Below are 223,922 nucleotides of genomic sequence, written 5' to 3'. Positions count from 1 at the left end.
CGCGCTGCATATCGTCACGCCTCCGGGCCGCGCCCGCCCGGCCCGGGTGCAGGCCTTCATCGAGTTCCTGGTCAAGCAGTTCGAACGGGCGCCCTGGGCCAGCGCCGTGCCTGGGGAGGCAGTTTAACGGCTTGATACGCAAGTCACGCAATGTGCGTTTACCGCTAGCCCCGGATTGGATAGATTCTGCCCGGAAGGCAGGCGCAGCCTGCCCGCCAAACGGAGAAGCAAGATGGAATCCATCGGAGCGCAGTTGTGGGGCACGCTGGTGTCCGAGTTCGGCGACATTCCCAATGCGGGTGAAGTGTTGCGCATCATCCTGCGGCTCAGCCTGGCCATGCTGCTGGGCGCCCTGCTGGGGTGGGAGCGCGAACGCAGCGGCAAGGATGCAGGCCTGCGCACGCATATGCTGGTGGCGCTGGGCGCGGCCCTGTTCGTCCTGGTGCCCGCCCAGGGCGGCATGGAAATCCAGGATATGAGCCGCGTGCTTCAGGGCGTGATCCAGGGCATCGGCTTTCTGTGCGCCGGGGCGATCCTGAAATCCAGCGACGAGCAGCAGGTGCGCGGCCTGACGACGGCGGCGGGCATCTGGCTGACCGCCGCCATCGGCGTGGCCGCCGGCATGGGCCGCGAAGCGACCGCCGTGCTCAGCGCCGTGTTCGCCTGGCTCGTGCTGGCGGGCCTGGGGCGCTGGGAGCGCAAGCGGGAGCAAGCCAAAGGGTGAAGGTCGGCTGAAGAGCGGTTTCCACGTAGACTGACTTGTCCTTCACCTATTTTCAAGGAGATCGTCATGGAAAGCCGTCCCCCATTGCCGCCTTTCAGCCTGGAGACCGCAAAGCAGAAGGTGCGCGCCGCGGAAGACGCGTGGAACACCCGGGATCCGGCCCGGGTGGCGCAGGCCTACACGCTGGACACGCGCTGGCGCAATCGCAGCGAGTTTCTACGTGGACGCGAGCAGGTGCAGGCTTTCCTGGAGCGCAAATGGCAGGAGGAGCTGGACAGCCGCCTGATCAAGGAAATCTGGGGCTGGCACGGCAATCGCATCGCCGTGCGTTTCGCCTACGAATGGCACGATGCGCAAGGTCAATGGTGGCGCAGCTACGGCAACGAGAACTGGGAATTCGACGACCAGGGCTACATGGCGGTGCGCCATGCCAGCATCAACGACCTGGCCATCACCGAATCCGAGCGTAAATTCCACTGGCCGCTGGGACGCCGCCCGGACGACCATCCCGGCCTGACGGACCTGGGGCTGTAGACGCGGCCTGTCTGCGGGGCTCCGGCGCAAGGGCGCGCGCTGGTTTTCCTCGCTTCTGCGGTCCTCGCATGAGCCACATTCCCGCCACGCAGGTCGAGCGCCTGCTGCGGATGCGCTGATGGGACTGGCCCCTGGAGCGCCTTGAGCAAAACATACCGGCCTTGTGCGGCGCCGATGTGGACGGACTGCGGGCGCTCTGGCGCCGATGGCGCGCTGAGGCGGGCGAAGGGGCGTAATATCGCAGCAGCCGCGCCGCCCCGGCTGGAAAGCCGGGACGGCCCCTTCGACAATGCAGGAGACGCATGGACAACTCGCCCCCCAAGAAAGAACGTTTCAAAGGTTTCAAGCCCGGCTCGCTGATGGCTTTGCGCTATTTCGAGCAGGCCGCCCAGTTGGAGAGCTTCAGCCTGGCCGCCAACCGCTTCAACCTGACCCACGGCGCCGTCAGCCGGGCCATACGCGGCCTGGAAGAGGAGCTGGGCCTGAGCCTGTTCGAGCGGCGCAACCGGCGCGTGTTCCTGACCCAGGCGGGGCGACGCCTGCAAAAAGCGGTGCAGCAGGGACTGGGCCTGATCGATCAGGCCGGCCGCGACATCATCCGCGACGAACAGGCGCTGCCCCTGGTGCTGTCTTGCGAGCCCACCTTGCTGATGCGCTGGCTGCTGCCGCGCTGGCCCGATTTCCAGCGCCGCTACCCCGGCGACCAGGTCCTGCTGGTGGCGGGCGGCGGCGCCTTCAGTTTCGCCAGCGGGATAGACCTGGCCTTGCGGCGCCAGGACTTCGAATGCCCGGACCACGCGCACATGAGCGATCTGTTCGCCGAGGAGATCGGCCTGGTCTGCAGTCCGGAGAAAGTGGACGTATATTTCGAGCGTCACGGCGGGCAGTTGCGCCTGCGTCCTGACGCGCCGCGCCTGGCCACCCAGAGCCGGCCGCACGCCTGGGACGACTGGTTCACCCTGACCGGACAGAAGGCCGGGCCCGGCCCGCAGCAGGTCTTCGAGCATTTCTATTTCAGCCTGCAGGCGGCGGCGGCCGGGCACGGCGTGGCCATCGGCGCCCGCCACCTGGTCAACGACGATCTGCGCAATGGCCTGCTGGTGGCGCCGGCGGGCTTTATCGAAGACGGCTCGCGCTACAGTCTGCTGACGTCCCAGGAATTCCTGCCCGACAGCCGCGAGGCCCGGCTGCTGGACTGGCTGCGCGAACAGTTGCTGGAGCATCGGGACCGGTAGGCAAGCTTTCCTGCGCCTGATCAAGGACAGGCTGTCATGAAACTGGTGTAGTGTAGGGTTGTGTCCAGACCATCCTACCGGAGACCATCATCATGACTCGCCATGCTGGCCTCGCCCCCAAGTCCTCGGCCGCCGACGGCGGCCAGGCGTCCAGCCATTACTCCCGCCTGATCCAGAAGGCCCGCAAGGAACCCAGCCGCACCTGCGTCGTGGCCCACCCCTGCGACGACGTGTCGCTGGGCGTCGCCCTCCAGGCCCGCGACCAGGGCCTGTTCGACATCGTGCTGGTGGGGCCGCAGGCGCGCCTGCATGCGGTGGCGGCCGAGCACGGCTTCAGCCTGGACGGCGTCACCCTGATCGACACGCCGCACAGCCATGCCTCGGCCGAGGCCGCCGTGAGCGAAGTCCTGGCCGGTCGCGCCCAACTGCTGATGAAAGGCAGCCTGCACACCGACGAGCTCATCCACGCCGTGCTGTGCACCCAGGGCAAGGGCCTGCGCACCGGGCGCCGGCTCAGCCATGTCTTCATCATGGACGTGCCGCGCTATCCGCACCCGCTCTTCGTGACCGATGCGGCCATCAACATCTTTCCCGACCTGGCGACCAAGGCCGACATCGTGCAGAACGCCATCGACCTGCATCGCGGCCTGGGCCTGGGCGAGCCGCGCGTGGCCTTGCTGTCCGCCGTCGAGCAGGTCACCGCGAAGATCCCCACCACCCTGGAGGCGGCCGCCTTGTGCAAAATGGCCGATCGCGGCCAGATCACCGGCGGCGTGCTGGATGGACCGCTGGCGCTGGACAATGCCATCAGTCCCGAGGCGGCCCGCATCAAAGGCATACGCTCGCCGGTGGCCGGGCAGGCGCAGATCGTGGTGGCTCCCGACCTGGAAGCCGGCAACATGCTGGCCAAGAACCTGACCTTCCTGTCGGGGGCGCTGGACGCGGGCATCGTCATGGGCGCGCGCGTGCCCATCATCCTGACCAGCCGCGCCGACGGCGCGGCGCCCCGCCTGGCCTCCTGCGCCGTGGCCAGCCTCTACGCCGGGCATCTGGAGCGCAGCGCCGCCGTCAAGGAGATCACGCCATGAGCGAACTGATCCTGGTGGTCAACGCCGGCAGTTCCAGCCTCAAGTTCCACATGTACGCCGTAGAGGAAGACGACCGGCTGGCGTTCCAGTACGGCGGCCAGGTGTCGGGTACAGGCGGCGCCACGCCGGCCTTCAAGGTGGACGACGCGCCTGGCCGGCCCATGGAGCGACAGCCCCTGGAGGCCGGCCAGGCGCGGGATCTGCATTCGGCCCAGGCCATGGTGGCCGACTGGCTGCTGGCCCGCCTGGACCGTGAGCCCATCGCCGTGGGACACCGCATCGTGCACGGCGGGCCGCGCTACGACCGCAGCGTGGCCCTGACGCCCCAGGTGCTGGACTATCTGGACAGCCTCTCGCCGCTGGCGCCGCTGCACCAGCAGAACAATCTTGCTCCGGTGCGCGTCATCTTCGAGCGCTGGCCGGAGATCTTCCAGGTGGCTTGCCTGGATACCGCCTTCCACCAGGGGCAGGCCCCGCAGGTGCGGCATTTCGCCCTGCCGGAGCGCTTCTACCGGCAGGGCGTGCGCCGCTACGGCTTTCATGGGCTGTCCTATCACTATATTTCCGAGCACCTGCGGTCCCATTGGCCGGAGCTGGCCCGGGGCCGCGTGCTGGTGGCCCACCTGGGCTCGGGCGCCTCGGCCTGCGCCCTGAAGGAGGGGCGCAGCGTGGAGACCACCATGGGCTTCACGGCGCTGGATGGCCTGCCCATGGGCACGCGTCCCGGCCGTCTGGATGCGGGGGTAGTGCTGTGGATGATGGAACAGGGCATGGACCACGACGCCATACAGTCGCTGCTCTACACCGAGTCGGGCCTGAAGGGTTTGTCGGGCATCAGCGCCGACATGCGCGTGCTGCAGGACTCCGAGGATCCGCGCGCGCGCTTTGCGGTGGAGTACTTCTGCTACCGCGCCGCCGAAAGCCTGGCGGGGCTGTGCGTGTCCTTGCAGGGCCTGGACACCCTGGTGTTCACGGCGGGCATCGGCGAGCACAGCGCCCCGGTACGCGCGCGGATCGCACAGCATCTGGCCTGGCTGGGCGTGGAGGTGGACGAAGCGCGCAACCAGGCCGGCGAAGCCGTGATTTCCACGGACGCCAGCCCGGTGCGGGTGATGGTCATTCCAACCAACGAAGAGCGCATCATTGCTGAGCAGTCGCTGGCCCTGGTGCGCTCCGCGCCGGTTCAGTAGGCGGCGTTGTGCACCAGCCCGGCGGCGACCGTCTGGTTGGTGCCGGCGTCGATCAGGATGAAGGCGCCGGTGCCGGCATGCTCCTGGTAGTCGTCCAGCACCAGGGGATCGCGGCTGGCGATGCTGACGCGGCCTATGTCGTTCAGCGCCAGCGTGCCGCTGGCTTCCTGTTCCTGCAGGCTGCGCACGTCGCGCACGGCATGCACGGCGCGCACCTTGGCCTGCGTCAGACGGGTGCCTTGCTTGAGCCAATACGAGCGCGACGTGCTCAGCGGCTGTTCGTCCAGCCAGCATAATTCGGCTTCGAAGCTCTTGCGCGGCGTGACGGGCTCGTCGGCCAGCGTGAGCAGGTCGCCGCGCGAAATGTCCAGTTCGCGGTCCAGCACGATCGTCACCGCATCGCCGTCCTCGACCTGGGTCTGCTCCTGGCCGGCGCGATACAGTCCGGTGACCACGGCCGTCCGGGCCGAGGGCCAGACCTGGATGGTGTCGCCCACATGGATCCGGCCGCCGTCCAGTTGGCCCGCATAGCCGCGGAAGCCGTCCACGCGGCTGCCGCCATGGCGGATCACCCATTGCACGAACAGGCGGGCGGGCTTCTGGCGTTCGTCATCCAGGGTCAGCGACTCCAGCAGCGGCAGCAGCGGCAGGCCCGTATGCCAGGGCGCATGGCTGGAAGGCCGGGTGATGTTTTCGCCCTTCAGGGCGGACAGCGGAATGATGTGGAAGTGTTCGATGCCCAGGTGTTCCGCCAGTTCCCGGTAGGCGGCGTGGATGCGGTCGAACACGGCCTGGTCCCAGTCCACCAGGTCCATCTTGTTGACGGCCACCACGATGTGGCGCAGGCCCAGCAGGCGGGCCACGGTGCTGTGGCGCTTGGTCTGGGTCAGCAATTGGCCGTCGCGGGCGCGGCTGGCGTCGATCAGGATGATGGCGGCCTGCGCCGTGGAGGCGCCCGTGATCATGTTGCGCGTGTACTGTTCATGTCCGGGCGTGTCGGCCACGATGAACTTGCGCTTGGGCGTGGCGAAGTAGCGGTAGGCCACGTCGATGGTGATGCCTTGCTCGCGTTCGGCTTCCAGGCCGTCGGTCAGCAGGGCCAGGTCGGGTTCCGCGTCCTCGCCGCGCTTGTACTTGGAGCGCTGGATGGCGGCGATCTGGTCGGCGAACACGCCCTGGCTGTCCACCAGCAGGCGACCGATCAGGGTGGACTTGCCTTCGTCCACCGAGCCGGCGGTGATCAGGCGCAGCACGCCCTGGTCGGCGGCCTGGATCCAAGATTCATTGACTGCGTTCATCAGAAGTATCCTTGTTTCTTGCGGTGTTCCATGGACGCTTCCGAGGTCTGGTCGTCCATGCGTGTCGCGCCGCGCTCGGTGATGGTGGCGAGCGCCGTTTCGGCGATGATGTCTTCGGCCGTGGCTGCCGTGGACAGCACCGGGCAGGTGCAGGAGATGTCGCCTACGGTGCGAAAGCGCACCTCGCGCCAGGTCGAGGTTTCCCCTTCCTGCAGCGGCGTGAGGGGCGTGACGGGCACGATCAGGCCGTTGCGCTCCACGACCTCGCGCGAGTGCGAGTAATAGATGGAGGGCAGTTCTATGCCTTCGCGCTGGATGTATTGCCACACGTCCAGTTCGGTCCAGTTGGAAATCGGAAAGACGCGCAGGTTCTCGCCCTTGTGGATGCGGGTGTTGAACAGGTGCCAGAGCTCGGGGCGCTGGGCCTTGGGGTCCGTTTGGCCGAATTCATCGCGGAAGGACACGATGCGCTCCTTGGCGCGCGCTTTCTCCTCGTCGCGGCGCGCGCCGCCGAAGCAGGCGTCAAAACCGAACTCCTCGATGGCTTCCAGCAGCGTCACGGCCTGCGCGCCGTTGCGGCTGGCGCTCTCGGGGCGCAGCACCACGGTGCCGCGGGCGATGGAATCCTCGACGCTGCGCACGATCAGTTGCGCGTCCAGCTCGGCAGCGCGGCGGTCGCGGAACTCGATCACTTCCGGGTAGTTGTGGCCGGTGTCCACGTGCATCAGGGGAAAGGGCAGAGGGCCGGGCGCGAAGGCCTTTTCGGCCAGGCGCAGCAGCACGGCGGAGTCCTTGCCGCCCGAGAAGAGCAGCACGGGTTTTTCCGCTTCCGCGGCGATCTCGCGCAGGATGAAGATGGCTTCGGCCTCGAGCCAGTCGAGGTGGGTACGGGTGGCAAGTGGTTCGCCCATGGTGTTCCTTTAGGTATTGACGCTGCTGTGCAGATTGCCCGCGTGCAGGCCGCATTCGAGGCTGTCGCGTTGCTCCCACCACCAGCGTCCGGCGCGCACGTCTTCGCCGGGGCGGATGGCGCGGGTGCAGGGTTCGCAGCCTATGGAGGGATAGCCCTGGTCGTGCAGGGGGTTGTAGGGAATGCCCAGCCCGCGGATGACGGCCCAGACGTCCTCGTGCGTCCATTCGGTCAGGGGTTGAACTTCTGCAGCCCGAACACCGCGTCGTATTCCTGGCGGGCCAGTTCGCTGCGGCTGGCCGATTGCTCGCGGCGCTGGCCGGTGATCCAGGCCGAGCGTCCGGCCAGGGCGCGGCGCAGCGGCTCCACCTTGCGTATCTGGCAGCATTGCTTGCGCAGTTCCACGCTTTCATAGAAGGCATGGGCGCCGTGCTGCTGCACGTGGGCCTGCACGCGTTCGGGATCGGGGCGGAAGAACAGGATCTCGCGCTGGTAGTGCTGGCGTATGGCGGCCGCCATCTGCACGGTCTCGGCATGCAGCCGGCCGGTGTCCAGCGTCAGGGTCTGGAGCTCGGGCGCGTAGATGGACATGGCGTGGAAGACGACCATGTCCTCGGCGGCCAGCGAGGAGGCCAGGACGGCGTCGGGATGTTCGCGGGCGATCCAGACGAGGTCGTCGCGCAGTTGCTTCCAGAGCGCCAGCGGACGGGCGGTCAGGGCGGTGATGGCGGGGGCGTAGGAGGGCACGATCGGAATTCCCGGCAGGCTGTGGCGGTGCCGGCCGAAAGAGGAATTCCTGGTAAGGCGGAGCCTGGCCGACACGTCACATCGTTCATAAACTTATGAGCAAGTTTGCTTGCGCCGGCCGGGCAGGGGAACGAACTATTCGTAAGGTGGTTATGCCCCAGGTCTATTTAGCCGGTTTTTATCGCCGGGCCGCCCCAAGATAAAAAGCGCCCCCTCGGGGGGCAGCAAGCCGAAGGCGCAGCGTGGGGGTTTAGCCGGTTTTTATCGCCGGGCCGCCCCAAGATAAAAAGCGCCCCCTCGGGGGATGAGCCCGGACACCAGACAGTCCCTGCGGACTGTCTGGTGCCTGGCGAATCCGAGCGGCATACAGGCCGCGAGGTGGACAGCAAGCCGAAGGCGCAGCGTGTGGGGATTCCTCAGGCCCGACGGCTGGCGGCGATGAGGACGACAATGACGATGCAGCTCAGCCAGGTCAGCAGGTTCACTTGCTCGCCCAGCCACAGGGCGGAGATCAGGATGGTCAGGAAAGGCTGGGCAAGCTGGACCTGGCCGATGCGCGCCACCCCGCCCATGGCCATGGCCTTGAACCAGGTGAAAAAGCCCAGCAGCGACGAGCACAGCGCCAGGTACAGCAGGCCCATCGTGGCTTGCGCGGTGGGCGCCTGCTCCATGGGCAGGGCCAGCCACAGGGACGCGGGCACGGTCAGCGGCAGGCTGGCCGCCAGGCACCAGCAGATGGTGCGCCAGCCGCCCAGGGTACGCGCCACGCGGCCGCCCTCGGCGTAGCCCACGCCGGCCATGAAGACCGCCAGCGCCAGCCAGAGGTCGCCCACTTGCAGCGCGCCTTCGCCGATGTAGAAGGCGTAAGCCAGCACCAGCATGGCGCCCAGCAGGCTGAGCAGCCAGAAGCGCCTGCTCAGGGATTCGCCGCTGCGCCTGGCGCCGATGATGGCCGTGGCCAGCGGGATCAGTCCGCTGAGCACGGCGCCGTGCGAGGAGGGCACGGACTGCATGGCAATGGAGGAGAAGACCGGCCAGCCCACGATCACGCCCGTGCAGGACAGGGCGATGCCGCGCCATTCGGCGGCGGTGGGGAAGCGGCTGCGGGTGGCCAGCAGGATCAGCGCGGCGCACAGGCCGCCAATGCTGGCGCGAGCCATGCCGATCAGCCAGGGGTCGAAGCTGTGCACCGCCACGCGCGTCATGGGCAGCGTGAAGGCGAAGACCAGCACGCCCACGAAGGCGTACGCATAGGGAAGCAGGGCGGGGGCGGACGGTTGGTAGGTCGTGCTGTGGCTCATGGGTGTCTCCATGGATGAAGGTCATGTGTTCATTGGAGCAACAAGCGTAAAATAAATAAGCAATACAGCAGCAGTACAGTTGGGCGATCAGACGCTTCAGCCGTATTGGTCGAATCACCACTACAGTCCGACGTTGCGACGATGGGGGCAGCATAATGGAATGGACGAACTGGGAGCCGGTCCGCGGCTCGGACGTCACGCTCAGCGAACAGTTGGTGGCCTGGGTGCAGCAGGAGCTGCGCCTGCGCTATCGCGGCGGCAGCCGCCTGCCCTCGGTGCGCAAGATGGCGCAGTCGGCCGGCGTGAGCACGCATACCGTGGTGGCGGCCTACGACAGGCTCATGGCCTTGGGGCTGGTGGAATCCCGGCCGGGCTCGGGTTTCTTCGTGCGCGTGCGCCAGCCCCGGCGTCTGCGCACCGAGTCACTGCGGGTGAACAGGGACGAACCGCGCAAGATAGACGTGAACTGGATGCTGAACAGCTTCATGGGGCAGAGCGACAGCGCCGGCATTCCCACCCAGTGGCTGGACAACGACATGGTGCTGGCAGCCGTGCGGCAGGTCAGCCGCAGCGCGGACTCGGGCCTGCTGGGCTATGGCCATTCTCACGGCTACCGGCCCTTGCGCCAGCACATCGCCGGTCAACTGGAGGACAGCGGCATACAGGCCGACCCGGACACCCAGATCCTGTTGTGCAGCGGGGCCACGCATGCGCTGGACCTGCTGCTGCGACACTGGCTGCGTCCGGGCGACACGGTGGTGGTGGAGGATCCCGCCTGGTATCTGCTGTTCGCCCGCCTGGCGGTGGTGGATGTGCGGGTGCTCAGCGTGCCGCGGCGCGCCGACGGGCCGGACGTGGCCGTGCTGGAGCAACTGGCCCGGGAACATCGGCCGCGCCTGGTCATCCTGAACACCGTGGTGCACAATCCAACGGGCTTCAGCTTGAGCCCGTCGGTTGCCCACGCCATCCTGACGCTCGCCCAGACCTGGGGTTTCCACATCATCGAGGACGATACCTACAGCGAACTGCATTCGCATCCGTCCTGCAGGCTGGCGCAACTGGATCAGTTGCACCGGGTCACCCTGGTGGGCGGGTATTCCAAAGTGCTGGCGGCGGGCTTGCGCCTGGCCTACATGGCGGCGTCGCCTGCCTTGCTGCAATCGCTGGTCAACCTGAAGATGCTGGCGGGACTGACCACCCCAGAACTAAGCGAACGGGTCACCCACAGGCTGCTGGTGGACGGACCCTACCGCAAGCACCTGGATCGTCTGCGGCATCATGCGGATGATGGCCGGCAGCAGACATTGGAGCGCCTGGCCAGGCTGGGCCTGGCGCCGGATGCGCCGCCACAGGCGGGCCTGTTCGTCTGGGTGGATACCGGCGTGGAGACCGAGAGCCTGGTGCGGGCCCTGGGCAGGCCCGGGCACCTGCTGGTGCCGGGCGCCCTGTTCTCGCCGGAGCAGCAGCCCTCGACCTATATGCGCATCAACGTGTCGGTGGCCGGCGACGATGCGTTCTGGGGCGACCTCGAACGGTGTCTGGATGCCGCCCGGCAGAGGACGGACAGCGTATCCGTCTGACAATGCGCCTGCGCGCCGGCCTCAGGCCTTATGCCGAACTGTATCTGTAGTTGCACTGTAATCCAGCTCTGTTAGCATAGAGACGTGTTGCGCACAGAAAGAAAATTCTGCGCTCAATGCGATAGGTATTTGCAATTAGTGCAATTGTATTAATCAATTTCACTAATCGATCGCAGCGTCCTATAATGGCTTTACTGTCAATTGTTAACCGCTAACTGGAGCTAACATGTCTTTGATCAACACCGTCATCAAACCATTCAAGGCAACCGCTTACCACAACGGCAAGTTCGTTGAAGTCAGCAACGAAACCGTCGCCGGCAAATGGTCCGTGTTCGTTTTCTACCCAGCCGACTTCACCTTCGTGTGCCCAACCGAGCTGGAAGACCTGGCCGACCATTACGCAGAGTTCCAGAAGCTGGGCGTGGAAGTCTACTCCGTGTCCACCGACACCCACTTCGCTCACAAGGCATGGCACGACACGTCCGACGCCATCAGCAAAGTGAACTACCCCATGATCGGTGACCCGACTCACCAACTGTCCCGCAACTTCGACGTGCTGATCGAAGAAGAAGGCATCGCTCTGCGCGGCACCTTCGTGGTCAACCCAGCCGGCGAGATCAAAGTCCTGGAAATCCACGACAACGGCATCGGCCGCGACGCTTCCGAACTGCTGCGCAAGGTCAAGGCTGCCCAGTACATCGCCGCTCACCCCGGTGAAGTGTGCCCAGCCAAGTGGGAAGAAGGCGCCAAGACGCTGACTCCTTCCCTGGACCTGGTCGGCAAGATCTAAGACCTCTATGGTCGCAGGCGGGCCGCGCCCCCCCCCGCTCGCCAGTTGCCTTGGCCGGCCCGGCGCCCCATGTGTTTCGTTCAGTACAGGATAAAAAAGGCGTTTCTCATGTTAGATGCAAACATCAAAACTCAATTGAAGGCTTATCTCGAGAAGATCACCCAACCGATCGAGATCGTTGCGTCGCTGGATGTGGGCGCCAAGTCCGTGGAACTGCGCGAACTGCTGCAGGAAATCGATAGCCTCTCCGACAAGATCAGCTATCGCGAAGACGCGGGCTCGCAAGAGCGCAAGCCTTCCTTCAAGATCAACCGTCCCGGAACCGACGTGAGCGTCAGCTTCGCCGGCATCCCCATGGGGCACGAATTCACCTCCTTGATCCTGGCCCTGCTGCAAGTCGGCGGCCACGCGATCAAGCTGGACGAGGCCGTCATCGAACAGATCCGCAATCTGTCGGGCGACTTCGTCTTCGAAACCTATTTCTCGCTGTCGTGCCAGAACTGTCCCGACGTGGTGCAGGCCCTGAACGCGATGTCCGTCATCAATCCGCGCATCAAGCACGTGGCCATCGACGGCGCGCTGTTCCAGAAGGAAGTGGAAGAGCGCAACATCCTGTCCGTGCCGGCCGTGTACCTGAACGGCGAGCTGTTCCACCAGGGACGCGCCAGCGCCGAGGAACTGCTGGCCAAGCTGGACGCCGGCGACAACGAAGCCCGCGCCCAGGCCCTGGACGCCAAGGACGAATACGACGTGCTGGTCGTGGGCGGCGGTCCCGCCGACGCGCCGGCAGCCATCTATGCGGCGCGCAAGGGCATCCGCACCGGCGTGCTGGCCGAGCGTTTCGGCGGCCAGGTGCTGGACACCATGGCCATCGAGAACTACATCTCCGTGGTCGAGACCGAAGGTCCGAAGTTCGCCGCGGCGCTGGAGCAGCATGTCAAGGCCTATGACGTGGACATCATGAATCTGCATCGCGCCGCGAACATCCGCCGCGAAGGCAAGCAGATCCTGGTGGACGTGGCCGGCGGCGGCCAGTTGAAGGCCAAGTCCGTCATCCTGGCCACCGGCGCGCGCTGGCGCGAACTGAACGTGCCCGGCGAACAGGAATACCGCAACCGCGGCGTGGCCTACTGCCCGCACTGCGACGGCCCCCTGTTCAAGGGCAAGGACGTGGCGGTGGTCGGCGGAGGCAACTCCGGCGTGGAAGCGGCCATCGACCTGGCCGGCCTGGTGCGCCACGTCACGCTGATCGAGTTCGGCGCGACCCTGCGCGCTGACGAGGTGCTGCAACGCAAGCTGCGCAGCCTGCCCAACGTCAAGATCATCACCCAGGCCCAGACCACGGAAGTGCTGGGCGACGGCAAGAAGGTGGTGGGCCTGAACTACCTGGATCGCGAGACCCAGCAGTCCCGGCATCTGGATCTGGACGGCGTGTTCGTGCAGATCGGTCTGGTGCCCAACACCGAATGGCTGAAGGGCAGCGATGTCGCGCTGTCGCGGCACGGCGAAATCGAAGTGGACGTGCGCGGCGCGACCTCCCTGGCCGGCGTGTTTGCCGCGGGCGACGTCACCACCGTGCCGTACAAGCAGATCATCATCGCCGCCGGCGAAGGCGCCAAGGCTTCGCTCAGCGCTTTCGACTACCTGATCCGCAGCTCGGCCGAAGTGGAACAGCCCGTCGCCGAAAGCGTCACCGCCTGATCGTCAAGGACGGCGTGATCAGCAGCCACCCCTGCGGGGGTGGCTTTTTTTGGTTCTTCGAAGAATTCGGGGAACTGAATGGCCAGATCGATGCCGAACTGGTTTTTTGAAGACGCCATTCAAGGCGCAGGAAGAGCGGACGGTGCTGACGGCTTGCCGGCGCGCCGCGCCGGTGCCCTGGTCGAGGCGCCTGGCCGGGCGCGTCGTTAACTCCGGCGGGTTGCTCGCCCCCCGGGCGAGCAACAAGCGCCGCCGTCGAACAGAACGACGCTTAGCTCCCGTCCCCGCACCCCGCCTGCGGCAAGCCATCCGACCCGCCCCGTCCGATCTTCCCGCGCCTTGAACGGCTCAAAATGCCGATGGCATCGCCCCGGCTCTGAACATCCATACCAAGCAGAAAATTCAGCGGATGGCTGATGCGTTGTACGACGTGTGCGGACGTCCCGCCGTTTGGGCCAAAAAGACGGCGCTGTTCTCGTGAGGCGGGCCGGGGCGGCCCGGCGGGCGAGTCAGGGCCTTCGCCGCAGGCGGGATGCGGGGGCGGGAGGCAAGGGGCGTGCTGCTCGAGCAGGGCGCTTGTGATTCGTCCAGTGGACGAATCACCCTGGGAGTTCACGCCCCGCCCGCCCCCGTATCCTGACCAGGGAACCCGCGCACAGCGCGGGCGAAGGACCCAGCCAAGCCGGCCCGCCCCGGCCTGCCTCGCGAGAACCCGAGCTTCTTTCCGCTTGGCCCAAACGGCTCGTCAAACACGGAGGAGTCCCCGGAATTCCTCGAAGAACCTTTTTTTGGGGTCGGCGGCAGGGTGTATGGATCGCGGGCCCAGGCGCTTCTTGTCAGGCTTCGCCGTCCAGCCCAGGCCAACTGCCGCCCAGCACGTCCGCGCACACCTGCAGCCAGGCCTTGGCCGCCTGCGACAGGTAGCGGCCGTTCCACAGCAGGGCCACTTCCCAGTTCAGGGCGGGCTCCACGACCTCGGCCGCGACCCAGTCGCCGGGCTCCAGGCGCGACAGAAAGGGTTGGGGCAGCAGGGCGATGCCCATGCCGGCCTGCGCCATGGAGGCCACCCAGTCCCATTGCCCGCTCTGGGCCGCGATGTGGGGCTGCAGGCCGGCATGCGCAAAGGCGCGGCGCAGCATGCGGGTCAGGGCGAAGTCGTCGCTCAGGAATATCAGCGGGTGGCGCTCCAGCTCTTCGAGCTTGACCTTGCCCTGCGCGCTGCGAAAGCTGTTCTTGCGGCCTATGGCCCAGACGCCGTGGCGCGCCACAGGGGCGGCGGACAAGTTCAGCTCCGGACCCAGCGGCAGGATGCTCAAACCCATCTCCACCGCGCCGGCGGCCACCAGGCGCTCGATCCCCATGCCGGTCTCTTCGTGCAAGACGAGCTCGATCCTCGGGTGGCGGGCCTTGAAGGCCTTGAGCACTTCGGTGAACAGCACATTGATCATGGGCGGCATGCCCAGTTCCAGCCTGCCGCGCTGCAGGGCCTGCACTTCATGCACCTCGCGCAGCAGCCGCTGCACGCTTTGCAGGACTTCCTGGCCGCGCTCCAGCACCACCTTGCCGCAATCGGTGAGCTGGAGCTGGCGATGGTCGCGGATCAGCAGCGGCTCGCCCACCTCGTCTTCCAGTTGCCTGACCATCTTGCTGACCGTGGACTGGGTCACGTTCAGGCTTTGGGCTGCCTGCGTAAAGCTTTGATGTTTAACGGTTTCGATGAAGTACCGCAGCGATCTGACATCCATGGCCAGCTTCCTTTTCAGTCATGAATTTTACGACTTTCCAGCAGTGATTTTATTCATTATGGCGATGCTATGCTGACGTCGTTCAAAAACATAAACGCCAGTTGCCAGGGCGTGGAGACCTCGCCCGGCGCTTTCGGACCCAGGCTCCCCCGATCGCAACAGCTGGCAGATCATGATACCGAGACAGGAGCATACGATGTTCAAGGATCGCATCCGTTTCCCAGGGTTGGAAGACAAGGTCATGACGGCGCAGGAGGCGGCGGCCTTCTTCCGGGACGGCATGAATGTGGGCATGAGCGGCTTTACGCGCGCTGGCGACTGCAAGGCCATGCCGCGCGCCCTGGCGCAGCGCGCCCAGGCCGAGCCGCTGCGCCTGAATGTGATCACCGGGGCCTCGCTGGGCAACGACAGCGATGGATTGATGGCCGAGGCGGGCGTGCTGGCCAAGCGCATGCCCTTCCAGGTGGACGCCGTGCTGCGCCGCCACATCAACCAAGGCAAGGTCCTGTTCGCAGACCAGCACCTGTCCCAGACCGTGGAGCAACTGCGCTGCGGCAACCTGCCCGCCATCGACATCGCCGTGATCGAAGCCGTGGCCATCACCGAGACCGGCGCCATCGTACCCACCACCTCCGTGGGCAATTCGGCCAGCTTCGCCCAGCAGGCGCAGCAGATCATCGTGGAGCTGAACCTGGGCATGCCCCTGGAGCTGGAAGGCCTGCATGACATCTACGTGCCCGAAATGCGTCCGCATCGCGAGCCCATCGCCCTGACCTCGGTCGAGCAGCGCATCGGCACCGCCGCCATCCAGGTGGACCCCGCCCGCATCATGGGCATCGTCGTGACCGACGCGCTGGACAGCCCGTCCAGCGCCTTGCCGCCGGATGCCGAAACCCAGGCCATCGCCGGCCACATCATCGAGTTCCTGAAAGGCGAAGTGGCGGCCGGCCGACTGAGCAATTCACTGCTGCCTTTGCAGGTGGGCATAGGCACCATCGCCAATGCCGTCACCCACGGCCTGGTGGATTCTCCCTTCCACGACCTGACCATGTATTCGGAAGTCCTGCAGGACAGCGCCATCGCCTTGCTGGATTCGGGCCAGCTGCGCTTTGCCTCGGCCTCCTCGGTCACGCTGTCCGCAGCCAGGACGGCGCAGTTCCTGGACGGCCTGGAGCGCTACCGCGACAAGGTGGTGCTGCGTCCGCAGGAAATCAGCAATCATCCCGAGCTGGTGCGCCGCCTGGGCATCATCGCCATCAATACCGCCCTGGAATTCGATATCTACGGCAACGTGAATTCCACGCACGTCTGCGGCACGCACATGATGAACGGCATCGGCGGTTCCGGCGATTTCGCCCGCAATGCCCACCTGTCCATCTTCGTGAGCAAATCCGTGGCCAAGGACGGCGACATCTCCAGCGTCGTGCCCATGGTCTCGCATGTGGATCACACCGAACACGACGTGGCCGTGCTGGTCTCCGAATGGGGGCTGGCCGACCTGCGCGGCCTGGCGCCGCGCGAGCGCGCCCGCGTCATCATCCAGAACTGTGCGCATCCCGACTACCGCGCGGCCCTGCTCGACTATGTCCAGCGTGCCGAACAGCGCGGCGGACATACCCCGCACATTCTGGAAGAAGCCTTGTCCTGGCATGCCCGCTACCAGCAACACGGCACCATGCGCCAGGAGCAGTTCCATGCCCAGGAGGCCGCGACTGCGTAGTGATCAGGTCCGAATCGTGCGACGCCGAGTCAGTCCGCCGCCGCACGAGCATCTGACTGACCTGATCGCCCCTGGCATGCCACCCGTGCCAGGGGCATTTTTTATTGCTGGGCAGCCGGGCCGCCCGAGGCAAAAGGCGCCCCCCTTGGGGGATGAGCCCGGACACAAGACAGTCCCTGCGGACTGTCCTGCGCCTGGCGAATCCGAGCGGCCTGCCTGCCGCGAGGTGGACAGCAAGCAGGCGGCAGCCTGCGCAGCGTGGGGGCCCCTTTTAGCGCTAAAATCATGTATTGTTGCGCGCAAAGCGAGGCCGGGGTGCTGGAACAGATCGGGATCATCAATTTCTGGGCGTTTGTGGTGGGGACGGTGTTCATCGTGCTCCTGCCGGGCCCCAACTCGCTCTACGTACTGGCCAGCAGCGCGGGCCATGGCGTGCGGGAGGGCTACAAGGCTGCGCTGGGCGTGGTCGTGGGCGACGGCATCCTCATGACCTTGACCGCCCTGGGAGCGGCCTCCCTGCTCAAGACCCTGCCCATGCTCTACATGGGCATACGCTGGCTGGGCGCGGCCTATTTGCTGTATCTGGGCGTGCGCCTGCTGCAGTCGGCCTTCCAGAAGGGCGGGGCGATGCGCGCCATCGACACCCGCGTGCGCCACCAAGGGCGGTTCCGCAAGGCAGTGTTCCTGAGCCTGCTCAATCCCAAGGCCATCCTGTTCTTCCTGTCTTTCTTCGTCCAGTTCGTCAATCCCGCCGCCGGCCATGCCGGCCTGGCCTTTCTGGTGCTGGGCCTGGTGGTGGAGGTCATCAGCTTCTGCTACCTGTCCTTGCTGATCGTGGGGGGCGACCGGCTGGCGGGGATCTTCCGGCGGCACCAGCGCCTGTCCCGCCTGGGCAACGGCTCGGTGGGATTGCTGTTCATGGGTTTTGCAGCCCGCATGATCAGCGACTGAAACAGATAGCCCGCATCGCCGCAACGCATCACCTCTTCATCAGTCAAAGGAGATCATCACTTATGAGCAGCAAAATCCGTGTCGGCATCGCAGGTTATGGCAATCTGGGGCGAGGCGTCGAACTGGCCATCGCCCAGAATCCGGACATGGAGCTGGTCGGCGTCTTCACCCGCCGCGATCCCGCTTCCGTGAAACTGCAGAATGCGTCCGTGCCCGTGCATGCGCTGGACGGCATCGAGCAGCACCGTGACGCCATCGACGTGCTGATCCTCTGCGGCGGCTCCAAGAACGACCTGCCCGAACAGGGCCCTGCGCTGGCCCGGTGGTTCAACACGGTGGACAGCTTCGACACCCATGCCCGCATTCCGGAATACCACGCCGCCGTGGACGCCGCCGCCCAGGGCGCGGGGACCACGGCCCTGATCGCCGTGGGCCGGGATCCAGGCCTGTCCGCCATCAACCGCCTGTACGGCGAATGCGTGCTGCCGGTGGGCGAGACCTACACTTTCTGGGGCAAGGGCCTGAGCCAGGGCCACTCGGACGCCATCCGCCGGGTGCCCGGCGTGGCCGGCGGCGTGCAGTACACCCTGCCTATCGAGGCCGCCGTGCAGCGCGTGCGCAACGGCGAGCAGCCCGTGCTCAGCACACGCGAGAAACACAAGCGCCAGTGCTTCGTGGTGCTGGCCGAAGGCGCCGATGCCGACGCCGTGCGCCAGGCCATCGTCACCATGCCCGACTATTTCGCCGACTACGACACCGAAGTCAATTTCATCGATGCGGACACGCTGGCGCGCGAGCATTCGGCCATGCCGCACGGCGGTTTCGTGATCCGCAGCGGCCAGTCCGGCGCCGGCACCCAGCAGGTGGTGGAGTATTCCCTGAACCTGGGCAGCAATCCGGAATTCACCTCCAGCGTGCTGGTCGCGTATGCGCGCGCCGCCTACCGCATGAACCAGCAGGGCCAGATCGGCGCCAAGACGGTGTTCGACGTGGCTCCCGGCCTGCTCTCGCCCAAGTCGCCCGCCGAGCTGCGCAAAGAGCTGCTGTAAAACGGCGATTCCACCCATCGGCGCGCGCCATGCGCGGCGCTGATGGGCGGAATCAGTATTCGCGGCAGTCCTGCGCCTGCAAGTAGGGGGCAATAAAGAGTAAAATATCGCTCCTCTTCTACTTTTTCAGAGTGTTGGCATGCGTTTGCTGATAGCCCTGCTGCTGCCCTGGCTGGCGTTCTTCACCATCGGCCGCCCGTTTGCCGGGATCATCTGCCTGATCCTGCAGATCACCCTGATCGGCTGGGTTCCCGCCGCCATCTGGGCCGTGTATTCATTGAGTCAATACAAGACCGACAAGAAAATCGAACAGGCCCTGGGCAAGCGCTGACCCTCCCTAGGGTAAATCCTTTCCGTATTGCGCGTCTGAGCCGGTAGAATCTGCCGGCACAGACGTTTTTTATCTTTTTTTGCCGATGCAGCCATGACCATACCGCCCAGCATGGGTCATTCTCCTGACCCCGGCGAGGAAACCATGCCCGCAATGGGCGTTGCGCCTCGCCTCGAGCTGAACGACATCACCAAGGAATACCCGGCCGTCGTCGCCAATGACAGCGTGTCCCTGTCCATCAGGCCGGGCGAGATCCATGCCGTGCTGGGCGAGAACGGTGCCGGTAAATCCACGCTGATGAAAATCATCTACGGCGTGGTCAAGCCTGATCGCGGGCAGATACTCTGGGACGGCCGGCCGGTGCAGATCAGCAGTCCCGCCGCGGCACGCCAGCTGGGCATAGGCATGGTGTTCCAGCATTTTTCCCTCTTCGATACGCTGACGGTCACGGAAAACATCGCCCTGGGCCTGCCTGCCTCGACCAATATGCAGGAACTGGAGGGGCGCATCCGTGAAACCGCCCGCCAGTACGGGCTGGACCTGGATCCGCGCCGGCACATTCATACCCTGTCGGTGGGCGAATGCCAGCGCGTGGAGATCGTGCGCGCGCTGCTGGGCAAACCCAAGCTGCTGATCCTGGACGAACCCACCTCCGTCCTGACGCCCCAGGCGGTGCGCCGCCTGTTCGGCACCTTGCGTCAGCTGGCGGCCGAAGGCTGCAGTATCGTCTACATCAGCCACAAGCTCGACGAGATCCGCGAACTGTGCCATGCCTGCACCGTGATGCGGGCCGGCAAGGTCACCGGCTATTGCGATCCGCGCCAGGAGACCACCGCCAGCCTTTCGCGCCTGATGATAGGCGCCGAGCCGGCTTCGCTGGGGGCTCGCGCCCGGCAGGAGGGGGCCACGCTGCTGCAGGTGCGCTCGCTGCGCCTGCCCAAGTCGCACCCCTTTGCCTGCGAGCTGGAAGACATCAATTTCGAACTGCGCCAGGGCGAGATCCTGGGCGTGGCCGGCATTTCGGGCAATGGCCAGCAGGAGCTGCTGGCGGCCTTGTCGGGCGAGGACACCCGCGCCGACCCGCAATCCATCCTCCTGGACGGCCAGCCCGTAGGTCAGCGCGATGCGGCCTGGCGGCGCGACCACGGCATGGGCTTCGTGCCGGAAGAGCGCCTGGGGCGCGGCGCCGTGCCGGAGCTGTCGCTGGCGCAGAACCTGCTGCTGTCGCACCAGGGCGAAGACACCGTGCGGCGCGGATTCCTGCGCTTTGCCTCCATACGGCGCCTGGCCGGGGGCATCATCCGCCGCTTCAGCGTCAAGGCTGCGGGCGACCAGGCCCCGGCCAACAGCCTGTCCGGCGGCAATCTGCAGAAGTACATCATCGGCCGCGAAGTCACGCGCCAGCCGCGCGTGCTGGTCATCGCCCAGCCGACCTGGGGCGTGGACGTGGGCGCGGCCGCCCAGATCCATACCGAGCTGCTGGCCCTGCGCGACGCCGGTTGCGCGCTGCTGGTCATTTCCGAAGAGCTGGATGAATTGTTTGCGATCGCCGATCGCCTGATTGTGATTTCCAAGGGTCGTATGTCTCCTTCCATTCCCGTGGCGCAAGCCAGTGTCGATCAGATCGGGCAGTGGATGAGCGGTTTGTGGACGGAGGCCGGGCATGCTCAGGCTTGAGAACCGCGCCGCTCCATCCACGCTGATGGCCTGGTGTTCGCCCTTGCTGGCCGTGTTGCTGACCATGGTCGTGGCCGGCGCCTTGTTCTGGGCGCTGGGCAAGAACCCGCTGGCGGGCTTGAATGTCTTTTTCCTGGAGCCCCTGCGCGACATGAACGGCTGGGCGGAGGTGGGCGTCAAGCTGATTCCGCTGCTGCTCATTTCCGTCGGCCTGGCCATCTGCTTTCGCGCCAATGTCTTCAACATCGGCGCCGAGGGGCAGCTGGTGGTGGGCGCACTGGCGGCCGGGGCCTTCGTGCTGCAGGTCGACACCGGCGAGAACGGCGATTTCTGGCTGAACTCGGCCGCCTTGCTGTGCGGCATGCTGGGCGGCATGTTCTGGGCCGCCATCGTGGCCTTCCTGAAGGACCGTTTCAACGCCAATGAGATCCTCGTCTCCTTGATGCTGGTCTATGTGGCCCAGCATCTGCTCAGCTACCTGGTGCACGGCGCCTTGCGCGACCCGGACGGCTTCGGCTTTCCGCAGTCCAGCCTGTTCTCGGACGGCTTTCTGCTGCCTGCGGTACTGCCGGGCACGCGTCTGCATGTGGGCATCGTGCTGGCCCTGGTGGCCGCGGTGCTGGGCTGGCTCTTCCTGACTCGGAGCATGTCCGGATTCCGGCTGCGCGTGGGCGGCATGGCGCCGCTGGCGGCTCGCTATGCCGGCTTTTCCTCGCGCAAGGCCTTGTGGACGTCCCTGCTGCTGTCGGGCGCGCTGGCCGGCCTGGCCGGAGCGGCCGAAGTCATGGGGCCGGTGGGGCAGTTGACACCCTCCATCTCCCCCGGCTACGGCTTTGCCGCCATCATCGTCGCCTTCGTGGGCCGCCTGCACCCGCTGGGCGTGATTTTTTCCTCTTTCGTGATGTCCCTGATCTACATCGGCGGCGAACTGGCGCAGAGCCGCCTGGGCCTGCCCAACGCCATCACCGGCATCTTCCAGGGCATCTTGCTGTTTTCCCTGCTGGCCTGTGACGTGTTCATCACCAAGCGTCTGGTCTGGAGAAAGTAATGGACGCCATCGCACCTCTGCTCGCCGCGACCATCAATGCGGGCACGCCCTTGATGCTGGCCGCGCTGGGCCTGCTCATCAACGAGAAATCCGGCGTGATCAACCTGGGTTCCGAAGGCATGATGCTGATGGCCGCCATCGTGGGCTTCGCTGTCGCCGTGCAGACCGGCAACCCCGCGCTGGGCTTTCTGCTGGGCGCATTGACCGGCATGGTCATGGCGGCGTTCTTCGCCTGGCTGACGGTCTGGCTGGGCGCCAACCAGGTGGCCTGCGGCCTGGCGCTGTCCCTGTTCGGGGTAGGCGCCTCGGCCTACATCGGCATCCCGCTCTCGGGCAGCTCTCTGGTCGTGACCAAGGCGGGCATTCCTTTCCTGAAGGACATTCCCTTCATCGGGCCCGCCCTGTTCGAGCAGCACTACATGGTCTATGTATCCTGGGTCCTGTGCGGCCTGGTGACCTGGTTCCTGGCCCGCACCCGCGCCGGCCTGGTGCTGCGCGCGGTGGGCGAATCGCCTTCCTCGGCACATTCGCTGGGCTATGACGTACGCCTGATCCGCCTGGGCGCGCTGGTGTTCGGCGGCGCTTGCTGCGGGCTGGCCGGCGCCTTCATCTGTCTGGTGTACACGCCCATGTGGGTGGAGAATATCGTGGCCGGACGCGGCTGGATCGCACTGGCGCTCACCACCTTCGCCACCTGGCGGCCCCTGCGCGTGATGCTGGGCGCCTACCTGTTCGGCGGCGTCACCATCCAGACCGATCGCGCCCAGGCGCTGGGCGTGCCGGTGGCCTCCCAACTGCTGGCCATGATGCCGTATCTGGCCACCATCATCGTGCTGGTTCTGATCTCTCGCAATGCCAACTGGATCAGGCTGAACATGCCTGCCTCGCTTGGCAAAAACTTCAATCCCAACAGTTAGAGGACTGATATGTCTGGAAACTTTCTGCGCAAGGCGCTTCTGGCCGCTGCGGTGGCCTCCCCTCTGGCGTCCGTGCCCGCCCAGGCGGCCGACCAGGAACCCCTGAAAATTGGTTTTGTCTACGTCAGCCCCATCGGAGAGGCCGGCTGGACCTGGCAGCAGGACATCGGCCGCCGTGAAATGGAAGAGGCCCTGAAAGGACGCGTGGTGACCCAGTATGTGGAAAACGTGCCCGAAGGCGCGGACGCCGAGCGCGTCATCCGCGATCTGGCCCAGCAAGGCAACAAGCTGATCTTCACCACGTCCTTCGGCTACATGAACCAGACGCAGAAGGTCGCCAAGCAGTTTCCCGACGTGAAGTTCGTCCACTCCACGGGCTACAAGACGGCGCCCAACGTGGCCACCACCAATGCCCGTTTCTACGAATCCCGCTACCTGGCCGGCGTGCTGGCCGGCAAGATGACCAAGTCCAACGTGGTCGGCTATGTGGGCGCGCACCCCATCCCCGAAGTGCTGCAAGGCATCAACGCCTTCGCCATCGGTCTGCGCAGCGTCAATCCTGAAGCCCAGGTGCGCGTGGTCTGGGCCAACAGCTGGTACGATCCGGGCAAGGAACGCGACGCGGCCGTCACGCTGCTGAGCCAGGGCGCCGACGTGGTGACCCACCATACCGATTCGACGGCCACCGTGCAGGCCGCCGAAGAGGCCGGCAAGTACGCCATCGCCTCCCACTCGGACGTGCACAAGTTCGGGCCCAAGGCCCAACTGGCCGCCGTCTCCCACCACTGGGGCGAATACTTCACCAGCAAGGCCAAGGAAGTGCTGGACGGCAACTGGAAAAACGACAGCACCTGGGGCGGCCTGAAGTCCGGCATGGCCGCGCTGGAGGGCTTCGGGCCTGAAGTGCCCGCCGACGTGAAGGAGCTGGTCCTGGCCAAGCAGGCCGAGGTCATCGCCGGCACGCTGCAGCCTTTCGCCGCTCCCATCAAGGACAATGACGGCAAAGTGCGCCTGGAGTCCGGCTATCTGGATGACGACGCCCTGAACCGCATGGACTACTACGTGGAAGGCGTGGCCAGCAAGCTGCCCAAGCAGTAAGCCCGCAAGGCCAAAAGAAAGAAGCCGGGCTGCGCGCCCGGCTTTTTGCTTCCTGAATCCCCGCCCGGCTTTGGCTGCGCAGGGATTTTTTCATTGTCATGACGTCCGCATGGCCTCCACGACCGGGTAGAAGTCGGTGTTTTCCTGGCGCATGTGCTCGTGCAGGCGGCGCAGCACCGTGTTGGCGTCGCTGCGGAACAGCTCGGGCTGCCGGGCCACGGCCTGCGCCGTGTTCCAGCGGCGCGAGAAGCCCAGGTAGGAGGCCGCCAGGGCCTGCATGTCGTCCTGGTAGGCCTGGCCCAGGCGGGCCAGTTCCGCGTTGCCGCTGCGTTGCAGGCTGGGGTAAAGTACCTTGTCCTCCACGGCCAGATGCATCTTGATGATGGAGCTGAGCTCCACCACCTGGCGAGCGATGCGTTCCGCGTTTTCGGCTATGCCGGCGTGGGCGAACCTGCGCAGGGCGGCGATGCCGGCCAGGATCTGGACATGCTGGTGCTTGAAGGAGGAGAGGTCCATGAGCTGTCCTTTTCGAATAGTGCGGTCTGAGAATCGGTTTTAAGATGGATATTAAATATATCTTTGGGGGCGCACAAGTTTGCCGCGAGGCGGCATGCGGTCAGGAACGTGCGGGGCGCTTGCGAGCCAGCCGGCGCGAAGCCCGGACCCAGCGCAGGGTCAGCAGGACGGCCACGATGGACAAGCCGGTCACCAGCCCTATCCAGATGCCCACGCCGCCCATGCCCGCCTGGAAGGCCAGCAGGGCGCCGGTAGGCACGCCCAGCACCCAGTAGCCTACCAGGGCCAGCAGCATGGGCGTGCGAGTGTCGTGCAGGCCGCGCAGCATGCCCGCCGCCACGGCCTGGGCGCCATCACTCAGCTGGAACAGGGCGGCCAGAGCCAGGAAGCTGATGGCCAGCGGGATCACGGCCTGGTTTTCCGGCAAGTCCAGGTCCAGGAACAGGCTGATCAGGCTGAGAGGCGCGATCCAGAAGACCAGGGCGGCCAGTCCCATGAAACCCACTCCCAGGAAGTAGGCGATCCAGCCGGCGCGGCGAGCGCCAGCGGATCCACCCGTCCGGCGGCCAGGCCTACGCGTATGGTCGCCACCTGGCTGAAGCCCAGCGGGACCATGTACGACACCGAGCTGATCTGCATGGCGATGGCGTGCGCCGCCAGTTCGGACTTGCCGATCACGCCCATCATCATGATGGCGGCATAGAACACCAGTGTTTCCAGGGTGAAGGTGATGGCGATGGGAATTCCCAGTTTCCACATCTGCCAGAGCCGCTTCAGGTCCCAGTGCCAGACGCGGTCGAACAGGTAGTAGCGCCGAAAGCGCGGGTCGCGCAGCACCACCACGCACAGTCCGGCGAACATGAACAGGCTGGACAGGGTGGTGGCCAGGCCGGCGCCCCGCAGGCCCATCGCCGGCAGCCCCAGCTTGCCGAACACCAGCACCCAGCCAAGCAGGGCATTGACGCCGATGGCCAGCACGGCGATCAGGAGCGTCCAGCCGGGCTTTTCCATTGCCGCCAGGAAGGAGCGCAGCACGATGTAGCCCAGATAGGGCAGCAGCGCCCACTGCAGGGCATGCATATAGGTGACCGATCGCGCCGCCACCGCCGGGTCCTGCTTCATCAGCACCAGGATATCCTGTGCATGCCAGAGCAGCACCCAGGCGGGCAAGGTGATCAGCAGGGCCGTCAGCAAGCCGTGGCGGATGATCTGCTGCACCTCGCGCACGTCGCGCAGCCGGCGGCCCAGCGTGGTGGCCAGCATGGGGACGACGGCCGAGACCAGGCCCATGCTGAAGATCATGAAGGCCTGGTAAAGGCTGGCCGACAGGGAGCCGGCCGCCAGTTCGTCCTTGCCCAGGCGCCCCATATAGATCAGGTTGGTGGTCAGCAGCGCGATCTGGGCCAAGTTGGTCAGGATCAGCGGGCCGCCCAGGCGCAAGGAGGATTGCAGTGCAGCCAGCCAGGCGGGACCCTGTCCGGCAAGGTGACGAGGAGAGCTCATGGATCAGTTCTGGCGGGGCAGCGCCCAGGTGCTGATGGCCTGGGCGACCGGCGCGCCTCCCTGGGCCGGTTCGAGCAACACTTCTCCGGCGCACAGACGGCCGGTCTTGTGGATGCGGGCGTGGGCCAGGATGTCGCCGGGCGGCGCCTTGCGCAGGAAATTGATGGTCAGGCTGGAGGTGACGGCGTCGGGATTGCCCGTGGCGCCTACCACGGCGGCGTACAAGGCCAGGTCGGCCAGGCCCATGAGCATGGGGCCGGCCACCATGCCGCCCATGCGTTGGTGGGCGCTGCGTTGCGGCAGGCGCAGGCAGGCGGTGCCGTGCCCGATGTCCACGACGTCGATGTCCAGGACGGCGGCGAAGGGATGCAGGCGTTCGAGCAAGTCGCGAAATTGCGCGATGTCGATCCGGGGCTCGGAAGAAGAGGGAGCTGTGGGCATGATGTCGCTGGAAGGGATAACGACGTTGTAAATGAAATGCACTGGCTGGTACTGTATCAGATAGCTCCGCATGCCGGGGCGGGCGGGGTGGAGCCTGAACAAGCGCCGCCCTTTTTCGGAACATTGTTGACGGAGGCGGACACCATGAAACGGATATCGATTGCCCTGGCGGCGGGACTGACTTTGGCGGCGGGCGCGACCTGGGCGCACGGCCATGAGCATGGCCACGGGCATGCAACCCAGGTCCGGGCGCTCAGCACGCAGGTGCAGGCGCGGCACTGCTGGGTACGCCTCATGCCGGGTCGTGCGCCGGCGGCTGCCTACCTGGAGCTGGAGAACCAGGGTGAACAAACCGTGCAGTAGACCGGGGCAGGCTCCCCTTCCTATGGCCCCGCCATGGCGCACCAGTCCAGCGACAAGGACGGCATGAGCCACATGAGCCATGCCGATGCGGTCGCCATACCCGCAGGAGCTCGACTGACCATGCAGCCCGGCGCGTATCACGTCATGCTGGAGAAGCCGGCTGCCAAGCTGGCGATAGGGGAAAGCATAACCTTGAGCCTGCACCTGTCCGATGACACGCAGGTCCAGACCCAATGCGAACTGCGTCCTCCCAAGACCCAGTCATACTGATCGGAGATTTAGTTCCGGCTCGATTTTCGGGGCCTGGATGCGGAAGGCTGGAAGACCTCGTCCAGGGTGTTGGCGTCCAGCAGCTGCAGGCTCCACGCCGTCAATTGGCGTGAATTCGCCGTGGACAATTGTTGCCTGCGCGCATTGGGCAGCTTGCCGAACTTGTGCCGTATCAAGCGGGTCTAGGTGTCCTGTTGGGCTTGCAAGCCCTTTTGTAGACCTTTTTGCAAACCTTTTTGAATCCCCTGGGCTTCCCATTGGTGCAGCCAGGAATCGGAGTTGTCTTCAAGCATGGCGCGTATGTCCTTCAAGTGCAGGTGTTGAGGAAGGTCCAGATTGGGCAGGCAGCGCGGCAGGATGGCCTGGTTGACCCAGGCAGCCAGATCACGCAGCAGAGTCATGTCCGTGCAGGTGTCCAGGACAGTCTGCATCAACTCATTCAGGTGTGCCAGCCCTTGGTTGTGCTGGATCCGGCAGATCAGGACAAACAGGTTGGCGGGCTGCAAGGAATGGTTAAGAGTCTGTTTTTTTAGGTCAATCAGTAAGTAGGTTTGCTCCGGAATGTGGTCTGCAGGCCACGGCGGGCCAAGCTTGGGAAAAAGGTCCTGGCTGCGGGTGGGGGCGTTCCAGGTCTGCTTGCCGCTGTACAGAACCAGCATCATGGGCAGGGGCAGCGGGCTCTTGGGTTCATGACCTTGAATGACCCCGGCGTATGACGCTTCGGAAGCGCGCCCAGGGCCTCAGCCCTGGATGATCTCCAGGACAGCCTGGTTGAAGGCTTTGGGATTGGCCAGGTTCATGCCGTGCGCGGCATCGGCGATGGTGAACAGGCGATCTTCGCGCCGATGGGCCCGTATCAGGTCCATGCAATGACGGTAGCGAGGCGGGCTGTTCTGGCCGGTCAACAGGGCCAGCGGCGCATTCAGGTCCTTGAGCCATTCCAGCGCCGGGCTGCCGCCCGGCTCGCTTTGCTGTTCGAGCAGAGTGTGGGCAGTGTCCCGGACCATCTCGCGGAACCAGCGCGTCATCTGCTTCCAGGTCCCGGAACCGTTGACCGTGTCCACGAACAGGGCCATGGCGCCGTCGATATCTCCTTGCCGCAGGCGTTGGGCGACCTGCTCGAACAAGGAGGCGGAGGAGTAGGCGCCGGGCGTTGGGAAACCCGGATCGGCCAGTGTCAGGCTGGCTACCCTTGCGGGAGCTCGCTGGGCCAGCAGCAAGGCCACGTGGCCGCCGCGTGAATGGCCCAGCACATGCACTTTCTGCCGGGGGAATTGTCGGGCCAGCAAGGCATCCAGGTCCTGGGCGTGTTGTTCCGGGCTGAAGCGCATGGGGTCGGCTACGCCCGGCCAGTAGGAGCGCAGGCTGGGCGCCAGCACGCGGTGGCCGGTCGCCAGGAACGGGATTTGCCAGCGCCAGTAGCGCCAGTCGCACAGGGAACCGTGGATGAGGAGCACGGGTTCGCCCTGACCCTGGTCCACCAGCGTGTGGCGATAGTCCAGGACATCCAGTTCAACAGTGCGGTAATCGGGAAAGTTCATGTCGGGCAGGAGGCGCTGGACGGTCGTTCGTCCGCCAGGCCATGAAAAAGACTTCCGTGTTGGGCGGTTCATCGCCTGCTTGCTGTTTGCCTTAGGGCCGTCGCCATTTGGATTCGCCCGGCACAGGACAGTCGCGGCGGATTGTCTTGTGCCGAGAGAATCCCTCTGCGTGGGATCTTTACCTTGGGCGGCCCGGTGTAACGGCGATAGAAAAACAGGGCGAGCCCGGTTCGGAGGAGGGTGGGTCCGCGGGCTGACGGAGCTTATTCGAGCAGCTTCAGGCGGCTGCGGGCGGTTTCTGCGGCGTCGGATTGGGGGTAGTCCTTGACGATGCGCTGCAGGCTGGTCTTGGCGCCGGCCAGGTCATTCAATTCGATCTGGCTGGAGGCGATCACCATCAGCGCGTCGGCGGCGCGTGGGCTTTGAGGCGAGGCTTTCACGAATGCCTGGAGCTTCTGGACGGAGGTCTTGAAGCTCTTGATGGCGTACAGGCTGCTGCCTTCGTAGAAACGTACCTCGTCGGCCAGCACGCTGGAGGGATAAGCGGCCAGGAAGCCGGCAAAGCCTTCGGCAGCCTGCTTGTATTGGCCGGCGCGGTAGGCGTCCATGGCGCTGTCGTACACGGCCTGCTCTTGCGGGTCGGCGGCCTGGGGCGCATTGTTTTGCGCGGTGGAGTTGTCCTGGCGCAGGTTGCTCGCTTCCCAGCTCAGTTTCTCGACCTGACCGCGCAGCGTGACCACCTCGGAGCGCAGGGATTCGATCTGGTCCGCCAGATGCAGCCGCGCCTGCGCATTCTGGTCGTTCATCTGCCGGATTTGCTGACGCAGTTCCAGAATGGCGCGCCTGGCTTCATCATCGGCAAAGGCCTGGGCCGGCAGGCAGGCGAACAGGGCAGTCGCGGCCAGCAGGGACGCGGTCGCGAGACGAAAAGGCTTTTTATAGGCGTTCATAGTGGTTTCCGTAAAAAAATGCTCCCACGCTGCGCAGGCCGATAGCCTGCCTGCTGTCCACCTCGCAGCTGGTATGCCGTGCGGATTCTTCAGGTTCAGAATAGCCCTGCGGACAATTCCATGTCTGACGAACCCCCAAAAAGAAGCATTTTACCTTGGGACGGTCCGGCACTCCGGCGGTCCGGCGTTCCGGTGGTCCGGCACTCCGGCGGTCCGGCGTTCCGGTGGTCCGGCATTCCGGTGGTCCGGCATTCCGGTGGTCCGGCATTCCGGGGTCCGGCACTCCGGCGTTCCGGGGTCCAGCGCTCCGGCACTTCAGCGATCCGGCGGCTTGGCGATAAAAAACGCCGCGGCGTAGAAAAACCGCCACGGCGTTGGAACAACTGGGTCTACGCAGGAATCAGCGTTGGTAAACGATGTCTGCGCGACGGTTTTCAGCGTAATCGGCTTCGGTGTTACCCAAGGCCTTTGGACGCTCTTTACCAAAGCTCACGGCTTCGACCTGGTTGGCGTTGACACCCAGCAGACCGAGCATGCGGGCCACGGCGTCGGAGCGACGCTGACCCAGGGCCAGGTTGTACTCGGCGCCGCCGCGCTCGTCGGTGTTGCCCTCGATGCGCACAGTTTGCTGAGGATGGCTGCTCAGGTACGACGCATGCATCTCTACGAGGCTGCGGTACTGGTCGGCGACCACGTAGCTGTCGTAGTCAAAGTACACCGAACGCTGCTGCGCCAGTGGGCTTTGAGGATTGAATGGGTCCATGATTTGGCCTGCGCTGGCAGAGTCGGAGCCAGTGCCAGTAGAGCCGGAACCGGATTGATCCAGGGGTACCGAGCTGCAAGCAGCAAGGGCGGCGGCCATAGCGGCAATGGTAAGACTTTTGAGAATGCGCGAGCTCATTTGAATTCCTTTTGAAAAAAGAGTCACACAGGATGTCAGTTGGTAAATGGTCCACAGGTGGGTTCGCGTACTTTGCCATTCAGAGAGGAGAGGGTCTGACGAACGCGACCGTCCACAGATGTGACAGCTAGGACACTACGGCCCCCCTGAACAGAACTATATAAGATCGGCATCCCATTAGGGGCAAAACTCGGAGACTGATCGTCGGGACCTGCCGTCAGCAGCTGCTCTTACCCGGTTGCCATGTCTTGGGTGGCAATTCGGAAAGCGCCGTTTCTACGTGTGACGTATACAAGGCTAGTACCGTCCGCAGAGACCTCCGGTGAAATATTGTAACTCCCGTTGAAGGTTATGCGTTGAGCGTCGCCCCCGCCCAGACCGACTTTGTAAATGTTGGGCGCGCCGCCACGGTCGCTGACGAACACAAGGGAGTTGCCATCCGGCGTAAAACTCGGTTCAGTGTCGATCAGCGGCGAGCGCATCACGCGACGCAGTCCGGAGCCGTCCGCATTTAGCGTGTAGATCTGCGAAATTCCGTCCCTGGAGAGCACAACTGCAAGCTGATTGCCGTTTGGAGCCCAGGCTGGGCTGCTGTTGTTGCCCTTGAAATTGGCCAGCGGTTCGCGATGTCCGGTGGCCAAAGTTTGCACATAAACCACAGGTTTCTCGTTCTCGAAGCTCACGTAGGCCAGTTTTTTGCCGTCAGGCGACCAAGCCGGCGAGATGATTGAGTGTCGGGAACGCAACATTACCTGCGGATTTTGGCCATCGGCGTCTGCAATTTGTAACTCATAGCTGTTGCCGGTTTGCAACACGTAGGCCAATCGCGTGGAGAAAACCCCGCGTATGCCCGTAATTTTTTCATAAATGCGGTCGGCGATCTGATGCGAAATCCGCCGCAGCTCCTTTTCGCTGCCGGCAAATGCCACGCCGTCGAGCTGGGTCTGGCGTACCGAATCCACCAGGCGGTAGCTGACGGAATACTGGCCGCCGGTCTGGGCGACCGAGCCGTAGGCCAGGTAGTCGGCGCCGCGGTTGCGCCATTCGTCGTAGGCGATGGTGCTTTCGGCGTTCAGGTTGGCGCCGGCGGCGTTGATCAGCTGGAACTGGCCCGAGCGGGTCAGGTCGGCGCGGATGACTTCGGCCAGCGACTGGGTCGCCGGGTTATTGGCGAAATCGGCGATCGCGATCGGGTACTGGGTAGCACCCACACCGGACATGTCGACCCGCAGTTGGGCCTGGGCCGGCTGGCTGGCGAACAGTCCGGCGGCCATGGCGAACAGTCCGGTGGCCATGGCTCGCCAATGACGGCGTACTGTCGCTATGGCTGGGGTAGCGGCGGTCATTATGCAATCTCCTGATTAATCGAACATGCGGTACTCACCATCAATATACGATGGATACTTCCCGCTGGGCGGTTTGGGGAAAGGACTGCATCGGGCAAGTCCCTTGGATACGGCATCATCGAATTGGGCGATACCGGAGGAGCGTTTGATCTGCACCCGGCCCGGCGTGCCGTCCGGATTGAGATCGACGCGGTATTGGAGCGTGGGGTTGCCGCGCACTTCCGAGCGGGCCGGCGTGTTGTAGATGACGCCGGGCTGCACGCAGGCGCGCACCTTGGCCGCGTAGCCGCCATCGCCTCCGCCGCCGCCCGCCTGGTTGCGGTCGGCCGTGCCGCCGGGGCGGCCTGGAGCGCCTTCGCGCATGGCGCGCCGGAAGGCCTCTTCCTTGGCCTTGCGTTCGGCCTCGGCCTTGGCCTTGGCGGCAGCCGCCGCCTTGGCCTTGGCCTCGGCTTCCGCCTTGGCTTTGGCTTCGGCCGCTGCCTTGGCCTTGGCTTCGGCTTCCGCCTTGGCTTTCGCTTCGGCCTCTGCCTTGGCCTTGGCTTCGGCTTCCGCCTTGGCTTTGCGTTCAGCCTCGGCCTTGGCCTCGGCTTCCGCCTTGGCCTTGCGTTCCTGTTCCTGCTTGTCCTTCAGTTCGCGTTCGCGCCGCTCGGCCGCCAGTTTCTCCTGGCGCAGCTTTTCCTGGCGCTCCTGCTCCAGCCGTTCTTCGCGGTCTTTTTTCTCGCGTTCCTTGCGCGCCTGCTCCAGGGCGATCTCGGGGTCGACCTCGGGTTCGGCCGGGGGCGTGGCCTTGGGAGGCTCGGGCGGCGGAGGAGGGGGGCTCGGGCTGGGGCTCCGGTTTCGCGGGTTGCGGCTGAGGTTCGGGTTCGGCCGCCGGTTCCGGTTCGGGCTGCGGCTCGGGTTCGGCTTCAGGCGCTTCAGGGTCCGCGTTCACGGCGGCGTCCGGCGCCACGCCGTCCATCCACAGTTCGACCTGCACCGCGTTGGGCGTCTTGGGCGCGGAAAAAGTAGGCCCGCCAGCATGGCGAGCAGCAACAGCCCGTGCAGACCCAGGGCGATCAGCAGGCCGCGCCGGTCTTCCCTCTGTTCGGGAGTGAGCTGGGCCGGATTGCGGGTATTGCGAGTTCTCTGCTTCATTCAGTTCAGGTCTTCGCGCCGGACGCGCCTGCGGGCGCGTTCGGCCTGGTTTTATTTGCGATCATTGGCGTCGCTGTTCTGGTCCACGAGCAGGCCCAGGCGGGTGATGCCGTTGGAGCGCAATTCGTCCATCAGTCCCATGACGGTCTCGTAGGGGACCTTGCCGTCGGCCGCGATCACGACCGGGCTGTCGGGCTGGATGCGCGAGCGCACTTCGGCAAGCAGGGTGGATTTCTCGATGGTCATGAACTCGGAACCGGGCTCGCGCAGGCGTATGGCCAGCTTGCCGTCCTTGTCCACCTGGAGTTCCACCGGCTTGGCCGGCACGTCGGAGGCCTGGCCCACCGAAGGCAGCTCGATCAGGCCGGGAGTGATCATGGGCGCGGTGACCATGAAGATCACCAGCAGCACCAGCATGACGTCGATATAGGGAACGACGTTGATTTCGTTTTTCATGCGCCGGCCGGAGCGGCCGGTGCTTCCACGCATCGATGGCATCAGTGCACCTGTCGCTGCAAGATGTTCAGGAATTCGTCGATGAAGCTGTCGAAGCGTATCGAGATGCGATCCAGCTCGTTGGTGAAGCGGTTGTAGGCCACCACCGCCGGAATGGCGGCGAACAGGCCGATGGCCGTGGCGATCAGGGCTTCGGCGATGCCCGGCGCCACCGAGGCCAGGGTGGCCTGCTGCATGCCCGACAAGCCGATGAAGGCGTGCATGATGCCCCAGACCGTGCCAAGCAGGCCGATATACGGGCTGACCGATCCGGCCGAGGCCAGGAAGTTCAGATGCGTCTCCAGCGTATCCATTTCACGCTGGTAGCTGGCACGCATGGCGCGGCGCGGGCCGTCCAGCAGGGCGATGCCGTTGGGCTGGGTGCGGCGGGCCTTGATGAATTCGGTCATGCCGGCCTCGAAGATGCGGGCCAGGGCGCCGTGTTCGGCGCGGCGCGAGGCGATGGACTGCTGCAGCACGGCCAGGTCGCCGCCCGCCCAGAAGTCGTCCTCGAAGCGGCGGGTCTGGTCAAGCGTGCGTTTCAGGGCGGCGCGCTTGCTGAAGATGTAGGCCCACGAAAGAATGGAGATGCCCAGCAGGATCAGCATCACGAGCTGAACGGGAATGCTGGCATCGATGAGTAGCGAAAGCAGCGACAGGTCGCTAGAAGCTTGCATGGTCAGTCCTGAACCTTTTCCAAGAGTGTACGTAAGTCAGAGTCCAGCTTGCTTGGACGAAGCGTTTTAGCGTCAACGCAAACAATTTGGATGGTGCTGTGGCATAACAGTTCCCCGTCCAGCAGGGCGCGCTGCTCGAAATTGATCGTGGCCGCCCCGATATGGGTGATGCGGCTGCGCACCGAGACCAGATCGTCCAGCCGGGCAGGTTTGCAGTATTGTATTTCAACCTTCTTGACTACGAACAGGCGTTGAATCTGCTCGGCCACGTCGGATTGATGCACGCCCAGGGACCGCAGCCACTCCGTGCGCGCACGCTCGAAGAACTTCAGGTAGTTGGCGTAGTACACGATGCCGCCGGCATCCGTGTCCTCGTAATATACGCGAATATCGAGGCGGGCCTCGGAGCCCCAGTTGTCAATAAGCATGTCGTTGGTAAGAGAGTTTGAGCTTCGCCGGCGCACGCGAACGTCCGCCGGCGAGGACGGGCTTAGAGCGTGGCCAGGCGCTCGAGCGCCACGCGGGCGATGTCGGCCGCCGGCACCTGGGTGCTGGCCTCGTCGCGGCGGGCCTGCAGTTCCACCATGCCTTCCTTCAGGCCGCGGTCGCCGATGGTCACGCGCAGCGGCACGCCGATCAGCTCCCAGTCGGCGAACATGATGCCGGGACGCGCGTCGCGATCGTCCAGGATGACGTCCACGCCCTGGCCCTTCAGGCTGGCGTAGAGCGCTTCGGCGGCCTGGCGCACGGCTTCGCTCTTGGTGAATCCGATCGGGCAGATGACCACTTCGAATGGAGCCAGAGCGCGCGGCCAGATGATGCCGCGCTCGTCGTGGTTCTGTTCGATGGCCGCCGCGGCGATGCGGCTCACGCCGATGCCATAGCAGCCCATCTGCATCAATGCGGGTTTACCATCGGTTTCCAAAAAGGTGGCCTGCAGCTTGCGCGAATACGTGTCGCCCAGGAAGAAGACGTGGCCCACTTCGATGCCGCGCTGGATGGCCAGCTTGCCGCCTTCGGGCGCCGGGTCGCCGGCCACCACGTTGCGCAGGTCCGCCTTGACGGGCTCGGGCAGGTCGCGGCCCCAGTTCACGCCCGTGTAGTGGAAGCCTTCCTCGTTGGCGCCGCAGATGAAGTCGCTCATGTTGGCCACGGTCAGGTCGGCGATGACCTGGACGGGCTGGCGGGTGCCGATGGGGCCCAGGTAGCCGGGCTTGCAGCCGAAGGCGGCCACGATTTCTTCTTCGGTGGCCAGACGGTGACCCTGCTCGAAGCCGGGCAGCTTGGAAACCTTGATTTCGTTGACTTCATGGTCGCCGCGCACCAGCAGCAGGTAGATGGTGGTCCGGGTCTGCTCGTCTTCCTGCACGTCGGTGGCCAGGACCACGGATTTCACGGTGGCGGACAGCTCGCGTCCCAGTTGCTCGGCGACCAGCTCGCACTTGGGCGCCTCGGGCGTGGCGGTCTTGACCAGAGCCTCGGCGGGCGCGGCGCGCTCGGCCAGCAGGCAGGGCGCATCGGCCAGCTCGATGTTGGCGGCGTAGTCGGAGTCGGGGTTGTAGACCAGCAGGTCCTCGCCCGTGTCGGCGATGACCTGGAACTCATGGCTGCGCGAGCCGCCGATGGAGCCGGTGTCGGCCGCCACGGCGCGGAAGGTCAGGCCCAGGCGCTGGAAGATGCGCATGTAGGCATCGAACATGATGTCGTAGCTGGCCTGTGCGGCCTCGGCGCTGCGGTCGAAGGAGTAGGCGTCCTTCATGATGAACTCGCGCCCGCGCATCAGGCCGAAGCGCGGACGGCGCTCGTCGCGGAACTTGGTCTGGATGTGATAGAAGTTCACGGGCAATTGGCGCCAGCTGTGGATCTCGTTGCGGGCGATGTCGGTGATCACTTCCTCGGAGGTGGGCTGCAGCACGAAATCGCGTTGGTGGCGGTCCTTGATGCGCAGCAATTCGTCGCCATATTTTTCCCAACGACCCGATTCCACCCAGAGTTCGGCGGGCTGGACCACGGGCATCAGCAGTTCGATGGCGCCCGAACGGTCCATTTCCTCGCGGATGATGTTTTCGATCTTGCGCAGCACGCGCAGGCCCATGGGCATATAGGTATAGATGCCGCCGGCGGCCTTGCGGATCATGCCGGCCCGTGTCATGAGCTGGTGGCTGGCGACCTCGGCTTCGGTGGGTGCTTCTTTCAGGGTATTGATGTGATACTGGCTAGCATGCATGGTAGGGAGCTCATCAGGTACGTATAATCAGACGTAATTGTATTGAATTCGTATAGAGGTGGCCTATGTTAGATCGTGAAGGCTACCGTCCTAATGTCGGAATTATCCTCGTTAATCGCAAGAATGAGGTTTTTTGGGGCAAGCGTATCCGGGAACATGCCTGGCAGTTCCCGCAAGGCGGTATCAAATACGGTGAAACACCCGTTCAGGCGATGTACCGCGAATTGCACGAAGAGGTCGGCTTGCTGCCTGAACACATCCGCATATTAGGCCGGACGCGAGATTGGCTTCGCTATAACGTACCCAGTAATTATGTGCGCAGGGATGCGCGTGGCCATTACAAAGGCCAGAAACAGATCTGGTTCCTGCTCCGGCTGGTGGGGCGCGACAGCGATGTCTGCCTGCGCACCTCCGATTCCCCGGAATTCGACGCCTGGCGCTGGAGCCAGTATTGGGTTCCGCTCGATTCCGTCATCGAGTTCAAGCGGGAAGTCTACAAGCAGGCCCTGAACGAGCTGTCGGACATTCTTTTCCGGCGCCGCCAGGAAAACCGGTATCTGCGCCAGCGCCTGCAGAATGCGGCAGGCTCCGAGAAACTCGACAGCAGGGATCATGCGCATACTATTGGTTGAAGACGAACGGGAGATGGCCGCATGGCTGGAACGCGCCCTGGCGCAAAGTGGCTTTCTTCCGGACCCCGCGCATGATGCCCGCACGGCGGAAACCCTGCTGGCCGCCCATGAATACGACGCCGTCGTCATGGACCTGCGCCTGCCCGACAAGCACGGGCTGGTGCTGCTGCGCGAGATGCGCGAACGCGGCGACCAGACCCCGGTGCTCATCCTGACGGCCCAGGGCGCCTTGCAGGATCGGGTGCGCGGACTGAACCTGGGGGCGGACGATTTCCTGACCAAGCCCTTCGCGCTGGAAGAGCTGGAAGCCCGGCTGACGGCGCTGGTGCGGCGCAGCCGCGGGCGGGTGGCCCCGGCCGTGGCCTGCGGTTCCCTGGAGTACAACCCCGAAAGCCGCGCTTTTTCCCTGGACAATGTCATTTTGCACCTGACCCCGCGCGAACATGCCGCGCTGCTGGCGCTGATCAGTCGTTCGGGGATGCCGGTGGAGAAAACCCAGCTCTTTGCCCGGGTGTTCGAGCATGACAGCGACGCCAGCCCCGACGCCATCGAGGTGGTGCTGCATCGCCTGCGCAAGAAGCTCGCCAACAGCGATGTCCACATCGTGACGGTGCGCGGCCTTGGCTACATGCTGGAAGTGGTCGAGACGGAATCCGACCTTCCATGACTTCGCCGTCTTCACCCCCCGGCTTCTGGCAGGGCGGCCTGCGGTTCTGGCTGCTCGTCCTTTTGATACCGGGCGTGGTCGCCCTCTTGCTGTACGACAGCTGGGAAGACTACCTGGCCATGAACGATGTCACGGAAAACGTGTACGACAGCGCCTTGCTGGAACCGGCCAAGGTGCTGGAGACCAGCGTGGAGTTCAATGCGGACGGCAGCCTGCGCATCGACCCCCTTTCTATGCCCAGGTGATGCTGGAATCCCGGCCCGGCAATCGCAAGTACTTCCGGGTGGAAGAGGTCACTCCGCTGGCGCGCAATCTGGGCGGGGCCGACGCGCTGCAACTGAAGGGCCGCACGCTGCTGGGCATGGAGGGCCTGCCGCGCCCGGAGCGCCTGGCGGACCACGAGGGCGTGCCCGTCTTCTATGACGCTTTCTTTCGCAACGATACCGTGCGCATGGTGGCCCTGTGGCGCGACCTGCACTACAAGGGCATGCATCGCCAGGTCCTGGTGATCGTCGGCGAGAGCATGGATCTGCGCCTGCGCACCCAGCAGGAAGCCTGGCGCGAAGGCCTTTTCCGCAATCTGCGCATGCTGGTGCTGGCCGTGCTGCTGGTGTGGTTCGCCGTGGCCTGGGCCTTGCGGCCCTTGCAGGTGCTGCGCCAGGAAGTGCGCAGCCGCAGCGTGGACGACCTGCAGCCGCTGGATGTGCGCGACGTGCCGCGCGAAGTCGTGCCGCTGGTGCGTTCCATCAATCATCACATCGAACTGTACCGGGAGGTGCTGGACAGGCAGGCGCAGTTCCTGGCCGACGCCTCCCATCAGTTGCGCACGCCCCTGGCCATCATCCATACCCAGGCGCAGTATGCGCGCCGCGAGCCGGACATCGAGCGGGTGCGCGAGTCCCTGGGGGCCATCATCAAGCAGTTGGGGCAGGCGACGCGCCTGACCGAACAGTTGCTGGCGCTGGCGCATGCCAGCCACAACACGTCCATGGTGCAGGGCCAGGTGGACCTGGCCGGCCTTGGGCGCGAGGTGGTCCTGCAGTATCTGCCGCTGGCGCGCGAGCGGCGCCAGGATCTGGGCTGGATCGCGCCTCGCGAAGACGGCGAACAGGCGCCGGTCTGGGTCTACGCCAGCGATGCGGAAATCCACGAGTCGGTGGCCAACCTGGTCCACAATGCCATCAATCACGCCGGCAGCGGCAGCGCCATCACGGTGTCGGCCGGCCATGACGAACACCAGGCCTGGATCAGCGTGAGCGACAACGGCATGGGTCTGGCGGCCAGCCTGCGCGAAAGCGTGTTCGTGCGCTTTGACCGCGGCGGCCCGTCCCGCAAGGGCGGGCGGGGTTCGGGTTCCGGCTTGGGCCTGGCCATCGCGCTGGCCTATGCGGAGCGCAACGGCGGCACCATCGTACTGACGGATGGCGAGCCCAACGACATGGGCGGCTACGGCCTGAAAGCAACCTTGCGCCTGCCGCGTTACGTTCCCCGGCGCCGCCGGAGGCGCTGCTGATCCGCCGCTAGCGGGCCAGCGGGGAGAACAGGCTGGAAATATCCAGGTCCAGCCCGCCCTGGCGGGCGATCTCTTCGAACTGCTGCTGAACCAGGGTGGTGCCGGGAAGGCGGGCGCCATTGCGCTGGGCCTCCTGCTGCACCAGGCCCAGATCCTTGAGCATCCAGTTCACGGTAAAGCCGGGCTTGAAGTCCCGCGCCAGCATGGTGGGGCCCTTGGTCTCCATCTGCCAGCTGCGCGCCGCACCCTTGGTCAGCACGGCCAGCACCTGCTCCATGTCCAGCCCGGCGCGCTCGCCGAAGGCCATGGCTTCGGCCAGGCCCTGCAGCAAGCCCACCACGGCGATCTGGTTCACCATCTTGCACAATTGTCCCGAACCCAGCGGACCCATGTAGGCGCTGGCCTGGGCATAGGCCTGCATGAGCGGACGCGCCCGCTCCACATCTTCCGGGCGTCCGCCGCACATGATGCTCAGCACGCCTTTCTGGGCGCCCGCCTGGCCGCCGAAATGGGCGCGTCCACGAAGGCGACCCCGGCTTTCTCGGCCTGTTCACCCAGCTCCCGGGCTACCTGGGCCGACGCCGTGGTGTGATCGATGAACAGGGCGCCAGGACGCAGGCCCGCCAGCGCGCCGTCCGGCCCCAGGAAGATCGCGCGCAGATCATCGTCATTGCCGACGCAAGCCATCACCACGTCTGCCCGCGCGGCCGCCAGGGCGGGGGTGGCCGCCAGCGCTCCCTTGAATTGCGCGCACCATTGCTGCGCCTTGGCCTGGTTGCGGTTGTATACGGTGACGTGATGCCCGGCCTGGGCCAGATGCCCGGCCATGGGGTAGCCCATCACGCCCAGTCCGATGAAGGCCACGCGTTGCGGGGCGGTGGAGTCATAGGTCTTGGGCTGGATGGAAGCGGTCATGGCGGTGTTCCTTGTCTGCGGTTTAAGATTCAAGCGCAAAGCTTAGCGCAGGAGCCGCGCACTGGCAGCCCCTGAACGGAAAAGCGGAGTATGCGTTTGGCTGATCTGGCGGACGGGACCCGGACAAGTGCTCTGCAAACGTCGAGGGTTTGGGCATAATGAGGCCTGCCGAACTTGATTATTACTTGTTTTATATATTTACCACCTAACTGAATAAATGGAGCACGACTGCCATGACTACGTTTGATCGCCGCCGTTTCTTGAAGTTGGCGGGTGCCGCCGGCGTCACGGGTTTGACCAGCGGCTTGCCGCTCGCGGCCTGGGCCGCCGACAGCGCCTTGCTGGAAAAGGCCAAGGCCCAGGGCCAGGCCGTGTTCTACGCCAACATCACGGCGGTCGAGCCCATCATGAAAGCCCTGCAGCAGTCCCAGGGCATCGAAGGCAAGTACACCCGCATCTCCAGCTCGAAGTTCATTCCCACCATCCTGACCGAATTCAACGCCGGCAAGCTGATGGCCGACGTGATCCAGGCCCCGCTGCCCATGCTGCAGTTGCTCAAGGAGCAGGGCGTGCTGGCTCCCTACCGGTCGGACGCTTTGCAAGGCTACCCCGAGTGGGCGACGGCCGATGACTCCATCATTCAGTTCGGCATCGAGTACGTGTCCTATATCTACAATACGGACCACGTCAAACCTGAAGATGCGCCGGCGCGCTACGAAGATCTGGCCGATCCCAAATGGAAGGACAAGATCGTCATGGCCAACCCGTCCAACCATCCTTCCACCATTGGCTGGCTGATCGGTCTGAAGGAAAAGGTCTTCAAGAGCGAAGACGAATGGATGCAGTTCGTCAAAGGCCTGGCCGCCAACAAGCCCATGTTCGTGGCATCCTTCGGCCCCACCCCCGCGCCCATCGAAAGCGGCGAGAAGCTGATCGCCATTTCCATGCCCAAATACATCGTCACCAAGGCCCCGGCGCCGCTGGCCTGGGGGCCGATGTCGGGCCAGCCGCTGCTGGGTTCGCCGCGCGCCATCGCCTTGACCAAGAATTCGCCGCACCCCGAGGCCGCGCGCGTGTTCATGGATTACTGGCTTGGCGCCGAAGCCATGGGCATCATGGCCAACAAGGTTGGCGAATACGTGCTGGCGCCGGGCGTGCATCCACCGGTTCCGGGCATGGACAAAGCCGAGGTCCTGCCCATCCGCGACTTGAGCGATGAAGAGCTCACACGCTGGGGGCGCGAGTTCAGTCGCATCTTCGCAGTACGCTGATACTGCGCACCATCGGTTCATTACCCGCGAGCGAGGCGCCTACGCGCCTCGCCGCGTTTCTACGGAATTACTCACTTCACCATGCAAATTGAAATCACGGGCCTGTGCAAGAACTATGTCTCTGAAGGAAAAAGTTTCAGGGCCTTGGACAACATCAATCTGACCATTCCCGCCAACGAGTTCTTCACCCTGCTGGGCCCCAGCGGCTGCGGCAAGACCACCTTGCTGCGCTGCATTGTCGGCCTGGAAACGCCTGACGAAGGCGAGATCCGCATCGGCGGCGAAGTCGTCTGGTCCAAGGAAAAGAACATCGCCGTTCCTCCGGAAAAGCGCGGCCTGGGCATGGTGTTTCAGACTTATGCCATCTGGCCCCACATGTCGGTGTTCGACAACATCGCCTACCCCTTGCAGGTTCGCGGCGAGCGCAAGGATGTCATCCGCGACAAGGTGATGCGCATCCTCAAGTTCGTCCAGCTCGAAGGCGTGGAGCAGCGCTCGGCCACGCGCCTGTCCGGCGGCCAGCAGCAACGGGTCGCCCTGGCGCGCGCGCTGGTGGCCGAACCCAAGGTCATCCTGTTCGACGAGCCGCTCAGCAACCTGGACGCCAAGCTGCGCGAGGAAACCCGCAAGGAGCTGCGCGAATTCCTGAGCAAGCTGGACATCACGGCGGTCTACGTCACCCACGACCGCGTCGAGGCGCTGGCCTTGTCCGACTCCATTGCCGTCATGCGCAGCGGCCACATCATCGAGATCGGTTCGCCGCAGAAAATCTATTTCAATGCCGACCACCGCTTCGTGGCCGATTTCATCGGCCGCGCCAACCAGATCAGCGCCACGGTGCTGGAGCAGGGCGGCGAGGCCACGGTCATCCAGTGCGAACTGGGCCGATTGCATTGCAAGAAGCGCGATCTGCCCGTGGGGGCGGACGTGACCCTGTGCATCCGTCCCGAATTCATACGCGTCAGCGGCCAGGCGCCCGCCGCCGGGCAGAACCTGTTCGAAGGGCGGGTGCGCGCCCTGGAATTCGTGGGCGAAGTCTACGAAGCGGAAGTCGAGGTGGGCAAGGAGCGCCTGCTGGTCTGCATCAACCCGGATGTACAGGTCAAGGAAGGCGACACCGTCCGCTTCAATCTGGATCCCGCCCACTGCATGCTGCTGTCGGCGTAAAGGATTGCCGGAAATGAATCAGACTCGAACTCCCCTGACCTGGTCGCTGATCGTCGTCGTCGGGTTTCTGACCCTGTGCCCCGTGCTGATGCTGCTGCTGGGCAGTTTTTCGCAGGGGCTGACGGCCTTCGGAAACTTCACGACGGCCAAGTACGTGGCCGCCTACACCGATCCCTTCCTGCTGGAGGTCACCGTCAACACGGTGATCTTCGTGCTGGGCTCATCGCTGTTCTCGACGGTCCTGGCCGTGTTCCTGGCCTATCTGAACACTCGCACGAACATGCCCATGAAAGGCCTGTTCACCGTGCTGTCCATCGTGCCGATGATGATCCCGCACCTGCTGTTCTCCGTCAGCTGGGCCTTGCTGCTGAATCCGTCCAACGGCCTGCTCAACATGATGCTGCAGAACACCTTCGGCCTGCAGGAGGCGCCGCTGGACATCTATTCGCTGTGGGGCATGATTCTCGTCGAGGGCTTGCTGAACATGCCCATCGCCTATCTGATCATCGCGCCCGCCATGGCCTCCTTCGACGTCTCGCTGGAAGAATCGTCGCGCGTGTTCGGCGGAGGCGTCTGGCGCACCCTGGTGCGGGTGACCCTGCCGGTCCTGCGTCCGGCCATCCTCGCGGCCTTCATCCTGGCCATCGTGCGCAGTCTGGCTTCCTACGCGGCGCCTCGCGTGCTGGGCACGCCCGGCCGGGTCGACGTGCTGGCGACCTATCTGTTCGAGATGATCTCCCCCGGCTTAGCCCCGGACTACGGCAAGGCCGCTGCCCTGGGCATGAGCGTGCTGTCCGCTTCCATCGGGCTGATCGTGCTGTATCGCTACCTGACGGCCGAGAGCAGCAAGTACGTGACCATTTCCAGCCGGGGCTTCAAGCCTACGCTGATCGAATTGCGCCGCGCCAAGACACCCTTGTTCATCGTGGTCGGCATTATCAGCATCCTGATGATCGTGCTGCCCGTGGCCGTGCTGCTGTACACGTCCATGATTCCTTATTCCATGGTCCCGAGCGCCAAGGCGTTCTCCATGATGAGCTGGGCCAATTGGATCGACGTGCTGCAGGATCCGCTGTCCAAGGTGGCCATGAAGAACAGCCTGTTCCTGGCCGTGGTGGGCGCTACCCTGGGCGTGCTGCTGTCCCTGTTCGTCGCCTACGTGGTCGTCAAGCTGCGCACGCGCGCCGCGGGCCTGCTGGACACCCTGAGCTTCCTGTCCTTCTCCTTCCCCGGGATCGTGATAGGCATAGGCTTCATGTGGTTCTTCGTCCAGACGCCGCTCTACGCGACCCTGACCGCATTGCTGCTGGCCTACATCGCGGCCTACCTGCCTTACGGCATCCGACCGCTGTCGGCCGCCTTCGTGCAGGTCCACGCCCACCTGGAGGAGTCCTCGCTGGTGTCCGGGGCCAGTTCGCTGACCACCATGCGTCGTATCATCGTCCCCTTGCTGATTCCGGGCGTGGTGTCGGCCTGGATCCTGATGGCGACCATGTACATCCGCGAACTGACGGTCTCCGTGGTCCTGTCCCGTCCGGGCACCGAAGTGCTGGCCGTGCAGATCCTGAGCTACGCCGAAGACGGCCTGTGGGGCAAGCTGTCCGCCCTGGGGATCATCATGATCCTGATCTCCACCGCGCTGGTGCTGCTGGCCATGTACAGTGGCAACTTCTACAACCGGCGGCAGGGGACGATCTAGCGTCCGTGTTCCGTCTGTACCTGCCCAGGTCTTCGTGCCTGGGCGGGTGCGTCCGTAGTTTCAGGCAGCATGCTCTCGTGGGCTTACGTCCGCAGCGATGACAGGGTTGGTCCTCTGAACGGCTCACAATTCGTTCGGGTTCGGAGAGGGACCAGGGAAAACCATGTAAGGTGAAGCCACAAAAATAAAGCCCCCGCACATGAACTGACCCCCGAAAGTTGGACATTGAACCAACCTTCGGGGGTTTTACATGGCGAAATATGATGTGGACTTCAAGCTGGAAGTGGCACGGGACTATTGGTCCGGGTCGCTAGGGGCCCGGGCATTGGCCGGGCGATATGGGCTCGATCATGGGACGGTGCGCCGCTGGGCCGCGCAGTACCGAGAGCATGGCGAGGCGGGATTGCACAAGAAGCACAGCGGTCACTACGGCGCCGAGTTCAAGCTGTCCGTGTTGAGTCGGATGTGGCAAGAGGGCTTGTCTTGCCGCCAAGCCGCGGCGCGGTTCGACGTGCGCGGCGGCCATGGCGTCGTGAGGCGGTGGGAACGCGAGTATCATGAAGGGGGCCTTCGCGCCCTGACCCCCAACCCTCGCCCAGGCCGCTCCCCGACGATGAAATCCCCCAACCCCCAACCCTTACGCCTTCGCCCTGCGAGGACACGCGCACGCTGGAGCAGTTGCGCCAAGAGAACGAATATCTGCGCGCGGAGAATGCGTACTTAAAAAAATTGAGGGCCTTGCGTCAGGAAAAAGCGCTGGCCGCGCAGAAAAAGCGCGGGTCGTGCTCGAATTGAGGCAAGGCCACACCTTGGCCGTGCTGCTGAAGGTGGCCGGGCTGTCGCGCAGCACGTTCTACTACCAGGCCAAGGCACTGGGCGCGGCCGATCCCTGCGCCGGACTGAAGGCGCGCATCCGCGCGCTGTACGACCAGCACCAGGGCCGCTATGGCTACCGGCGCATCACGGCGGCGCTGCGCCGGGCCGGTGAGCTCATCAACCACAAGGCCGTCCAGCGCGTGATGCAGACGCTGGGACTGAAGTCCTTGGTGCGCCCGAAGAAATACCGTTCGTACCGAGGCGAGCAGGGCCGTGTGGCGCCGAACCTGCTGACGCGCCAGTTCCAGGCCGACAGGCCCAACCAGAAGTGGGTGACGGATGTGACCGAGTTCAAGGTCGGCGCCGACAAGCTGTACCTCTCGCCGGTGATGGATCTGTACAACGGCGAGATCGTGGCCTACGAGACCAGCCTGCGCCCCATGTTCCAGCTCGTGGGCAGCATGCTCCAGAAAGCGCTGGCCCGGCTCGCACCCACGGATCGCCCGCTGCTGCACTCCGATCAGGGCTGGCAGTACCAGCAGCCCCAGTACCGGCGTCGGCTCGCTGAGCAAGGCGTGATTCAGAGCATGTCGCGCAAGGGAAACTGCCTGGACAATGCCGCCATGGAGAGCTTCTTCGGCACGCTCAAGGCCGAGTTCTTCCACCTGAACCGCTTCGAGAGCATCGAGCAGCTCCAGGCCGGCATCGGCCAGTACATCCACTACTACAATCACGAACGCATCAAGCTCAAGCTAAAAGGCCTGAGCCCGGTGCAGTACCGAGCTCAGGCCTTCGGGCTTTAGGCTCTGACCGTCCAACTTTTGGGGGTCAGTTCACATGCGGGGGCTTTTTGCTCCATTGCCGGAAAGACGCTGGATCAGTCCTCTTCCACGAAAGTCTCTTCGCGCTTCTTCTTCACGGCCGGCAGGGCCACGATCACCACCAGCAGGGCGGCCAGCACCAGCAGCGACAGCGACAGCGGACGCGTGACGAAGGTGCTGTAGTCGCCGCGGGACAGCAGCAGGGCGCGGCGGAAGTTCTCTTCCATCATCGGTCCCAGCACCAGGCCCAGCAGTAGGGGGCGCCTTCGCAGCGCAGCTTGGACCAGATGTAGCCGATCAGACCGAAGGCGGCGGTCACCCAGATGTCGAACACGTTGTAGTTCAGCGAATACACGCCGACCGTGCAGAACACCAGGATGGCGGGGAACAGCAGGCGGTAAGGCACTTTCAGCAGCTTCACCCACAGGCCCACCAGCGGCAGGTTCAGGATCACCAGCATCAGGTTGCCGATCCACATGGAGGCGATCAGGCCCCAGAACAGTTCGGGGTGGCTGGTCATGACCTGCGGGCCAGGCTGGATGTTGTGGATGGTCATGGCGCCGATCATCAGGGCGGTCACGGCGTTGCCGGGGATGCCCAGGGTCAGCAGCGGAATGAAGGAGGTCTGGGCGGCCGCGTTGTTGGCGGACTCCGGACCGGCCAGGCCGGCGGGATGGCCCTTGCCGAAGCGTTCGGGGTTCTTGGAGATCTTCTTCTCCAGCGTATAGGACGCAAAGGAGGAGAGCACAGCGCCGCCGCCGGGCAGGATGCCCAGGCACGAGCCCATGGCGGTGCCGCGCACCACGGCAGGCCAGGCTTCCTTGAACTCCTGCTTGTTGGGGTACAGCGAGCCGACCTTGTCGGTGATTTCCACGCGCTGATCGCGCAGCTCCAGGTTGTTCATGATCTCGGAGAAACCGAACACGCCCATGGCGACCACGGCGAAATCGATGCCGTCCTGCAGCTCGGGAATGCCGAAGTCGTAGCGGGCCACGCCGGAGTTCACGTCCGTGCCCACCATGCCCAGCAGCAGGCCCAGCAGGATCATGCAGATGGCCTTGGGCAGCGAACCGGAGGCCAGCACCACGGCGCCCACCAGGCCCAGCACCATCAGGGAGAAGTATTCCGCGGGGCCGAACTTGAAGGCGACTTCGGCCAGCGGCGGCGCAAAGCCGGCCAGCAGCACGGTAGCGAAGCAGCCTGCGAAGAAGGAGCCCAGGGCCGCGATGGCCAGCGCCGCGCCGGCGCGGCCGTTGCGCGCCATCTGGTGACCGTCCAGTACCGTCACCACCGCGGAGGTCTCGCCCGGCAAGGCCACCAGGATGGCGGAGGTCGATCCGCCGTACTGGGCGCCGTAGTAGATGCCCGCCAGCATGATCAGGCCGGCCACGGGCGGCAGCACGTAGGTGATGGGCAGCAGCATGGCGATGGTGGGCACCGGGCCGATGCCGGGCAGCACGCCGATCAGGGTGCCCAGCAGGCAGCCCAGCAGGGCATAGGCCAGGTTCTCGGGCGTGACCGCCACGGAGAAGCCCAGCATGAGATTGTCAAATAATTCCATGTCCGTTCACTCCGCGCTCATGCCAGAAAGGTCGGCCACAGCGGGAACACCAGTCCCAGGCCCTTGATGAATGCCAGCCAGACGAACAGCACCAGGAAGATGGCGGCGCCCAGCGCGACAGGCCAGCTGAATTCATGGCTGGCAAAGCTGCTCAGCACCACCAGCAGGAAGATGGAGATGTACACGCCCAGGTAGTTCAGGGCGGCGCCGCAGATCACGACGGCCCCGATGATCACGATGGCGATCTTCCAGTCGAATTTCTCGACCTCGGTTTCCTCGGCCTTGGGCGACATGGCGCCCAGCGCGACGATGGCTCCCAGCACGCTCAGGCACACGCCCAGCCAGAAGGGGAAGTAGCCTGGGCCCATGCGGGCGGCCGTTCCCATGGAATAACTGGTTGCCCCCAAGGCAAAGCCGGCGCCCAGCACCACGAACATGATGCCGGACCAGAAGTCCTGTTTATTTCTGAGTTGCATAAGGTGGATTCTCCTTGTCTGCTTTGAGCATGTTGTTCCTCATTTCCTGTGTCTGTCTCTTTATGTTGGAGCCCGGCTTCACCCCCTGGCAATGCCGGTTCCATTCTGCAGGGGTGACGCATGGTAATGGAGGGCTCGAGGGCTGAAAACCCCAGCTAGCGCTTAGTTTTTAGGGGTTTTCCCGTAAAATTTTCAAATCTAGGGGTTTTCCGGAGCGCTGGACGCCGATAATCAGGCGCCTTGAAAGAAGTTTGAAAGGTAATGGAAAGAAGGGTGAAAGGTTATGATTGGTATGAAATTCCCTCTACCCAGTAACGCCGCCTATGGTTTACGATAACGCCCATGTTGCAAGATCTCGATTTTCTCGCTGACCGCATCGGTCAACTGGTTGAGCAGTCGCGCCAGCTACAGGCTGAGCGCTCTGCCTTGTTGGCTCGCCTGAAGAATCAGGAGGCGGAGCTGGAAGCGCTGCGCCAGCAGAATCAGCGCCAGAAGGACGAATTCGAATCCCTGTCCAGCGGCGTGGCTTCGCATCAGCGTCAGCTGGACCTGGCGCAGCAGCAGGCGCAAGCCGAGCAGCGCGAACTCAAAAGCCTGCTGGAGCAGGAACAGGCCCGCGTGCAGGCGCTGCGCCGGGAGCTGGACAGCGCCCAGGCGGGACTGGGCGTCCTGCGCGAAGTGGCCGAGCAGGCCCGCAACCAGGTCGGCTCCATCCTCATGCGACTGCCCGGCGCCGTACAGGAGTAAGTCATGGAACGAGTCGATATCTCCATCCTGGGCCGGGATTATTCCCTGGCATGCCCGCCTTCGGAAAAAGCCAAGCTGCTCGATGCGGTCAAGCTGGTTGATCAGCGCATGCAATCCATCAAGGGGTCCGGCCGCATTTCCGGCAATGAACGCATCGCCGTCATGGCCGCCATCCAGATCGCCAGCGAGCTTTTGTCCGCCAAGGCGCCTGATGGTCCGCTCGCCAATGTTGCTTTTGGCGATTTCAAGCGTAAAATTGAAGACATGCACGGCATGATTGATCAGTTGCTCGGTCCATCCGCTACGCCGCGCTAGCCCGAATTTGAAGGCGGCTTGCTCGCAGTTTCCGGCAAGCCGCTTTTCATACCAGTAAGTCCCTGCCGTGTTCGTGACACGACCATACATTCCTTGAACCAATGCTTATGGCACTCAGGTTGTTGGATTGGCCAGTAGGAGCGATCGTCCTCGTCGATGAACCCGAAGCTGGCCTGATGACAGCCGATCTTGGACCTCCGGTTCCAGGATGCCGGTCTAGACGGCAATGGCGGGGCACCTACCACGAAAAAGCCACCCTTGCGGGTGGCTTTTTCGTATCTTTCAGGACCTCTAGGTATGCTGGATCCGACGGCGCCCAGCCACTGCGAACAGGATCAGGCCCGCGACGATCATGGGTACCGACAGCCACTGTCCCATGGACAAGCCTGCGCTCAGCAGTCCCAGGAAGCCGTCGGGTTCGCGGGTGAATTCCACGCCGAAGCGGAACACGCCATAGCCGATCAGGAACAGGGCACTGGCCTGCCCGACCGGACGGGGCCGGCGCGAGAACCACCACAGCAGCAGGAACAGGACGATGCCTTCCAGCGCCATTTCGTAGAGCTGCGAGGGGTGACGCGGCGTTGCATCCACCTGGGGGAACACCATGGCCCAGGGTACGTCGCTGGGACGACCCCACAATTCGCCATTGATGAAATTGCCCAGCCTGCCCACAGCCAGGCCCAGCGGGATCAGGGGGGCCAGGAAATCGCTGACTTCCAGGAAACGGCGCTGGCGCAAGCGCGCAAACAGGGCAATGGCCAGCAGCACGCCGATCAGTCCGCCGTGAAAGGACATGCCGCCATTCCAGACATACAGGATCTCCAGCGGATGGGACAGATAATACGAAGGCTGATAGAACAGGGTATAGCCCAGCCGCCCGCCGGCCACCACGCCAAAGACGCAATAGAAGATCAGGTCTTCCAGGTCCTTTCGGCTGAGCGCGGTCTGGCCGGCGCGGATGCGAGCCGTTCCCACCAGCCACACCAGGCCGAAACCGATCAGGTACATCAGGCCATACCAATGGATCGCCACGGGGCCGATCTGTATGGCGATAGGATCAAACTGCGGGTGTATCAACATGCTTGCCCACTACAGAGGTGAATGTCAGATAATAGCTCGAATGCGGCCCACTGCCGGGCCTCGGTAAATTGTAAGGGAAGGATGATGACGCGCTCCGCTTCTTGGGCATCCTGTTTACCATTGGTAGTGCTTTGTTCACTGGCCGGCTTTAATCCTAGCGTAAAGGCTGATACGGTATCAGTTACAGCCCTGTTGCAGACGCAATGCCTGTCCTGTCACCAGGTGGACAGGAAACGGGTCGGACCCCCATTCCAGGAAATCGCCCAGCGCTATGCGCAGGGCGACCGGCAGGCCGCCGCGGCATATCTGGAAAGACAGATCCGCCAGGGTAGCCGGGGCAACTGGGGAGCCATACCCATGCCTGCGCAGAACAGGGTCAGCGCCGAACAGGCGCGGGCCATTGCGGCCTGGTTGCTGGAACTGGCCGACACGTCAACGAAGGAGTCTCCATGAAAGAAACAGCCGTTTTAGGTGGTGGATGTTTTTGGTGCAAGGAAGGGGTCTTTCAGGCGCTTCGAGGCGTCGAGTCCGTCGTTCCGGGATACTGTGGCGGGCATGGGGGCGAGCCCACGGGCGGGCCGGGTTGCAGCACGCAGCCGGGGCACATCGAAGTGGTGCGCGTGGAGTTCGATCCCGAGGTCATTTCTTTCCGGGATTTGCTGAACGTCTTTTTCCTGACGCACGACCCCACCACGCCCGACCGTCAGGGCGCCGATGTCGGCCCGCAGTATGCTTCGGCCATATTCTGCCAGAACGAGGAGCAGCGGCGGGTGGCGTTCGAGGTTATCGAGGAACTGCAGGCCGAATTCGACCAGCCCATCGTCACGCATGTCCTGGACAGTTCCACATTCTGGCCGGCGGAAAGCTACCACCATAATTATTTCGCGCGCAATCCCAACCAGGGCTACTGCCAGATGGTCATCGCGCCCAAGCTGCACAAATTCCGCCAGCGCTTTCAGGCGCTGCTCGAATGAACGGCTCTACAGGAGCCGCCTGCGCTCAACTGCCGGCGCCGGCCAGGTAGCGCCGGTACAGGGGCGTGCCCGGCAGGGTCAGGCGCGCCATCAGGCCCACGACCAGCAGCGTCAGCACGATGCGGCCGGCCACGACGATCCAGATATTGGCGCCCAGCGCCATGATCAGCAGCGTGTCCTCGATCAGGGAGTGGCACAAGGACAGCCATGAAAGGGCCAGCAAGCGCGTGCGCGGGCTGTAGTTCTGCTGTCGCGATTCGTCGATGATCAGCGCGCCGCCGTAACTCAGACCCAGCAGTACGCCTACCGTGGTGGTGGGGGCGACGCGCTCCTCCAGTCCCGAGAAGCGCAGCAGCGGCAACAGCAGGCGGGTCAGCACCCGCGTGAAGCCGATCTTCTCCAGTACGGAGAGCGCGATCAACAGGCCCAGTATGATCAGCCAGGTCATCAGCAAGGAGCCGGCCGTGCCCAGCAGCCAATCTTTCCAACCTTCCCAGCCGCCCTGGCTGGCGCTGGCCTGGCCGTACAGCCAGCTCAGGGAAACGGGTTCCTGAAGCAGCCCGGCGGCGGACAGGAGCCAGGCCAGCAGCGCGGCGTAGAGAACGGCGCACCCCAGACGCAGGCCGGCGGTGAGCCAGAAGCTGGCGCCCGCCTTGCGTACGATGGCCTGTTCCATCGGCATGTTGTGAGCCAGCAGCATCATGCTGCCCAGTATGCTGATCTGGGCGGCGTTCAGGCTCAGGCTGTCGCCCAGGGCGGCCAGCGAGCCTATGCCTGCGTAGATGCCCGCCAACGCCGTGGTCGCCCAGACGATGCCCGCCTCGGGCGGCAGGCCCACCAGGGCCATCAAGGGGCCGATGAATCGGCCGACCATGTCCACCAGCCCCAGTTGAGCGGCGACCCGCACGATTATCATGACGGGCAGCATGATGCGGGCGACCGTGTAGAACATGCGCATGCTGCGCAGCAGGGTGGTATGTAGGTAATTGAGCATGGAGGCGGACTGCAGAGGGGACTTTCCGCAGATGCTAGCACAGAGCGCCGGGCCATCGTGCGCGCGCTGCGGACGGCCTTTCGGAATGTGTGGTTCCTGCAATGAAAAACCGCCCCGGGCGGGGCGGTGATCCTGCGTTCATCGACCGGAGCAATGGCCGCCGCTGGCGGCCTGGCCGCTGCCCAGGGCGATGGGCGGCGGTTCGGGGCGATAAGGGCGCGGCTGCAGGCTGTCCAGGACGACCAGCAGGACGACGAGCAGCCAGAACACGCTGGTGATCAGGCGGAAGAAGGTTTTGCTCATGGGGTGCCTCTCAGGGATTGACGCGGCGTCGGATGCGCACGCCCAGGATGGAACCGGCGAAGGCCAGGGCGAACCAGACCCAGCCGTGCAGGCTGGCCGAGGCAATGCCGCCCAGGAAGGCGCCGACGTTGCAGCCGAAAGCCATGCGCGCGCTGTAGCCCATGACCAGGCCGGCCGCGGCGCCCACCCACAGGGTGCGTGCGGCCGGAGCCTTGAATTCGGCTGGGTGGTTCCAGCGGGAGGCGGCCATGGCGCCCAGGATCAGACCGAAGTTGGTCACCGAGGTCACGTCGGCAAGTACGGGCTCGGCCAGGCGCTGGGCATGCGGGGCCACGCCCCAGAAGGCGTCGCCGGCCGGCGACCAGCCCAATGCGGAAAATACCTTGGCGCCCCATAGCCCGATGCCGTAGACGATGCCCCAGGGCTGCCCGGCTACCACCATGTGGATCAGGTAAAGGACAGCCAGCAGCAAGGCGCCCATCCACCAGCGCATGGCCCATTTGGCGGGCGTGACGCCATTTTTCTGCTGGTGGCGGCGGGCGCCGCGGCCGACCAGCCAGGCCACGGCGGCGCAGCCGGCCGCCGTCAGCAGCAGGGCGGCGGGCCAGCCCAGGGTCTGGTTCAGGTCCACCGCGGGCAGCCCCCCCAGCGCGATCCAGGCGGGCTGGTGCGAAGCGCCGAAAAAGCTGCCTATGGCGAAGGCGGGCAGCACGGCAAAGGAGATGGGGGCCCCGGCGCCGGCTTTGTACAGTGTGCCCGAGCCGCAGCCGTCGGCCAACTGCATGGCGGCGCCGAACAGGAAGGCGCCCAGCACCAGGCTCAAGGTCAGCGGCGCGACAGCGCCGACCAGCTCGCCGCCGCTGTCCGCGATCAATGGCAGCGTGAACGCCGCCGCCAGAACCAGCAGCAGCATCTGGGCCCATATGCCTTGCGGGTCGCGCCGTTCTATATAGTTGCGCCACCCCGTGGTGAAGCCGAAGCGCGCGCCTTGGAGCACGGCGCCAAAACCGATGCCCAGCAGGGCCAGCAGTCCCTGGCGCAGCCCGCCGACCAGGGTCACGCCCAGGATCAATGCGAGGCCGGCCAGGACGAAGCCCGATCGTGTCAGAAAAAGCATGATGAAAATACGTAAAGAGTGCAGTGGGCCGGGATCAGTTGAAGGCGCGCTGGGCGTCCAGCTTCAGGACCTGGAAACGCGAGGGCTGATTGTCCATGGGCAGCTCGCTGCGGCTCCATTCGACTACGGATTCGGGATACAACTGCACGTTGGGATTGCCGGCCAGTTCGGACAACACGAACCAGTTGGTGGAGGCCCAATGTCCCGTGTTGCAGAACGAGACCGTGGGTTTGTCGTCCAGGCCCTGTTCCTTGACCAGCTTCAGGATTTCGCTCTTGTCCTTCAGGGTTGGCTTGTCGCTGTTGAAGAAGGTGTTGAAGTCCAGTTCACGCGCGCCGGGCAGGGTGCCGTAGCGAGCGGCGGCATCGACGCGTTTTTCGCCTTTGAAGAAAGGCGTTGGACGGGCGTCCAGCAGGACGGGAGCCTGGCCGGACTTGATGTAGTCGGCGACTTCCTGCGTGCTGGCCACCATGTCCTGGTTATAGGTGTAGGTGAACTGGGTCGGCGCGACCTCGGGGGCTTCCGTGCTGAGAGCCTGCCCTTCGGCCTGCCAGGCTTGCAGGCCGCCGTCCAGGATGGACAACTGCGTCAGGCCGCCGGCCTTGAGCGTCCAGTAGACGCGCGCCGCGGCGCCAAAATCGGGGGGATTGGCGCCGGCGTAGGTGACGACGACATAACTATTCTTGCTGATGCCCGCCTTGCTGAACAAGGCGGACAGATCGGCATCGGGCCGCAGCGCGCCGGCATTGTCGGCCGGCCCTCGGTAAGCGCCATAAGGAGTGTTGACGGCGCCGGGCACGTGGCCGGCCTGATACTCCTGCGGGGAGCGTATGTCCAGGATGCGCAGATCTGCTTTGTCCAGATGCGCGGCCAGGTCCTTGGCCGAGATCAAGGGTTGGCCCACCGTGCTGGGTGAGACTTGCGAGGGGCTGGCCGCCTGGGCGGACACCGGCGCGACGGCCAATGGACTGAACGCCAGGGCCAGGGAGATGATGATGGGCTTGATCATTATTACTCTCGATAGTAAGCAGGGTGGTGCTCATGGTTTTAATTACATAAGACGATGGTAATAAAGCCGGGCAGAGAGAATAACGATGTTTTCGGGATTAGCTTATTTCCTTAAGGATTAAACAAAAGCGGCCCGCTGCATATGCCCGGCCGCCATACCGTCCGTGGTCAATTGTCGACTTATCTCTTGGCAGACAAGGGAGGAGGCCGTGCATCTGGACTCGCTGGTCTTGTCGCACTCTATATATAGAGAGAAGGTAGGTAGCGGATTCAGTTGCCGCAAGGAAAACGCCGACTTAGTTACATATATTTACATTCTTGAAGTTTCAATAGAATCAGCGACTTGCGTTTGAATGGTCATGTCGAGGCCGGAAACTACGTGGAAAACATGAACTAAGGCTTGCCATTCGAGAAAACGCCGTGCTATAGTTTCTTTCTTGCTGCAGCGAACGGGGTTTACCCGGCGCGGTGCGGCAAGCGGATTGAACGGCTTTCACCGCCTTGGCCCAGAGGCCCGCACCGAAAGCGTTCAAGCTGAAGCAGAAAAGAAAACTTGCACGGATTTAAATTCTTGTGTTATAGTTTGAGGTTCTGCAAACGAGACGGCAATGCTAAGTGTTCGAGTTAGAAGATTTAGCATTGCGGCTTGTGAAGGGGTTCAAGCAGTACGGAGCTTTGGGTTCCGGTCAGGCAGGAACGAGTTGGGTGGTCAATAAAACTTCCCGGCGAACTTCAAAAAAAATGCTTGACACGCTGCACGAAACACTTCATAATCTCGTTTCTCTGCTGCTCCAACAGCAACGCTGATGTAGCGATGCTAAGGCAGCCGGGACGACAGGCAACTGTCACTGCTCTTTAACAATTAACAGCCGATAAGTGTGGGCGCTTGGCATGAGCGGGCCGAATCCCTTGATGGGAATCGCCACAAGTTTGTATCAAGTGCTCACAGACGAAAAATGAAGATTTACCTTGTGTAAACTCTGAATTTTTCTTTGAGACACAATCGGTCTCGTCGCAAGACGGGACAACCACAGAGATTAAACTGAAGAGTTTGATCCTGGCTCAGATTGAACGCTAGCGGGATGCTTTACACATGCAAGTCGAACGGCAGCGCGAGAGAGCTTGCTCTCTTGGCGGCGAGTGGCGGACGGGTGAGTAATGTATCGGAACGTGCCCAGTAGCGGGGGATAACTACTCGAAAGAGTAGCTAATACCGCATACGCCCTACGGGGGAAAGGGGGGGATCGCAAGACCTCTCACTATTGGAGCGGCCGATATCGGATTAGCTAGTTGGTGGGGTAAAGGCCTACCAAGGCGACGATCCGTAGCTGGTTTGAGAGGACGACCAGCCACACTGGGACTGAGACACGGCCCAGACTCCTACGGGAGGCAGCAGTGGGGAATTTTGGACAATGGGGGAAACCCTGATCCAGCCATCCCGCGTGTATGATGAAGGCCTTCGGGTTGTAAAGTACTTTTGGCAGAGAAGAAAAGGCGCCCTCTAATACAGGGCGCTGCTGACGGTATCTGCAGAATAAGCACCGGCTAACTACGTGCCAGCAGCCGCGGTAATACGTAGGGTGCAAGCGTTAATCGGAATTACTGGGCGTAAAGCGTGTGTAGGCGGTTCGGAAAGAAAGATGTGAAATCCCAGGGCTCAACCTTGGAACTGCATTTTTAACTGCCGAGCTAGAGTATGTCAGAGGGGGGTAGAATTCCACGTGTAGCAGTGAAATGCGTAGAGATGTGGAGGAATACCGATGGCGAAGGCAGCCCCCTGGGATAATACTGACGCTCAGACACGAAAGCGTGGGGAGCAAACAGGATTAGATACCCTGGTAGTCCACGCCCTAAACGATGTCAACTAGCTGTTGGGGCCGTTAGGCTTCAGTAGCGCAGCTAACGCGTGAAGTTGACCGCCTGGGGAGTACGGTCGCAAGATTAAAACTCAAAGGAATTGACGGGGACCCGCACAAGCGGTGGATGATGTGGATTAATTCGATGCAACGCGAAAAACCTTACCTACCCTTGACATGTCTGGAAAGCCGAAGAGATTTGGCCGTGCTCGCAAGAGAACCGGAACACAGGTGCTGCATGGCTGTCGTCAGCTCGTGTCGTGAGATGTTGGGTTAAGTCCCGCAACGAGCGCAACCCTTGTCATTAGTTGCTACGCAAGAGCACTCTAATGAGACTGCCGGTGACAAACCGGAGGAAGGTGGGGATGACGTCAAGTCCTCATGGCCCTTATGGGTAGGGCTTCACACGTCATACAATGGTCGGGACAGAGGGTCGCCAACCCGCGAGGGGGAGCTAATCTCAGAAACCCGATCGTAGTCCGGATCGCAGTCTGCAACTCGACTGCGTGAAGTCGGAATCGCTAGTAATCGCGGATCAGAATGTCGCGGTGAATACGTTCCCGGGTCTTGTACACACCGCCCGTCACACCATGGGAGTGGGTTTCACCAGAAGTAGGTAGCCTAACCGCAAGGAGGGCGCTTACCACGGTGGGATTCATGACTGGGGTGAAGTCGTAACAAGGTAGCCGTATCGGAAGGTGCGGCTGGATCACCTCCTTTCAGAGCGAAGGTCCCGCAAAGCGAAAGCGTCCACACTTATTGGCTGTTAGTTAGGTCATGACCATAGGGTATCGCCCACTGGTGACAGATGGGTCAGTAGCTCAGTCGGTTAGAGCACCGTCTTGATAAGGCGGGGGTCGTTGGTTCGATTCCAACTTGACCCACCACGATTACCTCGGGGGATTAGCTCAGCTGGGAGAGCACCTGCTTTGCAAGCAGGGGGTCGTCGGTTCGATCCCGTCATCCTCCACCACCGCCCCTGCCGGGCGGTACGGCGACAGTACTAGACGTCATGACATGAGCGGGGCGCGCCCGGGGTTCACCTGGTCGACGCGAGATTCAACGAAGAGCGTTCTTTTGCAAGAGCGCTGCTCGTTGGGTTATGCGACCCACGATCTGCTCTTTAACAATCTGGAAGAAGCACAACGAAGGTGTGTTGTCTGATACGCATCGACTCTCAAGAGGCGGTGTAGACAATGCACGGGTTGTGATTGCAACACGAACAATTTATGTTCAACAAGTTCTCAAAAATATAGACGTTGTCCCCTCTTTGGAAGGGATGACAGCTAAGGATTGATGAACGGCAACAACGTATACTCATAGGTTCTATAGCCGTAAGCGTTATAGGATCAAGCGAATAAGTGCATATGATGGATGCCTTGGCGATCACAGGCGATGAAGGACGCGGTAGCCTGCGAAAAGCTACGGGGAGCTGGCAAACAAGCTTTGATCCGTAGATGTCCGAATGGGGAAACCCACCGCAGCAATGCGGTATCCCACACTGAATCCATAGGTGTGTGGAGGCGAACCGAGTGAACTGAACCATCTCAGTAACTCGAGGAAAAGAAATCAACCGAGATTCCGGAAGTAGTGGCGAGCGAAACCGGAGCAGCCTGGACGTTTTAGCGTCTTGGATAGTCGAATGGAATGGAAAGTCCAGCCGTAGCAGGTGATAGCCCTGTAGACGAAATCCAGGACGTGGAACTAAGCGTCGAACAAGTAGGGCGGGACACGTGAAATCCTGTCTGAATATGGGGGGACCATCCTCCAAGGCTAAATACTCGTGATCGACCGATAGTGAACCAGTACCGTGAGGGAAAGGCGAAAAGAACCCCGGAAGGGGAGTGAAATAGATCCTGAAATCATATGCATACAAACAGTAGGAGCCCTTTCGGGGGTGACTGCGTACCTTTTGTATAATGGGTCAGCGACTTACATTCAGTGGCAAGCTTAACCGAATAGGGGAGGCGTAGCGAAAGCGAGTCCGAATAGGGCGATTCAGTCGCTGGGTGTAGACCCGAAACCAGGCGATCTATCCATGGCCAGGTTGAAGGCACGGTAACACGTGCTGGAGGACCGAACCCACTAATGTTGAAAAATTAGGGGATGAGCTGTGGATCGGAGTGAAAGGCTAAACAAGCCTGGAGATAGCTGGTTCTCTCCGAAAACTATTTAGGTAGTGCCTCACGTATTACTGTCGGGGGTAGAGCACTGTTATGGCTAGGGGGTCACAGCGACTTACCAAACCATGGCAAACTCCGAATACCGACAAGTACAGCGTGGGAGACAGAGCACCGGGTGCTAACGTCCGGACTCAAGAGGGAAACAACCCAGACCGCCAGCTAAGGTCCCTAACTATGGCTAAGTGGGAAACGAAGTGGGAAGGCATAGACAGTCAGGAGGTTGGCTTAGAAGCAGCCATCCTTTAAAGAAAGCGTAATAGCTCACTGATCGAGTCGTCCTGCGCGGAAGATGTAACGGGGCTAAGCCATAGACCGAAGCTGCGGATGTGTACGTTAGTACACATGGTAGGAGAGCGTTCCGTAAGCCTGTGAAGGTGTCCTGTGAGGGATGCTGGAGGTATCGGAAGTGAGAATGCTGACATGAGTAGCGATAAAGGGGGTGAAAAGCCCCCTCGCCGTAAGTCCAAGGTTTCCTGCGCAACGTTCATCGGCGCAGGGTGAGTCGGCCCCTAAGGCGAGGCAGAGATGCGTAGCTGATGGGAAGCGGGTTAATATTCCCGCACCGTCGTAGAGTGCGATGGGGGGACGGATTGCAGAAGGTCATCGGGGTGTTGGATGTCCCCGTTGGCGCATCGTAGAAGGCACTTAGGCAAATCCGGGTGCGTAATTCAAGGGTGTGACTGGATAGAGCTTCGGCTCTAAACTGACTGGAAGCAGTTCCAAGAAAAGCCTCTAAGCTTCAGCTCTACGAGACCGTACCGCAAACCGACACAGGTGGACGGGATGAATATTCCAAGGCGCTTGAGAGAACTCAGGAGAAGGAACTCGGCAAATTGATACCGTAACTTCGGGAGAAGGTATGCCTCTGTAGTGTGAAGTGCCTGCGCACGGAGCATGACGAGGCCGCAGTGAATCGGTGGCTGCGACTGTTTACTAAAAACACAGCACTCTGCAAACACGAAAGTGGACGTATAGGGTGTGACGCCTGCCCGGTGCCGGAAGGTTAAGTGATGGGGTGCAAGCTCTTGATCGAAGCCCCGGTAAACGGCGGCCGTAACTATAACGGTCCTAAGGTAGCGAAATTCCTTGTCGGGTAAGTTCCGACCTGCACGAATGGCGTAACGATGGCCACACTGTCTCCTCCTGAGACTCAGCGAAGTTGACATGGTTGTGATGATGCAATCTCCCCGCGGCTAGACGGAAAGACCCCATGAACCTTTACTGTAGCTTTGCATTGGACTGTGAACCGGCCTGTGTAGGATAGGTGGGAGACGTTGAAGCGTGGTCGCCAGATCGCGTGGAGTCATCCTTGAAATACCACCCTGGTCTGTTTGCGGTTCTAACCTAGGTCCCTTATCGGGATCGGGGACCGTGCATGGTGGGCAGTTTGACTGGGGCGGTCTCCTCCCAAAGTGTAACGGAGGAGTTCGAAGGTACGCTAGGAACGGTCGGAAATCGTTCTGATAGTGCAATGGCATAAGCGTGCTTGACTGTGAGACTGACAAGTCGAACAGGTACGAAAGTAGGACATAGTGATCCGGTGGTTCTGTATGGAAGGGCCATCGCTCAACGGATAAAAGGTACTCTGGGGATAACAGGCTGATACCGCCCAAGAGTTCATATCGACGGCGGTGTTTGGCACCTCGATGTCGGCTCATCTCATCCTGGGGCTGTAGCCGGTCCCAAGGGTATGGCTGTTCGCCATTTAAAGAGGTACGTGAGCTGGGTTTAAAACGTCGTGAGACAGTTTGGTCCCTATCTGCCGTGGGCGTTGGATACTTGACGGAGCCTGCTCCTAGTACGAGAGGACCGGAGTGGACGTACCACTGGTGTATCGGTTGTCATGCCAATGGCATTGCCGAGTAGCTACGTACGGAAGAGATAACCGCTGAAGGCATCTAAGCGGGAAACTCGTCTGAAGATTAGGTATCCCGGGGGCTTGACCCCCCTGTAGGGTCGTCCGAGACCAGGACGTTGATAGGCTGGGTGTGGAAGTGCAGTAATGCATGTAGCTAACCAGTACTAATTGCCCGTGTGGCTTGATCCTATAACCCTTGGGGTTGTAGCGAGTACAAGTTGTTGACCACAGAACGTAAATATTGAATGCGCAGCGCAACCCGCGCGCCAACCCTTCGAGACACGTGTTCGCGATCCGTACTGATCCGAATACGGTGCTTCTTCCATATTGGCCAGGCCGCCTCCCGAGGCGACCCGGCAACCAGTTACGCTTGACGACCATAGCAAGGTGGTCCCACGCCTTCCCATCCCGAACAGGACTGTGAAACGCCTTCGCGCCGATGATAGTGGACGGACGTCTGTGAAAGTAGGTCATCGTCAAGCTCTTATCCGTCAAAACCCCCGCAAGCACCCGTTGCGGGGGTTTTGCTTTTTACGCGCCCCCAAGCACAGCGCCCTCGCCTTCGCGGCCCGGCGCGCGTCGGTGCCGGGCGCCAGAGCCGCGGCCCGCGGCATCCCAAACGCCTCGCCCGCAAGAGGCGCGGCCCGCTCGGATGCCCTGGCGCTCTCCGCCTATCCCATGTTCCGCCACGCCCACCCCTCGCTCGGGCGGATTGCTGCGCCCTGCCGCGCTTGCGCCAGGCCTCGGAGGCGGCCCGGCCGCCAGCCGCTGAACTCAAGACCGGCGCTGATCGCGCCACTTTCCATGACCGAACGCCCGGTTGCGCTTGCAGGTTGTTACAGACGATGCCAGCTCAGCAAGAACGGGTAAAATGGCTTGATACTGTTGTCGTCAATGCTTGATTCAGGAGAACCGAATGAACCAGCCCGTCAACCCCGAACTCGAACCTGTCCTGCCGCTGCGCAAGATCGCGCACTTCTGCTATTCCCTGGCTCCCCTCGCCATGATCAGTGCGGGCCTCTTCGGAGCGGCGGCGGTGGCCGCAGTCATCCTGGCTTACGTCAAGCGGGGTGACGCCTCCGGAACCATTTACGCCAGCCATCTGGATTGGATCATCAAGACCTTTTGGTGGGGGCTGCTCTGGGTGGTGCTCAGCGCCTTGCTCACGGCGGTTTTCATTGGCTGGGTGACAGGCTTGGTCGCCCTGGTGTGGATCATCCACCGCTTGATCAAGGGCTGGCTGGCCTTGGCGGGCGGCCAGGCATTGGGACAGGATTACTGATCGCACACGCTGGCTCTTACAGCGCAGCCGCCCTGACAGAAAAGGTGTTCGCTGGAACACCTTTTTCTTGGCCGGAAGAGGCTGCCGTATCCGGAGAGCTCAGTCGCAGAGCAACTGGATCTGCGAGACGTGCAGGTGATGCAGGCATTCGCGCAGCAACAGAAGATAAGCGCCGAGCGATTTGTCGTCCAGCGGCGACGGCCCCGAAGCTGACTCAGCGGCTTTGGCCGTGGACGAGGCGCCTACGGTGGCGTCCGCATAGATGTTGAAAACGGTTTCCAGGTTCTCGATGCTCAAGGCGTGGTTGTCATTGCCCGTTACGTCCTTGATCCATTGCATGAGCCGGCCGGCCTGCGATCCGGAGGCGAAGACCTGGAATTGGCGCAAGTCCAGCCGCGCCGGCATGAGGGCGTCTTCCACCACTTCGATGGCTTGTTCCAACTGGAGCGCCGTGGTGCCGGGACCGGCGAAGCAGGTGGCCAGGAGTTGCGTCAAGGTCAGTTCGGGGAATGGCTCGATATGCACGGGAACCCCTTTACGGGCCAGGCCGATGGCGGCTTCGTCGTCCGTGAAGTGCAGCACGGCGATCTGGGCATGGGGTTGAGCAAGCTGCAGATGTTGAAGCAGGGCCAGGATAGTGTGGGGTGGGTTCAGGGTTGTCGCATTGTCCGACATGATGATCCTCATTGACTGTCCGTATCTGTCTTGTCTTGCGGAGACGCTACCTGGAACAAGGCCAGGGCCAGGGGCCGCTGGACATCGTGATCCACGACGGGGAAGGGATAATCCCGGCCGAGCGCGAAATCAAGCGGCAGTTGCCTGGCCTGCCAGGGGGCATGAATGGCCTTGGCATCGAGTCGGGCCAGTTCAGGCACGTAGCGCCGAATAAAGTCTCCATCGGGGTCGAACTTGCGGGACTGGGTGACGGGATTGAAGATGCGAAAATAGGGCTGCGCATCGCACCCCGTTGACGCCGCCCACTGCCAGCCGCCCACGTTGGAGGCCATGTCGTAATCGAGCAGCTTGCGCGAAAAGTATTGTTCGCCCCACCTCCAGTCTATCAGCAAATCCTTCACCAGAAAGGATGCGGTGATCATGCGCAGGCGGTTGTGCATATAGCCTGACTGATTAAGCTGACGCATGGCGGCATCCACGATGGGATACCCTGTGCGGCCCGCGCACCAGGCCTGGAACCAGTCCTTCCGGTTTGGATAGGGCAGGTCGCGGTAGGCGGGCTTGAAACTTTGGGTGGCGCTGTCGGGATGATGCCAGAGAAATTGCTGATAGAACTCGCGCCAGATCAGTTCGCTCAGCCATGCCGCGGCGCCCTGGGAGTCGCTTGGCCAGGCCAGCGCCACGGCCTGGCGCACGGACAGCGTGCCAAAGCGCAGATGCGGCGCCAGGTAGGATACGCCGCGCTTGGCGGGAAAGTCGCGCTGGCTGGCATAGGCGTGCAGCCGGGGCTCGAACTGCCTGAGCATCTGCTGCGCGCCGGCCAGGCCGGGTGGATTGAGCAGTTTCTTTTCCAGTCCCGGCTCAAACCCCAGTTCGGCAAGGCTGGGCAGATCCTGCGCCGGCAGGCGCGCCCAGGTGCCTTGCTGCGTATCGTGGGGCTGCACGTCGTGTGCGCCTATACGTTCCAGCCAGGCTCGTTTGTAGGGCGTGAAGACGGTATAGGGGCTGCCCTGCCGGGTCAGGATCTCGTCACGTGCGAAGATGACCTGGTCCTTGTACAGGTGCAGCGTCCGGCCCTCGGCGGCCAGCGCCTGGGAGACGGCGGCGTCGCGTTCGCGGGCGGCGGGCTCGTAATCTTCGTTGGCGTAGACGGCTTCGGCCTGCAGGTTCTGCGCCAACTCGGGCAAGATACGCCGGGGATCGCCCTGGGCCGTGACCAGGTCGCTGCCCAGGCGGCGCAACTCATGCTGCACCTGCAGCAGGCTTTCGCGTATGAAGGCGACCCGCAGATCATCGGCGGGCAGCGGCTCCAGGATGCTCGTGTCAAAGACGAACACGCAGGCAACCGGACGGCCGCTGCGCAGGGCGTGGTGCAGGGCGGCATTGTCTTGCAGGCGCAGGTCGCGGCGCAGCCAGCAGATGGAAAGAGAATGACTCATGGCATAGATGCGGGGCATGGCGGCCGCGCGAACTCGAAGAGCGGCGCTCGGGCGCGGGCAAGAAAAAAGGCCGCGGCTGGTCCCAGCGGCGCGGCCTGATACTGCGCGAGGTGCCGGCGCACCCGCCGGCTCACTTGAGATGGGCGCTGACCAGCTTGGTCAGTTCGAACATGGACACCTGGTCCTTGCCGAACAGCGGACGCAGCTTGGCATCGGCATTGATGTTGCGGCGGTTCGCGGGATCCTGGAGATTGTGCTTTTTGATGTAGTCCCAGATCTTCTTGGTGACTTCGGCATGGGGCAGCGCGCCGGGACCGATCACGGCAGCCAGGGTGGGGCTAGGAGTGAGGGGCTTCATGAAGGCTGCATTGGGTTTGCGAGCAGCAGGCTTTTTTTCAGTGCTGGCCATGAACAGAACTCCTGAGGAATGAGTTGAAAGGACAGGATATGCGACTGGGCACGACTCCGCTGTCAGCATACCGTGATCCTTCCAGGAAATCCAAGCCATTTGTTTCCTAAGGCAACCGGGGCTGCGAGGGGATTTTCCCCGGCTGGACCGGCGCGGCGGATTTTGCTGGCGGCGCCGAGCGCCAGCCGGGCCTCGGCGTGAAGGGACAAGGCATGCGTATGGCGGATGCCTGTAGCATAATGATGGATTCGATACCCAAAAGGCGAGTCCCGGCGGTGCGCCAGCGCCGCCCGCCCTGTTTGGCGCTGCCGGCAGGACGGGATCGCCCGTTTTTGAGCCTAGTTATGAGCCCTACCGTGGATACCCTTGTAATTCGCCGTCCCGACGACTGGCATCTGCATCTGCGCGATGGCGCGGTGCTGGAATCCGTCGTAGGCCACACTGCCGCGCAGTTTGGCCGCGCCATCATCATGCCGAACCTGACCCCGCCGGTCACCACCACGGCGCTGGCCTTGGCCTATCGCGAGCGTATCCTGGCCGCCTTGCAAAAGACGGGCGTGCATTCAGGGTTCGAGCCCCTGATGACGCTGTACCTGACCGACAATACCGACCCCGACGAGATGCGCCGCGCCCGCGACAGCGGCAAGGTGCACGGGGTCAAGCTGTATCCGGCCGGCGCCACCACCAATTCGGATGCCGGCGTGACCGACCTGCTGGGCAAGTGCAGCAAGGTCCTGGAAGTCATGCAGGAAGTGGGCATGCCCTTGCTGATGCACGGCGAGGTCACCGATCCCGCCGTGGACCTGTTCGATCGCGAAGCCGTGTTCATCGAGCGCGTCATGATTCCGATGCGCAAGGCCTTCCCCGAATTGAAAGTGGTGTTCGAGCACCTGACCACGGCCGATGGCGCAGCCTACGTCAGCCAGGCCGAGGGCCCGGTCGCCGCCACCATTACCGCGCACCACCTGCTGTACAACCGCAACGCCTTGTTCCAGGGCGGCCTGCAGCCGCATTGGTACTGCCTGCCCGTATTGAAGCGGGAAACACATCGTCAGGCCTTGCTGAAAGCCGCGACCAGCGACAGCGGCCGCTTCTTCCTGGGCACGGACAGCGCCCCTCATGCCCGCAGCCGCAAGGAACAGGCCTGCGGCTGCGCCGGCTGCTACACGGCCCTGCACGCCATGGAGCTGTACGCCACCGCCTTTGATCAGGTGGGCCGTCTGGACAAGCTGGAGGCGTTCTCCAGCCTGAATGGACCGGCTTTCTATGGCTTACCTGTGAACGAAGGCAGCCTGACCCTCAAGCGCGGCCAGTTCGCCATTCCCGATTCCGTCGATATGGCCGGAGATCCGCTGGTGCCGCTGGCCGCCGGTCAATCGCTGGATTGGAGCGTGGTGGCCTGATCGCTTCCGTGCAGCGGAAATTGCAGGCGCGCGGCATGCCGCGCGCCTTCTTTTTCCATATCACGGAGCGGTTTCTCCTACGGATACAGCATGCTGGATACCTTATTTGCGGATATTTCGTGGCCCGCGCTGCTCATCAGAATGACGGCCACGGCTTTGGTGGTGGTGATGGTGTCGTGGTCGGTGGGCGCCTTCGGCCCCCTGATCGGCGGAGCGCTGGCCGGCTTGCCCATGGTGCTGGGGCCAGGGTTCTATTTTCTGGCGGCGCAGTTTCCGGCGGCCTTTGTGCATCAGGCCGCATCCTATGCGCTGTATTCATTGTGCGCCACGCAACTGTTCGTGCTGGCCTACATCCTGGCGGCGCGTACCTTGACGCCCTGGCGCACGCTGGCTTGCGCCGTGCTGACCTGGCTGGCTTCGGCGGCGCTGCTGGCCTTCCTGCCCGCGCAACCCTGGCTGGGCCTGGCGGTGTTCGCACTGGTCACGGCAGGCTGCGTGCGCCTGGGGCGCGGGGCCGCGTCGGCAGCGGCCGCGGCCAGAGGCAAGGCGGGTTGGGGCTTGTTGCTGTTGCGCGGGGCGCTGGCAGGCGTGCTGGTGGCGTTCGTGACCACGGCCAGCCAGTGGCTGGGCGCCAGCGGTTCGGGCCTGCTGCTGGCTTTTCCCATCGGTTATACCGTGGTGGCGGTGACGATACACCAGAAGATGGGGGCGGGCAGCGTGATCGCCACCTTGCGCTCGGCCCTGCTGGGCACGACCAGCCTGGCGGGTTTCTGCACCGTGCTGGCGCTGTCAGTGGAGCAGATGGCCTGGCCCCTGGCCTTGCTGCTGGCGGCGGGCGTGTCCATGTCGATCACCCTGGGCCTGGTACTTCGGCCCTGGGCTCGTCGTTGAAGGATCAGGCGGGGTCGAACAGATCCTGAGGGCCGCTGTTGCGCGGCGGCGTCAGGCCCAGGTGCCGCCAGGTGTTCAGCGTGGCGGTGCGGCCGCGCGGCGTGCGCTGCAGGAATCCGTGCTGGATCAGGTAGGGCTCGATGACGTCTTCGATGGTGTCGCGTTCTTCGCCGATGGCGGCCGCCAGGCTGTCCACGCCGACAGGGCCGCCGTCGAACTTGTGCACGATGGCCTCCAGCAGCTTGCGGTCCATCAGGTCCAGGCCTTGGGGATCGACTTCCAGCATGGCCAGCGCCGCCTGCGCGCATTCAGTGTGGATGACGCCGCCGGTCTTGACTTCGGCGTAGTCGCGCACGCGCCGCAGCAGGCGATTGGCGATGCGCGGCGTGCCGCGCGAGCGGCGGGCGATCTCGTAGGTGCCGTCGTCGGTGGTGGACACATTGAGCAGGCCGGCGCTGCGCGCCACGATGCGGGCCAGATCGTCCACGCCGTAGAATTCCAGCCGCGACACGATGCCGAAGCGGTCGCGCAAGGGATTGGTGAGCATGCCGGCGCGCGTGGTGGCGCCCACCAGGGTGAAAGGCTGCAGGTCCAGCTTGACGCTGCGCGCGGCCGGCCCTTCGCCGATCAGGATGTCGATCTGGAAATCCTCCAGCGCCGGGTAGAGGATTTCTTCCACCACGGGCGATAGCCGGTGGATTTCGTCGATGAACAGAACGTCGTTGGGTTCCAGGTTGGTGAGCAGGGCGGCGAGGTCGCCTGGACGCTCCAGCACGGGACCGGAGGTCTGGCGCAGGTTCACGCCCATTTCGTGGGCGATGATGTGCGCCAGCGTGGTCTTGCCCAGTCCGGGCGGGCCGAACAGCAGCACATGGTCCAGGGCCTCGCGGCGCTGGCGGGCGGCGGCGATGAAGATTTCCAGCTGCTCGCGTGCGCGGGCCTGGCCCACGTAGTCGTCCAGCATCTTGGGGCGCAGGGCGCGTTCGATGGATTCCTCGTTGGGCGACAGGGCCTTGGGCGTGATGATGCGCTGCTCGGACGGCAGACTGGAGAGCGAATCGGAGTGAATGGCCATGGTGTTCAGGCTGATTGAATATACAGTATGGTACACCATGCGGACCCTGGCCGGACATAGGCCGGGACGAATGAATGCCCGCACGCTCCCGCCGCGGTTCCCGGGCCGGCAAGGCTAGGCGCGAGCCGTGCTGTTCCCGCATAATGAAGGGTCGATGTCCCCAGAAGAGATTTTACCCATGTCCTCTACCATGCCGACCTTTGACGATGTCCTGGCGGCGGCGCAGCGCCTCAAGCCCGTGGCCCACCGCACGCCGGTGCTGACGTCCTCCACCTTGAACCAGCGCCTGAACGGCGAAGTCTATTTCAAGTGCGAGAATTTCCAGCGCATCGGCGCCTTCAAGTTCCGCGGCGGCTATAACGCGCTGGCCAGTCTCTCGCCCGAGCAGCGCCGCGCCGGCGTGGTGGCCTTTTCTTCCGGAAACCATGCCCAGGCCGTGGCGCTGGCCGCTCGCTTGCTGGGCATGCCGGCCACCATCATCATGAATTCCGATGCGCCCGCCGCCAAGCTGGCGGCCACGCGCGGCTATGGCGCCAACGTGGTGGAGTACGACCGCCTGACGCAGGACCGGGCGCAGATCGCCCAGGAGCTGGTGGAGCGTGAGGGTTTGACGCTGATTCCGCCTTTCGGCCATGCCGACGTCATTGCCGGGCAGGGCACGGCGGCGCGCGAACTCCTGGAGGACGTGCCCGACCTGCAGGAACTGTACGTGCCGCTGGGCGGCGGCGGCCTGTTGTCGGGCTGCCTGCTGGCCGCGCATGCGATGGCTCCGGACTGCAAGGTGTATGGCGTCGAGCCCCAGGCCGGCAATGACGCCCAGCAGTCCTTGCGCCGCGGGGAGATCGTCAAGATCGCGCCGCCGTCCTCGATCGCGGACGGGGCCCTGACCCAGGCCCTGGCGCCCATCACGTTTGACATCATCCGCCGGCACGTGGCCGACATCGTCACCGCCACCGATCCGGAACTGGTGGACGCGTTGCGTTTCTTTGCCGAGCGCATGAAGATCGTGGCGGAGCCGACCGGCTGTCTGGGAGCGGCTGCCGTGATGCGGCAGGCCAATCTGCAGGGGCGGCGGGTAGGTGTGGTGATCAGCGGCGGCAACGTGGACGTGGGCGCACTGGGCCGTCTGCTGGCTTGAGCGCCCGGGCAGGAGAGCTGTTGCGGCCCGCCTGCGTCGGGCCGATTCGCTTCAGCCGCGCGAGAGCGATTTGAGCGCCTGCTTGATGCCTTCGGACACGTCGATGCCTTCGGGCAAAGCCTTGACCGCGACGGCGGCTTCCTTGCTGGAGTAGCCCAGCGCTTCCAGGGCGTGCAGCACGTCGTCGCGGCTGCTGGGGGCGGCGCCGCTCACGGCGCTGCCGCCCAGGTCCGCGCCCAGCTTGCCGCGCAGCTCCAGCAGCAATCGCTCGGCGGTCTTCTTGCCTATGCCTGGAATCTTGACCAGGCGGCCGCTTTCCTGGCGGGTGACGGCGTCGGCCAGCTCGTCCGCGCTCATGCCCGAGAGCAGGGCCAGGGCCGTGCGTGCGCCGATGCCCGTGACCTTGATCAGGGCGCGGAAGGTGCTGCGTTCGGACAGGCTGGAAAAGCCGAACAGCACATGGGCGTCCTCGCGGATGGCCAGGTGCGTGAACAGGCTGACCTGCGCGCCCAGCTCGGGCATCTGGTAGAGCGTGCTCATGGGCACGTCGATCTCGTAGCCCACGCCGCCCACATCCACGCAGATGGTGGGCGGTTGTTTTTCGATCAGGGTTCCGCGGATGCGTCCTATCATGGAAATACCTCTGGTTCAGGGGGTGACGGCGGGCCCTAGCCCAATACCCTGCCGGCGCGGATGCGGCGGCGCGGACCGGCGGCCAGCACGCCGCTCTTCTGCAGGCCCGCCAGCACGCTGGCATGGTGTGCATGGCTGATGGCGCAGGCCAGGGCGTCGGCCGAGTCCGGCGCCGGCAGGCCGTTGAGCTGCAGCAGACGCTGCACCATGAGCTGGATCTGCTCCTTGGCGGCATGGCCGTTGCCCGCCACGGTTTTCTTGATCTGCAGGGCCGTGTATTCGTGCACGTCCAGGCCGCCCACGGCCAGGGCGCACAAAGCCGCGCCGCGGGCCTGACCCAGCAGCAGGGTGGAGGCGGGATTGCTGTTGACGAAGACTTTCTCGATGGCGGAGGTGTCCGGCCTGCTCTGTTCGATGACTTCCGCGATGTGGGTCAGGATGAGCTTGAGCCGCTGAGCCAGGGGGAGGTCGGCCGGGACCACGATGGTCCCGCTCGAGACGTAGTTCAACCTGGGCCCCTGGGCGTCGATCACGCCGAAACCGGTGCGTCGCAGGCCAGGGTCTATGCCCAGGATGCGCATGTCAGGGACGGAAGCTGGCGCGTGCCGGTCAGGACCATGGCGATGCCGCGCTCGTTGGCGGCGGCGATGACTTCATCGTCGCGCACGCTGCCGCCGGGCTGGATCACGCAGGTCGCGCCGGCTTCGGCCACCACGTCCAGGCCGTCGCGGAACGGGAAGAAGGCGTCCGAGGCCACGGCGGATCCCGCCAGGGACAGGCCGGCGTTCTCGGCCTTGATGGAGGCGATGCGGGCGGAATCCACGCGGCTCATCTGGCCGGCGCCCACGCCCAGCGTCATGCCCTGGCCGCAGAACACGATGGCGTTGGACTTGACGTACTTGGCCACGTTCCAGGCGAACAGCAGATCCTGCATCTGCTGGGCGGTGGGCTGCACCTGGGTCACGACCTTGAAGGCCTGGACATTGTCGCGGAAGGTGTCGGGCGTCTGGACCAGCCAGCCGCCGCCCACGCGCTTGACGTCGAAGGCGTTGTGGGCGTCGCCCGCGTCCACGGTCAGCACGCGCACGTTCTTCTTGGCGGCGAACACGTCCAGGGCACCCTGGGTGTAGGAGGGCGCCAGCAGCACTTCCACGAACTGGCTGCTGATGGCCTGGGCCGCGGCTTCGTCCACTTCACGGTTGAAGGCGATGATGCCGCCGAAGGCGGAGGTGGGATCGGTCTGGAATGCCTTGCGGTAGGCCTGCTCGGCGGTTTCGCCCAGGGCCACGCCGCAGGGATTGGCGTGCTTGACGATCACGCAGGCGCCGGCATCGAAGCTGCGCACGCATTCCCAGGCGGCGTCCGCGTCGGCGATGTTGTTGTAGGACAGCTCCTTGCCCTGCAGCTGGCGGTAGCGGCCCAGCAGGCCGGCGCCGATCTGCGCATCCGCGTAGAAGGCGGCGGACTGGTGCGGGTTCTCGCCGTAGCGCAGGGTTTGCTGCTGCCGGACCTGGATGGTCAGCACGCGCGGCCATTCGGCGCGCTCGGGGGCGCTTTCCTGGGCGGGCTCGGCCTGCGCCAGGCTGGTGAGGTAGGCGGCGATGGCGCCGTCGTAGGAAGCCGTGTGGGCGTAGACTTTGGCGGCCAGCTCCAGGCGCAGGCCGTAGGAGGGGTGGCCGGCGGGGCCGTCGATGTCGGCCAGCACGCGCTCGTAGTCGGCCGGGTCTATGACCACGCACACGCCGCCTTCCGGCGTGCCGTGATTCTTGGCGGCGGCGCGCAGCATGGCGGGACCGCCGATGTCGATGTTCTCGACGGCGTTGGCAAAGGTGCAGCCGGGCTTGGCGATGGTCTCGCGGAACGGATAGAGGTTGACGACCAGCAGATCGATGCGATCGATGCCGTGCTCTTCAATGGTCTTCAGGTGTTCGGCGCTGTCGCGGCGGGCCAGCAGGCCGCCGTGGATCTTGGGATGCAGCGTCTTGACGCGGCCGTCCAGGATCTCGGGCGAGCCGGTGTGCTGGGCCACTTCGGTGACGTTCAGGCCGGCTTGCGCCAGCAGCTTGGCGGTGCCGCCGGTGGACAAGAGGCGCACGCCGCGCTGGGCCAGCGCCTGGGCGAATTCGACAATACCGGTTTTGTCGGAGACAGAAAGAAGAGCTGTCTGGATTTTCATGGAAGGTGAGGCTTGAGGGTTAGGAATCAGGGTTGCAGGTTGTGGGCGCTGAGCTTCTTGCGCAGCGTGCTGCGCGTGATGCCCAGCATTTCCGCGGCCTTGGACTGGTTGCCGGCGGATTTTTCCAGGGCAACCTGCAAAACGGGCCGTTCCACGCAGGAGATGACCATCGACAGCATGTCGCGTGGCTCGGAGTCGCCCAGGTCGGCGAAATAGCGTTCCAGGCGCTCACGTACGGACTGTTCGAGTGGGTTGGTCGTAGACATTTTTTTCTGAAGGTATACGTTGCTTAAATACAAAAGAGCTGCTTGCGACGCCCTATCCCTGGTAAGGCTGGTCGAGGTCGCATTCGTCGAACCATAGTTTTATGGTCTGCAGTTGTTCGGTGCAGCATTCAATGCGGTTGATGCGTCCCAGCCAGCGTTCGGCATCGGGCATGCCGGACAGATACCAGCCAATATGCTTGCGGGCAGTACGTACACCAGTGTGCTGCCCATAGAAGGCGTAATGATCTTCCAGGTGCTCGACCATGCAGTCGCGCAGTTCCCCGAACGTGGGGGCAGCGCGGTGCGTGCCGTGTTCGAGGTAATGCAGGATTTACCGGAAGATCCAGGGTCGTCCCTGGGCCGCCCGACCTACCATGACGGCATCCGCTCCGGTGTACTCTAGTACGAATTTGGCCTTTTCGGGACTATCGATATCCCCATTGGCAATGACCGGAATAGAGATGCTGTTCTTGACTTCGCGTATGGTGTCGTATTCGGCCTGGCCCTGGTAGAAGTCGCAGCGAGTGCGGCCGTGCAGGGTGAGAGCGGCGATGCCGATGTCTTCGGCCAGCCGGGCGATACGCACAGCATTGCGCGATTGCGCGTCCCAGCCGGTGCGGGTCTTGAGTGTAACCGGAACCTGGTGGGGAGTACATGCCTTGACAACGTGTTCCAGGATGTCGACCACCCTGGCTTCGTCGCGCAGCAGGGCCGAGCCGGAGGCGACATTGCACACCTTCTTGGCGGGGCAGCCCATGTTGATGTCGATGATGCGGGCGCCCTTGCCTATGTTGAAGACGGCGGCCTCGGCCATCATTTCGGGGTCTGAGCCGGCGATCTGGACCGCCACAGGGTCGATTTCGCCGTCGTGGTTCAGGCGGCGCGAGGTCTTGACGCTGTCCCACAGGCGCTTGTTGCTGGCGGCCATTTCGGATACCGCGTAGCCCGCACCCAGCGCCTTGCACAGCCGACGGTAAGGTCGATCCGTGACGCCAGCCATGGGGGCGATGAAGATAGGATTGGGAAGGGTCCAGGAACCAATGCGCATTTAGGGGATTTTAACCTTCCCGTCCCGCTCTGTGGGAGAAGACTTTGCATGAGCTTAGTCGGCAGGCGGCGCTCCTGGCCCGGGCGCCCCCGGGCGGGCTAGGCTCGCAGGCCCTGCAGGAGCTGGCGCGCGAAGGGTCTGCGCGCCAGGGGCAGGGTGTCCATGGCCAGCAGTCCCAGTCCGCAGGCGTGTTGCACCAGCGGATTGCGAGTGGCGAACAGGCGCGGCAGGGTATCGGTGATGGCGGCGGTCAGCCAGCGGTCGGGGCGCCGCAGCCGGGCGTAGCGGGCCAGGAAAGGATCGGGATCCTGGCGGCAGTCGGCTTGCCAGGCGGCCAGGCTTTGTGCCAATTGCGCCACATCGCGCAGCCCCAGGTTCAGGCCCTGGCCGGCCACCGGGTGCAGGGTCTGGGCGGCGTTGCCCACCGCCAGCAGGCGTTCGGCCAGCCGGCTGGGGCCGGCATGGAAGGCCAGGGGGAACAGATGGCGCGCCGAGACCGGTTCCAGTACGCCCAGGCGTTCCCCAAAGGCCTGCATCAGCGCGGACTGGAAATCGGCGGCCGGCAATTCGGCCAGCATCTGGCTGCGTTCGGGCGAATTGCACCAGACGATGCCGTACAGGTCGGGAGCGTCGGGATGGGGCAGGGCGGCCAGAGGGCCGTTGGCGGTGAATCGTTCGTAGGCCCAGCCGTCCTGAGGCCGGCCGGCGCGCACGGTGGTCAGCAGGGCGTGCTGGCCGTATTCCCGGCGCACGCCGGCGGGACGGGCGCCGTCGCACTGGACGGCCAGCAGGGCGGAGGACTGGCCGGCGTCGGGCTGCACCAGCATGCGCCCGGGAGCCGGGCGCGCCTGGGCGGCCGGGGCGGGCGCCAGCGTCACGCCGCTGTCGCGCAGGCGGGCGTGCAGGCTCCAGAGCAGATCGTCGTAGTGCACCACGGCGCCCAGGTCGGGCACCCCGAGCTCGTCGGCCTGGATCAGGCAGCGCCCCAGCCGGCCCTGCTGGGATACATGCACGGTGCGCATGAGGGCGGCCCGGCTGGGCCAGGCCCTGAGCTGGTTCAGGATGAGGCGGCGGCTGCCGTGGTTCAGAGCCAGGGTGCGCGGGTCGCCCTGCGCGTGGTCCGTGGCCGCGAGATCGAAGTTCTTGCCCAGGACGGCGATCCGGGAGGGATCGGAGTGCTGGCTGGCCAGCAGCAGCGCCAGGGCGGCTCCGACGGGGCCGGCGCCGCAGATGGCGATATCAAAGTCGGTGGCGTTCATGGGGACCTCGTGACGACGGCGGAGCAATTCGGGTATTGTACGGGAAGGCGACCGCCGCGACGGCCCGCAGGGGAAGGCCCCGCGGGACACGGCGGTCTTGCGCAACGGCCGCCCAGGCCCCGGCTCGGATTTTGCCCATGTCCCCACAGACACTGCATCTCGAACAGGCTTCGCGTTTTCGCAACAAGACCCTGGCCGCCTTGCTGGCCCTGTTTTTCGGCTCCCTGGGGGCGCACGGGCTGTACCTGGGGCGGCGGCTGTGGTGGCTGCCGCTGGCCTACACGATGCTGATGGCGGCCGGAGTCCTGGTCGCCGATACCTGGTGGGACAATATCTTCGTGCATCTGCTCATCGTGCCGGTGACGGCCGGCATCCTGGAAGCGGTGATCCTGGCCTTGCGCGATCCGGCGCGCTTTGACGCCGTCTACAACCCGCAGGGCGGGGGGCGGAACAGCCATGGCTGGCCCAGCGTCCTCACCGCCATCGCCGGCGCCGTCGCCTTCGTCAATATCAGCCTGTACTGGCTGGCCATCATCGTCCTGGCCCTGTATCGCCACCTGGGCTGGCTGGACTCCTGGGTCTACTAGAATCTGTTCACGAAAAAAACGCGAATGGCGCCACCGGCAAGGCTGTTGTAAAACAAAGGCTTACAAACTTTCCGCCTGGGGTTTTCCCTTGTGGAGAAGGCTTGCCTACGCTACAATATGGGTTCTTTCATTTCATAGGAGCTGTGTGGTGAATTCCGACCCCGGCGACAGTCCCAGTCGAATGGTTTTCGACATGTTGACGTCCAGGCGCGTCCAGGCCCGCTGATTCATGCACAGCTTGCCGCGTCCTGGGAAATTCAGGGCGTGGCTTTTCTCCGGCGGCTTTTCTGCGCCGCCCGAAATCCCGCCATTCCGTCCTTAGGAGGCCTTCAGGCTTCCGCATCCTGATATGCCGCATGTCTCATGCGCAAGAGGAGGAATGCATGCGTATTTTTGATCTCTTTCTGCGTCGCGCCGGAATCCAGGCCTCCACGGCCCGTGCGCGCAACAACCTTTCCGTGTCCCGCCTGACGGTGGTCTGCCCGCGCGGCGACCTTGCCCAGGTGCGGCGCCGTATCTACTCCGACCTGAACACCGCCGGCATACGGGTGGCCAATCTGGAAGTCGATCACTCCGACACCCACGATACCGCCCAGGCCTGCGTCACCCTGACCTGCCCGCCTGAGCTGCGGGCCGAGCTGATGCAGCGCGCACGGCTCATCCGTGATTACCCGGGCGTGCTGAACGTCAGGTGGGCAGGCCGCGAGCGTATTGCTATAAACTAAGTCGCAACTGGTTTTCCGGATTGCGCATTCATGACCCTGATAGACTGGCTGACCCCCTGGGAGTTCTCTCCCGTACTGCTGGCGACCTTTCTGCTGGTCATCGTGCTGTACGTCAGGGGGCTGCGCGTGCACCGGCCCAATCGGCTGCGCCAATGTTTTTTCTGGGTCGGCCTGATCCTGCTGTACCTGTCCCTGCACACCCGGCTGGATTACTACGCCGAGCGCATGTTCTTCATCCATCGGGCCCAGCACCTGATCCTGCATCACCTGGGCCCGCTGTTCCTGATGGGAGCCTATCCGGGCCAGACCTTGCGCGCGGGCCTGCCCCTGGCCTGGCGCCGCCGCCTGGCGGACTGGCTGCGCCGTCCATCCGGTCGTCGGGTGCAGGCCGTACTGACCAATCCCGTGCTGGTGGCCTTCCTGTTCGTGTTCCTGGTGCTGGTGTGGATGCTGCCCGTGGTGCAGTTCTATTCCATGCTGGACTGGCGCCTGTATCGGCTCATGAACTGGTCGGTGGTCATCAGCGGCATTCTGTACTGGAACCTCATCCTGGATCGCCGGCCTTCTCCGCCGGCCCGGCTGTCCGTGGGCTGGCGCAGTCTGTCGCCCGTCATCACCATGGTGCCGCAAATGGTCGTGGGCGCCATCATCACCTTCACCGAATACGACCTTTACCCCATTTTTGACCTCTGCGGCCGGGCCATCCCGGGCATGGACGCCGTGGCCGACCAGGTCATGGGCGGCCTGATCATGTGGGTGCTGGCGGGATTGGTCGAAGTCTTCGGCCTGCTCTATGCTCTGGGCACGCTGATGCGCCTGTCCGCCCGCCACCGCCGGCCCGAACCTCGTCGCCGCGCCGCGACCGCGTCGGCGGCCGCCAGTTGATCCTGTTGGGAGTTCGAATGTTGTTCAAACCTGTTTTACATCTGGCGCGCACGGGTCTGGCGCTGCTGCTGGCCGCCTGCCTGGCCGCGCCCGCGCAGTCCCAGCCCATGGGCATCCCTTCCATGGGGGCCGCTTCCGGCGCGGAATTGTCGCCCTCCCTGGAACGGACGCTGGGCAATGCCATCATGGAGCAGGGGCGCCGCTCGCCGGACTACGTGGCCGATTCCGACATCAACCAATACCTGACGGACATGGGGCGCAAGCTGGCGCGCCATGGGCCGGCCATGGCGCAGCCGGTCACCGTCTTCGCCTTGCGCGACAGCAGCATCAACGCATTCGCCCTGCCGGGCGGCTACATCGGCATCCACAGCGGGCTGATCACCGCGTCGCAGTCCGAGTCGGAGCTGGCCTCCGTGCTGGCGCACGAAATCGCGCACGTCGCCCAGCGTCATGTGGCGCGCGGCATCACCCAGAGCGCCCAGAGCAATCACCTGATGATCGCCGCCCTGGCCGGCGCCTTGCTGGGCGCGCTGGCGGGCAGCGGGGACCTGGCCATGGGGGCGGCCGCCTTCGGGCAGGCCGCCGCCGTGGATCGGCAACTGGGGTTCTCGCGCCAGGCCGAGCAGGAAGCCGATCGGGTCGGTTTTGAGATGCTGACCAAGGCCGGCTACGAACCGCAGGGCATGGTGCGCATGTTCCAGCGCCTGGCCTCGGCCTCGCGCCTGAACGAGAGCGCCAGCGCGAACGAGTACGCCAGCACTCACCCACTGTCCCAGCAGCGCGAGTCCGACATCCAGAACCGGGTCCGCGGCGTGCCCGCCTCGGGGTATCAGGACTCGCCATCGTTCTGGTATGTGCGCGCCAAGCTGATGATCATGCAGGCCGGCGCGGGCCAGGCCCTGCGCGAGGTGGAGCAGAGCCTGCAGAGCAGCGCGCGGCAGGAGCAGGACAGCATCGAGCGGTCCGCCGCCCTGTATGGCCTGGCCTACATCGCCATGGGGCGGCAGGATTACGATCAGGCCCGGGCCTTGCTGGCCCAGGCAGGCGGGCAGGGGCGCTACCAGGCCCCGGAGCTGGACACCCTGGCGGTCAGCGTGGAGATCGCGGCGGGCGATCGCCAGGCCGCCCAGGCCCGGGCCCAGCAAGCATGGAAGCGCTGGCCGCGCAGCCAGGGTGCGGCCCTGGCGTATGTGCAGGTGTTGCAGCAGGCGGGCCAGAACGAGCAGGCGCAGCGTTTCCTGCTGCAGCTCATCGAGCAATGGCCCGACGTGCCGCGCCTGCACCAGCTGCTGGCGCAGACCTATGATCGCCTGGGCGACGGGGTCAAGGCGCGCCGCGCCATGGCGGAGTACTACCAGCTGGTGGGCGCGCTGCCTACCGCGGTGGAACAGCTGCAGCAGGCGCGCAACCTGACCACGGACTTCTACCAGCAATCGGAGCTGGATACGCAGATCCGGCAATTGCGTGAACGGGTCGAGAATGAAAGGGCGCTGCTGGAGCGTTTCCGCTCCTGATCGGACCTAGCCGCGCGTTTCGAAGAAACGGGCCAGCCGGGCGGGCAGCCAGCCCATATTGCCGGGAAAACGGCCCGTGGTGAAACCCACATGCCCGCCTTCGGCGGGCTGATGCAGCAGGATGGAGTCCGAGCAGTCCTGCACGCCGGGCAGGCAGGACTGCGGCACGAAAGGGTCATTGCGGGCGTTGAGCACCAGCGTGGGCACCCGGATGTCGGGCAGCAGCGGCTTGCTGGAAGCGCGGGTCCAGTAGTCCAGCGCATTGCGAAAGCCGTGCATGGGGGCGGTGTAGATGTCGTCGAATTCGCGCGGCGTGCGCGCCTGGGCCAGGCGCACGGTATCGATCAGGCCCGGAAAGCGGCGCGCCTTGTCCTGCAGCTTGGTGCGCATGGTCTTCAGGAAGTAGGGCGAATAGAACCAGCGCCCCATGCGTGATTCGGACAGGTAACGGCCGCAGGTCACCAGGTCCAGCGGCACGGAAATGGACGCGCAGGCCTGCAGCCAGCCCGCCTTGTCGCCCGCCTCTCCCAGGAACTTGAGCATGGCGTTGCCGCCCAGCGACGTGCCGGCCGCGTGCCAGCGCGCATTGGGCAGGTGGCTGCGCACCGAGTCCAGGATGAAGCTGACTTCCTCCGAGTCCCCCGAATAGTAGGCGCGAGCCATGCGATTGGGAAAACCCGAGCAGCCCCGGAAGTGGGCGACCACCACGACCCAGCCGCGCGCCCGGAAATACTGGGCGATGGCCTGGATGTAGTGGCTGCGGCTGCTGCCTTCCAGGCCGTGGAACAGGACGAGGGCGTGGGTATCCGCGCTGGAGGGCAGGCTGGCCCAGTCTTCGGGCTGCAGCCAGCGCCGCGCGGCGGTGCGCGACAGATGGGCGTCGGCATGGGCCGTGGCGCCGTTGGCCAGCTTGTCGGCGAACAGTCCGGGTCCGGTCCAGTCCAGGTCCAGGAAGTCGCCGTCCGGCGTATCCAGGCGCTGGCGCACGAAGGCGATATGGTGATGGCGGGCGAAGAACGCGCTGTGTATGGTCTGCAGGTGTCCGCCCGGCAGCCAGGCGGGCAGGGGGCAGGTGCTGGTATCCAGGCGAGCGCTCATGTTCAGGCGCCGCCGCAGGTGCGCGCGCCCGACGACGCGCGCATGGCCCGTGCCGTCAGGGGCGGAGTGAAGGAGGGGGCGGGGTCCAACGATGCAACCGGATGGATCAGTGGCCGTGGACTTTCTCGCCTTCTTTCAGGCGGTAGCGGGCGCCGCAGTAGGGGCAGGCGGCTTCGCCGGTCTTGCTGATATCGATGTACACGCGCGGATGCATGCTCCAAAGCGGTGCCTGGGGACCAGGGCAGTGCACGGGCAGGTCGGCAGCTCCGACCATGATCAGTTCGTGCTCTGCTTTTTTGGGTTCGATAGCGGCGCTCATAGGGTTCCTGAAAAACGATAGACCAACGGATAGGCAAGGTAGGGGCACGGCGGACGGCAGGCGCGCCTGGCGCCGCCGTTTCCCGGGTGCACAATCTGAAGATTGTACCAAGACGGCGCGTGTTTTTCGTGAACACGTGCCAAAGGACGACACAGGCCGATGTGCAGCAGCCATGGAGCGGCCGGAGGACAATTTGGGAGCCGGGCGCCGCCAGCGGCGGTTTTACTCCTAAAATAACGAACCATAAGCAAAATAGCCGCAGCGGCCCGGGCCGCGCGGACATCCCGCATCAGGAGGGGGCGTGCAGGCCTTCACGAAAATATCCCGCCTGTTGCCCGGTCCCCAGGACCGCGTCAACATGCGCGAAGGATTCATCGATTTCATTCCGGCCCTGATCGCCACGGTGGTCTGGGGCTTCGTGACCGGCGTGGCCATGGTCAAGTCGGGCCTGAGCGGCCTGGAAGCCACCTTGATGACCTTGCTGGTCTACGCCGGCTCCGCCCAGCTGACGGCCCTGCCGCTGATCGAGTCGCACGCGCCCCTGTGGCTGATCTTCGCGGCGGGCTTCATCGTCAACATCCGCTTCATCATCTTCGGCGCCGCGCTGCAGCCGTTTTTCCGCCACCTGGACTGGAAGCGGCGCCTGGGGCTGGGCTACATCACCAGCGACATGGTGTTCGTGCTGTTCATGTCGCGCTACGGCGACGCCAAGGAACGAGGTTCGCGCGAGCATCTGTGGTATTACCTGGGCATCATCCTGCCGGGCTGGGTGAGCTGGCAGCTCGCCTCGCTGGCGGGCATCGTGCTCAGCGCCTATGTGCCTACCTCGTGGTCGCTGGAGTTCGCGGCCATCCTGGCCCTTCTTGCGCTGCTGATCCCGCTGGTCAACAACCGGCCCATGTGGGCCTGCCTGCTGACGGCCGGAGCCATTGCCTGGGTCGGCCAGCTGCTGCCCCTGCGCCTGGGGCTGGTGGCCGCGGTGCTCGGCGGAGTGCTCGCGGGCGTGGCGGCAGAACAACTGCAACGGCACAGGGACGCACGGCGATGAGCGATTGGCAGTATGATTGGTACGTTTTGGGTGCGATCGCCCTGCTGGTGTTGTGCAGCCTGCTGACCCGTACCGGCTATTTCATGTTCGGCGACCTGCTGCCCCTGACCGAGCGTATGCGGCGCGCCTTGCGCTATGCTCCGGTGGCCGCCCTGGTGGCGATCATCGTGCCGGAGCTTCTGCCCTGGGCGCCCGGCGACACTCCCCGATTGGATATCAAAGCGCTGGCCAGCCTGGTCGCCGTGCTGGTGTTCATCCGTACCCGCAATGCCGTATGGGTCATCGTGGCCGGCATGCTGGCTTTCTGGCTGATTCGCGCCGTCGTGGCCTGACGCCACAAATCCGATGGTTCATGTCCGCTTTCCTCTGTTGGACCGGCGGGCATAAGCTAAAATAGGGTTGTTACAAATGCTTGCCAATCATGAGCAAGCCGAATTTTTGCGTACATGACAGATAAAACTTCTCCGACCTCCGATACCGTTACTTTTGCTGATTTCGGTCTGCACCCTGGAATCCTGAGCGCCGTGCTGGACGCGGGATACTCCAAGCCCACGCCGATCCAGGCGGAAGCCATTCCCGTGGTGTTGGCCGGACGTGATGTCATGGGCGCCGCCCAGACCGGCTCCGGCAAGACCGCGGCATTCTCGCTGCCCATCCTGAACCGGCTGATGGCTCATGCCAACACCAGCGCCTCGCCGGCGCGCCACCCCGTGCGCGCCCTGGTGCTGACGCCGACCCGCGAACTGGCCGACCAGGTCGCCGAAAGCATTGCGCTCTACAGCAAGTCCGTGCCGCTGCGTTCCGCGGTGGTGTTCGGCGGCGTGGACATCGGTCCCCAGAAGGAAGCGCTGCGCGGGGGCGTGGAAATCGTGATCGCCACGCCGGGCCGCCTGCTCGACCACATCGAGCAGCGCACCGTCAACCTGAGCCAGGTGGGCATCCTGGTGCTGGACGAGGCCGACCGCATGCTGGACATGGGCTTTCTGCCCGACCTGGATCGCATCGTCAGCCTGCTGCCCAAGAATCGCCAGGGCCTGCTGTTCTCGGCCACGTTCAGCAAGGAAATCCGCAAGCTGGCGCGCTCCTTCCTGAACGAGCCCGTGGAGATCGAGGTGGCCGCCCGCAACGCGACCGCCTCCACGGTCACGCAACTGATCTACCCCATGCCCGCGGACGACAAGCGCCGCGCCGTGGTGCACCTGGTCAAGACCAAGAAGCTGACGCAGACCATCGTCTTTTCCAACACCAAGATCGGCGCCGGCCAGCTGGCCCGCTACCTGGAGCGCGAAGGCATACGCGCCGAATCCATCCACGGCAACAAGAGCCAGCTGGAGCGCATGAAGGTGCTGGACGCCTTCAAGGGCGGCAAGGTGGACGTGCTGGTGGCCACCGACGTGGCCGCCCGCGGCCTGGACGTGGCCGGCGTGCCCTGCGTGATCAATTTCGACCTGCCCTACAATGCGGAAGACTATGTGCACCGCATCGGCCGCACCGGCCGCGCCGGCGCCTCGGGCGAAGCCATCGCCCTGATGTCGCCTGACGAGGAGAACCTGCTGCAGGACATCGAGAAGCTGATCGGCTCCGCCGTGCCGCGCGGCCGCCTGGAACTGCCCTCGGCTTCGTCGGGCAGCCGCAACGGCCGCCATGAGCGCGGCGAGCGCCGTTCCTACCAGCCCAGCACGCCGCCGGTGGACGAGTTCTTCCTGAAGCCTTACGAGCCTTCCACCGCCGCGCCGGCCAAGCCCGCCGCCGTGCGCAGCAATGCGCCGCGCAAGCGTTCGGTGGGCGTGCTGCTAGGCGGCGGCCGCTACTAGGGCGCGCAGATCGCCCGGACCGCCCGGCACGGTGGCGCTTTGCGCCGACACGCTGCGCAGCAGCCGCTCCAGATGCTCGATGTGGGGCAGCATGGGACCGTAGAACACGGTCCCATTTTCATTCTGGACCTGCAGGGTGGGGAAGTCCTCGATGTCCTCATCGCCCAGCAGCTCGGGTTTTTCCTCGATGTCGATCCAGACCAGGCAGGCCTGGGGCCATTGCTCGGCCAGGGCCTCGAAGGCGGGCTGGTACTGCTTGCAGGTCTTGCACCAGTCGGCGCAGAAGCAGGCGACCAGCAGGGCGTCGGGGTGCTCTTGCAGGTGCCGGGCCAGCGCCGGCAGTTCGAGGTGGGCGTTGAACAGGGCCATAATTTCATACAGACAAAGCGAAGTGACTATGTCTATGATAACCGGGTAATCGGCTGCGCGCCTTCGCGCCAGCCTCGCCGCTCGCGGCGGGGTCGAGCGGGCCTGCGCCGATGCGGCGCCCTGAGCGCCCCCATATCGTTGCGAAAAAGCTCCGGCCGCAAGGCCGGCGTTCTTCATCTTGCCCAGCAGGAGCCTTATGTCCGATTCTTCTTCCTTTTCGACCATGCCTGCCATTCCGGGAGGCTGGTTCAGCGTGTCCACCGCCTTCAAGCGAGCATTGGTGTCGCAACTGCAGCCGCGCATGCTGCTGGCTCTGGTCATGCCGTTCGCCATCATGCTGCTGGGCCTGGTCCTGCTGACCTGGCTGCTCTGGACTCCCATCCAGGGCTGGCTGACACAGGTCCTGAGCGACTGGAATGCCTTCGAAAGCGTGGACCAGTGGCTGATCGGCCTGGGCCTGTTCTCCATCAAGCTGTATCTGGTGCCGCTGCTGGCCATCGGCATTCTCCTGCCTCTGGCCGGCGCCGTCGGGCTGGTGATCGCGGCGGTGCTGGTCATGCCGCTGGTGCTGGGGCACCTGCAGCAGAAGGATTATCCGGACGTGCTCAAGCACGGCCATAACGCCACGGTCTACAGCGTCTGGAACAGCGTGTGGGTGGGCGTGCTGTTCGTGGTCGGCTGGCTGGTGACGCTGCCTTTGTGGATCTTTCCGCCCTTTGCCCTGATCCTGCCCGTGCTCTGGTGGGTGTTCGCCCTGACCCGCATCCTGAAGGTGGACTCGCTGGTCGAGCACGCGGACGTGCGTGAGCGCCGCCTGTTGTGGAGCGGCCTGAACCGGCAATACTGGCTGATCGGCCTGACCTTCGCCGTGCTGAATCTGCTGCCGCCCGCCTGGCTGGTGCTGCCGGTGTTCTCGGCGCTGGTATTCGCCCATTTTTCCCTGGAGAACCTGCGGCGCCTGCGCCGCCAGGCCGTGTCAACCGCTTCGCATCCCGTCATCGACCATGAGCAATAAAGGCCAACAGAAAATCCGTTTGATCATCATAGGCGACGAAATCCTGTCGGGTCGTCGCCAGGACAAGCATTTTTCCAAGCTGATCGAATTGCTGTCCCAGCGCGGCCTGCAATTGAACGGCGCCGAGATCGTTTCCGACGACCTGGACGATATTGCCGCCGTGCTCAAGCGCAGCTTCGCCACCCCGGACATCGTCTTTTGCTGCGGCGGCATAGGCGCCACGCCGGACGACCAGACCCGCCAGGCGGCGGCAAAGGCGCTGGGGGTGGAGTTGCGCTTGCATCCCGAGGCGGCGCTGCTGATCGCCGAGCGCTGCGCCGACAATGAGCGCAATGGGCAAGGCAGCGCCGACATGACGCTGCCCGAGAACCAGCAGCGCCTGCAAATGGGCGTGTTCCCCGTGGGCGCGGACATCGTCCCCAATCCGTACAACAAGATTCCGGGGTTTTTCATCAACAATCACACCTTCATGCCCGGTTTCCCGGTCATGGCCTGGCCCATGATGGAATGGACGCTGGACACGCGCTACCAGTCGCTGCACCACCAGGTACAGCGCGTGGAGCACTCCTTTCTGGCCTTCAACCTGCCCGAGTCGCGCATCACGCCCGCCCTGGAGCATCTGGAGCTGCAATGGCCGGGCGTCAAGGCCTTCAGCCTGCCCAGCGTGGGCGAGACGGGCGGCCAGCCGTACATCGACCTGGGCGTCAAGGGCGATCCGGACCAGGCCACCCAGGCGCTGGACTACCTCAGGCAGCAGGTTCTGGATCTAGGCGGAAGTCTGACGCCCATGCAAAAATAGGGCTTGCCAAGTCGGACTCCGTTCCATATTATGGGAATTGTTGCGCTGCATCAAAGATCCCTACCAACAATGACAACAAGCTCTTCTACGACCCAAAGCGCTGCCGCCGCCAACGGAAACCAGATGTCCATCCAGGTGCTGGAGCGCGCCATGATTCTTCTGGACGAGCTGGCCAAGCAGTCCGAGCCCGTTGCGCTGAAGAACCTGGCTGCGGCCACCGGCCTGCACACGTCCACCACTCACCGCATCCTGAATGATCTGGTGGTGGGCCGTTACGTGGAACGCGTGGACAGCGGCCTGTACCGGCTGGGCATGCGCCTGCTGGAGCTGGGCTCGCTGGTCAAGGGGCGGCTGAACGTGCGCGCGGCCTCGCTGGAGCCCATGCGCGAACTCCACAAGCTGACCGGACAGACCGTCAATCTGTCGCTGCAGCAGGGCGACGAGATCGTCTATGTGGAGCGTTCCTGGAGCGAAAGCTCGGGCATGCAGGTGGTGCGCGCCATCGGCGGCCATGCGCCGCTGCATTTGACTTCCACCGGCAAGCTGTTCCTGGCCTCCTGGGAGCCGCGGCAGGTGCGCGCCTACGTCATGCGCACCGGCCTGGCCGGCGCGACCCGCAACAGCATCACCCAGCTCGATACGCTGGAGCGCGAACTGGCGCAGGTGCGCCGTCACGGCTATGCGCGCGACAACGAAGAACTGGAGATGGGCGTGCGCTGCATCGCGGCCGGCGTCTACGACGACACCGGCAAGCTGCTGGCCGGCCTGTCCCTGTCCGCGCCGGCCGAGCGCATGCACGACGAATGGATCCCCATCCTGATGTCCACGGCGGCCAAGATCTCCGAGACGCTGGGGTACGACGGGCAGCACTAGAATGGCGGCCGGTCCGGCTTAAGTGCTTGTTCTGTTGTCTTTTTCCTGTCATCCGGGCTGCGTATACTCAAATAAGAAAGCCCTTATGAACATTATTATGTTGCGGCGCAGCAAATTTCATTGACATTGACCTGATTTGGTTTTACATTGAAATTGTTGCGGTGCAACATGGAAGGTTTGCCTTGTGTAGCAGTGAATGGGCCGGGCCTTCTTAGACCGAAGTCTGCTATTTCCTGTCTCCAAACTTAGCGCCAGTCTGATCCACGGCGGCGCACCACCGAGGAAAACATCATGAGCGCAATTCCACAAAACGTACTGGAAACCCAAAAAGCAACCCTGGACAATCTGTTCGCCGTGCAAGGCCAGTTGTTCCAAGGCTTTGAAAAACTGATCGACCTGAACCTGAGCATCCTGCGCTCTTCCCTGGAAGATGCCGCCAGCAAGTCCCAGCAGGCCATCAACGTGAAGGACGTGCAGGACGTGGTCGCCCTGACGCAAAGCGTGGTGCAGCCCAATGCCGAAAAAGCTCTGCAGTACGGCAAGAGCGTGTACGACATCTTCTCCAACGTCCAGTTGAACCTGTCCCGCATCGCCGAGTCCCAGATTGCCCAGGGCCAGCAGCACGTCACCGAAACCATCGATCAACTGGCCAAGAACGCGCCTACCGGCACGGAAAGCGCCGTGGCCCTGCTCAAGACCTCCTTCGCCACGGCATCCAATGCCGCCGAAACCGTGGTCAAGGCAGCCCGTCAGGCCGTCGACGCCGCCGACAACAACATCCAGGCCGCCACCAACGCCAGCCTGAAAGCGGCTGCCCAGGTCAGCGAAGCCGGCAGCAAGTCGGTTGAAGCCGCCGCTTCGGCTGCCGCCGCAGCCGCCCCTGCCGCCGGCAACCGCCGCGGCGCCAACGCCAACTAAGCCATGCCGTCCGGCCTTCGGGCCAGGATGGAAAAAGCCAGCTCATCGAGCTGGCTTTTTTTGTCGCCGCGGGCGGGCGCACGCCCAAGGCCCCGCCTGCGCATGAGGCTTTACAGGGCGCGCACGCACTCCGAAATGAGCGCCGGGCCTTTGTAGATCAGGCCGGTGTACAACTGCACGGCCTGGGCGCCGGCCTGTATTTTTTCCTGGGCCTGACGGCCTGATTCGATGCCGCCCACGCCGATGATGGGGAAATCGGGCCCCAGCCGTTCACGCAGGCGGGAAATGACCTTCAGGGACAGTTCGTGCACAGGAGGGCCCGATAGCCCGCCTTGTTCCTGCGCATGGGGCTGGCCCTGCACCGCCTCGCGGGACAGCGTGGTGTTGGTGGCGATGATGCCATCCAGCCCCTGGCCGGGAACCGTGTCGGCGACGGCGTCGATCTGGTCCTGGTCCAGGTCGGGCGCGATCTTGACCACGATGGGCACATAGCGGCCGTGCTCGTTGGCCAGTTGCCTGCGCAAGTCCTGCAGCGCGCCCAGCAGGCGGGCCAGCTCGTCCTGGCCCTGCAGGGCGCGCAGATTCTTGGTGTTGGGCGAGGAAATGTTGACCGTCACGTAGTCGGCATGGGGATAGACGGCGCGCAGGCAGGTCAGGTAGTCGTCCTGGGCCTGCTCGATGGGGGTGGTGGCGTTCTTGCCGATATTCAGGCCCAGGATGCCGCCCTGGGAACGGTAGCGGCTGCCGCGCACGTTCTGGATGAAGGTGTCCAGGCCGTGGTTGTTGAAGCCGAAGCGGTTGATCAGGGCATTGGAGCCGGGCAGGCGGAACAGGCGCGGCTTGGGGTTGCCGGGCTGGGGCTTGGGCGTGACGGTGCCCACTTCCACGAAGCCGAAACCCAATGCGCCCAGCGCATCGATGTGCGCGCCGTTCTTGTCCAGGCCGGCCGCCAGGCCCACAGGGTTGCGCAAGGTCAGCCCCATCAGTGTCAGCGGCCTGGCGGGCAGGTCTTTCAGGAGCGAGCCCAGCAGCGGAGTGCTGTGGGCGCAATGCAGGGATTTGAGCGTCAGTTCGTGGGCGTGTTCGGCATCCAGGCTGAGCAGCACCCGTCGAGTCAGAGGATAGAGGCTGAATAAGGCGGACATGCGGGCAGATGAGAAGGACGTTAGGCCGGCCATTCCCAGCGGCCGTTGACGAGCAGCTGGTAGGGGCGAAAGCGGGTTTTGTACGTCATTTTACGGCTTTCTTCGATCCAGTAGCCCAAATACAGCCAGGGCAGGGATTCCTGGCGGCAGTATTCCAGCTGCCAGAGGATGGCGTAGGTGCCCAGGCTGCCTGCATCGTCCGGATCGAAGAAGGTGTAGACGGCCGACAGTCCGTCCTGCAGCAGATCGATGACGGAGACGATCTTCAGCACGCCGACCGGATCGCGGAATTCGACCAGGCGGGAACTGACGTGGCTGGCCAGCAGGAACTGCGCGTACTGGGACTGGTTGTCTTCGTCCATGCCGGCGCCGGGGTGCCGGCTGGACTGATAGCGCCGGTACAGCTCGTAGTGATCGGCGTTCCAGTGCAGGGGCAGAACCCGGGCCTGCAGCGTGCCGTGCCGCTTGAGGGTGCGGCGCTGCGTGCGGTCCGGATGGAAATGCAGTGCGTCGCAGCGCAGGGGCTGGCAAGCCTGGCATTGGTCGCAATAAGGGCGATAGGTGAAGGTGCCGCTGCGCCGGAACCCCTGCTGGACCAGTTTGGAATACACCTTGTCGTTGATCAGGTGGGAGGGCGCGGCAACCAGCGAGCGGGCCTGGTGGTCAGGCAGATAACTGCATCCGTAACTGGCGGTGGAGTAAAACTGCAGCGTCTGGGGACTGGGTGCTTTGGGGTGGCTCATGCGGATCTACCATGCGTGACAGATCCATTATGGGACGCCCGCGTTGAGCTAGCAAGCGGGCTCTTCCCGCAGGCGCATGCGGCCCTGCGGCCAGGAAGGCGGCGTTTCGGGCAGCGCCCGGGCCAGGGCGTTCAGAAAATCGTCCCGAGGCACGGGACGGGCGCCCAGGCTGGCCAGGTGCCGGGTTTCCTGCTGGCAGTCGATATGGCGCACGCCGGCGCCCTGCAGGAAGTCCACCAGATGGGCCAGGGCGATCTTGCTGGCGTCCGTGCGCAGCGCGAACATGGATTCGCCAAAGAAGAAGCGGCCCAGGCTGACGCCGTACAGGCCGCCGGCCAGCTGGCCGTCCATCCAGGTCTCGATGCTGTGGGCGTGGCCGGCGCGGTGCAGGGCCCCGTAGACCTGCCGGATCTCGGCGCTGATCCAGGTGCCGGCCTTGGCTCGCAACGCGGCGCAATGAGCGATCACCTGGTCGAAGGCCTGGTTGCAAGTGACGGCGACGGGAGCGTCGGGTTCGTGCTGGCGGCGACGGATCTGGCGCAGCTTCTTGGCCAGCGAGCGCGAGACGCGGAATTCCCGGACATCGAGGACCATGCGCGGGTCGGGACACCACCACAGCACGGGGTCGCCCGGGCTGTACCAGGGAAACATGCCCTGGCTGTAGGCTTCCAGAAGGCGGGGCACGCTCAGGTCCAGTCCGGCGGCGACCAGCCCTTCAGGCGTGGCCTGCGCGGGGCTGGGCAGGGCCTGGTCCGGGGCGACCCAGACAAGCGTCATGGCCGGTTGTGTTCGCGTTGCGCGATATCGAATTCGTGGATCTGGAAGCGGCCCGCGCGACGATCCTGCACGTAACGCTGCAAGGTGGCCGAGACGGTGCGAAAGGCCAGATTGTCCCAGGGGATTTCGTCCAGGTGGAAGAAGCGCGCCTCCAGGGTCTCGGGACCGGGGTCCAGGACCTCGCTGGTGACCGTGGCCAGGAAATACACATGCACCTGCTCGGCGTGCGGCACGCTGATGACCGTGAAAAGCGATCCAGGCTCGACCTGCGCGCCGGCTTCCTCGCCCATTTCGCGCAGGGCGCCCTGCGCCAGGGTTTCGCCCAGCTCCATGAATCCGGCGGGCAGGGTCCAGGTGTTGTAGCGCGGTTCGATGGCGCGGCGGCACAGCAGAACCTGATCCTCGCCCCACATGGGCACGATGCCGACCACGTTGCGCGGATTCTGGTAGTGCACGGCGCCGCAGTGTTCGCAGACATCGCGCATGCGGTTGTCATCGGGCGGGATGAGGCGGGACAGCTTGGCTCCGCATTGACTGCAGAAATTCTGGGCGCGCGGCGCGGGGAAATAAAAGGAGGCGGAAGGCTGGGTCATGCAAACAGTTCGGTGGACGGTTCAAATGGGATCTGTCTCTGGGAATGCAATATACGCCAATTCCCGCGCGGGGGACACGGCTGCGGACCAGATGACAAGGGGGCGGGGCGCTGGATAGGCGGACGTGCGCCAGCCCTCGCTGCGCTGCGGCCGGCCTGTGTCCAGGTCGCCCAGCCCCCGGCCCCGGCCGTCGTGCAATTGATCCGCCAGGGCAGGCAGGTCGCGGCCGGCCAGCAGGGCCGGGCCGCGCTGCGTCTGGAGATACAGCCAGCCCTGTGCGCTCAGGTACCACGCCAGCACCTGCTCGACCAGCTGCCCGGCCTGATCCTGGAGATGCACGCCGTCGGGCGCCAGATGCAGGACGAGGGGGGCGCCGTCCAGGCGCACGAATACTTTCTGGGGGCCGTTCTGGACGTACCAGCGTCCCTGTTCGTCGGCCTGATAGTTGCGGTTCAGGAAGTCGAGCAGTCCGGCGTGCGTGATCAGTTCGCCCGAGGTCGGCGGATGCTGCAACGCATCGCCGCGAGGGTGGTGGAGCCAGCGTCCCGCATGATCCAGGGACAGCCAGCCGCTGACTGCCGGCACGTCCGGCCATTTCCGCATGGCCCGGATGACTGCTTCATCCATGGCCGGCTCAGTGGACCAGCTTGCGCTGGGCACGCTGCAAGACGCGCAAGGCGGCGCGGGCGTGCTCGGGCACGGTTTCCTGGGCCCAGCTCTGGCAGAGCGCGCGCACCCATTCAGGCTGGGATTTGGCGGCGTCGTTGAGCCAGTTGGCCACGGAGTCCTGGACATAGATGGAGCTGTCGTTGCGCAGGGCTTCCAGGATGGGCAGCGCCGCCGCCGGATTGATCTTGAAGTCGGCGATGTGCGGGCACCAGACGCCGCGCGGCCTGAGGATTTCACAACTGAAGCGCCGCAGCCGCTCGGACGGAGACAGGCTCCAGTCGCGCAACTGCTCCACCGCCAGGGATGGCGCGGCAACGACGTAGGGGCGCAAGGCCAGCCAGGACCATTCCCGCACGCCGAAATGTTCGTCGTTGGCCAGCGGGGCTATTTTGTCCAGTCTTTCGCGCAGCGAGAGCGCCGGCAGCTCGGCGATGATGAAGCATGCCCAGCCGCGCACGGTATCGGACACGTGGGTCTGCAGATAAGCGGTGATGCCTTGCCCGTATTGCGCCAGCAGCACGTTCGCCATCTGCTTCATGCGCTGCAGTATGCCCAGTTGCTGGGCCTTGAGCGCGGCGTTCAGCGAATGGGGCGAAAGGTCGGGCAAGGCATGCCGGGCCAGTACGGCGTGATCGATGGCGAGCGCCTCGACAAGGGTCGCGCTGGGCACCTGGCCTGCATTGAGGGTTTGCAGCAGGGACGGGGAAATATCCCTAAGCCGGGTAGCTCCTTTGCGCGCTGGTGTGTGGGTCATGGATGAATGGTTTGTCAGTTTTGTCCTCGAGGACGTTGCCCTGTAGAGCCTCGGACAGCAGACTGGACAGGCGTTGGCGCAGCTCTTCTGGTAAGTAGGTAAAGACGCCGGAAAGCCATTCCGTATAGTAAGGCAGTAAATGATCGCACAATTCCTGTCCCGCTTCAGTCAATTTGACGGTCAGTACGCGACGATCGGCGCTGTTGTTCTGACGAATCAGCAATTGTTGTTGTTCCAGGCCGTCGAGCAGCCCGGTGATGGTGGCCCGGGTCACGCCGGCCTGCTCGGCCAGCAGCGCCGGACTCAGCCCGTCGGGATGGCGGCTGAGCAGGAACAGCAGGATCAGGCGGCCTTCGGACAGGCCGAAGTCATTCAGCAAGGCGCTGGAGGCCCGGTTGATGCTCGAGGCCAATGAAAGTATGCGCAGGCAAAGCTCCACATCCTGAGCCTTGGGATGCGCCTGACGTTGGGTTTCAGCCAGGATGGTCTGGTATTTCAGTTCAAGTAGGTTCATAGTGCCGTGCCAAATCAGTAGGTCGCGGTTGAATCAGTAAACGTCCTGGAAAAGAACAACAAAACCGGGCGACGCGCGGATTGTTTTCGTTTATTCCTGTGCGGCTGCTTTTTTTGTGGATTTTTTGTCTTGTTTTTGAATTTCATTTTTTCTGATTTAAACATCTTTTATTGATGTAAAATTTTCATTTAGTAAAATAAAACCTGTTTTTTTAAGCACCGACGGTTTAGGTTTTGTATCGGAATGGATAAGGGAATTTCGTAAGCGGCTGTAGGGAGGCGCAAGCGCCGCGCCGCCGCTTTGGCGCAGGCGCCGCGGGCCTTGCGCCAGCCAGGTTTTCGCTTGCAGGCGCGTTTGTCCAGGTGCGCGGGCCTGAGAAGTGATGCAATCATGCAACGCCGGACGGGGCTGCGCGGGATGAGGGACAGGCGGCGGGACGCCCATGCACAGGGGCGCGGCCGGATGCGCCGCCGTCAGGCAGGCGCGTGCAAGCCCCTCTTTGTGCAAGAAAAACGGCAAACGGCCTGGCGGTCCTGCGTCCGGCGTTTACAATGGTTACAGCGCTTCCCGAGCTCGACGATGCCTTCAAACAAGGCGGTTGGACCATTCATTCCGCGCAGCAGATTGCAAAGTGGCCCGTTTTTGACGGGCCTTTGCTTTCAGGAACCGGATATAAGCATTTTCCGAAGGTTCCTTGCGGTATTTGCCAGCATGTCCCCGAGCCCCTGCCAAGTTCGCAAGAAATGGCAGGGCTTTGGTTCGCTTGAACGCCGGGCCCGGACATGAAGCGTGTCAGAAAAACTTTGCTATCGTTATTAAGGAAACGAAGGAATTATGAGTCAGTTCCGTATCGAACATGATTTACTGGGTGACCGTGAAGTCCCCGACGAAGTCTATTATGGTGTTCACACCTTGCGCGCCAAGGAGAATTTCCACATTACCGGTACGCCGATTTCTACCTACCCGGAACTGATTAAAGCCCTGGCCATGGTCAAGCAGGCCGCCGCCCAGGCCAACTTCAAACTGGGGCTGCTCAGCGAAGAGAAGCACAACGCCATCGTGACCGCCTGCCGGGCCGTGGCCGACGGCGCCTTGCACGAGCATTTCGTGGTCGACATGATCCAGGGCGGCGCGGGCACCTCCACCAACATGAACGCCAACGAGGTGATCTGCAACCTCGCGCTGGAGAGCATGGGCCACAAGCGCGGCGAATATCAGTACCTGCATCCGAACGAAGACGTGAACATGGCGCAAAGCACCAACGACGTCTACCCCACGGCCCTGCACGTCGCGGCCTACCGCTCGCTGGACCCTCTCTTCGCAGCCATGGAGCGCCTGCGCGACGCCTTTCTGGCCAAGTCCGAGGAATTTTCTTCCTACATGAAGATCGGCCGCACGCAGTTGCAGGACGCCGTGCCCATGACCCTGGGCCAGGAGTTCAAGGCGTTCGCCACCATGGTCAATGAAGACATCGTGCGCCTGAAAGAGTCGCGCAAGCTGATGTGCGACGTGAACCTGGGCGGCACGGCCATCGGCACCGGCATCACGGCGCACCCCGACTACGCTGCGCTGGCCGTCTCCTACCTGTCCGATATTTCCGGCGTGGAGCTGCGGGTGGCAGGCGACCTGATCGAGGCGACCCAGGATTGCGGCGGCTTCCTGCACCTGTCCGGCGTGCTCAAGCGCACGGCCGTCAAACTGTCCAAGCTGTGCAACGACCTGCGCCTGCTCTCGAGCGGCCCGCGCGCCGGCATGGGCGAAATCCACCTGCCCGCCGTACAGGCCGGCTCCTCCATCATGCCCGGCAAGGTCAATCCCGTGATTCCGGAAGTGGTGAACCAGGTGGCCTTCGAAGTGATCGGCGCCGACATGACGGTGACCATGGCGGCCGAAGCCGGCCAGCTGCAGCTCAATGCCTTCGAGCCCGTGATCGCGCACTCCCTGTTCCGCAGCATGTCCTTGTTGACCAATGCCTGCGATACGCTGACCAAGTTCTGCGTGGTCGGCATCACCGCCAACCGCGAATGCCTGGAAGTCAACATCGAGCGTTCGATCTCCCTGGTGACGGCCCTGAATCCGTTCATCGGCTACAAGGCGGCGACCTCCGTGGCGGCCGAGGCCTTCAACACCGGCACCAATATCCGCGACGTCGTGCTCAAGCGCGGCCTGATGGGCGCCGAGGAACTGAACGAAGCGCTGCGCGCCGAGTTGCTGATCCAGCCGCGAGACCTGCGCGCTGCCGATCCAGTCTGAAACAGGCCTTGCGTGGATGAGCTCGGACGCAGAACAGTCACTGCTGACTGTTCTACGCCTAGCGAATCCGAGGCGCATGCAGGCGCCGAGGTGGACAAGCCCGGATCTTTTCCGTGTCGGCCTGAAAATGCCTCCTGACGGGAGGCTTTTTTTATGCCTGGCGCAAACGTGCGGGCATGGTAAGGTTTGGCATTGCTGGCGATGGGGGAGCGGCACAGATGGAGTCCTTTTATGGTGTGGTGGCGGTCGGCGCCGTGCTGGCCGGGTTCGTGCAGGGCCTGTCGGGCTTTGCCTTCGGCCTGGTGGCCATGTCGTTCTGGGCATGGTTCCTGGAGCCGCAGCTGGCCGCGGCCCTGGCGGTCTGCGGGGCCTGGACGGGCCAGATGCTGGCCGCGCTGACCCGCCGCCGGGCTTCGTACTGGGGAACGCTGATGCCGTTCCTGGCGGGCGGGGTGCTGGGCGTGCCCCTGGGGACGTGGCTGCTGCCCATGCTCGACGCCCAGCTCTTCAAGGTGTTCCTGGGTGCGCTGATGGTGATCTGGTGTCCTATCATGCTGGTTTCCGGCCGCCTGGGGCAGGTTCCGGTGCGCAGCCGCGCTGTGGACGGCCTGGCGGGCCTGGCCGGCGGGGTGATGGGCGGCCTGGGCGGCTTCACGGGCGTGATCCCGACGTTGTGGACCACCATGACGGGGCTGCCCAAGGACGAGCAGCGCGCCGTGATCCAGAACTTCAACCTGGCCACCCTGTCGGTGACCCTGCTGGCCTACCTGGCCACGTCTTCCATACAGCCCGGCATGCTGCCGGCCATCGCCGTGGTCGTGCTGGCCGTGGTGCTGCCGGTGCTGGCCGGCGCGCGCCTGTATGTGGGGATCAGCCAGCAGGCATTTCGCGTCATCGTCCTGAGCCTGCTGACGCTCTCGGGCGTGGCCATGCTGGCTTCCGCCTTGCCGCCGGTGCTGGCCAGGCTGGACTAGGCGTCTTTACGCTAGGGTAATGCTCTATGGCGCCGGACGCGGTTTGGCCGTCATAATGAGAATCGGCATCGGGAGCGCATTTCGCCCTCCTGCCATCTGGAGCAGAGCCCATGAGAGTTCTGGGGTTTCAATTGTTGTTCGGCGATCACCTGGCGCGCAGTGTGCGGGGAGTGTCCTGCGCGCCCCCCGAAAAAGCCTGACCCGAGCGTCCGCGTTTTTTCACCTAGCCCAAGCAGTTGGAGTCTCACATGACTGATCTGTTCGACAACCCCATGGGTCTGATGGGGTTTGAATTCATTGAATTCGCCGCCCCCACGCCCGGCGTCCTGGAACCCGTCTTCGCGATGATGGGGTTCACCAAAGTGGCGGTGCACCGCTCCAAGAAAGTCTCGCTGTACCGCCAGGGCGAGATCAACCTGATCCTGAACGAAGAGCCCAAGAGCCACGCCGCTTATTTTGCCGCCGAGCACGGCCCATCGGCCTGCGGCATGGCCTTTCGCGTGCGCGACGCGCACAAGGCCTACGAGCGCGCCCTGGAGCTGGGCGCCCAGCCCGTGGACATTCCCACCGGCCCCATGGAACTGCGCCTGCCCGCCATCAAGGGCATAGGCGGCGCGCCCCTGTACCTGATCGACCGCTATGGCGAAGGCAGCTCCATCTACGACATCGATTTCGTCTACCTGGACGGCGTGGACCGCCACCCCGAGGGCGCGGGCCTGAAGTACATCGATCATCTGACGCACAATGTCTACCGCGGCCGCATGGCCTATTGGGCCCAGTTCTACGAACGCCTGTTCAATTTCCGCGAGATCCGCTACTTCGACATCAAAGGCGAGTACACGGGCCTGACCTCCAAGGCCATGACCGCGCCCGACGGCAAGATCCGCATTCCGCTGAACGAGGAATCCTCCAAGGGCGCGGGCCAGATCGAAGAGTTCCTGATGCAGTTCAACGGCGAAGGCATCCAGCACGTGGCCTTCCTGACGGACGATCTGATCGGCACCTGGGACAGGCTCAAGGCGTTGGGCATGCGCTTCATGACGGCGCCGCCCGCGACCTACTATGAAATGCTGGAAGGCCGCCTGCCCGGCCATGGCGAGCCGACCGCCGAACTGCAAAGCCGCGGCATCCTGCTGGACGGCACCTCCGAAGGCGGGCAGCGCCGCCTGCTGCTGCAGATCTTCTCCGAGACCCTGCTCGGGCCGGTGTTCTTCGAATTCATCCAGCGCAAGGGCGACGACGGCTTTGGCGAAGGCAACTTCAAGGCGCTGTTCGAATCCATCGAACGCGACCAGTTGCGCCGCGGCGTCCTGAAAACGGAATAGCCCATCGGCAAGCCCATGAAAAACCGCCCTTCGGGGCGGTTTTTTTTGGGGGGCTGTGCAAAATGTCAACGCACCGGCGGCTGCAGGAGGCGGTACAGGTCCAGCATCAGGTCGGACTGGGTGATCATGCCGACCAGGCGGCGCTCGTCGTCCACGATGGGCATGTGGCGGTGGCGGCCCTGGCTGAACAGGGGGATGAGGTCGGCTACCGACATGTTCTGGTTCGCCGTGGCGACCGGCGTGGTCATGACGTCGGCCACGGTGGGGGCCGGGCGCTGTCGAGGGGACAGGAAGTGGCGCAGCCGCTGGCGCAGGGTGTCAGGCTTGTCCAGTCCGGCGCGCCTCAGGAAGTCCGACAGGGTCAGGATGCCGATGACGTGTCCGTCCTGGTCCAGTACGGGCAGGGCCTTGATGTTGCGTTCGCGCATCAGGTCCCAGGCTTGCTGCAGCGGCATGTCGGCCTGGGAGGTGACGGGCGAGGCGTTCATCAGCGTGGCGCAGCGCCGGGTGCCCAGGTTGCGGCGAAAGGCGGACTGGTGCACGAAGCCGACCAGTTTTTCCAGGTCGTCGTGGCTGATGTTCAGGGTCTGGTTGTAGTGGCTCAGGGCGGCGTCGTAGTCCTGGTCGATGAAGCGCGGCGTCGTGTGGGAGGGCGGCGCATGGATCTTCAGCGACGGCGGGTAGGGCACGCCGGTCAGGCGGTTGTAGATCATGCCCAGCAGCACCAGCACGCAGGAATCGAAAAGCACCGGGAAGACGGCGAAATGGTAGTCCTGGATGCCGTTCAGCGCCGGGAACACGGCCATGGCGATGCTGGGCGGATGTACGGAGCGCAGCGCCAGCATCAGCAGCATGGCCACGCACACGGCCACGGAGATGGAGGCGATGGGATGAGGCAGCAGGATGGCGCAGGTGATGCCGGTCAGCGCGCCGACCAGGTTGCCGGCCAGAATGTTCCAGGGCTGGGCCAGAGGACTGGTGGGCACCAGGAAGATCAGCAGGGCGCTGGCGCCCAGCGAGGCCACCAGCCAGTGGTGGGCCTCCGCATAATTGGCGAAGGACAGGCTGAGCCAGGAAGTGATGAGCACGCCCAGCGTGGCGCCCAGGGTGGCGCGCAGCATCTCGGTGCGGGGAATGGCCAGCGATCTGGGGCGCAGGCAGGAAAGCCAGTGGCGGAGTGAAGCGGTCATGCCGGAGGGGATGAAGGACGGAACCAGTCGGCAATGATACTCCGATCAGGCGGCGCTCAGGGCCGTGGCAGGCGCCGGATGCCGTCGCCGGCCGGCGCGCGCGCCGTTCGGTCGCCACGGACTGTGGAACACCGTCCACGGTGACGGTGATGTGATCGCGCTGCAGGGAATGCAGCACCACGCCCGGCGCCAGCTCCTGCCCCTGGCGATAGGCGCGGACCGGCTGCTGGTTGATGCCGAGCAAGGCGGCGCCGCTGCCGGCGCTGGTGATCATGCCATGCAGGCGCAGCTCCGGCAGCGCCGTGGCGCCGCCGAACCACGAGGCGAGCGCCTGCGTACCCTGGCGCTCGGCGGGCGTATCGTTGAGCAGGGGGATGGGCGGGCCGGCCGGCAGCCAGAGATCGAGGGCGAGTGCGCCCAGGGCCAGCGCGATGCCGGCCTGGCACAGGCGCACCCACAGATATGACGGAAATATGGCGGAAATAATACCCATCTAGACTGCGTTCCATCGAGGTTCGGCAGGCAGCCGCAGTCGGCTGCCCATGCCGCAGCTATTTTGAGCGTGGCCCATGAAGCCCGTATGACAAGCCCGCCGGGTTTTTTACTTCGTCCGCATAATTCATGTTTCGAATTTACACACTACAACAGAAAGAAGGCAGGCCGTCCGCGCCGCCGTGCCGGCCCCATCCCCAGAAGGGCTTTTCGCTGATCGAGGTCATGGTGGTCGTGGTCATCATGGGCATCATGGCCGCGCTCGTGGTGCCCAGCCTGATGGACAGGCCCGATCAGGCCCGCATCGTAGCCGCCCGTCAGGACATCGCGGCCCTGACGCAGGCCCTGAAACTGTACCGGCTGGACAACGGCCGCTATCCATCCACGGCGCAGGGGCTGGCCGCCCTGCATGAACGGCCCGCCCAGCCTCCGGAACCCCGCAACTGGCGTCCCTACATGGACCGCCTGCCTCAGGACCCCTGGGGCAATCCGTACCAGTACCTGCAGCCCGGCGTACGCGGCGAGATCGATGTGTTCTCGCTGGGGGCGGACGGCCGGCCGGGAGGCGAAGGGACCGACGCGGACATAGGCAATTGGGACTGATGCCGTGCAGCGGGGATTCTCCCTGATCGAAACCCTGGTGGTGCTGCTGATCGTGGGCATTGTCAGCACGGCCGGCCTGAGCGTGCTGGTCCTGGACCGGGCCGAGGGCGTGCAGGGCGATGCCCGGCAGCTTGTCCTGCGATTGGCCCAGGCGCAGGCCTATGTACGCGAGAGCGGGCATGCCGTGTCCTGGACGGCGGATGCGCAGGGCTACCGTTTCCGCCTGCATGCCGCAGCGGTCGCGACGCCGGGGGCGCAGGCAGGCGCCGCGCGGGACCGCGACCGTTTTGCACAGCTGTTCCCGGAGCGCCGCTGGAGCGCCCAGGCCTTGAGAGTACGCATGGAGCCCGCCGGGCCTTGGCTGTTCGTCAATGAATGGCTGTCGGCGCCGCGCCGGCTCGAGCTGGACGATGGGCGCCAGGTGCTTCATGTGCGCAGCGACGTCAACGGCCGCTTCGCGGTGCAGCCATGAGCGAGCGTGGCATGACGCTGGTGGAAGTGCTGATCGCCCTGGCCATCGTCGCCGTGGCGCTGACGGCGGGTCTGCGCGCCCTGGGGCTGAGCGCATCCGGCAGCCAGGCCATGCAGCAGCGCAGCGCCGCCTTGCTGGCGGCGGACGCCGTCCTGGCGGAGATGCGCCTGCGCCGGCTGTTCCCCGAACCGGGCCAGTCCACCGTGCCCTGTCGTCAGGGGGAACTGTCCCTGCAATGCCGGCAGACGGTGCTGGCCACGGCCAATCGCCATTTCCGCCAGGTGACCGTGCAGGCCTTCCTGCCCGAAGGGCCCGTCCTGGCCGAACTGCACGCCCCGCTGGCGTCCCTGCCATGAGGCCCGCCGTGCAGCATGGGTTCACGCTGGTGGAGATGATGGTCGGCCTGACCATCCTCGCCCTGATCAGCGGCATGTCCTGGCGCGGCCTGGATGCCGTCTTGCGCGCCGACGAGCAGCTGGGCGCGCAGGCGGCCCGGACCCGGGCCCTGTTCAATGCCCTGTCCCAGATGGCGCGGGACCTGGAGCAGCATGTGCAGGCCCCGGCGCAATCCGAAGGCGGAGCGGTGGCCGCGCTGCCCGCCAGCATACGCTGGCAGGCCGAGGGCCAGGGGCCCGCGATGTTGCTGATCGAGCGCCGCGCCGATCAAGGCGCGGGCGCGCAGCAGATCCAGTGGCGTCTTCAGGACGGCCGCCTGCAACGCGCGGCGGGACTGGGCGGTCTCGCCTATCCGCTGCCTGAACCGGGCCCCTTGTTCGACGTGCTGGAGCCGGTCAGCGCCTGGAGCCTGAGGATCTGGATACCCGCCCGAGGCTGGCAGAGCTGGCCCTGGCCTCAGGAGGTCGGCGCGGCGGCGACCGGCATCGAGTTGTCCTTGCGTCTTGGAGACGACGAGCACCCCTACCGCAAAGTGGTGATGCTGCCATGAGCGTGGCGCGCCAGGCCGGGATGGCCGTGATCAACGCGCTTGTGGTGGTCATGGCGGTATCGCTGGCGACCATGGCCATCGTGCAGCGGCAAAGTTCATTGGCCGTGCAGCTGGCCAGCGAGCGCGATCATCTGCAGGCCGGCTGGCTGCTGCGCGGCGCCTTGGACTGGGGCCTGCTGGTGTTGAGGCTGGATGCGCAGCGTTCGGCCGTCACGCAGGCGGGCGGTTTGTGGGCCCAGCCCTTGCAAGAGTTGAAAGTGGAGACTCCGGACAAGTCGCGCGCGGCGTATTTCTCGGGGCGCATCGAGGACGAGCAGGGCAAGTTCAACCTGGCCGGGCTGGCCCTCCAGGGCCGCATCCAGCCCACGGCCGTGCAGGCCTTGGAGCAATTGTTGCGCAGTCTGCGGCAAGCCGAAGGGCTGGCGCTGCCGATGGCGCGGCAACTGGCGCAGGCTCAGTCCGGCCAGGGGCCCTGGCCACGCCATGTGGCGGATTTCCTGCCGGGCGAGCAGGAACAGGCTGCGCGGCTGGCGCCATACCTGACGTTTCTGCCGCAGGCCGTGGCCGTGAACGTGAACACGGCCAGCGCGCCGGTCCTGGCGGCCCTGCAGCCCGAGGTCGGCCTGGCGGAGTGGCGCAGCCTGCTGGCGCAGCGCGAGCGGGGCGGCTGGTTTCGAGATACGGCTGATGTGCTCGCGCGTCTGCAGCGTCAGCAGCCGCTGGCGGGCGCGGCCCTGGCGGTGCGCAGCGAATGGTTTCTATTGAGCGGCGAGCTGCGGCTCGACCACAGCCGGGTGGCGACGCAGGCCCTGATACACCGGGCTCCCGATCGCAGCCGCATTGTCTGGATTCGTTGATTGATGAAGAACGTGTTACGCCTCTATCTGGATTCGTCCTCGGGCCTGGCGGGCGCTCCCGTGCTGGACTTCGTCCTGCGGGACCGGCGCGGGCAGGTGCTGCGCCGCGGGAGCGCCCCGCTGGAGGAACTGCGGGAGCAAGGTCTGGCGCGCGCGGTCGAGCTGATTCTGCCGCCGGACCTGGCGACGACCACGCAGATCCGCATCCCGGCGGTCAGCGCCGCGCGCCGGGCCGCGGTCGTGAACAGCGCGGTCGAACCTTTGTGCCTGAGTCCCCTGGAGCAGGTCTGGGTCGCCTGCGGGCGGCGCCTGGAAACCGGGCTGGCGGACGTCGCCTGGGCGGAGCGCGCGCACTTGCTGGCTCTGGGGGAGCAGGCGCGGGTGGCGGGCCTGTCCGTGAGCGGCGTCTATGCCTGGTCCGAGCGTCATGCCCAGGATCGCGCCGGCCAGGGCGACGCGGTGCAGGTGTCCGACTGTTCCTTGCTGATGCCGGACATGGCCGCCCAGGGAGGACAGGCGGCGTTTGTGCGCCTGGCCTTGTGGGCGCTGGCCGCCGTGCTGGCCTGGGCGCTGGTCTGGCAGCAGCAGGCGCGCAGCCTGCGGCAGGAGGTCCGGAGCCTGCGGACGCAGATGGAGCAGTCCCTGCGCCAGACCCTGCCGCAATTGCCCGTGGTGGTCGCGCCGCTGGTCCAGGCCCGCCAGCACCGTGATGCCTTGCTGGGCGAGCGGGGCGGGGCGCCGGCCTTGTTCGATCGGCTGCTGCTGGGCGCGGCGGCTCAATGGCCTTCCCTGGAAGGGCGGGTGCGGGCGCTGAACTTCAAGGATGGCGCGCTGGGCCTGGTTCTGGCTTCGGACGCGGCCCTGGAGCCGGCGGAGGCGGATTCGGAACTGCAATGGCAGGCGGGCGACGCGCCCCGCGAGGTGCAGCTGCGCATGAGGAAAGCGCCCGGGGCGGGAGGACAGCCATGAACTGGATTGACCGCCGCCGGCCGGCATGGCGGCAGGCCGCGCAGGCCAGGGCCGCGGAAGCGGTGCAGCGCTGGCGCCAACTGAGCCGCCGCGAGCAGAAGGCCTTGCTGATGCTGGCCGGGGCGACGGCGGCGCTGGCCCTGTGGATGTTGCTGTTGCGGCCCGCATGGCGGGACATGGCGCAGGCCCGCAAAGAGCTGCCGCGCCTGCAATATGAACAGGCAGAACTGCAGGCCGTGCTGGACCAGATCCGCGTGCTGGAACAACAGGCCGGTCAGACGCACGTCGAGCAGGGGCGGGACAAGGCGCTGGAGCGCAGCTTGCAGGTCCTGGGAACGCAGTGTCGCGTGCAGGATGGACAGACGCGCGTGGTGGCCTGCCAGTCGGCCCCTGCCGCCGCCCTGGTGGATTGGCTGTTGCGCTATCCGCGCCTGCTGGGGCTGGAGGTGCAGGCGCTGGAACTGACTCGTTCGGTGGTGGACAGCCGTGAAAGGCCCGGCCTGCTGGACGGGCGCATCGAACTGCGCGCAGGGGCACCCTCATGAGGGCCGTCGGACGAGCGCTGGGGGTGGCGCTGATTCTGGCGCTGCTCATGGCGGCGGCGGTTCCCTTTCTGCCGGCCCGCCTGCTGCTGGCCTGGCAGCCCGAGCAGGCCTTGCTGCGGCTGGTCAGCGCGCACGGCAGCCTGGCCTCGGGCCAGGGGCTGCTCAGCGTGGGATCGGGCCGTCTGGCCCGGACCATTCCAGGCCCTTTGAGCTGGCAGTGGCGGCTGGCGCCCTGGCCGCGGCTGGAGCTTGGCCATGTCTGGCTGGAGCAGCCGGTGCGTGTGCAGGCCGGCCTGCAGGGCTGGAGCCTGTCGGGGCAGACCTTGAACCTGCCCGCCTCGGTGCTGGGCCGCTTGCATCCTTTATTGCAGACAGTGCAGCCGCTGGGCGAGCTGAGCCTGCGCTGGCCCAGCCAGGCGCTGGGTTCGGCGACGGGCGCCGTGCTGGAGCTGGACTGGCGCGCCGCCCGTTCCGCTCTTTCCGGCGATGCCGAACTGGGCCATTACCAGTTGGCGGTCAGCCGCCAGGGCAGCGGCTTGCAGCTGTCCCTGCGCACCCTGTCCGGCGATCTGACGCTGGCGGGTCAGGGACAGTGGACGCCGGGGGGCCTGCGCTTCGACGGCAAGGCCAGGCCGGCGCGCGCTGACGACGGCCGCTTCACGGAATTGCTGGCCGTCCTGGGACCTCAAAGCCAGGGCGTGACGCACTGGCGCGTTGCCACAACGACTACGACACAGGAATAAACAGAGTTCATCATGACCATTTCGTCTTTCCGCCGTCCGGGCGTGCGCCCCCGCTTTGCGCTGAGCCTGGGAGCCCTGTTGCTGCTGGGCGCCTGCGCCACCACGGGCCAGGACCGGCAGGCCGGGCCCGATCCTTCTTCCCTGTTCGCCTCCGTGAGCAAGGAGCCCGTCGGGCAGGCAGTCGAGGATCCGCGCTTCAGCGGCGCGGCGCAATCGGCCGGCCCCATCGGCCGACGGCCGGTCCAGCGCGTCGGAGGGGGAACCGCGCAGCTGGAAGCGCCGCCGGCGGCCGAGTTCCCCGATGGCGAAGACATCACCCTGAACTTCGTGGAAGCGGAACTGGACAGCGTGGTGGCGGCGCTGGCCCGGTTCACCCAGCAGAATTTCATCGTGGATCCGCGCGTCAAGGGCCAGTTGACGCTGGTCTCCGAAGTGCCCGTCGATGCCCGCACGGCCTACGAGATGCTGCTCTCGGCGCTGCGCATGCAGGGCTTTGCCGTGCTGCGCACCGGCAAGGTCAGCCGCGTCGTGCCCGAGGCCGAGGCGCGCCAGCAGGGCGGGGCGGTGCGCAGCGGCGCCAGCGGCAGCGGCGAGCTGGAGACCCGCGTCTTCGCCCTGCGCTACGAGAACGCTTCGGCGCTGGTGCCGGTGCTGCGGCCCATGATCTCCCCCAACAATCCCATCAATGCCTACCCGGCCAACAACACGCTGGTGGTGACGGACTATGGCGACAACCTGGACCGCATCGCCCAGGTGATCGCGGGCATAGACACGCCGGCCGGACTGAATACGGACATCATTCCCATCGACTACGGCGTGGCGCTGGACGTGGCGGCCCTGGCGTCGCAGATGCTGGATACGCCCGGCAACGACGTCGCCCAGCGCATCACCGTAGTGGCCGATCCGCGCAGCAATTCGGTCCTGGTGCGGGCCGGCAGCCCGGCGCGCCTGGCCCTGGCGCGCGACCTGATCCGCCGCATCGACAGCCCGGACAGCCGCAAGGGCAATCTGCATGTGGTCTATCTGCGCAACGCCCAGGCCGTGCAACTGGCCGAGGTGCTGCGCGCCGCCCTGACCGGGCAAGCGGGCGCTCCGGCGGCGGGCGCCGCCAAGCCGGCCGCCAAGCCGGCCGCCACGCCGGCCCCGACGGCCAAGGACGCGGGCAGGACGGCGGCAACGCTGCCCGCCGCCCAGGGAGCCGCGCCTGCGGAACCGGCCTTGGGCTCTCCGGCCGCAAGCGGCACCGTGGCGTTCAGCGCGGGCGGCGCGACCGTGCAGGCCGACCCCTCCACAAATACGCTCATCATCTCCGCGCCCGATCCGGTGTACCGCAGCCTGCGCGAGGTCATCGACCAGTTGGACCAGCGGCGCGCGCAGGTGCTGGTCGAGAGCCTGATCGTGGAGGTCAACGCCGAGAACGCCGCGGAGTTCGGCATTCAGTGGATGACGGGAGGCGGGCACATCGCCGACGGCGGCTCGGGCTTCGTGGGCGGGGCCAACCTGGGCGGCAGCGGCTTGAATCCCAAGGGCGTCACCACGCTGGATTCGCTGGCCGCGGGCCTGAGCCTGGGCGTGGTCAAGGGCACGGTCAACGTGCTGGGCCAGCAGATCGTCAACCTGGGGGTGCTGGCGCGCGCGCTGCAGCGCCAGGGCGGCACCAACATCCTGTCCACGCCCAATCTGATGACGCTGGACAACGAGGAGGCCAGCATCATGGTGGGGCGCACCGTGCCCTTCGTGACCGGGCAGTACACCACGTCGGGCGATGGCGCGAGCAATCCCTTCCAGACCATCGAGCGCGAGGACGTGGGCCTGACCTTGAAGGTGCGGCCGCAGATCTCCGAAGGTGGCACCGTCAAGCTGGCGCTGTACCAGGAGGTGAGCAGCATAGACACGGCGTTCTCCGTGTCCGGCAACACGCCCGTGACCCGCAAGCGCGCGCTGAGCACCAATGTGCTGGTGGACGACGGGCAGATCATCGTGCTGGGCGGCCTGCTGGAAGACTCCATCGAAGACGGCACGCAAGCCGTGCCCCTGCTGGGCGATGTGCCGCTGATCGGCAATCTCTTCAAATATGAAAAGCGCAAGCGCACCAAGACCAACCTGATGGTGTTCCTGCGCCCGCACATCGTGCGCAACGCCCAGGACAGCCAGAGCCTGTCGCTGGACCGCTACAACTACATGCGCGCCGTGCAGGCGGGCCTGCCCGACCGTTCCACCTGGTTCAGCCAGGATGCCGGCCACGTGGTGCTGCCGCAGGCCGCAGGCCAGGGTAAGGCCGGTGTCATGGACCTGCGGGAGTCATCGTGAACCGGCTGCCTTATTCCTGGGCGCGCCAGCAGCGCGCGGTGCTGGTGCGCCAGGACGGGGCCTGGCGCATCGCCGTCAGCGAGCGCACGCCCGACTGGGCCCTGACCGAGCTGCGGCGGCGCTATCCGGAGCTGGATGAGCAGCGCGTGCCGGACCTGGAGCTGGACACGCTGATCGATGCCAGCTATGCGCAGGGCGATGATGCCGCCAGCGTGGTGGACGCCGCCGCCAGCGAAGTGGACCTGGACCGGCTGATGCAGGAGCTGCCGGAGGTGACCGACCTGCTGGAGAACCAGGACGACGCGCCGGTGATCCGCATGATCAACGCGCTGTTCACGCAGGCCGTGCGCGACGGCGCCAGCGACATCCACCTCGAGCCCTACGAGACGCATTCCATCGTGCGCTACCGGGTGGACGGCCGCCTGCGCGACATCGTCAGCCCGCGCCGCGCCCTGCACGGCGCGCTGGTCTCGCGCATCAAGATCATGGCCAGCCTGGACATTGCCGAAAAGCGCCTGCCGCAGGACGGCCGCATCGCCTTGAAGGTGGGCGGGCGCGCGCTGGACCTGCGTGCGTCCATCCTGCCCACCGGGCACGGCGAACGGGCCGTGATGCGCCTGCTGGACAAGTCCGCGGGCCGGCTGGAGCTGGGGCGCCTGGGCATGGCGCCGGACATCCTGGCGCAGCTTGACGAATTGATCCATCAGCCGCACGGCATCGTGCTGGTCACCGGTCCGACAGGCGGCGGCAAGACCACGACCTTGGACGCCGCCCGGGGCAGGGTGATCGCCGCGCGCGGCAATGTGCTGACCGTGGAGGATCCGATTGAATACGATCTGCCGGGCGTGGGCCAGACGCAGGTCAACCCGCGCATCGATCTGACGTTCGCGCGCGCCCTGCGCGCCATCCTGCGCCAGGATCCGGACATCATCATGATCGGAGAAATACGCGACCTGGAGACCGCCCAGATCGCGGTGCAGGCCTCCTGACGGGACACCTGGTGCTGGCGACGCTGCATACCAACGACGCCGTCTCGGCCGCCACCCGCCTGGTGGACATGGGCGTGGAGCCTTTCCTGCTGGCCTCGACCTTGCGCGGCGTGCTGGCGCAGCGATTGATCCGCAAGTTGTGCCTGCACTGCCGGGAAGCGGCCGGGGGCGGCCTGTTCCGCGCGCGCGACGGCGGCTGCGAACAATGCGGCCATACCGGCTACCAGGGGCGCACGGGCATCCATGAACTGTACCGGGTGGACGAACGCGCCCAGCAACTGCTTTCAGAGGCGGGGGCCGAGCATGCGCTGCGCCAGGCGGCGCGCCAGGCCGGCATGCGCAATCTGCGCGAGGACGCCGAGCGCTGGGTGCGGCAGGGCTTGAGCACCCCGGAAGAGGTCCTGCGCGTGACCCGCGAGCTTTAGGCGCCATGAAAGGAGGGCGGACGGATGGGAACCTATCAGTATGAAGCGGTGGACCAGGCCGGGCGCAGCGAGCGCGGCGTGCTGGAGGCCGACAGCGAGCGCCTGGCGCGCCAGCAGTTGCTGGCGCGCGGCTTGTTGACGGTCTCCTTGAAGCCAGGCCGCTCGCGCGCCGCCGCCCGGGCGCGCAGCGCCGGCCTGCGCCGCAGCGAGCTGTCCTGGCTGACCCGTCAGCTGGCCAGCCTGGTGGCCGCAGGCCTGTCATTGGAGGCCAGCCTGGGCGTGGTCATGGAGCAGGCCGCGCGCAGGCCCGTGGCGCAACTGCTGGCCGCCTTGCGCTCGGACATCCGCGCCGGGCAAAGCCTGAGCGACGCGCTGGCCAATCACCCGCGCGATTTTCCGGACATCTATCGGGCCCTGGTGCGCGCCGGCGAGCAGTCCGGCGAACTGGAGCAGGTGCTGGACCGGCTGGCTGCGTTCATCGAGGACAGCGGCGCCCTGCGCGGCAAGGTGCTGACGGCCTTCATTTACCCGGCCATCGTCAGCCTGATTTCCGCCGCCATGGTGGTGTTTCTGCTCAGCTACGTGGTGCCGCAGGTGGTGGGCGCCTTCACCCAGGCCAGGCAGCAGCTGCCCCTGCTGACGCGCATCATGATCGCGGCCAGCGAGGCGGTGCGCGACTGGGGCGCCGCCGCCCTGCTGTTGCTGCTGGGAGCGGCCTTCCTGGCCGCCGTCCTGCTGCGCCGCCCGCCCGTGCGACTGGCCTTGCACCGGCGCCTGTTGCGCGTGCCCGTGCTGGGCTCCTATCTGCTGGGCGTGGACACGGCCCGTTTCGCGGCGACGCTGGCCATTCTGGCGGGCAGCAATGTGGCGCTGCTGACCGCTTTGGAGGCGGCGGGACGCACACTGTCCAATCTGGCCCTGCGCGCGGCGGTGTCCGAGGCGGCCGCCCGCGTGCGCGAAGGCCTGCCGCTGGCCGCCGCCCTGCAACGCAGCGCCTTGTTTCCTCCCTTGCTGGTCCAGCTGGTCGCCAGCGGCGAGAAAACCGGTGAGCTGGCGCCCATGCTGGACCGCGCGGCCGCCACGCTGTCCGCGGAGCTGGAGCGCCGCGCCCTGGCCATGACAGCCTTGCTGGAGCCCTTGCTTATTCTCCTGATGGGCGGACTGGTGCTGATGATCGTGCTCGCCGTGATGCTGCCCATCATCGAGATGAACCAGCTGGTGCAGTAGGACAGGCAGCGCGCCGCTGCTTTGCCGGGGCGGGCAGGATCACGGCGCCGCGGCAACGGTCAGACGCGCGGTCATGTTGGGGTGATAGCGGCAGTAGTAGGTCTGGTCTCCTGGCTTGTCCAGCACGAGGCGGGCCGACTTGCCCGCGGGGATCACCACGTCCCAGAGGCCCGCGACCGTGGCGGTGTGGTCGATCACGTTCTGGTTGCGCCACACCACGGTGTTGCCCACGCGCGCCTGGACGACGGCGGGCGTGAAGGCCAGCTTGGAAAGCGTGATTTCATGCGTATCGGCCAGGGCCTGCTGGCCGGCTGCCGACAGCAGCGCGCCGGCCAGCAGGCGGCAAAGGCGAACGGTATTCATGTCTGTTCAGCCTAGAGTTTGCCTGCCAGGTGCTCGGCATGTTGCTGGTGGCCCTGGAACAGTTTCAGGCCGGTTTCAAGCAGGCTCTTGAGCTTGGGATTGTGCGCGCCGGGAATGAGCGTGCTCTCCAGCGCGGCGTTCACCTGCTTGTGGTAGGCCACTTCGTTCTGGACGTAGGCCTTGTCGAAAGCGGCGCCATCCAGCTTGCCCAGGGCGGCCCTCTGATCGGCGGCCTCCTTGGCCAGCGCCTGGCTGGTGGGGTTGTCCTGCGCGGTGACGCCCAGCTCCTTGAGCAGCGCCAAGGCCTGCTGGTTGACGGCCAGGTGGTCCCGTTCCATGGTCTGCGCGAATTCGCGCACGTCGGGATTGCGCGTCTTGTCCAGCGCCTGGCGTGCCGCCTGCACGTCCAGGTCGCCGGCCGTGTAGGCGATGTGGGCGATCTGGGGATCGGTGAGTTTTTCCGCTGCGTGAACAGGCAGGACCAGGCCAAGCGCGCCCATGAGCAGGGCGGCGAGAGTGGTGCGTATCAGCATGACAGCCTCCGGTGGGAAATCCAGGCCTTCGGAGCGAATGGCCTGTGGACGCCCATTGGATGGCGCGGGCGCAGGCAAGGTTACGGGTCAGCGCTCGGGGTTTACCCCGAGCCGCGCCAGCACTGCCTGGATCAGCGCGTGGCAACGGGCTCCGTCGAAGGGAAAGGTCTCCAGCAGCCCGGGCGCGCCCTGTTCCCGCAAAGCCAGCACCAGCATGCGGCGCGCCCGATGCAGGCGCGTCTTGACGGCTTCGGGACGGATGTCCAGCAGCAGCGCGGTCTCCTCCACGCTCAGTCCTTCCACGGCGCGCGCCATGACCACCAGGCGATAGGCCTGGGGCAGGGCGAGGATGGCGCGTTCGACATTTTCGAGCACTTGGCGCTGGGCCAGGGCTTGTTCAGGACCGGGATCGGGATCGGGCAGGGACTGGGCGCCGTCCTCGTCCAGGATCTGGCGGTTCTGTCGGCGCTTCAGTCCCAGGGCCTGGCGGATGGCGATGCGGCACAGCCAGGTGGACAGTGTGCTGTCGCCGCGGAAGGTATCCAGGTGGCTGAAGGCCAGCAGATAGGTTTCCTGGACCACGTCCCGGGCGTCGTCCGGGTCGCGGACGATGGCGCAGGCCAGCCGGAAGAGCCGCCGGTTGTGGGTTTCCATGATCTGGCGCAGGGCTTGCGCATCGCGCTGCGCGGCGCGCCGGACCAGTGCGGCTTCGTCGGATTCGGGCTGCAGGGCGGCTGGAAGATCCATGGGGCGCTCCGGGAATGAAGGCCCAGCCATTATGCGCCCAAGACGGCCGCATCGCCATGGGGCGCATCGGGTCCCGCAGGAGACAAGGAGCCAAAAAAATCCCCGAAGGCAAGGTGGGCTTGCGCTTCGGGGGAAGTCCGCGCCAGGCGCGGACGATCACATCATTGGTTTACAGATAGGCCGGGATGCCCAGGGCGGGATCGCTGACGCCATGCGCGCCCGTTTCGACGCGGCCGGCAAAGCGCCGATAGTAGCTGGGGTCGCTGCTGCTGCGCACCACGAAGTCATACCAGTGGCCGCTGGAGGACAGGGACCAGGACTGCTTGGCCTGCTGGCCGGCCTGCACGGTGATTTCCCAGGGGCCGTCCTCGCGGTAGGCCATGGACTGGATCGTGAAGATGCAGTCGGACTGGCCGCCGTTCATCAGTTCCAGGTAGACGTCGCCCTGGGTGATTTCGTAGCAGACCCGGATCTCGGGGCGCGCCTGTTCGGGCTGGCCCAGCACGCTGACGTCGCCGCGGAAGTGGCGATGAAAGCCGTTCGGGCCCAGCACCCACAGGTCGTAGTGGCCCAGGTTGTCAGCCTGCGCGTCCCAGACGTCGTCCAGGATCTGGCCGGGCTCGACCATGTAGCGGCGCGGGATGCGGTCCAGGTTCAGCTTGTCGTAGACATGGAAGACGGCCGCCGCCTGTCCGGTGTTGGAGAACAGCAGCTGCACGCCCTTGCTGCTGTCGCAGCGGGCGCTGACGTGCAGTTCGTAGGGCAGGGCGCGCGAGGGGCGCACGCCGGTCTGCTGCACGGGGATGCGCTGGTTGTCCACGGGTTGCGGCACTTGCGCCAGGCGCTCCTGGGCGCTGCGGATCGCGTCGGCTTCCTGGCGGCTGCGGCGGCCCTTGAGCGTGGGCAGGGGCTCGTCGTTGGGGCGGGCGAAGTTGAAGGCGCTGGTCAGGTCCCCGCACACGGCGCGGCGGTAGGGGCTGATGTTGGGCTCCATCACGCCGAAGCGCGCTTCCATGAAGCGGATCACGGAGGTGTGGTCGAAGACTTGCGAGTTGACCCAGCCGCCGCGGCCAGGGGGAGAGCACATACATGGGCACGCGCACGCCGGGACCGAATACTTTGCCGTCGCGGGGCGGCTGGCCGCTCAGGCCGCGCGGGCTGGGGTAGTTGTAGTATTCGAAGGCGATCTGCTCGTCGCTCAGCGTGGTCTTGCCCGCGGGCCTGCCGGTGGCCGGATCGATGGACGGCGCCGAGGGCGAGGGCACATGGTCGAAGAAGCCGTCGTTCTCGTCGAAGTTCACCAGCAGCACGGTCTTGCTCCAGACCTCCGGATTGGCGGTCAGCGCGTCCAGCAGCTCCTGGGTGTACCAGGCGCCCTGAACGGGGCTGGACGGGCCGGGGTGCTCGGAGTAGGTCGCCGGGGCCACCACCCAGGAAATCTGCGGCAGATTGCCTTCCATCACATCCTTGCGCAACTGCTCGAAGAAGCCGCCGTCGGGCATGGTGTTGGCAATGCCCTTGTAGAGCGGATTGCCGACATCATCCGACGGTTCGTAAGGAGCGTTGGCGGGTTTGCCGGATTGCTCATTGGCACGACGATACTGCTTGAAGCCGGCCAGCGAATTGTCGGTGAAGTTGTCGGGCAGGTTCTGGTAGACCTTCCAGCTGATGCCGGCCTCCTCCAGGCGCTCGGGGTAGGTCTTCCATTCGTAGCCCAGCGCCGAGCTGCCCAGGCTGTCCCAGGCATTGTTGACCGTGCACTCGCCCGTGCCGGTGGGGCCGTTCGTGCCGGTCCACAGGAACATGCGGTTGGAGTTGGTGCCCGTGTGCATGGAGCAGTGGTAGGCGTCGCACAGGGTGAAGGCGTTGGCCATGGCGAACTGGAACGGCACTTCCGCTTCGCGGTAATAGCCCATGGAGTGGCGCTGCTTGTACTTGGGCCAGAAGGCCATGCGGCCGTGGTCCCAGGCCTGCTGGCCGTCCACCCAGGCGTGCGGCGTGCCGTTGACGCGCTGGGCATTGCCCTTGGTGCTGTCCAGGTGGTAGGGCAGCACGGTTTCCGTGCTGCTGACGTTCTGCTGCCAGACGTTGCGGCCGTTGGGCAGGGGGATGGTGAAGCGGTCGCCAAAGCCGCGCACTCCTTTCAGAGTGCCGAAGTAATGGTCGAAGGATCGGTTTTCCTGCATCAGGACGACGATGTGCTCGACGTCCTTGATGGTGCCGGTCTTGTTGTTGGCGGGAATGGCCAAGGCCTTGCGGATGCTGGGCGGAAAGGCGGCCAGGGAGCCGGCCGCCAGGCCGGCGCCGGTGACGTTGCGTAGGAAGGTGCGGCGTGAAGTCATTGTTGCTGGTCTCGTGGTGCGGTCAAGGGGCGCATTTCAACTGTTTGGGAGTCTCGGGGACGGGCGTCGTCTCCGGATTGCCGGGCTGGCCGGGGTTTTCGGGGACGGAGCCGGTCGAGCCGCCGCCGTCGCAGGCGGCCAGCAGGCCGCACAGCATCATCAGGGCCGCGGCGCGCTTGAGGCGTGCGCGGGAGACGGAACCGATCGTGTCGTTCATGGAAGGTCCTTGGTCGGAAATCAGGGTTGCAGGCTGGAGAGGGGTTTGCGGGACTCGTAGATGCTGGTGAGCTCGTCCGTGCTCAGGGCGCGCTCCCAGATGGCCAGTTCGCCGAAGTCCATGTTCACGTCGAAGCCGGGGTTCCAGCGCTTATAGTACTGGCCGGTCACGTCCTCGTTGACGCCCAGCTTGCCGGCGCCCGTGCCGCCCAGCGCCTGGATGCTGCGGGTCTCCAGCGCCACGGAGCTGAATTGCGCGCCCAGCGCGGGATCGAAGACGTGGCCGCGCATGACCTGGCCGGTCTTGTCGATGACCACGGCCACGTAGGCCCATTGGTTGGGGGTGACGCGGTAGCCCTGGCTTTCATTGCGGCCGCCGCCGTAGCCGGTGTTGAAGCGGATGTCGCAGCCGCCGGAATTGAACAGGCCCAGCGCAAAGCCGGGGTTGTTGCCCGAGTCGTAGTTCTTGTTGGCCATCATGGCGGCGCCGTAGCCGTAGCTGGAGCAGCTGGGCGGCGTGCGGAACCAGAAGCCCAGGGTGAACTGCGGCACGCTGGGCAGCGAGAACACGTCGCGGCTCAGGGTCAGCGCATAGCCGCGCTGGCCGTTGGCGTCGGCATTGGCGCCCAGGATGCGCAGCGCGCCCGTGGGGGCGGCGGGGTCCAGGAAGTCGGCGGCGATCAGGGCGCCGGCCGGCACGCCGGCGGCCGAAGGCTGCAGCGTGCTGCCGCCCTTGCCGTCCGCCAGGGGCAGTGAAGTCATGGGGTAGTAGCTGACCAGGCCGTCCTTCAGGGTGGCGGCCAGCTTGGGCGGCGGCTTGTAGCCGGCCTGCACCTGCATGGCGGAGGCGGCCTTGCCCGATTGCACGCTGTAGCGGAAGGAGTAGACCTGCGCCGTGTCGGAGACCGGCAGGGTGTCGTCATACCGGGTGGCGCCGGCCGGCAGCGTGGCCACCAGCTGGCCGTCGCGCAGCACGCGCACCTCCTGGTCGGTATCGCCCTGCAGGGTCCAGTTCAGGGTCACGATGTTCTTGTCGGCCGGTTTTTCGTAGTCCAGGCCTCGGATGCTGGTGGCCGCCTGCAGGCCCGTGCCGCGGAAGCGGTAGTCCGGACCCAGAGCGCCCAGGTGGGCGAGCACGGTGGGGGCGATGTCGATCACGGCGCCCAGCGCATTCATGTCGGCGTCGGGGGCTACGACGCCGTCCACGGCGGGCAGCGAGGGCAGCGCCTTGTTGGCGGCGATGAAGCTGGTCTTGTTGCGGTTGAATTGCGAGCCGGTGGCGCCGCCGAATTCGTCCAGTCCGTAGCCGGTGGTGACGATTAGCAGCCAGTCCTCGCTGGATTCGGCCTGGCGGCGCGTCTCGATCAGGGCGGCCAGCTGGTCCAGTGTGGCGAGCGACTGCTCCACGGCTTTCCTGTAGGCTTCGCTGCCCAGGCCGTGTTCCGCCGCGGCGCGGGCCGGCGCCTGCAACTGGGCCAGGACCAGGGACTTGCCCTGCTGCAGATAGTCGCGCGCCTGCTCGGCCACGCAAGGGTCGGAATCCGTGCAGTTGGCCGCTTCGATCACGCGCCCGGCCTGGATGTCCGCTTGCAGCAGGCGGCGGTAGTCGCCGGTGCTGACGGCCGCCGCGGCGGTCTGGGGTTCGGCGGCCAGGGCGAACAGGGTGGGCGCTTCCAGGGTCGGCGCTTCGGCGCCGACGCCGCGCAGGCCGTGCTGGTCGGCCCAGGTGCCGGTCAGCAGCGAGGCCCAGCCGGGTACGGGCAGGGTGCGTTGTTCGCTGGCCGTGCCCACGTAACCGCCCGTCTGCACGGGGGCCACCGTCAAGGAAGCGAGCGCGGGATGGCGGGCGTCGCGGCGGGCCTGTTGCAAGGCCTCGTAGGTCAGCCCGTCGATGCTGACGACCAGGGCCTTGGCGCCGCCCAGGGCTTGAGGCCTGCCGCCTGGTTCGGGCGCCGGCTGCTCGGGCTGGCCGGGGCCGGCGGGCGCATCGCTGCCGGTGGAACCGCTGCCGCAGGCGCTCAGCAGCAGCACGGCGGACAGGGACAGACAGGCCTGGCGCAAGCGGCGCCCGGGCAAGGGGGGAAGTGCAGGTAAGGACATACAGCCACTCGTTCTGAAAGAAGAAAAAGGAGGGCCGGACTGTGCGTGGGGCGGGCTGCCCAGTCGGCATCGGATCAGGACGCAGGCAGTGTAGGAAGGGCGTATGACTGCCCCGTTAACAGAAGGGCAAATCCACCAATGATTGAATTGTGTTTTATGGGTTCAGGCCGAGGCGGCCCGTAGCATTTCTCCGCAAGCCGCGGCTGTTGCGGCTTCCAGGGCTTGTTGCAGTTCGATGTCGTGTTTGTTGCAGGCGGAAAAATAATTTGAAATCCAAACAGTAAATGGCTTGAACGTCGAGACGGCGGGTGTGGAGCCGTATCCGTACCGCGGCGCGCGCATCGGCCATGAAAAAACGGGAGCCTGGGCTCCCGTTCCTTCCGGCCCGCAGGCGGGTTACTTTGCGTCGGCGCGCAGGCGTCCGCCATTGGGCGTGGATCCGGCCCCCAGCACCTTGCCATTGACGGTCTGTCCGTACAGGTCCGTCTTGGCGTCATGGTATTTCTTCTGGGTTTCTTCCACGGAGCCATTGAAGCGCGGATCCTGAGGCCGTTCATGGGCGTTCATGAAATAGGCCACGTCCCAGGCTTCCTGGTCGGTCAGGCTGTCGCCCTTGCCCAGCGGCATATTGGCCTTGATGAAGGCGGCCGCCGTCGGGATGCTGTGCATGCCGGCGCCCCAGTTGTAGGAGCCGTCGCCCCACAGCGCCGGGAACACCATATGCCCATTCACTTCCTGGCCCGCGCCATCGGCGCCGTGGCACAGGGCGCAGTTCTGCGCGAAGACTTTTTCGCCGCGCACGTAATCGGGCTTCTGCGCCGGCTGGGGCAGGCGCTTGAAGCCCTGGCCCTTGAGCGTGACGCCGGTGGGCGCGCCCTGGGCCAGCCAATACATGTAACTTTCCAGGGCCACGATGGTTTCGTCGTCGGCGGGCGGCATCTGGCCGTTCATGCTGTAACGGAAGCAGCCCTGGAGGCGTTCGGCCAAGGTGTTGACGTGGCCGTTCTTGGCGCGGTAGGCGGGATACAGGACGTAAGCCGCCCACATGGGGGAGGCGTTCTCGCGCCGTCCGGCGTCCATGTGGCAACTGACGCAGTTCAGGTTGTTGCCCACGAACTTGGCGGCATTCTGGGGCGTCTTCAGGAAGATTTCCTGGCCTTTGAGCACGGCCTTGCCGAAGTCGTTGTCGGGAATGCTGTGGGCGTCGGGCGGCGTGAAGGCGGGCGCGGCATCGCCCAGGTTCACGGCGTGGGCGACGCCCGGGCCGGCCATGCCCAGGCTGCAGGCCAGGGCGAGAGTGCGCAGTCGGAGAGTGAGAGTGCGGGTCATTACTTGGCTCCCTCTGTGACGGTTTGATTCTTCAGGTTGGCGGGCAGCTTGGCGAAGTAGTCGGAGGTCGCGCTGATCTGCTCGTCATTCATGCGTTTGGCGATCTCGCCCATCAGAGCCAGCGGACCGGGGTCGCGCTTGCCGTCGCGCGAGGCCTTGAGCTGCTCGGTGATGTAGGCGGCGGGCAGGCCGGCTAGGGCCGGGAAGGCGTCGCCCACGCCCACGCCGCCTGGACCATGGCATTGGATACAGGCGGGGATGTTGTTGTTCCAGTCGCCGCGGTTGGCGATCCAGGCGCCAAGCTGCTCCTGCGCCGGGTACAGGTCCAGGTGGGCGCTGAGCATGTTCTTGTCCAGCGGCGCGGGCAATTGCGTGAAGTAGGCCGATACGGCCTTGATCTGTTCGGGCGTCATCGCCTTGGCGATGGGCTGCATGATGGGGTTGCTGCGCTTGCCCGAGGCAAAGTGGTCGAGCTGGTCGGCCAGGTAATTGGCGCCCTGGCCGGCCAGAAAGGGGAAGCCGCCGGCGGCATTGCCTTCGCCCTGGGCTCCGTGACAGGTTGCGCAGGCCAGGACGCTGCCGCTGCCGGACGTTGCCAATGCCTTGCCTTGTTCGACCAATTCGTCCGCCATGGCGGACGTGCTGCTTGCAAGGGACAAGGCGAGCACGAGGCCCAGGCTTGCCGGAACCAGCTTTTGCCATGTTTTTTGCATGATGTTGTTCTCTCCCAATCAGTTACCACCCTCATTTTAAGCCCCAAATGTATGCAAGTCATATACAAATTTCCGATTCTTATATAAGACAATTGATTCGGGGCCTAAGCGCTAAGCGCTTGACAGATAAGGAATGATTCGGGAAACAGCCTGGACGGAACGGCATGCGCTTCGCACCATTCGGCGCTTGAAGTGTACGGTTGTGTATGGTCATGCGGCTGAACGTGCCTGAGGGGAATTTGTAAATAGCCAGGCTTTTCATATGGTTAAGCCCGGGGTTCGTATAAGGTCAGCACGGATCGGTCGTTTGCTTGCCGGCCGGGCCTCTTTAGCATGTTTTTCCCGGGAGATGCAGCGGACAGTCCGCCAGAAAATGCCATCCCCGCAATGCGGCTACACGGAGAACATGCATGCGAAGAATCAATCAGGGGCGCCGTCGTTTCGCGGGCCTGGCGGCCGGCCTGTTGCTTGGCGGGCTGGCGCGGCCCGTACTGGCGCAAGCCGCCTGGCCTGCCCAAGCCATACGGCTGGTCGTCGCCTTCCCGCCGGGCGGAGCCAGCGATCTGGTGGCCCGCCTGCTGCAGGCCGATCTGTCCAGGGAACTGGGCGTGCCCATCGTCGTCGAGAACAAGCCGGGGGCGGGCTCCACGCTGGGCACCGCGCAGGTGGCCCTGTCCGCGCCGGACGGCTACACCTTCCTGATGTCCAATTCCGCGCCTTTGTCCATCGCCCCGGCCTTGCTCGACCACATCCGCTACGACGCGCGGTCCAGCTTCAGCCACATCAGCTATATCGGCGCGGTGCCGACCGTGGTGCTGGTGCATCCGTCCCTTCCCGTGCATACGCTGGCGGAGCTGACGGAGTGGCTGCGCGCCCAGAAGGAGCCCGTCCACTACGGCAGCGGCGGATTGGGCTCGGTGGCGCACGTCGTGGGCGAGTTGTACGCCCGCCAGGCCGGCGTGCGGCTGGAGCATGTGGCGTACAAAGGGGCCGGCCAGATGCGCACCGATTTGCTGGGCGGCCAGATCCGGGTGGCGGTGGACGCCTTGCCCGCCAATCTGCCTTTCCTCAAAACCGGCCAGCTGCGTCTGCTGGCCGTGACGGCGCCGGCGCGCGTGGCCCAGGCGCCGGATGTGCCGGCAGTGACGGAACTGGGTTATGAGTCCCTGGTGGCGGAGAACTTCGTGGGCGTCTCGGCGCCCGCCGGCCTGGATCCGGCCATCGTGCAGCGTTTCCACCAGGCGGTGGAACGGGTGCTGGCCAAGGCGGACATCCGGGCCCAGCTGGAGCAGCAAGGCTTTGTACTGGCGTCCAAGACCCCGGACGAGTTCCAGTCCTACGTGGCCCGGCAAGCCGAGCAGTGGCGCCCGGTGGTCAGCCAGTTGAAGAGCAAGGAGGCGCAGGCATGAGCGCGATCGTCATCGTGGCCTTCGGCCAGCCGGGGCGGGGCAGTTTCAATGAGGCGGCCGAACGCGCGCAGGCCAGGCTGCACCACAAGGGCGTGCCCGCCGTCCTGGCGTGGGTGGCCGAGCGCGATCCCGGGCGGCGCGCGGAGCGTTTGCGAGAGATCGCCGGCGAGCGGCCGAGCCTGATCGTGGCGCATGGGGGGCAGGGGGACGGGCCGGTCGCCCAGGCGGCTGCGGATTTCCCGGCGCTGCCCTTCGTGATCACGCAGGGGCATTTCCTGGCCCCGAATGTGGCGAACTACGAGGTCTTGCAGGAACAGTCGGCCTTTCTGGCCGGTGTATTGAGCGCGGCGCGCTACGAGCCGGAGCGGATCGCCCACTTGTCCGGCGACCCGGTGCGGCCGGGCCTGGCGGGCCGGGCCGCGTTCGCCCAGGGGGTGCGCCTGCAGTCCGGGCAGCCTTTGCGGCACACGGGCTTCAATGGCAACCAGCATGATGTCGAGCTGGCTGTGCGCAACACCCGCTACTTCGCGGACCGCGGCGTGCAGGTGTTGTTCACCATGATGGATGGCGGCCGTGAAGGCGTGGATGCGGTGTGCCGGGAGAGGGGCTTGCGCCAGATCGCCAATGTGCGCAACTGGGTCGACACCGATCCCCAGCTGTACTGGGCGTCCGCCGTGGCGGACTCGGCCTGGGCCATCGAGCAGGCCGTGCTGGATTTCGTCCAGGGCAGGCTGGCGTTGGGGCAGCGCATCCAGACGGGGCTGGAAAACCCGGATGTGGTCCGGCTGGCCACCGGTCCGGACCTGAACGCGGCCGAGCGCGCCGTGCTCGATGATTGGTCCCAGCGGCTTCTGGCCGGCGAACTCGTGCTGGAAACCCGGTTCGAGGGCGAGGAAAGTCCTTTTTCCGTCGCGTCTCAGGCTTGAGCCAAGGATACGGCCGGCACGGGTGCGCCGGCCGCATCGCCGATCTCCAGTTCCGGCAAGGACTGGACCAGGGCGGCGGGCAGGCCGGCCAGCGCGGCGATGACGCGCTGTGCCTGATCCAGGGGCGCGCTGCTGATGAAGTCGCTGCGGCCGCCATGGTCCCGGGCGCTCAGGCAGCCGGCTTCGTGCAGGCGCCGGCGAACCTGCGCGGCCACGGCGAAGGAGGGTTCGATGATCTGGAAACGGCCCCCGCTGAGGCGTTCAATGGCGGGACGCAAGAAGGGGTAGTGCGTGCAGCCCAGCACCAGCGTGTCGGCGCGGCTCCGCAGCGCGGGTCCAGCCGCGGGCGCAGCTCCGGGGGCAGCTCGGGGCGGACCAGTGGCAGGGCGTCCACCCGGTCCGCCAGACCGGGACAAGGGATGCGGATCACGTCCACGCCGGCTGCGTGGTGGCGTACGAGCTGCTGCAGACCCGGACTGTCCATGGTGCGGCTGGTCGCCATCAGGGCAATGCAGCGGCTGCGGCTCAGGGCGGCGGCCGGTTTGACGGCCGGCTCGATGGCGATGATGGGGACGGCAAAGCGCGCCCGCAGAAAAGAAGCGGCGACCATGGTGGCCGTATTGCAGGCGATGACGATGGCCTTGCAGCCTTGATCCAGCAGGTACTGCGCAAGCAGGGCGGTGCGCGCCTGTATCCATCCGGCGGACCGGTCGCCATAGGGCGCGCATCCCGAGTCCGCCAGGTACAGCAGATCTTCCCCTGGCAGGGCCTGGCGTATGGAGCGCCAGACGGACAGGCCGCCGACGCCGGAGTCGAATATGCCGATGGGCGCAGTTGCGCTGGCACGGCCCGTGCAGGAAGTCATGGTGTGCAAGACAAGGAAGAACGCCGGAACGAAGCCCGTATTATCGCGTGTTTGCTTGCCGGGGGTAAGAGGATGCCCAAGGACAGCGAGGAGATTGTTTAAGCTTGAACTAGGGCAAGTCCTTATACCTTGCGGCTGCGCCGCATCGCATCATCGAAAAAAAGAAAATTCGTCTCTGCGGCATGGCGGCCGCGGACAGGCGCCTTGACGCAGCACGATGACCCAGGCAGGAGGCGAGGAGCGATGCAACAGGCAGGCATGGCGCGACGGCCGTTCTCGGCCCGCTTGCGCGGTATCGACGAGGCAGTGGCGTGGATGCAGGCATTGAATGGTCCGCATGGCTTGAGGGTGGGCAAGCCTGACAGACTGGAGCTGTTGCATCACGGCACGACGGTGGGACGGATCACGACCGGATGGATACGCTACACGGATGCGGTCACGGTGCAGATCGACCACCTTCCGCACAGTTATTGCATAGGCATCCCGCTGGAGGGCGAGCAACTGATCGATACAGGCGCGCGCCGCTTCGTCTCCGAGCCGGGGGTGGGCGTCATCATTTCTCCTTTTCAGCCGGTGCGCATGGCCCTGTCCGAACAATGCAGCAAGATCATGCTGCGCATAGAACGAGGGGCCCTGGAAGGGCGCTTGCAGACGCTGCTGGGCCGCAGTCTGGGCGAGCCCCTGGTTTTCGACACCCGCATGGACCTGCGGGGCGGGGCCCGCGACTGGTTCGCCTTGTTGCAGCGCTTGCGCGACACCCTGGATGACGAGCAGGGCCTGTGCGACCTGCCCGATGTCTGGAGCAGCTTCGAGACGGGATTGATCACGACCTTGCTGTACAGCCAGCCCCACAATTATTCGGCGGCGCTGTTCCGGACGCATGACTCCCGGCCCGCGTATCTGGCGGTCTTGCAGGAGCGCTTGCGCGAACGGGCGGGACAGGCGCTGGAGCTGGCGGCCATCGCCGATCTGGCGGGGGTGTCCAGAGACCGTCTGTACCGGGACTTCCAGCAATTCTGCGGGCAGTCTCCGGTGGCGTTTCACCGGGGACTGCGCCTGGAGCATGTGCGCCAGCGCCTGCTGCAGGCCGGGCGCACCGAGACGGTGTCCTCGATCGCGATGGATTGCGGCTTCGCCCAGCTGGGGCGCTTCGCCAGCGAATACCGGCAGCGTTTCGGCGAGCTGCCTTCGCAGACCCTGGCGCATCGCGGCGCCTTGCCGGCGGGGCTGCCAGCAACTGCATGAACATCGCGGAAAAAGCGCATAGCGCGAGCGGCGGCTTGCCGCCAGCATGATGGGCAGGCGTCGCGCTTGAGACGACGCACCGAGCCAAGGAGACATCATGCAAGACATTGCCCATGCGCCAGCCCATTCCCGTACCGATTCCGAGCCAGACGTGACCTGGAACGTGCTGGGTCACGCCTACACGCCGCGCATCGACACGCAGGCCTGCTATGCCTGGCTGTCCGTCGATCCTCCCGGCACCTTCGTGCCGCCCCACAGCCACGGCAATCAGGACGAGCACGTCTACGTGCTGGAAGGGGAATATGAATTGTTCATGGACGGCCAGTGGTCCCGCGTCGGCCCCGGCGACAGCGTGTGCTGGCCCCAGGGGTCCGTGCATGGCTACCGGATCGCCGGCGACAAGCCTTGCCGGGCGCTGTTCTGGGTCAGCCCCGCAGGGGAGCTCTCGACCCTGTTCTCCGAACTGCATGAGCAGAAGGACCCGGCGCGAGTGGTGGAGCTGTCGCGCGTGCGCAGCATCTTCTTCGCCGAACCTTCCCAGGTGCCGGATTTCCATGCGCGTATGCAGGCCTGAGACCGTCGTCCCGTCAGTGAGCAGCCCCGCGAGGGGCTGTTTTTTTTGCGGAACCATGCCGAAAAAGCGCATAGCGTCCCGCCCGATTGCGCATAGCGGGCCAGGGGGGGCGCCGGTAGATTGGTCGACAGTTCCGTACGGAACGGAACCGCGTACCAATAACGACATCAAGGGCGGCCGCACGCCGTCCACAGGAGACATCATGGCTGCACAAGAAAATCAGGGAATGCGCGTCTATACATTGGGCACGGGAGGCGGTCCCATCGTGTCCAGCACCCGGGCGGGAACCTGCACCGCGGTATGCGTGGACGGCGCGACCTACATCGTGGACTGCGGCATGGGCAGCATCCGCCATTACCGCAATCATCTGGGCTGGGAGAGCCTGCGCGGCATTTTCATCACGCACCATCATTCCGACCACATCTACGACCTGGGCTCTTACCTGCTGACTGGCTGGCAGGTGCCGGGCGAATCGTTCCAGAACGAGGTCCACATCTATGGCCCGGCCAAGCCGCCGCGCGCGCCTGCCTTGAACGAGGAGCATCTGCAACATGTGAATTGCTGCACGGCCGGCCATGCCATGGCGGGCACCCGCCAGATGGTGCATGCCCTGATCGATTCCGTCTTCGCCTCGGACGTGGTGATCCGCATGGCCGACGAGGGGCGGGCCAGCCCTTACAACTGGATCAAGGCGCACGACATCCAGGTGCCCGGCCATGTGCCGGCGGACCCCGTGGACAATCGCCATCCTGAAATGGAACCTTTCCTCATCCACGAAGACGAGTACGTGAGCGTGTCCGCCATCCTGGTCGATCATCGCCTGTGCTATCCCGCTTTCGGCTATCGCTTCGATTCCCGATACGGTTCCGTGGTCGTGTCGGGCGACACGACGTTCTCGCGCAACTGCATACGTCTGGCCAGCGGCGCGGACCTGCTGCTGCATGAAGTCATAGACCTGGACGCCATCCTGGCCACGTTCCCGCCAGGCCCGACCCGCGATGGCATTGCCGTGCACTTGGAGGAGTCACACACTTCCTACGATGTCGTGGGCAAAGTCGCGGCCCAGGCCAAGGTGAGACAGCTGGTGCTGCACCATATCGTGCCCAATGTGCCGGGCGCCGCCGACTTGAACAAGATGCTGCAGGCGGCGCGGCGCGATTTCGGCGGGCCGGTGTCCATCGCCGAGGACAATGATTGCTATCGGGTCGGCGTCCAGGCCGAGGAAGTCGAATCGGAACATCTGGCGAGGGCCCACGCATGACTGCCCTGACCCTGAATCCGGATACGCGCGCGACGCCGGCCCATGCCGGCCTGGTGCGCAGGGCCTGGATCATCACCGGCATGCTGGTGCTGTTCCAGATGATCAATTTCGCCGACAAAGCCATTCTGGGGTTGGTGGCCGAGCCTGTCATGCGGGACCTGGGGCTCAGTCCCGGTGAATTCGGTTTCATCGGCGGCGCTTTTTTCTTTCTGTTCGCCTTGTCGGCGGTGCTGGTCGGCTTTCTGGCGGGGTGGGTCCAGAGCCGCTGGATCATCTTGTCCATGGGACTGGCCTGGGCCGTGCTGCAGTTTCCCATGCTGCTGGGAGGCGGCGCGGCCTTGCTGCTGGGAACGCGCATCGTGCTCGGCGCGGCCGAAGGGCCTGCCACGCCGATCTCCCTGCAGCACGTCCAGGGGTGGTTTCCCGCCACTGACAGAGGCCTGCCCAGCAGCCTGGTGGCCATGGGCTCGACGCTCGGTCCTCTGGTGGCTGCGCCCTTGCTGGCCTGGATCATCGCCCATCCCGACTGGGGGTGGCGCTGGGCCTTCGGCTTCATGGGCGTGACGGGGCTGGGCTGGACCCTGGCGTGGGCCGTGCTCAGCCGCGAAGGGCCGTATGCCGCTTGCGGCCGGGCAGGCGAAGGCGCCAAGCCGCAGGCCGCCGTCAGCGCCCTGGATGACCAGGTGCCGCCGGCTTGCCTGCGCCGGGTCTTTCTCTCGCCCATGTTCGTCGTGGCCACGCTGGCCGGCGCCGGCTGTTTCTGGGCGCAGGGGTTTCTGACGACCTGGTCGCCCCGCTATCTGACGTCCGTGGTGGCTCTATCGCCTGAATGGATAGGGTTGGTGTCCACCCTGCCGTGGCTGATGGGAGCGGCGGCCTTGTTCGTGCTGGGCGTGCTGTCGCGGCGGGCCATGCGGCGCGGCGTGTCCGTGCGCTGGGCGCTGGGCGCCATGTTCGGCGCGACGCTGGCCGCTTCCGGGCTGGCCTTCCTGGCGCTGCCTTGGCTGGATGGCTATGTGGCGGTGGCCGTCCTGACACTGGCGGCGGGCCTGGCCATGATCTTTCCCCTGGCGCCCGCGACGGTCGCCTACTGCGTGGCGGCCCGCCAGCGCGGCGCCGTCATGGCGGTCCTGACGGGCGTCGCCTCGCTGGGAGGGGTGGTGTCGCCCATGATGGTGGGATACCTGATGCAGAAGGCGGCTTATGTGCCGGGCATGGCGGGCGGTTCCATGGACAGCGGCATACACAGCGCATTCTGGTTCATCGGTTGCTACTTGCTGGTGACGGGACTGGGATGCGTGGCCGTTCTGAATCCGGATGCGCTGCTGCGCCGCTGGCATGCTTGCCAGGACGAGCGCGCTGGCCGTCCTTGAGTCCGGCGTGCTGATTGCCCGCCGGCGGCGGGCGATCAGCCTAGGGAGTCTTTCTGGTCCAGCGCCTGTTTCAGGTGGTGCAGCAAACCGTGGTTGATGCGGAACTCCACGCTGTCGGACGCGCCGAAAGGATGGCTGGCCAGGCAGTGACGGGCCAGTTCCGCGGCGCGCAGGTCCTTGCTGATCAAGCGTATGTCGTGCTCGAACGCCAGAGTCTCGGGCAAGGGGTCCGACACCCATTCGTAATCGATGAACCAGCGAAACAGCAGGTTGTAGGTGATGTGCTGGATGATTCTGTCTTCGGATTCGAAGGAGTACAGAATGTGCAGGAACCAGCACTTGAACAGCTGGCCGGGCGTCAGCGAGGACTTGCATCTGGCGGCCGCGTCCTGATGCAGCGGCCAATGCGTGTAGAGCGCGGCATCCACGGTCTCCTTCATTGCCTTGAGCGGGTGGCTGGCGGGCAGATAGCCATTGATCTGGTCCAGCGAATACCAGATGGGATGGCCGATGACCCAGACGTAGGGCATATTGTGCCGGTCCACGGCAAGCGGCACCCCTTGAGCCACTTCGCAGAATCTGGCCAGTTTGGCATCCAGTTCCGTCATGGTGGTGCGGGCGTAAGGCAAGATCCTGCGCGTCATGTGTTTCCCCTTGATGCAACAGCAAAGCACATGTGCCGGGGCCTGCCCCGGCAACGATAAACTATTGTTCCCTTGATGGGTTCTTCCCCAAACCCCCGGGAGTCCTGAAGAAAATATGCCGTCTGCACGTTGCGCATTGTTGTGGCGGTTGTCGTTCACCTGCCTGTGATTAAAGCGGGCTTTGGGAATTCTAGTTTTTGTGAATGACAGAATTGTTAATGTCATTCTCTTTTAATCCCGATTTAATGTTTCTTTTTAATTGTTTTATTTTCATAAGTGAAAATAAAATATTCAAGAGTCGATTTTATCGAGCGATATTTTATTGTCTGTGCTCGATAAGACCCGCGTCCCCGGCGGGTCTCGTAGCCGGAAACGGCACGGAAATCCGCCGGCCTTGATACGTGAAAACCGCATGATCCGTTTTCACGGATTGAAGCGCCAGCCCGGGCGGGCGTTCCTGCCCGAGCTTGAAACTTTGTGCTTGCTGGCCATTCAGCGACACCAGCACGACCCGTTGATTGTCGTTTTCTATCAAACCCTTGAATTCCAGGTCCAGGCGTACCGGGCCTTTCCGGAACCATTGGCCAACGGCGTCTCCAGCGGCGCTTGCCGCGGTGTCCGGTTCGACGGAAACCGTTTCAGAAACGGCCCTGGGCGCCGGCCTGGGAACCAAGGCCCAGTAAGCCAAACCTAGAGTCATGATGATTCCTGCCGCATGCATGGGGATGATATAGCGGTCGTTTCTTTCTTTGCTCATATCTATGCCTGGGGTTTGCGTGATTTCCGTTTTTTATTCTCCTGGCCATATCTATAGCAGCGCATTGTTGACGTTTCATGTCAATGCCATATTTGGACTTTAATCTGACGTCAACAGGTTTTCATCAGGATCCGCACATGGAGATTATTTTCACGTCCAGCCGGGCCAGGGGCTTTTCCTTGGTGGAAGTGATGGTCGTGCTGGTCATCGTGGGCATTGCGACGGCGGCCGTCATGGTCAGCGCCGCCCCGGACCCCGGCCGCGAGCTGCGCCGCGACGCCCGTGAACTGATCCAGCGTTTCAGCGTCGCGCAAGCCGAGGCGCGCCGGGACGGGCGCATCATCTATTGGCAGCCGCAGGCCCGAAAAGAAGGCTTTACACGCCGACGCTGGCGCGATCCGGACAGGGGGGGCTGGCCCGTCCTGGAACCCGGAATCGCCCGCGAGCCATTTCCCGCCGACAGCCTGCTTGGCGAACGCTCCTGGCATAGCGGGCATCCGGTCGTGCAGGGCGAGCTGCCGCTGCGCTTCACGGCCGAACCGCTGGGGCAGACGTGGGAGATCGAGCTCAGCAGCCAAGGAAGCCGCGTGGCGGTTCGCCGGGACGCCGACGGCCAGTTTCGGGTGGTGCCGTGAACCTGTCTGTGGTTGGAGCCGGCCGGCCCGCCCTGGACAAAGGCTTTTCCCTGGTGGAGGTCCTGGTCGCATTGGTGATCGTCAGCGTGGCGCTGGCGGCATTCGCCAGGACGGGGCTGCATTCCACGGACAATGTCGAGCACCTGGAGCAGAAGAGCCTGGCCATGTTGTCGGCGCGGAACGCGCTGGCGCAGTGGCAGGCGGGCGTCCACCCCTTGAAGCCGGGAGCGGACAGCCAGCCTTGTCCGCAGGCGGGCTGGCGGTTCGTATGCCACAGCCAGTTGAGGCCGGTAGCGCCTGGGCTGTTGCTCCTGACCATTCATGTCGATGCGCAGCAGCCCGAACGGCGCCGTCTGGTCACGCTTCAGACGCAGCTCGCCAGGGAGGCATCGCCATGAACCTTGCCGCAGGGCAGCGGGGCTTGACCCTGATCGAAGTGCTGGTGGCCCTGGTCGTCATGGCCGTTCTCAGCCTGATGACCTGGGGCTCGCTGGACAGCCTGCAGCGTACGCAGGGCGATCTGGAGGAGCGCAGCATGCGCATCCAGGCCGTGCTGGCCGTGCTGGAGCAGTTCGAGCGGGATGTGCAATGGCGGGCTGGAACCGAGTTTTCCGAACAGGGCTGGCTGTTTCCCCCGGTCGCCACCGAGGCCGGCGGAGCGGCGCAGACGCCTGCGCCCTTGTTCCTGCCTCCCAGCGTCCTCTTGCAGCGCAGAGGGGAGGACGGGTGGGTGCTGGAGATGGTGCGCGCAGTGGACGGCCGGCCAGGCTATTGGCAGCGCGTGCAGTGGTGGCGGGGCAGCGACGGCCTGTACCGGATCGCCGGCGCTGCCGGCAAACGCTATCCCTTGCCCGAGCCCAGGCTTCAGGACGCGGGGCGCGTGCTTGCGGACAGCCTGCGCTGGCGTCTGCGCGCCTGGGAACCCGGCGCGGGCTGGCAGACGCTGCCGGTCAAGGGCGGGACCATGCAGCGTCAGCCGGCCGTCGCGCTGGAACTGGAGATAGAGCTGGATACGCGCGGCCAGGAACGGGAGAAGGTAAGCAGCGTCGTCAGTTTGCGCTAGAGGCCGGGCTTGGACTTATCAAGTCGCCTTATGCGGGGCAGGCGACGGTAGGAATACTTCGTCCACGGTAGGCGCGTCCAGCAATAGCAGACTCCAAGTGGTCAATTGGCGTGAAGTGGCTTTGGCGATCTGCTGCTTGTACCGGTTGGGCAGCCTGCCGAACTTGCGCCGTAGCTGGCGGATCAGGGTGCTTTGCTGGGCTTGCAGGCCGCGTTGCAGCCCTTGGGAGAGTCCTTGGGAAAGCCCTTGGGATAAGCCCTGGGCCAGGCCTTTTTGAATGCCTTGGGCTTCCCATTGGTGCAGCCAGGAGTCGGAGTTGTCTTCAAGCATGGCGCGTATGTCCTTCAAGTGCAGGTGGCGGGGAAAATCCAGATCGGGCAGGCAGCGCGGCAGGATGGCCTGGTTGATCCAGGCGGCCAGGTCGCGCAGCAGGTTCGGGTCGGGGCAGGCGTCCAGGACAGTCTGCATCAGCTCGCTCAAGTGCGCCAGCCCTTGGTTGTGCTGAATCCGGCAGATCAGGCCGAACAGGCTGCCTGCTTGCAATGAATGGTTAAGAGATTGTTTTTTAAGGTCAATAAGCCAATAAGCTTGCTGAGGAATGTGGTCGATGGGCCACGGTGACGCGAGCGCTGGGAAGAGGTCTTGGCTGCGGGTGGAGGCGGTCCAGGCCTGTTTGCCGCTGTATAGCACCAGCATGACGGGTATGGGCAGCGGTGTCCTGGGCCTATGCTGTTGGGCAAAAGACTCCAATTGCAGATGCTTGTAGGTGCCGACGCGTAATGCCATGAGGTAATCGGGTTGGGACTGGTGTTCGATTCCGATCAGCAAAATGGGATCATCGTTGTCACGGGGCGGGACGCTCCAGGCCAGATCCCCCTGGCGGACTTGCATGGCCGGGCCTACATAGGCCGGGGACAGAGGAAGCGCTCCGTCCAGGTCCAAGCGTTTACACACATCGGGCGAGAATACGGTACATAACAGATCCTGCAGTAGATTGCGGTGATTGAACAGTCGCCGATAGCTGGCATCGAGCAGAGTCATGGCGGTGAACGTGCAGATAGTGGATACCGCCTCAGCATGACGTATTGTTTCTGATCCGGCTTATGCCGGACAGGGTATTTGTCCATCGCAAAACTACGGATAGCCATGTATAAAAAACCGCCAATTTGAACTGACCCTCAAAAGTTGGACGGTCAGAGCCTAAAGCCCGAAGGCCTGTGAACTGCTGTCAAAAACCGGAGTAGTTCAAATAGGCGGTTTTCCTGAGGCCCTTGAGGCTGAAGCGTGGCTCCGGCAGTAGAGTCAGACCTTCTTCACGAATTCGGTTTTCAAGCTCATGGCGCCGAAACCGTCGATCTTGCAATCGATGTCATGGTCGCTGTCGACCAGGCGGATGTTCTTCACCTTGGTGCCCATCTTGACCACGCCGCCCGAGCCTTTCAGTTTCAAGTCCTTGATGACCGTGACGGTGTCGCCATCCTGCAGCACATTGCCGGCCGCATCCCGATACACGCGGCCTTGGGGTTCGGACGCCTGCGACTCCTGTGCGGACCATTCATGCCCGCATTCCGGGCACACATACAGAATTCCGTCTTCGTAAGTGAAAGCGGATTGGCATTGCGGGCAGGCGGGTAAAGCAGTAGTCATGAGTTTTCGGCAAGAAGAGTAAAAAGGCCGGCCAGTATAGCCCTTATTGATAAAAGGGTTATTTGGATGAGGCCGGCCATCAGGCTCATTTCCTGAGACGCATGCTCCGAACGAATTCAATGCCGGGGGGCGCCCCTTCCTTTGGGCGAAGGCGATTGAAAGACCTCGTCCAGCGTAGCGGCATCCAGCAGCTTCAGGCTCCAAGCCGTCAATTGGCGAGTGTTGGCCTGGACGATCTGTTGCTTGCGCATGTTGGGCAGCCTGCCGAACTTGCGCCGTAGCTGGCGGATCAGGGTGCTTTGCTGGGCTTGCAGGCCGCGTTGCAGCCCTTGGGATAAGCCCTGGGCCAGGCCTTTTTGAATGCCTTGGGCTTCCCATTGGTGCAGCCAGGAGTCGGAGTTGTCCTCAAGCATGACGCGTATGTCCTTCAAGTGCAGGTGGCGGGGAAAATCCAGATCGGGCAGGCAGCGCGGCAGGACGGCCTGGTTGACCCAGGCGGCCAGGTCGCGCAGCAGGCTCGGATCGGGGCGGGCGTCCAGGACAGTCTGCATCAGCTCGCTCAAGTGCGCCAGCCCTTGGTTGTGCTGAATCCGGCAGATCAGGCCGAACAGGCTGTTTGCTTGCAAGGAATGGTTAAGGGATTGTTTTTTAAGGTCAATAAGCCAATAGACTTGCTGCGGAATGTGGTCAATAGGCCACGGCGCAGCATAATTTGAAAACAGGTCGCGGCTTTGCAGAGGGGCGCTCCAGGCTTGCTTGCCGCTGTACAGCACCAAGGTCAAGGGCAGGGGCAAGGGATCTGTAGCGCCGGCCCGCTATCCATGCAAAGGGCGCAGCGCAAGCTCCGGCGCATTTGCGACCACTTTAAGCAAAGCCGCCGCAGGGCCTGTGGGAGTGCGGCGCCGCTGTTCCCAATTTTGCAGCGTCCGAACGCTCACCTGAAGGGCTGCGGCAAATTCAGCCTGGGACAGATTTGTTTGTTCCCGTACGCGCTTCACATCCAAAGAGTCCAGGGCAAATACTCGAGCAGGGTCCTGTTCGCCTTTGCGAATGGCTTTCGCTTCTTTGAGGCTGGCTTTCAACTCGGCAAATAACTGATCATTCATTTCACAATTCCTTGATAAGCGCCCGCAGTTGAGTCAGTTGACCGGCGGTCAGATTTTCTTGTTCGTTCTTGGGATAGGCCAGCAGCATCAGAATCTGATCATCGCTGCTCACCCAGTAATAGATCACTCGCAATCCTCCGCTTTTACCAGTGCCGGCCCGGGGGAATCGCACTTTCCGTATCCCTGCGCCACCAGGAATTACATCACCTTTAGCAGGATTTTCGAGCAAAGCGTGTTGAAGGCGCCGGTATTCATCATCAGACAGTAGAGCCGTGATCTGACGAGTAAAGATTGAGGTTTCGAGAAAAACCATGTTTACCTTTATACGCCATTGGCGTATGAATTGCAATATGAAAGCCAGTACAGGCGGGCCTCCGCGAATAGACCACAACAGCATGACTCAGTGCGGGGCCTGGTTCCATGTTGCAGTCAGGGATTGATCCTGCGTAGAACTACCTGATAGCCATAAAAAAACAGCCCGTCTGGCGGCGGGCTGTGGAGGGTCTGGGACACGGGTTCGGCGCCCGTGGAGTTGCTTGGGATTATGAGCCTCCGAAGCCCAGAATCTGCACCGTCACGATGGACGGCTGGTTCTGCTGGCGCGCGGCCTGGTTGCGCTGGACCACGTCCTGCGCGGCGGCCGTGGCGCTGGAGGCGGCGGCGCTGGCGCTGGTCAGGGCGCCGGTGTTCACCGCGGCCACCACGGGGATGCCCTTGGATTCGCCCTGGGTCTTGATGTTCTCCGAGTTGATGACCTGCAGCGCGGCCACGTTGACGTTGCCCGACACCCGGATGCCGGCTTCGCCCGCGTCGATCACGCCTTCGGGGGCGATCAGGTCCACGTCGCCGGCAGGAACTTCAGGGATGGGCGCCAGGGTGGCGATGCCGGCTCCGGTGCTGGGCACGTCCGGCGAAATCCGCACATTGCCCACGCTGTCGTAGACGCGCAGCGGCGGGGTGTAGACCACCGTGGTCTTGGAGCCGCGCCCGGCGTTGATGTCGCCGCGGTTGGCCCAGGCCAGGATGTCGCCGCCGAAGGACGTCATGACCCGGCTCTGGCCCAGCAGGATGCTGTCACGCGAATACAACTGGATATTGCCCTGGCCGCGGGTAATGACGCCGGCCGTGGACGGCGGCTGCGGGCCTTCCACGCCGAAGGTCAGCCCGCCGCCGGGCGCCAGCATCTGGATGTCGCCGCCCTGGTTGGTGTGCACGCCCGCGCCGCCGAACAGCAGCACGCTGCCGTCGTACACGATGGGCTGCTGTGTCATGGCCAGTTCGGGGAACAGGGCCTGGATGACGCGCCGGCCGCGCAGGTAACTGCCTGAACGCGGACCGCCTTCGTCGTTGTACTCGCGCCCGCCTTCGCGCAGTTCCGCAAAGTAAATGTCGCGGGCGAAGATGCGCTGCTGGGCGGCGGGCAGGGCCTGGAAGTAGGCCAGGGCGGACGGCACGGCATCGTCGCCGCTGAAGGTCACGCCGTAGCGTTCCCGCAGCCAATCCATCAGCTCGCCTTCATAGCTGTGCACCACGCGGCCGGGCTGGCCGGCCAGAGACTGGGACGCATCCGCGCGCAAGGCGGGGTTCAGGTACTGCTGCAGCAGGCCCGCATACATGCTGTTGTTCATGCCCGCCTGCAACACGATGCCGGCGCCCGGACGGGTATCGCCCGCCACCACCGGCCCCAGGCTGACGATGCCGGCCTTGTCTTCCTGGATGATGTTGCGCCCGGCGGTAATTTACACCGTGCCCGGCCCGGCCACGTTCAGGTTCAGGTAGCGGATATCGCGCCCGGCGATGATGGTGGAGACGTCGTTGGGGTGGGTGTGCTGGATGAGGCTCCCCGTCGGTGAAGAGCCATATATGACAGGGAGATATCTAGGTTCTTCGTCCTTTCTTTGTCCAGTCCAGATAATGTCCTGCCCTGCTCGGATTTGAGCGGCGCCGCTGCTCCAATACCAGGCTGCAGTGCCCATGTAGTCTCCTAGGACGTGCTTGATTTGAGCGCCCAGCCAAAGACCGACGATGTCCCCATCGCGGCTATAGACCCGGGTAGAGGTCGAAGGATGGGGACGGTAATTGACCTCGTTCCGTATGGTGTTGAGTGACCATGCATGCAGTGCATCGCCGGTGAAGAAAGAGGTTTCCTCTGGCGTATTACGCCCAATGGGATTTCCAGCACTGTGGACACGATAGCTGGGACGCAGGAAGGTCGAAACGCTCTGGCTGTCCGCGCCCGAGGAGGCGATGATCTGTCCGCCGCCAAAGTAGGATCCACCGGCCAATATGGTCAATTGGCGTGGGCCTAAGGGCGCCAGCAGCAAGGGAGCCTCCAGAGGCGAGGTGAACCGGGTCATGGACGTGCCCTGGTAAATATTGCCTTCCGTCGCGATCAGAGAAACCGAGCCTGGCAAGGTAAAGGCGCCATCGCTTGGCCGATGGGGGCTCAGCGCATGGCTTCCGTCGGGGTTCAGTTCTTCTGAAATGCGCGTGTCGCCGGTCAAATGGGATCCGGCTGACCAGGCGCGCGCAGCGGTATGATCCGTCCACAAGCTGAACCAGGCCTGCCCCTGGCCGCGAGAGTCAGCCCTAGAGTAAGGCGCCGATGGCCTGGTAGCGTCCGCAACGGCGGACAAGACCAGATTGCGCTGGCTTTGAAGATCCGCCGCAGCGTCTCCCAAAGTCAGTACAAGACCGCCTACCGATTGGGTTTTGGAGGATTGATAGGGGTTGTGAGGCCGGCTGTCCCGGCTATCTCTTTGATTGCTTTCATAATATTGCTTCATCAGTCCAATCTGCCCGGCGGAAAGTTGGATCTGGCCGCGTAAATTAACGATGCCGCCGAGCAAGGCATGGGCGTTGAAGGGCAGCGAGGATCGTTTCTGCAGGGCGTCGAGTTCGGGGTTCCATCCGCCGGACAGGCGCAAGCGCAAATCGCCTCCTCCTTGAATCAGGACGCGGCCATCTGGCAGGGCGCGGCCATTGCTGGCGATGGCAATGGTCAAGCCCTCGCTGCGAGGCTCACTTTGCGCGCGTATGCTTGTTATGCCCGTTCGGCCGCCGACCTGAACAAGCGCATTGCCCCCGCCCAGCGTGCCCAAACCGCTGAACCCCACTTGGCGCGGCCATCGCTTGAGAGTTGCCGGCACATCGTGATTGACGACATAGTCGCCAAAATGAAGGGCCCATGCGGTGGGGATGCGGGAGGTATCCGCGCCGTCGTTGCCTTGCGTCCACAGCCAGTTATGGACGTCCGTGCTATTGATGGGCGTGCCCGAGGCAGGAGGAGTGGCCGCCCAGGCATCGCCGGCAAGATCGCCTTGGATTCGCAGCGATAGATTGCCGCCAAAGTCCGGGTACCAATTCTGACTGATCCTGTTGTTTCCGCTGACCAGATTTTCATAGTCGCCGGCTGTGTTGCCCAGCACCTTGCCGCCCTCGGTAATGGCGCGATCGGCGTCATAGTGCTTGTCCATTCCGTTTCCGAGCAGAACCGGCGTACCTGCCGTGTAGATGCCATAAGGGCTGCGCATGGAAAGGTCATGACGGACAGCCAGTTCCAGGTCTGCCGTACCGGTGCGCAATACGCTCAGGTTAGGCTGGCGAGCGTGGACGCCGGCCAATTCTTTTTTACCTGTATCAACGTATGTGCACAGAGTTGGGTCGATTTCGCAATATTCCAGGGATTCTTCGGGCACAGCTTCTCCGGCCGGTTCGCCCATCCAGTTGCCTTCCGCCCAGACGTACTGGGGCGGGGGGGCTTGAAGGACACACAGGCTTGGGTCCATTTCGCAATATTCCAGGGATTCTGCAGGCACAGCTTGTCCGGCCGGTTCGCCCATCCAGTTGTCGGGCGCCCATACCCAGACTCCAGCCGCCTTGTATTCCTTTTCCATGCCGTAATGCGTGTCGCCCAATACCAGGCTGCCGTGGGTGGCGTCGCCGCGCAGGCTGCGCGGGTCGGCGGCGGCGGTGTCTGCGCCGGCCACCAGCCGTATGTTCCAGGATTGCGAGCCGCTGGGCAGCATGGGCGCCAGCGCCCAGTTGTAGGCCTGGCGGTCGCCGTCCAGCGGGCGCAGAGGCACGCGGAACAGGCCGTCGGCCAACTTGATATCCGTGTCCGCCGGCAGCAATGCTCCGACCGGCAGGCTGATCTGGCCGGCCTGATTCATGGCCACGGGCAGGGTGACGCCCTTGGGCCAGGTGATGTTCTGCACAGTAAGGCTGGCAGGCAGGTGCAGGCCGGCGCCCAGCTTGGCGCCTTGCTGCAAGGCCAGACCGCCTTCGGGCACGGGGGCGCCGGCGGGCAGCAACAGGCTGCCGTCCGGCGCATGCACGTCGGCGCGGAACACGCTGCCGGCGGGCAGGGTGTAGGCCGCATCCAGGGTCACGTCGACGGGCAGGCGCGTACCGGCGGGCAGCGTCACATTGCCGGCGGGCAGATCGAAGTTCAGCGCCCGTCCGGCCGGGTATTGCGTGCCGGCCTCCAGCTTGACGCCGGCAATGGGCACGATCACATCGCCGCCGAAGGGCTGCTTGCCGGGCACCAATACCCAGCCGTCGTCATCGGGCGTGGCGGGCGGCGGCGCAAAGCCGTCGTTGATGCTGCCGTAAATGGCCAGATCGCCGCCGGCCCGGATGGCCAGGGCGCCTGCTTCCCCCGAACCGTAGATGGCGGTCAGGGGGCTATGCGGGTTCAGGCTGTTGTAGCGGTATTTGGACAAGTCCAGGTCGCCTTGTACGACCAGGTCGCCATCGGGCGTGGCGCTCAGGATTTCCACCGCGGGACGCAGGTGAAAGGCGTCGCGGTAGGCGGTCAGGCCGGCCAACTGGTTCTGGATCAGGCCGGTATTGGCCAGGGCATGGTCGATGAAGCGCGTGCTTTCCGCGTGCCTGTCATCCAGCCAGCCTTGGGTGATGACCTGGTACGGACGGCCGCTGGCGGCGGCGTCGGTGCCCGCAGGTGCATCGAAATACTGTTGCACGGCATGCAGCACGATCTGGCGCGCACCGGCAATGTCCAGCCCGGCATCGGCCTGCACGGCCATGCGGCCGGAGTCCACCGCATCCAGGCGCGGCGCGTACAACCACAGGCTGCCGCGCGCTTCAGGGTCGCGTTCGGGCGTATCGGTGCCGTGGCGCAAGTCAATGCGTGCGCCACGGTTCAAGGTCAACTTGCCCTGACCGCTGTTCAGTTCCACCACGGCCCGGTTGGGGCTGTGAATGACCTGGCCATAGCTGTCCACGCGCAGCAGGCGGCCATGGGCATCCAGTACGGCGCGGCCAGTCAGCGTCAAGCCGTGTTTGGCATTCAGGCGGATTTGGCCTACCTGTGCGCCGCTGGCGTCCAGCAGGCTGTCTACCGTCAGATGCCCCTTATCCAGGGCGATGCCGATCTGGCCGGCGCGCATGGCGTCGGCAATGTGCAGATCGCCTTCGCCGAACTGGAACTGGCGCGCGCCCCAGACTTCACCCTGGTCCAGGCGCTGGTTCAGCAGTACGAATTGTTCGGACAGCGTACCCGTCAGCCCCAAGTGTTTGGCCAGCAGTTCCAGTTGGGCGGGGCGGTAGGGCACCCAGGTGCCGCCCGCGTCATACTGGCCGGAAGCCCCGCCCAGTACACGTCCTTCCAGCGCCACGCGGCCTTCCGGCGCTTGCACCGTCAGGTAGCCGGCGTGATTGTTGACGGCGGACACGTCGATCAGGGACTGGGCGTCCAGGATCACATCACCATGCCGGGAGGCCAGGGTCACGTCGCCGCCCCAGCTGTACTGGGTGGCTTCGTCGTCGTCAAAGAAGGTCGTGGTCTTGCCCGCCAGGTTCAGGCTGGCTTGCGGCCCCAGGATCAGATCCTGTTGCGCATGGGCCTGGAACTGGCCGCTGGGCAGCACGACCTGCGTGTCCACTTCGATCTCCTGGGCGGCCAGGCGGATTTCCGAACCCATGCCGGCCAGGGATGGATCGGCGGTGGCGCCGGGCAGGCCCTGCACGCGCAGGGCGCCCCCCGCCGTGATGTGCGAGGCCGAGCCGGAGCGGCCGGTCAGCAAGGGCGTCCGGATGAGCAGATGGCCGCCGTCGTACACAGAGCCGTTCTGGTCTTCGCCGGTCCAGCGCCGGTAGACCTTCAGGCTGCCTTCGTGGCTGGCGGTAAAGGCGCGGCGGGCGGTCACGTCCACCGTATCGAAGCCCAGCGTCAGGCGCTCGGGCCGGTCGGTATTGTTGGGCCGGCTGAACGGGTCATAGCCCAGGATGAATTGCTCGGCATCGATGCGCAGTGTGCCCTGGCCGTGCCCGGCGCCGCCCAGCACGGGGGCGGGCGCGGCTTGCATCAGGCCGGTCCAGTACAGGTCGCCCGTGCGCAGATAGGCCTGTTCGCCCGCCTGGCCGGCGCCGTAGATGGCGGGCGTGCGCAGCACCAGGCGTTCCATGCGGCTGAGGCCCGTGGCCGGGTCCGTGGTGTCCAGGGCCACATTGCCCCAGAAGTTCAGGGACTGGCCGGCGGTCAGGCTGAGCTGCTCCAGCGCCGGCGCGCCCCAGGACGTGTCGCCTTGCAGCAGACGGTCCAGAATGCCCTGGTTCAGCGTCAGGCCCGCGGGCAGCATGCCCTGGGCGCGGGCGGCGTCCAGAGCGTGCTCGCTGCCCACGTTTATGTTGCTGGTGGCCAGGCTCAGGTGGCGGGCGCCGTAGCGGACTTGTTCACCCAGCTCCAGGGAGCCGTTGGTGCCGATGGTCAGGCTTGCTTCGGAATAAAGCCGGGCGGCGCCGTCGCAAGACGCCGTGGTGCAGATACCGATCTGGATAGAACCGACAGTAGACGTATTGACGTTTTGAGCCAAATGCTGATTATTGGACAGCAACACGAAGTTGTGTCCCTGGGTGTAATAGCCTTGCTCCAGTCCCAGCGGGGCGGAGCCTTGGCCCAGGGTGCTGAGCACCGCACCGGGTTCCAGCGTCATGGCCGTGGCGGCCAGCACGATTTCAGGGGCGGTCAGGTAAGTGCCCGAATGAATGGTCAAGCCTTCTGTAATACCGCCAGGCGTATAGAATATCAAACGGTTTTCCGAGATCCTGGATTCCTGGCCTAAGGCCAGGCGTCCGGCTTGCAACCGGTTCAGGCTGGCGGCATCGACCCGGGCGGCATCCGCCGGCAGGCCTGGCTGGTCCAGGCTGGACACGACGTGCAGATGACCCGATGAGCTCTTGATGGCGGCCGTGCCGGTGTATCCCCGGGGAGCCGCCCCGAACTTCGCTTCTCCCTTGAAGCTGAAGGAGCGAGCGGGGCTTGGCTTGATCACAGAACCGCCCTCGGCGCTCAGGTCCACAATCAACTGCTTGCCATCTTCCGGCGTCGGCAAGCGCGGGTTGCCGCTGCGCGCCGCGTGTTGCCGCGCGAAGTCGCTGAAGCTGGTCTCGTTGTATTGGCTGTAACGGCGCACCGTGTCGGCGCTGCTGATGATCATGGGCTGCATCAAGCCGGCCTGGGGCGCTGCCTGATGGCTGTGGACTGCGCCCTGCACGGCCCAGGAACCGTTGCGCAGCAGTCCCGGAGCGGTGTAGCCAGGCGCCTGGGCCTGGGCTCCGTTCAGTTCCACCCGGAACGCGCCGGGCAGCAGCGCATAGCTGGACGGCAACAGCGTATAGGTGCCGGCGGGCAGTCCGGGCAGCCCGTGTTCCAAGGTGATTTGCTGGCCCAGGCCGGGCGCGACCGCACCTTCGCCTTTTCCGCCGGGTGCGTACGGCGCCTGATGGCCGGGCACGATGGCGTAGACGGGATTGGTTTTCAAGGAGGGCAGGGTGAAGCCGCCGCCGCGCCGATTCACTTGAATCAGCGGATACAGGCGCGCATCCACGGAGCCGCCGCGTCCGGCCACAAAGCCCGCCCCCAGCAAGTCGCCGCCGCCGCTCAAATCCAGCACCGCGCCTTCCTGCACCTTGATGTCGTGCGCCGACAGGCGCATGGACTTGGACGGGTCCAACACGAAGTTTTTGGCCAATTCGCGAATCAAGGCGCCGTGATACAGATAGTCCAGCCCATCCACGGTGCCGCCGTAGGGCAGGCGCAATCCGGCCATGCTGATGGAGGTAATGCTGCCAGGGCCGAAGTCGATGGACGAGTCTCCGGCTTCAAAGTGCAGGCCGCCCCCATTAATAACGCGTTGCGCCCTGAAAGTGATCTGGCCGCCGGGCGCCAGCACGACGCCACTCTGTTGAATGCGCGGCGCGGTGAAGGTCAGTTCGCCCAGGGAATAGGGCGCATAGGGAGTGGAACCGGGCGTGCGCAGAATGGTCAGGGATTGATTGCTTTGCAGCCCGCCGTGGGCATCCACGTCCGGATAGAGTTGGCGCGCCTGCAGTGTCAGGTTTGTATCGCCGACGATCCGGCTGAGCGGTGTGCCGGTCGCGGTCTGTTTCAGGAAGCGAATGTCGCCGCTGGACATAATGTCTGTATTGGCAAATCCGTTGTAGGTCAGATTGACGTCAGGGCCTACGGTGGGAAAAATGCCGGCCGTGCCGCCCAGGTTTACGATGTTCTGTATGTCCAGATGTTCCACTGTCGCCGTCAGGCGTGTTGTGCCTATCGGCGGCGTCATGGAGACGCTGCTGAAGGTAGGACGTTTGTGGTGATCCGCCAAGGTCAGATCACTCAGGCCGGCCAGCCTTAGGTACTGGGCTGACAATTCGATGTGTGAATCTTGCGGCGCTTCGGCGCTCAGCCCCAGAATGCCGGATACCAGATGCAGTTGGCCGTTGACGGCCAAGCGGGTGTTGTCCGTAAAGCCCAGCAGCCCGCCGCTGTAGAGCAGCAAGTCATCGAAGCCGCCGGCGTCGATCTGATCCAGGCCCAGGCTGGCCCGGCCGTAGCGCAAGGTTGCATCGGGCGTATAGGCGGCTTGTTGGTTCAGTACCAGCAGTTCCCTGGGCGCCAGCACGTCCTTGTGGATATTGGCCGCTTCGTAGTTGGGCGCGTCCAGCAATACGTTCAAGCGACCGCCCTGGGCGGCGGCATTGCCCGCCTTGGCCGTCATGGAACCGTGCAGGCTCAAGCCCGCGGACGAACCCAGCGTAATGGAGCCGCCATGACTGGCCAGGGCATAGGCGCCGCGCCCGTCGGGATCGATGTGGATTTCCGCGCCCGAGGCATCCAGGCGGCTGCCGGGCCGCAGCACGACAAAAGCGTCGGAGCCGGGGGCGCTGGTGGTGTCGTCCAGAAACTCTCCGCCTATGATGATGTCCCCGCCCCGGCTGACAACGCCCAGGGTGTGGCCCAGCTTGTTCTGCCCCGTCCAGGCAGCGGCGGAGGCATCCAGAACGGCGTGTTCGCCGATCAGGATGCGGCGCTGGTGGGCCTGCTTGTCGGCTTTGTTGGAGTGGATGTTTCCCGTAACTGAGAGTTCGCGCGCGCCCATAAGACGCAGGGTTCCGCCCGGCGCATGCAAAGCGCCCAGCGCCCACAAGTCGCCGGTGCTGTTCAGCCGGATGGCCTGGCCGGGATCGACCCGCAGGCTGGAGCCTTGCTCCAGGATCAGGCTGCGTGGCTCACCCGCCGCCCATTCGGACAGTGTGGATCCGGAAGTCAGGCTCAGGCTGGCGCCGGCGCGTTGCTGTACTGTCCGCCCGTCGGACGATACTTGAAACAGCGCGGGCAGTATCGTGCCGGCTTGAACCTGGGATTGGCCGTTGGCGCCGACAAAGTTCAGGTGCTGAATGGGCCGGTGAAGATCGATCTGGACGTTTCGGGGAATATAGACGCCGTTCTGTCCGCGTAGCTGGTACTGGGCGAAGCCGGTGTTGAAGGGGGCCAGGTCGATGTTGCTGGTCTTGGCCGTTTGTGCGGGACGGGCGAGCAGGGCTCCGGTCGGTAACAGTGTGCCTTTGGAGACGACGAAGTCTGCAGGAGCTACCGCACCTATAGACAGGAAGTCTTTCTTAGGGACAAGAAACCTCAAACCGTCGGGGAACACTGCGGGATCAACATAATAGTGCGAAATTTCACGTATAAGGACCCTGGTTCCTTTAGGAAGAATGAAAGAAGGGTCTGTCGGACCGTGCCAAATAGTAGTTGGGCTTCCTTCAATTCGAAGACTGACTCGACCATAGTCGGAGCCGATCAGCCAATCCGCTTGAAGAGTGACGTATTCGTCGGCTAGAACATATTTCCTCGCCGCGGGGTCATGGGAAATATATTCTCCCGGTATCGTGTGCGTCCGCTCTACTGCATACGGAACAGGAAGAACTTCCCCCGCTTTAACCTCATAGTCATTCAGCAGAATCAAGTCGCCATTGGCGCGCTCGCCAGCCTGCAGCCAGCCGTTTTCCATCTGCAGATCGCCGCCTATGGACAGGGCTGCGCGCGAATCGATGTCCAGGGTGCCGGCGCCCGTGTAGCCATAGCCGCGGATATGGCCCAGCAGTTCCAAGTGTGCCGTAGAGTGTTCAGCGCTCAGGTGGCCGGCGGCGATGCGGACGGAGCCGCCCTTGCCGCCCTGCCACTTATCGATGTCGCGCACATAGGCGCCGGCGCTGACGTCCAGCAGGCTGTCTTGACCCAGGCGTATGGAGTCCGGCGTTTCCAGCGTGATGCGGCCGCCGTCGATATAGGCTTGCTGGTCGGACTGATAGGAATTCCGGCGGGCGTCGGTCAGCAGGCCGGCGGCGCTGATGCTGACGCCATCCGCCACGCGCAGGCCGCGCTCGATGTCGGCGGGCAGGCCGCTGCCGGCGGGATTGCCGCCCAGTAAGCCGGCGGAAATGGCGCCGGATGGGGCGATGATGTCCGCATTGATGTCAATGGAAGGCGCGAACAGGGTCAGTTCCGCGCCCGGCGCCAGTTCCAGCTTCTGGTCCAGAGTAATGACGTGTTGCGCCCGCAGCTCCAGCTTGCCCAGGCTGCTGCGTTTCAGCCAATCGCCGGTCAAGGTCAGGACGGATTGGCGGTCTTCGCTGACTTGCTCGTCCAGGTCGGCCTGGATGCTTTGGTTTTTTTCTTGTACTTGGATTTGCTTGAATATAGGCAGTATGTCTTTGGACGGGAATCCGATAGATAAGCCCGCTCGCCGCGCGACAGCGGCCTGGGACTGCAGGTAGCCGTCCAGACCCGCTTGCGCGGCCTGGATCTGGCGCGGGCCTTGGTAGACTTTCCCAATCAAGTCCCCATCCAGCAGAGCATTTTGTGTCGCGACGATCAGTTTGCCCGCGTCCCGGCCTACGGTGTAGCCGGGTTCGAAGCGGGTGCGCGGGCCGATCAAGGGGTTGTGGAAGGTGCGCGTGGCCTGTTCGCCCCAGCGCGGGTGCAGGGCTTCCCAGCCTTGGTATACGCCTTGGTACAGCAAGTCGCCGGGGGCGCGGCTGGCTTCGTACAGCCGGCCGTCTTCGCCGCGCAGCCAGGTCAGGGTAATCTTGCCGGACTGCACATCCAGCGTGCCGCCGGACAGGTTCAGGCGGGATCCGGCTTCCGACACGAAGTCCTTGCCGGTGGCGGTAATCGTTCCGCCCTGGGCCAGCCATTCGCCTATGCTGTGCGGGGCGGTATTCAGGTAGCCGCTGGCTTCCAGCAGACCGCCGGCCGTGTACCAGCGGTCGGATTCGTAGCCTTGCGTGCCCTTGGGCACGAAGACCAGCAGACGGCGGTCCACCCAGATGTCTTTATTGTTCAGGTTCTTGCTGTCGCGGTTGATGGGCGCGTCGCGCTGTTCATTGCCCTGGGCGTTGATCAGCAATTGGTTGCTGTCCATGGCGACCCGCACGCCCACCTGGCCGGCCACGTCCAGTTCGGCGCCGCTGCGCAGCAGGGTTCGGTGTTCGGCGTGGGTGGTGATTTCGCCGCCGGTGGCCAGGATCAGGGAGTTGCCCTGGAAGTCCACGGTCTTGCCGCTGACGATGTCGATGCGCGACAAGGCATTGGGGCTGGGTGTCTGGCCCAGGTTATCGAAGATGGCAGTGCTGGCGCCATACCCCGTGCTGTTCATCAGGGCCTCGCGCTGGCCATCCAGCGCGGTGGGCGAATCGGCATCCACCAGAATGGCAGTCGTGCTGCCCGATTCCAGCGTGACGCGCCCGTCCGCATCGCTGCGACGGGTGGACAAGTGGATGGTGCCGCGCTGGCTGGTGGACGTGGTGCTGACCAGCACGCCGGCCTGGCGCACGTCGTGCCCGGTCAGGGTGATGTCGCCGGTGGCCGCGCTGATCAGGCCGCTGTTGGCGACCAGGCCGGCCTGGCTGTCGGCCTTGCGGTGCGCAACGACTTCGTTGCCGCGCGTGGTGGATTGGGCGTTGCCGTCTGTACCCTGGCCCTTGCGTATGTAAAAGGTGTCGCCGGCGGCCAGGGCGGTCTGCCCCTTGGGCGTGTGGATCTGGCCCGCATTGTGGACTTCCTGCCCCATCAGCAGCACATAGCCGCCGCCGTCGGTGGAACGGCCCGGCGCATGGGTCTGGATCTGCGCGCCGGCCTGGACGTCCACTTTGCCCAGGGCATCGGTAAAGGTGGGCAGGGAGCCTTGTTCATTGACGTACAGGCCGCCTTTCAGGAATTGTTCATTGGTGATGTTCGCGGCGGCCGCTACCAGATTGCGCACATTGACCTGACTGCTGCCGGAAAACACCACGCCGTTCTGGTTCACCACCATGACGGTGCCATCGCCCTTGATGGCGCCCTGGATCTGGCTGGGGGCGGCCTGCGCGCCCACGACGCGGTTCAGCACGGCGTCGCTGGCCTTTTGCTGGAATTGCACCGTGGTATTGCGGCCCACGTCGAAGCGGTTCCAGTTCAGAATGGCTTTGGATTCGGTCTGCTCAATCGCCACCGTATGATGGCCATTTTCCTGCGTATGCACCGGCGCCTTGGCGCCTTGCCAGTGGGCCTGCGCGCCCGTGGCCACTTCCAGGCCGCCCGCCGCCAGGCCTTCGGCCACGCCGCCGGCCTGCTGCTGGGCCGCCAGGCGGGCGGCGTTCTGTGCCGCTTGTTGAGCCGCGATGGCGTTGGCTACGCGGTTGACGTTGTCCAGCGAGTGCTGCAGCTTCTGGCGCGACTGCATTTGCTGGGCCGCGGTATCGGGGCCGGCCATGCCTTGCAGGGGCAGCGCCCGTTGGCGCACTTGTGTGGTGGCCTGGCCGCCGCTGGTAGCGAACCAGGCGCTTTTGACCTGGGCGTGTGCGATGGTCGGTTGCAGGCTGACGCCCAGCAAGGCCAGGGCCAGGGCTTGCGACAGGCGCGAGGGAGACAGCAGGGTAGCGGCCAGATTCTTGGAGCGGGCAGGGCGGGGCAAAGTCATGACAGTCAGCCAGGGCAGGAAAATGCAGGAATCGGGGAGGTGGAACGTGGGCCGCCGGGCAGGCTTGCACCTGTCCGGCGGAGTTTTAGCGAACTAGCAAGCGGAGTTAAGCCATGGGCTTAGGGGCGACCAATGCCGTTGCAAACGCTGGCATCACCAATGGCCAGGCTGCCGGAGGCGGCCAGGAAATTGGTTTTGATGGCGTCTTTCCACGACGTGGGCAGTTCGATGAAGTTGTGATCGACAATCTGGGTGGCGATCGTGGCGCTGTCGGCGCTGCCGTCACCGTAGAAGCGCGACAGCAGATGGCGTACGCCGTCTTTCTTGGCAGCCGTGGCATAGCACTGGCCAACCAGGAAGTTGGTGGTACCGAAGATGGGGTAGCCGGTGGCAGGCAGCGTGTAGGCGGGAACCCAGTTGCGGGGGTTGGATGCTACGCCAGTGGCGGGGATGGTGATGCTGTTCAGCGCCGTCTGGATGTTGGCGTTCACAGGCAGGAAGCCGTTGATACGCGAAACAACGCCGTTGTTGCTATTGGTAAAGTCGGGATCGGGGCTCAGGTAGGCCAGAACGTTGCTATTGGCAGCCACAGCAGCTTTGACGCCGCTGCTGCCCGTGCCCGACACCCAGGTGCCTGCGGCCTTCAAGGCAGCAGCGTCCACGCCAGCGGAGGCAACCACGGCTTTGAAGTCGTTCGACACGGTGAAGGTGATGCCGTGGGGAGCGCAGCCTGCCTTCAGGAAGTCGGCCAGCAGTTCGGTAGTGCCGCTATTGTCTTCGCGGTAGATGACCTTGATGGGGTCAGTACCGTAAGCCGTATTGACTTGATTCCACGTGGTGATTTGACGCGAGTAGATCTTGCAGATCTGTTCGGTCGTCAGGTTCAGGTCGGCGACAGTAACGCCAGAGGTGGCGTTCGTGTGCTTGTAAGGCAGCAGAACCGAGGTAGCAACGGCCGGAATCTGGATGAAAGCGCCCCATTTGGCGGTGCCGCGGGCGGTTTCGGCGTTGTTGTAAGCCACTTGCTCCGCGACGCTGACGCGCGAGTCGCTGCCGGCAAAATGGACGGGACCGGCGCCGCCCAAGAAGGAAGCGTCGTTGCCGAAGAAGGCTTTCTTGCCGTTGCCGCTGCCCACGCCGGTGTAGCCGTAGGTATTGACGGTTGCGTCAGGGTTCAGCACGGTCGAGAAAACGTCACCGTACAGCAGTTCTGGCAGAGTAGCGCCGCCGCCGACGATGGCGTTGGCGTTGGCAGCACCGGCGGCAGCCAGAATGCTGGCGGCCAGAAGGCCCATGGATGTAGCTTTAGCGAACTTTTTCATGTCAAACCTCGATAAGAAGGAGCTGATAGAAAAAAAGCAGAACCAGGCGCGGGAGGGACGTTGCGCGCCCGAGTGGCGCCTGGTTCATGAAGGACCTGCTAAAGAACAAGAACAGCGCAGTGCATGAAAACAGGTATCCGGGTGAAATCATCTTCTGGCTGTTATCGACGATGTGGAGTCGATGGCGTCATTGTGGGGCTTGAATATTAAATCTGTATGAACGGATTTTCCTGATTACGATTTTTTTAAATCCCGATTCGTCATTTTTTATTGGTTAAAAATGAATTGATTCATAGTTTAAAAAAATCAAATAAACTATTGATTTTCAAAGTATTTTGTTGATATTTTATTTTTGCTTAAAGCTTTTTCTGAGGGGCTTATGAAAGGGTTTTTTGAGAATGAATGAGGTGTATTGAAATTAACTTTATAAAAAATCCCGATTTTAAGTAACCGTGAAATTTTTGATGCTGAAAACCGACGTTTTTTGCCGAAGTCGGCGATATCGGCGGGCTGGCATGTTGGAAGGCGTGTTTGGGGGCTGTGGATGTGTCGGCGGGCATGCGGTCCGCGGCGACAGGTCCGTCAGGGGAAAGGCGTGCTCGGGCATGGGCATGCCCTGGATGCGGACGCAGGGTTCCCCTGACTGCATGCGCGGCGGGCAGGAGAAAAAATGCTGAACCAGGCGTTAGCGAACTGGCTCCTGGAGCCGCCTGGTTCAGCGAAAGAGGCCGTTAGGGCGTTTGCTTATTGTTGGACTGCCTGCATCCTTTTCTTGCCGGCCTGGAAGCATCCGTGCTGCCCATGCAGTATGCGGGCCGGGCATGACAGGCAGGCTACGGCAATATGAAGATTTGAAGAAAAAAATCAGGATAATCATACGCTTACGAATAATATGGGCTTGGCGGTCATTGAACTCAAACCCTTGATCCGACGTGGTATTCCCAGGAGCCGAAGCAGCGGCCCCATGAGCTCCTGTGGAGTCGTTACCGCTTTCCGCATGGCGAAATTAAAAATCCCGAAATGCCTGTTTTTTCAGCTGTTTTTTTGGACTGGAATGTGACAGCTGTCATATTCGGGCTGAGCGGGACGGCGCATGTCAGCCTCTCCGGGCAGGCAGCAGGAGGAATAACTGCGTAATTTTGACGATGGACGAAAGTTCGCCCGCCCGTTCTGTTGCCGGAAGCAGTCGGGCATGCTGTCCGGATGTTCATCATGCCAGGTGCGCCGCCATGTCTCTGCTGGACGCCAGCTATCGTTTGTTGTTCAGTCATCGCATTTTGCTGCGCGATCTGTTGCTTGCCGTCGTGCCCGCGGATGTGCTGGGGCGTCTGGATGTCGGACGCGCCGAACTGGTGTCGCCGGTTTATGTCGGGCCCGCCTTGCAGCTCAGGCAGGCGGACCTGGTGTGGAGCGTGCCGATTCAGGAGCCATTGCAAGGCCATGTGCTGATTGCCATCGAGCAGCAGTCCCGGCCTGATGCCTGCATGGCGCTGCGCACATATACCTATGGCGGATTGCAGCTGCAGGCGGCCAGCCGGCGGCAGCGGGCCGCTCAAGGCCTGCCCATTCTGGTTTCTTTGGTGCTGTACAGCGGGGCGCGGCCTTGGCATGGCGTGCGCGCCGTGCAGCGTCTGTTCCAGGCGCCTTTTCACCCGTGGCTGAAGCGCCACATTCCGCGGCAAGGTTTCTTGCTTGTCGACTTTAAAAAACATGCTTTGAACGGATTCTTGCAGGAGTCGAACCTGTTTGGCCTGCTCTGCCGGATCCAGCATAACCAGGGGCTGGCCCACGTCAGCGGCTTGCTGCAGACTTTCATGGATGTATGTTCCGAACCGGCCTTGCAGCGCGACATGGCGGCCTGGATCAATCAAGTCATCCTGCCGCGCTGCTTGCCCAAGGTGGACTTTCCCCATCATTTTCATTTAAAGGACGTGCGTACCATGCTCGACGATCATTCCGGTTCCTGGCTTCACCAGTGGGAGGCGCAGGGGCTGCAGAAAGGCTTGTTACAAGGCCGGGTTCAAGGCTTGCGGGAAGGCCGCAGCGAAGGCCGGCTCAAGGCGCAGAAGGATATTCTGATCCGGCAGATCCGGCATAAATATGGCCGTTGCTCCAGCCGATATCGCCAGATGCTGGAGCAGGCTGGTTCGCAGCAGTTGATGGCCTGGAGCCTGCGCCTGCTGGACGCGGAGTCCCTGGATGATGTTTTTCAGGCGGAAGCCTGAGCAGAACAGGACTGTCAGGCTGAGGCATCAAGGCGCCAAGCCCGGCATGGGCTGCGCAGAACCGGAAGGTCCATGCTCTCGTATTTCCAGCGATGGACAGGGCTGTGTTTCTTGATTCCTCCACCTTATGCAAATTCACTGCACCATCTGGTTGATCGCCATGATGGGCATCAGGATGGCCAGCACGATCATCATGACCATGGCGCCCATGCCCAGGGTCATCATGGGCTCCAGCATGGCGGTCAGTCGCAGGGCGCGGCGCTCCAGGTCGCGGGACAGGTTGGCGGCGGCGCGGTCCAGCATGGGCGCCAGGGCGCCGGTCTTCTCGCCGCTGGCCAGCAGGTGGATCAGGTTCGACGGGAAGACTTTCTGGCGCTTCAGGGCCGGAGCCAGGTTGGAGCCCTTACGCACCTGCTGAGCGGCATGGCGCACGCATTGCGCCAGATACTGGTTGCCCAAGGTCTGGCGGGCGGCATCCAGCGCGGCCAGCAGCGGCACGCCGGCATCGATCAGGATGGCCAGGGTGCTGGCGAAGCGGGCGGTGTTCACGCCCTGCACATAGCCGCCCGGGCCGGGCAGGCGCAGCAGCAGGGCGTGCCAGCGCAGGCGGCGGCCGGCGTCCTGCAGCGCCATGCGGGCCAGCACGATGCCCAGCGCCGCCAGCAGCAAGGCGATCAGGCCGTAGTCGCCCAGCAGGCGGCTGGCCTGCAGCATCAGCCGGGTCAGCAGGGGCAGTTCCTGGCGGGCCTGGGCGAAGGCGCCGATCACCTGCGGCACGACGTAGCTCAGCAGGAACACCACGATGCCGGTGGACACCAGCACCAGGATGGCGGGGTAGATGAAGGCGCTGATGATGGTGCTGCGCAATTGGTCGCGGTTCTCCAGGTAGTCGGCCAGGCGCTCCATGACGCGGGCCAGATCGCCGGCGTTCTCGCCGGCGCTGACCAGGGAGCGGTAGATGGCCGGGAAATCGCGCGGCCGCTCGGCCATGGCGTCGGCCAGGCGCATGCCGCCGCGCACCTGGTCGCACACGTGCTGCAGGGCGGCGGCCACGGTCTTGCGCTCGGCCTGCTCGATGGTGGCGGTCAGGGCGGCTTCCAGCGGCAGGCTGGCGCTCAGCAGGCTGGCCAGCTCGCGGGTCGCCCAGCACAGGTCGGCGGCGTTCATGGCGGGGCTGAACCAGGACTGCGCGGCGCTGCCGGCGCCCAGCTCCTTCAGCTCCAGGATGGTCAGGCCACGCTCGGCCAGCGTCTGGCGGGCGGCGGCCAGGGAGCCGGCCTGCAGCGTGCCGGCCTGCAGGGCTCCGTCCGCCTGGGCGACCTGGTAGTGGAAGCGCGCCATGTTCGCCGGCCCTGACCCTAGTCGTCGCGCGTGACGCGCAGGACTTCGTCGGCGGTGGTGACGCCGGCCCGCACCCAGCGCTGCCCGTCTTCGCGCATGCTGCGCATGCCGTGGCGGCGCGCGGCTTCGCGCAAGGCGGGTTCTTCGCCGCCGACGTGGATCAGCTGGCGTATGTCTTCGTGCACCACGAACAGCTCGTGTATGCCGGTGCGGCCCTTGTAGCCGGTATGGTTCCAGGCCTCGCAGCCCACGGGACGGCAGCGGCCGGGGCCGCCGTCCGGGTCCGGCTGCTTGCAATGCGGGCACAGGCGCCGCACCAGGCGCTGGGCCAGCACGCCCAGCAGGGACGAGGACAGCAGAAAGGGCTCTATGCCCATGTCGGACAGGCGCGTGACGGCGGAGATGGCGTCGTTGGTGTGCAGGGAGGCCAGCGCGCCGTGGCCCGTCAGGGAGGACTGCACGGCGATCCGGGCGGTTTCCAGGTCGCGGATCTCCCCGATCATGATGTTGTCCGGGTCCTGGCGCAGCGCCGCGCGCAGGGCCGCGCCGAAGGTCATGCCTATCTTGCTGTGCACCGGTATCTGGTTGATGCCGGGCAGGTCGTACTCCACGGGGTCTTCCACGGTCAGGATGTTGCTGACGCCGCGGTCCAGCTCGCCCAGGGCGGCGTACAAGGTGGTGGTCTTGCCGCTGCCGGTGGGGCCGGTGACCAGCACGATGCCGTGCGGCTGGCGGATCAGGCGGGTCAGTTCGGCGCGTATGTCGGGCGCCAGGCCCAGGCGGTCCAGTTGCAGGCGGCCGGCGTCTTTTTCCAGCAGGCGCAGCACGGCGCGCTCGCCATGCACCGTGGGCACCGTGGATACGCGCACGTCTATGGGCCGCCCGCCCACGCGCAAGGTGATGCGCCCGTCCTGCGGAATGCGTTTTTCGGCGATGTCCAGTTGCGACATGATCTTGATGCGGGAAATCAGGGCCGCGTGCAGCGCCTTGCGCGGCGAGACCACGTCGCGCAAGGCGCCGTCCACGCGGAAACGCACCACGGACTGGGTCTCGAAGGCTTCGAAATGCACGTCGCTGGCGCCGTCGCGCGCCGCCTGGGTCAGCAAGGCGTTGATCATGCGGATCACGGGCGCGTCGTCCTGGGTGTCCAGCAGGTCGGTGACGGCGGGCAGGTCATGCAGCAGCCGCTCCAGGTCCACGTCGGATTCGGCGGCGTCCACGACGGCGGCGGCGTCCTTGCCTTCCTGGTAGGTCTGGTTCAGCAGCTTGTCCATGGCGGCCTCGTCGACGGACTGGACGGGCACGGCGCCGGCCTGCCGCCAGGCTTCGGACACGGCCCAATGCGGCGTGCGGGCGCAGATCAGCAGCGCGGGCGGGTCCTGCCGCAGCAGCAGCCGGTGATTGCGGCACCAGGCGGCGGGCAGCTCGGGCAGGCGATGGGCTTCGGTCAGGGCGTTCATGGCGACTCTAGGGGGCGGGCGCGGTAGCCCAGCTCGGCCAGCAGCGCAAGCGAGGTGTCCAGAGCCTGTTCCTGCGCGGGAACATCGGCGCGCACCTGGTAGCCATTGCCGCCCGCACCGGCCAGCACGTAGGCGGGCAGGCCGCTGCGCTGCACGCGGGCGGCGATGCGCCGCGCTTGGGCTTCCTGGTCGGCATCGGCGATCAGGATGGCCTGCCGCTCGACGGGCGAGGCCGCATAGTCCTGGTCCAGGGATTGGCGCACGCCCACGTTCGCCGGCAGGCGCGCGTGCATCTGTTCGGCGGCGGGCGTCGTCGGAGCCGGGCGCTGACGCAACTGGACGGTCTGGCGGGTGGGGGGAGCGTCCTGCCCGCGGGTCTGCTCCCACTGGTCGGGACGCAGGTCCACTTGCGCCTGGGGCTGGGCGGGTTTGCGCAGGGGCGGCAGCACGGGCGCGCTCATGTCGGGCAGCAGGGGATGTTCGGCGGGCTGGCCGCGCAATTGCTGGGCGCGCATGTAGTTGTAGCGGTGCCGGGTCAGGCCGTGCCCGGCCTGCGCATCGCGGATGACGTAGGGGCGCAGGAAGACCATCAGGTTGGTTTTTTCGCGTTCGCGCTTGTCGTAGCGGAACAGCGCGCCCAGGATGGGAATGGAGCCCAGGACCGGCACGGCGTCCGAGCCGCGGGTGACCCGGTCTTCCAGCAGGCCGCCCAGCACCATGATCTGCCCGTCATCCAGCAGCACGCTGGTGTCGATGGCGCGCTTGTTGGTGACGATGCCGCCTTCCACCTTGGTGGTCTCGTCGATGTTGGAGACTTCCTGGTAGATGTCCAGCTTGACGGCGCCGCCTTCCGAGATCTGCGGGCGTATGCTCAGCTTCAGGCCGATTTCCTCGCGCTCTATGGTCGGGAAGGGGTTGTTGTTGGCGCCGCCGCTGGTGACGTACTGTCCGCTGACGAAAGGCACGGTCTTGCCCACCAGGATGGAGGCGGGCTCGTTGTCCAGGGTCAGGATGTTGGGCGTGGACAGGATGTTGGCCCCGCCTTTGCTCTGCAGCGCGCGCGCCAGCAGGTTCAGGTTCATGATCTGGCCCACGCCCGGGATGTTGACGCTGCCGTCGAGGATGCCCAGCGACAGGCCGCGCGGCAGCATGTCCACCGTGTTGGTCGCCCCGGTCTTGAAGTCGGCCCCGCCCAGGTTGGCGCCGCCGATGAAACGGCCGTTGTTGCGCATCCACTGGATGCCCAGCTCCGAAGCGTCGTTCTCGGTCACTTCCACGATCAGGCTTTCCACCAGCACCTGCGCGCGCCGCTGGTCCAGCATGTCGATGACCCGGCGCAGGCTGCGGTACATGGGTTCGGGGGCGGCGATGATCAGCGCATTGGTGGTGGTGTCGGCCTGCACGGTGACGCCGGAGGCGGAGAAAGAACTGGCGCCGCTTCCGGTGTCGCGCTCCAGGGGCTGATCCTGCAAGCCTTGCTTGTCCGTCTTGCCGCCGGCGCGCGGCTTGTCCTGTCCCTGGCGTTGGTTGCCCAGCGCGGCGCGCATGGATTCGCTGCCGCCTTGTTCCTGGTCCGGGGACTCGCCCGTCAGCAGGCCGCGCAGCACGCCGGCCAGGTAGCGCGCCTGGGCGTTGCGCAGGTACACCACGTGGAAGTTGCCGGGATCGGTCTGGGCATTGTCCAGTTCCACGATCAGGTTGCGCGCCAGGGTGCTGCGCCCCGGGCTGCTGGAGCGGATGATGACGCTGTTGGAGCGCGGGTCGGCCATGACGGCGATGTCGCGCTGCGCGTTGTTGCCGTCCTGTTCCAGGATGTCGTTGGCAAGGGCCGCGATATCGGTGGCCACCCCGTTGTAGATGGGCAGCCCCAGCGTGTGCAGTGCCGTGGGCGTGTCGATGGACTGGATCAGCGCCGCGATGCGCTCCAGGTTGTCCACGCTGTCGGTGATGACGACCGTATTGTTGTTGGGGTAGGCCGTCAGCACGCTGTCCGGCGCCAGCAGCGGTTTCAGGGCGGCGACCAGGGCGTCGGCCTTCTCGTAGTTCAGGCGGAAGCTGCGCGTGGCCACTCCGCCCAGGGCTTTGGGATCGTTGACGGCGCTGCCTTGCAGGCGGGCGTCGGCGATGGGCACCACGCGGCTGCCGGCGCCCACGTCGACGACGGCGACGCCTTGCAGGCGCAGGGCGCCGTCCAGCAGCTGGAAGGCGGTGGAGGCGGGCACCTCGCCGTCCGACTGCAGCGTCAGCGTGCCTTTGACGCGCGGATCCACCAGGAAGTGGCGATCCAGAAAGCTGGACAGCGCGGCGACGACTTCCTGGACGTCGGTGTTGCTGAAGTTCAGGCGCACCTTGTCCTGGTCCTGGCTGCCGCGGCCGCGGTAAGGCGCGGCGCCGCCGGCGGGCAGCGGGGCGGACTGGCGCAGGACCTTGCGTTGCGCGGGCGTGTCATCCGGCTCCAGGGGCAGTGCGCGCGCGGTCCCCGGGGCGGGGACCAGGTCGGGGTCGTGGGTGAACAGGTCCGAGTCCTGCGGCGGCGTGGTGGTCACGCAGCCCGCCAGGAGCAGGCTGCCGGCAAGGGCGCTCAATCGGGGCCGGACGGGCTTAAGGTGAATCATATGGCGGGCCATCCCAAGGCTGTTGGCGAATCTGTAGCTGAACCAGGGCGGTGACGGGCGCCTCCAGCGCGTCGCCGCCCGCGCGCTCCATGCGGACCTGCTGCACGGCCAGTCCGAGCCTGGCGGCGGCCGGCGCGAGCCAGGCCAGCAGGGCGGCTGCGGAGACGGGGGAGGAGAATTCCAGGCGGATGTCCGGCTCCGCCACGCTGATCCGGGCGGCCAGCCCGGCCTGGGCAAGGCTGGCCTGAAGGCGGTCCGTCCATGGGCCGGGGTCCCGCTGCCCTGCCGGGACCAAAGGAGCGAAGCCATTTTCCTGTAGCAACTGCTCCAGTTCCGCCGCCTGCCTGTGCAGGCGGGGCAGCTCCTGCTGCCAGTGCTGGCGCGTCTGCCAGGCCGGCCGCAGCCAGAACAGCCAGAGCAGGGCGGCCGGCAGCAGCACGGCCATCAGGGTCAGTTGCCGCCGCTCGCGCCGGGTGAGGGCTTGCCATTGGCCTTGCAGGGGTCGGATCCAGCGGCTCAGGGCCGGGCTGCTCAAGCGTAAGAAGGGTTTCATGGCGAAGACTCCATGGGGGCTGGCAGGGCCGTGATGACCAGGCTGTCCTGCTCGGCAGTCAGCGTGATCCGCTGGTTGGAAGCCTGCTCCCTGAGCGCGGCCAGCCGGGCCTCGGCGGGCCGGGCGCCGTCGCGCCAGGTCAGGGTCAGGGTTCCGGGCTGGTAGGCCAGCGTCTGGATCTGCCCTTGCGCGATGTCCAGGACGGGCGCGGCGGCCTGGATCAAGGAAAACAGATCGTCGCCGATGGCATCGGCGCTGCCGTCGCGGCGCGCATCGATCTGCTGGCGGGCTTGCCGGAGCGGATCGAGCACCATGCCCATGTCCGGAAAGGCCGTCTTGACCCGCTGCGTCATGTCGTGCTTGAGCGCCTGGCCCCGGGCGGCCAGGCGGCGCGTGTCCAGGTGCATGGCCAGCAGGGACAGGGCCAGCGCCGCCGCGGCCCAGCCGGCGGCAATGCGCGGCCAGCGCGACGAGTCCTGCGGCGTCAGCGCTTTCAGGGGGAAATGCCAGTGCGCGACGGCAAAGGCGGAACCGGGCGCCGCCTCCTGCCCGGCGGACGGATGGCCGGGCGGCAGGATGTCCAGGTGCTGCGGACCGACGGGACGCAATGCCCAGCCGTCCACCCATACCGTCCGGCCGGCGGCCAGGTCGGGCCGGCCGTGTGGAGGAAGCAGCGCCCTCGGCGACAACCCGAAATGGCGCAGGCGCTGCGCCTGTTGCCGTACGGTCTGCCGGGGCGTCCAGGCCAGGTCCATGCGTCCGTCCTCGCTGCGCGGGCCATGCGCCACCAGCAGTTCCTCCAGGGTATTCAAGGACCGCGCCGCCACGGCCTGGCGGGCCGCCTTGAGCAGCAAGGGGCGCGCCAGGGGCGGCATGGGCAGGCAGGCCGAGGCAAGGTCGGCCGGATGCGGGCAGGCGCTCAGGCGGCGGGGCCTGAAGCGAGACGCCGCGGCTTCCAGGCCGGGAAGGCGTTCCGCCTGCCAGGGACCTTTACGCTGCCGCCAGAACACGTCTACGGCATCGCCGGGCTCCGCGCACGACGCGGGCAGCTGGATGCGCAGTTCGTGCACGCGCAGGGCGCCGGGCGCGATTCGGGCAGGGCGGATCATGCCCCCTCCCTGTGCCAGACGATCTGGGGCAGGCGCTGTTTGTCGTCGAACAGCAAGGCGCGCGACAGGACCCAGGCATTCTGCAGCCGCACGGCGCTGTCCAGGCGGAACCAGTGACTGGTGATGCCCAGCTTGAGCTGGCTTTCTTCCAGCTCCGGCATGTTCAGTCGCTGGTGGATGTCGCCGCGATTGAGGAACCAGCGGCCCTTGTCGCGTTCGGCCAGCAGGGCGCGGGCCTTGTCCAGGGACAGGCCGGGCACCCAGGCGGCGATGACTTCGGCGCGCGCGGTGTTGGCGTTGATCCAGCTTGGGCGCGGCAGGATGGTGACGAATTCCCCCAGGCGCTCCAGCAGGGCTTCGTCCAGCCCGGGTTCGGGCAGCAGGTCCAGGAGGATGCGCGGACGCGGCGCCTGGTCCTGCGCCGGCACGGATGCAAAGCCCAGTTCGAGGCCGGCCTGCAAGGAGGCTTGCCGGTCTTGCTCTGTCAGGACGGACTGGTCGCGGTCTTCGCTGACCAGGCTGATGACGGCCCGGCGGGCGATCTGGCGGGCCTGTGCGGCGGGAATGCCCAATAGCTGGCACAGCCGCAGGAAAGCCGCGCTTTCCTGTGGGTCCACTTGGCCTTGGCGTACCAGGTTGCGCAGATTGAATTTGCCCTGTTCATCGCTGATGCGGCTGTACAGCCAGGCCGGCGGCTGCCCGGCGTCATGCAGCGCCCGGCGCCGGACGGGGCGGTTCGACGGGTCGTCCAGCCGTACGGCGACCTGCTCGCGGGAATGCAGGCGCAACAGGGCGCGGGCGCGCTCCCTGTCGGCGGCCAGGGTGGAGCGGACGAACAGGATTTGCTGCTGGACCTCCAGGCGCCGCGTGTCCACCGCCTGGCGCGCCAGCATGGCGCCGGCCAGGATGGCCAGTATCGCCACCAGGGCCAGGGTGCTGACCACGATCATGCCGCGCTGGCGATCGGGCAGAGCGGGACGCTGGAGATTCATCGGGTTCAGCGCTGCCAGGAGCCGATGTCCGCATTGCTGCCTTCGCCGCCGGGCTGGCCGTCCGCCCCCAGCGAGAAGACGTCGATTTCTTCATGGACGCCGGGGTTCAGGTACTGGTAGGGATTGCCCCAGGGATCCTGCGGCAGGCGGTCCAGGTAGCTGCGCCAGTTGTCCACGCCGGCGGGTTTCTGCACCAGGGCCTGCAGGCCCTGGGCCTGGGTCGGATAGCGGCCGTTGTCCAGGCGGTACAGCTTGAGCGCCTGCATGATGGAGGCCACGTCCTGGCGGGCCGCGGCGGCGCGCGCCTGGTCGGGGCGGTCCATCAGGTTGGGGACGATCAGGGCGGCCATCACGCCCATGATGACCAGCACCACCATGACTTCGATCAAGGAGAAACCGGCGTGGCGCAGACGGGAGCGTGAGCGGGAAGAGCGATTCAGCATGGCGGGCGCATCCTTTGAAAGCAGAGTCTGACGTCCTGTCAGGTGCCTTCATGATGGCAAAATCGCATTGCAGTATTGTGGAAATAAATCGGGAGTATTTGCTGTCAAATAGCGACAGTTGCTGCTTGTTTTGGCTGATTTTGAGATTTATGTAATCTCAATTCCCGATTATGGGTAAAGGCCTGTTCCGGGCAGGGTGCAATGCGGCCGGCGGGGGGGCGCGAACGGCCCCGCGGCATCACGAAGGCAGGCGCCCGGAATCGGGATCAGGCGGTGTCGGCGCGGCGCCACTTCAGGCTGGCGTGGCCGAGCTTGCCGTTGAACAGCAGAGGCTGTCCCGTGGTCAGGTACAGGTGGTCCCGGTCCAGGCGAGCCAGTCTTTGCTGCGGAACGCCCACCCAGAAGGGGATCAGCGACATGTCCACGAAGTGGGTCACGCTGCGGCTGTCTTCGTCCACTTCAAAGGAGCCGGCGTAGGCGATATAGGACGAAGCCAGGGCGGCATACTCCCGGGGGCGGCCTGGCTCCAGTCGCCGGAGGCGACCTTGGGGCGGTTGGCGCCGCTGATCTGGGCCGACATGAAACCGGATTCCGTGTACACCAGCAGGCCCGTCGGGCGCGGGCCCAGAGGCGGCATGGCGTCGCTGCCGTCCACGGGGTCGAAGGAAAAAGATACGAGTTGCCAGGCGCCGATCAGCCTGGCGCGCAATTTGGTCGTCATGGTCGTGCTCCCGGACAGGCAGCGCGGAGGCGTCTGCAAATGATCAGTATGACCTCCTCTTTCTTGTCTTCTCAAGATTTTGGCTGTAGTTAATTTCTATTGCCAAGAAATAAGCAAAGTTATGGTTGAGGCCGCGAAGTTCTGCACAAGGCCCCCAGGGTCTGGAGCGCGGCAAGTCCGCGCTCGTCCCAGGGATGGCCGAAGTTCAGCCGCAGGCAGTGTCTGTAGTCCTGCGTGGTGGAGAAAATGGAGCCGGGCGCGATGCTGATTCCCTGGGACAGGGCCTGGCGGTGCAGCTCCAGGGTGTTGGCGTGCTTGTCCAGTTCCACCCACAGAAAATAGCCCCCTTCCGGCCGCGTGGCCCGGGTGCCGGGCGGGAAGCTGCGCCCCAGCGCCTGCGCGAAATCGTCCCGCTGCTGGCGCAACTGCGCGCGCAGGCGGCGCAAATGCCTGTCGTAGGCGCCTTTTTCCAGGTAGCCGGCCAGGGCCAGCTGGGTGGGAACCGGAGAGGTCAGCGTGGTGGTCAACTTGGCCTTGGCCACCTCCTGCACATGACGGCCCGGGACGGCCCAGCCGATGCGATAGCCCGGCGCCAGCGTCTTGGAGAAGGAAGAGCAGTGCATCACCAAACCCTGGCGGTCGAAGGCTTTGGCGGGGCGGGGGCGATGCGCGCCGAAATACAATTCGCCGTAGACATCGTCCTCCAGCAGGGGAATGTCATGACGCGCCAGCAGCGCCACCAGCTCGGCTTTCTTGGCGTCCGGCATCAGGCTGCCCAAGGGATTCTGGAAAGTGGTCATCAGCCAGCACGCCTTGGGCGAATGGCGCAGGATGGCCTGTTCCAGGGCGTCCAGATCTATGCCTTCGCGCGGATGGGTGGGCACTTCCACGGCCTGCAGCTTCATGCGCTCCAGCGATTGCAGGGCCGCGTAGAAGGTGGGGGACTCCACCAGCACGATGTCGCCCGGCCGGGTGACGGCCGCCAGGCACAGGTTCAGGGCTTCCAGCGCGCCGTTGGTGATGACGATGTCGTCCGCATTGATCTCCATGCCGTCGGCCAGGTAGCGCAGCGCGATCTGGCGGCGCAGGGGCGCATGTCCCTGCGTCAGGTCGTCCACGCTGGCCCAGGGATCCTGCTGCTTGACGCCGGCCGACAGGAAGCGACCCAGCCGTTCCAGCGGGAACAGCAGGGGGCTGGGGAAGGCGGAGCCCAGGGGCGTGACGGAGCGTTCGGAGGCCGATTGGAGGATGGCCAGGATCAGGTCGCTGTTGCTGACGCTGGTGGCCTGCAGCGGCGGACGTGAAGCCGTGTCGGCCTCCAGCGCCAGCCGCGCGGCGGACGGCGAGACGTAATAGCCCGAGCGCGGCCTGGCCAGGATCAAGCCCTGGGATTCGAGCCGGTAGTAGGCCTGGAAGATCGTGGAGGCGCTGACCTTGTGCCTGTCCATCAATTGGCGCACGGAGGGCATGCGGTCGCCGGGGGACAAGGTGCCCTGGTGAATGGCTTGCGCGAGTTCATCGGCCAGGCGTTCGTAGAGTTTCATGGCAGGCGGTCCCAGGGGCATCTGATGGGGTCAATGCAAAAAAACGCATTTTTTCATTATCTGATCCGCTTTCCCTCGGATGCAAGCGCTGCGCTGTGCGGGCGGCGGTCTACGCAACTGATACGGTTTTTGGCGCCGCAACTGATTCTTGGAATGCAGAGGACGCCCGCGTAGCCTTGCCGGGTGTTTTCGTTTGCGCCGGACCAGGCTCCGGCGCCACCTTGTCAGAGGAATACCATGAACCCGACGGCGCTATTGCTAGCCGCATTTATCCTGTCGATTGCCGGGCTGTTTGCGTTTATCTGGTCCTTGCGCAAAGGCCTGTTCGACGCCGACGTGAGCGGCGCGCGCACCATTTTCCATGCTGGCGAGATCGGCCGGCCCGAAGAGCCGTCCGCCGGCGCGGCGCAGCATCAGGCCCTGAGCCTGGGGGCGCGCGCCCACCTGGCCGAGAATCAGGGCCAGACCGCCGGCGCCGCCGAGCTGCGCGCCCGCGAAGAGGCCGACCGTTCCAGCTCGCTGCCGGCCTTCCTGTTGATCGCCTGCGCGGTGGTCTGGCTGGTGGTGGCCTCGTTTGCAGGCCTGATCAGCTCGCTCAAGCTGCACTGGCCCGAGTTCCTGGGCGATGTGTCCTGGCTCAGCTTCGGGCGGCTGCGCACCCTGCACCTGAATGGCGTGGCCTATGGCTGGGCGCCCATGGGATTGCTGGGGCTGACGATCTGGATGCTGCCGCGCCTGCTGCAGACTCCCTGCTGGGCGGCCGCCTGGTCATGGTGGGCGGGCTGGTGTGGAATGCCGCGCTGGTGGCCGGCATGGGCGCTCTGGCCATAGGCCTGAACGCCGGCATGGAGTGGCTGGAGATTCCCTGGCAGATCGGCGTGCTGTTCGCCTTCGGCGGCATGATGATAGGCATGCCCCTGGCCCTGATGCTCTCGCGGCGCAAGGTCAAGCACCTGTACGTATCGGTGTGGTACATAGGCGCAGCGCTGTTCTGGTTCCCCATCCTGTACATCGTGGCCAAGGTACCGGGCGTGCATTTCGGCGTGGAGCAGGCCACCATGAACTGGTGGTTCGGCCACAACGTGCTGGGCCTGTTCTACACGCCCATGTCGATTGCCGCCATCTACTATTTTCTGCCCAAGGTCATAGGCCGGCCGGTACGCTCCTACAACCTGTCCCTGCTGGGATTCTGGACCCTGGCCTTTTTCTACGGCCAGGTCGGAGCCCACCATCTGATCGGCGGCCCCATTCCCGAATGGCTGATCACCCTGTCCATCGTGCAAAGCGTGATGATGGTGATTCCCGTGCTGGCCTTCTCGGCCAACCAGCACCTGACGCTGAAGGGCCATTTCAGCGCGCTGCGCCACTCGCCCGTGCTGCGCTTCATCGTGTTCGGCGCCATGATGTATACCCTGGCTTCGCTGCAGGGCTCGCTGGAGGCCCTGCGCTCGCTGAACGCCGTCACGCACTTCACGCATTTCACCGTGGCGCATGCCCACCTGGGCATGTATGGCTTCGTGACCATGGTCATCTTCGGCGGCGTGTACTTCGCCATGCCTCGCATCCTGGACACGGCCTGGCCGCGTCCCGCCCTGATTTCCCTGCATTTCTGGCTGGTGGCGGCCGGTTTCGCGGTCTACATGATCACGCTCAGCATCGGCGGCGTGCTGCAGGGCCTGGCGCTGCTGGATCCGGCCCGCTCGTTCATGGATTCCGTCGCGGTCACCATGCCCTGGCTGCAAGGCCGCTCCCTGGGCGGCGCCCTGATGACGCTGGGTCATCTGGTATTTGCCCTGCACGTGCTGCTGATCATCCTGCGTTCCGGCGTCTTCGCCGTGACCGAGCGCAATCCTGTAACCGAGCGCGGCTGCGCTGCTGTGAAGGCCTGATATGGAAAATGAACTGAAGCTGATCGTCGGGTCCATGGTGACCCTGTCACTGGCCACGGCGGCCATGATCGTGGTGCCGTTCCTGCAATTGAAGGACGAGCCCGCGCCCGAAGGGCTCAAGCCCTACACCAGCCAGGAACTGCGGGGAAGGGCCGTGTATCGGGCCAATGCCTGCATCGCCTGCCACACGCAGCAGCCCAGCACGACGGGCGCCGGCGTTGCGGATGCAAGCCGCGGCTGGGGCCGGGCATCGGTGGCCGGCGACTACCACTACGACGATCCGCCGTTGCTGGGCACCATGCGCACCGGGCCGGACCTGTTCAATATCGGCGTGCGCCAGCCCAGCGAAGACTGGCACCTGGGGCATCTCTATGATCCGCGCGCCTACACGCCGGGCAGCAATATGCCGGCCTATCGCTTCCTGTTCGAAGCCAAGGACAAGGAGCAGGTCGCGCCCGGCGAACGGGTGGTGAACCTGCCGCCGGACGTGGGGCCCCAGGGCAAGGTCGTGGTCGCCAGGCCCGAGGCGCTGGATCTGGTGGCCTATCTGCAAAGCCTCAAGCGCACCTATCCCGTCATCACGCTGGAGCAGAAGGAGCGCATGCAATGAGGCCGCCCATCCAGACACGCCAGAGCGAGAATGCGGATCCGCACGAACAGTACAACCCTATTCCCCGCATCGTGATCGCCGTAGTGGGCGCCCTGATCGTCTGGGCGGTGTATTACATCTTCACGGCGCAGCCCGACAGCGCCGCCGGCCTGGGCGATCGACGCCCATTGGCGGTGCTAGCGCCACAGGAGGGCGGCCCCGGCGCGTCCGTGGTTGGCAGGCAGCTGTACGCCAATGCGTGCCTGGCCTGCCATCAGGCCACCGGCATGGGGCTGCCCGGCGTGTTTCCTCCCCTGGCCGGGTCCGAATGGGTCAAGGGCGAGCCCGAGGTGCTGGCCAAGCTGGTGCTGCACGGCATCCACGGCCCCATCACGGTAAAGGGCCACACCTACAACGGCGCCATGCCGGCCTTCGGCGAGCAGTTCAGCGATGGGGAACTGGCGGCGGTGCTGACTTATATTCGCGGTGAATGGCAGAACGGGGCCTCAGAGATGGACGCGGCGGCGGTCGCCAAGGCGCGCGCCGCCAGCGCGGACCAGACGACGCCCTGGAATGGCGAGCAGGCGCTGCTCGCGCATGGAGCCAGGCCCTGATCCGGAATTCCGGATGTCATGCGGACAAAGGGATCAATTATTAGAAGCAAATGTGAAACGGCATGTCAGGAACAGGCCCCTGACTTTTCGACCGGAAACCCGCCCGACCCCAGGGCGGGCTTCCGGTCTTTTTTTCCTGTGCCGTCGACGCCGCGTCAGCCGCTTTTACGGAAGGACAGCGACAGGCCGGCCAGGATGGCCAGCAGGCCCAGTCCGGCCGCCAGGGGCAAGGCATTGCCCAGCACCAGATAGTCCAGGCCGGCCGTGACCACGGGCACCAGGTAGAACAGGCTGGTGACGTTGACCAGGTTGCCGCTGCGTATCATGCGGTAGAGCAGCAACTGCGCCAGCACGGAGATGACCAGGCTCAGCCACAGCACCGGGCCCCAGAAGCCGAAGGTGTTGTCCCAATGCACATCCTGGACGGTTCCCAGCAACAGGAACAGCAGCAGCGACAGGGCGTATTGCAGCGGCATGGCCTGCAGCGGAGGCTGGGGACTGCGCTTTTGCAGGATGGCGCCCAGCGTCATGCTCAGCAGGGCGCCCAGAGAATACAGCAGGCCGGGCAGGGTCAGGCGGGTCAGGATCAGGCTCTGGTAGACCACCAGGACCAGGCCCGCCAGGGACAGGCACAGGCCGGCCAGGCGGGCGGGAGAAAAGCGCCGTTCCGTCAGCGCCAGGGTCAGGATGGGCTGCACGCCCAGGATGGTGGCCAGCAGGCCTGGGGTGATGCCATTGCCCAGCGCCTCGAAATAGCACAGGGAGTACAGGCCTATCATGAGCAGGCCGCCGGCAGCGGTGCTCCAGCGCAGGCCCCCGGACGGCAGCTAGCCGCCCTGGCTCCAGCCCAGCAGCAGCACGACGGGCAGGGCGATGGCAAAGCGCAGGGTCAGCATGGCCAGCACGGAGCCGTGGTCCAGCCCGACGCGGGTGAAAATGCCGGCGCTGCCCCACAGCAGCACGAACAGCGGCATGGCGCCCCATTGGGCGCGGGATGTGGATGTAGTCATGTTTCGTTGTCTATCAGATTCGAATTGCCTTCGCGCGCGCCGGGCAAGAGGCGCGGATGAACGATGCGAAGGAATGAAAACGGATTGGCTTAGCAGCGAACGCCGCTATGCGCGTCTGCGACATGCGCGTCTGCGACATGCGCGTATGCGACGACGGCGCGTGGCGGATGAACGCCGCTGCGTACGTCTGCGACGACAACGAGGGAGGGAGGAGGCGTGGCTGCCCGCACGGACACGGCCGGGAAGCCGGCGTCAGTGTTCAGCAAGAGGGGTGCGGGACAGTTCATGGAATGAGAATCTGGAAAGATTTCGGTTTCAAGCACTGTAGCACGGCCGTCGGCCATTGTCATCGGCTGCGTTCGGGCTCGAGCCGGGCGATGCGTACCGGCCTGGGCGGCGCAGAGCGGTTGGCCACCGCGGATCGTCGGCATCGCCAGGGGCTGCGACGCAGGCGATGGCGCCGGGGGCGGCCATCATCTGCGTTTCAATGGGTCGGGACATAGCCCAGGTCCTCGATCCCGTGCGCCAGGGCGCCAGGCTGTTCGGTCAGGGCGTGCAAGGGCGGCAGGGCGGCGTGCGCCGGCACGGCCACGATGAGGCGGCCGTGCGCATGACCCTGGATGCGGTCGACCCCGCCGTGCACCAGGCGCAACGGCGCCCGCAGGGCCTGGGCCAGCGCCAGCAGATCGGGTTCCAGGCGGTCGCGGCCGTTGTAGCTCAGTTGCAGCAGGCGCTCGCCGCCGGTCGCGGGCGCCTCGCTGCGCAGGGCCTGGCGCAGATCGGGCGGCAGGTCGTGCTGCAACGGGGCCAGCAAGGCGCGCGTGGCCGGATGGCGGGGATTGCCGAAGATCTTCCAGACCTCGCCGTGCTCGGCGATTTCACCGCGCTCCAGCACCAGTACCTGGTCGGCGATTTGGCGGATCACGCTCATTTCATGGGTGATGAGCACGATGGTGATGCCCAGGCGCCGGTTGATATCGCGCAGCAATTGCAGGATGGCATGCGTGGTCTCGGGATCCAGCGCCGAGGTGGCTTCATCGCACAGCAGGATCTCAGGGTGGTGAACCAGCGCCCGCGCGATGCCCACGCGCTGCTTCTGGCCGCCCGACAGGCGGCTGGGATAGCTGTCGCGCTTGTCCTGCAGGCCCACCAGACCCAGCAGCTCGTCCACCCGGGCGGCGATGTCGGCGCGCGGCGCTTTGGCGACCTGCAGCGGCAGGGCGATGTTTTCCCAGACCGTCTTGGCCGACAGCAGGTTGAAGTGCTGGAAGATCATGCCGATGCGCCGGCGCAGCGCGACCAGTTGGGCCTCGTTCAGGCGGCCTATGTCCACTCCGTCCACGCGCACCCGGCCCCGGGTCGGCGTCTCCAGCCGGTTGATGGTGCGCAGCAGGCTGGACTTGCCCGCGCCGCTGCGCCCGATGATGCCGTAGATGCTGCCGGCGGGAATGTCCAGGTTGATGTCCTTGAGGGCATGTACAGGCCCGCTCGAGGACGCATAGATCTTGTCGATCTGCTCGAAGGAGACGCTGCCCGCGCCGCGCGCCGGGGCGAGCGCGACGTCGAGCGCGTTCGTGTCGCCGCGGGGCAGAGGCAGGGCGGGATTCAGGGCGGCGCTCATGCTTGGGCTTGACGCAGGGAAGGGTTGACGCTGATGTCGTGGATCCGCAGGCGATTCATGGCGCCGGGAATCACGCCAATTTTCAGGTCGGCGATGTGGCGGGCCGACATGCCCGGCATCCGGGCGGCCGGGAAAGAAGAAAGAAATCGGGTCATGAGCATTCTCTGTTGGACTGTGTGTTGCGGATGCACAGGGCCCGGGGGCGCTGTCCGATTCATTGAATCAGACAGCGGAGAAGGCTTTAACTACCGAGTTTTCATTAATTAATGGTGTCCGACGGTTATGACTTCATGGTTTCCAAGGCCATGTGCTTATGGGGCGCCCCAGCCCAGCGCCTGGTACAGGGCGATCACATTCAGATAGGAGCCCGTTTCGGCCTGGGCCAGTTCCTGGCGGGTCTGGTTCAGGTTGCGCTGGTTCTCCAGCACCTGAAGGTATTGCCCCGCACCGGCGCGGTAGCGGGCCAGGGCGCGGTCATGGGCCGCCTGCAGGTGGGCGGCGGCGCGCGTCAGGCTCAGCAGGCTTTGCTGGTGCTGCGTCAGCCTGTGCAGGGCTCCCTGGACTTCTTCCTGGGCCTGCAGGACGACTTGCTGATAATGCAGGCGTGATTCGTCCGACAAGGACTGCATGCCGCGCAGCCGGGCCCGGGCATGGCCCAGGCGCAGCGCCGGCCACTGCACGCCGGGCGACAGCTCGAAGGCGCGCGCGGCATGGCCCAGGCTGCTGCCGCGCAGGGCGAAGAAACCGACGAAGCCGGCCAGGTCCACGCGGGGATAGAGCTCGGCCGTGGCCGCCGCGACCTCGTGCGAACGGGCCAGCAGTTCCTGGCGCGCCGCCCGCACGTCGGGGCGATTGAGCAGCATGGCATTCACATCGCCCAGCGGCAGCGAGGCCGCCAGCGGAGCCGCCGGCGCAGGCAGGGGAGCCTGCACGGGGGCCGCGCTGCCGCCGCCCAGTACCTGCATGCGCACTCGGGCCAGCTCACGGTCGCTGCGCACCCGCGGGCTCTGGGCCTGGGCGCGCCCCAGCCCCGCCTGGCCGTTGCCCCGGTTCTTCGGCAGCTCGCGTCCCAGGGCGACGCCGGCCCGCACCAGCCGGCGGGTTTCTTCCCAACTGCGCACATCTTCCTGCGCCAGCGCCAAACGCCGCTGCAGGCCCTGGGCCTGGACACACTGGCGCGCCAGCTCGGCGGCAATGGCCTGGCGCGTCAGTTCCAGCCGGTCCTGCGCGGCCTGGCTGCGCGCCTGGGCGGAGGCGGCCAATTGTTCCAGGCGGCCGAACAGGTCGATTTCCCAGGTGGCATCCAGCCCCAGCCGCCAGTTCTCCGTGACGGCATGGTCCGGCGTGCCGTCCGGCGCTGCGAACTGCGAGCCGCTGCGTGTGTGGCGGGCCTGGGCGGTGACGGCAGGCAGCCTGTCCTGCTGGCGCTCGTCCACCAGGGCGCGGGAGGCGCGCCAGCGGGCCTGGGCCTGGGCGATGTCCAGGTTATGGTCCAAGGCGGAGGCGATCAGCGCGTCCAGTTGCGGATCCTGCAGCAAGCTCCACCAGGCGGGGCGTTGCGCGGCCGCCGATGCGGGAGCGAACTGCGGGCTCCAGTCCTTGCCGGCCAGGGCGGGGGCGCCGGGCACGGAGCTGTCCAGCCCGACGGCGCAGCCGGCCAGCAGCAAGGCGGGCAGCAGGGCCGCAAGGCGGCGCGCCAGGGCGCCGGCAGGCATGGTGAAGCGCGGGCGATTGGTCAAAACGGATGGCGTCATGGATCAGGATTCTCCCGTCGAGGCATGCAGGGCCTGCGCCAGGGCCCGGGCGCGCGGCGTATCGGATTGGCGGGCATGGTCGCGGGCCAGCCAGGTATAGAGGGTGGGCAGGACGAACAGGGTGAACAGCGTGCCGATCATCATGCCGGAGACGATCACCACGCCCAGGCCGAAGCGGCTGTTGGCGCCCGCTCCGGAGGCGAACAGCAGCGGCACCAGGCCGAAGACCATGGCGGCCGTGGTCATCAGCACGGGCCGCAGGCGGATGCGGGCCGCCTGCAGGATGGCCTGCGGCTTGTCCAGCCCCCGGCTGGCCTGCAGCTCGTTGGCGAACTCCACCATCAGGATGCCGTGCTTGCTGATCAGGCCCACCAGGGTCAGCAGGCCGATCTGCGTGTAGATGTTCAGCGTCCCCAGGCCCAGCGCCAGCGGCAGCAGGGCGCCGCACAGCGACAGCGGCACCGTCACCAGAATGATGACGGGGTCGATCAGGCTTTCGTACTGGGCCGCCAGCACCAGATAGATCACGACCAGGGCAGCCAGGAAGGCCAGCGCCAGCGACTGGCTTTCCTGCGTGTACTGGCGCGATTCGGACTGCCAGTCGTGCATGAAGCCGGCGGGCAGGGTGCGGGCGAGTTCGTCCAGATAGGCCACGGCCTGCCCCAGCGTCACCCCCGGCGCGGGAATGGCCTGCAGGGTGGCCGAGTTCTGCTGGTTGAACTGGCGCAGGCTGTTGGGCTCCACGTCGGTGCTCACCTGGACCACGGCGGACAGCGGCACCAGTTCCCCCTGGCTGCTGCGCACGAACTGGCGCGTCAGGGCCTGGGCCGTCAGACGGTAGTCGCGCTGGCTCTGGGGAATCACGTCGTAGGCGCGGCCTTCGAGCGCGAAGCGGTTCAGGTAGTTCTCGCCCACCAGCACGGCCAGCGAATCGGCGATGTCGCGCAGACTGATGCCCAGGCTGGCCGCCTTGCTGCGGTCGATGTCCACGCGCAGCACGGGATTGTTGTAGTCCAGGTCGCTGTCCACCACCACGAACAGCCCGCTTTCCCGGGCCTGCTGCTTGACCTGCTCCATGGTGTCGTACAGGCTGCGGTAGTCGCCGGGGCTGCGCAGCACCATCTGTACCGGCAGGCCGCCGCTGGAGCCCGGCAGCGGCGCAAGCTGGAAGGCGAAGATGCTGCTGCCGGGGATTCCCGCCGCGCGTCCCTGCAGTTCGCCCTGGATGGCGCTGGCGTCGCGGTCGCGGCTGTTCCAGTCGCGCAGGTTGATGCCGCCGAAGCTGGCCGCCGGCCCGTCCGTGCCTACGATGATCCAGGTGCCGGCCGTCTCGGGAATGGCCCAGTACGCCTTGTCCAGCTGCAGGGCGTCGCGTTGGGCGTAGGCCAGGTTGGCGTGCTGCGGGGCCTTGACGGCGGTCAGCACACTGGCCTGGTCCTCGATGGGCGCCAGTTCGCTGTGCGTGGCCTGGTACAGCAGCGGCAGGCTCAGGCACACCGCCAGCGCCAGCAGGCCGGTGATCCAGCGGTGCCGCAGGGATGCGGCCAGGACCCGGCCATAGCGTTCGGACAGTCCGCCGAAGACGTGCTCGGCCATGCGGGCCATGCGTCCCTCGTCCTGCTGGGCGGGCAGCAGCAGCGAGCTCATGACCGGGGACAGGGTCAGGGCCACCACGCCGGACACCAGCACCGCGCCGGCCAGGGTCAGGGCGAACTCCTTGAACAGCGCGCCGGTCAGGCCTTCCATCAGGCCTATGGGCGCATAGACGGCGGCCAGGGTCAGCGTCATGGCGATGACCGGCCCCGCCACTTCGCGCGCGCCCAGCAGGGCGGCGACCACCGGAGGGCGGCCGGCGGCGATGTGGCGGGGCACGTTCTCCACCACCACGATGGCGTCGTCCACCACCAGCCCGATGGCCAGCACCATGGCCAGCAGTGTCAGCAGATTGACGCTGAAGCCGAAAGCCAGCATCAGCGCCGCCGCGCCCAGCATGGACAGCGGTATCGTGGCCAGGGGAATGAGCACGCTGCGCATGGATCCCAGGCACAGATAGATGACCAAGACCACGATCAGCATGGCTTCGGTCAGGGTGCGCAGCACCTCGTCGATGGAGGCCTGGATGAAGCGGGCGGTTTCGAACGCCAGGTCCACCTTGACGCTTGGCGGCAGGGTGGCCTCGATGTCGGGCAGGCGGTCGCGGATGCCGGCCACGATGCGCAAGGGGTTGCCGCCGGGCGTGGGGAACAGCCCCAGGTGCACGGCGGGCAGCCCGTCCATCAGGGCGCTGGTCTCGGTGGCGGCCGCGCCCAGTTCGACCCGTCCGATGTCGCGCAGCCGCACCAGCGAGGTGCCGTCCTGGCGCACGATCAGGTCCTGGAATTCGGCCACGCTGGTCAGGTCCGAATTCAGGCGGATGTTGCTCAGCACGTGCTGCCCCTTGATCATGCCGGGGGCGGCCTGGTAGTTGTTCTGGCGCACGGCCTGGGCGACGTCGGCCGCCGTCAGGCCGTAGCCGGCCATGCGATCCGAGTCCAGCCACAGGCGCATGGCCAGTTTCTGCCCGCCGAATGTCTGGATCTTGGCCACGCCGTCTATGGTGGAGAACATGGGTTCGACCACGCGCGACAGGTAATCGCTCAGCTCGGGGATGGACAGGTCCCGGGTGGAGAAGCCCACGTAGGCCACGGCGGTGGAGTCTCCCGAGGAGCGCTCCACCACCGGATCGTAGGCGCCTTCGGGCAGGCGGTAGCGGACCTGGCTGACCTTGGTCATCACTTCGGTCAGCGCCTGGGTGGAATCCCGGTTCAGCTCCATGCGCAGGGTCACCACGCTGCGGCTCTGCACCGAGGTCGAGGACAGGTAGTCCACGCCTTCCACCGAGGCCAGGGCCTGGGCGATGGGCTGGGTGACGAAGCCCTGCATCAGCTCTGCCGAGGCGCCGGGGTATTCGGTGGTGATGGTGATGGTGGAGTTTTCCAGCAGCGGATACTGGCGGATGGGCAGCTTTTGCAGGGCGAACAGGCCCAGCATCAGCAAAAGGGCGCTGACCACCAGCGCCAGCACGGGCCGGCGCACGAAAAGGTCGGTGAAGCCGGGGCGGGAAGGCGTATTCATGAGTTCTCCCCGCCGGCGGCCGGCTGCAGGAGCGAGCCGTCCTGCAGCTTGATCTGGCCGGCGCTCACCACGGTGTCGCCGACCTCCAGGCCCTGGATGATCTCGACGCGCTCGTCCCAGCGCTCGCCGGTCTGCACGGACACCCGCTTCGCCTGCCATTGGTCCTGTTCGTTCTTGAATGCGACGAAGACCGTCTGCCCATAGGCCGTGTAGGTCAGGGCCGTCTCGGGCACGCTCAGCACCGGAGCGCCCGCAGGACGAGGTATCCGGGCGCGGGCGTACATGCCGGCCTGCAGACGGCCGCCTTCATTGGGAAGGATGGCCTGCAGCCGCACGGTGCGCGAGGCGCCGACCAGGGGATCGATGGCGGCGATGCGCGCCTGGAAGGTCCGGCCGGGCCAGGCGTCGACCTGCAGCGTCAGCGCCTGGCCGACGCTCAGCTCGGGCAAGACGTGTTCGGGCACGGTCAGGTTCACGCGCAGCCGGCTGTCGTCCACCAGGCTGGCGATGGCCTGGCCGGGCTGCAGGTAATGGCCCGGATGCAGATGGGTGATGCCGATTCGGCCGGCAAACGGAGCATTGACCTGCTTGAGGGCCAGTTGGGCGCGGTCGTGCTGCACCTGAGCCTGGGCCATGTCATGGTCGGCGCGAGCCTGATCGAGCTGTTCCTGGGTGGAGGCCTGCTCGGCCTTCAGCCGGCGCACGCGTTCCAGTTGCAGCGCGGCCTGCTTCAGTTGCGCCTGCTGGCGGCGCAGGCTGGCCTGCTCCAGTTCGTCATTGAGCAGCAGCAAGGGCTGGCCGGCCTTGACCGGCTGGCCGGATTCGAAGCGGATGTCGCGGATCCGGCCGCTGGTTTCCGCGCTCAACTGCACCTGCCGCCAGGCCTCCAGTTCGCCGACGGCGTGCAGCAGGCGCGGGGCGGTCTCCTCGCGCACGTCCGCCAGCTCCACCACGGCGGGCGGGTAGGCGCCGCCGGCCTGGGCGTCCCGCGAAGCGGGCATCAGCCTCCAGCCCAGCGCCAGCGCGACGGCCAGTACGGGGATCAGGACCCATGTTGTTCGTTTGCTCATGCCTGCAGCCCTCCGCGCACCGCAACCAATTGGCGGCGCAGATGGCTGGCGATGGCCAGGCCCATCAGGCCGCCGATCAGCGACAGATGCTCCAGCGCGAAGTACATGGACAGCATGGCCTGCGGCTGCTCCATGCTCCAGAAGGTGTGCACCACCAGGATGGTGGCGGCCAGGAATACGGCCAGCATGCCGGCGCCCAGCCACAGGGCGCGGTCGGCCAGGACCAGGACCGAACCGAGCAGCAGGGTGGCGGCGGTCAGCACGTTGAAGAATACGGCCGGCTCGAGGCCGGCCTGCGTCATCTCCTGGACGCCTTGCTGGAAGTCCAGCAGCTTGGCCAGGCCGGAGCTGGCGAATACGATCACGATGAGCACGCGCGCCAGCAGCCACAGGGCGGCGCTGGCGAGCAGGGTCTGGATGAAACGGGGCATGACGGGTTCCTGTTCAAAACCATGGCAGCCGGAATGGCTTGCCTTATTCAGGTGCCCGGACTATAAAACCTCAAGCTAACTTGAGGTCAATGGATTGGACAATGAGCAAAGACATCGATTTCAGCCGCGCGCTGACGGTGGGAGAGGTGGCCCGGCGCAGCGGCGTGCCGGTCTCCACCGTGCATTTCTATGAATCGAAAGGTCTGATCGCCAGTACGCGCAACAGCGGCAACCAGCGTCGTTTCGAGTCGGTGGTACTGCGCTATATCGCCATCATCAAGGTGGCCCAGCGCACCGGCATTCCCCTGGAGGAGATTCGTGAAGCGCTGCGCGGCCTGCCGCCCGGCAGCAAGCCCACGGCCGCCCAATGGCGGACCATGTCGCAACGCTGGCAGGCCAGCCTGGACGAGCGCATCGAACGCCTGACGCGTCTGCGCGACGAGCTGACCCGGTGCATAGGCTGCGGCTGCCTGTCGATGGACGAATGCCCGTTGCGCAATCCCATGGACGTGCTGGGCGAGCAAGGCTCCGGCCCCCGGATCCTGGAAAGGGAACCGGGGACCGAGACGCCGGCCTAGAGAGGGTCCGGCGAGCGGGCGTAGAGCGCCGTGGCTTCGGACGTGACCAGGGCCTGGTAGCGTTCGAACTGGTTGAGGATGTCGTTGATGACCTGGCTGGAGCTCAGCCCCATCAGGTCGTAGCCGCGGCTGCCGTCCGCAAACACGGTGCGCACCTGCCATTCGTGGGGCCGGGTCTGCTCATTCTTGGCGGCGGCCGCGGTAAAGCTCGCCACGCGGCGGGCCTGCATCTGCACGCCGTAGACGAAGTTGCGCTGGCCCTCGGCCTCGATGGTCAGCTGAGCCTGGCCCTCCTGGCCATCCTCCAGGGACACATTCAGCCCGCGCTTGCCGAGCTCGTCGGCAACCGCCCGCAGGGCGGGGGCGGCGACCTCGTCCAGGAAACGCCGCGCGTCCTGGCGCGTGGGGCTGTGCAGAATGGTCGAGAGCCTGCGCCGCCAGGAAACTTCCGAGCCCGGCGCCGGGCCCGCGGCCGGGCCGTGCCGGCGCAGGCGCGACATATCGGCTTTCATTCCCTTGTACAGCCCCAGGATCAAGAGGAACATGATGATGGCGAAGGGCAGGGCGCTGACCAGCGTGACGGTCTGCAGCGCGGTCAGGCCGCCGGCCAGCAGAAGCAGGGCGGCGGCCGTGCCTTCCAGGGCGCACCAGTAGATGCGCTGCCACACCGGGGCGTCCTCCACGCCGCCGGCCGCCAGCGTGTCGATGACCAGCGAGCCCGAGTCGGCCGAGGTCACGAAGAAGATGGCCACCAGCAGCACGGCCAGCGTGGACGTCACGCCCGACCAGGGCAGGTATTCCAGGAACTCGAACAAGGCCACCGAGGCGTTGGCGGCGGCGTCCCGGGCCAGTTGGCCGGCGGCCGCCGTCATGTCCAGGAAGATTGCGGTATTGCCGAAGACCGTCATCCAGAAGAAGGTGAAGACGGTGGGCACCAGCAGCACGCCCAGCACGAATTCGCGCACGGTGCGCCCGCGCGAGATGCGGGCGATGAACATGCCCACGAAGGGCGACCAGGCGATCCACCACGCCCAGTAGAACAGGGTCCAGGCCTTCATCCAGTCCTGTTCGCGAAAAGCCTGGGTGCTGAAGGAGCGCGCGAAGAAATTGTCCAGGTAGCCGCCTATGTTCTGCACGAAGGCGTTCATCAGGAAGGCCGTTGGGCCGACGCTGAGCACGAAGAGCATCAGGGCGATGGCCACCAGCAGGTTCAGCTCGGACAGGCGCCGTATGCCCACGTCCAGGCCGCTGACGACCGACAGGGTCGCCAGCGAGGTGACCACGATGATCAGGACGATCTGCAGCCAGGTCTCCTGCGGCCAGCCGAACAGGTGCTCCAGGCCGGCGTTGATCTGCAGCACGCCCAGGCCCATGGAGGTGGCGATGCCGAACAGGGTGCCGCAGACCGCGAAGATGTCCACGCTGTCGCCTATCCACCCTTCGATGCGCTTGCCGAACAGCGGATACAGGCCTGAACGTATGGTCAGCGGCAGGTTGTAGCGAAAGCAGAAGTAGGCCAGGGACAGGCCGACCACGGCGTAGACCGCCCAGGCGTGCACGCCCCAGTGGAAAAAGGTGATGACCTGCGCCTGGCGCGCCGCTTCCACCGTGCCGGCCGGGCCCGCGGGCGGGGCGGAGAAGTGCTGCAGCGGCTCGGCCACGGCGAAGAACATCAGTCCTATGCCCATGCCGGCGGCGAACAGCATCGCCATCCAGGTCAGGTAGGGGTAGTCTGGTTCCGAGTCGTCGGGGCCGAGCTTGAGGTTGCCGTAGCGGCTCAGCGCCAGGTAGACCACGGCGAAGAAGAACAGCGCCACGGCCAGGATGTAGAACCAGCCGAAGCTCAGGATCACCCAGTCCTGAAGCTGTTCGAAGATGCGCGCGGCATCTTCGGGAAAGATGATCCCGATCAGCAGAAAGACCAGGACGATCAGTGTGGATCCCCAGAAAACCCTCGGATGTAGTGTGCTTTTGAAAGGCAGGCTCATTGCATGCTCCGGTTTTTGCTTGGTGGCCCAAGCTTAACGAGAACGAATGCCGAGTTAAAGGCCCGATGGTTCAAGAAATGTCAGCAGTCAGGGGCGAATTGGATCCATAGGCAGTATCAATTCCTGGCTGCCGGCCTGGCGCGTCAGCTCGAGCTGGTGCAGGACGCTGGCGCTGGCGGTGTGCACGGCCGTGTGCAGATCGGCGCCCAGCAGCAGGCGGGCCAGCAGCGTGGCGGCGAACAGGTCGCCGGTGCCCTTGGCGGCGGAGTCGACGCGAGGATGGCTCAGCAGGGTGTGGACCGGCGTTTCGCGGCGCGTCAGCAGCAGATTGATCTGGCCGGCTTGCCAGGATAGAGGCGCCGCGCTGGTGGCGATGAGCCACTGCGTGCGTTCCTGGAGCAGTGAGCGGGCGGCGCTGGAGGCGGCCTCTTCGGTGTCGGCGGACCGGCCTGCCAGCAGGGACAGTTCGTAGCCATTGGGCGTCAGCCCCGTGGCCAGCGGCAGCAGCGTCCGATGGTAGGCCTGGACCAGATCGGGTTCCACGTAGAGCCCCACGTCCAGGTCGCCGATGACCGGATCCACGATGACCAGGATGTCGGGCAGGCGGTGCAGCAGCTCGCGCAGCCAGCGGGCGATGACGGCGGCCTGCTCGGCGTTGCCCAGATAGCCGATCAGCACGGCGCGCACCTTGTCCAGGGCACCGCGCCGGCCCAGGTCTTCCAGGAAGCCGGCCAGCCAGTCGGCCGGGACGGCTCCGCCGTGCACCGTGGGGTATTGCGGATTGTTGCTGAGCAGCACGGTGGGTACGGCGGCCACGGTCAGGCCGTGCTGGCGCAGCGTGGGGACGGCGACATTGTTGCCGACCCGGCCGTAGATGACCTGCGACTGGATGGAAACCACATCCACGAGGTATGGATGCAGCTCCCTATCCACGAACGACGCGTCAGGATTCATGCGGGCAGGGCGGCGGGCGCAGGCTGTCTGAGCTGGCTGAGCCAGTTTTCCAGCACCAGGCGCGCAGCGGCATGCAGGCGCTTGCCGATCTGGGCCGCATCGGCGCGCAGGGCGTGGGGATCGATGTCGGCCTGGCCCAGTTCGTTCGCGTGGCCCACCAGCCAGCGTTCCAGCTTGCTGGTGTCGGCTTCCAGGTGGAACTGCAGGCCCAGTACCTGGGCGCCGAAGGAGAAGGCCTGGTTGGCGCCCACCGGCGTGCCGGCCAGGCGCACGGCTCCGTCCGGGATATCGAACTGGTCGCCGTGCCAGTGCAGCACGGGGATGCCGTCCACGGCGGCCAGCGCGGATTGCGCGCCGGCTTGCGTCAGGGTCAGCGGCGCGAAGCCGATTTCCTTGACGCCCAGGGGGTAGACGTTGGCGCCCAGGGCGCGGGCGATCAGTTGCGCGCCCAGGCAGATGCCCAGCAGCGGCTTGCCCGCCAGCAGCCATTTCTGGATCAGCTCCAGTTCGCCGCTCAGGAAGGGGTAGATTTTTTCGTCATAGGCGCCGATGGGGCCGCCCAGCACGATGAGCAGATCGGCATCCCGTTCGCTCAGGTGGCGCAAGGACTCCACGGAAGGGTCCACGTACTGGACCTGGTAGCCCTGCTCGGCCAGGACGGGCTCGAGCGTGCCCAGGTCTTCGAAATGGATATGACGCAGTGCAATGACTTTTTTCATGACGGTCTCTTTGTATCCGATGGTGATGATGTCAGCTTGTCGAGCCGATGTCCACGGTCAGGGCGCCGGACAAGGGAAAGGTGCAGCAGGCCAGGGCGTGGCCCTGGGCCTTGTCCTGATCGCTGAGGCAGAAGTCCGGTTCGAAGCGGCAGTCGCCGTCCGATATCTTCACGCGGCAGGCGCCGCAGATGCCGGCCCGGCATTGGCTGCGGATGGGCACCTGCCCCGCTTCCAGCATTTCCAGCAGGCTGGGGCCGGGGTCGGGCGAGAGCGGCAGATCCGAACCCGGCACACTGATCCGCAAGGGGGCGGAACCTGATTGGGGCGCGATGTCCAGCGGCGCGGCGGCCGGCGGCGAGAAGGCTTCGATGAGCATGCGCGAGACCGGACGGGGCTTGGCGGTGGACCCGCGCAGCGCCTGGGCGAAGCCGTGGCTGCCGCAGATCACCACGGCCTGCGGATCCTGCAGGTGCTGCAGGGCCTCGGAGGAAGGGCGGCCCACTTTGAACTGGGCGCTGCTGCGGATGTTCTCGCGGGTGACGAAGACATTCAGCGAGAACCAAGCCGTGGTCAGGTCCAGTTCCAGCAGTTCGTGCAGGAAGGGAATGTCCGAGACGCGCGGGATGCTCAGCAGCAGCTGCACGTCGGGCACGGGCAGGCCGTTGCGCGCCCGCTGCGCCAGTTCGCGCAGCAGGGCGATGGGCAGGGTGATGCCTATGCCTCCGGCAATCATGGCGATGCGCTGGTAGCCCAGGATGGAGTCCACGGAGATGTCGCCGGCCACGTATTGCAGCGGCACGGTCATGCCCTCGCGCAGCGTGGCATGCATGTGGTCGGACACGCTGTTGCGTCCTGAGCCCTTGACGGCGATCTCGAACAGGTCCGCGTCGGGCTTGCGGGTGATGGAATATAGGCGTTGCTGGATGACGCCGCCCGTGTCCGGGTAGCTCAGGGCCACATGCTTGCCGGCCTGCAGCGAGCGCAGGAAGTCGAAGTGCCCGCCCTGCACGCGCAGGGTGAACACCTTGACGTTGCCTGCCTCGGGCCGGACCGTCTCGCAACGCGCCTGGATGTGCGGCGTCATTGCAGCGCCTCCTGCTGTTCGGCTTCGGTCTGGCGGATCGTGCCGGACTTGCTGTTCAGGCCGATGCGCTCGATCAGGCTCTGCACCGAGTCGGTGTAGACGCTGATCTCGTTGCTGTCGCCCACATCGTGCAGGATGTCGCGCGCATTGGGGAATTGGAGCATGGAGAAGACCTTTGCCCAGGCGCCCAGTTCGTTGTTGGCGAACATTTCCACCGTGCGCAGGATGACGGCGCGCAGGTGCTCGCGCTCCCGCTGGCTCAGGCCCTGGACGATGTCCGAGGCGACGAAGCTGAAGACGCTGGAGTGGCTCCATTCGTCCATGGCGTGCGTGCGGGTGACTTCGTGGCAGATGGACTGGATGGCCTTGTCCTCGGCCATGGTCTTCAGGTAGTCGGTGATCAGCGTCTCGGATGCGCAGGCGATGGCGAAGCGCGTCAGGCGCCGCTCCGATTCGGAGCCGCACTGGCTCAGCAGATTGTTGCGCCACTGCACCAGGTTGAACTCGGTGAAGTCCAGCGGCTGCAGGCCGCGCATTTCATAGATGTAGTTGCACGCCATGATGGACATGCGGGTGTGCAGGGCTTCGTCCAGCAGCGCCTGGGACATCACGTCCTGCAGCAGGCCGCGATTGGCGCTGGGCGGAGGCGTCTTGATGATGTCTTCGCACGTGGGCGTGACGACATTGCACTCGATGTAGATGGTCTTCAGGTTGTAGATGCCCCAGGCGTAGGACAGGCATTGGGACTTGAGCTCCTGCGGCGCCTCCAGCCAGGCCTGGTGGTTGCGGAAGGGCAGCAGGCATTCGCTGAAATCGGCCTTGCCCGGGTCGAAGGCCAGGTTCCAGTAATCGGGCAGTTCCTGGTTCACGGCCGCGCGGTTCTTCCAGAGCACGGACAGCTTGTGCAGCATGTTGCGTACGGCGTCATCGGTTTCGTGGCTTTTGATCGTCATTTCAAATTTCCTTGCTGTTGAGTGCGATCTCGTCAGGACGATGAGACCGTTTCGTAAACCAGCCTGTCTGTATTCCATATCTGGTATCCGCAGGCTTCATGGATTGGATTTTTTTGCGCATTTTCAAAAATGAGCCAAAAAATCCGTATCAGAACTTGCTTGAATTTTTGAAAACAATACGGTGGCGCGCTGCCGTTCCGGTGGTGGCCGAGTTCTTTCCTTGCTTGACTATAAAGTTCAAAACCATTTCACAACTTATATAAGCAAGGCATAATTTATGGGCCTTGAAGGTATAAGGAGAATGGTTTGCTTCATTCGCAGGCTGAATTCTAATGATCGAGTGACAGTAAATGACAGACCATTTTTCGCGATATTAACAGACCACTTTAGATTAATAATTTGTGCGCTGCAAAAAATGGCATTTGTGATGCGCCAATTGAGCGTGAAACAAGCGTGTTCCCTATAAATTGCTGCTTGATGTGATTGTTTTTTGGCTAAATATATGATTAAAAAAGTGGTCTGGTTATTTGATTGAAAATGGACCGTTTTTAATTGGCGGAAACGGTCTAGGATATTTGTTTTTGCGCCCATTCCAGGCTTGTACGCTGATTGGGCATGCCTCCATGCTGACGCATCCGGTTTTCAGGCGCGGGCAGGGGGCAGCCTCCATCGACACAGGAACTTGCATGAAGAGTCTTGCCAGTGGCGATGTCCACCAACTGCCTCTGGTGGGTTCGCAGCCTCTGCAGCAGACCGATCGCAGCCTCTGGGACATGCTCGAGGCCGAACGGCGCCGCCAGCAGCACACCGTCGAGCTGATCGCTTCCGAAAACTACGTCAGCCGCGCCGTGCTGGACGCGCAGGGATCCCTGCTCAGCAACAAGCAGGCCCAGGGTTATCCAGGCAGGCGCATCTATGGCGGTTGCGAACAGGTGGACCAGGCCGAAGAGCTGGCCATCGAACGGGCTCGCCAGCTCTTCGATTGCCGTCACGCCAATGTGCAGGCGCATTCGGGGAGCCAGGCCAACCTGGCGGTGTGCCTGGCCCTGTTGTCGCCGGGCGACATCATTCTGGCGCTGGACCAACGGGCCGGGGGACACGTCAGTCATGGTTCGGCCGTCAATGTGTCGGGCCGCTGGTTCCAGACGCGCTCCTATGGGGTGGATCGTCGCACGCAGTGGGTGGACATGGACGAAGTGCGCCGCCAGGCCCATGCCGAGCGGCCGCGCCTGATCATCGCCGGCGGCTCCGCGTATTCGCGCACTCCGGACTTCGTCGGGTTCAGGGCCATCGCCGACGAGGTGGGGGCCTATTTCATGGCGGACATGGCGCATTGCGCCGGGCTGGTGGCGGCGGGCGTCTTCGAGTCGCCCGTGTCCCAGGCGCATGTCACGACGCTGTCCACGCACGGAACCCTGCGCGGTCCGCGCGGGGGCATGATCCTGTGCAACGACGCGCGGCTGGCCGACAAGTTCGATGCCGCCGTCTATCCAGGCCTGCAGGGCGGTCCGCTGATCAATATGGTGGCGGCCAAGGCCGTTGCGCTGGGCGAGGCCTTGCGTCCTTCTTTCGCCACGTACGCGCAGGCCGTCATGGCCAATGCCCGCAGCCTGTGCCGCCGCCTGTCCGAGGGCGGGCTGACGGTGGTGTCAGGCGGAACGGACTGCCACTTCGGCGTGGTGGACCTGCGGCCCTGGGGCCTGGACGGCCCTCTGGTGGAGCGGGTCCTCATGCAGGTGGGCATCAGCCTTAGCAAGCACACCGTGCCGTATGACGACGACAAAGGCTCCTATTCCGGCATACGCGTGGGCAGCGCCGCCTGTACCTCGCGCGGGCTGGGCGAGGACGACATCAAGGAAATCGGCGACATGATACTGGCGCTGCTGGGCGGGGTGCGCAGCGGAGCCCGCAGCCTGCGTACGGAAAACGCCATCCGCGAAGGCGTCGCCGCCTTGAACCGGCGCTATCCGCTGCCGTACTGACGCCCATGCCCTCATCCTTTGCCCTGCCGCAGCGCGTTGGCCAGACGCAGCATGGCCGACTCGATTTCGTATGCGGTCAGGGACGCGTAGCCCAGCATCCAGCCCTGCTGTTTTTCTTCGCCCAGGTACAGCCGGCTCAGGCCGGGCAGCAGCACGCCGGCGCTCAGCCCGCGCCGCAATGTGTGTTCTTCGGACCAGCCCGGCTCCAGGAAACAGGGAATCTGCAGGCCGCCTTCGGGCCGTGTCGCCCGGGCGATGCCCTGCAGATGCAGGCCTATGGCTTCGAGCATGATTTCGCGGCGTCCCGCGTAAAGTGTGTATAGGAGACAGGATGTGGGAATTGTAGTGGCCGTCTTCCATGAAGCGGGCCAGCGTCAGTTGCAGAATCTGCGGCGTATGGCCGTCCATGATGCTGCGCGCCTGGGTGAAGGGCTTGATCAGTTCCGGCGGCAAGGCCATGTAGCCCATGCGCAGGCCGGGGTACAAGGTCTTGCTGAACGTGCCCAGGTAGATGGTGCGCTGGTATCTGTCCAGGCCCTGCACGCAGGCCGTGGGCAGGCCGTCGTAGTGGAATTCGCTGTCGTAATCGTCCTCCAGGATCCACTTGCCGTTCTCGGCCGCCCAGCGGATCAGTTCCAGGCGACGTTCCAGCGCCAGGGTGGCGCCCGTCGGGTACTGGTGGGAAGGAGTCACGTAGATGCAGTTGGCGCCGCTGCGGTCCTCGTGCAGCAGGTCGGTGCGCAGGCCCTGTTCGTCCACGGCGATGGGCACGATCCGCGCTTCGGCGGCCTCGAAGGCCTTGCGCGCGCCGAAGTAGCCGGGGTTCTCCATCAGGATGGGCTTGCCGGCGTCCACCAGCAGCTGGGCGCACAGGAACAGGGCCTGCCGGGTGCTGCTCAGGATCAGGATCTGGTCGGCCGATACCTTGGCGCCGCGTTCCAGGTTCAGGTAGACGGCGATGGCCTTGCGCAGGGGCTCGGTGCCTTGCGGGTCGCCATGCAGCAGGACATTGCCGCGATAGTCCTTCATGGCCTGGCGCTGCAGGCGTTCCCAGACATCGGTGGGAAAGTTGCGCGTCTCGGGCAGGCCGGTCGCGAACGCCTTGATGGTCTGCTGGTCGGCGATGCCGCCGCTCTCGAAGATGGCGCGGCCGCGCCGGCTCAGGCCCGCGCCGGGTTCGAGCACGCTGCGCTTGAGGTCCTGCGCCTTGATGCGCCGGTAGGCGCTGCCGCGCAGCTCCGTGCCCACGGACTCGGACACATAGCTGCCCGAGCCTTCCCGGCGCACGATGAAGCCGTCGCGATGCAGCTGCACGTAGGCATTTTCCACCGTGTCGCGCGCCATTCCCAGGGACTTGGCCAGCGAGCGCGTTGCAGGCAGCTTCACGCCGGGGTCCAGCGCGCCGTCCAGGATCAGGGCGCGCAGGGCGCGCTGGATGCGCTGGTGAAGGTCCAGGGATTGAAGGTCTACGTCGGTCAGACGCATCTTCAGGGTGTCCAGTTCAAAAGAGCGCGTCATGCGGTCTGCTCCAGGTATTGTTAATGGTCTGACGCGTCAGACCATTGTGCTCGTAGACTGTTTCTTCAATACCGGAATCCTGGCGTGGCGTCCCATTTCCGGCTTTTCTGCTTGTACAGGATCTCACCACTTATGTTCCGGTCTCTCAATTTCAGCGCAGGGCCCAGCGCCCTGCCCATGGATGTATTGCTTCAAGTTCGCGATGAATTCTTCGATTTCGCCGGCACGGGCATGTCCGTGCTGGAGATCAGCCACCGTTCGCGGCCGTTCATGGACTTCGCCCAGCGTACTGAAGAAGCACTGCGCCGCGCGCTGGCGGTTCCGCCTTCCTATCGCATCCTGTTGCTTCAGGGCGGCTCGTACATGCAGTTTTTCCAGGTTCCCATGAATCTGTTGCACAGTAAGAAAGCGGCGGATTATATCCACACGGGTTTATGGTCGGGGCAGGCGATAAAAGCCGCCCGCCAATATGGAGAAATCCGAATCGTTGCCAGTTCTGAAGAAAACGGTTTCGATCGCGTCCCCGATATCGAGGAATTCAATATTAATCCGGATGCGGCTTACTTGCATTACACCGAAAACGAAACGGCCCAGGGCGTGCAATTTGCAAGTCCGCCTCGATCCGCGATTCCCCTGGTGTGCGACGCCTGTTCCAGCCTGCTGTCCAAACCGCTGGATATCCAGGCGCATGGCCTGGTCTATGCCTCCGCCCAAAAGAACATGGGCGCGGCCGGCGTGACGGTCGTCGTGGTGGATCCCGATCTTCTGGACACGCCGCTCGAAGGAACGCCGGATCTTCTGGACTATGCCGTGCAGGCTCAAAAGAGCTCGTTGCTTAATACGCCGGCCACCTTTTCCTGGTACGTACTGGGCTTGACGGTGGATTGGCTGAATCGCTCCGGTGGAATTGAGGTCGTGCACGAAATAAATAAGAAAAAAGCCCGATTGCTATATGAAATAATTGATGAAAGTAATGGTTTTTATATAAATCGTGTCCTGCCTGACTATCGATCCATTAATAATGTTCCTTTCACCATTGCCAATAAAGATCTGGAGCATGAATTCGTGGAGCAGGCGGAAAAGAACGGCCTGAACGGCCTGAAAGGCCACAGCGCCACGGGTGGGCTGCGGGCCAGCATCTACAACGCCGTCTCGCTTGTGGCGGTCGAGGTCCTGGCGGACTTCATGCGCGAGTTCCAGCGCACCCGCGGCTAGATCGCGTTCCCTGTTTCTTCTGGCGGCGGCAGGTTCCGCCGCCTTTCATCTTTACGTTACACAAGGACTCTGTCCTGTACGGCAACTCTCTTACTTTGGCTGAATTCGACAGCGAACTGGCGCAGGCCGTGCAGGGCGAGGAACGCCGCCAGGAAGACCACGTCGAATTGATCGCCTCCGAAAACTACGCCAGCCCCCTGGTCATGGCCGTGCAGAATTCGGTCTTCACGAACAAGTACGCCGAAGGCTATCCCGACAAGCGCTACTATGCCGGTTGCGAATTCGTCGACGTGGCCGAACGCCTGGCCATCGAGCGCGTCAAGGCCCTGTTCGACTGCGACTACGCCAATGTGCAGCCGCATGCGGGCGCCCAGGCCAACACGGCCGTCTTCCTGGCGCTGATCAAGCCCGGCGATACGGTCATGGGCATGAACCTGGCCCAGGGCGGCCACCTGACGCATGGCAATCCGGTCAATTTCTCCGGGCGGCTCTACAACATCGTGCCTTACGGCCTGGATCCCGAAACCGGCCTGATCGATTACGACGAGATGGAGCGCATCGCCCTGGAAACGCGGCCCAAGCTGCTCATCGGCGGCTTCTCGGCCTATTCGCGCTACAAGGATTGGGCCCGCATGCGCGCCATCGCCGACAAGGTCGGCGCCTGGTTCTGGGTGGACATGGCCCACGTGGCCGGCCTGGTCGCCGCGGGCGAATACCCCAATCCGCTGCCCCACGCCCATGTCGTCACCAGCACCACGCACAAGACGCTGCGCGGGCCGCGCGGCGGCATCATCCTGTCCAAGGGGCAGAGCGAGGATTTCTACAAGCGCCTGAATACCGCCGTCTTCCCCGGCGTGCAGGGCGGTCCCCTGATGCACCTGATCGCCGCCAAGGCCATTGCTTTCAAGGAAGCCCTGCAGCCGGAGTTCCGCAAGTACCAGCAGGAGGTGGTGCGCAACGCTCGCGCCATGGCGGCCGTATTGCAGCAGCGCGGCCATACCCTCGTGTCCGGCGGCACCGACAACCACATGATGCTGATCAACCTGTCGTCCAGGCCCTATACCGGCCAGGAGGCCAGCGCGGCCCTGGCGGATGCCTACATCACGGCCAACAAGAACTCCGTGCCCAACGACCCCCGATCGCCCATGGTCACTTCGGGCGTGCGCATCGGCACGCCGGCCGTCACCACACGCGGCTTCGGCGTGGCGGAATGCGAACAACTGGCCCATTGGTTGTGCGATGTGCTGGACGCGCTGGAAAACGGCAAGCTGGATGCCGTCAGCGCCCAGGTGCGCGAGAAAGTCGTCGAGCTGTGCCGGCGCCATCCGGTCTATCAGGACCAGCGCGAGACGGTTTGAGGAAATCTTGACCAGAATGACTCTGCTCACGCTTCAGTCTGAAGCGTGATGCGGATAGCTCGGGTCTGGCAGGCCCGGGCGCTTTGTTCGTGTTCAGATCGAGGATGTCATGAAATTGCGGGCGTTGGTGTTTTTTTTCTTGGTGGCATGGGTGTTGTGGGCGGTGTCGATTTTGTGGTGGTTTGGCGGTTGGTCCGATGAGGCCGCCAGTTTCGGCGACAGCTTTGGCGGCGTGTCGGCGCTGTTCTCGGGTTTGGCCTTGGCTTTGGCCATCTATTCCATGCTGATGCAACAAAAACAGACATGGCAGTTCGAACAGGCCACCCTGGCCGCGCTTGAGCAGCAGGCTCAAGCCATCAAACTGATCGAGCAAAGCTTGGTCAAGCAAGCCAATACCGCGCAGGTCGCCGCCCTGACCAGCTTGATTGCGCAAGAAGAGCAGCGCATCGACGATCTGCTTAGGTGGGGCAGGGCGGCGGGCGATGAAAATAAATACATCAATGGCATACGGGCTGCCAAAAGCCGAATGGAAACCTACCAGGAAAGAATGAAATTCTACGCAGGCTGGTAGGGTAGGGCGAAGCTCCGGCTGGAAGGCTGGATTTCTGCGCCAGCTAAATGGGCGTTGCACCAGCCCCTTGATGACGCGCCAGCCATTCCTGGTGTCCGTTCGCGCGCAGCCGGCAGGCCGGGCATTGGCCGCAGCCGTAGCCCCAGGCGTGCAGGTCGGCGCGCTGGTTCAGGCAGCAGGTATGGGTGTCCTTGCGGATCAGTTCCACCAGCGGGTCGCCGCCCAGTTGCCGGGCCAGTTCCCAGGTGTCCGCCTTGTCCAGCCACATCAGGGGCGTTTCCAGCAGCAAGGGCCGGTCTATGCCCAGGCTGAGGGCCATCTGCAGGGCCTTGAGCGTGTTCTCGCGGCAGTCCGGGTAGCCGGAATAGTCGGTCTGCGACATGCCGCCCACCAGCACGTCGAGCCCGCGCCGGTAGGCTTGCGCGGCGGCCAGGGTGAAGAACAGCAGGTTCAGGCCGGGCACGAAAGTGTTGGGCAAGCCGTCGGCCTGCATGGCGAAGTCCAGCTCATCGGTCATGGCGGTGGCGCCCAACTGGCTGAGCACGCCGGCATCCAGCAGGTGGTCCTCGCCCAGGCGCGTGGCCCAATGCGGGTACTGTTCGATCAGGTTCTGGCGTATGACGTGGCGGCAATCCAGCTCCACCCAGTTGCGCTGGCCGTAGTCGAAGCCGATGGTCTCGACCTGGCTGTAGCGCTGCAGGGCCCAGGCCAGGCAGGTGGCCGAATCCTGGCCGCCCGAGAACAGCACCAGGGCGCGCCGTTGAGAGCGGGCCGTCATGATCAGGCCTTGGCGGCGATGGGGTCGCGGCGCTTCATGGCGCCGATGATGGCGTTCAGGGCGACGCCGTACATGGGCACGAACAGCAGCAGGCTGACGGCCAGCTTGGTGGCGTAGTCCACCAGCGCGATCTCCCCCCAGTGCTCGGCCATGAAAGGATTGCTGCTGCGCCAGAAGGCGATGCTGAAGAAGGCGATCGTGTCCAGCGCCTGGCCGAATCCGGAGGCGGCAGCCGGCGCCCCCCCCCACTGGATGTAGTCGCGGCGCATGCGGTCGAATACCTGCACGTCCATCAACTGGCCCAGCACATAGGCGGCGAAGCTGGCCAGGGCGATCCGGAACACGAAGCTGTTGAATTCGCCCAGGGCCTGGAAACCATTGAAATGGCCGTCATGAAACAGCACCGACACCAGGTAGGACGCGATCAGGGCCGGGATCATGGCGCGCGTGATCACGCGGCGCGCCTCGGCCTTGCCGATCAGCCGCACCGTCAGGTCGGTGGCCAGGAAGACAAATGGAAAACTGAAGGCGCCCCAGGTGCTGTGGAAACCGAAGAGATCGATGGGCAGTTGCACCAGATAATTGCTGGCGATCACGATGAAGATGTGAAAGGCGACCAGCAGGGCAAGATAGAACGGCACCCGCGACGGCGGGACGGAAGGCATCGTCATGAATGAACCTTTTTGGCAGATGGGGTGAGGGAACCCATGAAAGCGGACTGTAACTATGTATTGTACGGTGCGGCTGCGGTTTCTGGGAATATGAGTGCCGGAAGTCTAGCCTTTGTTCCAGGCGGGCAGTTCATGGTCCATGAATGTTCCTTATTCGCGCCGTGCTTGCAGGTTATCCCCAGGCCTATGGGCGGCCGGGGTTTTTATGATTCCACTGAAGAAGGCGGCGGGAGAAAGAGATTGGCATGGCCGCCCTGTCTGCCTGTTTCCCGCGAGGGTTCGAGTATGCATTTTTCTGCCGATGTTCATTTGTCAGGGGGGCGCGCATCACGCCGCCAAGCTGGCTTGCCTGCGCGCCTGTCCAGCCGGGCGGAGCACGGTGTCGGCGCGCTGCCGCCAGGGCGTCAGTTCCTTGGTCGCGCATGGCCTGGCGGCGATGCGGCGGGGCCGCGGAGCAAAGGCTTGCCAATGAGCCGCATGACCCTGCGCAAGGCATTGGATCTCGGTCAGATCCAGGCCTGGTTCCAGCCCAAAGTTTCGGTTGATTCGCAGCGGCTGGCAGGCGCGGAGGCCTTGGCCCGCTGGCTGCATCCCGAGCTGGGCTTGCTGGCGCCCGCCGCGTTCCTGCCCTGGTTCAGCCATCATGGGCTGGACGAGGCGCTGCTGATGCACATGCTCAAGGAAGCGCTGGCTATACAGGCGCAGTGGCGTCGACAAGGTATTCAGGTGCCGATCTCGGTGAATCTGCCTACCCATCTGTTGAATGACGTTTTCCTGCCCGATCGGCTTTTGAATCGTGTTCGGGAGCTGCAGGGACGTACGTGCTGCATTACGTTCGAGATCCTGGAGTCTTCCAACACGCTGACTGCTCGTGCCTTGTTGCGTGGCGCATCTCGTCTGGTCTCCATGGGGTTCGGCCTGGCCCAGGATGACTTTGGCATCGGCTACAGTTCGATGCGCCGCCTGAGCTCATTGCCTTTCTCGGAGCTGAAGCTGGACCGCAGCTTTGTTCATGGCGCGGCGCGCGAAGAGCGGCAGGCGGCCACGGTATTGGCCTCGATTCGCGCCGGCAAGCGCCGGGGACTGGCCGTGACCGCCGAAGGCGTGGAAACGCCGGAAGACCTGGCATTTCTGCGCCAGGCGGGCTGCGACTATGCGCAAGGCTATCTGTTTGCCAAGCCTCTTTCCGCCGCTGACATGAATGTCTGGCTGGCCGGCACAGGAGCGGACAGGCCCGGCCTGGCGCTCAGCCTGGCCGGGTAAAGACGCTTACCGCTTGCCGGCGCCCTGCAGCCATTGCCGATACGCCGAACGGGTCGGCTCCGAGACGGATTCCAGCACTTTCTGGTGATCGACCTGGTGCCGCACCAGCAGCCGCGCATCGGCCACTGTGCGCGATTTGCAGAACCAATGACAACTGTGCTGCAGCAGATACAGCTCTGCCGAAAGATGATAGGCGCGGCTTTTCGGATCCCAGTCGTCTTCGTTGTCCACCACGTGGCGCAAGCCGGCGGCATGAATGTGCAGCAGCTCGCGGAAATCCCGCATTGCCGCGGGCAGAAAACGCTCGGCGTAAGGCACGCAGAACGAGAGCATGCTCATGCTGGCGGCTTGCAGGCTTTCCTCCTGCATGGAGTCGGCCAGCGCCTGCACCTGCGCCGCCACGGCGCGTTCGGTCTGGGCGTAAGTCTCCAGCACCTGCAGCTGGCGCGTCTCGGCCTCTTCGTGGATGGCGCGCGTGTAGCCCTGCGTCAGCGTTTCCATGTGGCGCTCGAGCTGCCTGCCGGCCAGGTGGCGTCCCAGCAAGGCGATGCGCCCGCGTTGATAACGCACGCGCAGCACCTGCCACGCCAGGGCGATCATCAACAGAATCAATACCGTATCCATCAACCGCGCTCCTTCAGGGCCACGTCGGCGCTGCCATCTGTGTCAATAAATTCGTATTTGGTTCGAGCACTTTTTGGACGTGAAAAGAGAAGCGTACAATCATTGAATCTGGATCTTGTGAGTGGCAAAGCGTGCCGTTCTTGCACAGGCTGCCGGGAATTCGCCTTGGACGGCATTGGGCCGGCCGGTTTTCCGAGGCTGCCATTGTATCCCGAGGACTGTTTTCCGGCGCTCTTTACCAGAGTCAGGAGGAAGGTTGCAGAGCTGGTTCCGGGAGAGCCGCAAGCTGGGACCGACGCGCCGGCCTAACGTTTCTGAGTAAATCTCGTACGCCTTCGGGTTTATTTTTTTAAATTATTATTTAATTACGATGGTTGAAGAAATACCTTTTGCTCAATCAATGTCAATCCGAAGTGCTGGTTATGACGAGTACTGGCTTCAAGAGCAAATTTGGGGTAATCCAGTGGTCCTTGGTTTGGGTGAATTGGACGCGTTGAATAAGGAAAAACGTCAGAGCTCCGGTGGCCGGCTCGACTTGCTGCTTAAAGACCCGCAAGACGATTCGATGTATGAAGTCGAGGTGATGTTAGGCGAAACGGATGAGGCTCATATTATCCGCACCATTGAGTATTGGGATAACGAAAAACGTCGTTGGCCACAGCGCCAACATTATGCCGTTCTAGTTGCAGAAAGCATCACACGGCGCTTTTTCAATGTTATCCACATTCTTAGCCATTCAATCCCTATCATCGCTATTCAGGTAGCTCTTGTGAGCATAGGTGACCAGAAGGCGCTTCATTTTACGAAAGTTCTTGATACTTACGAAGAAATCGATGACGGTGCCGTTGGGCAAGATATTGAGGTTAATCGCGATTATTGGAATAAGAAAGCGAAGTGGACCGCTGAAAATGCAGATGTGCTTCTTTCCGTAGTCGGTCATATTTTCCAAGAGCCTCAAGTGAGCTACTTAAAAAATTACGTTTCAATTAGCGTTGGGCGGAACAACTACTTCTGGTTTCATAAACGAGGAAGAAATAAGTCTCTTTTGGGTTTTCGAATTGCTCCGCACCTTGCGGAAGAAGCGCAAAGGATTCTGGATGGAGCAAAGATATCTTTTAATAGCAAGTCAAAAAAGATTTTTCTTATAACAGACTCAGAAACTATAAATTCTAATAAGGATCTCTTCGTTCAGATTGCTAGTTTAGTTTATCGAACATGGGCTAAAGATGAGTAGATAGTTGAAATGGATTTTTTCAACGTTAGAGACCGTTAGCGAGTCAAAGCAGCCTCTGAGCCATGCCGGCATTCAAAACTCTTCCAGAAAGCGCATGCGGAACCGGCGGCCTTTGATACTGCTGTTGGAGATGCGCTCGAAAGCCTGTTTGGCGATACGGCGGTCCAGGGCGACGTAGGCGTTGTAATCGGTGATGTTGATTTTGCCCACCTGCTCGAGGCTCAGGCCGCCGTCGCCGGTCAGGGCGCCGAGCAGGTCGCCGGGGCGCAGCTTGTCCTTTTTGCCGCCTTGTATGTTCAAGGTGATCATGGGCGCCTGCAAGGAGCGGCCGGACTTGGGGCGCAGCGTCTTCAGATTGCCCCACTTCAGCGCGCTTCCCTGGTACTGCTCGATCAGATGGACCCAGCGCATTTCATCGCGTGAACACAGGCTCAGCGCCAGCCCCTTCTGATCGCCGCGGCCGCTGCGCCCGACGCGGTGCACATGGACTTCAGCGTCCTTGGTCACATCCACGTTGATGACAGCGCCCAGTTTCTGAATATCCAGACCGCGTGAGGCCACATCGGTGGCCACCGGCACGGCGCAGCTTTGGTTGGAAAACTGCACCAGAATTTCATCGCGATCACGCTGTTCCAGATCGCCGGTCAGAGCCAGAGCCTTGATCCCTTCGGATTGTAATTCCTCCACCACTTCCTGACAGCGCATTTTGGTATTGCAGAAAATCAGGGTAGAGGCGGGGCGGAAATGTTCCAGCAGCGTCACCACGGCAGGCAGGCGCTGCTCGGGGTGAACTTCGTAGAAAATCTGTTCGATCTGGCTGGCATCGTGCAGTGCTTCCACTTTGACTTCTGCAGGCTTGTACAGGAAGCGGGCGCTCAGGTTGCGGATGTTTTCCGGGTAAGTGGCGGAGAACAGCAAGGTTTGGCGACGGGGCGGGCAGTGCGAGGCAATGGCCACGATATCGTCATGAAAGCCCATATCCACCATGCGGTCGGCTTCGTCCAGAACCAATGTTTTCAGGGCGGACAAGTCCAGGTTGCCGCGCTCCAGATGGTCCTGAATCCGGCCCGGCGTCCCCACAACAACGTGAGCGCCATTGCGCAAGGCTTCTGTTTGCGGGCGCGAGGGCACACCACCGCACAGAGTCAGCATGCGCACGTTAGGAATCTGGCGGGCCAGACGACGCAGCTCGGCGGTGACCTGGTCGGCCAGCTCGCGCGTGGGGCAAATTACCAGGGCTTGTGGAGCCAGCTTGCCGGGGTTGAGGGTTTGCAGCACGCCCAGTCCGAAGGCCGCGGTCTTGCCGCTGCCGGTCTTGGCTTGCGCGATCACGTCGCGGCCTTGAAGGATGAGCGGCAGGCTCTGTTCCTGAATAGGCGTCATCTGTTCAAAACCCAGGCTTTGCAGGGTGTCCAGCAGGACGGGCAGGAGGGGGAGGGTGGAGAAGGGAATATTGGACACGATAAGGCGGATCGCAAAAACCGCAAAAGGTTGAATGGACTGAGAATGCACGTCCTGGCGGATTTTTACCAGGTTCCGGCGGAGCTTTGCAGATATTCCGGCGGCATTTCCAGGTATTGAGGAGGTTGTAACGGTTTCCCGATGGATGTGCAGGAAAAAGCAAAAAGGCCCAAACCGAAGTTTGGGCCTTTTTAGGAATTTGGAGCGGGAAACGAGTCTCGAACTCGCGACCTCAACCTTGGCAAGGTTGCGCTCTACCAACTGAGCTATTCCCGCATGTGTGCGTTTCCGCAGTACCGACTTGTGACCAGGGTTACTGGAGGCGCAAGCCGGAATCGAACCGACCTAGACGGATTTGCAATCCGCTGCATAACCACTCTGCCATTGCGCCGTGGTCGATTAAAAAGGGAAGCCTGGGCTTCCCTTAGGAATCTGGAGCGGGAAACGAGTCTCGAACTCGCGACCTCAACCTTGGCAAGGTTGCGCTCTACCAACTGAGCTATTCCCGCATATCTGTTTTCACAGAAAATCCGCCAACATTCCTGTTTGCGGCTTTACTTAAAACACCGTTTAAGTAAAGAAAGCTATTTTAATTTTGCTGTTCCTGTTTGTCAAGCTTTTTTTATTTGCCTGGCTGACTGGAACCCGCTCTTTAAAAGCGCTTTTGCTTGGCGACTGGCGCTGCAGCAAGAACGTAACTATAAAACGCGCTTGGCGTGCCTGTCAAGAAGTTCCACTCTTTTTTTTGCGATGGCCGGCCTCCCGCGCTATGCTTACTGCTTTCGTCTAGCGCTAGGTAATGGCCGTGAACAGGCAGCTCGATGTGGATCTGACTTCCTTCAACACCCTGGGATTGCGCAGCCGCGCCCGTGAGCTGGTGGTGTTCGACGATGCGGCCCAGTTGCCCGCCTTGCAGGCCTTGGTCGAGCGGGCAGGCGCATTCTTCGTATTGGGCGGGGGCAGCAATGTGGTGCTGTCGGGGCAGGTGGATCCGCTGATGATCAAAGTGCAAAGCCGGGGAATACGCCTGCTGGAAACCCGCGACGACGCCCATATCGTGGAGGCGCAGGCCGGCGAGGTCTGGCACGATTTTGTACTGCACTGTCTGGAGCAGGGCTGGCCCGGCCTGGAAAACCTGGCCCTGATTCCCGGCACGGTGGGCGCGGCGCCCGTCCAGAACATCGGCGCGTATGGCGTTGAGCTGGAGCAGCGCATGCACAGCGTGCTGGCCTGGAATTTCCGCCAGGCGCGGCTGGTGGAGCTGCCGGCGGCAGACTGCGGCTTTTCCTATCGGGACAGCCGTTTCAAGCATGACCCGGACGGCACCTGGCTGATCGTGGCGGTGCGCTTTGCCTTGCCGCGGCCTTGGACGCCTGTGCTGGACTATCCTGACCTGCGCCAGCGCAGCGCCTTGGCCGGCATGGCGGACGCCCGGGCGATCTTCGAGGCGGTCTGCGAAATACGCCGCCAGAAACTGCCCGACCCCGCGGTGCTGGGCAATGCGGGAAGCTTTTTCAAGAATCCGGTGGTGCCGCAGGTCCAGCGCGACGCCTTGCGCGAGCAGTGGCCGGGCCTGGTGTCCTATGAGTTGGGGCAGGGCTTGTGCAAGCTGGCGGCAGGCTGGCTGATCGACCAGTGCGGCTGGAAAGGCCGGCGCGACGGTTCGGTCGGCGTCCATGAACGCCAGGCCCTGGTGCTGGTCAATCATGGCGGCGCGAATGCGCAGGATATCGAGCGGCTGGCTCAGTCCATTCGCGCCGACGTGCGCCGGCGCTACGGCGTGGAGCTGGAGCAGGAACCGGTCCGGGTGGTTTGATGGATCGCGCTCACGGCAGACGCAGCTCGCGCAGCGCTTTGGTGGGGTGGGCCTGCAGATAGGCCCGCATCTGCCCCCGGAAGGCGGGATGGCCTTGTTCCCAGGCTTGCCGCAGCAAGGGCAGGGCCTGATCGGTCTTGCCCTGGTCGGCCAGCAGGCGCGCGGCGTTGAACGCCCCCCGGAAGTCCTGTCCCTGCGCGGCCCGCAGGTAGCAGGCCAGGGCCTGTTCCAGGTCGCGCGGCACGGCCCAGCCGTCTTCATGAAAGCTGCCCACGAAGCTCCAGGATTTGGCGTGCCCCTGCCCGGCCGCCTTCCGGAAGAAATCCAGCGCCTGGGCCAGGTCCGCGGGCACGCCCCGCCCCAGCGCCAGGGAAGTGGCATAGTTGTACTGGCCCCAGTCCAGGCCGGTCAGCGCCGCCTGGCGGAACCAGTAGCTCGCCATCACGTCGTCTTTTTTCAGGCCCCAGCCGTTCTCATAGCAGCGTCCGAGCAGATTCATGCCCATGGGGTGGCCTTCGTTGGCCGCCAGGCGCAGCCAGGGAATGGCTTGCGCCGGGTCGGCGTCGCAGCCCCGGCCTTCCAGATATCGTTGCGCCAGATTGACCTGGGCTTCGATCACGCCCTGCTCGGCGGCGGCGTGCAGCCAGCGCAGGGCGATTTCGGGCGGACCGGACAGGATGTCCCGCCATCCTTGGGCGTCGAGCCGGTTCAGTTCGCGGGCGGTGATCTCATGCATGGGCAAGACGGCGCGGCCCGCCCCTCAGGGCAGGCCGCGCCTTTTCCAGGTCAACTGCCTGTCAGTAGGACAGTTTCAGGTTCAGGACGGCGGAGCGTCCGGGAGCGATGCTGGCGTAGTGCGACGCGTAGGCCTGGTTGTAATACACCTTGTCGGTCAGGTTCTGCACGTTCAACTGCACGCCCACGTTCTTGTTGAATTGGTAGGCGGCCATGGCGTCGAAGCGCCAGTAGGACGGAATGTACAGTTTGTTGGCCGCATCGCCGTACTGCTTGGCGGAATAGAAGGCGCCGGCGCCCACGGTCAGCTTGTCCACGGGCTTGTAGGTGGTCCACAGGCTGAAGCTGTGCTTGGGCGTATTGGGGAAGCGGTTGCCGTCATTGGCCGAGCCGTTCGGGCCGTTGTCCGTGAGCTTGGCGTTCAGGTAGGTGTAGCCGGCGTAGACGTTCCAGCGCGGCGTGATGGCGCCCGAAGCGCCCAGCTCCAGGCCGTCCACGCGTTTCTTGCCCGCCATCTCGTAGTCGCCGTTGGCCAGCGTCACGCGGGCGTTGGTGGTTTCGGTGCGGAACACGGCGGCCGACAGGGTCATGGCATCGTCCAGCACGTTCCACTTGGTGCCCAGTTCCAGCGTGCGGTTCCTTTCCGGGGACAGCTCGTCGGTGTTGCCGCCGCTGACCCGGCCGCCGCGGCTCGAGGGCGCGGAGCCGTCGCTGCCTTCCCCGGCAGAAGCGTTGAACGGGGTGGAGGACGTGGCGTAGGACACATACACCGCGCCGTTCTGCACCGGCTTGTAGGTCAGGCCGACTTGATAGTTGACCAGGGTGTCGTTGCGGCTCAGGTCGAAGGCGCCGGACTTGTAGTGCGTGGAATAGTTGTCCAGGCGCAGGCCCAGGCCGGCTTGCCAATGTTCGTTGAATTCGATGGTGTCGAAGGCGAAGATGGAGCGGGTGTTGGTCTTGCTCTCGCTGGGGTTGCCGCTGGGCCGGCCGTTGAGCGTATTGACCCAGGGATCGCCGGGATTGGGGTCGTACAGGCTGGTGCACTGGTAGTTGGAGGCCGCGCCCACGCCCTTGAGGCAGGCGTTGGCCGCGCCCGAGCCGCTGCCGCGATTCACATTCAGCGAATCGCGTTCGCCTTTCTCGCGCGAGAATTCCAGGCCCACGTTGAAGCGGTGCTTGAGCGATCCGGTCGCGGCCTCGCCCACCAGCTCGGTCAGGTTGGCCAGGCTGTCGATGTGGCTGTCGCGGGTATTGGCGCGGCGCCAGACCAGGCCGTTGGCGACGTTGCCCTGGCTGTCGTCGGGCTGGGTCCAGACGTATTCCTGTGTGGTCCGGGTGTAGCGGGTGGTGTTGCGCAGGGTCAGGCGGCTGTTGATGTCGTGTTCGACGCCGATGGTGGCCATGTCGCTGTTGGTCTTGCGATAGTCGCTCTTCAGGCCGTAGAAGTTGTTGCGGTCCACGTCCACGGGACCGGTCAGGTCGCCGCGCGGCCAGCCGTAGGGAATGCCGCTGTCGGGGATGTCGTCCGTCTGCAGGTGGTAGTAGCTCAGCGACACGCGGGTGGGCGTGTTCAGGCCGAAGGTGATGGTGGGCGCCACGCCCCAGCGCTGGTTCTTGACGACGTCGCGGCCGGGCACGTCGGCGTCGTGATACATGGCGTTCAGGCGAAAGGCGATGGAATCGCTCAGTTGCTGGTTGGTGTCCAGCGTGCCGCGATAGTAGCTGTCGGTGCCCAGGCCCAGGTTCACGTCGGTGAAGGTGTCGGCCTTGGCGGTCTTGTTGATCAGGTTGATGCTGCCGCCGGCGCCGCCGCGGCCGCCATAGGCGCCGTCCGAGCCCTTGACCACTTCCACCTGTTCCAGGTTGAACACTTCGCGGGAGGTGGCGCCGATGTCGCGCATGCCGTCCACGTAGGTGCTGCCCTGGGCGTCATAGCCGCGGATGAAGGGGCGGTCGCCCAGCGGGTTGCCGCCTTCGCCAGCGCCGAAGGTGATGCCGGGCGTGTTGCGCAGCACATCGGTCAGGAAGTGGCGGCCTGGTCGCGGATCACTGCCTGGGGAATGATCTGCACGGATTTGGCAGTGTCCAGCAGGGGGGCCGTGAACTTCTCCGAGGCCGAATTCTGGATGTTGTAGCTGCGCTCCTGCGCGGCCTTGACCTGGATGGGGGCCAACTGTGTGGCGGATTCCGAGCCTTGCTGGGCAAGCGCCAAGGGGGAGATCAGCAGGGCGGGGGAGGCGAGCGCCGTGGCGATGCCTGTGGCGCGACGCAGGGAAGAAGGTGTGTTTTCTGGCACGATGGCTCCGGAATAGAGATGCGAATCATTATTGTTTTGAAGGAAGCAAATTATGAGTTCGTCTTTTTTCCAGAACCTGACCAGCTCCTGAAAATCGCGTGAAAAACAACAGCCTGTTTCAAAAACAGGTTCAAGCTTCGAGTATTCCCCACCAGCGCAAGGTCTGCTTCAGGTGATCCCGCACGGCTTGCATGGCGGCTTCGGCATCCTTGTTCTCCAATCTGTCCAGGATCAGCAAATGCTCTTCCATGGCCGGCACGATGCGTTCGGGCAAGGGGCGTCGTGAATGTTGCATGACATTGATGCGGTCGCAGTTCTCTTCATAGATGGCCAATGCCGACGGATTGCCCAAAGCTTGAGCCAGCGTGCGATGCAAAGACCAGTCGACCTCCATGGCCCGGATCTGGAGTGCTACGGTTGCTTGCCCCTTGCGCGCCTGTTCCAGCACTTCCTGATGCTGTTGCTTCAGCAGGGCCAGCTTCTGCGCTGGCAGGGCATGAGCCAGCAGCCGCGCTCCTTCCTGATCGAACAGGCAACGCAGGTGAAAACAGTCGTGCAGCGCTTGCGCGGTCGCCTCCAGCACCAGGACTCCCCGCTTGGGCAGTACGGATACCAAGCCGGCTGCCGCGGCGCGCTTGACGGCTTCGCGTACCGGGGCAAGCGGAAAGTCCATCAGTCTCATCAGCTCCGCAATGGATACCAGTTGGCCGGCCCGCACCTGGCCGGTAGCCAGCAGATGTCGAAAAGCCTGGAACGCCTGGGTGGCCAGCAATAGTTCATGGGAGGCCGCATGCATGGATAAGTCTCCGTTTCCTATAGGGTTTTTACTGCTGTCAATCAACATATGTTTTTCATTATATTTGAAATTCGTTTTTAAATATGTTCTGAAATGTCAGTTGAAATTCCTGCTGGCGGTTTCTTCTCTTGCAGCCTTTCTAGGGAAAAGAATCATGCGTTTTTTCTATCGGAGCTTGTTCGGGCAGGTGATTGTCGCCCTGGTGCTGGGCGTGATCGTCGGCGTGGCGTGGCCTCATTTCGGCGAGGCGCTCAAGCCCTTCGGCGACGGGTTCATCAAATTGATCAAGATGATCATCGCACCGCTGGTGTTCTGCGTGGTGGTGCACGGCATTTGCGGCAGCAGCGACCTGAAGAAGGTCGGACGGGTGGGGGTTAAGGCGCTGGTCTATTTCGAGATCGTGACCACCTTCGCCCTGGCGCTGGGCATTGCGCTGGCGTATCTGTTCGCGCCCGGGCACGGCATGAACGTGGATCCCAGCACTCTGGATGCAAGCGCCATGGCGGCTTATACGTCCCGCGTGGACCAGGCTTCCGATACGGTCGGTTTTCTGATGAAGATCATCCCCACCCCCTTCGTGGATGCCTTTGCCTCGGGCGACATCCTGCAGGTGCTGCTGATCGCCATCCTGTTTGGCTTGGCCGTGGCCATGTTGGGCGAGCGCGGGCGGCCGGTGGCCAATCTGGTGAACCAGCTCTCCCATGTCTTCTTCAAGATCATCGGCTTCATTGTTCGCCTGGCTCCTCTGGGCGTTCTGGGTGCGGTCGCCTTCACCGTGGGCAAGTACGGCGTGGGAACCCTGGGCAAGCTGGGCATGCTGGTGCTGTTGTTCTATGTGACTTGCTTCATCTTCGTGATCGTGGTCCTTGGCTTCATCCTGCGGCTGGCCGGCTTCAATATCTTCAAGCTGCTCAAGTATCTGCGCGAAGAACTTCTGGTCGTGCTCGGCACGGCTTCCTCGGATGCGGTACTGCCGCAGGTCATGCGCAAGCTCGAGCGCATGGGTGTCAAGGACTCGACGGTAGGCCTGGTGGTGCCGACAGGCTATTCATTCAATCTGGACGGCTTTTCCATCTACCTTACCCTGGCCGCCGTGTTCATCGCACAGGCGACCAACACCTCTCTGTCGTTCATGGACCTGCTGACGATTCTGGCCATTTCCATGCTGACGTCCAAAGGAGCGCACGGCGTTCCGGGCTCGGCCATCGTCATCCTGGCCGCCACGCTGAGCGCGGTGCCGGCGATCCCCGCCATCGGCCTGGTGCTGGTCCTGTCGGTGGACTGGTTCATGGGCATGGCCCGGGCATTGACCAATCTGATCGGCAATTGCGTCGGCACCGTGGTGGTGGGCGCCTGGGAAGGGGATGTAGACCGCCAGCGGGCGCATGACGTGCTGGATGGCCGCATCAAGGTGGACCTGAGCAAAGAAAGGGCTCTTGAAAACTGATTGCGCTGCGCCAGAAAGCAAAAGCCGGACTGGTTCGCCAGTCCGGCTTTTGCATGCTTCAAGTCTGCTTCAAAGCGCCTCAGGCGGACACTTCCTCCAGCGAGCGGCCTTTGGTCTCCACGCCCAGCACCAGCACCACCAGGGCGGCGATCGTGAAGGAGGTGGCCCCCAGCGTGAACACGCCGGTGTGGCCGGTCCAGGGCAGGATCAGGCCCACCAGCAGGGGGCCCAGCAAGGAGCCCAGGCGGCCTACGGACGAGGCGAAGCCTGAACCCGTGCTGCGCGAGCGGGTCGGGTAGAGTTCGGGCGTGTAGGCGTAGAGCACGGACCACATGCCGAACATGAAGAACTGCATGCACAAGCCAGCGCCGATGAGCTGCGCCACCGGCGCCTGCGCCGTGGCGACATGGCCGTAGACGAAGGCGGACGTGGCGCTGCCCACCAGCATCAGCACCATGGTCATCTTGCGTCCCCATTTCTCCAGCAGCCAGGCCGCAAAGATGAAACCGGGTATGCCGGCCAGCGAAATGTAGATGGTGTACATCACGGACTTGGTCACTTCGTAGCCGGCCTGCTGCAGCAGGGCGCCCAGCCAGGTCGTCAGTCCGTAGTAGCCCAGCAGGGCGAAGAACCAGAGCATCCAGAGCATGATGGTGCGCCGCGCGTACTGGCCCTGCCAGAGCTGGGCGAACAGCGCTCCGCGATCCTGGCGCAGCGCAGGCGCGGGCGGGCGCGGCGCGGGCAGGGGAAGCCCGCCGTTGGCGCGCACCACGCGCGCCTCGAATGCGGTGGTGACCCGGTCGGCCTGGCCGTGCTGGCCGACCTCTTCCAGCCAGCGGGGCGATTCGGGAACGTAGCGCCGGATGACGAAGACGAACAGCGCCGGCACGGACAGGGCGATGAAGATGCCGCGCCAGCCTATGTGCTCCAGCGTCAGGTAGGTCAGGATGCCGGCGCAGATGAAGCCCAGCGGCCAGAAGCCTTCCAGGATGGCGACGTAGCGTCCGCGGCTCTTGGCGGGCACGATCTCCGACACCATGGCCAGGCCGATGGGAAACTCCATGCCCATGCCAAAGCCCAGCAGGACGCGGAACGCCATCAATTGTTCCACGGTCTGGGACAGGCCGCAGGCCAGGCTGCCCACGCCCCAGAAAATCATGCTCCACTGGAAGACGGGCTTGCGGCCGAATTTGTCCGCAAGCATGCCGGCGATGGCCGCGCCGAAGAACATGCCCAGAAAGCTGCAACTGGCCAGCAGGCCGGCCTGGGCGGTGGTCAGGCCCATTTCCGCCTTGATGGAACCCAGCACGAAAGTCATGATGCCCAGGTCCATGGAATCGAAGAACCAGGCGGTGGCGATGATGCCGAAAAGCATCCGTTGATAACGAGTCATGGGCAGCCGCTCGAGGCGATTGGCCACGTTGGGGTGCTGCTGTGTTGCAGAGGGCATTGCTGTCATGGGTGTCTCCAAGTGCGCCGTTCTCGTGACGGCCTTTATTGACGGACAGTCTGCTCAAGCTTCTGGCAGGTGTTTGTTTAGCTAATATATTACATGAATGTTAGTGATATTCATGTGTGCGGGGATCATGGTATGTACTAGGTGGCGCCCGGGCTGGGCAGGCGGTCGCCGGCCAATATGCCGGCATGGGCGTGACGGATGATGCGTGCGTAGGAGTCGGTGCAGTCCGGGACGGGAAAGGCTCTGGCGAGACGCGTCACCTGCAAGGCGTCCTCCAGCAGGCGGGGCAGCTGTTCCTGCCGGATGCCGAACCCGCTCAGGTCGGACGGTATGTCCAGTTGTTCGACCAGCGTTCGCAGGCGCAGGGGCAGGGCCAGCAGGGTGTGCGCTTCATCGGGACCGCGCATGCCCAGCAGTTGCGCGATTTCCAGCAGTTCCGCGGCGCGGCTGTGACGCAGTTCGTCCAGCACGTAGGGCAGCATCACGGCATTGGTGCTGCCGTGCGATTGATGCGTCAGGCCCGCCACGGCGTAGGCGATGCCGTGCACGGCGTTCAGCCCGGCGGTGCCGTAGGACAAGGCGGCGTAGTAGCTGGCGCTGGCCATGGCGTCGCGCGCCTGGGCATCGGCGCCGTCCCGATAGGCGCGCAGCAAGTAGGCGCCGCACAGGCGGATGGCTTCGCGGGCAAACAGCATGGTCAGGGCGGAGCGGCCGCTGTAGCCGGGATCCGGGTGTCCGGCGCGGTCAAAACGCGCGGCGTCCTGGGTCAGGAACGATTCGATGGCGTGGGTCAGGGCGTCGATGCCGGCGTCGGCCGTGACCGGTGGAGGACAACTGTCGGTCAGCTCGGGGTCGATGACGGCGATGGCGGGCCGCAGCCGATTGTCCATGACGGCGATCTTGGTGGCGTTGTCCGGATCCACCAGGATCGCGCCGGGCGTGGCTTCGGATCCGGTGCCGGCCGTGGTCGGCAGGGCGATCAGGGGCAGGGCCCGGGCGCCGGGCGGCCAGACGCCGCTGTAGGTCCGGATGGGCTCGCCGGCGGGAAGGGTCAGGCACAGCGCTTTGGCCAGATCGATATTGCTGCCGCCGCCCAGGGCCAGTACATGGTCCGGCTTGCGGCCTTCCAGGCGCGCCCGTATGTCCGCCGTCGCCTCGTCGCACAAGTCGACGGACGGATCAGGCAGTCCGCCGTCGTACACCAGGACCTCGATGCCCAGTTCCCGGCAGGCCTGGAGGTGTTCCTGCACCCACTGCGTCCGGGCGGTGAAGAAGCGGTCGGTGACCAGCAGGCCGTGACGCAGCCCGAGATGGGCCAGCAGGGCCGGCAAATCGCGGCGACAGCCGCGTCCCATCAGGGTGCGGGCGGGGGGACAGAAGAAGACTTTTTCATTCATGGTCGTGTCCTAGGGAGATAGGCGGAGCAGAAGTCATCCATCAGCGCGGCGATCGCGCCGGCGTGCGAGCCCAGCACGCCGTGGCCGGCTTCGGGAAGCAGGTGCAAGGTGTTGCATGGCAGCCCGTCCGCCAGCATCCGGGCATGCGACAGGGGGCAGTCCTCGTCCTGTTCGCCGTGGATGATCAGGGCCGGGACGGGAATGCGCTGCAGTTGGTCGCGGTGATCGCTGTGGCGATTGGCCTGCCAGGTCCAGGCCACGTCCTGGCGCCCGGCGGCCTGGATCAGTCCCAGGCGGCGCTCGCGCCGGGAGATCTCATCAAGCAGGGCGGTCTCGTCCTGCGCATGGAACCACTGCGTCCGGCGCAGGCAGGCGGTGCCGGAAACCAGCACCAGAGCGCTGGGCAGCGGCGCCTTGTCTTCGAGCAATGTCAGGCAGGCCTGCAGGACGACGGATACGCCAAGGCTCCAGCCCGCCAGGACGAAGTCCTGGTCTGGCGCCAAGCGGCGCAGCATGGCGCGCAGATCCTGGACGAATCCGTCCAGGCGATAGTCCTCCCGGCAGCGGCCGCGCAGGGCGGAGCCCCGTCCGCGCAGAGGAGGCAGGCGCCAGTCCAGCCCGGCGCGGCTCGCCTGGACGACGGGCAGCCAGCCCGCGCGGGAGCCCTGGATGCCATGGCAGGCGATGACGGGCCGAGGCCCCACAGCGTCGGCAGTGCGCATATGGCTTCCTGGGGGGGATAAATGCAACTAATATATGAACTTGTTGCCGAGGGAGAGTCCAGCCGGGCTGGACGGCGGCGGGTCTGCGCAGCCGGGGCTGCGATTTCAAGGCATGGTCAGCATGGTCACAAAAAAGCGGGAAGCAGCAGTCAAAGGCGAAACGGTCGGCAAGGCACGGGTCGCCAAGCGGCGCGTGGACATCAAGGAACTGGCCGAGCCCAAGCCCAAATTGACGGACATCGCCTACGAGCGGCTGGAAGAGGCCATCATCACCTTGAAGCTGCCGCCGGGCAGCATCGTCTCCGAGCTGACCCTCAGCCAGATGTTCGACATAGGCCGCACGCCCATCCGCGAGGCCATCCAGCGCCTGGCGCGCGAGCACCTGATGCTGGTGCTGCCGCAGCGCGGCCTGTTGATTCCCGAGATCGATCTTCCCAAGCAGTTGCGCCTCATCGAGACGCGCCGGGAGGTCGAGCGCCTGATCTGCCGCAGCGCGGCGCGGCGCGCGACGCGTGAACAGCGAGAGCAATTCATGGTCTTGCATGATGCATTCCTGTAGGCTGCCGCCCAGGATGACGAAGTCAGCTTCATCCGGGCGGACAGGCAGTTCAACGAATTGGAGATCGAGGCGGCGCGCAATGAGTTCGCCGAGGGCGCCATGCGCCTGATGCACGGTCTGTCCCGGCGCTTCCGGTTCTGTCACTACCAGCAGGATTCCGTCCTGTCCGAAATGGGGAGGCTGCATGCCGAGGTCGCGGCCGCCATCGCGGGGGGCGACATGAACCAGGCGGGACAGAGTCTGGACCGCCTGATGGACCACATCGAGCAACTGGCCCGCAGCACCCTGATCTCCAGCTTGTAGCCACGGCGGTGCTTTGCCGCGGCGCGCCGGTCAGGCCGTCAGCCCGCGATCCAGGGCGCTCTGTTCTTCCCGCTTCAGGAGGGGGCCGTCCGTGGTGTCGCCCGTGTCCTCGAAGCGGAAGCGTCGGATGATGGGCTTGAGTTCTTCCTTGACGTGCTTTTCGCTGTAGCCGTTGAACAGGTGGCCCAGCAGGCCGCGGCGCAGGTCCGTGGTGCCCATGGCCCAGTCGGCGATGGGAAAGGTCAGGTTCATGTTGTACTTCATCATGATTCCCTGGTTGTGGTGGGCGGTATGGTGCCGACGGATGGTGTTGATGAAGGGCATGTTGCGCACGAACCAGTTCTCGTGGACGTGGCAGCAGTAGTGGAAGGTCTCATAGACCAGGTATAGCCCCACCATGGTCATGAACACGAAGTAGCCTGCGTTGGGATTGATCAGCCAGGCCGCCAGCCAGCCCAGCAATCCGCCGCCCACGCCCAGGGTGGCCAGCACGCGCCAGGGGAAGAAGACGATGCGGAACTCCTTGGTGGAGTCTATGGTGGCTTCGTTGTCGGTGAAGTACTGGTGATGCTGTCGCGTGTGACGCTCGTAGATTTCGCGCAGCCCGATGATGTCTATACGTCGGTGCATTACATACTTGTGCATGGCCCATTCGGCGAAGTTGCCCGCCAAGAAGACCGGCAGGATGATCAGCCATTCCCAGCCCACCGCATCGAGCTTGCCGATGCAGTAGTAAATGGCTGCCAGGCCGACTCCATAGGTCACCACGACATGTAGCAGGCCGTTGTAGGCGGGACTGATGCTGGATTTGTAGTTCTCGCGGAACTTGCGTTGGCGCTCGCTCATCATGATGCGTGTCTCCATCCTGAGTGTTGGTTGTAATGTATTCAACTAATATATTAGTGATATTTTTGACTGCGTCAAGCAGAATGGCTACGGACGCATGCGCGTTCCGGGCAGCCTCAGGATAAAAAAAAGCCGGCGTGGACGCCGGCTTTGATGGAATTGCCTGGGCTTCAGGCGCCCAGCACGTCCTGCATGGTGTACAGGCCGTTGCTCTTGTCGCCCAGGAAGCGCGCGGCGCGCAGGCTGCCGTTGGCGTAGCCGGCGCGGCTGGTGGAGCGGTGGGAGATTTCGATGCGTTCACCCTGGCCGCAGAAAAAGACGGTGTGGTCGCCGATGATGTCGCCGCCGCGCAGCACGGAAAAACCGATGCGGCCGTACTGGCGGGCGCCGGTGTGGCCGTGGCGGGCCCAGTCGGCGACGTCGGCCAGCGATTCGCCCCAGGTCTTGGCAATGGCTTCGCCCATGGCCAGGGCCGTGCCCGAGGGCGCATCCACCTTGTTGCGGTGGTGGGCCTCGAAGATTTCCGCGTCGTAGCCTTGGTTCAGCAGGGCCGCGGCCAGCTCGATCAGTTTCAGGGTGGCGTTCACGCCCACGCTCATGTTGGGCGCGAAGACGATGGCGATTTCCCGGCCGGCGGCCTGGATCTGCTGTTTTTCGGCCTCGGAGAAGCCGGTGGTGCCGATGACCAGGCGCGTGCCGTGCTGCAGGCAGGCTTCCAGGTGGGCCAGCGTGCCTTCAGGGCGGGCGAAGTCGATCAGGCAGTCGGCCTGGGCCAGGGCGTGCAGGTCGTCGGTGATGGTCACGCCGGTGGGCTTGCCCAGGAACGCTCCGGCGTCCTGCCCGATGGAGGCCGCTCCCTGGCGGTCCAGGGCGACGCTGAGCGTCAGGTCCGGGCTGTTCAATACGGCTTCGATCAGCATACGGCCCATACGGCCGTCTGCGCCGGCAATGGCGATGCGCATGTATCCTGTCCTTTCTGCTTACTGTACGGGCTGGGTGGAGGGCGGCGCGGCTTCGTCGCTGCCGCGGGGGCTGGAATGCCCGCCTATGGGGCGCACGAACTGCTGGGTGCCTTCGTTGGCGTCGGCCGGGCCGGAGCTGTGGCGTTTGCCGGTGTCGGCGCGCTCGAAGGGTTGGCGGTCGGGCTGCTCATCGCCCTGCCAGCGCACCAGGGTGTCGCCTTCGAACCAGACGGTGAAGGTGCGTTGCTCGGTCTTGCCGTAGCCGGGCTGGTTCAGGTAGGGGGAGTCCCAGCGGTAGGCGTGGAAGATGTCCTGCAGGGTGGGCGAACCCAGCAGATAGCGGACCTGGTCGCGGGTCATCCCGGGTTGCAGGCGGGACACCTGCTCGGCAGTGATCCAGTTCCCCTGTTGGACGTCGGCGCGATAGGGGAAGCCCCATTTGGAGGATCCGCAGGCCGTCAGGGCCGCTGCAGCCAGGCTCGCCGCCAGTACGGCGCGGATGACAGGAGTGAATGAATTTGCCTTCTTCTGCACGAAATGCCCCTGTTGGAATAAAATCGTTATCATATAAGGGTTTAGGAAAAAGCGCATGAATTGCGCTCCGAACCGCCTCGGGACAGGCCCGCCTTGCGGCGGGTCCGGACCCGGGATCCACCCCCATCAAGATGCGATAATTTTAGCCATGAACGATCAAAATGAACTGAAAAACATGGGGCTGAAGGCGACTTTACCGCGCCTGAAGATTCTGGACATCTTTCGTCGCTCGGATCAGGAAGGCCAGCGCCACCTCAGCGCCGAGGACGTCTACCGCCTGCTGATCGCCGACGAAGTCGACATCGGCCTGGCCACGGTATATCGCGTGCTGACCCAGTTCGAACAGGCCGGCATCCTGGTGCGCAGCCAGTTCGACGGCGGCAAGGCCGTGTTCGAACTGAACGACGGCGACCACCACGACCACCTGATCTGCACCAATTGCGGCGTGGTGGAAGAGTTCACCGACAGCCAGATCGAAGCCCGCCAGCACGAGATCGCCAAGGAACACGGTTTTGCGCTGGAGAGCCACACCATGCTGCTGTACGGCATCTGCCCCAAGTGCGCGCAGGCCGGCAAGCAGGCCAAGTCCGCGTTGCGCTCCTGATCGCGCCCCATGTGATCCGGATTCCCGCCTGACCCGGCTTCGGGGGCAGGACAAGCCCATCGGTTCATATCGATGGCAAGTCCTGATATTGAGCCTGGCAGGCGCGGAACCGGATAGAATATTTGCCCCGTCGGCGCCAGCCGGCGGGGCTTTTTCTTGCCCGGTCGTTGCGTTCTAGCCCTCGAGTCCTTCCGTCCTGTAGAAGCGCTTGAGCTCGCCCCTCGTCATCAGCTTCACTTTGGGCAGGCTGACGTGTTCGTAGATATCGGCATATCGTTGTCTGTTCGACGGCGTGACGGCGGTGATGTGACGGATCATGCGCCACTTCATTGTGTCCCGGCCGCCTTCCAGCGCACCGGCCCGATTGCGTTCGAACCAGGTCCGATGAAAGTAGCGAAACAAGCTGAGGACCATCGATACATCCAGCAGAATGAAGCCTGTGGCGCGATCCAGCCGCCGGGGGAGAATGCGCGTGTAGTTGCCTTCCATGACCCATTGTTCCTGCTGTATGGCTTGTTCATGCAGGCGGCGCACCTTTGCCTCGGGCCGGGGCCGCCAGTCGGTATGGGGCTGGTGATAGAGCCGGTCGAGATGAATGACCGGCAGGCCGCGTTTTCGCGCGATGGCCAGGGCCAGCGTGGATTTGCCGCTGTTGGAGGGCCCCAGAATGCAGATGCGCGGGCCCAGATCGTCGATAATGCTCATGCTTTGGCTCAAACCGGAATGACGCGGCCATTGCCCAGGACGCGGGCCGGGCCACTTGAATCGATCAGCCCCATGCCGTCGGCGAGGCGCGCTCCCGAACGGGGCGGGGTTTATCGGGCGCGCCGTCGATTACTGTTCGATCGAGAGTTCAAGGATGTCGTCGCCGTACGCGTCCTGCTCGCCGGTAGCCGTCCAGCCCAGTCGCCGGTAGAAACCGTAGGAGCGGACGTCCGGATCGCTGGCGCAGGCCAGGAACAGGCGTTTGAAGCCTTTGCGCTTGAAGTCCTCGATCATCAGCCCAAGCAAGGTTCTGCCGATCCCCCGGCCTTCGTAGGCGGGCAGCAGGGCGAGGACGGTGATCTCGCCGCTATCGCGGTCGCCAAAGCAGTAACCGATCATCCGGCCGTCCAGGCAGGCCACGAAGCCGGGAGAGCTGCCATCCTGGATGCCGGCGCTCCAGGACTGGGCGGTGATTCCCAGCGCGCGCAGGTCCTCCTCGGAAAACGCGTTCTCTCTGGTCAGCCCCCGGATTGCGATGCACATGGAAGCATCATCAGGCACGGCCGGGCGAAAGGTCGGGTTGATCATGACAATGCTACGCTTGTCAGCGTTGCCGCTCCAGCATTTCCCGCGCATGTTCGCGCGTGGTGCTGGTGATTTCCAGCCCGCCCAGCATGCGGGCGATCTCGTCCACCCGCTCGGCCTGGTCCAGAGGGCGTATGGAAGAAAAAGTCTGGCCCTTGACCGATGCTTTCTCGACCTTCAGGTGATGGTCTCCGCAGGCGGCCACCTGGGGCAGGTGGGTGACGCACAGCACCTGGTGGCGCGCGCCCAGTTCCTGCAGCAGCCGGCCCACGACCTCGGCCACGGCGCCGCCCACGCCGGTGTCCACTTCATCGAAGATCAGGGTGGGCACGCGAGCCGCCTGGCTGGCGATGACGGACAAGGCCAGCGAGACGCGCGCCAGCTCGCCCCCAGAGGCAACCTTGGCCAGGGGACGGGGCGTGACGCCCTGGTGGCCCGCCACCAGGAACTCCACGTGCTCCAGGCCGTGCGCCTGTGGCGGACTGGGCGTCAGGGCGATCTCGAAGCGGCCGCCTTGCATGGCCAGCGATTGCATGGCCTGGCTTACCTGCTTGCCCAGCTGGGCGCTGGTCTTGCGCCGCGCCGCGCTCAGTTGCGCGGCCAGGGATTCGTAGTGGGCCTGCGTCTTGCGCACCTGTTCCTGCAGGGCTTGCAGATCGAAGGATTGCTGGACCTGGCGCAGCTGTTCTTGCCACTGCTCCAGCTGCGCGGGCAATTCTTCGGGTTCGGTCTTGAATTTGCGGGCGGCCGAGAAAATGGCGGACACGCGCTCTTCGGTCTGCGCCAAGCGCTCCGGATCCAGTTCGGTGTCGCTCAGGTAGCTGTTCAGGTCCGACACGGCTTCGGTGACGGCGATGCGGGCCGATTCCAGGCTATCGACAATGGTTTGCAGCGCGGGATCGTGGCGCAGCAGGGAAGCCATTTCGTGGGCGGCGGCGCCCAGCGGCCGCTGCACGGAGGTTTCTTCGCCGTCCAGCGCTTGCAGGGCCTGGGCGCTGCCGTCGATCAGGGCCTGGGCGTGGGAAAGGCGCGTGTGCTCCTGCTGAAGCTGGTCCCATTCGCCTTCCTGCAGATGCAGCGCGGCGAGCTCGCCGATCTGCCATTCAAGCTGCTCCTGTTCGCGCTGGCGTTGTTCGGCGCTGTGGCTGGCCTGTTCCACGGCCTTGCGGGCCTGGCTCCATGCCTGCCAGGCCTGCGCGACCTGGCGGGGCAGGGGCAGGTGGCCGCCCTGGCTGTCGAGCAGCTCGTACTGGCTGTGCGACTGCATCAGGCTCTGGTGGGCGTGCTGGCCGTGGATGTCCACCAGCAGTTCGCCCAGCTCGCGCAACTGGGCCAGGGTGGCCGGGCTGCCGTTGATGTAGCTGCGGTTGCGCCCCTGCTGGTCGATCAGGCGGCGCAGCACCAGTTCGTCCGAGGCCTCGAAGTCGCGTTCGGCGAGCCAGTCCCGTATGTGGGGCGGACAGTCGAATTGCGCGCTGATCTCGGTGCGCGGGCAGCCTTCGCGTATGGCCTTGGCATCGCCGCGCGCGCCCAGCGCCAGGGACAGGGCGTCGATCAGGATGGATTTGCCGGCGCCGGTCTCGCCGGAGAACACCGTGAAGCCGGTCTCGAAATCGATCGTGGCCTGATCCACGATCACAAAGTCTCGAACGTGCAGGGTACGGAGCATAGGAGCGTTATTCGTTTTCTTCGTTGGGCAGGGGCATGCGGTTCCAGTCCAGCTTGTGGCGCAGGGTGGAGAAGAAGCTGTAGCCCTTGGGGTGAATGAAGCGAATGGTGTCGTGCGCGCGGCGCACGTCGATGCGGTCGCCCTGCTGGCAGTCCGACCAGGCCTGCATGTCGAAGTGCACGCTGCCGCCCGATTCGACGCGCCCCAGGGCCGTGATGGTCAGGTTCAGGGTGCCGCTGTCGGGCAGGACGATGGGACGGTGCGACAAGGTCTGCGGCGCCACGGGCACCAGCAGGAAGGCATTGAGCGAGGGGTGCAGAATGGGGCCGCTGGCGGCCAGCGAGTAGGCGGTGGAGCCGGTCGGGGTGGAGATGATCAGGCCGTCGGCGCGCTGGCGGTACATGAAGACGCCGTCCAGCTCCACGCGCAGTTCTATCATGCCGCCGCGCCCCGCGCGGTTGATGACCACGTCGTTCAGGGCCACGCCCGAATACAGAACCTGCCCGTCGCGCACCACCCGGCCCTCCAGCATGGAGCGCTCTTCGATGTCGTAATGGCCGTTCAGCACGCTGACCAGGGCGTCGTTGGCGTCGTTCAGGGGAATGTCGGTAATGAAGCCCAGGCGGCCGTGGTTGATGCCGACCAGGGGCACCTTGCTGTGCGCCAGTTCGCGGGCGGCGCCGATCATGGTGCCGTCTCCGCCCATGACCACGGCCAGGTCGGCGCGAGAGCCGATCTCCGCGTAGTCGCACACGGGAAATTCGGTGACGCCGGTATTGCGGGCGGTCGCGGCCTCCACCAGCACCGAACAGCCGGCATTGACCAGGGTCCGGGCCAGCGACCGGACGGGCGCGTCCAGGCCGGAATCCTGATATCTGCCGACAATGGCGACCGTTTTGAAATGCATGGGGCGAAAACCTTATTGATTAATGAAATAATTGCGATAAATTGATTATAGAGTTGCCGCTACAGGCTTGGTTGCAAGAATCTCCCCTTTGTCCTGCAGCGGGGTGTTTTTTTAAGTGATATGCGCGACATGGATGACAGAGCGAATGCATTGCTGAAGGTGCTGATCGAGCGGTATATCGCCGATGGGCAGCCCGTCGGGTCCCGTACCCTGTCAACCGTCTTTGATTTCTCGCCGGCCACCATACGCAACGTCATGGCCGAGCTGGAAGCCCTGGGCCTGATCCACAGCCCCCACACCTCCGCGGGCCGGGTGCCCACGCCCAAGGGGTACCGGCTGTTCGTGGACCGGCTGCTGGCCTCGCAGCGCTTCGAGCGGCCCGACGCCCAGAACCTGAGCCAGTTCCTGCCTTTCGACGAGCCCAATCGCGCAGTCAGTTCGGCGGCCTCCCTGCTGTCCAATCTGTCGCAGTTCGCCGGCGTGGTCCTGGCGCCCAAGAAGGCCCAGACGTTCAGGCAGATCGAATTCATCCGGCTGTCGGACAAGCGCGTGCTGCTGATCATCGTCACCCCGGACGGCGACGTGCAGAACCGCATCCTGTTCGTGCCGCGCGACTACCTGGAGCATGAATTGGTCGAGGCCAGTCATTTCTTCAACCAACATTTCTCGGGCATGTCCTTCGAATCCGTGAGGCTGGCCCTGTCGCAGGAACTCAGCTCCCTGCAGGAGGACATCTCGCGCCTGATGCAGCAGGCGGTGGACGTCGGCAGCCACCAGCCCGACAACGAAGAAGCCGTGGTGATCGCCGGCGAGAGCAAACTGCTGAACGTGACGGAGATGGTGGCCGACATGGACCGCCTGCGCCGCCTGTTCTCGCTCTTCGAGAAAAAGACCGACCTGCTGCATCTGCTGGATGTCTCCAGCCAGGCCGAAGGCGTGCAGATCTACATCGGCGGCGATTCGCAACTGGTACCGCTGGACGATGTCTCGGTCATCACCGCGCCTTACGGGGTGGACGGCAAGGTGGTCGGGACGCTGGGCGTGATCGGACCGTCGCGCATGGCGTACGATCGGGTGATCCCCATCGTGGACATTACCGCCCGGCTGTTGTCAAATGCCCTGAGCCATCATTCGGCCGGCTAGTCCGGTCTGCCCCTTGGCGGGCCCTGCGGGTTCCGGCCTGCCGCTTTTTGTCTTTACCACCATGCCCAAGTTGCTTGCTTCCCCCTATCTGCCCGAACCGGTCGACGCCGATATGTTCAATGCCGATGCGCCTGTGCGCGAGGCCGGGCCGATCGGCATCCTGATGATCAATCTGGGCACGCCGGACCAGCCCGAACCCAAGGCCATACGACGCTACCTGGGCGAATTCCTGTCCGATCCGCGCGTCATCGAGATCCCCCAGGTCCTCTGGCAGGTCATCCTGCGCCTGTTCATTTTGCCGCGCCGGCCAGCCAGGCTGGCGCCGCGCTACAAGGATATCTGGCTGGCCGAGGGCGCGCCCCTGCTGGTGTGGAGCCAGGCGCAGGCCGAGGGCCTGCAGGAGTTGCTGGCCGGGCAGGGGCACGATGTGCGCGTCGAACTGGGCATGCGCTATGGCAATCCTTCCATTGCCGGCGCCCTGGACAAGCTCAAGGCCGCCGGCTGCGAGCGCATCCTGGCCTTGCCGCTGTATCCGCAATATGCGGCCAGCACCACGGCCACGGCCTTCGATTGCGTGGCGGCGCATCTGCGCCGGCAGCGCAACCAGCCCGAGCTGCGCTTCATCAAGCGCTACCACACGCACCCGGATTACATTGGAGCGCTGGCCTCCCAGGTGCGCGGCCATTGGGAGGAGCATGGCAGGCCGGATCGCCTGCTGCTCAGTTTCCACGGCCTGCCGCGCCGCTGCGCCGAGCTGGGCGATCCGTATCTGCGCGATTGCCGCGAAACCGCCGCCGCCTTGCGGGCAGCGCTGGACGAACCGGCCGTGCCCGTCTTCATGTCCTTCCAGAGCCGTTTCGGCGCCCAGCGCTGGCTGGAGCCCTATACCGAGCCCTTGCTGCGTCAATGGGGCAAGGAGGGCGTGGGCCGGGTGGACGCCCTGTGTCCGGGCTTTCTGGCCGATTGCTTGGAGACGCTGGAGGAGATCCAGGTGGAATGCCGCGACGCCTTCCTGCAGGAGGGCGGGCGCGAGTTCCACTATATTCCCTGCCTGAACGCCGATCCCGAATGGGTCGAAGGGCTGGGGCGGCTGGCCGTGCAGCACCTGGGCGGCTGGCTGCCCGGCCGCATTGCGCCGGCCTGAGCGCGCGCCGTCGCGCCGGTTTTTCGGCAAAATCTCGAATGCAGTCTTGAATTGGGGGCGCACGCCCCCATTTTCATGCGATCAACGATTCACGTAGTGGAGAAAGACGAATGGCTACACATGCCGATCCCAACAAGCCTCTGGACGGGGAAGTGACGGAAAACACGCCTGAACAGGCCCAGCCGGAAGTCCTGGGTCAGCAGCCCGAAGAAGACAGCGCCGACCTGGCCGCCGAGCTGGCGCAGGCCCAGGAGAAGGTCTCGCAATACTATGACCAGCTGCTGCGCGCCAAGGCCGAAGTGGAGAACATCCGCCGTCGCGCGGACGACGAAGTCTCCAAGGCCCGCAAGTTCGGCACGGAGTCCTTCGCCGAGAGCCTGATCCCGGTGCGCGACAGTCTGGAAGCCGCCCTGGCCCAGCCCGAGCAAAGCGTCGAGGCGTGGAAGGAAGGGGTCGAAACCACCTTGCGCCAGTTGAACAAGGCTTTCGAGCGCAACAGCCTGAAGGAAGTCGCGCCCGGGCCCGGCGACAAGTTCGACCCGCACCTGCACCAGGCCATTTCGGCCGTGCCGTCGGAATACGAGGAAGGCGCCGTGGTTCAGCTGCTTCAGAAGGGCTACACCATCTCCGAGCGCGTCCTGCGTCCGGCCCTGGTCATGGTGGCTGCCGCCAAGTGAATGCCCCCACGCCGCGCCTTCGGCTTGCTGCCCCCCAAGGGGGCGCTTTTTGCCTTGGGGCGGCCCGGCGGCAAAAATTTTCCCTACGCCGTCTCGTCGGCTTGTGGCTGACAGCGGTAAAAAAATGGGCTCTGGCTCTTGAAATGCACATAGTGTTCCCCATATGCATTTCATCGAACAATTTGCTTTCGCAATCTATTTTTTAGTCAGGTAAAAAATCATGGGCAAAATCATTGGTATTGACCTTGGCACCACCAACAGCTGTGTGTCTGTTCTGGATGGCGACCAGGTTCGTATTATCGAAAATGCCGAAGGCGCGCGCACGACGCCTTCCATCGTGGCCTACATGCAGGATGGCGAAATCCTGGTTGGCGCGCCCGCCAAGCGCCAGGCCGTCACCAATCCCGCCAACACCATCTTCGCCGTCAAGCGCCTGATCGGCCGCAAGTTCACGGAAAAAGCCGTGCAGACGGACATCGACCACGTGCCTTACACCATCGTGGCTGCCGACAACGGCGATGCCTGGGTGGAAGCGCAGGGCAAGAAGCTGGCTCCTCAGCAGGTGTCGGCCGACATCCTGCGCAAGATGAAGAAAACCGCTGAAGACTATCTGGGCGAAGAAGTCACCGAGGCCGTGATCACGGTGCCCGCCTACTTCAACGACAGCCAGCGCCAGGCCACCAAGGACGCCGGCAAGATCGCCGGCCTGGACGTCAAACGCATCATCAACGAGCCGACCGCGGCAGCCCTGGCCTTCGGCCTGGACAAGACCGACAAGGGCGACCGCAAGATCGCCGTCTATGACCTGGGCGGCGGCACCTTCGACGTGTCCATCATCGAAATCGCCGATGTGGACGGCGAAAAACAGTTCGAAGTGCTCTCGACCAACGGCGACACGTTCCTGGGCGGTGAAGACTTCGACAAGCGCATCATCGACTACATCATCGCCGAGTTCAAGAAAGAAAGCGGCGTGGACCTGTCCAAGGACGTGCTGGCCCTGCAGCGCCTGAAGGAATCCGCCGAAAAGGCCAAGATCGAGCTGTCTTCCGCGCAGCAGACCGAAATCAACCTGCCTTACATCACGGCGGATGCTTCCGGTCCCAAGCACCTGAACCTGAAGATCACCCGCTCCAAGCTGGAAGCGCTGGTCGAGGACCTGATCGAACGCACGATCGAGCCTTGCCGCGTGGCCATCAAGGACGCCGGCGTGAAGGTTTCCGAGATCGACGACGTGATCCTGGTCGGCGGCATGACCCGCATGCCCAAGGTGCAGGAGCGCGTGAAGGAATTCTTCGGCCGCGATCCCCGCAAGGACATCAACCCTGACGAGGCCGTCGCCGCCGGCGCCGCCATCCAGGGCTCCGTGCTCTCGGGCGACCGCACCGACGTGCTGCTGCTGGACGTGACTCCCCTGTCCCTGGGCATCGAGACCCTGGGCGGCGTCATGACCAAGATGATCCAGAAGAACACCACGATCCCGACCCGTCATTCGCAGGTGTTCTCCACCGCGGACGACAACCAGCCCGCCGTGACCATCAAGGTCTTCCAGGGCGAGCGCGAGATCGCCGCCGGCAACAAGGCGCTGGGCGAGTTCAACCTGGAAGGCATTCCGCCGGCGGCCCGCGGCGTGCCGCAGATCGAAGTCACCTTCGACATCGACGCCAACGGCATCCTGCACGTGTCCGCCAAGGACAAGGGCACGGGCAAGGAGAACAAGATCACCATCAAGGCGAATTCCGGTCTGTCCGACGAGGAAATCGAGCGCATGGTGAAGGACGCCGAAGTCAACGCGGCCGAAGACCATCGCATCGCCGAGCTGGCCGTGGCCCGCAACCAGGCTGAAGCCCTGATCCACTCCACCCGCAAATCGCTGGGCGAATACGGCGACAAGCTGGAAGCCGCCGAGAAGGAAGGCATCGAGAAGGCCATCGCCGAACTGGAGGAAACCCTCAAGGACGGCGACAAGGAAGCCATCGACGCCAAGGTCGAAGCGCTGGGCGCGGCCTCGCAGAAGCTGGGCGAGAAGATGTACGCCGACATGCAGGCCCAGGCCGCCGCTCAGCAAGGCGCCGAAGGCGCTGCGCAGCAGCCTGCGGACGAGAACGTGGTCGATGCCGACTTTAAAGAAGTCAAGCGCGATCAGTAATTGCGAGCCTGAATAAGGTCTCTGGCCCGATTTCCGGCTGCGCGCTGGAAATCGGGCATTATTATTCAATCAGCGGCGTCACGGGCGTCGTTAAACAAAAATGGCAAAACGCGATTTATACGAAATTCTCGGTGTGGCCAAGAATGCGACGCAGGATGAACTCCGCAAGGCGTATCGCAAGCTCGCCATGAAGTACCATCCTGACCGCAATCCCGACAGAAAGGATGCCGAGGAAAAGTTCAAGGAAGCCAAGGAAGCGTACGAAATCCTGTCCGACGAACAGAAGCGCGAAGCCTATGACCGTTATGGTCATGCCGGAGTTGATCCCAACGCCGGCATGGGCGGCATGGGCGGCGGCATGGGCGGGGCCGGATTCGCGGATGCCTTTGGCGACATTTTCGGTGAGATCTTCGGCGGCGGACGCCGCGGCGGCGGTGGGCCCCAGGTGTATCGCGGGGCGGACCTGCGCTACTCGCTGGACATCAGCCTGGAGCAGGCGGCGTCCGGCTTCGATACCGAAATCCGCGTGCCCAGCTGGGAAAATTGCGATACCTGCTCCGGTACCGGCGCCAAGCCCGGCACCTCGGCGCAGACCTGCCGCACCTGCCACGGCAGCGGCGCGGTGCGCATGCAGCAGGGCATCTTCAGCATGCAGCAGACCTGCCCGACGTGCCACGGCAGCGGCAAGGAAATTCCTGACCCCTGCCACGTCTGTCATGGCGAAGGCAAGGTCAAGAAGACCAAGACCCTGCAGGTTAAGATCCCGGCCGGCATCGACGACGGCATGCGCATCCGCTCCAGCGGCAATGGCGAGCCGGGCGTGAACGGCGGCCCTCCGGGCGACCTGTACGTGGAGATCCGCATCAAGCCGCACGGCATCTTCCAGCGCGACGGCGAAGACCTGCATTGCGAGCTGACCATCCCCTTCACCACGGCCGCCCTGGGCGGTACGGTGGAAGTGCCCACCTTGACGGGACGCGGCGAGATCACCATTCCCGAAGGCACCCAGGTCGGCAAGACCTTCCGCCTGCGCGGCAAGGGAATCAAGGGCATTCGTTCCAGCTACCCCGGCGATCTGTACTGCCACATCCAGATCGAGACGCCGGTGAGACTGAACGAGGAGCAGAAGAAATTGCTGCGTCAGTTCGAGCAGGCCTTGAACGACGGCGGCGTGAAGCATTCGCCCAAAAGCGAATCCTGGACCGACAAGGTCAAGGGCTTCTTCTCCTGATTGAGGCAGGGAAGGCCGCAAGGCCTTTCCCGTTGCCGCTTCTAGCGTCCAAGCAGGGCCTGGATGCGCGCCACGGCCAGCGCAGCCCTGTCTTCACGAGACATGCTGCGCGCCAGGGTCTCGGCCCGTGACCTTACCTTCTCCGTCCTGGCAAGCCGGACGGCCTGTCGGATGGCGTCCGCGCTCAGCTTTCGCGTGGAGATCGGGTCGTCGGCCAGGCCCAGGCGCTTCAACTGTATTCCCCAGAAAAACTGGTCCCCCGCGAACGGCAGGACGATGGAAGGAATGCCGGCTCTGCAGGCCGAATGCGTGGTTCCGCTGCCGCCATGGTGAATGGCCAGCGATGTACGTGGAAAGAGCCAGCGATGGGGTGTCTGTCCGAGCACGAATATATTTTCGGGGAGCGGGACAGCGGGCATGCCGGCCCAGCCAGGGTAGAACAGGATGCGTTCCCCTTTCAGGGCCTCGAGCAGCGTGTGCAGCAAGGCGTTGCGATCGAATCCCACCATGCTGCCGAACCCTAGGTAAATCGGCGCCTCGCCGGCATCCAGAAAGGCTTGCAGCTCGGCGCTGGGGCTCCATGGCCGCTCCGGCTCCAGCCATTGGCCGCACAGCGTGGCGTTTTCAGGCCAGTCCGCGGGCTCGGGCAGCAAGGCCGGCGAGATGCCGTACAGCATGGGATGCCCGGTCCACAAGCGATGGCGGGGGGGCATGCCAAGCACCTGCTTTCTAGCCTGGTTGATCGATTTTCTGAATGACTGCCACAGCAGCCAGTTGACCAGCTTGTGGGAGGCCTTGTTCAAGGCTGGCGGCAGGCGCTGCCCGGACAGGAACGGCGAGGCGAAAGCCTGTGTGGGAGAGATGGGGATCATCCCGGTTCCGATCACCGGAATGCCGAGCTGGTCGGCTACCGACAAGCCGACGAATGCGGTCAGGCCCGAAACGATGAGGCCGTCGCAACCGGCAGCCGCGTCAGCGGCTTGCCGCATCCAGCTTTGCGCCTGGGCATTGGCCATGCGCGACAGGCCCTTCAAGGTCGCATTGACCCCGGAGCCTTGCAGAACCAGGGTCTGCAGGTCCTGTTTGATGTCTCCGCTCAAGCTGTCATGCGGAACCGCCAGCTGGCGGGCGCTGTCCAGCGAGTTGGCCTCGGCCAGCAGGCGGACATGATGGCCGGCGTCCATCAAGGCGCGGCATAGTACGGCCAGGGGCCGGGTGTCGCCTTCCGTGCCGTAGGTCAGGACTGTCAGTTTCATCTTGGATGGATTTCATCAGCCGGTGGTCGGGGGCGAGGCCGCCCGGCCACGCCGGGCGCCTTCGCGAAGCGTGTCGGCAGGTTCCGCGCCTTGCGGAGCCCGCCGGCGGCTTATTGCGCTTGCTCGGCGGCAGGCGCCTGGGCGTCGGTCTTCTGACGCTCGTGGTCTGCCGCGATCGCCACCACCAGATCCTCAGGCTTCAGGTACTTGCGCAGGACGGCATTGACCTGGGCGGCGTGCAGCTTCTGCATGGCCTGGTCCATCCGTTCGGACCACTCGAAGGTGCGTCCCAGGTCCAGGTAGTTGAGCCAGGCGCTGCTGAGCACGCTGTCATTGCTGCGGGTGAGACGGCGGTAGTTCAGCAGGGCGTTGACGCCTTCCTTGACTTCCTGCTCGGTGAAGCCTTCCTTGAGAGTCTGCCGCAGCACCTCCTGGATCGTCTTGTCCACCTTGGCGCTGTTGGCGGGTGCGTGGATGGCGTAGATGGTCCAGGAGCCGTTGGGCTCGTGGCAGGGGGCGTCCCCCTGGCTGCGCACGTTGTAGGGAAGGCCGTCCTGCACGCGCACCCGGTTCCACAGGCGGGAGGTCTCGGACAGGCCCAGCAGATAGTTGGCCACGTAGATCGCCGGGAAGTCCGCGTCGCTGTCCTGCAGCTTCAGGCCCAGGTCCGCCAGGTAGAAGGCGTTGGCCTTGTCGGGCGTATTGATGTCGAACTGCTTGGGCGACACGGCGTGGAACGGATCTTCGGGGCGCTGGTAGGCGGGCGCCTTGCGCCAGCCCTTGAAGCCGTCGGCCAGGACCTGACGGATCTGGTCCTTGTCGAAATCGCCCACGGCGCTGAAGGCCATGTCGCCGGTACCGTAGAATTTCTGGTAGAAGTCGCGCACCTGCTTGATCTTCAGATCCTGGACCTGTTCGATGGCCTCCTCGAAGGTGGGGGTGTAGCGTATGTCGCCCTTGGGCCAGGGGTTGCCGTAGCGCTCGATGGCGTGCTGGGCCAGGGCCGTGGGGTCGGTGCTGGCCGATTTCAGGTCCGTGATCGTGTATTCCTGGTATTTCTTCAGTTCGGACTCGGGAAAGCTGGCTTCGCGCAGGATGGTCAGCGCCAGCGCCAGCGCCTTGGGCAGGTTTTCGCGCGTGGAGGACAGGCTGATCTGCAGGCGGCCGTTGGAGCCGTCGAAGCTGAATTGGGTCTGCAGGGCGGTGAACTGGTCGGCGATCTGCTCGCGATCCAGCTTCCGGGTGCCGGTGGCCAGCAACGCCGCCGCGGCGGCTGCGGCCGCGCTTTGGTTCTTGAGTTCATCGGGCGTGCCGAACTTCAGGGACAGGCGCGCTTCCACCCGTTCGGCGCGGGTCGCCTTGGGCAGCAGGGCCATCTTGATTTCGCCCAGTTGCGGTCCGAGCGACAAAGGTTGAAGGTCGGTTCGGGCATCGATGTTGGCGGGGCTCGGATCGAAGGCTTCCACGGCCTTGCCGGTGTCCTTGCCTTTGTAGTCGGCGACCAGTTTCTGGACGTCGACCGGCGTCGCCTCGGGCGCGCGCACGGGCTTGTCGGTGGGAATGTACAGCCCGTTGGTGCGATTGCTGGCCACCAGCCAGGTCTGCAGGGCTTTCTGAACCTGGTCCAGCTTGGCGGACTCCACGCGGTCGCGCTGCAGGAAGAACAGCCGCCAGTCGCCGCTGGCGGCCGCTTCGGACAGCGCGCCGGGCAGGCTGGACGGGTTGGCGTAGGTGCGGGTCCAGGACGTCAGCCATTGGCTGCGGATGCGTTCCAGGTCAGTGGAAGCCAGAGGCGTCTTGGTCAGACCCTCCAAGGTATCGTTCATGACCTTCAGGGCTTTTTGCTGGTCCATGCCTGGTTTGAGCTCGGCGCCGAACAGCGCGTAGCCGGGATCGTGGCTGCCGGAGTCGAAGCTGAACACGCTGGTGGCCAACTGTTTGTTGACCAGGTTCTTGTAGAGCAGGCCGCCGGGCGTGTCGCCCAGGGCGCTGACGCCCAGGCTCAATGGGATGTAGTCGGGGCTGGCGGCGCTGGGCATGTGATACATGGACATGATCAGCGGCGCGCCGCCGTGGCGGCGCAGCGTCACGCTGCGGGTGCCGTCCTGAACCGGCTCCACCGTGTATTCGGGCCGCAGGCGGCGGGTGGGCTTGGGAATGGCGCCGAACGCCTTGGCGATGACCTCCAGCGTGGCTTCCTGGTCGAACTGTCCCGTGACGAACAGGACGGCGTTGTCCGGCTGGTAATAGTCGTGGTAGAACTTGCGCAACTGCTCGATGTCCACGTTTTCCACGTCAGAGCGCGCGCCTATGGTGTTCTTGCCGTAACTGTGCCATTGATAGGCCGCGGCGACCACTTTCTGCATCAGGATGCGAAAGGGATTGTTCTCGCCATTCTCCATTTCGTTGCGCACGACCGGCATTTCGGCTTCCAGGTCCTGCTTGTCGATCAGGGCGTTGACCATGACGTCCGCCTGCCAATTCAGGTACCACTCCAGGGTTTCAGGCTGGGCGGCGAAGCTGGCGAAATAATTGGTGCGGTCGCTGGAGGTGGTTCCATTGGCCTCCAGGCCGCGCTTGGCGAATTCGCCCAAGGCATTGCGCAGGGTGGGCGTGCCGCGGAAAAGCATGTGCTCGAGCAGGTGGGCCATGCCGGTCTGGCCATAGTTCTCGTGACGCGAGCCGACCAGATAGGTCATGTTGACGGTGGTGGTGGGCTTGGAATCGTCCGGAGCCAGTACGACGCGCAGACCATTGTCCAGAGTGTATTGGGTGACGCCTTCGACCGAAGGGCCCTCGGCCAGTCCGGCGGGCAGGGCGTAGGCGGCCAGCGAGCTGGACAGCAGGGCGGCTCCGGCCAGGTGGCGCAGGCGCAGGGCGACGGTCAGTACCGAGAGTTTCATGCACAATTCCTTACTGGGGTTACCGATGGAGCAGCCGGTAGCGGCGGCAAGTATCTTTTGTAGCATGGGCCGGTTTGGCTGGGTAGGCGGCGCAACGGGCGGCCCGGCGGTAAAGTTGAACGGCGTCTTCAAAAAACCGGTTCGGCATCGACCTGGCAAATTGGCTGCCGCAATTCCTCGAAGAGCCAAAAAAACCCACCAGGAGGCCTGGTGGGCAAAGCAGCAAGAAAGCATCCGGATTTCAATCCGTTTTGTGTTTGAGCCGCTCCAGCGCGCTGGCTCGCAGGCTGGCGATGCTGTTGAACAGAAAATCATAGATCGCGATGAGCTGGGCGGGGTTGTGGCTGGCCGTGCGTTCAATGGCGCGGGCGACGGATTCCTCCATGCTGATCATGATCTGCCGGCACTGTTTCAGGTCCGGGTACAGGGCCACCATGCGTTTATCCGCGGGATGGCGGCTGCGGTGAATGTAGCCGGCTTGCTCCAATCGTCCGATCAGGGCGCTGGCGCCGCTCGCGCTCAGGTTCAGCAGTTGCGCCAGTTGCCCTGGCGAGAGCGGATTCAGTTCCAGAATGAATTCCAGTGCCTTGTACTCATTGAGCGTCAGCCCGACATTTTCCGCCAGGCTGTACTTGCCGGCTTCGGCATAGACATCCAGTTGACGTCCCATCATGCGGGCAATATCGCCTCGCATATGCCCTGACAGGACGTCATCCGTATTGCGCAGGCCGGACGAAAAGTGAGTGCCAGGCAGTTTGTCCGACATGCGCAACGCTCCTTATCGAGGAGACCCGCCCAGCAGGCCGCCGAGCAGACCTGTGACGGGAGCAAGCAGGCCGCCATTGGCCGCTGCCGGAGGATTGCCGGCTGGTGGCGCGGACGGCTCGCCGGCCGGCGAGCCGGTCAGCCCGCCTACCAGGCCGCCGACCAGACCGGTGACGGGAGCGAGCAAGCCGCCGTTGGCTTCGCCGCCGGTCAGCCCGCCGGTCAAGCCGCCGACCAGGCCGGTGACGGGCGCGAGCAAGCCGCCATTGGCTTCGCCGCCGGTCAGCCCGCCGGTCAAGCCGCCGACCAGGCCGGTGACGGGCGCGAGCAAGCCGCCATTGGCTTCGCCGCCGGTCAGCCCGCCGGTCAAGCCGCCGACCAGGCCGGTGACGGGCGCGAGCAAGCCGCCATTGGCTTCGCCGCCGGTCAGCCCGCCGGTCAAGCCGCCGACCAGGCCGGTGACGGGAGCGAGCAAGCCGCCATTGGCTTCGCCGCCGGTCAGCCCGCCCGTCAGTCCGCCGATCAAGCCGGTAACGGGGGCCAGCAGTCCACCTTCACCGCCGCCCAGCCCGCCGGTCAGGGAGGCGACTGCGCCGGTGGCGTGGTTCAGAGTCGCGCCCAGCGGATTGGGGTTTTCTTCCGTGGCATGCAACAGCCCGCCGGCGCTGGCCACGGCATCGCCCAACCCGCCCAGCAATCCGCCCAGGCCCAGGCCGGCTGCGCCGTCAATGGTCGAGCCGGTCTGGTTCAGGACCGAGCCTACGCCGCCCAGCAGGGCGTTGATGGGCTGGCCCACTCCCAGGCCGTCGCCGACTTGCTGGGTGACGTGAGTGACTGTTGCACCGACAGGGGCGACGACAGTGTCCAGCGTTTCACCCACATTGCCCAGAATGGGGTTCAGGCCCACGGGAATGATGTTGTCCACGGCCTGGCCGACATTGCCCAGGGCAGGCTCGAGGATGGGGGCGGCGTCGCCGCCATTCAGCAGGCCTCCCAGGCCCAGTTGTCCGGTCAGCGGGTAAAGCAGGCTGCCTTCGCCGGTGAGCGAGTCCGTCAGCGCCGCCAGCCCGCCGGTGGCGTGGCCCAGCACGGCCGTCAAGGGGGCGGGGTTGTTGGGGTCGGCATGCAGCAGGCCGCCGGCGCTGCCGACCGCATTGCCCAGGCCTGTCAGCAGCCCGCCCACGCCTTGGCCCAGGTTCAGGGGCAGGCCGCTGGTGCCCAGTTGCTCGCCCAGATTGGCGACCACGCCGCCAGTCTGGTTCAGCAAGCCGTTGATGGGTTCGCCCAGGCCGGTTGCACCGCCGACTTGCTGCGTCAGTCCCGTAGCCGTATCGACAACCGGGGCGACAACGTTGTCCAGGGTCTGGCCCAGTTTGCCGCCGGTTTCCTGCAACCCTGCGGGCAGCACGTTGTCTACGGCTTCGCCGACATTGTTCAGCGTGGTTTCCAGAGGGCCTGGAGTGCGGACGGGAGGTTCGCCGCCGCCGTTGTCACCGCCGCCGTTATCGCCGCCGCCGTTATCGCCGCCGCCATTGTCGCCGCCGCCGTTGTCACCGCCGCCGTTGTCACCGCCGCCGTTGTCACCGCCGCCGTTGTCGCCGCCGCCATTGTCGCCGCCGCCATTGTCGCCGCCGCCATTGTCGCCGCCGCCGTTGTCGCCGCCGCCGTTGTCACCGCCGCCATTGTCGCCGCCGCCGTTATCACCGCCGCCATTGTCGCCGCCGCCGTTGTCACCGCCGCCGCCACCGCCATTGCCTGGATCAGGATTGGTCGGCACTGGTTTGCCTGAACCAGAAGAGCCGCCGCCCGTCAGGCTTCCGCAGGCCGTCAGAGTCAGTGTGCTGGCCATCAAGGTTGCCAACAGTGTCAGGCGAAGCACGGATTTCTTGCTGTCTGTGTTCTTATTCATTGCTTGCTCCAATAAGTGATCTGAGTATTCAGTTGCCTCAATACTTAAGAAGCAATAAGCGTGCCAAATTGAGTTCGGCGCGAAAGACCGCGGCAATCCTGGCTCTCCGTGAAAGGAGGCGAAAAAAGAGCGTGTTTGTTACGCTGGCCGGACACACTGGGCCCGCATGTTACGTAACAAAAAAAGAACCGCTGCAGGCAGCGGTTCAAAAAAGGAGATGAAAAGTATCAAGTCATGCGCGGTACGAGCGCCTTGGCATCCAGCCATGCTTTGGTGTTCTGCCGGAAGGCGCTCATGCTGTCCACCAGGAAGTCGTACATGGCGATCAACTGGGCCGGATTCTGGTTGGCGGCCGCATTGATGGCTTGGGTGATGGCGCGCTCCTTGATGGCCAGGACGCCGCGACACTTATCCATGACCGGGTGCAGGGCGATGACCCGCTTGTCCAATGGATGCCTCCCGCGAGTGATGTAGCCTTTGTGCTCCAGACGGTTGATCAGCGAGCTGACTCCGCTGGCGCTCAGGTCCATCAGCTGTGCAAGCTGTCCCGTGGGTAAGGCGTCGAACTCCATGATGTATTCCAGGGCCTTGAAGTCATTCAGCGGCAGGCCGGCTTCTTCGGCCAGGCTGGCTTTGAGCGCTTCGGCATAGACGGTGAACTGACGACCCAGCATCTTGCTCAGATCGAGCAACATTTTTTCTGAAAGCATCGTATTGCCCTCTGGGCGCGCGGACCAGTCTGTCCTGGAGACAGCGCCGGGTTGATAGCTTACCGGCCGGGAAACCGGGTTCATGACTTTATTCATCATTTGCGTCCACCTCCGAGCAGTCCGCCCACCAGTCCGGTAACGGGCGCCAGCAGTCCGCCATTGGCTTGAGCCGCTGGCGATGCTTCGCCGGCGGCGCCGGCATTGACGGAGGCTTGCACGGCCACGCCGCCCGTCAAGCCCCCCACCAGGCCGCCGACCAGGCCGGTGACCGGCGCCAGCAGCCCGCCGCCGGCTTGAGCGCCCGCTTCGGCGCCGGCGCCGACCGTCACGCTGCCTGTGATGCCGCCCAGCAAGCCGGTGACGGGAGCCAGCAGCCCGCCGTTGGCGCCGTCGCCGCTGGCGAGGCCGCCCGTCAATCCGCCCACCAGTCCGGTGACTGGGGCCAGCAGCCCGCCGCTGGCGCCGTCGCCGCCGGCCAGGCCGCCGGTCAATCCGCCCACCAGCCCGGTGACGGGAGCCAGCAGTCCGCCGTTGGCGCCATCGCCGCCGGCCAGGCCGCCGGTCAATCCGCCCACCAGTCCGGTGACTGGGGCCAGCAGCCCGCCATTGGCACCGTCGCCGCCGCCCAGGCCGCCCAGCAGGCCGGTCACGGGCGCGAGCAATCCACCGTTATCGCCGCCGGCGACTCCGCCCAAGCCGCCGGTCAGCGATGCCACGGCTTTGGTGGTGCTGTTCAGCACATCGCCCAGCGGGTTCGCGTTGTCAGCAGAGGCGTGCAGCAGCCCTCCGGCCGAGGTGACGGCATTGCCCAGATGGCCGACCACGCCGCCCAGTCCCAGCGGCGCAGCCGAGTCCAGCGTTCCGCCCGCCTGATTCAGCACGCTGCCCACTCCGCCCAGCAAGGCGTTGATGGGTTGGCCTACGCCCAGCCCGTCGCCGACTTGCTGGGTGACATGGGTGACGGTGGCCGCCACGGGGGCAACCGTATTGTCCAGGGCGGCGCCTACATCGCCCAGGATGGGGTTCAAGCCCACGGGAACGATGTTGTCCACGGCCTGGCCGACATTGCCCAGGGCGGGCTCCAGGATGGGAGAGCCGGAATCGGCCAGAAGAGCGCCGCCCAGGCCCAGTTGAGAGGTCAGGGGGTGCAGCAGGCTGCCTTCACCCAGCAAGGCGCCCGTCAGCACCTCCACACCCTTGGTGGCGTGTTGCAGCGTATTGCCCAGGGGGTTGGCGTTGTCCGGATCGTTGACCAGCAGCCCGCCAGCCGAACCTACCGCCTGGCCCAGATGGCTGAGCAAGCCGCCGGCTCCCACGCCCAGATTCAGGGGAAGGCCGCTGTTGCTCAGTTCCCCGCCCAGGCCCGACACGACGCCGCCAACTTGCTGGGTCACGCCATTGACGGGTTCGCCCAGTCCGGTCACGCTGCCAACGGTGCGCGTGGTGTCCGTCACGATGCCGGTCACGGGCGCCAGGGCGCTGTCCAGGGTCTCACCCAGTTGCAAGCCTGTCTTTTCCAGGTTGAGCGGGATGACGTTGTCCACGGCCTTGCCCAGATTGCCCAGGGCGTTCTGCGTGACATTGGCGCCGCCCCCGTTGTTCCCGCCGCCGTTGTCGCCGCCGTCGTTGTTGCCGCCCCCATTGTTGCCGCCGCCATTGTTTCCGCCGCCGCCAGGGTTCAGCGGAAGACCGGGGTCGACCACGGGAGGGGTGACGGCCACGTCGCTGCTGCGCACTCCGCCGCGCGAGGAGCAGCCTGCCAGCGCCGCGGCGCTGATGACGAGGGTGGCAACGACGGTACGTTGCAGGATGCGTTGCACGGCGGCTTTTCTTGCTGAATTCCTTGCTTTCATGTCTGACTCCGTTTTGATATGAGAGGACGGCCCAGCGGGGCTGTTGATGAACATGAAGCAATAGTCGTGCCAATTTTTATGCTTATGGCTCGGTTACTGGTTTCTCTTTAAAAATCAATGAACTGAAGTTTTTTTCAAGAGCAAGGGAGCGTGCTTTCTGTACTGGAAGCGTCATTTGGCCGCTGCGCCGCAGCCTGTTCCGGTGACGTGTTCCGTTCCCGTTACGTAACGTTGCCCGTAACACCTTGGTAAGAAAACGCCGAAGTTGAGGCATAAAAAAAGGCCATCTTGCGATGGCCGGGCGGCGGAGGCGGAATGCCGGGTCAGAAACCGTCGTAGAAGAACAGGAAGTTGGTGTTCAGCCGCAGCTTGCGCTTGTCCGTATTGACGGGCAGATCGCCGATGGGCTTGGCGATATTGATGTCGAACAGGTAATGCTTGTTGTTGGACAGGCGCACGCCCAGCGCGGCCGAACTCAGCTTGCGATTGTTGTAGCTGTTCAGGCGCTCCAGGTTGTACCAGGCGCGGGCCCAGTCATACGCGATGTAAGGCTGGATGCTGTTGAGCCAGGTAGAGGAGTTGGTGAAGCGGCGGTTCAGCTCGATGGTGGCGCCTATGCCTTTGTCGCCCGCCAGTTCGCCCTGGGGATAGCCGTAGCCGTGGCGCCATGCGCCGAACGACACCTGTTCCGAGTTGGGCAGGACGTTGCTGCTGTACTGGCCGCTGGCCGACAGGCTCAGCCCGAACTGGGCGGGCAGGGCCACGTTCTGCTTGATCGAGGCCGTCCAGCGGGTGAAGTCCAGGTCCAGGTCCGACTCCATGTCCCGTTGCAGGTAAGTGTTCAGGGTCTTGCGGGCGCCCATCGCGTCCATGCCCTTGTATACGCCCAGATTGATCTCGCGGGACTGCCGCGCCGAGGCGTCCTTGTATTGCAATTCGCCTTTGACGGCACGCACGTCGGTCGTGTTCTCGATCCAGACATTGTCCAGGGTCTCGTGCGTATAGTCATCCAGCGAACGGCTGGCGTAGAAGCCCACATTGCCTTTCAGGCTGCGCTGGTTGCTCAGGATGAAAGGGTAGCTGATGGCGGCGCCGATGCGTTCGTTGATCACCTTGCGCTGCCACCCATCCCTTTCCAGCACCTCGTCCCGTGGCTTGGAGCGGTAATGGTAGCCGTCGATGTCCAGTGACAGGCCATTGCCGGTCAGGGGGATGGACAGCGTGCCGCTGACGTACTTGACGTCTTCCGACGAAGTGGGGATGGCCGCCGTCAGCTTGAACTCTTCGCCCAGCGGGGTAAGGCTGTTGGTGGTCAGCTGCACGATCCCTTGCTTGCTGGATCCCATCTCCGCCACGCTGGCGTTGACCGCGAAGCTTTTGTGCGTGGCGGCAATGACCAGTTCAGAGGCCCCGTCCGTGCGCGCCGGCATGTCCAGCTTGGGGTCTATCTTCAGGCCGGGAATGGTGCGCAACAGGTTCATGGTGCGTTCCAGCGTGCGCTGAGTCAGCGGCTTTTCGTCCAGCATGGCTTGCGCGACGCGGCGGATGCGCGCTTCGCTGCGGCCGGGATCTCCCTCTATGCGCAGGCTGCCCACGTGTCCTTCCACGACCGTGACTTTCACGTGGCCATTGGCGAAGTCCTGTTCCTGCAAGATGGCGAACGACAGCGGATAGCCTTTTTCCTGGTAGAGGGCGGTGATGCGGTTGACCTGATTGATCAGTTCCGCGATGGTCAGGCGCTTGCCCGCCAGCGGTTCCAGGATGGCGGTGATCTGCTCGAAGGGAATGCTGCGGCTGCCGCTGACATCGAAGCTGCGTACCACCAGTTGCTGTTGCAGGCGGGCCTGCAACTGGGTCTGGGCCGGCGATTGCGGAATCGCCAGCGGGGCTGTCGGAGCCGGTTGGGCGGGGGCTGCTATCGGGGGCAGGGAGTCCACGGGGTTGCCGCGCAGGGGCGCGTCGGCGCGACTTTGTACCGGCGTGGCACCGATTCCCAGGCCCGTCAGCAAAGCCAGGCAGAGAATGCGCGGTGAAGGCGTGTTCGTCGTCCCCGAGAGAGCGTGCGGTCGATGTAGGTTCATGGTTGCTGCTGAATTGTTATGCATGAAAACGTCGCGTGTCGTTACTGTGCCGCAGATTGCCTGCGCTGTCATTTTTTGTTGTTCGAAGGTAACCGAATGATGGGTAGTCGATTTTCAAGCCTTAACTATTACAC

The 223,922-nt window shown here is 64.6% G+C and carries 194 protein-coding genes, 5 tRNA genes, 3 rRNA genes, 1 other RNA gene and 14 pseudogenes (1 of these 217 cut by a window edge); 96 read left to right on the top strand and 121 right to left on the bottom strand.

The window, feature by feature from the left end; all coding sequences use genetic code 11:
• From ACWPWO_RS12830 to ACWPWO_RS12805, 6 genes are all read left to right on the top strand, one after another.
• Positions 1-127, top strand: the end of a protein-coding gene (locus ACWPWO_RS12830; RefSeq protein ID WP_454006904.1) for a LysR substrate-binding domain-containing protein. 803 nt of this gene lie to the left of the window's left edge; only the last 127 of its 930 coding nucleotides appear in the window; its start codon lies off the left edge, out of view; it ends in the stop codon at positions 125-127.
• 105 nt (positions 128-232) lie between these two features.
• Positions 233-724, top strand: a complete 492-nt coding sequence (locus ACWPWO_RS12825; RefSeq protein ID WP_394061463.1) for an MgtC/SapB family protein — start codon at positions 233-235, stop codon at positions 722-724.
• A 66-nt stretch (positions 725-790) separates the two neighbouring features.
• On the top strand, positions 791-1,258 hold the full coding sequence (locus ACWPWO_RS12820; RefSeq protein ID WP_454006903.1) for a nuclear transport factor 2 family protein: 468 nt from the start codon (positions 791-793) through the stop codon (positions 1,256-1,258).
• A gap of 302 nt (positions 1,259-1,560) precedes the next feature.
• Entirely contained in the window at positions 1,561-2,493 is a 933-nt protein-coding gene (locus tag ACWPWO_RS12815) for a LysR family transcriptional regulator (protein WP_394061459.1), read from the top strand.
• A gap of 92 nt (positions 2,494-2,585) precedes the next feature.
• A complete protein-coding gene (locus tag ACWPWO_RS12810; RefSeq protein WP_454006902.1) occupies positions 2,586-3,581 on the top strand; it encodes a phosphate acetyltransferase in 996 nt (331 codons plus the stop codon).
• A complete protein-coding gene (locus ACWPWO_RS12805) occupies positions 3,578-4,771 on the top strand; it encodes an acetate/propionate family kinase (RefSeq protein ID WP_454006901.1) in 1,194 nt (397 codons plus the stop codon). Before ACWPWO_RS12810 ends, ACWPWO_RS12805 begins: the two co-directional genes overlap by 4 nt.
• Here ACWPWO_RS12805 and ACWPWO_RS12800 read toward each other — a convergent pair.
• From ACWPWO_RS12800 to ACWPWO_RS12785, 4 genes and pseudogenes are all read right to left on the bottom strand, one after another.
• Positions 4,765-6,069, bottom strand: a complete 1,305-nt coding sequence (locus ACWPWO_RS12800; protein ID WP_454006900.1) for a sulfate adenylyltransferase subunit 1 — start codon at positions 6,067-6,069, stop codon at positions 4,765-4,767. The two genes, ACWPWO_RS12805 and ACWPWO_RS12800, sit on opposite strands and share 7 nt — an antisense overlap.
• Positions 6,069-6,980 carry a sulfate adenylyltransferase subunit CysD gene (gene cysD / locus ACWPWO_RS12795; protein WP_454006899.1) on the bottom strand — a complete coding sequence of 304 codons (912 nt, stop codon included), beginning with the start codon at positions 6,978-6,980 and terminating at the stop codon, positions 6,069-6,071. The genes ACWPWO_RS12800 and cysD overlap by 1 nt, the downstream gene beginning before the upstream one ends.
• Before the next feature lie 9 nt (positions 6,981-6,989).
• Positions 6,990-7,726 (bottom strand): annotated as a pseudogene (locus ACWPWO_RS12790) (phosphoadenylyl-sulfate reductase).
• Positions 7,727-8,142: 416 nt separating this feature from the next.
• Positions 8,143-9,027, bottom strand: a complete 885-nt coding sequence (locus ACWPWO_RS12785) for a DMT family transporter (protein ID WP_454006898.1) — start codon at positions 9,025-9,027, stop codon at positions 8,143-8,145.
• 155 nt (positions 9,028-9,182) lie between these two features.
• On the opposite strand from ACWPWO_RS12785, the gene ACWPWO_RS12780 reads away from it, so the two are divergent.
• The 3 genes from ACWPWO_RS12780 to ahpF all read left to right on the top strand — a co-directional run bounded on the left by ACWPWO_RS12780 (position 9,183) and on the right by ahpF (position 13,098).
• Positions 9,183-10,607 carry an aminotransferase-like domain-containing protein gene (locus ACWPWO_RS12780; RefSeq protein WP_454006897.1) on the top strand — a complete coding sequence of 475 codons (1,425 nt, stop codon included), beginning with the start codon at positions 9,183-9,185 and terminating at the stop codon, positions 10,605-10,607.
• A gap of 226 nt (positions 10,608-10,833) precedes the next feature.
• Positions 10,834-11,397 (top strand): alkyl hydroperoxide reductase subunit C, encoded by a 564-nt coding sequence (gene ahpC, locus ACWPWO_RS12775; RefSeq protein ID WP_394061443.1) that lies wholly within the window; start codon positions 10,834-10,836, stop codon positions 11,395-11,397.
• Positions 11,398-11,505: 108 nt separating this feature from the next.
• Positions 11,506-13,098, top strand: coding sequence for an alkyl hydroperoxide reductase subunit F (ahpF, locus tag ACWPWO_RS12770; RefSeq protein WP_454006896.1), 1,593 nt, complete (start codon positions 11,506-11,508; stop codon positions 13,096-13,098).
• 836 nt (positions 13,099-13,934) lie between these two features.
• On the opposite strand, the gene ACWPWO_RS12765 is transcribed toward ahpF, so the two are convergent.
• A complete protein-coding gene (locus tag ACWPWO_RS12765) occupies positions 13,935-14,843 on the bottom strand; it encodes a LysR family transcriptional regulator (protein WP_454006895.1) in 909 nt (302 codons plus the stop codon).
• A gap of 196 nt (positions 14,844-15,039) precedes the next feature.
• Between ACWPWO_RS12765 and ACWPWO_RS12760 the strand changes: the two genes are divergently transcribed.
• The 8 genes from ACWPWO_RS12760 (at position 15,040) to ACWPWO_RS12725 (ending at position 23,634) form a co-directional block, all read left to right on the top strand.
• Entirely contained in the window at positions 15,040-16,563 is a 1,524-nt protein-coding gene (locus ACWPWO_RS12760) for an acetyl-CoA hydrolase/transferase family protein (RefSeq protein WP_454006894.1), read from the top strand.
• Positions 16,564-16,848: 285 nt separating this feature from the next.
• On the top strand, positions 16,849-17,514 hold the full coding sequence (gene leuE, locus ACWPWO_RS12755; protein ID WP_454006893.1) for a leucine efflux protein LeuE: 666 nt from the start codon (positions 16,849-16,851) through the stop codon (positions 17,512-17,514).
• Positions 17,515-17,576: 62 nt separating this feature from the next.
• Complete coding sequence (locus tag ACWPWO_RS12750; protein WP_454006892.1) at positions 17,577-18,563, top strand: diaminopimelate dehydrogenase; 987 nt, start codon at positions 17,577-17,579, stop codon at positions 18,561-18,563.
• 139 nt (positions 18,564-18,702) lie between these two features.
• Positions 18,703-18,894: a YqaE/Pmp3 family membrane protein gene (locus ACWPWO_RS12745; RefSeq protein WP_394061431.1), complete on the top strand. Its 192-nt coding sequence runs from the start codon at positions 18,703-18,705 to the stop codon at positions 18,892-18,894.
• Between the two features lie 153 nt (positions 18,895-19,047).
• Positions 19,048-20,571 carry an ABC transporter ATP-binding protein gene (locus ACWPWO_RS12740; RefSeq protein ID WP_454007488.1) on the top strand — a complete coding sequence of 508 codons (1,524 nt, stop codon included), beginning with the start codon at positions 19,048-19,050 and terminating at the stop codon, positions 20,569-20,571.
• Positions 20,558-21,619 (top strand): ABC transporter permease, encoded by a 1,062-nt coding sequence (locus ACWPWO_RS12735; RefSeq protein ID WP_454006891.1) that lies wholly within the window; start codon positions 20,558-20,560, stop codon positions 21,617-21,619. Before ACWPWO_RS12740 ends, ACWPWO_RS12735 begins: the two co-directional genes overlap by 14 nt.
• On the top strand, positions 21,619-22,536 hold the full coding sequence (locus tag ACWPWO_RS12730) for an ABC transporter permease (protein ID WP_454006890.1): 918 nt from the start codon (positions 21,619-21,621) through the stop codon (positions 22,534-22,536). Before ACWPWO_RS12735 ends, ACWPWO_RS12730 begins: the two co-directional genes overlap by 1 nt.
• Before the next feature lie 9 nt (positions 22,537-22,545).
• Positions 22,546-23,634 carry a BMP family ABC transporter substrate-binding protein gene (locus ACWPWO_RS12725; protein WP_454006889.1) on the top strand — a complete coding sequence of 363 codons (1,089 nt, stop codon included), beginning with the start codon at positions 22,546-22,548 and terminating at the stop codon, positions 23,632-23,634.
• A 96-nt stretch (positions 23,635-23,730) separates the two neighbouring features.
• Here the strand turns inward: ACWPWO_RS12725 and ACWPWO_RS12720 are convergent, their stop codons facing one another.
• The 4 genes from ACWPWO_RS12720 to ACWPWO_RS12705 form a co-directional block, all read right to left on the bottom strand.
• Entirely contained in the window at positions 23,731-24,150 is a 420-nt protein-coding gene (locus ACWPWO_RS12720; protein WP_454006888.1) for a hemerythrin domain-containing protein, read from the bottom strand.
• 100 nt (positions 24,151-24,250) lie between these two features.
• On the bottom strand, positions 24,251-24,646 hold the full coding sequence (locus ACWPWO_RS12715) for an MATE family efflux transporter (RefSeq protein WP_454006887.1): 396 nt from the start codon (positions 24,644-24,646) through the stop codon (positions 24,251-24,253).
• Positions 24,601-25,653 (bottom strand): MATE family efflux transporter, encoded by a 1,053-nt coding sequence (locus ACWPWO_RS12710; RefSeq protein ID WP_454006886.1) that lies wholly within the window; start codon positions 25,651-25,653, stop codon positions 24,601-24,603. The genes ACWPWO_RS12715 and ACWPWO_RS12710 overlap by 46 nt, the downstream gene beginning before the upstream one ends.
• Before the next feature lie 3 nt (positions 25,654-25,656).
• A complete protein-coding gene (locus ACWPWO_RS12705) occupies positions 25,657-26,094 on the bottom strand; it encodes a PaaI family thioesterase (protein ID WP_454006885.1) in 438 nt (145 codons plus the stop codon).
• 144 nt (positions 26,095-26,238) lie between these two features.
• On the opposite strand from ACWPWO_RS12705, the gene ACWPWO_RS12700 reads away from it, so the two are divergent.
• Positions 26,239-26,457 (top strand): hypothetical protein, encoded by a 219-nt coding sequence (locus tag ACWPWO_RS12700; protein WP_454006884.1) that lies wholly within the window; start codon positions 26,239-26,241, stop codon positions 26,455-26,457.
• 12 nt (positions 26,458-26,469) lie between these two features.
• A pseudogene (locus ACWPWO_RS12695) lies at positions 26,470-26,727 on the top strand (copper chaperone PCu(A)C); the annotation flags it as partial.
• Positions 26,728-26,735: 8 nt separating this feature from the next.
• Here the strand turns inward: ACWPWO_RS12695 and ACWPWO_RS12690 are convergent.
• The 11 genes and pseudogenes from ACWPWO_RS12690 to ACWPWO_RS12640 form a co-directional block, all read right to left on the bottom strand.
• A complete protein-coding gene (locus ACWPWO_RS12690) occupies positions 26,736-26,903 on the bottom strand; it encodes a hypothetical protein (RefSeq protein WP_454006883.1) in 168 nt (55 codons plus the stop codon).
• Between the two features lie 6 nt (positions 26,904-26,909).
• The gene (locus ACWPWO_RS12685; RefSeq protein ID WP_454007487.1) at positions 26,910-27,401 is read right to left on the bottom strand and encodes an Rpn family recombination-promoting nuclease/putative transposase; all 492 of its coding nucleotides are present in this window, start codon (positions 27,399-27,401) and stop codon (positions 26,910-26,912) included.
• Between the two features lie 66 nt (positions 27,402-27,467).
• Entirely contained in the window at positions 27,468-28,268 is an 801-nt protein-coding gene (locus tag ACWPWO_RS12680; RefSeq protein ID WP_454006882.1) for an alpha/beta fold hydrolase, read from the bottom strand.
• Positions 28,269-28,531: 263 nt separating this feature from the next.
• Positions 28,532-29,218 carry a tol-pal system protein YbgF gene (gene ybgF, locus ACWPWO_RS12675; RefSeq protein ID WP_454006881.1) on the bottom strand — a complete coding sequence of 229 codons (687 nt, stop codon included), beginning with the start codon at positions 29,216-29,218 and terminating at the stop codon, positions 28,532-28,534.
• Between the two features lie 400 nt (positions 29,219-29,618).
• Positions 29,619-30,119 carry a peptidoglycan-associated lipoprotein Pal gene (gene pal / locus ACWPWO_RS12670; protein WP_394061409.1) on the bottom strand — a complete coding sequence of 167 codons (501 nt, stop codon included), beginning with the start codon at positions 30,117-30,119 and terminating at the stop codon, positions 29,619-29,621.
• Between the two features lie 35 nt (positions 30,120-30,154).
• A pseudogene (gene tolB / locus ACWPWO_RS12665) lies at positions 30,155-31,465 on the bottom strand (Tol-Pal system beta propeller repeat protein TolB).
• Between the two features lie 15 nt (positions 31,466-31,480).
• Positions 31,481-32,374, bottom strand: a complete 894-nt coding sequence (gene tolA / locus ACWPWO_RS12660; protein WP_454007486.1) for a cell envelope integrity protein TolA — start codon at positions 32,372-32,374, stop codon at positions 31,481-31,483.
• 276 nt (positions 32,375-32,650) lie between these two features.
• The gene (gene tolR / locus ACWPWO_RS12655) at positions 32,651-33,097 is read right to left on the bottom strand and encodes a protein TolR (protein ID WP_394061403.1); all 447 of its coding nucleotides are present in this window, start codon (positions 33,095-33,097) and stop codon (positions 32,651-32,653) included.
• Positions 33,097-33,771 carry a protein TolQ gene (tolQ, locus tag ACWPWO_RS12650; protein WP_394061401.1) on the bottom strand — a complete coding sequence of 225 codons (675 nt, stop codon included), beginning with the start codon at positions 33,769-33,771 and terminating at the stop codon, positions 33,097-33,099. The genes tolR and tolQ overlap by 1 nt, the downstream gene beginning before the upstream one ends.
• 2 nt (positions 33,772-33,773) lie before the next feature.
• Positions 33,774-34,199 carry a tol-pal system-associated acyl-CoA thioesterase gene (ybgC, locus tag ACWPWO_RS12645; protein ID WP_394061399.1) on the bottom strand — a complete coding sequence of 142 codons (426 nt, stop codon included), beginning with the start codon at positions 34,197-34,199 and terminating at the stop codon, positions 33,774-33,776.
• A 62-nt stretch (positions 34,200-34,261) separates the two neighbouring features.
• Positions 34,262-35,998, bottom strand: coding sequence for a proline--tRNA ligase (locus ACWPWO_RS12640; protein WP_454006880.1), 1,737 nt, complete (start codon positions 35,996-35,998; stop codon positions 34,262-34,264).
• Positions 35,999-36,063: 65 nt separating this feature from the next.
• Here ACWPWO_RS12640 and ACWPWO_RS12635 point away from each other — a divergent pair, with 65 nt between their 5' ends.
• The 4 genes from ACWPWO_RS12635 to ACWPWO_RS12620 are packed head-to-tail and all read left to right on the top strand — an operon-like array spanning position 36,064 to position 38,810.
• Entirely contained in the window at positions 36,064-36,630 is a 567-nt protein-coding gene (locus tag ACWPWO_RS12635; protein ID WP_394061395.1) for an RNA pyrophosphohydrolase, read from the top strand.
• A complete protein-coding gene (locus ACWPWO_RS12630) occupies positions 36,611-37,297 on the top strand; it encodes a response regulator (protein ID WP_454006879.1) in 687 nt (228 codons plus the stop codon). Before ACWPWO_RS12635 ends, ACWPWO_RS12630 begins: the two co-directional genes overlap by 20 nt.
• Entirely contained in the window at positions 37,294-37,542 is a 249-nt protein-coding gene (locus ACWPWO_RS12625; RefSeq protein ID WP_454006878.1) for a hypothetical protein, read from the top strand. The genes ACWPWO_RS12630 and ACWPWO_RS12625 overlap by 4 nt, the downstream gene beginning before the upstream one ends.
• On the top strand, positions 37,542-38,810 hold the full coding sequence (locus ACWPWO_RS12620) for a sensor histidine kinase (RefSeq protein ID WP_454006877.1): 1,269 nt from the start codon (positions 37,542-37,544) through the stop codon (positions 38,808-38,810). The genes ACWPWO_RS12625 and ACWPWO_RS12620 overlap by 1 nt, the downstream gene beginning before the upstream one ends.
• Before the next feature lie 7 nt (positions 38,811-38,817).
• On the opposite strand, the pseudogene ACWPWO_RS12615 reads toward ACWPWO_RS12620, so the two are convergent.
• Positions 38,818-39,725: pseudogene (locus tag ACWPWO_RS12615) on the bottom strand (NAD(P)-dependent oxidoreductase).
• Positions 39,726-39,958: 233 nt separating this feature from the next.
• On the opposite strand from ACWPWO_RS12615, the gene ACWPWO_RS12610 reads away from it, so the two are divergent.
• The 4 genes and pseudogenes from ACWPWO_RS12610 (at position 39,959) to ACWPWO_RS12595 (ending at position 45,481) form a co-directional block, all read left to right on the top strand.
• The gene (locus tag ACWPWO_RS12610) at positions 39,959-40,996 is read left to right on the top strand and encodes an ABC transporter substrate-binding protein (RefSeq protein ID WP_394061387.1); all 1,038 of its coding nucleotides are present in this window, start codon (positions 39,959-39,961) and stop codon (positions 40,994-40,996) included.
• 144 nt (positions 40,997-41,140) lie between these two features.
• Entirely contained in the window at positions 41,141-42,163 is a 1,023-nt protein-coding gene (locus ACWPWO_RS12605) for an ABC transporter ATP-binding protein (RefSeq protein ID WP_394061385.1), read from the top strand.
• A 13-nt stretch (positions 42,164-42,176) separates the two neighbouring features.
• Positions 42,177-43,862, top strand: a complete 1,686-nt coding sequence (locus tag ACWPWO_RS12600) for an ABC transporter permease (protein WP_454006876.1) — start codon at positions 42,177-42,179, stop codon at positions 43,860-43,862.
• A 250-nt stretch (positions 43,863-44,112) separates the two neighbouring features.
• Positions 44,113-45,481 (top strand): annotated as a pseudogene (locus tag ACWPWO_RS12595) (IS3 family transposase).
• 74 nt (positions 45,482-45,555) lie between these two features.
• Here ACWPWO_RS12595 and ACWPWO_RS12590 read toward each other — a convergent pair.
• Both ACWPWO_RS12590 and ACWPWO_RS12585 read right to left on the bottom strand, forming a co-directional pair.
• A pseudogene (locus tag ACWPWO_RS12590) lies at positions 45,556-47,060 on the bottom strand (tripartite tricarboxylate transporter permease).
• Between the two features lie 17 nt (positions 47,061-47,077).
• Positions 47,078-47,536, bottom strand: coding sequence for a tripartite tricarboxylate transporter TctB family protein (locus tag ACWPWO_RS12585; RefSeq protein ID WP_394061379.1), 459 nt, complete (start codon positions 47,534-47,536; stop codon positions 47,078-47,080).
• Between the two features lie 342 nt (positions 47,537-47,878).
• Between ACWPWO_RS12585 and ACWPWO_RS12580 the strand changes: the two genes are divergently transcribed.
• The 3 genes from ACWPWO_RS12580 to ssrS all read left to right on the top strand — a co-directional run bounded on the left by ACWPWO_RS12580 (position 47,879) and on the right by ssrS (position 48,838).
• Entirely contained in the window at positions 47,879-48,283 is a 405-nt protein-coding gene (locus tag ACWPWO_RS12580) for a hypothetical protein (RefSeq protein WP_454006875.1), read from the top strand.
• A gap of 3 nt (positions 48,284-48,286) precedes the next feature.
• Entirely contained in the window at positions 48,287-48,598 is a 312-nt protein-coding gene (locus tag ACWPWO_RS12575) for a cell division protein ZapA (RefSeq protein ID WP_394061375.1), read from the top strand.
• A gap of 56 nt (positions 48,599-48,654) precedes the next feature.
• Positions 48,655-48,838: non-coding RNA, 6S RNA (gene ssrS / locus ACWPWO_RS12570), on the top strand.
• Positions 48,839-48,889: 51 nt separating this feature from the next.
• On the opposite strand, the gene lgt is transcribed toward ssrS, so the two are convergent.
• Positions 48,890-49,678, bottom strand: a complete 789-nt coding sequence (gene lgt, locus ACWPWO_RS12565) for a prolipoprotein diacylglyceryl transferase (RefSeq protein WP_454006874.1) — start codon at positions 49,676-49,678, stop codon at positions 48,890-48,892.
• Between the two features lie 81 nt (positions 49,679-49,759).
• Between lgt and ACWPWO_RS12560 the strand changes: the two genes are divergently transcribed.
• Together ACWPWO_RS12560 and msrA are read left to right on the top strand one after the other, a co-directional pair.
• A complete protein-coding gene (locus tag ACWPWO_RS12560) occupies positions 49,760-50,131 on the top strand; it encodes a c-type cytochrome (protein WP_454006873.1) in 372 nt (123 codons plus the stop codon).
• Entirely contained in the window at positions 50,128-50,652 is a 525-nt protein-coding gene (msrA, locus tag ACWPWO_RS12555) for a peptide-methionine (S)-S-oxide reductase MsrA (protein WP_454006872.1), read from the top strand. The genes ACWPWO_RS12560 and msrA overlap by 4 nt, the downstream gene beginning before the upstream one ends.
• A 25-nt stretch (positions 50,653-50,677) precedes the next feature.
• Here msrA and ACWPWO_RS12550 read toward each other — a convergent pair whose 3' ends face one another.
• The 4 genes from ACWPWO_RS12550 to ACWPWO_RS12535 form a co-directional block, all read right to left on the bottom strand.
• Complete coding sequence (locus tag ACWPWO_RS12550; protein WP_454006871.1) at positions 50,678-51,646, bottom strand: nucleoside recognition domain-containing protein; 969 nt, start codon at positions 51,644-51,646, stop codon at positions 50,678-50,680.
• A gap of 138 nt (positions 51,647-51,784) precedes the next feature.
• Positions 51,785-51,949, bottom strand: coding sequence for a hypothetical protein (locus ACWPWO_RS12545; protein WP_454006870.1), 165 nt, complete (start codon positions 51,947-51,949; stop codon positions 51,785-51,787).
• Between the two features lie 10 nt (positions 51,950-51,959).
• A complete protein-coding gene (locus ACWPWO_RS12540) occupies positions 51,960-53,066 on the bottom strand; it encodes a YeeE/YedE family protein (protein WP_454006869.1) in 1,107 nt (368 codons plus the stop codon).
• Between the two features lie 34 nt (positions 53,067-53,100).
• A complete protein-coding gene (locus ACWPWO_RS12535) occupies positions 53,101-54,075 on the bottom strand; it encodes a sulfurtransferase (protein WP_454006868.1) in 975 nt (324 codons plus the stop codon).
• Positions 54,076-55,113: 1,038 nt separating this feature from the next.
• On the opposite strand from ACWPWO_RS12535, the gene ACWPWO_RS12530 reads away from it, so the two are divergent.
• The 6 genes from ACWPWO_RS12530 to ACWPWO_RS12505 all read left to right on the top strand — a co-directional run bounded on the left by ACWPWO_RS12530 (position 55,114) and on the right by ACWPWO_RS12505 (position 61,253).
• A 16S ribosomal RNA gene (locus ACWPWO_RS12530) occupies positions 55,114-56,650 on the top strand.
• Positions 56,651-56,740: 90 nt separating this feature from the next.
• Positions 56,741-56,817, top strand: a tRNA-Ile gene (locus ACWPWO_RS12525).
• A 10-nt stretch (positions 56,818-56,827) separates the two neighbouring features.
• Positions 56,828-56,903, top strand: a tRNA-Ala gene (locus ACWPWO_RS12520).
• 374 nt (positions 56,904-57,277) lie between these two features.
• A 23S ribosomal RNA gene (locus ACWPWO_RS12515) occupies positions 57,278-60,160 on the top strand.
• 180 nt (positions 60,161-60,340) lie between these two features.
• Positions 60,341-60,453 (top strand): 5S ribosomal RNA (gene rrf / locus ACWPWO_RS12510).
• Together the 16S, 23S and 5S rRNA genes with 2 tRNA genes alongside form the textbook arrangement of a ribosomal RNA operon.
• 434 nt (positions 60,454-60,887) lie before the next feature.
• Positions 60,888-61,253 (top strand): DUF4870 family protein, encoded by a 366-nt coding sequence (locus ACWPWO_RS12505; RefSeq protein ID WP_454006867.1) that lies wholly within the window; start codon positions 60,888-60,890, stop codon positions 61,251-61,253.
• Positions 61,254-61,352: 99 nt separating this feature from the next.
• Here the strand turns inward: ACWPWO_RS12505 and ACWPWO_RS12500 are convergent, their stop codons facing one another.
• The 3 genes from ACWPWO_RS12500 to ACWPWO_RS12490 form a co-directional block, all read right to left on the bottom strand.
• Entirely contained in the window at positions 61,353-61,940 is a 588-nt protein-coding gene (locus ACWPWO_RS12500) for a hypothetical protein (protein WP_454006866.1), read from the bottom strand.
• A complete protein-coding gene (locus ACWPWO_RS12495) occupies positions 61,937-63,367 on the bottom strand; it encodes a cryptochrome/photolyase family protein (protein WP_454006865.1) in 1,431 nt (476 codons plus the stop codon). Before ACWPWO_RS12495 ends, ACWPWO_RS12500 begins: the two co-directional genes overlap by 4 nt.
• Before the next feature lie 130 nt (positions 63,368-63,497).
• A complete protein-coding gene (locus tag ACWPWO_RS12490; RefSeq protein WP_454006864.1) occupies positions 63,498-63,776 on the bottom strand; it encodes an SWIB/MDM2 domain-containing protein in 279 nt (92 codons plus the stop codon).
• A gap of 344 nt (positions 63,777-64,120) precedes the next feature.
• Between ACWPWO_RS12490 and pyrC the strand changes: the two genes are divergently transcribed.
• Positions 64,121-65,179, top strand: a complete 1,059-nt coding sequence (gene pyrC, locus ACWPWO_RS12485; protein ID WP_394061351.1) for a dihydroorotase — start codon at positions 64,121-64,123, stop codon at positions 65,177-65,179.
• 90 nt (positions 65,180-65,269) lie between these two features.
• Positions 65,270-66,070, top strand: a complete 801-nt coding sequence (locus ACWPWO_RS12480; RefSeq protein WP_454006863.1) for a hypothetical protein — start codon at positions 65,270-65,272, stop codon at positions 66,068-66,070.
• 4 nt (positions 66,071-66,074) lie between these two features.
• Here ACWPWO_RS12480 and ruvB read toward each other — a convergent pair whose 3' ends face one another.
• Positions 66,075-67,145, bottom strand: coding sequence for a Holliday junction branch migration DNA helicase RuvB (gene ruvB, locus ACWPWO_RS12475; RefSeq protein ID WP_394061347.1), 1,071 nt, complete (start codon positions 67,143-67,145; stop codon positions 66,075-66,077).
• A gap of 178 nt (positions 67,146-67,323) precedes the next feature.
• On the opposite strand from ruvB, the gene ACWPWO_RS12470 reads away from it, so the two are divergent.
• Positions 67,324-68,283: a threo-3-hydroxy-L-aspartate ammonia-lyase gene (locus ACWPWO_RS12470; protein WP_394061345.1), complete on the top strand. Its 960-nt coding sequence runs from the start codon at positions 67,324-67,326 to the stop codon at positions 68,281-68,283.
• 51 nt (positions 68,284-68,334) lie between these two features.
• Here ACWPWO_RS12470 and ruvA read toward each other — a convergent pair whose 3' ends face one another.
• The 6 genes and pseudogenes from ruvA to ACWPWO_RS12440 form a co-directional block, all read right to left on the bottom strand.
• Complete coding sequence (gene ruvA, locus ACWPWO_RS12465; protein WP_454006862.1) at positions 68,335-68,916, bottom strand: Holliday junction branch migration protein RuvA; 582 nt, start codon at positions 68,914-68,916, stop codon at positions 68,335-68,337.
• A 35-nt stretch (positions 68,917-68,951) separates the two neighbouring features.
• Positions 68,952-69,497 (bottom strand): crossover junction endodeoxyribonuclease RuvC, encoded by a 546-nt coding sequence (gene ruvC / locus ACWPWO_RS12460; RefSeq protein WP_394061341.1) that lies wholly within the window; start codon positions 69,495-69,497, stop codon positions 68,952-68,954.
• Positions 69,479-71,092: a bifunctional phosphoribosylaminoimidazolecarboxamide formyltransferase/IMP cyclohydrolase gene (gene purH / locus ACWPWO_RS12455; RefSeq protein ID WP_454006861.1), complete on the bottom strand. Its 1,614-nt coding sequence runs from the start codon at positions 71,090-71,092 to the stop codon at positions 69,479-69,481. Before purH ends, ruvC begins: the two co-directional genes overlap by 19 nt.
• Before the next feature lie 26 nt (positions 71,093-71,118).
• Positions 71,119-71,358 carry a helix-turn-helix domain-containing protein gene (locus ACWPWO_RS12450; RefSeq protein ID WP_394061337.1) on the bottom strand — a complete coding sequence of 80 codons (240 nt, stop codon included), beginning with the start codon at positions 71,356-71,358 and terminating at the stop codon, positions 71,119-71,121.
• A 52-nt stretch (positions 71,359-71,410) separates the two neighbouring features.
• Positions 71,411-72,406, bottom strand: a pseudogene (gene dusB, locus ACWPWO_RS12445) (tRNA dihydrouridine synthase DusB).
• Positions 72,407-72,504: 98 nt separating this feature from the next.
• Positions 72,505-73,665 carry an FAD-dependent monooxygenase gene (locus ACWPWO_RS12440; protein ID WP_454006860.1) on the bottom strand — a complete coding sequence of 387 codons (1,161 nt, stop codon included), beginning with the start codon at positions 73,663-73,665 and terminating at the stop codon, positions 72,505-72,507.
• A 137-nt stretch (positions 73,666-73,802) separates the two neighbouring features.
• Here ACWPWO_RS12440 and ACWPWO_RS12435 point away from each other — a divergent pair, with 137 nt between their 5' ends.
• The 4 genes from ACWPWO_RS12435 (at position 73,803) to ACWPWO_RS12420 (ending at position 77,376) form a co-directional block, all read left to right on the top strand.
• Positions 73,803-74,252 (top strand): hypothetical protein, encoded by a 450-nt coding sequence (locus ACWPWO_RS12435; RefSeq protein WP_454006859.1) that lies wholly within the window; start codon positions 73,803-73,805, stop codon positions 74,250-74,252.
• A gap of 383 nt (positions 74,253-74,635) precedes the next feature.
• The gene (locus tag ACWPWO_RS12430; protein ID WP_394061329.1) at positions 74,636-74,977 is read left to right on the top strand and encodes a hypothetical protein; all 342 of its coding nucleotides are present in this window, start codon (positions 74,636-74,638) and stop codon (positions 74,975-74,977) included.
• A 30-nt stretch (positions 74,978-75,007) separates the two neighbouring features.
• Complete coding sequence (locus ACWPWO_RS12425) at positions 75,008-75,862, top strand: cytochrome c oxidase assembly protein (protein WP_454006858.1); 855 nt, start codon at positions 75,008-75,010, stop codon at positions 75,860-75,862.
• Positions 75,863-75,879: 17 nt separating this feature from the next.
• Positions 75,880-77,376: a M48 family metalloprotease gene (locus ACWPWO_RS12420; protein WP_454006857.1), complete on the top strand. Its 1,497-nt coding sequence runs from the start codon at positions 75,880-75,882 to the stop codon at positions 77,374-77,376.
• 6 nt (positions 77,377-77,382) lie between these two features.
• On the opposite strand, the gene ACWPWO_RS12415 is transcribed toward ACWPWO_RS12420, so the two are convergent.
• Entirely contained in the window at positions 77,383-78,474 is a 1,092-nt protein-coding gene (locus ACWPWO_RS12415; protein WP_454006856.1) for a YheT family hydrolase, read from the bottom strand.
• 106 nt (positions 78,475-78,580) lie between these two features.
• A complete protein-coding gene (locus tag ACWPWO_RS12410) occupies positions 78,581-78,793 on the bottom strand; it encodes a zinc-finger domain-containing protein (protein WP_454006855.1) in 213 nt (70 codons plus the stop codon).
• A gap of 358 nt (positions 78,794-79,151) precedes the next feature.
• Between ACWPWO_RS12410 and ACWPWO_RS12405 the strand changes: the two genes are divergently transcribed.
• From ACWPWO_RS12405 to ACWPWO_RS12395, 3 genes are all read left to right on the top strand, one after another.
• Positions 79,152-79,841 (top strand): AzlC family ABC transporter permease, encoded by a 690-nt coding sequence (locus tag ACWPWO_RS12405; protein WP_394065845.1) that lies wholly within the window; start codon positions 79,152-79,154, stop codon positions 79,839-79,841.
• A complete protein-coding gene (locus ACWPWO_RS12400; RefSeq protein WP_394061319.1) occupies positions 79,838-80,173 on the top strand; it encodes an AzlD domain-containing protein in 336 nt (111 codons plus the stop codon). Before ACWPWO_RS12405 ends, ACWPWO_RS12400 begins: the two co-directional genes overlap by 4 nt.
• 114 nt (positions 80,174-80,287) lie before the next feature.
• Positions 80,288-81,655 (top strand): DEAD/DEAH box helicase, encoded by a 1,368-nt coding sequence (locus tag ACWPWO_RS12395; RefSeq protein WP_454006854.1) that lies wholly within the window; start codon positions 80,288-80,290, stop codon positions 81,653-81,655.
• Here ACWPWO_RS12395 and ACWPWO_RS12390 read toward each other — a convergent pair.
• On the bottom strand, positions 81,635-82,024 hold the full coding sequence (locus ACWPWO_RS12390) for a thioredoxin family protein (RefSeq protein WP_454006853.1): 390 nt from the start codon (positions 82,022-82,024) through the stop codon (positions 81,635-81,637). The two genes, ACWPWO_RS12395 and ACWPWO_RS12390, sit on opposite strands and share 21 nt — an antisense overlap.
• 196 nt (positions 82,025-82,220) lie before the next feature.
• On the opposite strand from ACWPWO_RS12390, the gene ACWPWO_RS12385 reads away from it, so the two are divergent.
• The 4 genes from ACWPWO_RS12385 to ACWPWO_RS12370 all read left to right on the top strand — a co-directional run bounded on the left by ACWPWO_RS12385 (position 82,221) and on the right by ACWPWO_RS12370 (position 85,629).
• Positions 82,221-83,039, top strand: a complete 819-nt coding sequence (locus tag ACWPWO_RS12385; RefSeq protein ID WP_454006852.1) for an EI24 domain-containing protein — start codon at positions 82,221-82,223, stop codon at positions 83,037-83,039.
• Positions 83,029-83,838, top strand: a complete 810-nt coding sequence (locus tag ACWPWO_RS12380; protein ID WP_394061311.1) for a competence/damage-inducible protein A — start codon at positions 83,029-83,031, stop codon at positions 83,836-83,838. The genes ACWPWO_RS12385 and ACWPWO_RS12380 overlap by 11 nt, the downstream gene beginning before the upstream one ends.
• 123 nt (positions 83,839-83,961) lie before the next feature.
• A complete protein-coding gene (locus ACWPWO_RS12375; RefSeq protein ID WP_394061309.1) occupies positions 83,962-84,711 on the top strand; it encodes an IclR family transcriptional regulator in 750 nt (249 codons plus the stop codon).
• A gap of 291 nt (positions 84,712-85,002) precedes the next feature.
• On the top strand, positions 85,003-85,629 hold the full coding sequence (locus tag ACWPWO_RS12370; RefSeq protein WP_394061307.1) for a phasin family protein: 627 nt from the start codon (positions 85,003-85,005) through the stop codon (positions 85,627-85,629).
• Positions 85,630-85,739: 110 nt separating this feature from the next.
• Here the strand turns inward: ACWPWO_RS12370 and ACWPWO_RS12365 are convergent, their stop codons facing one another.
• The 8 genes from ACWPWO_RS12365 to ACWPWO_RS12330 all read right to left on the bottom strand — a co-directional run bounded on the left by ACWPWO_RS12365 (position 85,740) and on the right by ACWPWO_RS12330 (position 91,331).
• Positions 85,740-86,774 (bottom strand): quinone-dependent dihydroorotate dehydrogenase, encoded by a 1,035-nt coding sequence (locus tag ACWPWO_RS12365; RefSeq protein ID WP_454006851.1) that lies wholly within the window; start codon positions 86,772-86,774, stop codon positions 85,740-85,742.
• A 20-nt stretch (positions 86,775-86,794) separates the two neighbouring features.
• Positions 86,795-87,517: an arginyltransferase gene (locus ACWPWO_RS12360; protein ID WP_454006850.1), complete on the bottom strand. Its 723-nt coding sequence runs from the start codon at positions 87,515-87,517 to the stop codon at positions 86,795-86,797.
• Between the two features lie 48 nt (positions 87,518-87,565).
• On the bottom strand, positions 87,566-88,294 hold the full coding sequence (aat, locus tag ACWPWO_RS12355) for a leucyl/phenylalanyl-tRNA--protein transferase (RefSeq protein ID WP_454006849.1): 729 nt from the start codon (positions 88,292-88,294) through the stop codon (positions 87,566-87,568).
• Positions 88,291-88,887: an NUDIX hydrolase gene (locus ACWPWO_RS12350; protein ID WP_394061299.1), complete on the bottom strand. Its 597-nt coding sequence runs from the start codon at positions 88,885-88,887 to the stop codon at positions 88,291-88,293. The genes aat and ACWPWO_RS12350 overlap by 4 nt, the downstream gene beginning before the upstream one ends.
• A 21-nt stretch (positions 88,888-88,908) precedes the next feature.
• Positions 88,909-89,514: a DUF2946 family protein gene (locus ACWPWO_RS12345; RefSeq protein WP_454006848.1), complete on the bottom strand. Its 606-nt coding sequence runs from the start codon at positions 89,512-89,514 to the stop codon at positions 88,909-88,911.
• A 7-nt stretch (positions 89,515-89,521) separates the two neighbouring features.
• Positions 89,522-90,310, bottom strand: coding sequence for a DNA alkylation repair protein (locus ACWPWO_RS12340; RefSeq protein WP_454006847.1), 789 nt, complete (start codon positions 90,308-90,310; stop codon positions 89,522-89,524).
• On the bottom strand, positions 90,270-90,824 hold the full coding sequence (locus tag ACWPWO_RS12335; RefSeq protein ID WP_454006846.1) for a MarR family winged helix-turn-helix transcriptional regulator: 555 nt from the start codon (positions 90,822-90,824) through the stop codon (positions 90,270-90,272). The genes ACWPWO_RS12340 and ACWPWO_RS12335 overlap by 41 nt, the downstream gene beginning before the upstream one ends.
• Positions 90,825-90,980: 156 nt before the next feature.
• A complete protein-coding gene (locus ACWPWO_RS12330; protein WP_454006845.1) occupies positions 90,981-91,331 on the bottom strand; it encodes a hypothetical protein in 351 nt (116 codons plus the stop codon).
• A gap of 327 nt (positions 91,332-91,658) precedes the next feature.
• Between ACWPWO_RS12330 and aspA the strand changes: the two genes are divergently transcribed.
• The 3 genes from aspA (at position 91,659) to hppD (ending at position 95,376) form a co-directional block, all read left to right on the top strand.
• Positions 91,659-93,077 carry an aspartate ammonia-lyase gene (gene aspA, locus ACWPWO_RS12325; protein ID WP_394061290.1) on the top strand — a complete coding sequence of 473 codons (1,419 nt, stop codon included), beginning with the start codon at positions 91,659-91,661 and terminating at the stop codon, positions 93,075-93,077.
• Between the two features lie 218 nt (positions 93,078-93,295).
• The gene (locus tag ACWPWO_RS12320) at positions 93,296-94,051 is read left to right on the top strand and encodes a sulfite exporter TauE/SafE family protein (RefSeq protein WP_454006844.1); all 756 of its coding nucleotides are present in this window, start codon (positions 93,296-93,298) and stop codon (positions 94,049-94,051) included.
• Between the two features lie 248 nt (positions 94,052-94,299).
• Positions 94,300-95,376, top strand: coding sequence for a 4-hydroxyphenylpyruvate dioxygenase (gene hppD, locus ACWPWO_RS12315; RefSeq protein WP_394061286.1), 1,077 nt, complete (start codon positions 94,300-94,302; stop codon positions 95,374-95,376).
• Between the two features lie 65 nt (positions 95,377-95,441).
• On the opposite strand, the gene ACWPWO_RS12310 is transcribed toward hppD, so the two are convergent.
• Positions 95,442-96,566 carry an HPP family protein gene (locus ACWPWO_RS12310; protein ID WP_454006843.1) on the bottom strand — a complete coding sequence of 375 codons (1,125 nt, stop codon included), beginning with the start codon at positions 96,564-96,566 and terminating at the stop codon, positions 95,442-95,444.
• A gap of 151 nt (positions 96,567-96,717) precedes the next feature.
• Between ACWPWO_RS12310 and ACWPWO_RS12305 the strand changes: the two genes are divergently transcribed.
• From ACWPWO_RS12305 to gspF (ACWPWO_RS12250), 12 genes and pseudogenes are all read left to right on the top strand, one after another.
• Positions 96,718-97,032, top strand: a complete 315-nt coding sequence (locus ACWPWO_RS12305) for a hypothetical protein (protein ID WP_454006842.1) — start codon at positions 96,718-96,720, stop codon at positions 97,030-97,032.
• A 155-nt stretch (positions 97,033-97,187) separates the two neighbouring features.
• Positions 97,188-97,661 carry a type II secretion system major pseudopilin GspG gene (gene gspG, locus ACWPWO_RS12300; protein ID WP_394061280.1) on the top strand — a complete coding sequence of 158 codons (474 nt, stop codon included), beginning with the start codon at positions 97,188-97,190 and terminating at the stop codon, positions 97,659-97,661.
• Between the two features lie 4 nt (positions 97,662-97,665).
• Positions 97,666-98,133 (top strand): prepilin-type N-terminal cleavage/methylation domain-containing protein, encoded by a 468-nt coding sequence (locus tag ACWPWO_RS12295; RefSeq protein WP_454006841.1) that lies wholly within the window; start codon positions 97,666-97,668, stop codon positions 98,131-98,133.
• Positions 98,130-98,489, top strand: coding sequence for a type II secretion system minor pseudopilin GspI (gene gspI, locus ACWPWO_RS12290; RefSeq protein WP_454006840.1), 360 nt, complete (start codon positions 98,130-98,132; stop codon positions 98,487-98,489). The genes ACWPWO_RS12295 and gspI (ACWPWO_RS12290) overlap by 4 nt, the downstream gene beginning before the upstream one ends.
• A complete protein-coding gene (locus ACWPWO_RS12285; RefSeq protein ID WP_454006839.1) occupies positions 98,486-99,079 on the top strand; it encodes a PulJ/GspJ family protein in 594 nt (197 codons plus the stop codon). Before gspI (ACWPWO_RS12290) ends, ACWPWO_RS12285 begins: the two co-directional genes overlap by 4 nt.
• A complete protein-coding gene (gene gspK, locus ACWPWO_RS12280) occupies positions 99,076-99,936 on the top strand; it encodes a type II secretion system minor pseudopilin GspK (protein ID WP_454006838.1) in 861 nt (286 codons plus the stop codon). The genes ACWPWO_RS12285 and gspK (ACWPWO_RS12280) overlap by 4 nt, the downstream gene beginning before the upstream one ends.
• 3 nt (positions 99,937-99,939) lie before the next feature.
• Positions 99,940-100,905 (top strand): GspL/Epsl periplasmic domain-containing protein, encoded by a 966-nt coding sequence (locus tag ACWPWO_RS12275; RefSeq protein ID WP_454006837.1) that lies wholly within the window; start codon positions 99,940-99,942, stop codon positions 100,903-100,905.
• Positions 100,902-101,450 (top strand): type II secretion system protein GspM, encoded by a 549-nt coding sequence (gene gspM, locus ACWPWO_RS12270; protein ID WP_454006836.1) that lies wholly within the window; start codon positions 100,902-100,904, stop codon positions 101,448-101,450. The genes ACWPWO_RS12275 and gspM (ACWPWO_RS12270) overlap by 4 nt, the downstream gene beginning before the upstream one ends.
• On the top strand, positions 101,447-102,193 hold the full coding sequence (gene gspN, locus ACWPWO_RS12265) for a type II secretion system protein N (protein ID WP_454006835.1): 747 nt from the start codon (positions 101,447-101,449) through the stop codon (positions 102,191-102,193). Before gspM (ACWPWO_RS12270) ends, gspN begins: the two co-directional genes overlap by 4 nt.
• 12 nt (positions 102,194-102,205) lie before the next feature.
• Positions 102,206-104,503, top strand: a complete 2,298-nt coding sequence (gene gspD / locus ACWPWO_RS12260) for a type II secretion system secretin GspD (protein ID WP_454006834.1) — start codon at positions 102,206-102,208, stop codon at positions 104,501-104,503.
• Positions 104,500-105,917 (top strand): annotated as a pseudogene (gene gspE, locus ACWPWO_RS12255) (type II secretion system ATPase GspE). The gene gspD (ACWPWO_RS12260) and the pseudogene gspE (ACWPWO_RS12255) overlap by 4 nt, the downstream one beginning before the upstream one ends.
• A 24-nt stretch (positions 105,918-105,941) precedes the next feature.
• Positions 105,942-107,144, top strand: coding sequence for a type II secretion system inner membrane protein GspF (gspF, locus tag ACWPWO_RS12250; RefSeq protein ID WP_454006833.1), 1,203 nt, complete (start codon positions 105,942-105,944; stop codon positions 107,142-107,144).
• Positions 107,145-107,183: 39 nt separating this feature from the next.
• On the opposite strand, the gene ACWPWO_RS12245 is transcribed toward gspF (ACWPWO_RS12250), so the two are convergent.
• The 9 genes and pseudogenes from ACWPWO_RS12245 to ACWPWO_RS12205 all read right to left on the bottom strand — a co-directional run bounded on the left by ACWPWO_RS12245 (position 107,184) and on the right by ACWPWO_RS12205 (position 115,487).
• A complete protein-coding gene (locus ACWPWO_RS12245) occupies positions 107,184-107,507 on the bottom strand; it encodes a cupredoxin domain-containing protein (RefSeq protein WP_454006832.1) in 324 nt (107 codons plus the stop codon).
• 11 nt (positions 107,508-107,518) lie between these two features.
• A complete protein-coding gene (locus ACWPWO_RS12240) occupies positions 107,519-108,040 on the bottom strand; it encodes a DUF4142 domain-containing protein (RefSeq protein ID WP_454006831.1) in 522 nt (173 codons plus the stop codon).
• A gap of 87 nt (positions 108,041-108,127) precedes the next feature.
• Positions 108,128-108,787 (bottom strand): RNA polymerase sigma factor, encoded by a 660-nt coding sequence (locus tag ACWPWO_RS12235; protein WP_454006830.1) that lies wholly within the window; start codon positions 108,785-108,787, stop codon positions 108,128-108,130.
• Positions 108,788-108,956: 169 nt separating this feature from the next.
• Positions 108,957-109,505, bottom strand: coding sequence for a phospholipase domain-containing protein (locus ACWPWO_RS12230; protein ID WP_454007485.1), 549 nt, complete (start codon positions 109,503-109,505; stop codon positions 108,957-108,959).
• Positions 109,506-109,838: 333 nt separating this feature from the next.
• A pseudogene (locus ACWPWO_RS12225) lies at positions 109,839-111,129 on the bottom strand (phosphocholine-specific phospholipase C); the annotation flags it as partial.
• A 22-nt stretch (positions 111,130-111,151) separates the two neighbouring features.
• Positions 111,152-111,346, bottom strand: coding sequence for a hypothetical protein (locus ACWPWO_RS12220; RefSeq protein WP_394061251.1), 195 nt, complete (start codon positions 111,344-111,346; stop codon positions 111,152-111,154).
• Positions 111,347-111,366: 20 nt separating this feature from the next.
• Complete coding sequence (locus ACWPWO_RS12215; RefSeq protein ID WP_454006829.1) at positions 111,367-113,445, bottom strand: LamG-like jellyroll fold domain-containing protein; 2,079 nt, start codon at positions 113,443-113,445, stop codon at positions 111,367-111,369.
• A gap of 396 nt (positions 113,446-113,841) precedes the next feature.
• Positions 113,842-114,774 carry a c-type cytochrome gene (locus ACWPWO_RS12210; protein WP_454006828.1) on the bottom strand — a complete coding sequence of 311 codons (933 nt, stop codon included), beginning with the start codon at positions 114,772-114,774 and terminating at the stop codon, positions 113,842-113,844.
• On the bottom strand, positions 114,774-115,487 hold the full coding sequence (locus ACWPWO_RS12205) for a c-type cytochrome (protein WP_454006827.1): 714 nt from the start codon (positions 115,485-115,487) through the stop codon (positions 114,774-114,776). Before ACWPWO_RS12205 ends, ACWPWO_RS12210 begins: the two co-directional genes overlap by 1 nt.
• A gap of 410 nt (positions 115,488-115,897) precedes the next feature.
• On the opposite strand from ACWPWO_RS12205, the gene ACWPWO_RS12200 reads away from it, so the two are divergent.
• Entirely contained in the window at positions 115,898-116,896 is a 999-nt protein-coding gene (locus ACWPWO_RS12200) for a Bug family tripartite tricarboxylate transporter substrate binding protein (protein ID WP_454006826.1), read from the top strand.
• Positions 116,893-117,822, top strand: a complete 930-nt coding sequence (locus ACWPWO_RS12195) for a BMP family ABC transporter substrate-binding protein (RefSeq protein ID WP_454006825.1) — start codon at positions 116,893-116,895, stop codon at positions 117,820-117,822. The genes ACWPWO_RS12200 and ACWPWO_RS12195 overlap by 4 nt, the downstream gene beginning before the upstream one ends.
• Here the strand turns inward: ACWPWO_RS12195 and ACWPWO_RS12190 are convergent.
• Both ACWPWO_RS12190 and ACWPWO_RS12185 read right to left on the bottom strand, forming a co-directional pair.
• On the bottom strand, positions 117,813-118,037 hold the full coding sequence (locus ACWPWO_RS12190) for a hypothetical protein (RefSeq protein WP_454006824.1): 225 nt from the start codon (positions 118,035-118,037) through the stop codon (positions 117,813-117,815). The two genes, ACWPWO_RS12195 and ACWPWO_RS12190, sit on opposite strands and share 10 nt — an antisense overlap.
• Entirely contained in the window at positions 117,992-118,687 is a 696-nt protein-coding gene (locus ACWPWO_RS12185) for a glutamate racemase (RefSeq protein ID WP_454006823.1), read from the bottom strand. The genes ACWPWO_RS12190 and ACWPWO_RS12185 overlap by 46 nt, the downstream gene beginning before the upstream one ends.
• A 243-nt stretch (positions 118,688-118,930) precedes the next feature.
• Between ACWPWO_RS12185 and ACWPWO_RS12180 the strand changes: the two genes are divergently transcribed.
• The 4 genes from ACWPWO_RS12180 (at position 118,931) to ACWPWO_RS12165 (ending at position 123,140) form a co-directional block, all read left to right on the top strand.
• Positions 118,931-119,932 carry an AraC family transcriptional regulator gene (locus ACWPWO_RS12180; RefSeq protein WP_454006822.1) on the top strand — a complete coding sequence of 334 codons (1,002 nt, stop codon included), beginning with the start codon at positions 118,931-118,933 and terminating at the stop codon, positions 119,930-119,932.
• 97 nt (positions 119,933-120,029) lie between these two features.
• A complete protein-coding gene (locus ACWPWO_RS12175; protein WP_454006821.1) occupies positions 120,030-120,506 on the top strand; it encodes a cupin domain-containing protein in 477 nt (158 codons plus the stop codon).
• 202 nt (positions 120,507-120,708) lie between these two features.
• Positions 120,709-121,767: an MBL fold metallo-hydrolase gene (locus tag ACWPWO_RS12170; protein WP_454006820.1), complete on the top strand. Its 1,059-nt coding sequence runs from the start codon at positions 120,709-120,711 to the stop codon at positions 121,765-121,767.
• Complete coding sequence (locus tag ACWPWO_RS12165; RefSeq protein WP_454006819.1) at positions 121,764-123,140, top strand: MFS transporter; 1,377 nt, start codon at positions 121,764-121,766, stop codon at positions 123,138-123,140. The genes ACWPWO_RS12170 and ACWPWO_RS12165 overlap by 4 nt, the downstream gene beginning before the upstream one ends.
• Positions 123,141-123,175: 35 nt before the next feature.
• On the opposite strand, the gene ACWPWO_RS12160 is transcribed toward ACWPWO_RS12165, so the two are convergent.
• Entirely contained in the window at positions 123,176-123,784 is a 609-nt protein-coding gene (locus ACWPWO_RS12160) for a transposase (protein ID WP_454006818.1), read from the bottom strand.
• Between the two features lie 319 nt (positions 123,785-124,103).
• Positions 124,104-124,541, bottom strand: a complete 438-nt coding sequence (locus tag ACWPWO_RS12155; protein WP_454006817.1) for a hypothetical protein — start codon at positions 124,539-124,541, stop codon at positions 124,104-124,106.
• 137 nt (positions 124,542-124,678) lie between these two features.
• Here ACWPWO_RS12155 and ACWPWO_RS12150 point away from each other — a divergent pair, with 137 nt between their 5' ends.
• Genes ACWPWO_RS12150 through ACWPWO_RS12140 form a run of 3 tightly spaced genes read left to right on the top strand, consistent with a single transcriptional unit; the run spans position 124,679 to position 126,239 of the window.
• On the top strand, positions 124,679-125,176 hold the full coding sequence (locus tag ACWPWO_RS12150; protein ID WP_454006816.1) for a GspH/FimT family pseudopilin: 498 nt from the start codon (positions 124,679-124,681) through the stop codon (positions 125,174-125,176).
• A complete protein-coding gene (gspI, locus tag ACWPWO_RS12145; protein ID WP_454006815.1) occupies positions 125,173-125,574 on the top strand; it encodes a type II secretion system minor pseudopilin GspI in 402 nt (133 codons plus the stop codon). Before ACWPWO_RS12150 ends, gspI (ACWPWO_RS12145) begins: the two co-directional genes overlap by 4 nt.
• Positions 125,571-126,239 carry a PulJ/GspJ family protein gene (locus tag ACWPWO_RS12140; RefSeq protein WP_454006814.1) on the top strand — a complete coding sequence of 223 codons (669 nt, stop codon included), beginning with the start codon at positions 125,571-125,573 and terminating at the stop codon, positions 126,237-126,239. The genes gspI (ACWPWO_RS12145) and ACWPWO_RS12140 overlap by 4 nt, the downstream gene beginning before the upstream one ends.
• An 18-nt stretch (positions 126,240-126,257) precedes the next feature.
• Here the strand turns inward: ACWPWO_RS12140 and ACWPWO_RS12135 are convergent, their stop codons facing one another.
• The 8 genes from ACWPWO_RS12135 to ACWPWO_RS12100 all read right to left on the bottom strand — a co-directional run bounded on the left by ACWPWO_RS12135 (position 126,258) and on the right by ACWPWO_RS12100 (position 143,582).
• The gene (locus ACWPWO_RS12135; protein ID WP_454006813.1) at positions 126,258-127,280 is read right to left on the bottom strand and encodes an Rpn family recombination-promoting nuclease/putative transposase; all 1,023 of its coding nucleotides are present in this window, start codon (positions 127,278-127,280) and stop codon (positions 126,258-126,260) included.
• Positions 127,281-127,541: 261 nt separating this feature from the next.
• Positions 127,542-127,886, bottom strand: a complete 345-nt coding sequence (locus ACWPWO_RS12130) for a zinc ribbon domain-containing protein YjdM (protein ID WP_454006812.1) — start codon at positions 127,884-127,886, stop codon at positions 127,542-127,544.
• 116 nt (positions 127,887-128,002) lie between these two features.
• Positions 128,003-128,680 (bottom strand): DUF4351 domain-containing protein, encoded by a 678-nt coding sequence (locus ACWPWO_RS12125; protein ID WP_454006811.1) that lies wholly within the window; start codon positions 128,678-128,680, stop codon positions 128,003-128,005.
• Positions 128,681-128,701: 21 nt separating this feature from the next.
• Positions 128,702-128,992 carry a NadS family protein gene (gene nadS, locus ACWPWO_RS12120; RefSeq protein ID WP_454006810.1) on the bottom strand — a complete coding sequence of 97 codons (291 nt, stop codon included), beginning with the start codon at positions 128,990-128,992 and terminating at the stop codon, positions 128,702-128,704.
• 1 nt (position 128,993) lies between these two features.
• Entirely contained in the window at positions 128,994-129,305 is a 312-nt protein-coding gene (locus tag ACWPWO_RS12115; protein ID WP_454006809.1) for a type II toxin-antitoxin system RelE/ParE family toxin, read from the bottom strand.
• A gap of 229 nt (positions 129,306-129,534) precedes the next feature.
• Positions 129,535-130,668, bottom strand: a complete 1,134-nt coding sequence (locus tag ACWPWO_RS12110; protein ID WP_454006808.1) for a filamentous hemagglutinin family protein — start codon at positions 130,666-130,668, stop codon at positions 129,535-129,537.
• A gap of 63 nt (positions 130,669-130,731) precedes the next feature.
• Positions 130,732-142,260 (bottom strand): two-partner secretion domain-containing protein, encoded by an 11,529-nt coding sequence (locus ACWPWO_RS12105; RefSeq protein ID WP_454006807.1) that lies wholly within the window; start codon positions 142,258-142,260, stop codon positions 130,732-130,734.
• Between the two features lie 119 nt (positions 142,261-142,379).
• Positions 142,380-143,582 carry a substrate-binding domain-containing protein gene (locus ACWPWO_RS12100; RefSeq protein WP_454006806.1) on the bottom strand — a complete coding sequence of 401 codons (1,203 nt, stop codon included), beginning with the start codon at positions 143,580-143,582 and terminating at the stop codon, positions 142,380-142,382.
• 1,229 nt (positions 143,583-144,811) lie between these two features.
• Between ACWPWO_RS12100 and ACWPWO_RS12095 the strand changes: the two genes are divergently transcribed.
• The gene (locus ACWPWO_RS12095; protein WP_454006805.1) at positions 144,812-145,807 is read left to right on the top strand and encodes an Rpn family recombination-promoting nuclease/putative transposase; all 996 of its coding nucleotides are present in this window, start codon (positions 144,812-144,814) and stop codon (positions 145,805-145,807) included.
• Between the two features lie 135 nt (positions 145,808-145,942).
• Here the strand turns inward: ACWPWO_RS12095 and gspF (ACWPWO_RS12090) are convergent, their stop codons facing one another.
• The 9 genes and pseudogenes from gspF (ACWPWO_RS12090) to ACWPWO_RS12050 form a co-directional block, all read right to left on the bottom strand.
• Positions 145,943-147,148, bottom strand: a complete 1,206-nt coding sequence (gene gspF, locus ACWPWO_RS12090; protein ID WP_454006804.1) for a type II secretion system inner membrane protein GspF — start codon at positions 147,146-147,148, stop codon at positions 145,943-145,945.
• Positions 147,149-147,165: 17 nt separating this feature from the next.
• Positions 147,166-148,608 carry a type II secretion system ATPase GspE gene (gene gspE, locus ACWPWO_RS12085; protein ID WP_454006803.1) on the bottom strand — a complete coding sequence of 481 codons (1,443 nt, stop codon included), beginning with the start codon at positions 148,606-148,608 and terminating at the stop codon, positions 147,166-147,168.
• A complete protein-coding gene (gene gspD / locus ACWPWO_RS12080) occupies positions 148,605-151,223 on the bottom strand; it encodes a type II secretion system secretin GspD (protein ID WP_454006802.1) in 2,619 nt (872 codons plus the stop codon). The genes gspE (ACWPWO_RS12085) and gspD (ACWPWO_RS12080) overlap by 4 nt, the downstream gene beginning before the upstream one ends.
• The gene (gene gspM / locus ACWPWO_RS12075; RefSeq protein WP_454006801.1) at positions 151,210-151,776 is read right to left on the bottom strand and encodes a type II secretion system protein GspM; all 567 of its coding nucleotides are present in this window, start codon (positions 151,774-151,776) and stop codon (positions 151,210-151,212) included. Before gspM (ACWPWO_RS12075) ends, gspD (ACWPWO_RS12080) begins: the two co-directional genes overlap by 14 nt.
• A complete protein-coding gene (locus tag ACWPWO_RS12070) occupies positions 151,773-152,885 on the bottom strand; it encodes a GspL/Epsl periplasmic domain-containing protein (RefSeq protein WP_454006800.1) in 1,113 nt (370 codons plus the stop codon). Before ACWPWO_RS12070 ends, gspM (ACWPWO_RS12075) begins: the two co-directional genes overlap by 4 nt.
• A complete protein-coding gene (gspK, locus tag ACWPWO_RS12065) occupies positions 152,882-153,877 on the bottom strand; it encodes a type II secretion system minor pseudopilin GspK (protein WP_454006799.1) in 996 nt (331 codons plus the stop codon). The genes ACWPWO_RS12070 and gspK (ACWPWO_RS12065) overlap by 4 nt, the downstream gene beginning before the upstream one ends.
• A gap of 5 nt (positions 153,878-153,882) precedes the next feature.
• Positions 153,883-154,320 (bottom strand): type II secretion system major pseudopilin GspG, encoded by a 438-nt coding sequence (gene gspG, locus ACWPWO_RS12060; protein WP_454006798.1) that lies wholly within the window; start codon positions 154,318-154,320, stop codon positions 153,883-153,885.
• Positions 154,321-154,586: 266 nt separating this feature from the next.
• Positions 154,587-154,957: pseudogene (locus ACWPWO_RS12055) on the bottom strand (lipocalin-like domain-containing protein).
• 203 nt (positions 154,958-155,160) lie between these two features.
• Positions 155,161-156,585: an aminotransferase-like domain-containing protein gene (locus ACWPWO_RS12050; RefSeq protein ID WP_454006797.1), complete on the bottom strand. Its 1,425-nt coding sequence runs from the start codon at positions 156,583-156,585 to the stop codon at positions 155,161-155,163.
• A gap of 237 nt (positions 156,586-156,822) precedes the next feature.
• On the opposite strand from ACWPWO_RS12050, the pseudogene ACWPWO_RS12045 reads away from it, so the two are divergent.
• From ACWPWO_RS12045 to ACWPWO_RS12035, 3 genes and pseudogenes are all read left to right on the top strand, one after another.
• Positions 156,823-158,474 (top strand): annotated as a pseudogene (locus ACWPWO_RS12045) (cbb3-type cytochrome c oxidase subunit I).
• Between the two features lies 1 nt (position 158,475).
• Positions 158,476-159,084, top strand: coding sequence for a cbb3-type cytochrome c oxidase subunit II (locus ACWPWO_RS12040; protein ID WP_394061182.1), 609 nt, complete (start codon positions 158,476-158,478; stop codon positions 159,082-159,084).
• Complete coding sequence (locus ACWPWO_RS12035) at positions 159,081-159,677, top strand: c-type cytochrome (protein ID WP_454006796.1); 597 nt, start codon at positions 159,081-159,083, stop codon at positions 159,675-159,677. Before ACWPWO_RS12040 ends, ACWPWO_RS12035 begins: the two co-directional genes overlap by 4 nt.
• Before the next feature lie 155 nt (positions 159,678-159,832).
• Here the strand turns inward: ACWPWO_RS12035 and ACWPWO_RS12030 are convergent, their stop codons facing one another.
• The 8 genes from ACWPWO_RS12030 to ACWPWO_RS11995 form a co-directional block, all read right to left on the bottom strand.
• Positions 159,833-160,456 (bottom strand): DMT family transporter, encoded by a 624-nt coding sequence (locus tag ACWPWO_RS12030; protein ID WP_454006795.1) that lies wholly within the window; start codon positions 160,454-160,456, stop codon positions 159,833-159,835.
• Between the two features lie 48 nt (positions 160,457-160,504).
• Complete coding sequence (locus tag ACWPWO_RS12025) at positions 160,505-160,687, bottom strand: hypothetical protein (RefSeq protein ID WP_454006794.1); 183 nt, start codon at positions 160,685-160,687, stop codon at positions 160,505-160,507.
• A gap of 484 nt (positions 160,688-161,171) precedes the next feature.
• A complete protein-coding gene (locus ACWPWO_RS12020; protein ID WP_454006793.1) occupies positions 161,172-162,308 on the bottom strand; it encodes a methionine ABC transporter ATP-binding protein in 1,137 nt (378 codons plus the stop codon).
• A complete protein-coding gene (locus tag ACWPWO_RS12015; protein ID WP_454006792.1) occupies positions 162,305-162,463 on the bottom strand; it encodes a hypothetical protein in 159 nt (52 codons plus the stop codon). The genes ACWPWO_RS12020 and ACWPWO_RS12015 overlap by 4 nt, the downstream gene beginning before the upstream one ends.
• A gap of 156 nt (positions 162,464-162,619) precedes the next feature.
• Positions 162,620-164,062, bottom strand: a complete 1,443-nt coding sequence (locus ACWPWO_RS12010) for an efflux transporter outer membrane subunit (RefSeq protein WP_454006791.1) — start codon at positions 164,060-164,062, stop codon at positions 162,620-162,622.
• A 3-nt stretch (positions 164,063-164,065) separates the two neighbouring features.
• Positions 164,066-167,176: a MexW/MexI family multidrug efflux RND transporter permease subunit gene (locus ACWPWO_RS12005; RefSeq protein ID WP_454006790.1), complete on the bottom strand. Its 3,111-nt coding sequence runs from the start codon at positions 167,174-167,176 to the stop codon at positions 164,066-164,068.
• A complete protein-coding gene (locus ACWPWO_RS12000; RefSeq protein WP_454006789.1) occupies positions 167,173-168,246 on the bottom strand; it encodes an efflux RND transporter periplasmic adaptor subunit in 1,074 nt (357 codons plus the stop codon). Before ACWPWO_RS12000 ends, ACWPWO_RS12005 begins: the two co-directional genes overlap by 4 nt.
• Positions 168,243-168,677 carry a DoxX family protein gene (locus ACWPWO_RS11995; protein ID WP_454006788.1) on the bottom strand — a complete coding sequence of 145 codons (435 nt, stop codon included), beginning with the start codon at positions 168,675-168,677 and terminating at the stop codon, positions 168,243-168,245. Before ACWPWO_RS11995 ends, ACWPWO_RS12000 begins: the two co-directional genes overlap by 4 nt.
• A 101-nt stretch (positions 168,678-168,778) precedes the next feature.
• Between ACWPWO_RS11995 and soxR the strand changes: the two genes are divergently transcribed.
• The gene (soxR, locus tag ACWPWO_RS11990) at positions 168,779-169,255 is read left to right on the top strand and encodes a redox-sensitive transcriptional activator SoxR (protein WP_454006787.1); all 477 of its coding nucleotides are present in this window, start codon (positions 168,779-168,781) and stop codon (positions 169,253-169,255) included.
• On the opposite strand, the gene ACWPWO_RS11985 is transcribed toward soxR, so the two are convergent.
• From ACWPWO_RS11985 to ACWPWO_RS11965, 5 genes are all read right to left on the bottom strand, one after another.
• Positions 169,252-171,243 (bottom strand): BCCT family transporter, encoded by a 1,992-nt coding sequence (locus ACWPWO_RS11985; protein ID WP_454006786.1) that lies wholly within the window; start codon positions 171,241-171,243, stop codon positions 169,252-169,254. The genes soxR and ACWPWO_RS11985 overlap by 4 nt on opposite strands.
• 87 nt (positions 171,244-171,330) lie before the next feature.
• A complete protein-coding gene (gene pdxK / locus ACWPWO_RS11980) occupies positions 171,331-172,197 on the bottom strand; it encodes a pyridoxine/pyridoxal/pyridoxamine kinase (protein WP_454006785.1) in 867 nt (288 codons plus the stop codon).
• Positions 172,194-172,916 carry a glutamine amidotransferase gene (locus ACWPWO_RS11975; RefSeq protein WP_454006784.1) on the bottom strand — a complete coding sequence of 241 codons (723 nt, stop codon included), beginning with the start codon at positions 172,914-172,916 and terminating at the stop codon, positions 172,194-172,196. The genes pdxK and ACWPWO_RS11975 overlap by 4 nt, the downstream gene beginning before the upstream one ends.
• Positions 172,917-172,947: 31 nt before the next feature.
• Positions 172,948-174,000 carry a 2Fe-2S iron-sulfur cluster-binding protein gene (locus ACWPWO_RS11970; RefSeq protein WP_454006783.1) on the bottom strand — a complete coding sequence of 351 codons (1,053 nt, stop codon included), beginning with the start codon at positions 173,998-174,000 and terminating at the stop codon, positions 172,948-172,950.
• Entirely contained in the window at positions 173,997-174,953 is a 957-nt protein-coding gene (locus ACWPWO_RS11965) for an AurF N-oxygenase family protein (RefSeq protein ID WP_454006782.1), read from the bottom strand. Before ACWPWO_RS11965 ends, ACWPWO_RS11970 begins: the two co-directional genes overlap by 4 nt.
• A 686-nt stretch (positions 174,954-175,639) precedes the next feature.
• Here ACWPWO_RS11965 and ACWPWO_RS11960 point away from each other — a divergent pair.
• On the top strand, positions 175,640-176,935 hold the full coding sequence (locus ACWPWO_RS11960) for a serine hydroxymethyltransferase (protein WP_454006781.1): 1,296 nt from the start codon (positions 175,640-175,642) through the stop codon (positions 176,933-176,935).
• Between the two features lie 11 nt (positions 176,936-176,946).
• Here the strand turns inward: ACWPWO_RS11960 and pdxR are convergent.
• Positions 176,947-178,453: pseudogene (gene pdxR / locus ACWPWO_RS11955) on the bottom strand (MocR-like pyridoxine biosynthesis transcription factor PdxR).
• Between the two features lie 132 nt (positions 178,454-178,585).
• On the opposite strand from pdxR, the gene serC reads away from it, so the two are divergent.
• The 3 genes from serC to ACWPWO_RS11940 all read left to right on the top strand — a co-directional run bounded on the left by serC (position 178,586) and on the right by ACWPWO_RS11940 (position 181,597).
• Positions 178,586-179,668 (top strand): 3-phosphoserine/phosphohydroxythreonine transaminase, encoded by a 1,083-nt coding sequence (serC, locus tag ACWPWO_RS11950; protein WP_454006780.1) that lies wholly within the window; start codon positions 178,586-178,588, stop codon positions 179,666-179,668.
• 74 nt (positions 179,669-179,742) lie between these two features.
• Positions 179,743-181,026: a serine hydroxymethyltransferase gene (gene glyA / locus ACWPWO_RS11945; RefSeq protein ID WP_454007484.1), complete on the top strand. Its 1,284-nt coding sequence runs from the start codon at positions 179,743-179,745 to the stop codon at positions 181,024-181,026.
• A gap of 109 nt (positions 181,027-181,135) precedes the next feature.
• Positions 181,136-181,597, top strand: a complete 462-nt coding sequence (locus ACWPWO_RS11940; RefSeq protein ID WP_454006779.1) for a hypothetical protein — start codon at positions 181,136-181,138, stop codon at positions 181,595-181,597.
• A gap of 43 nt (positions 181,598-181,640) precedes the next feature.
• On the opposite strand, the gene queC is transcribed toward ACWPWO_RS11940, so the two are convergent.
• Together queC and ACWPWO_RS11930 are read right to left on the bottom strand one after the other, a co-directional pair.
• Positions 181,641-182,375, bottom strand: coding sequence for a 7-cyano-7-deazaguanine synthase QueC (queC, locus tag ACWPWO_RS11935; protein ID WP_454006778.1), 735 nt, complete (start codon positions 182,373-182,375; stop codon positions 181,641-181,643).
• A gap of 2 nt (positions 182,376-182,377) precedes the next feature.
• Positions 182,378-183,046, bottom strand: a complete 669-nt coding sequence (locus tag ACWPWO_RS11930) for a 7-cyano-7-deazaguanine/7-aminomethyl-7-deazaguanine transporter (RefSeq protein ID WP_454006777.1) — start codon at positions 183,044-183,046, stop codon at positions 182,378-182,380.
• 468 nt (positions 183,047-183,514) lie between these two features.
• On the opposite strand from ACWPWO_RS11930, the gene ACWPWO_RS11925 reads away from it, so the two are divergent.
• Positions 183,515-184,309: an EAL domain-containing protein gene (locus ACWPWO_RS11925; RefSeq protein ID WP_454006776.1), complete on the top strand. Its 795-nt coding sequence runs from the start codon at positions 183,515-183,517 to the stop codon at positions 184,307-184,309.
• A 6-nt stretch (positions 184,310-184,315) separates the two neighbouring features.
• On the opposite strand, the gene ACWPWO_RS11920 is transcribed toward ACWPWO_RS11925, so the two are convergent.
• Entirely contained in the window at positions 184,316-184,933 is a 618-nt protein-coding gene (locus ACWPWO_RS11920) for a hypothetical protein (RefSeq protein ID WP_454006775.1), read from the bottom strand.
• Between the two features lie 370 nt (positions 184,934-185,303).
• Here ACWPWO_RS11920 and ACWPWO_RS11915 point away from each other — a divergent pair, with 370 nt between their 5' ends.
• Positions 185,304-186,167 carry a hypothetical protein gene (locus ACWPWO_RS11915; RefSeq protein WP_454006774.1) on the top strand — a complete coding sequence of 288 codons (864 nt, stop codon included), beginning with the start codon at positions 185,304-185,306 and terminating at the stop codon, positions 186,165-186,167.
• A gap of 72 nt (positions 186,168-186,239) precedes the next feature.
• Here ACWPWO_RS11915 and dbpA read toward each other — a convergent pair whose 3' ends face one another.
• The 4 genes from dbpA to ACWPWO_RS11895 all read right to left on the bottom strand — a co-directional run bounded on the left by dbpA (position 186,240) and on the right by ACWPWO_RS11895 (position 188,137).
• Positions 186,240-187,628 carry an ATP-dependent RNA helicase DbpA gene (gene dbpA, locus ACWPWO_RS11910; RefSeq protein WP_454006773.1) on the bottom strand — a complete coding sequence of 463 codons (1,389 nt, stop codon included), beginning with the start codon at positions 187,626-187,628 and terminating at the stop codon, positions 186,240-186,242.
• 200 nt (positions 187,629-187,828) lie between these two features.
• Positions 187,829-187,904 (bottom strand) — tRNA-Gly (locus ACWPWO_RS11905).
• Between the two features lie 41 nt (positions 187,905-187,945).
• Positions 187,946-188,019 (bottom strand) — tRNA-Cys (locus ACWPWO_RS11900).
• A 42-nt stretch (positions 188,020-188,061) separates the two neighbouring features.
• Positions 188,062-188,137, bottom strand: a tRNA-Gly gene (locus ACWPWO_RS11895).
• Between the two features lie 296 nt (positions 188,138-188,433).
• Between ACWPWO_RS11895 and murB the strand changes: the two genes are divergently transcribed.
• Positions 188,434-189,444, top strand: a complete 1,011-nt coding sequence (gene murB, locus ACWPWO_RS11890) for a UDP-N-acetylmuramate dehydrogenase (RefSeq protein WP_454006772.1) — start codon at positions 188,434-188,436, stop codon at positions 189,442-189,444.
• Positions 189,445-189,454: 10 nt separating this feature from the next.
• On the opposite strand, the gene ACWPWO_RS11885 is transcribed toward murB, so the two are convergent.
• The 3 genes and pseudogenes from ACWPWO_RS11885 to ACWPWO_RS11875 form a co-directional block, all read right to left on the bottom strand.
• On the bottom strand, positions 189,455-190,180 hold the full coding sequence (locus tag ACWPWO_RS11885; protein ID WP_454006771.1) for a tetratricopeptide repeat protein: 726 nt from the start codon (positions 190,178-190,180) through the stop codon (positions 189,455-189,457).
• 61 nt (positions 190,181-190,241) lie between these two features.
• Positions 190,242-192,478, bottom strand: a pseudogene (locus tag ACWPWO_RS11880) (TonB-dependent receptor).
• Positions 192,479-192,605: 127 nt separating this feature from the next.
• The gene (locus ACWPWO_RS11875; RefSeq protein WP_454006770.1) at positions 192,606-193,271 is read right to left on the bottom strand and encodes a GntR family transcriptional regulator; all 666 of its coding nucleotides are present in this window, start codon (positions 193,269-193,271) and stop codon (positions 192,606-192,608) included.
• 154 nt (positions 193,272-193,425) lie between these two features.
• On the opposite strand from ACWPWO_RS11875, the gene ACWPWO_RS11870 reads away from it, so the two are divergent.
• Positions 193,426-194,718, top strand: a complete 1,293-nt coding sequence (locus tag ACWPWO_RS11870) for a C4-dicarboxylate transporter DctA (protein WP_454006769.1) — start codon at positions 193,426-193,428, stop codon at positions 194,716-194,718.
• A gap of 79 nt (positions 194,719-194,797) precedes the next feature.
• Here ACWPWO_RS11870 and ACWPWO_RS11865 read toward each other — a convergent pair whose 3' ends face one another.
• The 3 genes from ACWPWO_RS11865 to ACWPWO_RS11855 form a co-directional block, all read right to left on the bottom strand.
• Positions 194,798-196,177: an MFS transporter gene (locus ACWPWO_RS11865; protein ID WP_454006768.1), complete on the bottom strand. Its 1,380-nt coding sequence runs from the start codon at positions 196,175-196,177 to the stop codon at positions 194,798-194,800.
• A gap of 137 nt (positions 196,178-196,314) precedes the next feature.
• Positions 196,315-197,574, bottom strand: coding sequence for an iron-containing alcohol dehydrogenase (locus ACWPWO_RS11860; protein WP_454006767.1), 1,260 nt, complete (start codon positions 197,572-197,574; stop codon positions 196,315-196,317).
• Positions 197,571-198,296, bottom strand: coding sequence for an alpha/beta fold hydrolase (locus ACWPWO_RS11855; RefSeq protein WP_454006766.1), 726 nt, complete (start codon positions 198,294-198,296; stop codon positions 197,571-197,573). Before ACWPWO_RS11855 ends, ACWPWO_RS11860 begins: the two co-directional genes overlap by 4 nt.
• 121 nt (positions 198,297-198,417) lie before the next feature.
• On the opposite strand from ACWPWO_RS11855, the pseudogene ACWPWO_RS11850 reads away from it, so the two are divergent.
• Positions 198,418-199,158, top strand: a pseudogene (locus ACWPWO_RS11850) (GntR family transcriptional regulator).
• A 30-nt stretch (positions 199,159-199,188) separates the two neighbouring features.
• On the opposite strand, the gene ACWPWO_RS11845 reads toward ACWPWO_RS11850, so the two are convergent.
• From ACWPWO_RS11845 to ACWPWO_RS11835, 3 genes are all read right to left on the bottom strand, one after another.
• Entirely contained in the window at positions 199,189-200,007 is an 819-nt protein-coding gene (locus ACWPWO_RS11845; RefSeq protein ID WP_454006765.1) for a sterol desaturase family protein, read from the bottom strand.
• Between the two features lie 167 nt (positions 200,008-200,174).
• Positions 200,175-200,966: a 4-hydroxy-tetrahydrodipicolinate reductase gene (dapB, locus tag ACWPWO_RS11840; protein WP_454006764.1), complete on the bottom strand. Its 792-nt coding sequence runs from the start codon at positions 200,964-200,966 to the stop codon at positions 200,175-200,177.
• 18 nt (positions 200,967-200,984) lie between these two features.
• Positions 200,985-201,500, bottom strand: a complete 516-nt coding sequence (locus ACWPWO_RS11835; RefSeq protein WP_454006763.1) for an outer membrane protein assembly factor BamE — start codon at positions 201,498-201,500, stop codon at positions 200,985-200,987.
• A 148-nt stretch (positions 201,501-201,648) separates the two neighbouring features.
• Between ACWPWO_RS11835 and fur the strand changes: the two genes are divergently transcribed.
• Positions 201,649-202,104, top strand: a complete 456-nt coding sequence (gene fur, locus ACWPWO_RS11830) for a ferric iron uptake transcriptional regulator (protein ID WP_454006762.1) — start codon at positions 201,649-201,651, stop codon at positions 202,102-202,104.
• Positions 202,105-202,278: 174 nt separating this feature from the next.
• Here the strand turns inward: fur and ACWPWO_RS11825 are convergent, their stop codons facing one another.
• From ACWPWO_RS11825 to ACWPWO_RS11810, 4 genes are all read right to left on the bottom strand, one after another.
• Positions 202,279-202,809, bottom strand: coding sequence for an isopentenyl transferase family protein (locus ACWPWO_RS11825; protein WP_454006761.1), 531 nt, complete (start codon positions 202,807-202,809; stop codon positions 202,279-202,281).
• Between the two features lie 129 nt (positions 202,810-202,938).
• A complete protein-coding gene (locus ACWPWO_RS11820; RefSeq protein ID WP_454006760.1) occupies positions 202,939-203,397 on the bottom strand; it encodes an N-acetyltransferase family protein in 459 nt (152 codons plus the stop codon).
• Between the two features lie 16 nt (positions 203,398-203,413).
• Positions 203,414-205,063, bottom strand: a complete 1,650-nt coding sequence (gene recN, locus ACWPWO_RS11815; protein WP_454006759.1) for a DNA repair protein RecN — start codon at positions 205,061-205,063, stop codon at positions 203,414-203,416.
• Between the two features lie 7 nt (positions 205,064-205,070).
• Positions 205,071-205,970 (bottom strand): NAD kinase, encoded by a 900-nt coding sequence (locus ACWPWO_RS11810; RefSeq protein ID WP_454006758.1) that lies wholly within the window; start codon positions 205,968-205,970, stop codon positions 205,071-205,073.
• A 129-nt stretch (positions 205,971-206,099) separates the two neighbouring features.
• Here ACWPWO_RS11810 and hrcA point away from each other — a divergent pair, with 129 nt between their 5' ends.
• From hrcA to dnaJ, 5 genes are all read left to right on the top strand, one after another.
• Complete coding sequence (gene hrcA, locus ACWPWO_RS11805) at positions 206,100-207,113, top strand: heat-inducible transcriptional repressor HrcA (RefSeq protein WP_454006757.1); 1,014 nt, start codon at positions 206,100-206,102, stop codon at positions 207,111-207,113.
• Positions 207,114-207,174: 61 nt separating this feature from the next.
• Entirely contained in the window at positions 207,175-208,257 is a 1,083-nt protein-coding gene (hemH, locus tag ACWPWO_RS11800; RefSeq protein ID WP_454006756.1) for a ferrochelatase, read from the top strand.
• A gap of 110 nt (positions 208,258-208,367) precedes the next feature.
• The gene (gene grpE / locus ACWPWO_RS11795) at positions 208,368-208,934 is read left to right on the top strand and encodes a nucleotide exchange factor GrpE (protein WP_454006755.1); all 567 of its coding nucleotides are present in this window, start codon (positions 208,368-208,370) and stop codon (positions 208,932-208,934) included.
• Between the two features lie 220 nt (positions 208,935-209,154).
• Positions 209,155-211,080, top strand: a complete 1,926-nt coding sequence (dnaK, locus tag ACWPWO_RS11790; RefSeq protein ID WP_394061105.1) for a molecular chaperone DnaK — start codon at positions 209,155-209,157, stop codon at positions 211,078-211,080.
• A gap of 100 nt (positions 211,081-211,180) precedes the next feature.
• A complete protein-coding gene (gene dnaJ, locus ACWPWO_RS11785; RefSeq protein WP_454006754.1) occupies positions 211,181-212,311 on the top strand; it encodes a molecular chaperone DnaJ in 1,131 nt (376 codons plus the stop codon).
• 41 nt (positions 212,312-212,352) lie between these two features.
• Here the strand turns inward: dnaJ and ACWPWO_RS11780 are convergent, their stop codons facing one another.
• The 7 genes from ACWPWO_RS11780 to ACWPWO_RS11750 all read right to left on the bottom strand — a co-directional run bounded on the left by ACWPWO_RS11780 (position 212,353) and on the right by ACWPWO_RS11750 (position 223,788).
• Entirely contained in the window at positions 212,353-213,567 is a 1,215-nt protein-coding gene (locus ACWPWO_RS11780) for a glycosyltransferase (protein WP_454006753.1), read from the bottom strand.
• 110 nt (positions 213,568-213,677) lie between these two features.
• Complete coding sequence (locus ACWPWO_RS11775) at positions 213,678-216,470, bottom strand: M16 family metallopeptidase (protein ID WP_454006752.1); 2,793 nt, start codon at positions 216,468-216,470, stop codon at positions 213,678-213,680.
• A gap of 241 nt (positions 216,471-216,711) precedes the next feature.
• Positions 216,712-217,143, bottom strand: a complete 432-nt coding sequence (locus tag ACWPWO_RS11770) for a MarR family transcriptional regulator (protein ID WP_454006751.1) — start codon at positions 217,141-217,143, stop codon at positions 216,712-216,714.
• Positions 217,144-217,248: 105 nt separating this feature from the next.
• A complete protein-coding gene (locus ACWPWO_RS11765; protein ID WP_454006750.1) occupies positions 217,249-219,144 on the bottom strand; it encodes a collagen-like triple helix repeat-containing protein in 1,896 nt (631 codons plus the stop codon).
• Positions 219,145-219,371: 227 nt separating this feature from the next.
• Positions 219,372-219,839 carry a MarR family winged helix-turn-helix transcriptional regulator gene (locus ACWPWO_RS11760; protein ID WP_394061095.1) on the bottom strand — a complete coding sequence of 156 codons (468 nt, stop codon included), beginning with the start codon at positions 219,837-219,839 and terminating at the stop codon, positions 219,372-219,374.
• Positions 219,840-219,949: 110 nt separating this feature from the next.
• Entirely contained in the window at positions 219,950-221,707 is a 1,758-nt protein-coding gene (locus tag ACWPWO_RS11755; protein ID WP_454006749.1) for a collagen-like triple helix repeat-containing protein, read from the bottom strand.
• 323 nt (positions 221,708-222,030) lie between these two features.
• The gene (locus ACWPWO_RS11750; RefSeq protein WP_454006748.1) at positions 222,031-223,788 is read right to left on the bottom strand and encodes a ShlB/FhaC/HecB family hemolysin secretion/activation protein; all 1,758 of its coding nucleotides are present in this window, start codon (positions 223,786-223,788) and stop codon (positions 222,031-222,033) included.
• Positions 223,789-223,922: the final 134 nt, after the last annotated feature.

It is taken from the genome of Alcaligenes sp. Marseille-Q7550 (assembly GCF_965112015.1).
This window is presented reverse-complemented; position numbering and strand designations above follow the sequence as displayed.

Excerpts from the sequence above, each read along its gene's own strand:
- ACWPWO_RS12825 (WP_394061463.1), top strand. The coding sequence starts at position 233 with ATGGAATCCATCGGAGCGCAGTTGTGGGGCACGCTGGTGTCCGAGTTC.
- ACWPWO_RS12820 (WP_454006903.1), top strand. The coding sequence starts at position 791 with ATGGAAAGCCGTCCCCCATTGCCGCCTTTCAGCCTGGAGACCGCAAAG.
- ACWPWO_RS12815 (WP_394061459.1), top strand. The coding sequence starts at position 1,561 with ATGGACAACTCGCCCCCCAAGAAAGAACGTTTCAAAGGTTTCAAGCCC.
- ACWPWO_RS12810 (WP_454006902.1), top strand. The coding sequence starts at position 2,586 with ATGACTCGCCATGCTGGCCTCGCCCCCAAGTCCTCGGCCGCCGACGGC.
- ACWPWO_RS12805 (WP_454006901.1), top strand. The coding sequence starts at position 3,578 with ATGAGCGAACTGATCCTGGTGGTCAACGCCGGCAGTTCCAGCCTCAAG.
- ACWPWO_RS12800 (WP_454006900.1), bottom strand. The coding sequence starts at position 6,069 with ATGAACGCAGTCAATGAATCTTGGATCCAGGCCGCCGACCAGGGCGTG.
- cysD (WP_454006899.1), bottom strand. The coding sequence starts at position 6,980 with ATGGGCGAACCACTTGCCACCCGTACCCACCTCGACTGGCTCGAGGCC.
- ACWPWO_RS12785 (WP_454006898.1), bottom strand. The coding sequence starts at position 9,027 with ATGAGCCACAGCACGACCTACCAACCGTCCGCCCCCGCCCTGCTTCCC.
- ACWPWO_RS12780 (WP_454006897.1), top strand. The coding sequence starts at position 9,183 with ATGGAATGGACGAACTGGGAGCCGGTCCGCGGCTCGGACGTCACGCTC.
- ahpC (WP_394061443.1), top strand. The coding sequence starts at position 10,834 with ATGTCTTTGATCAACACCGTCATCAAACCATTCAAGGCAACCGCTTAC.
- ahpF (WP_454006896.1), top strand. The coding sequence starts at position 11,506 with ATGTTAGATGCAAACATCAAAACTCAATTGAAGGCTTATCTCGAGAAG.
- ACWPWO_RS12765 (WP_454006895.1), bottom strand. The coding sequence starts at position 14,843 with ATGGATGTCAGATCGCTGCGGTACTTCATCGAAACCGTTAAACATCAA.
- ACWPWO_RS12760 (WP_454006894.1), top strand. The coding sequence starts at position 15,040 with ATGTTCAAGGATCGCATCCGTTTCCCAGGGTTGGAAGACAAGGTCATG.
- leuE (WP_454006893.1), top strand. The coding sequence starts at position 16,849 with ATGTATTGTTGCGCGCAAAGCGAGGCCGGGGTGCTGGAACAGATCGGG.
- ACWPWO_RS12750 (WP_454006892.1), top strand. The coding sequence starts at position 17,577 with ATGAGCAGCAAAATCCGTGTCGGCATCGCAGGTTATGGCAATCTGGGG.
- ACWPWO_RS12745 (WP_394061431.1), top strand. The coding sequence starts at position 18,703 with ATGCGTTTGCTGATAGCCCTGCTGCTGCCCTGGCTGGCGTTCTTCACC.
- ACWPWO_RS12740 (WP_454007488.1), top strand. The coding sequence starts at position 19,048 with ATGGGCGTTGCGCCTCGCCTCGAGCTGAACGACATCACCAAGGAATAC.
- ACWPWO_RS12735 (WP_454006891.1), top strand. The coding sequence starts at position 20,558 with ATGCTCAGGCTTGAGAACCGCGCCGCTCCATCCACGCTGATGGCCTGG.
- ACWPWO_RS12730 (WP_454006890.1), top strand. The coding sequence starts at position 21,619 with ATGGACGCCATCGCACCTCTGCTCGCCGCGACCATCAATGCGGGCACG.
- ACWPWO_RS12725 (WP_454006889.1), top strand. The coding sequence starts at position 22,546 with ATGTCTGGAAACTTTCTGCGCAAGGCGCTTCTGGCCGCTGCGGTGGCC.
- ACWPWO_RS12720 (WP_454006888.1), bottom strand. The coding sequence starts at position 24,150 with ATGGACCTCTCCTCCTTCAAGCACCAGCATGTCCAGATCCTGGCCGGC.
- ACWPWO_RS12715 (WP_454006887.1), bottom strand. The coding sequence starts at position 24,646 with ATGGGACTGGCCGCCCTGGTCTTCTGGATCGCGCCTCTCAGCCTGATC.
- ACWPWO_RS12710 (WP_454006886.1), bottom strand. The coding sequence starts at position 25,653 with ATGAGCTCTCCTCGTCACCTTGCCGGACAGGGTCCCGCCTGGCTGGCT.
- ACWPWO_RS12705 (WP_454006885.1), bottom strand. The coding sequence starts at position 26,094 with ATGCCCACAGCTCCCTCTTCTTCCGAGCCCCGGATCGACATCGCGCAA.
- ACWPWO_RS12700 (WP_454006884.1), top strand. The coding sequence starts at position 26,239 with ATGAAACGGATATCGATTGCCCTGGCGGCGGGACTGACTTTGGCGGCG.
- ACWPWO_RS12680 (WP_454006882.1), bottom strand. The coding sequence starts at position 28,268 with ATGAACTTTCCCGATTACCGCACTGTTGAACTGGATGTCCTGGACTAT.
- ybgF (WP_454006881.1), bottom strand. The coding sequence starts at position 29,218 with ATGAACGCCTATAAAAAGCCTTTTCGTCTCGCGACCGCGTCCCTGCTG.
- pal (WP_394061409.1), bottom strand. The coding sequence starts at position 30,119 with ATGAGCTCGCGCATTCTCAAAAGTCTTACCATTGCCGCTATGGCCGCC.
- tolR (WP_394061403.1), bottom strand. The coding sequence starts at position 33,097 with ATGCCATCGATGCGTGGAAGCACCGGCCGCTCCGGCCGGCGCATGAAA.
- tolQ (WP_394061401.1), bottom strand. The coding sequence starts at position 33,771 with ATGCAAGCTTCTAGCGACCTGTCGCTGCTTTCGCTACTCATCGATGCC.
- ybgC (WP_394061399.1), bottom strand. The coding sequence starts at position 34,199 with ATGCTTATTGACAACTGGGGCTCCGAGGCCCGCCTCGATATTCGCGTA.
- ACWPWO_RS12640 (WP_454006880.1), bottom strand. The coding sequence starts at position 35,998 with ATGCATGCTAGCCAGTATCACATCAATACCCTGAAAGAAGCACCCACC.
- ACWPWO_RS12635 (WP_394061395.1), top strand. The coding sequence starts at position 36,064 with ATGTTAGATCGTGAAGGCTACCGTCCTAATGTCGGAATTATCCTCGTT.
- ACWPWO_RS12630 (WP_454006879.1), top strand. The coding sequence starts at position 36,611 with ATGCGCATACTATTGGTTGAAGACGAACGGGAGATGGCCGCATGGCTG.
- ACWPWO_RS12625 (WP_454006878.1), top strand. The coding sequence starts at position 37,294 with ATGACTTCGCCGTCTTCACCCCCCGGCTTCTGGCAGGGCGGCCTGCGG.
- ACWPWO_RS12620 (WP_454006877.1), top strand. The coding sequence starts at position 37,542 with ATGCTGGAATCCCGGCCCGGCAATCGCAAGTACTTCCGGGTGGAAGAG.
- ACWPWO_RS12610 (WP_394061387.1), top strand. The coding sequence starts at position 39,959 with ATGACTACGTTTGATCGCCGCCGTTTCTTGAAGTTGGCGGGTGCCGCC.
- ACWPWO_RS12600 (WP_454006876.1), top strand. The coding sequence starts at position 42,177 with ATGAATCAGACTCGAACTCCCCTGACCTGGTCGCTGATCGTCGTCGTC.
- ACWPWO_RS12585 (WP_394061379.1), bottom strand. The coding sequence starts at position 47,536 with ATGCAACTCAGAAATAAACAGGACTTCTGGTCCGGCATCATGTTCGTG.
- ACWPWO_RS12580 (WP_454006875.1), top strand. The coding sequence starts at position 47,879 with ATGTTGCAAGATCTCGATTTTCTCGCTGACCGCATCGGTCAACTGGTT.
- ACWPWO_RS12575 (WP_394061375.1), top strand. The coding sequence starts at position 48,287 with ATGGAACGAGTCGATATCTCCATCCTGGGCCGGGATTATTCCCTGGCA.
- lgt (WP_454006874.1), bottom strand. The coding sequence starts at position 49,678 with ATGTTGATACACCCGCAGTTTGATCCTATCGCCATACAGATCGGCCCC.
- ACWPWO_RS12560 (WP_454006873.1), top strand. The coding sequence starts at position 49,760 with ATGATGACGCGCTCCGCTTCTTGGGCATCCTGTTTACCATTGGTAGTG.
- msrA (WP_454006872.1), top strand. The coding sequence starts at position 50,128 with ATGAAAGAAACAGCCGTTTTAGGTGGTGGATGTTTTTGGTGCAAGGAA.
- ACWPWO_RS12550 (WP_454006871.1), bottom strand. The coding sequence starts at position 51,646 with ATGCTCAATTACCTACATACCACCCTGCTGCGCAGCATGCGCATGTTC.
- ACWPWO_RS12545 (WP_454006870.1), bottom strand. The coding sequence starts at position 51,949 with ATGAGCAAAACCTTCTTCCGCCTGATCACCAGCGTGTTCTGGCTGCTC.
- ACWPWO_RS12540 (WP_454006869.1), bottom strand. The coding sequence starts at position 53,066 with ATGCTTTTTCTGACACGATCGGGCTTCGTCCTGGCCGGCCTCGCATTG.
- ACWPWO_RS12535 (WP_454006868.1), bottom strand. The coding sequence starts at position 54,075 with ATGATCAAGCCCATCATCATCTCCCTGGCCCTGGCGTTCAGTCCATTG.
- ACWPWO_RS12505 (WP_454006867.1), top strand. The coding sequence starts at position 60,888 with ATGAACCAGCCCGTCAACCCCGAACTCGAACCTGTCCTGCCGCTGCGC.
- ACWPWO_RS12500 (WP_454006866.1), bottom strand. The coding sequence starts at position 61,940 with ATGAGGATCATCATGTCGGACAATGCGACAACCCTGAACCCACCCCAC.
- ACWPWO_RS12495 (WP_454006865.1), bottom strand. The coding sequence starts at position 63,367 with ATGAGTCATTCTCTTTCCATCTGCTGGCTGCGCCGCGACCTGCGCCTG.
- ACWPWO_RS12490 (WP_454006864.1), bottom strand. The coding sequence starts at position 63,776 with ATGGCCAGCACTGAAAAAAAGCCTGCTGCTCGCAAACCCAATGCAGCC.
- pyrC (WP_394061351.1), top strand. The coding sequence starts at position 64,121 with ATGAGCCCTACCGTGGATACCCTTGTAATTCGCCGTCCCGACGACTGG.
- ACWPWO_RS12480 (WP_454006863.1), top strand. The coding sequence starts at position 65,270 with ATGCTGGATACCTTATTTGCGGATATTTCGTGGCCCGCGCTGCTCATC.
- ruvB (WP_394061347.1), bottom strand. The coding sequence starts at position 67,145 with ATGGCCATTCACTCCGATTCGCTCTCCAGTCTGCCGTCCGAGCAGCGC.
- ACWPWO_RS12470 (WP_394061345.1), top strand. The coding sequence starts at position 67,324 with ATGTCCTCTACCATGCCGACCTTTGACGATGTCCTGGCGGCGGCGCAG.
- ruvA (WP_454006862.1), bottom strand. The coding sequence starts at position 68,916 with ATGATAGGACGCATCCGCGGAACCCTGATCGAAAAACAACCGCCCACC.
- ruvC (WP_394061341.1), bottom strand. The coding sequence starts at position 69,497 with ATGCGCATCCTGGGCATAGACCCTGGCCTGCGACGCACCGGTTTCGGC.
- purH (WP_454006861.1), bottom strand. The coding sequence starts at position 71,092 with ATGAAAATCCAGACAGCTCTTCTTTCTGTCTCCGACAAAACCGGTATT.
- ACWPWO_RS12450 (WP_394061337.1), bottom strand. The coding sequence starts at position 71,358 with ATGTCTACGACCAACCCACTCGAACAGTCCGTACGTGAGCGCCTGGAA.
- ACWPWO_RS12440 (WP_454006860.1), bottom strand. The coding sequence starts at position 73,665 with ATGAACGCCACCGACTTTGATATCGCCATCTGCGGCGCCGGCCCCGTC.
- ACWPWO_RS12435 (WP_454006859.1), top strand. The coding sequence starts at position 73,803 with ATGTCCCCACAGACACTGCATCTCGAACAGGCTTCGCGTTTTCGCAAC.
- ACWPWO_RS12430 (WP_394061329.1), top strand. The coding sequence starts at position 74,636 with ATGCGTATTTTTGATCTCTTTCTGCGTCGCGCCGGAATCCAGGCCTCC.
- ACWPWO_RS12425 (WP_454006858.1), top strand. The coding sequence starts at position 75,008 with ATGACCCTGATAGACTGGCTGACCCCCTGGGAGTTCTCTCCCGTACTG.
- ACWPWO_RS12420 (WP_454006857.1), top strand. The coding sequence starts at position 75,880 with ATGTTGTTCAAACCTGTTTTACATCTGGCGCGCACGGGTCTGGCGCTG.
- ACWPWO_RS12415 (WP_454006856.1), bottom strand. The coding sequence starts at position 78,474 with ATGAGCGCTCGCCTGGATACCAGCACCTGCCCCCTGCCCGCCTGGCTG.
- ACWPWO_RS12410 (WP_454006855.1), bottom strand. The coding sequence starts at position 78,793 with ATGAGCGCCGCTATCGAACCCAAAAAAGCAGAGCACGAACTGATCATG.
- ACWPWO_RS12405 (WP_394065845.1), top strand. The coding sequence starts at position 79,152 with ATGCGCGAAGGATTCATCGATTTCATTCCGGCCCTGATCGCCACGGTG.
- ACWPWO_RS12400 (WP_394061319.1), top strand. The coding sequence starts at position 79,838 with ATGAGCGATTGGCAGTATGATTGGTACGTTTTGGGTGCGATCGCCCTG.
- ACWPWO_RS12395 (WP_454006854.1), top strand. The coding sequence starts at position 80,288 with ATGACAGATAAAACTTCTCCGACCTCCGATACCGTTACTTTTGCTGAT.
- ACWPWO_RS12390 (WP_454006853.1), bottom strand. The coding sequence starts at position 82,024 with ATGGCCCTGTTCAACGCCCACCTCGAACTGCCGGCGCTGGCCCGGCAC.
- ACWPWO_RS12385 (WP_454006852.1), top strand. The coding sequence starts at position 82,221 with ATGTCCGATTCTTCTTCCTTTTCGACCATGCCTGCCATTCCGGGAGGC.
- ACWPWO_RS12380 (WP_394061311.1), top strand. The coding sequence starts at position 83,029 with ATGAGCAATAAAGGCCAACAGAAAATCCGTTTGATCATCATAGGCGAC.
- ACWPWO_RS12375 (WP_394061309.1), top strand. The coding sequence starts at position 83,962 with ATGTCCATCCAGGTGCTGGAGCGCGCCATGATTCTTCTGGACGAGCTG.
- ACWPWO_RS12370 (WP_394061307.1), top strand. The coding sequence starts at position 85,003 with ATGAGCGCAATTCCACAAAACGTACTGGAAACCCAAAAAGCAACCCTG.
- ACWPWO_RS12365 (WP_454006851.1), bottom strand. The coding sequence starts at position 86,774 with ATGTCCGCCTTATTCAGCCTCTATCCTCTGACTCGACGGGTGCTGCTC.
- ACWPWO_RS12360 (WP_454006850.1), bottom strand. The coding sequence starts at position 87,517 with ATGAGCCACCCCAAAGCACCCAGTCCCCAGACGCTGCAGTTTTACTCC.
- aat (WP_454006849.1), bottom strand. The coding sequence starts at position 88,294 with ATGACGCTTGTCTGGGTCGCCCCGGACCAGGCCCTGCCCAGCCCCGCG.
- ACWPWO_RS12350 (WP_394061299.1), bottom strand. The coding sequence starts at position 88,887 with ATGACCCAGCCTTCCGCCTCCTTTTATTTCCCCGCGCCGCGCGCCCAG.
- ACWPWO_RS12345 (WP_454006848.1), bottom strand. The coding sequence starts at position 89,514 with ATGGATGAAGCAGTCATCCGGGCCATGCGGAAATGGCCGGACGTGCCG.
- ACWPWO_RS12340 (WP_454006847.1), bottom strand. The coding sequence starts at position 90,310 with ATGACCCACACACCAGCGCGCAAAGGAGCTACCCGGCTTAGGGATATT.
- ACWPWO_RS12335 (WP_454006846.1), bottom strand. The coding sequence starts at position 90,824 with ATGAACCTACTTGAACTGAAATACCAGACCATCCTGGCTGAAACCCAA.
- aspA (WP_394061290.1), top strand. The coding sequence starts at position 91,659 with ATGAGTCAGTTCCGTATCGAACATGATTTACTGGGTGACCGTGAAGTC.
- ACWPWO_RS12320 (WP_454006844.1), top strand. The coding sequence starts at position 93,296 with ATGGAGTCCTTTTATGGTGTGGTGGCGGTCGGCGCCGTGCTGGCCGGG.
- hppD (WP_394061286.1), top strand. The coding sequence starts at position 94,300 with ATGACTGATCTGTTCGACAACCCCATGGGTCTGATGGGGTTTGAATTC.
- ACWPWO_RS12310 (WP_454006843.1), bottom strand. The coding sequence starts at position 96,566 with ATGACCGCTTCACTCCGCCACTGGCTTTCCTGCCTGCGCCCCAGATCG.
- gspG (WP_394061280.1), top strand. The coding sequence starts at position 97,188 with ATGTTTCGAATTTACACACTACAACAGAAAGAAGGCAGGCCGTCCGCG.
- gspI (WP_454006840.1), top strand. The coding sequence starts at position 98,130 with ATGAGCGAGCGTGGCATGACGCTGGTGGAAGTGCTGATCGCCCTGGCC.
- ACWPWO_RS12285 (WP_454006839.1), top strand. The coding sequence starts at position 98,486 with ATGAGGCCCGCCGTGCAGCATGGGTTCACGCTGGTGGAGATGATGGTC.
- gspK (WP_454006838.1), top strand. The coding sequence starts at position 99,076 with ATGAGCGTGGCGCGCCAGGCCGGGATGGCCGTGATCAACGCGCTTGTG.
- ACWPWO_RS12275 (WP_454006837.1), top strand. The coding sequence starts at position 99,940 with ATGAAGAACGTGTTACGCCTCTATCTGGATTCGTCCTCGGGCCTGGCG.
- gspM (WP_454006836.1), top strand. The coding sequence starts at position 100,902 with ATGAACTGGATTGACCGCCGCCGGCCGGCATGGCGGCAGGCCGCGCAG.
- gspN (WP_454006835.1), top strand. The coding sequence starts at position 101,447 with ATGAGGGCCGTCGGACGAGCGCTGGGGGTGGCGCTGATTCTGGCGCTG.
- gspD (WP_454006834.1), top strand. The coding sequence starts at position 102,206 with ATGACCATTTCGTCTTTCCGCCGTCCGGGCGTGCGCCCCCGCTTTGCG.
- gspF (WP_454006833.1), top strand. The coding sequence starts at position 105,942 with ATGGGAACCTATCAGTATGAAGCGGTGGACCAGGCCGGGCGCAGCGAG.
- ACWPWO_RS12245 (WP_454006832.1), bottom strand. The coding sequence starts at position 107,507 with ATGAATACCGTTCGCCTTTGCCGCCTGCTGGCCGGCGCGCTGCTGTCG.
- ACWPWO_RS12240 (WP_454006831.1), bottom strand. The coding sequence starts at position 108,040 with ATGCTGATACGCACCACTCTCGCCGCCCTGCTCATGGGCGCGCTTGGC.
- ACWPWO_RS12235 (WP_454006830.1), bottom strand. The coding sequence starts at position 108,787 with ATGGATCTTCCAGCCGCCCTGCAGCCCGAATCCGACGAAGCCGCACTG.
- ACWPWO_RS12220 (WP_394061251.1), bottom strand. The coding sequence starts at position 111,346 with ATGAACGACACGATCGGTTCCGTCTCCCGCGCACGCCTCAAGCGCGCC.
- ACWPWO_RS12215 (WP_454006829.1), bottom strand. The coding sequence starts at position 113,445 with ATGTCCTTACCTGCACTTCCCCCCTTGCCCGGGCGCCGCTTGCGCCAG.
- ACWPWO_RS12210 (WP_454006828.1), bottom strand. The coding sequence starts at position 114,774 with ATGACCCGCACTCTCACTCTCCGACTGCGCACTCTCGCCCTGGCCTGC.
- ACWPWO_RS12205 (WP_454006827.1), bottom strand. The coding sequence starts at position 115,487 with ATGCAAAAAACATGGCAAAAGCTGGTTCCGGCAAGCCTGGGCCTCGTG.
- ACWPWO_RS12200 (WP_454006826.1), top strand. The coding sequence starts at position 115,898 with ATGCGAAGAATCAATCAGGGGCGCCGTCGTTTCGCGGGCCTGGCGGCC.
- ACWPWO_RS12195 (WP_454006825.1), top strand. The coding sequence starts at position 116,893 with ATGAGCGCGATCGTCATCGTGGCCTTCGGCCAGCCGGGGCGGGGCAGT.
- ACWPWO_RS12185 (WP_454006823.1), bottom strand. The coding sequence starts at position 118,687 with ATGACTTCCTGCACGGGCCGTGCCAGCGCAACTGCGCCCATCGGCATA.
- ACWPWO_RS12180 (WP_454006822.1), top strand. The coding sequence starts at position 118,931 with ATGCAACAGGCAGGCATGGCGCGACGGCCGTTCTCGGCCCGCTTGCGC.
- ACWPWO_RS12175 (WP_454006821.1), top strand. The coding sequence starts at position 120,030 with ATGCAAGACATTGCCCATGCGCCAGCCCATTCCCGTACCGATTCCGAG.
- ACWPWO_RS12170 (WP_454006820.1), top strand. The coding sequence starts at position 120,709 with ATGGCTGCACAAGAAAATCAGGGAATGCGCGTCTATACATTGGGCACG.
- ACWPWO_RS12165 (WP_454006819.1), top strand. The coding sequence starts at position 121,764 with ATGACTGCCCTGACCCTGAATCCGGATACGCGCGCGACGCCGGCCCAT.
- ACWPWO_RS12160 (WP_454006818.1), bottom strand. The coding sequence starts at position 123,784 with ATGACGCGCAGGATCTTGCCTTACGCCCGCACCACCATGACGGAACTG.
- ACWPWO_RS12155 (WP_454006817.1), bottom strand. The coding sequence starts at position 124,541 with ATGAGCAAAGAAAGAAACGACCGCTATATCATCCCCATGCATGCGGCA.
- ACWPWO_RS12150 (WP_454006816.1), top strand. The coding sequence starts at position 124,679 with ATGGAGATTATTTTCACGTCCAGCCGGGCCAGGGGCTTTTCCTTGGTG.
- ACWPWO_RS12140 (WP_454006814.1), top strand. The coding sequence starts at position 125,571 with ATGAACCTTGCCGCAGGGCAGCGGGGCTTGACCCTGATCGAAGTGCTG.
- ACWPWO_RS12135 (WP_454006813.1), bottom strand. The coding sequence starts at position 127,280 with ATGACTCTGCTCGATGCCAGCTATCGGCGACTGTTCAATCACCGCAAT.
- ACWPWO_RS12130 (WP_454006812.1), bottom strand. The coding sequence starts at position 127,886 with ATGACTACTGCTTTACCCGCCTGCCCGCAATGCCAATCCGCTTTCACT.
- nadS (WP_454006810.1), bottom strand. The coding sequence starts at position 128,992 with ATGAATGATCAGTTATTTGCCGAGTTGAAAGCCAGCCTCAAAGAAGCG.
- ACWPWO_RS12115 (WP_454006809.1), bottom strand. The coding sequence starts at position 129,305 with ATGGTTTTTCTCGAAACCTCAATCTTTACTCGTCAGATCACGGCTCTA.
- ACWPWO_RS12105 (WP_454006807.1), bottom strand. The coding sequence starts at position 142,260 with ATGACTTTGCCCCGCCCTGCCCGCTCCAAGAATCTGGCCGCTACCCTG.
- ACWPWO_RS12100 (WP_454006806.1), bottom strand. The coding sequence starts at position 143,582 with ATGAAAAAGTTCGCTAAAGCTACATCCATGGGCCTTCTGGCCGCCAGC.
- ACWPWO_RS12095 (WP_454006805.1), top strand. The coding sequence starts at position 144,812 with ATGTCTCTGCTGGACGCCAGCTATCGTTTGTTGTTCAGTCATCGCATT.
- gspF (WP_454006804.1), bottom strand. The coding sequence starts at position 147,148 with ATGGCGCGCTTCCACTACCAGGTCGCCCAGGCGGACGGAGCCCTGCAG.
- gspE (WP_454006803.1), bottom strand. The coding sequence starts at position 148,608 with ATGAACGCCCTGACCGAAGCCCATCGCCTGCCCGAGCTGCCCGCCGCC.
- gspD (WP_454006802.1), bottom strand. The coding sequence starts at position 151,223 with ATGATTCACCTTAAGCCCGTCCGGCCCCGATTGAGCGCCCTTGCCGGC.
- gspM (WP_454006801.1), bottom strand. The coding sequence starts at position 151,776 with ATGAAACCCTTCTTACGCTTGAGCAGCCCGGCCCTGAGCCGCTGGATC.
- ACWPWO_RS12070 (WP_454006800.1), bottom strand. The coding sequence starts at position 152,885 with ATGATCCGCCCTGCCCGAATCGCGCCCGGCGCCCTGCGCGTGCACGAA.
- gspK (WP_454006799.1), bottom strand. The coding sequence starts at position 153,877 with ATGAATCTCCAGCGTCCCGCTCTGCCCGATCGCCAGCGCGGCATGATC.
- gspG (WP_454006798.1), bottom strand. The coding sequence starts at position 154,320 with ATGCTGAATCGCTCTTCCCGCTCACGCTCCCGTCTGCGCCACGCCGGT.
- ACWPWO_RS12050 (WP_454006797.1), bottom strand. The coding sequence starts at position 156,585 with ATGAAACTCTACGAACGCCTGGCCGATGAACTCGCGCAAGCCATTCAC.
- ACWPWO_RS12040 (WP_394061182.1), top strand. The coding sequence starts at position 158,476 with ATGGAAAATGAACTGAAGCTGATCGTCGGGTCCATGGTGACCCTGTCA.
- ACWPWO_RS12035 (WP_454006796.1), top strand. The coding sequence starts at position 159,081 with ATGAGGCCGCCCATCCAGACACGCCAGAGCGAGAATGCGGATCCGCAC.
- ACWPWO_RS12030 (WP_454006795.1), bottom strand. The coding sequence starts at position 160,456 with ATGATAGGCCTGTACTCCCTGTGCTATTTCGAGGCGCTGGGCAATGGC.
- ACWPWO_RS12025 (WP_454006794.1), bottom strand. The coding sequence starts at position 160,687 with ATGACTACATCCACATCCCGCGCCCAATGGGGCGCCATGCCGCTGTTC.
- ACWPWO_RS12020 (WP_454006793.1), bottom strand. The coding sequence starts at position 162,308 with ATGAGCGCCGCCCTGAATCCCGCCCTGCCTCTGCCCCGCGGCGACACG.
- ACWPWO_RS12015 (WP_454006792.1), bottom strand. The coding sequence starts at position 162,463 with ATGACCCGATTTCTTTCTTCTTTCCCGGCCGCCCGGATGCCGGGCATG.
- ACWPWO_RS12010 (WP_454006791.1), bottom strand. The coding sequence starts at position 164,062 with ATGACGCCATCCGTTTTGACCAATCGCCCGCGCTTCACCATGCCTGCC.
- ACWPWO_RS12005 (WP_454006790.1), bottom strand. The coding sequence starts at position 167,176 with ATGAATACGCCTTCCCGCCCCGGCTTCACCGACCTTTTCGTGCGCCGG.
- ACWPWO_RS12000 (WP_454006789.1), bottom strand. The coding sequence starts at position 168,246 with ATGAGCAAACGAACAACATGGGTCCTGATCCCCGTACTGGCCGTCGCG.
- ACWPWO_RS11995 (WP_454006788.1), bottom strand. The coding sequence starts at position 168,677 with ATGCCCCGTTTCATCCAGACCCTGCTCGCCAGCGCCGCCCTGTGGCTG.
- soxR (WP_454006787.1), top strand. The coding sequence starts at position 168,779 with ATGAGCAAAGACATCGATTTCAGCCGCGCGCTGACGGTGGGAGAGGTG.
- ACWPWO_RS11985 (WP_454006786.1), bottom strand. The coding sequence starts at position 171,243 with ATGAGCCTGCCTTTCAAAAGCACACTACATCCGAGGGTTTTCTGGGGA.
- pdxK (WP_454006785.1), bottom strand. The coding sequence starts at position 172,197 with ATGAATCCTGACGCGTCGTTCGTGGATAGGGAGCTGCATCCATACCTC.
- ACWPWO_RS11975 (WP_454006784.1), bottom strand. The coding sequence starts at position 172,916 with ATGAAAAAAGTCATTGCACTGCGTCATATCCATTTCGAAGACCTGGGC.
- ACWPWO_RS11970 (WP_454006783.1), bottom strand. The coding sequence starts at position 174,000 with ATGACGCCGCACATCCAGGCGCGTTGCGAGACGGTCCGGCCCGAGGCA.
- ACWPWO_RS11965 (WP_454006782.1), bottom strand. The coding sequence starts at position 174,953 with ATGACGATCAAAAGCCACGAAACCGATGACGCCGTACGCAACATGCTG.
- ACWPWO_RS11960 (WP_454006781.1), top strand. The coding sequence starts at position 175,640 with ATGAAGAGTCTTGCCAGTGGCGATGTCCACCAACTGCCTCTGGTGGGT.
- serC (WP_454006780.1), top strand. The coding sequence starts at position 178,586 with ATGTTCCGGTCTCTCAATTTCAGCGCAGGGCCCAGCGCCCTGCCCATG.
- ACWPWO_RS11940 (WP_454006779.1), top strand. The coding sequence starts at position 181,136 with ATGAAATTGCGGGCGTTGGTGTTTTTTTTCTTGGTGGCATGGGTGTTG.
- queC (WP_454006778.1), bottom strand. The coding sequence starts at position 182,375 with ATGACGGCCCGCTCTCAACGGCGCGCCCTGGTGCTGTTCTCGGGCGGC.
- ACWPWO_RS11930 (WP_454006777.1), bottom strand. The coding sequence starts at position 183,046 with ATGACGATGCCTTCCGTCCCGCCGTCGCGGGTGCCGTTCTATCTTGCC.
- ACWPWO_RS11925 (WP_454006776.1), top strand. The coding sequence starts at position 183,515 with ATGAGCCGCATGACCCTGCGCAAGGCATTGGATCTCGGTCAGATCCAG.
- ACWPWO_RS11920 (WP_454006775.1), bottom strand. The coding sequence starts at position 184,933 with ATGGATACGGTATTGATTCTGTTGATGATCGCCCTGGCGTGGCAGGTG.
- ACWPWO_RS11915 (WP_454006774.1), top strand. The coding sequence starts at position 185,304 with ATGGTTGAAGAAATACCTTTTGCTCAATCAATGTCAATCCGAAGTGCT.
- ACWPWO_RS11885 (WP_454006771.1), bottom strand. The coding sequence starts at position 190,180 with ATGCATGAGATCACCGCCCGCGAACTGAACCGGCTCGACGCCCAAGGA.
- ACWPWO_RS11875 (WP_454006770.1), bottom strand. The coding sequence starts at position 193,271 with ATGCATGCGGCCTCCCATGAACTATTGCTGGCCACCCAGGCGTTCCAG.
- ACWPWO_RS11870 (WP_454006769.1), top strand. The coding sequence starts at position 193,426 with ATGCGTTTTTTCTATCGGAGCTTGTTCGGGCAGGTGATTGTCGCCCTG.
- ACWPWO_RS11865 (WP_454006768.1), bottom strand. The coding sequence starts at position 196,177 with ATGACAGCAATGCCCTCTGCAACACAGCAGCACCCCAACGTGGCCAAT.
- ACWPWO_RS11860 (WP_454006767.1), bottom strand. The coding sequence starts at position 197,574 with ATGAATGAAAAAGTCTTCTTCTGTCCCCCCGCCCGCACCCTGATGGGA.
- ACWPWO_RS11855 (WP_454006766.1), bottom strand. The coding sequence starts at position 198,296 with ATGCGCACTGCCGACGCTGTGGGGCCTCGGCCCGTCATCGCCTGCCAT.
- ACWPWO_RS11845 (WP_454006765.1), bottom strand. The coding sequence starts at position 200,007 with ATGATGAGCGAGCGCCAACGCAAGTTCCGCGAGAACTACAAATCCAGC.
- dapB (WP_454006764.1), bottom strand. The coding sequence starts at position 200,966 with ATGCGCATCGCCATTGCCGGCGCAGACGGCCGTATGGGCCGTATGCTG.
- fur (WP_454006762.1), top strand. The coding sequence starts at position 201,649 with ATGAACGATCAAAATGAACTGAAAAACATGGGGCTGAAGGCGACTTTA.
- ACWPWO_RS11825 (WP_454006761.1), bottom strand. The coding sequence starts at position 202,809 with ATGAGCATTATCGACGATCTGGGCCCGCGCATCTGCATTCTGGGGCCC.
- ACWPWO_RS11820 (WP_454006760.1), bottom strand. The coding sequence starts at position 203,397 with ATGATCAACCCGACCTTTCGCCCGGCCGTGCCTGATGATGCTTCCATG.
- recN (WP_454006759.1), bottom strand. The coding sequence starts at position 205,063 with ATGCTCCGTACCCTGCACGTTCGAGACTTTGTGATCGTGGATCAGGCC.
- ACWPWO_RS11810 (WP_454006758.1), bottom strand. The coding sequence starts at position 205,970 with ATGCATTTCAAAACGGTCGCCATTGTCGGCAGATATCAGGATTCCGGC.
- hrcA (WP_454006757.1), top strand. The coding sequence starts at position 206,100 with ATGGATGACAGAGCGAATGCATTGCTGAAGGTGCTGATCGAGCGGTAT.
- hemH (WP_454006756.1), top strand. The coding sequence starts at position 207,175 with ATGCCCAAGTTGCTTGCTTCCCCCTATCTGCCCGAACCGGTCGACGCC.
- grpE (WP_454006755.1), top strand. The coding sequence starts at position 208,368 with ATGGCTACACATGCCGATCCCAACAAGCCTCTGGACGGGGAAGTGACG.
- dnaK (WP_394061105.1), top strand. The coding sequence starts at position 209,155 with ATGGGCAAAATCATTGGTATTGACCTTGGCACCACCAACAGCTGTGTG.
- dnaJ (WP_454006754.1), top strand. The coding sequence starts at position 211,181 with ATGGCAAAACGCGATTTATACGAAATTCTCGGTGTGGCCAAGAATGCG.
- ACWPWO_RS11780 (WP_454006753.1), bottom strand. The coding sequence starts at position 213,567 with ATGAAACTGACAGTCCTGACCTACGGCACGGAAGGCGACACCCGGCCC.
- ACWPWO_RS11775 (WP_454006752.1), bottom strand. The coding sequence starts at position 216,470 with ATGAAACTCTCGGTACTGACCGTCGCCCTGCGCCTGCGCCACCTGGCC.
- ACWPWO_RS11770 (WP_454006751.1), bottom strand. The coding sequence starts at position 217,143 with ATGATGGGACGTCAACTGGATGTCTATGCCGAAGCCGGCAAGTACAGC.
- ACWPWO_RS11765 (WP_454006750.1), bottom strand. The coding sequence starts at position 219,144 with ATGAATAAGAACACAGACAGCAAGAAATCCGTGCTTCGCCTGACACTG.
- ACWPWO_RS11760 (WP_394061095.1), bottom strand. The coding sequence starts at position 219,839 with ATGTTGCTCGATCTGAGCAAGATGCTGGGTCGTCAGTTCACCGTCTAT.
- ACWPWO_RS11755 (WP_454006749.1), bottom strand. The coding sequence starts at position 221,707 with ATGAAAGCAAGGAATTCAGCAAGAAAAGCCGCCGTGCAACGCATCCTG.
- ACWPWO_RS11750 (WP_454006748.1), bottom strand. The coding sequence starts at position 223,788 with ATGAACCTACATCGACCGCACGCTCTCTCGGGGACGACGAACACGCCT.